Here is a 230,686-nt window from a genome sequence, read left to right as displayed (position 1 = left end):
CGAATTCATGTAGCTCCAAAACTCATACGGTACCATTTCAGCCATATCGTAACGAAAACCGTCAACTCCTTTGGCTAACCAATATTCGGCAATAGCGCGAAATTTTTTCCAAGAACTTGGCACTTCTTTATCTTTCCAAAAATCAAAATGTTCTTGACACGATTTGGTGTCAAATCCAGCTGGAAGTTCAGCAAAATCTTTAGTTCCATCAGGACGAATTCCGTAATTTACTTTTACCGTTTCGTACCAATCGTTTTTGTCTGGCTTAGGCAAACGGGAACCATTCCCAGTCCATTTTGCAGGAAATTCTTCAAATTTACCATCAATCAACGGATTCACTTCTCCATTTAAAGGAGTAATACCCTCTGGCAATTCGAAACGGGTATTCGGGATGTAATAGAAATTATTATCCTTATGGTATTCTACTGTAACATCATCATCAGCCCCAAAATCTCTAACTCCTTCTGGATTATTTTTACCTTCATACTTTCGGGCCACGTGATTCGGAACAATATCTATAATCAACTTCAATCCCGCTTTGTGTGTGCGTGCTATTAAGTCTTCAAATTCTTGCAAACGATTGGCTGGATTGACTGCCAAATCTGGATTGACATTGTAATAATCTTTTACCGCATAAGGTGAACCCGCTCTTCCTTTTACCACTTCAGGATCATCATTTGAAATACCATATTGAGTATAATCTCGTATAACAGCATGATGTGGAACTCCAGTATACCAAATATGGCTGACCCCTAAATCTTTAATTTCTTGTAGCGCTTTGTCTGTAAAATCATTGAACTTCCCTACTCCATTTTCTTCAATCGTACCCCAAGGCTTGTTAGTGGTATTTTTATTTCCGAATAATCGAGTAAAAACTTGATATACTACTGCTTTTTGAGTGGGAATAGTTGTCATTTTTTGAGTATTATTTTTTTTATCATGGGATTGTGCTCCGCTAAGTAGCGAAAAAACAAGAGCAACAATACAAGCAATTTTTTTCATAGTTCAATAGCATTTAAGCGTATTGACAAATATAAATCTTTTTGAAACATTCGCAAGTCTTCTATTTGAGGAAATAAACAGCTAATGATTGGTTTATAAATATTTCTTAAATAGACTTGTGCTTTATTCATTTTGATTAATTTTACATCCAAAATAATTTGGACTTGAAAAAACTTAAATTCACATTCTTTATTGCACTATTTTTTGTGTTTATTTCAAACTTATTGGGACAAACTCCTAAAAAAATTGTGATAGAACATTCTGATTTTGCTGACGTGAATCAAGTTGAAATTCCAGATGCTTTTTTATTGACCGGAAATGTACGTATGAATCATGACGGAGTGGTTTTAACCTGTAACAAAGCCTATTATTTTCAAAAAGAAAACTACATTAAAGCCTTTGGAAACGTACAATTAGTACAAGGTGATACTTTATTCCTGAACAGTAAATATGCCGAGTATAGCGGCAATGTAAAAAAAGCATTTGCAACTGGCAATGCTGTAATGAGTTCTCCTGACGCTACTTTGGTAACAGATACCATTAATTTTGACCGCAATACTCAAGAAGTTTTTTACAATACTAAAGGAACAATTACTAATTTACAAAACACTTTAGTGAGTAAGTCGGGAAAATATTATGTCCCTGAAAAGAAATTTCAATTCCTGACTGAAGTTACGATAACCAATCCCACTTATGTTATCAAATCCAATCACTTGGATTATTACAGTAATTCGGGACACTCCTATTTGTTAGGTCCTTCGACTATTACTAGTAAAGCCAATTATATTTATACCGAAAAAGGATTTTACGACACTAAGAAGAACAAAGCGCATTTCTTGAACAAATCCTATATCAAATACGACGACCGAATCATTCGGGGCGATAGTTTGTATTACGACAGAAACAAAGAATTCGCTTCGGCTTCTCGCAATGTAAAAATCACCGATTCCATCAATCGCGGCATTGTGAAAGGCCATTATGCCGAAATGTACAAGAAAAAAGATTCCCTTTTTGTAACCAAAAGAGCCGTTGCCATCAACTTTGTCGAAAACGACTCCGTTTACATTCACGGAAAAAAATTAATGGTTACAGGAAAAGAAGAAAACCGAATTATTCGCGCTTTCAATAATGTTCGTTTTTTCAAAAAACACATGAGTGGCAAATGTGATTCGATTCATTCAAGCTCTAAAACAGCCTTGACCAAACTAATTGGACATCCTATTCTTTGGAATGGAGAAAGCCAAATTACAGGAGATCTTATGCATCTCATTGGCAACAACACCACACAAAAATTAGATTCACTCAAAGTATTGAACAATACCTTTCTCGTCTCCAAAGACACTTTAGGCACTGGTTATAACCAAATAAAGGGACAAAATCTCTTTGGAAAATTTGAAGAAGGCAAATTACACGATGTGGACATTATCAAAAACACTGAAGTAATTTATTATATGCGAAATGATGCACACGAACTTATTGGCATCAACAAGAATAAGAGTAGTAGGATCAATATTTTGTTCAACAAAAACGAAGTGGATCAAATTACCTTTTTCCAACAAGTAGATGGCGATTTATTTCCTGAAAAAGACTTGGCCGAAAACGATCGAAAATTCAAAGGTTTCATTTGGCGAGGTGAAGAACGAATCAAATCCAAAGATGATATCTTCCCGCCTGAAGAAAATGAGGACAATGAAAAAATAGCCAAACAAGCCAAGGTACAAAAAGACAAGAAAAATGTACCCATGAAAGTGCGAAAAGAAACCTTGGATTACGATAAAAAAAAGAAGAAATAGCCATTGAAATAGCAATCGAAAGAATCAAATTTCAATTTCAAGAGCAATTAAAAATTCATACAGTGAACAACGATTTTATACAATACCAAGCACAAACATCTCCTTATCCTTTAGGAATGGAGGTGTCGCATGCTATAGGATCGTACATTTACGATACCAGCAATAACCGTTATTTGGATTTTGTAGCAGGTGTTTCTGCTTGTTCATTAGGACACCAGCATCCAAGAGTCAACCAAGCCATTAAAGACCAATTGGATTTGTATTCGCACGTGATGGTATATGGCGAATATTCGCAAAGTCCGGCAGTGGAGTATTGCAAACTAATGGCTTCGCTCCTGCCCGAACCTTTAAACAAAACCTACCTAGTTAACTCGGGAACCGAAGCAATTGAAGGGGCATTAAAATTAGCCCGTCGTGTTACAGGTCGTAGCCAATTGATTTCGTGTCACAATGCGTACCACGGTAACACCATGGGATCTATGAGTGTCATGGGATTTGAAGAACGCAAACAAATTTTTAGACCCTTAATTCCTGATGTCGAATTCATCACTTTCAATAACGAAGCCGATTTAGACAAAATCACTACTAAAACAGCTGGAATCCTACTTGAAACCATTCAAGGAGGTGCTGGATTCATCCAACCTGAAAATGATTTTCTCAAAAAAGTGCGTCAACGTTGCGACGAAGTCGGTGCGATGCTAATTTTGGACGAAATCCAACCTGGTTTTGGACGAACTGGAAAACTTTTTGGTTTCCAAAATTATGATGTCGTTCCTGATATTGTAGTCATGGGAAAAGGTATGGGAGGCGGAATGCCGGTTGGGGCGTTTACCGCTTCGGCAGCTATGATGGATTTATTAAGTCATGACCCAAAATTAGGACACATCACTACTTTTGGCGGACACCCTGTCATAGCGGCAGCCTGTTTAGCTACCTTAAAAGAAATTACCGAGACTTCTCTTATGACTGAAGCTTTGGAAAAAGAAAAGCTATTCCGATCACTCTTGGTACATCCTTTAATAGAAGAAGTAAGAGGAAAAGGATTAATGTTGGCAGCTATGACAAAAAACGCCGATATTACCAATGAAGTTATTTTAAAATGTCAAGACAGAGGATTGATTTTATTCTGGTTGCTTTTTGAAGGTTGCGCGATTCGAATTACACCTCCATTGACTATTTCTGAAGAAGAAATACGAGAAGGTTGCGCCATCTTACTTGAAGTGATGGACGAAGTTGCTAAAAAATTATAGTATATTTCAACTTACTTTTTGTTAATTAAATTGTTCACAACAATTCTTGCTTTTTCTCATGCAATAATTCTATTTTCCTAATTTTATTTAGGCCAAATTCAAAAACAAAACAGTATGCAATTAAGCAACGAAGAAGAAGATTACAACTTATCTCTTTCCAAATTTGAGTCAATGTTAAAGACTAATAAAGTCTTATTTTTTGATTCCGAGGAATTTGAAGAAATCATCCTTCACTACATCGATACGGGAAAAACTTCTTTGGCCAAAAAAGCATTAAAATTAGCCTTAGAACAACACCCAAAATCTACTGGATTAAAATTGGTTCAAGTTGAAATGTTGGTTTATGAAGACCAATTAGATTTGGCTGATAAAATGCTAAACGAGTTGTATGCCATTGAACCGAATAACGAAGAAATTTACATTCAAAAAGCCAATATTTGTTCCAAAAGAGATCAACACGAAAAAGCCGTTGAACTCTTACAAATTGCCTTAAAATATACTGATGATTATGCTGATGTCTATAACTTAATTGGGATGGAATATCTTTTTATGGACAATTTAGAAATGGCAAAAAACAGTTTCATCAAATGCCTCGAAGAAGACATAGAGGATCAATCAGCTTTGTATAACGTAGTCTATTGCTTTGAATTTTTGGATCAAAACAAAGAAGCCATTCAATACTTAAATCAATACATCGATAGAAATCCGTACAGTGAAATAGCGTGGCACCAAGTGGGACGTTTGCATTACGGATTAAAAGAATATGAAGAAGCCATTCGTGCTTTCAACTATGCTACTTTAATTGATGACGAATTCATGGGTGCTTTCATGGAAAAAGCCAAAGCTTTGGAACGCTTAAAACGTTACGAAGAGGCTATTGAAAGTTATGAAAGAACTATTGAATTAGACGATGCCACTTCCTATGCCCTGCTACGCATTGGAAAATGCCATGAAAGATTGGGAAATACCGCTTTAGCAATTAAATATTATAATGAAACAGTTCACGAAGACCCACTTTTAGACAAAGGGTGGATTGCAATCACCGATTTTTACGTTCGTGAAAAAAACTTCCAAAAAGCATTGTTCTATGTTAATAAAGCATTAGCTATTGACAACCAAAATCAAATGTACTGGAAGCGCTATGCTACTATCAACAAACAGATGAATTTCTTTGAAGAAGCTGAATTTGGTTACCGCAAAGCAGTTGAATTTGGAGACTATCAATTAGACACTTGGTTGTTTTGGGTCGATATTCTTCAGTTTTTAGGCGAATTTGATAATGCCATTCAAACTCTATTACAAGCTACTGAATATTTCCCTGAAGAAAACGAAATCGAATACCGTTTAGCTGGATTGTATTTCATGATTCAAGACACCACTAAAGCTAAATTTCATTTAAGTAATGGTTTGCGTTTGAACTCTGACAATTACATTCTTATTGAAGACTTATTCCCAATGGTTTGGGAGGAAAAAAAAGTTCAAAATTATATTGCCAAACACAAAAAATAAACATGACGCCACCTATTAAAAAACGTTTTGGTTTACTGGGACGCAATATCAATTATTCGTTTTCTAGAGGTTATTTTACGGATAAATTTGAAAAAGAAAATTTAGAAGGATATACTTACGAAAATTTTGATATTCCAACAATCGAATCTTTTTTGGATATAATAAAAAACAACGACCATTTGAGTGGAATGAATGTTACCATTCCGTACAAAGAAGCAGTTTTGCCATTTTTAGACAAATTATCTAAAAAAGCGGCTAAAATTGGAGCAGTTAATACCATTAAATTCACCAAAAAAGGTAAACTCAAAGGGTACAACACTGATTATTATGGGTTCCAAAAATCGTTAGAACCTTTGCTAGAATCCCACCATAAGAAAGCCTTAATTTTAGGAACTGGTGGCGCTTCCAAAGGGGTGGCTTTTGCCTTAGACGAATTAGGAATTGAGTATACTTTCGTCTCAAGACAAGCGAGTGAAACCGTTTTGGGTTACAACCAAATTACGGATTTAATTTTTGACGAATACCAAATTGTAATTAACTCTACTCCCGTAGGCACCAGCCCTAACACCGATGCCTATCCTGAAATTCCGTATGAGTTTTTTACCAAAAAACACATTGCTTACGACCTGATTTACAATCCTGCCGAAACCCAATTTTTGAAAAAAGCTCAGCTTCAAGGAGCAAAAACCAAAAATGGATTGGATATGCTCATTTTCCAAGCAGAGAAAGCGTGGACGATTTGGAATAAATGATGTAAATTCAAGCTTAATACATCGAAACCCATTTTTGTATTTATAAAATTACTCATCAACCTCAATGAAAAGAATAACTGTGTTTTGTGGTTCCAGTTCAGGAACTGCTGATGTTTATCGATCACAAGCAAGTATACTTGGAAAAACTTTGGCAAAAAGAAATATTGAACTAATTTATGGTGGAGCCAATGTTGGATTAATGGGAGCTCTCGCAGATGGGGCACTAAGCGAAAATGGAAAAGTTATTGGTGTATTACCTGATTTTTTAAAATCCAAAGAAATTGCTCACGATAGCCTAACTGAATTAATCATTGTAGCAAGCATGCATGAAAGAAAAGCAAAGATGAATGAATTATGTGATGGAGTCATCGCCTTACCTGGAGGATATGGAACATTGGAAGAGTTTTTTGAAATGCTTACATGGGCGCAATTAGGCCTGCATCAAAAACCTATTGCTGTTTTGAATGTAGATGGATATTTTGATGCTTTAATAACTTTAGTTGAAACTATGGTCAGCAAAGGATTTCTAAAAGAGATAAATCAAGAAATGCTAATCATTAGTAATAATATAGATGATCTTCTCGACAAAATGGAGTGTTATATTGCACCAAAAGTTGGAAAATGGATTAATTCAGAATTGATATAATCGAAATTTAATTCTAACTTTTTTTAACCTAAAACGATGATAAATAAGGGATTTATTTTGTAGTTCAAAAGCGGTTTAGTATCTTTCGACTGGAATAATTTAGTAACCTTATACATTGAAAAAATGTTAGAAGAAAAGAATGATAACCTGCTTGAAGCAGATGGAAACCTTACTGATTCTAAAGAATCAACACCTACAACAGTTGAAACACCTGAAACTAATGTAGAACCAATTGGAGCGGCACCCGAAGCCAATTTGAATCAATCAATTATTGAGGCTATTGCCGATACCAATGCTGAGGAAAGCGAGGACGAAAGTTTAAAAGAACGTCACGACATTCCGATGCAAGATTACGAAGCTTTGTCTATGGAAGCACTTGTAGAGGAATTAAACTCCTTAGTTTCTAACGAAAAAGTAGCGTCAATCAAAGACCATGTCGAAGAGATCAAAAAAGCTTTTTTAGCCAAATACAACCACTTTATCGAGGAGAAAAAAGAGGAATTTCTTGCTGAAAACCAAGACCCAAATGAGGAATTCCAATACCATTTCCCTCTCAAATCGAAATTTGACAACATCTATTCTGTTTACAGAAACCATAAAAACGAACACTTCAAAAATTTACAAACGAGTTTAAAAAACAATTTAGAAAACCGTTTAGCTATTGTTGAGGAGTTAAAAGAATTGATTAATCCCCAAGCCAACATTAAAGACATATTAAAACATTTTAATGATTTAAGAGAGCGTTGGAAAAATGCAGGACCAATTCCAAAAGATAAATACAATCATGTTTGGAATAACTATCATTTTCACGTAGAAAATTTCTATGATTATTTGCACTTGGATCGCGAGGCACGAGATATTGATTTCAAACATAATTTAGAGCAAAAACAAAAAATTGTAGCTCGTGTAAAAGAACTAATCAAAGAAGAAGATATTAACAAAGCATTTCGTGAATTACAGGATTTACACCGCATTTGGAAAGAAGAAATTGGGCCTGTCTCTAGAGAATATCGTGAAGAAATTTGGAATCAATTTAGTGATTTAACCAAACAGATGCACGACAAACGTGAATTATTATTTGAAAAACTAAGAAGTGCCGAAGTTGATAATCTAGCTAAGAAAAAAGAAATTATTGCACAAATTGAGGTGTTGGCTACTGAAAAAGTTAATGCTCACACACAATGGTTAACACAAATAGAAAAGGTAGAAGCTCTTAGAGAAGCATTTTTTGCAGCAGGTAAAGTCCCTGCAGAGGTGAGCGAAGCTACTTGGGCAGCCTTTAAAGCAGCTGTGCGTAATTTTAATTCGTTCAAAAATTCGTTTTATAAAGAAATCAAAAAAGATCAAAACGATAATTTGAGTAAAAAACAAGCTTTGGTAGCCAAAGCAAAAGCGTTACAAGAAAATACAGATTTTGCTTCTACTACTCCAATTATGAAACAAATTCAGGAAGAATGGAAAACAATTGGCCATGTTCCTAGAAAATACTCCGATAGTATTTGGAAAGAATTTAGAGAGGCTTGCAACCATTATTTTGACAAATTAAAAGAACACAAAAACGAGGAAAATAGTGAAGAAGTTGCTGCTTTTGAAAACAAAAAAGCTTATTTAGAAACCTTGAGATCTTTCCAGTTAACTGGAGATCATAAAACGGATTTAGAAGGAATTAAATCGCATATTCAACACTGGAAAAGTTTAGGAAAAGTTCCTTTTGGTAGACGTCACATTGAAGGTAAATTCAATAAAATATTAGACGCCCTTTTTGAAAAATTAAGTTTGAGTAAAAAAGATTCTGATATGATGCGTTTTACTAACCGAATGGATCAATTGTCTGAAAGTAATGATACTCGTAAATTAGAAAGCGAAAAAATATTTTTGATTCGTAAAATTGAAGAAATACAAAATGAAATTTTTCAATTAGAGAATAATATTCAGTTTTTTACCAATACTAAAAATGCCAAAAAAGAAAATTCAATTGTATTGGAAGTTCGCAAGAACATCGCCATTCATAAAGAAAATCTAGAAGTTTGGAAAGAAAAATTGAAACAATTACGCAATCTAAAACAGGAATAGCTTTTATCTTTATACTTACAACCTCAATTTAAAAGATTGAGGTTTTTTTATGCCAAAATGTAACGGAATGATAATTATCATTTTAATTCATCGAAGGTCCGCTTACTTTTGAACTTTCAAATGAATTTATTATGACTAATTCACTACTTCAAAAGTACAATGTCCCTGGACCAAGGTACACCAGTTACCCGACCGTTCCGTATTGGAATGAAGGTGATTTTACATATGAAATTTGGTTAAGCACTCTTAAAAAATCATTTGTAGAAAGTAATTCAACAGAAGGAATTAGTTTGTATATTCATCTCCCTTTTTGCGAAAGCATGTGTACTTTTTGTGGTTGTAACAAAAGAATAACTAAAAATCACGAAGTAGAAAACCCTTACATCAAAGCCGTTGTAAAGGAATGGGATTTATATTGCGATATTCTTGGCGAAAGACCCAATATTAAAGAAATTCATTTGGGTGGAGGAACACCTACTTTTTTCTCTTCTGAAAATTTAGAGATACTTATCAATGGAATTTTTGCAAAAGCAAATAAAGCCTCCGATTATGAATTTAGTTTTGAAGGACATCCTAATAATACCACCCGAGAACAGCTGCAAAAATTATATGATCTGGGTTTTAGACGAGTAAGTTTTGGAGTTCAAGATTATTCTGAAAAAGTACAAAAAGCCATTCACCGCATCCAACCCTTTCTAAATGTTGCTAAAGTAACTTTGTGGGCTAGAGAAATTGGCTATACTTCAATAGGTCATGACATTATTTTTGGACTACCTTTCCAAGAAAAAGAGGATGTGATTGATACTATTGAGAAAACCAAGTCGTTACAACCTGACCGTTTAGCTTTTTACAGCTATGCCCATGTGCCTTGGATAAAAGGAAATGGGCAACGCGGATTCAATGATGAGGACATTCCTAAAGATGATAAAAAACGGGAACTCTACGAAATAGGCAAAGAATTACTCTACGAAAATGACTATCACGAAATTGGGATGGATCATTTTGCTTTAACAACCGATAGTTTATTTCATTCCTTTGAAGTAGGCAAACTACATCGTAATTTTATGGGATACAGTTCTTCCAAAACGCAATTGATGATTGGTTTAGGTGTTTCGTCTATTAGTGATAGTTGGTACAGCTTTGCTCAAAATGTAAAAACTATAGAAGAATATTACCAATTTTTAGACACCAATACTATTCCTGTATTTAGAGGCCATCTATTGACTGAAGAAGATTTAATCATCCGAAGACATATTTTGAATTTAATGTGCCAATTTGAAACCTCTTGGGCCAATCCAAAAAACTACTTTAATGAAATTCCCGAAATAGTAATTCAATTAAAAGAAATGGAAAAAGATGGACTCATTGAATTTATTTCAAATGGGATGAGAGTAACAGAAGACGGAAAACCATTTGTTCGTAATGTTTGTATGGCATTTGACTTACTTTTAAAACGAAAAGCACCTGATACTGCTTTGTTTTCAATGACAATTTAAAAGAATAATAAAAAAGCACACTATTAAGTGTGCTTTTTTATTCCTATAGAAATAATCTAACTTTTAATAATCGATACTAATTCATCTTTCATAAACAATAAATTAGCTTTCAATTGATGTAAATGTTCATCAGTAGTTGTTTCCACTCCTGTATTGATTCTATGAATTTCATGCTCTAATTCGTGGTAGTCATCAAAAACTTTTCTGAAATGTGCATTATTCACTTTCAATTGATGAATTCTATCTTGGTACTCTGGTAATTCGTGTAATAAATCGTGTCTTTCCATTTTTTATAATAATTTAAATTCTAATTTTTATTAATGACAATTGGGTGTTTCTTGAACAAATAAACTCATTTTAGCCGGTGAAATGTATGGAATTCCCAATCCCAATCCGCGTAGTATAAATAAAACACCAATAATAACTCCAACATAAGGAATCGCTTTTTGAACCTTATTGCGAAATGAAAGAGTCATAAAAGAATTGAGATACGTCACACTGCTCATCATCGGAATAGTGCCCAATCCAAAAAGCAACATATAGGTTATACCTAAAGATACATTTTGCATAGCAATGGCACCAAATAAAGCCACATACACCATACCGCATGGCAGAAACCCATTTAATACGCCAATGGTAAACAATGATTGGTAACTTCTATTTTTAAATTGTTTTCCTAAGGCCATTTTAATCTTTGAAATTAATCGATATACTGGTTTAGAAAAATTATAATTGGCCAAAACTCTTTCGGGAGTTAGAATAGTTATAATCATTGCTACGCCAATAAATATGGATAATCTTTGTTGAATTCCTGCTAAAAAAAAACCTTTTCCTACCAAACCAAAAAGCAATCCGATTGTAGCATAAGCTACCAAACGACCCAGATGATACGTTATAATTTGAGTCGCTTTTTTTGTTGGATTAGTACTATCTACTGGGATCATCATGGCAATTGGCCCACACATTCCAATGCAATGCAAGCTACTAATTAGACCAAAGATGAAAGCAGAATACAACATAAACGGCTAATTAATATAGATGGTTTCTTTAGATAAATACGATTTCCCTTCGTATTGCCATTCCATATTAATATCCCAACGGCCACCTACCAAACTTTTTTTAGGTACGAGCAAAGTTGGTTCAGAAATCGAAATTGGCACTTCAAAATCCATTTTCTTGTTAGATGGCCTGTAAAGGGATACTTTTCCTTTTATTTTAGTAGGAACAAAAGTCACTGGAAATGTTATTTGAGCTCCTTGTGTAGTCAATTCCACTTTTGGCTTTTCTGGTAAATCCTGAGCATTTTGAATACGCTCCATTTCTTTTCCAAATTGTGCATCGTGCTTATAATATTCCTCTACTACTAAATCATTATCATATTTTGAATTGGATTGCACCTCAACAACAAAATAGAGAATAAACGCCATAAATAATCCAAAAGCTATTACAATACCTGTTCCCCAATTGATTTTCATTTTTCTTAATATTAAGTTATCTAATCAAAACTTCTCGGACTTAAGAAATTTGTCGTTGCTGTTTCAATTTTTTTATTTCCGTTATACACCTCAATTTCTAACTTGGTTTTATCTGTTTCTAAGAGATATTGATTAATTTCAACAAATAAAGTTCCACTGTTCATACCTTGTTTTGGCACTTTAAAATCTTGTTTTCCTACTACCTTCAAACTCCCTTTAATTCCAACCAATTTAAAGTGAATATCCTTAAATTCTTCATTGGTCTTATTAATAATTTTAAAGGTATAGATATTACTGATATTTTCACCTTTATGTTGGTACAATTGACCTGGCAAACGTAAGATTGTTGCCTCTACATCGGTTCGCAAAAACAATAAACCTGTTAATACTCCAACCAAGATAATTAATACAGCTGTGTAGCCTTTCATCCTTGCTGTAAATTTAAACTTAGCGTTTTTCTCAATTTCGTCTTCGGATGCATAACGAATTAAACCTTTGGGTAAACCAACGCTTTCCATAATAGTATCGCACTCATCAATACAAGCAGTGCAGTTTACACATTCCAATTGTGTTCCGTTTCTAATATCTATTCCTGTAGGACAAACGTGTACACATTGGTGGCAATCGATACAATCTCCTTTTCCGGCTGTAGCACGATCTTCATTTTTATTGAATTTAGCTCTTCCTGCTTCTTTTTCGCCACGTACAAAATCGTACGCCACATTAATCGATTTGTTATCCAAAAGTACTCCTTGTAATCTTCCATAAGGACACGCAATGATGCACACTTGTTCTCTAAACCAAACAAAAACGAAATAAAAAACGCCTGTAAAAATCAATAACGCAATTAAAGTACTCAAATGACTTTCGGGTCCCTCTTCAATCATTTTTAGCAATTCATCACTACTGATTAAATAGGCTAAAAATACATTCGCAATGAAAAAAGAAATCACAAGAAACAAAAACCATTTGATTCCTTTTTTTCTAATCTTCTCGGCATTCCATTCTTGTTTACTCAATCGGATTTGTGCTCCTCGATCTCCTTCAATCCAATACTCTATTCGACGAAAAACCATTTCTAAAAAGATGGTTTGCGGACAAATCCATCCACAAAATATCCTCCCAAAAATAACGGTAAAGAGAATAACAAAAACGACCCCAACAATCATGAATAATACAAACAGATAAAAATCTTGAGGCCAAAATGGAAATCCAAAAATATTAAATCGGCGTTCCAAGACATTGAACATCATGAACTGGTTGCCATTAACTTTAATGAATGGATTAGCAATAAGAATAGCCAATAAAAAATAACTGACTAATTTTCGGTACTCATACAACCTACCTGAAGGTTTTTTAGGAAATACATATTTTCTTTTTCCGGCCTCATCAATAGTACCGATACTGTCTCTAAAAGACTCATCTTGTAAACTGGACATTATGCTGTAATTTTAAAAGACCAATTTCAGATTTGAAATTGGTCTTTTAGTTCGTGTTTATTTATTTTGCAGGTGTTGCAGTAGCTTCTTCAACCCAGATTTCTCCATCTGGTGCTTTTGGATCTTTTGGATTACTTCCTTTCAAAGAAATAATATAACTCGCTACTTTTTGAATTTCTTTTGGTTTCAAAGTACCTTTCCAAGCAATCATACCTTTTCCGTCACGACCACCATTGGTAATCGTATGGAACAAGTTTTTGATTCCTCCTCCTAAAATCCAGTACTCATCAGTTAAGTTAGGTCCAATTTGTCCCCCAGCATCCGCTCTATGACAAGCAGCACAATTGGTTTCGAAAATGGTTTTCCCTTCTGCCAATGTAGGTGCGTCTGTAACTAAAGTAACTGTTTTTTCGTCCATTAAATCCGGAGCTGTTTTCATATATTCGGCTACTTCAATTTTGGCTTGTGCCAATTCTTTTTTCAATTCGGTCTCTTGATCATCAGCTCCAAGAATTTCAAAACGAACTAAATATACTACCGAAAATACGATACAAGCATAGAATAAGTACAACCACCATGGTGGTAAATTGTTATCTAATTCTTTGATTCCATCATAATCATGATCCAATAAAAGTTGACCTTCATTCTCCATTGGTTCTGACTTGGTCAAGGCTTTCATGATTTTAGCATACCATTGGCTTTCTTTAAAACCTAATTGTGTAGCTTCTTCTAACTTTGCTTTTTGTTCTTCAGTCAATAATTGATAGGTAATCTTATCAATTGCACTAATTGTAATTTCTATTGCAATTAAAAGAAATAGAAACACAAATAAGAATACAGACACCATTGGAAATTTCACAAAAGCAGGACGGTCTCCAGAGTCAATAAAAAATTCCATTGCACCAAAAACGGCGAAGAAAATAAGAGGAACTCTTACATATACAGGGATTAATTTTTTCATTTTTAAAAGTTTAAAAAATTATAATGATGGATTGTCATTCAATGGAATTTGGCTCATCTCTTCTATTTTTTCTTTCTTATAGGAGAAAACCCAAAGTCCTAATCCTACAAAGAATAAAAAGAAAATCAACAATGACAGTATTGGATAAATCGCAACTCCGGCGATGGTTTCCATATTATGTTTTATTTGTTCAAACATGACGTACTATATTATTTTTTTACTTTGATATCAGTTCCTAATCTTTGCATATAAGCAATTAAGGCTACGATTTCTCTTTCGTTCATTGGAACAAATTTTTCGCCTTTAGCGGCTGCTTTTTTCTTGCTTTCATCATAACTTTTCACAAAGTCAGGATCATTTTTCAAGCTCTCTTCAATTGTAATAGCTTGAGCTCTTAAATCTTTTTGAGCATTAGCGACCTGAGCTGGAGTATAAGGTACTCCAAGAGTAACCATTGCTTCCATTTTCTTTTGAGTCATAGAAATATCCATTGCCTCATTGTCAAACAACCATTTATATCCTGGCATAATTGAACCCGCTGAAATACTTTGTGGATTCCAAAAGTGATTGAAATGCCAGTTGTCATTATACTTCCCACCTACTCTCAATAAATCGGGTCCAGTACGTTTTGATCCCCAAAGGAATGGATGATCGTATACAAACTCTCCTGCTTTAGATTGTGGTCCATAACGTTCTACTTCACTACGGAACGGTCTAACCGATTGTGAGTGACATCCCACACACCCTTCACGAATGTATAAATCACGTCCTTCTAATTCTAATGGTGTATAAGGCTTAACACTTGTAATTGTAGGGATATTCGATTTTACCATAATTGTAGGTACAATTTGAATAATACCTCCAATTAAAATCGCTACTGTAGCCAAAATTGTCAATTGGATTGGTTTTCTTTCCAACCAAGGATGGAATTTTTCTCCTTTTAATCTTCCACTGCTGATTTGTTTTAATTCAGGAGCTTCAGCTAATTCATCTTCGATAGATTGACCTGCTCTCACGGTTTGAATAATATTATATACCAACACTAACATTCCTACAAGATACATAGTTCCTCCCACAGCTCTCATTAAATACATCGGCATAATTTGGGTAACCGTCTCAAGGAAATTACCGTAAGTTAAGGTTCCATCTGGATTGAATTGTTTCCACATTGAAGCTTGTGTAAAACCAGCAACATACATTGGCAGCGCATAAAGTATAATTCCTAATGTACCAATCCAAAAGTGAAAATTAGCCAATTTAGTTGAATATAAAGGAGTTTTAGTCATTCGTGGTATCAACCAATAAATCATACCAAACGCCATAAATCCGTTCCAAGCCAAAGCACCAACGTGTACGTGAGCAATAATCCAATCCGTATAGTGTGCAATAGCATTTACATTTTTAAGAGACAACATTGGTCCTTCAAAAGTAGCCATACCATAACCTGTAATAGCTACTACAAAAAACTTCAATACTGGCTCAACTCGTACTTTGTCCCAAACTCCTCTTAAGGTTAACAAACCATTAATCATACCTCCCCAAGATGGAGCAATCAACATTACTGAGAAAACTACTCCTAAATTTTGTGCCCAAGTTGGTAACGCAGAGTATAATAAATGGTGTGGCCCTGCCCAGATATAAATAAAGATCAAAGACCAAAAGTGAACAATAGAAAGTCTATACGAGTATACAGGACGATTGGCTGCTTTTGGAACAAAATAATACATCAATCCTAAGAATGGTGTGGTTAAAAAGAATGCAACCGCATTATGGCCGTACCACCATTGTACCAAAGCATCTTGAACCCCAGCATATACTGAATAACTTTTCATTCCAGAAATAGGCAATTCTAAACTGTTGAAAATATGTAATACCGCTACAGTTACAAAAGTTGCTAAGTAGAACCAAATAGCCACATACAAGTGACGCTCTCTTCTTTTCAAAATGGTTCCAATCATATTGATACCAAAAACAACCCAAATCAATGCAATTGCGATATCGATTGGCCATTCTAATTCAGCATATTCTTTTGAAGTACTAAATCCCAATGGCAAAGAAACGGCTGCTGCAACAATTATTAATTGCCAACCCCAAAAGTTAAGATTACTTAAAAAATCACTAAACATTCTTGCTTTTAGGAGACGTTGCATGGAATAATATACCCCAGCAAACATAGCATTACCCACAAAGGCAAAAATAACTGCATTAGTATGTAAAGGTCTCAATCTACCAAAACTCAACCACGAAATTCCGTCGGTAACGTTTGGAAAAAGAAACATAAAAGCCAGAATAAGTCCAACTAACATTCCTACTACACCAAAAACAATGGTGGCGTAAAGGAATTTCTTTACAATTTTGTTGTCGTAATAAAATTGTTGCATTTCCATAATTAAATTTGTTTTTCTTCTATTGTTTGTACTGATTTATTTGGTTTTACTTTAAGCTCGTCATCAAAAAGCATTCTGACTGAAGGCGTATAATCATCGTCGTATTGTCCTGTTTTTACTGCTCTTATAAAAGCGATAAAAAAACCTATGGCTACTAGGATACTAATCGAGATTAATAAATAAATAACACTCATACCTTAAAATTATGTTAACAAAGTTAGTTGTAGTACTCTTTAAAAAATATGACATTTATCATACTACACTTATTTCTATTAAATTTAATCAAAAAAAGAATAAAAAATCGTTTTATTTCTTTTCTACTCTTTTGGCATAATAATTACTAGATAAGGTTACAAAACTCACTATCGTAATGGTACTCAAGGGCATAATAATAGCTGCCACAAGAGGTAATAAATTCCCTGTAACTGCAAATGACAATCCAACAACGTTATACAATAGCGATAATGTAAAGCTCATTTTAATCGTTGTGATGGATTTTTTAGAAAGTTTCAAAAACGAATGAAGCTGCTGAAACACACTTGCATCTAAAATGGCATCACATGCTGGAGAAAACACATTCACATTTTCGGATATTGCAATCCCCACATTGCTTTGTGCTAAAGCACCTGCGTCATTCAATCCATCTCCTACCATCATTACATTCTTCCCGCTTTCTTGCAAATTTTTAATGAACGCTAATTTTTGCTCTGGCTTTTGATTAAAAATTAATTCGGTTCCTTTCGGTAATAATTTTTCTAATGCCTCTCGTTCTCCTTCATTATCTCCTGAAAGTATTTTCAATTGATACTGCTGACTCAAATTAGCAAAAAGTGTTGCCAAACCTTCTCGGTATTGATTATTGAAAACATATTTTCCTAAATAATTCCCATTTATTTTAATATGAACTGAAGTTTGTTGAACCTCATTTTCTTCTATCGAACCCACAAAAGAAGCTGACCCTAACTGTATAATCGTTTCATCTATTTGAGCTTGAATTCCTTTTCCAGTAATCTCTTCAAATGAATCCAATTTTATTCTTTTTGTTTCTGGCAAAAAGTCATACAACATGCGACTCAATGGATGATTAGACGCACGAAGTACATTTTTAACTAAAGCGATTTTGTTTTCTGAAAGCGCTTCTCCTTGGAATGAAATATTTGATTTTTTATTGGTAGTAATCGTTCCTGTTTTATCAAAAACAATGGTATCAACATTCGCTAATTGTTCAATTACTAAAGCATTTTTGAGATAGAATTTTTTCTTACCTAGAATTCGAAGAATATTTCCAAAAGTAAACGGTGCTGTTAATGCCAAAGCACAAGGACAAGCGACTATTAATACTGCAGTAAATACATTAAAGGCGATATTGACATCTTTGAAAATCCAATAACCAAAACCTCCAAAAGCAATTAAAAGCAAAAGCGGAGTGAAATAGCGGGAAATTTGATCGGTAATGGTCTTGTGTTTTTGTACTACCTTTTTTTTAAACACATCATTACTCCATAATTGTGTCAAATAACTTTGAGAGACCGAATGCAACACTTCCATTTCGACCATTGTACCTATTTGCTTTCCTCCTGCAAATACTTTGTCTCCTGACTTTTTGGTAATAGGAATAGCTTCTCCCGTTACAAAACTATAATCAATTTCGGCTGTTTCAGAGATTAAAATACCATCTACAGGAATTAATTCTTGATTGCGAATGAGTAATCTGTCGCCTTTTTGAATATCATAAACAGGGATACTTTGTTCTGAATTGCCTTGAATTCGCGTGATGGCAATGGGGAAATACGATTTGAAATCACGTTCAAAACTCAAGAAACTATAGGTTTTGATTTGGAACATTTTCCCTAAAAGCATAAAGAAAACTAAACCCGTTAAGCTATCAAAAAAGCCAGAACCATAATCCATTACAATATCTACAGTACTGCGCACAAACATCACAATGATTCCTAACGCGATTGGAATGTCAATATTGAGCATTTTGGATTTAATGCTTTTATAGGCCGACACATAATAACCACTTGCGGAGTATAAGAAACTCGGTAATGATAATGCAAAAATTAACCAACGGAAAAAACCACGGTATTGGTCGAGCCAATATTCTTTTACTTCAAAATATTCGGGAAAGGAAAGCAACATAATATTGCCAAAACAAAAGAACGCGACTCCTAATTTATAGGTTAAACTTCTATCAACTTTATTGGAGCCTGCCTCATAGTTTTCTAAACTTATGTAAGGTTCATAGCCAATTCCACTCAGTAAATAGACAATTTCTTTGAGCGAAACCTCTTCTGGTTTGTAGGTAATTCGGACTTTTTTTTCTGGAAAATTAACTTGAGAAGTACTTATTCCCTTTTGAAGACGTTGTAAATTTTCCAAAATCCAAATACACGAGCTACAATGTATATGAGGAATGTTAAGTGAAACAATAGCGGTTGCATTCTCTTCGAATTCCAACAGTTTTGACACAATACTTTCATTATCTAAGAAATCATATTTACCATTAATATCTTGTGGAGTTGCTCCAGGCGATTTTTCAAAATCATAATAACAAGTCATATCATTGAGACTAAAAATTTCATACACGGTTTTACAACCTGTGCAACAAAATAATTTGTCATCAAAGACAATTTCTTCTTTTTCTATAATCTCTAAACCGCAATGGAAACAGTTTTTTGTATCCATAGTCTTTGCTCATTTTACCTGTGACAAAGGTCACCAATTGTTCCTATTAAAAATATGACATTTGTCATAATAATCATTAAATTTGTAGTCAATCAAGTCCCTACTTTATATTATGAGTAAATGTGAACAATGTATTGTTAGAGAATTCAGCTCTTTAAAAGCCTTAAATAAGGAAGAATTAGTCCGCCTTTCAGAATGCAAAAAATCATATTCAATTAAGAAAGGGGATGTTATTTTTGAAGAAGGCGAAACCATAAATGGAATTTATTGTATCAAAGATGGTGTTTGCAAACTCTCTAAATTGAGTGCTAACGGAAAAGATCATATTGTTAAACTCATCAAAAAAGGTGAATTACTAGGACAACGTTCTATTATTAGTGACGAACCTGTGAATTTAAGTGCGATTGCCTTAGAAGACATGGAAGTTTGTTTTATACCACGATCTGAAGTGATGGATTTTTTTGAGAAAAACAATCAGTTTTCTATGAATGTCATGAAAACGATTTGTGGCGATTTAAAAGAAGCAGATGACCATGCCGTGAATATGGCTCAAAAAACGGTTAAAGAACGTCTCGCCGAAACCTTACTTTATTTAGCCGATACCTTCGGTAAAAATGATGATGACAGCCTAAAAGTACAATTATCAAGAGAAGAACTTGCCAGTATGATTGGCACCGCTACCGAAAGTTGTATTCGTTTACTTTCTGATTTCAATAAATTAGGTTTGATTGAATTATCGGGTAAAAAAATCACCTTAAAAGAAATTGGCAAATTAAAGAAAATGGCAGAGTAGCTCCTACATTTTCTTCGCCTCGTTCCAAAAAACATCCATTTCAGCCAACGTCATATCCATTAATGGTTTGCCTAATGCTGCTGCTTTGCTTTCTAAGTACTGAAATCGGGATATGAATTTTTTATTGGTTCGTTCCAAAGCATCTTCAGGATTGATTTTTAAGAATCGGGCATAATTAATCATTGAGAAGAGCACGTCTCCAAATTCAGCTTCCATTTTATCTTGGTTTCCAGCGGCTACCTCAACTTGAAATTCTTGTAATTCCTCTTGTAATTTATCCCAAACCTGATGTGGTTCTTCCCAATCAAAACCAACACCTTTAACCTTATCTTGAATTCGGCTGGCTTTTACCAAAGCAGGCAGGCCTTTTGGCACACCTTCCAAAACTGATTTTTTTCCTTCTTTTAGCTTGAGTTTTTCCCAATTTTGTTTCACCTCTTCTTCATCTTTCACTTCCACATCACCATAAATATGTGGGTGACGATGAATCAGTTTTTCACAGATTTCATTACACACATCGGCCATATCAAAATCTTGAGTCTCGCTTCCAATTTTGGCATAAAAAACAATGTGCAGCAACAAATCACCCAATTCTTTTTTGACTTCTTCCAAATCATTTTCTAAAATCGCATCGCCCAACTCATAGGTTTCCTCAATAGTTAGGTGACGCAAACTTTGTAATGTTTGCTTTTTATCCCAAGGACATTGAGCACGCAAATCATCCATAATGGTTAACAATCTATCGAAAGCTTGAAGTTGTGATTCTCTTGAATTCATTGTAAAAATTGGTTTTGGTAAAAATAAAAAAATCCTACTAAGAAATCGATCTCAGCAGGATTTAAATAATTTTCCAATTAACAATTACGCTTTTGTAGCTTTTGCTTTTTTAGGTTTTTCTTCTGTAACGGATTCTTCTTTACTTGACGCTTTTGGCGCTTCATCAGTAACTAACCCTTTTGATTGCAACAAATTGTACCAATTCAATACTTTTTTGATATCAGAACCGTATACTCTCTCCTCATCATAATCAGGTACGATTTCTTTGAAGTAAGCGGCTAAAGTAGCTGCATCTTCTTTATGAGAAATAGCAGGTCCATTATTCTCTTTTTTGGCAATAGCAATCAATATTTCAACCAATGGTTTTTCAGCTTCATACGTATAAATCGAAATTTCAGATAACAAACTTACGTTTGCTTTTAAATTTACTGTGATTTTTTTTCCGTCCAATAATGACTCGGCTACAAAACCAGTACGCGTTTGGATTTTCAATTCGTATAAACCTGGTTTCCCAGAAATAGCTAATATTTTTTCGATATTCATTATATATTTATTATTTATTATCTTCCTTTTTTACCAAAGAACTTCATTCTATATTCTTGAAATGTTTTGCCTTCAATAATGTTTTTTAATTTTTTCTGTATCAAACGTTTTTTCAAAGACGAAATTTTATCTGTAAACAAAATCCCTTCTATATGATCGTATTCGTGCTGAATGACTCTTGCAATTAAACCATCAAAAACTTCGGTTTTCATTACAAAATCTTCTTCACAATATTCAATTGTTACGATTGGTTTTCGATAGACATCTTCGCGCACATCAGGAATACTTAAACAACCTTCGTTGAAACTCCACTCCTCGCCTTCTTCTTTTACAATTTTAGCATTAATAAAAGTACGTTTGAATCCGTTCATTTTTTTTTGATCGGCTTCAGACATATCCTCATCATCACTAAAAGGGGTTGTATCAATAATAAACAAACGTATTGGCAAACCTACTTGTGGCGCTGCTAATCCCACTCCATAGGCGTTGTACATCGTTTCATACATGTTGGCGATGGTTTCTTTTAAGTTAGGATAATCAGGTGTAATTTCCTCTCCAACCTTTCTTAAAACAGGGTCTCCATAACCTATAATTGGTAAAATCATTCGTATTGTATTAAATTGTCATTTACCTTTTAAAAGATAATTTTCTTTTTTCGAGTGCAAAAATAGTAAAAAGATATTTGAATTACGATTTACGATATACGATTTACAATATACGATTTACCATTTTTTTAAAATCTCTTATCTAAAGTCGAAACAGATTTAATTTAATCCCAAGGTATCGGCAGTATTTTTTCTAACCTCAGCTAACAAATCCGGATTAGCATTTAATTCTTGTCCAAAAGAGGGTATCATTACTTTTAATTTAGACTGCCATTCTTTAGTTTTCATTTGGTCTTTAAAACATTTTTGTACTACATCTAGCATTACGGATACGGCAGTAGAAGCTCCAGGAGAAGCCCCTAACAAAACCGATAAAGTTCCATCATTAGTAGTAATCACTTCAGTTCCAAATTCTAAAATACCTCCCTCTTTTTCGTCTTTTTTAATGACTTGAACACGTTGTCCTGCACGCTCTAACTTCCAGTCTTTTGACCTCGCATTGGGCACATATTCTCGTAACGCATTCATTCTATCTTTTGGTTTTTGACGTACTTGCTCAATCAAATATTTAGTCAATGGAATATTTTTAATTCCAGCGATTACCATCGGAATAATATTGTCTGATTTAATTGATAATGGCAAATCAGAGTAAGAACCATTTTTAAGGAATCGTGTAGAAAATCCTGCAAAAGGACCAAAAAGTAACTGCTTTTCTCCGTTAATCATTCGGGAATCAATATGAGGTACCGACATAGGAGGAGCACCAACACTAGCTTTACCATATACTTTAGCATCATGTTTTGCAATCACTTCTGGATTAGTACATTTTAGCCATTGACCACTTACAGGAAAACCACCATAACCTTTCCCTTCAGGAACATTGGCATTTTCCAACAATGGTAAAGAACCGCCTCCAGCACCAATAAAGATAAATTTTGGATACACTCTTCTCTTCTGTCCTGTTGTCAAATCACGTACTTTGATTCGCCAAGAACCATCTTTTCGTTGTTTTAGCTTTCTAACTTCATTATTAAAATGCATCGTAACTCCTTCTAATGTTTGAAGATAGTTAAACATATTTCGAGTTAATTCCCCAAAATTAACATCGGTACCAATATCCATTTTAGTAGCTGCCATCGGTTCTGAAAGTTCTCTTCCTTCCATAACTAAAGGCATCCATTCTTTCAGCACCGAAAATTCTGTACTAAAATTCATATCCTGAAATAAAGGATTGGATTGCAATACTTCAAATCTCTTTTTAAGATAATCCACATTTTTTTCTCCCCAAACAAAACTTAAATGCGGTACACTTTTAATAAATTTATCTGGAGAAACTACTTTATTTTGCTGTACCAAATACGCCCAAAATTGTCTTGAAACCTCAAAAGACTCCGCAATACTAATGGCTTTTTTAGGACTTATGGTCCCATCTGCTGCTTCAGGCGTATAGTTCAATTCACAAAAAGCAGAATGTCCCGTCCCGGCGTTGTTCCAAGCATCAGAACTTTCGCAAGCGGCATTATCTAATCTTTCGTATATTTCAATAGTAATATTAGGTTGTAGTTCTTTTAAAATAACACCTAGAGTGGCGCTCATAATTCCTGCACCTATAAGGATTACATCAGGGTTGGTTCGAATTGTAGTATCGGACATGGTTCAAAATTTTAAGGTGCAAATATACTCCTTAAAATTGCAAAAAACAGCATAAAATTGTAACAAATTCAGGTCGAAACGTAAGAAATGAACGCCTTTTTAATCCCTAATTAAAACATCTTTCTAGACAAATAGTCTTGGAGCATAATCGTTGCTGAGATTTCGTCAATTAAGCCTTTATCTTGACGCTTTTTTTTGCTCAATCCACTATCTATCATTGTTTGAAAAGCCATTTTAGAAGTAAACCGTTCATCCACTCGAATTACTTTCATATCAGGAAAATGATTGGTGAAATGTGTCACAAATCCTTTGATAATTGAAGCACTTTCAGAAGGCTGACCATTCATTTGCTTGGGTTCGCCAATAAGTACTGCTTCTACTTTTTCTTTTTGGAAATAGTCTTTCAAAAAATCAATGGCCGTTGCCGAAGGAATCGTTGTTAATCCAGAAGCAATGATTTGCAGCTCATCAGTAACTGCAATTCCGGTGCGTTTTTGGCCGTAATCTATAGCGAGTATTCTTGGCATTAATTTTTCTCTTAAATTGGAGGGGTAAATTTACTTAAAATTCAGCATAAATCCTTTCCAGTTACGATGAATTAATTCAGTTAATTGATAACTATGTATCCTAGAGTTCCTTTTTTGACAATTGCACAAAAAAACTATCTTTGTCAAAAATTAATACAAACTACACCATGAATTCATTACAAACAACAATAGAACAAGCTTGGGAGAACAGAGCTTTATTACAAGAAACGGCTACAACCAATGCTATTAGAGAAGTTATTGCATTATTAGATGCCGGAAAATTACGTGTTGCTGAACCAAAAGGAGATACTTCGACTTCGCTCAGTACAGGCTCTTGGCAAGTAAACGAATGGGTAAAGAAAGCCGTAGTAATGTATTTCCCTATCCAAAAAATGGAAACTTGGGAAGCTGGTATTTTTGAGTTCCATGACAAAATGGAATTGAAAAGAAACTATGCTGAAAAAGGAGTACGTGTGGTACCAGGCGCTTCTGCTCGTTATGGTTCATACATTTCTAGTGGGGTTATCATGATGCCAAGTTATGTTAATATTGGTGCGTATGTTGATGAAGGGACTATGGTTGATACTTGGGCGACCGTAGGAAGTTGTGCTCAAATTGGTAAAGACGTTCACTTAAGTGGTGGTGTTGGAATTGGTGGTGTTTTAGAACCTTTACAAGCTGCTCCAGTAATTATTGAAGATGGTGCTTTTATTGGTTCTCGTTGTATTGTAGTAGAAGGAGTTCATGTAGGTAAAGAAGCGGTTCTTGGAGCCAATGTATGTTTAACTGCATCAACAAAAATCATCGATGTAACTGGTGACGAACCTAAAGAAATGAAAGGATTTGTACCTGCTCGTTCTGTAGTAATTCCAGGAAGTTACACTAAAAAATTCGCGGCTGGAGAATTTCAAGTGCCTTGTGCTTTAATCATTGGTACTCGCAAACCTTCTACTGATTTGAAAACATCATTGAACAATGCGTTGAGAGAATACGACGTAGCAGTATAATACAAATCAAATGGTTGATATCTCAATTGTCATTGTAAACTACAAAAGTTGGAATGATCTGAAGGAATGTCTTCAGTCTATTGTTTCAATCAATAGCCATCAATTTACTGTGGAAACAATTGTTGTAGACAATCAATCAAGCGATGGAAGGATTGAGGAATTTAAACACCTCTTTCCTTCCATTTCTTTTGTTGAAAATTCTGGCAATAATGGTTTTGCTAATGGGTGCAATGTAGGAGCAGCAGCTGCAAAAGGAAATTATTTATTTTTTTTAAATCCAGACACTATACTATCTGAAGAAGCTATTTATGAACTATGGAAGACTGCCTCTACAACTCCTGATTTAGGAATTGTTTGCTGTACCCAAATCAATGAATCTGGGAAACACTACAATGAAATTCGATTTTTTCCAAGTCTACGAACTTTATTTGGACCATTCAGGGCTTTGTTTAAAGTAATCAATAAACAATTGATTAATGAGAACTACAACCCTGAAAAGCAAATAGTCTTTCCTGAATGGGCAACAGGAGCTGTAATTTTTATGAGTAAAACTTGGTTTGAAAAAGTGAACGGATGGACTGAAAAATATTGGCTTTACTTTGAAGATGTAGACTTATGTAAAAAAGTAAGTAATCAAGGAGGTAGAGTTGGATTAATTAGAAATACTTCAATACTACACAAACACGGGGGTGCTTCAAGAATTAATATTAAAACTAAAGCTTTGACTAAAACCGAAGTTTTAATTTCACAACATGTTTATTTTAATGAACATACAAAAGGGTTACACCATTTTCTTATTCAATTAATATTAGTTAGTTCAACGCTAGTAGAAAAAATATTATTAGCAATAATTGGATTAGTATTCTTTTTTATACCTAAACTAAAAGTAAATTTGTTAATCCTAAAACACTTAATTCTTTATTATTTTAACTGTATAATTCAATCTACTTGGACTAGTCCTCGCGCTATGAATTATCTCAAAAAGTAAATACCCTAAATTTAATACAATGGCGCTATCACAATACGATTATTTAATAGTAGGTTCTGGACTATTTGGAGCTGTTTTTGCACATGAAGCACATAAAAAAGGAAAAAAATGTTTAGTCATTGACAAACGAAATCATAAAGGCGGTAATGTATATTGCGAACAAATTGAAGATATCAATGTACATAAGTATGGTGCCCATATATTTCATACTAATGATAAAGATATTTGGGATTATGTGAACCAATTTGTTGAATTCAATAGATATACAAATTCCCCCGTAGCCTTCTACAAAGATGAAGTATATAACTTACCATTCAACATGAATACTTTTAACCAATTATGGGGTGTCAAAACTCCTGAAGAGGCCAAAACCAAAATTGAAGAACAAGTAAAATCATCTGGTATTACCAATCCTAAAAATCTTGAAGAACAGGCGATATCCTTAGTAGGAATCGATATTTATGAAAAGTTAATTAAAGGATATACTGAAAAACAATGGGGTAGAAAAGCTACTGAATTACCCGCTTTTATCATTAAACGATTACCTGTTCGATTTACGTATGACAATAATTATTTTAATGACAAATACCAAGGAATCCCAATTGGTGGTTATAACAAATTAATTGATGGGTTATTAGACGGAATTGAAGTTCGATTAAATGTCGATTTTTTTACTCAACGTGAGGAACTTACCCGATTGGCTGATAAAATTGTGTTTACAGGAAAAATTGATGAATATTACAATAATCAATTTGGTAGCTTGGAATATCGTAGCTTGAAATTTGAAACCAAAACTTTGGATCAAACTAATTTTCAAGGAAATGCTGTCATAAATTATACTGAAAGTCAAATTCCTTATACAAGAATTATTGAACATAAGCATTTTGAATTTGGGACACAAAAGAAAACCGTAATTACATATGAATATCCTGACGAGTGGAGTCCTGGCAAAGAATCCTACTACCCAGTCAATGATGATAAAAACAATGCTATTTACAATCAATACAAAAAATTATCTGAAAAAGACGATTCAGTTATTTTTGGAGGACGATTAGCCGAATATAAATATTATGATATGCACCAAATAATAGCTTCGGCCTTAAAAAAAAGTAATGATTTTTTATAATCTTCATTTATGAGCAGCAAAATTCTAATTTGTACACACAGAGAATTCAATTATATTCAAGACAACTCTTTTTTGCCTATTCATGTTGGGAAAGAAATAAGTTCCTTGAATTTACCTTATCAGTCTGATAATACTGGAAGCAATATCAGTAAAAAAAACAAAAACTATTGCGAACTTACAGCATTGTATTGGGCGTGGAAGAACTTAAATGAAGTTGGTACTATTGGTCTTTGCCACTATAGACGATTTTTTGATTTTTCAGACACTACATCTGCAAATACAATTATAGAAATTACAGAAGAATATTTTTCAACTAATTTTGAAAATTATATCTACAAAGAAAACCTCCTAGACGGGTATGACATTATTTTACCCAATCCATTAGTTAAAACACGATCACTTTACAGCCATTACGCATTATCCCATTTACCAGAAGATTTTGACATTCTCGCTAAAACAGTAGCAAAATTACATCCAGAATATATAAAATCTTTCCAAAAAGTAATGTTTGAGAACAATTCTTTTTCGCCTTTCAATATGCTTGTAGCCAAAAAAGAACTCGTTGATGATTATACAACTTGGCTATTTTCAATCTTAGAAGATGTAGAACAGCAAATAGAAATTTCTACCAATCCGTATCAAGAAAGAGTATTAGGTTTTATGTCTGAACGATTACTCAATGTGTATGTATATCATAATCAGTTAAAAATAAAATACCTCCCAGTACATTTTGTTGCTGACAAATACAAATCAAAGTCTAGGTTAATGAAGAAAGTTGTTGAATACAACAATAATATCATTTTTTGGTTTCGTTCTAAGCTTACTAAAAAAAATCACCTAAAATCAATTAAGTAACGTAATCAAATCTCCCCCTTCATGAAAAAATTTTTCGTTATCCTAATCTTTTTCAGTTGTACCATCCATTCAAATGCCCAAACTTATTTAAAAGGGAATGTATTTACAACATTATTGACGATTCCAAATGTGGGTATTGAAACAAGTATTGGTAAGCAATCTACCTTTCAATTTGACATTACCGCTTCATTTTGGAAATCGGTCAAAGGCAATCCTAGAGAATTTTATCTTTTTATTCCCGAATACCGCTACCATTTTAAAGAAAAAAATAATGGATTTTACTTAGGAGCACATGTAGGAGCAACCATTTTCAATTTCCAAAAATGGAATTATTTAAACACTAATAAATACGAAAAAGGATTAGGGTATGTTATGGGAGTAACATTGGGCTATAAAGCAAAAATTAATCAAAAATTACATTTAGACTGTTTTTTAGGAGGTGGATCGCACCAAGGTTTTTATAAAGGATATTACATTGGTACAAATGAACGATACGAGAGTGCCGTAAAATATAATAAAAGTGGTGAATGGCTCCCTTATAGAGGTGGTATTATGCTATCGTATCAACTAAACTAAAATCATGATGAACATCAATCAAGAAATTTTAAATGCTTTTGAAGTCATAAAAAATGGCGGAATCATTCTCTATCCTACTGATACGGTTTGGGGAATTGGTTGTGATGCCACCAATGAAGAGGCGGTACAAAAAATTTATGCTTTAAAACAACGGGAAGAATCAAAAAGTATGATTTGCCTCATGAATGGAGAGAAAATGATGTACAATGTATTTAAAGATATTCCTGAAGTAGCATGGCAAATTCTAGATTTATCTGAGAATCCAACCACCTTGATTCTTGACAATCCTTGGAATGTAGCGCCTAATTTAATTGCGCCCGACAAAACTTTAGGAATTCGATTAGTAAAAGAACCTTTTTGTTTCAAATTAATGGAGCGCATGAAAAAGCCATTAGTTTCTACCTCGGCCAATATATCGGGACAACCTACTCCAAAATCATTTAAAGAAATTAGTCCCGAAATTATAAAAGGTGTGGACTATGTTGTAAATTTGCACCACGAAAAAATTGCTGGCAAACCATCTACAATTATAAAATTGACAAATGATGCGCAGGTAAAAGTGATTAGAAAGTAATTAAATTTTACCGCAGATTCGCAGATTAAAATATAATCAATGGAAGATTATTTACATAAAGATAAAACATATCAAATTATTGGAATTCTTTTTGAAGTTCATAAGAATTTAGGTAAAGGATTTTCTGAAATTGTATATAAAGATGCCATAGAATTTGAATTTGCCCAACTAAACATTCCATTTGAAAGAGAAAAAGAATTTAGCGTTAATTATAAAAACACAATACTAAAGCATAAATTTTATGCCGATTTTGTAGTACACAACAAAATAATTTTAGAGATAAAAACTGTAGATTGTTTTAATGCAAATCATTATAATCAATGTCTAAACTATTTAAAAATATCTAATAATGAACTCGCATTACTGGTAAATTTCAATTCAGTTTCATTAGAATATAAACGAATAGTTAATTCAATTAAATAACAAATCTGCGAATCTGCGGTGGAAAAAACATGAATTACAAATCTGCTTTAAATAATAGAATTTTCGAAGTTATTGCTAAAGCTTCACAAGAACTTAATATAGAAAGCTATGTTATTGGTGGATTTGTACGAGATTTTCTTCTAGGAAGAGATTTTAAAAAAGACATCGATATTGTTGCTGTAGGTAGCGGAATCGAACTCGCTTTGAAAGTATCTGAATTACTTCCTAAAAAACCAAAAGTTCAGGTTTTTAAAAACTATGGAACGGCCATGCTTCGTTTTGAGGATACTGAAATCGAATTTGTGGGCGCACGAAAAGAATCCTACCATTTTGAAAGTCGGAATCCTGTTGTTGAAAACGGAACTTTAGAAGACGATCAAAACCGTCGTGATTTTACAATAAATGCATTGGCTTTATCACTAAATCCAAAGACTTATGGTGATTTAGTTGATCCATTTAATGGGGTTTTGGATTTGGAAAACAAAACAATAAAAACACCTCTTGATCCAGACATTACCTACTCTGATGACCCATTGCGAATGATGCGAGCCATTCGTTTTGCTACCCAATTGGGTTTTGAAATTGAAGAGAATTCTTTGGCTTCGATTACCAAAAATGCAGAACGCATCAAAATCATTTCTGGCGAACGAATCGTAGATGAATTGAATAAAATCTTATCTACAGAAAAACCTTCTGTTGGATTTTTATTATTATACAAAACAGGACTTTTGGATATTATTTTACCAGAACTGACTGCTTTGAATCAGGTAGAAGAAATAGAAGGTCATACACACAAAAACAACTTTTACCACACGTTAGAGGTGGTGGATAACATTTGTCCGAATACAGATGATGTATGGTTGCGTTGGTCGGCTTTATTACATGACATAGGTAAAGCACCTACTAAACGTTTTAACAAAAAACAAGGTTGGACTTTTCACGGTCATGAATTTTTAGGAGGGAAAATGGTCAAAAAAATCTTTGAGCGCTTGCACATGCCGTTGAACCAAAAAATGAAATTTGTTCAAAAAATGGTCATGATGAGTTCCAGACCTATTGTGTTAGCAGAAGAGATTGTTACCGATTCAGCAGTGCGAAGATTAGTCTTTGATGCAGGTGAAGATGTCGATAATTTAATGACCCTTTGCGAAGCCGATATCACCACTAAAAACCCAGCTAAATTCAAAAAATACCACAATAATTTTGATATCGTTCGAAAGAAAATTATTGAAGTAGAGGCTCGAGATCACGTCCGAAATTTCCAACCTCCTATTTCTGGTGAGGAAATCATGACTATTTTTAATCTCAAACCATCGCGCGAAATTGGTGTGCTGAAAGAAGCGGTAAAAGAAGCTATATTAGAAGGCGAAATTCCAAATGAATACCAAGCAGCCTATGATTTTGTTTTAAAAAGAGCTGAAAAATTAGGATTACAAAAAGCAAAACAATCATGAAAAAATATTTTCTACCCTCCGCAAAAGCAGCTTTAATTTTAGTCTATCTAGTAATTATTGCTGGAGCATTAGTCCGAATGACAGGTTCGGGTATGGGTTGCCCTGATTGGCCGAAATGCTTTGGCTATTACATCCCTCCTACTGAAGAAAAAGAATTGCTTTACACCATTGGAAAAGAATATTCAAAAGGTCAAGTTATAATTAAAGACGAAACACTTTTGGTAGCGAAAGATAATTTTACAGCTCCAACACGTTTTGAAAGCTCTCATTGGGAAAAATATACCAAACATGATTATGCCCTTTTCAATCCATTCCATACTTGGGTAGAATATATCAATCGATTAGTTGGTGCATTAGCAGGTATCGCTTGTATCATTGCGCTGTTTCTATCATTCAGTTATTGGAAAGAAAACAAAAAACTAATATTCTATAGTTTATTCATCTGTTTTTTAATGGGTTTTCAAGCATGGTTAGGAAAAACTGTAGTGGACTCTGTTTTGAACCCCTATAAAATAACCACACACATGCTGGCAGCCTTACTTATTGTTGCGGTGCAGTTGTATTTGATTTATACTACTCAAGAGAAAAAACAGACACAATTAATTGATAATGAATTTAAATGGGTATTGTTTGCCGCATTAGGATTGACCATTGTACAAATTCTTTTTGGAACTCAAGTCCGAGAATCGGTTGATACAATTGTAGAGGCAGGTTTGCCAAAAGAAGTTTGGTTACAAAATCCGAAAGGCGGGTTCTACACCCACCGAAGTTTTTCTATTTTAGTGGTTTGTGCCAATGCATTTTTATTTTGGAGAAACAGAAAAATGGAGCTTGGTTTTACTAAAATGGATTGGGTAATAGCCTTGCTTTGTGTAGAAATTCTATCTGGTATCGCGATGTATTATTTCAATTTTCCTTTTGGATCTCAAACGATTCATATCGTAATGGCGACCCTTCTATTTGGCTTACAATTCTATTTAGTTTTAGAAAATTTTAAAAAAAATACCCAATAATACCCGACTATAATGTCACAACATCGTCTTAACCATAATCAATGTCTAAACTAGCCACTCAAGATAAATTTTTAGATTTATCCGATTACGGAAGACCTTTTGGAAAATTTCTTGCCAATAGCTTAAAGGATACGCGCTTTACTCCTATTCATATCACTCTATTATTTGGCATTACTGGATTAATCGCAATTTATTTCATTCTCAACGAAAACTATCTATGGGCAGGTTTTTTCATTGTACTAAAATCAGGAATTGATGCTGCCGATGGCGAATTGGCTCGATTGAAAAACACGCCTTCTTATGTAGGCAGGTACCTTGATAGTGTATTTGATATTATTTTAAACTTTCTATTTTTAATAACAATTTGTTATGTTTCTCAAACTTCGTTTTGGCTTACTTTGATTGCATTTTTTTGCATTCAATTGCAAGGCACACTATACAATTATTACTATGTGATTTTAAGAAACAAATCTATTGGAGGGGATACTACCAGCAAGGTTTTTGAATACAAAACACCTAGAGCTTTACCTGGAGAAACTCAAAAAGCAGTCAATATTCTATTTAAAATCTATACCGTAGTTTATGGTGGTTTTGATAAAATTATTCACGCCTTAGACAGCGATGCTTATAAGGTAAAAACCTTGCCCAACTGGTTCATGACCTTGGTTTCCTTGTATGGTTTAGGATTCCAATTGCTGATTATTGCCGTACTTTTACCTTTGGGACAAATAGAATGGATCATTCCGTTTTTTATTGCGTATTCTGTTTTGATACTTATTTTTATTGGGATTCGAAAAACTAATTTCAATTAATTAACCCAACCATTCTTTAAAATCAGAAACACGTTCTCGAGCTACGATTACCTCATCGGCTTTATACGTTGGCAAACTGATTTTTAGTCTAGAATTAGCATACACGTGTATCTCTCTTACAGACTGCATCGGGATAATAAATTTTCTACTAATGCGGAAAAAATCCTTGGGATTGAGTTCTGTTTCTACAATTTCTAAACTACTATCAATCAAATAGTCCCTATTGTCAAAGGTATGAATATAAGTGCCTTTATTTTCGCTATACAAACATTCAATCTCAGCTCCATCAATTATTTTGAGTTGTTGACCTATCTTAACCGAAAAACGTTTTCTGTATTCCTTTGAAACAGGATTCACCAACATTTGTTTGATAGATTCAAAGTCTAAACTCGAAATACTATTGATTTGAAATTGATTTTTGAATTTTGAAATTGCAGTAGCCAATTCCTCCTCGTCAATAGGTTTTAATAGGTAATCAATACTATTCAATTTAAAGGCTCGCAACGCATATTCATCATAGGCCGTGGTAAAAATCACGGCACTTTTGATATTGATGTTTTCAAAAATTTCAAACGACAAACCATCTGATAATTGAATATCTAAAAAAATCAAATCAGGATGTGGATTATTTTGAAACCACACTAACGATTCCTCAACCGAATGTAGTAAGGTGGTAATCGAATAGCCTAGTTTTTCAAGTTTACGTTGTAATAAACGAGCCGCTGGTTTTTCGTCTTCGATGATGATAATGTTCATTGTTTTTTTGTTTCAAGTTTCAAGTTCTTATGTTGTGACAACTATGACTAAATTACTCCCACTTATTAGCTTTTTCTTTCTCCATCAATTCTTTGATTTTACGCTCTTCCCACTCTTTACCAAGAATAAAATACGGAACAAAAGTAGCCATTGCATGAGCTAACAACCCTATTCCCCAGAAAAATGCCGTAAAGAAATTTTTGAATTGAAAATAACTTTCACCAGGTTGAAGATTTTGAACATTGACGATGACAAACATCATATTGATGACTACATACACTATAGCATGTGTATAAAATCCTTTAAGCTTTTTAACTTTTTTTACCGCTTCTTCGTAACGAATTTGATCTGAATTTAAATTTCCCATTTGGTTGACTTATTTAAAATATTATTCCCAATTATTGTTTTTATCCTTGTTTAAAATCTCTTGTATCTTTCGTTCTTCCCAGGATTTTCCGTAGCCAAAAACGCCAAAGGCATGAAAAGACAATCCCAATCCCCAACCTAGCATTGGGAACCAAAACCATTGAAATCCCCAAAAAGTATAGTAATTAATTAGTGCTAATGTTGGAATAACGATACAATACGAAGTAAGATTTCCATAAAATCCTTTTAATTGCTCCACCCTTTTTTTAGCTCGAGCATAAGCCATATCTTCTTCTGTAAATTTAGCTGTTTTCATTATTGAAATTTGTTTGGTTAATATAGGTAAATAGACTTTAAACGATTTTTCATCTTGAATCACTTTTACTTTACGTTCAGTCAATAAGGCATAACGATTCACAATGTTTTGCAATCCAACACCTTTACCGTCAGAAAGAACTTCTTTCTTTTGCCAGTTGTTTTCAACTACCAATTGATTGTCTTGAATACTGATTTTGATGTGCAGTGGTTTTGAACTACTCACCACATTGTGTTTGATGCAATTTTCTAATACTAATTGCAATGACAAAGGAACTACTTTGGCTTCTTCGTTAGTACAATCTGGCAATTCATACGAAATACTATTCTCAAAACGCATGGTTAATAATTGCATATAAATTTTGGCGAAAGCCAATTCTTCTGAAACCGCCACTAATTCTTTGTCTTTTTGTTCCAAAACATAACGGTATATTTTAGATAAAGAAGAGGTGAACTTTTGGGCATTTTCAGGATTTTCTTCAATCAATGAACTCAACACATTGAGGCTGTTAAATAGAAAATGAGGATCAATTTGATTTTTTAAACTTTCAAATTGTGCATTGGCAGTAGTCGCAATTATTTTTTGTTCTTTGAATTTGTTTTCTTGTAAGGTTTTATAAAAATAGAAAGCATGAATCGCCAACGAAACAATGACAAAAAGCACTATAGGAATTAGAAAATGTCCTATACTCTCCTCTTCTATATATTTTTGAAAAGAGATCCCATCTATAATCACTTCTTCAAAAACGCGCAAAAGAAAAACCACAAAAAGTGTAATACAAAATGTACTTACAAAACCAACAATTAATCGATTGATTGTAAATCGGTTGTCTTTATAAAAAGAATCTAAATATATAAATACTGCAGCATTAGCATAGTACAAACTTAGGCCATATAACATGGTATACCCAAAGTATATCCAAAAGGAATTTCCTAACACAATTACATCTCCTATAAGATAACGTACAAGTAATAATACTAAAAATATACTTAGCGAAAGAACAAAAGCTCTCGGAAATTCTTTAACTAATTTAGTAAACATACTCATTGGATTTAAAATAAGAATTGGCGCAATAAGGCAACCAAACTTAAGGTTAATAAAATAACTATTCGGATCATAATGCTGTTTTTATTTATTTATTTGGTAAAGCAAAGTTGCACTAAAGTATCAATGTATAAAAATAAGATAAACCGAAATGTCAAAAAACCGCGATGAATTGTAAAATGAATCAATCCACACCCAACAGAATTAACACTTCAAGAAGAAAAATATTCCAGATTATTCTCCAGTGATTGAGAATCTGGCTAAAACATTCCATGAGATAGAATAAAACACTCAATTTCAACAATTTAAAATCTTTTCAACAAAACGTAATTCACAATTCGTAATTAGTAATTAATAATTTACCTTTGAACTTTCAATTAAAACAATGATTATGGTTTATAAATTCAGAGTAATTCTTGATGCCGAAGAAGATATTTTCAGAGATATTGCTATCCTTGCCGAAGACACTTTAGAAGATTTACACAATGCTATCTTCAATTCTTTTGGATTTGACGGAATGGAAGTGGCTTCTTTTTATACTTGTGATGATACATGGAACCAAGAAGATGAAATTCCAATGTTTGACGCAGGAGATGTTCCTGGAGAACAAACCATTATGAGCGATTACAAATTGTCGGACATTTTAGATAAAGAGAACACAAAAATCATCTACGTATATGACTTCATCAATATGTGGACTTTCTTGGTAGAATTAGCTGCTATCGAAGAACCTAAAGCAGGAGCCATTTATCCTGAAACACTATTTTCTCACGGAGAAATGCCTGATGAAGCTATTGAAAAAAACTTTGAGGCGGATATGCATGATGATATCTATGGTGAATTTGAAGACGATTTAGACGATGACGACCTAGATATGTTTGAAGGTGATGACAGTTTTGAAGACTTTGGCTACGAAGAAAATTGGAATTAAGCCTCACCCCAACCCTCTCCAAAGGAGAGGGAGCATAAAATATACTTAAATTCTATTTATAATTAAAAAATAACTAAAATAAACACCTATTCTTGCACCTCCCCTTCGGGGAGGACGGGAGGGGCAAAAACCTTATGATTAACCTATTCAACACCCATATTGATTCACTTTCTATACACCGTGTAGGAAATAAAAGCCGTAACGAAGCTATTTTTTTATCCGAACAACCATATAATTTAACTGATGAAATTGTTCCGTTGATAAAAGAATTTTTCTTCAAGCCTTTCAGAGAGAAAGAGGAAAATTACTTTCAGTTTGCGCACGAAGTGGATTTGGATTACAATGAAATGTACCAATTTGCTTCTCAAATATTTGAGAATCCGTCTAATGTTCATGAGGTTTCAAAGCAAATCACCAAACATTTGTTTGAACAATCCAATCACCCACACATTAAGAATGGTGAAGTATATGTTACGTATTTAACCAACCTTGCTATTGATAACAATGTAGTCGATGCCATCGGAATTTTCAAAAGTGAAATCCAAGCTGATTTTTTACAATTTGAAGAAAAAGATACTCACCTTGAAATGATTTTACAACACGGAGTGAGTTTGAATAAATTGGACAAAGGTTGTTTGATTTTCAATTACAAAAAAGAAGAAGGATATAAAATCTTAACGGTGGATAGTAACCGTTACGATGCACGGTATTGGTTAGAACACTTCTTATCTGTAGATGCTTTTGAAGATGAAAATTACATCACTAAAAAATACTTGAAATTCTGTCAAGGCTTTGCTAAAGACGTAGTTTTCCCTGCTGAAGACAAAAAAGAAGAAGTAATGTTTATGAATCGTTCTGTGAATTATTTTGCCAAAAACGACCAATTTGAGGAAACTAATTTCTTAAATGAGGTGTTAGATAATCCTGATTTGATTCCTGAATTTAAAAATTATAAAGTAGGCAAAGGCGACAAATACAGTATTGAAGATATCACCACCTTCCCTATTGCAAACGCAGCAGTTTCTGATGCTAGAAAATCGATCAAAAACGTGATTAATTTAGACACACACATCCAAATTAAAATGGATTTCATCAACCCAGAAAGTGCTGAAAAATTTGTAGAAAAAGGCTGGGACGAAGAAAAACAAATGTACTATTACTTGGTATATTTCAATAAGGAAGAGAAAAATTAAAATAAGACTACACTTGAAAGTCAAAATCTTGTCAAACTGAACTTGTTTGCTTTGCCTATTCGCTATTGCTCGGGTCAGTTTCTATTATATAGATTGACATATAAAAATTTATAGATTCCGAAATAAATTCGGAATGACAAGACGATTCTTTTTTTAGAAGCATTTTTTTTACTTACTACGCTTTAAACGGATTGACGTTTTTGAAATTTCGAGTAATGTACTGAAAAGAAGCACTCATAATATTTCCCATCGATTTGGCTTTCTTAAAATTCAAATCATTGGTGTATCGGTACAATTCTAATTTTAGCTGCTCCAAATGAGAAGGAGTCGACAAAGTATCTTCTCCCATAATTTTCAACAACCTTTTAATTCTGTTCTCGGCCGAGTGAATTCGTTTAGCCAAAACAGAACGTTCCTCATTTTTATATTGATTGATAGAACTTTCTTGTAATTTATCTTTTACCAATTTCACCATGGGATAATTCTCCTTGAAAAATTGAGGACGATACACCTTAAAATTACCTTCATAACATTGCTGGTCAAAATCAATGGCTCGAATTCGATACACTACTTGGTCAAAATCGTGAATAGGAATCACCACATAATTGTAAGCGCGCATATCACCAAGTAACCGAATCATAGAACGTTCATTGAACTTTACAAACTCCTTAGCGATTTGTGATTTTTCTGTTTCAGAACAATTTTTCAGATGGTTATTAATAAAAACATCTCCAGCAATTCCCATAATATGTTCCTCAATTAAAGTATCTTGATGCACTAAGAAATTGATTTTATCAGGTGATAAAATATGTTCCAATTCCAACCCATATACCCTTGAGGCATCGGCTTTTTTAATATAAAAATGCGTATAGTTATCGTTTAGAATATTTCGGATTTTAATTCGAAATGGCTTTGAATTTCCAAAGGTACAATAGTCAATTGAATCGACATTTAAGAATTTGATTATCTCTAAGTTACCATCAGAGTGAAGTAGGGAATAGATTTTTTTCAAAGTCAAATCAATTTCTTCACGCTCAAATTCGTTGTAATAGACTCTAATCCACAACGTATCCTGATCTTCTTTGTCATATACATTAATTGAACCAGAGAACCGCAACAAATCGTCGTATGAAATTGGAAATTTAGAAATTCTATCAAATCGTTCAAGATAGTCCAACAAAGCCTCATTAATGGGATAAGACGGCTTTTTAAATATCATCAAAGGTTCTTCGCTCATTAGGAATGTATTTACAACAAATTTACTGAAAAATATACTTGAAAATAATTTTTGGTTTCCTTTTCCGTTAGTTAAACAAAAAAAGAGAATTGTAGTATCTTTGTTTTATTATGAGTTGGATAAAAACCTTATTATTTGTACTATTCATTTGTTGTTTTCCTAATTGGATAATGGCTCAAATCAGTATTGATGATACACAAAATGCCGACCAATTAGTCCGAGTGGTAACCAATAATAACTCTTGTCTCACTGTTTATCCTGCAACGGCTACAGGTTCTCCCATCAAAAATAGCTTTGCCACATTTGATAAGAACGGAAGTAATTTCCCTTTTACTTCCGGAATAGTATTAAGCACTTGGGAAGCTGAAAATTCAACAGGCCCTTATAATCCTGCTTTTAGTGGTAGTGTAGCGAGTTGGAATGGAGATTCCAATATGGATGCTATTTTGGGAATTAACTCACTAAACGCTACAACACTGGAATTTGATTTTGAATCGGCAACAAACTTTTTAAGTTTCAATTACATTTTTGCTTCCAATGAATACATTCGAGATTATCCTTGTTCTTATTCTGATGGATTAGCAATTCTAATTAAAGATATTACCACCAATAGTAATTATACTAATATTGCTACTTTGCCTGATGGCACTCCTGTATCTTCAAAAAACATACATCCAGCAATAAGCAATTCCGACCCAACTTTAGCCAAATGTGATGCTAAAAACGAATCGTATTTTGGTCAATTCAATACTGATGTAGCTATCCTTAGTCCTATCAATTATGCAGGACAAACTAAAGTTTTAAACGCTCAAAGTAAATTAGAAATTGGACACAAATACAGAATTAAATTCGTAATTGCTGAGGATAGAAGTAAGGCACAATTCTCAGCCTTATTTATTGAAGCTGGTAGCTTTACTTCAAAAATTAATTTAGGAAAAGACCGCCTAATCGCTGATAATACCGCTATTTGTAACGGAGAAACATTCGACATCAAAACCAATATGTCAACAACATATGCTTACAAATGGTACAAAGACGGGGCTTTAACCCCATTAATTGGCGCAACTAATCCAACACTCACAGTAACACAAGCGGGAATATACAAAGTAGAAGCAATGGATACTAGCGGATGTGTTTTTACTGGTGAAATAAAAATAGAATACGCCCCAGGAATGAATCTAAAAGACGTCGAGCTTTCTAAATGCGACGATAACGGATTAGGAATTGCAGTATTTGATCTAACTTCAGTACAATCTATTATCACCAACAATGTTTCAAGTACTACTATTGAAGGATACTATACCGACAATACCTTAACAGTTCCTATTGTTACACCTACTGCTTTTGAAAAAACAACTACGGGAGACCAAATCGTATATGCAAAAGGAATTAATTCCAAAATAAGTTGTTCGGAAACGGCTCAAATTACATTGCGTACTATGACAAGTAGTCGCAATCAAACTAATTTACCAACACCTATTATCAAAGAATTTGCTGGTGGCAAAAATTCAATTGAATTAATTACTCCTTCTACCAATGCTATCTACGAATTTTCTATCGACGGGACGAATTATCAAAAAAATCCACTTTTTACAAGACTACCAAGAGGGAATTATTTAGCATATATTAGAAATACCTCCAATTGTGAATATACCACATATCCATTTACCATTTTAGATTATCCTACCTTTTTTACACCCAATGGGGATGGAATCAATGATGTCTGGAAAATAGAAAATTTCGATACATATCCACAGGCTGTGATATCTATTTTTGATCAATACGGAAAATTACTCAAACAAATGATGTCGAACTCTGTAGGTTGGGACGGCACTTTTAATGGTTATCCACTTCCTTCTAACGATTATTGGTTTCAATTAATCCTAAATGATAATCAAACCATTAACGGTCATTTTAGCTTAAAAAGGTAATTTTTTTTGTTATTTTTAGCCAATGAAAAAAATACCACTTTTATTTTTACTTTTTTATTCTATAAATTGTGTAGCGCAATTTAGTAAAACACATTATATTCCGCCAATAACATCTAATAGTGCAACAACCACATTACCACAAGATCACTATATTTATATTTCTACTCCAAGTGTAAGCAATGTAAACTTCAAAATCATTCAAATAGGAGGTTCTACAATTTCAGGTTGGGTAAATAAAACTACTCCTTATATTCACTTGATTGGTTCTGGAGACGCGACGCAATTATTTGTACCTAGTATCTCAACTGGAATTGTAACAAACAAAGGATTTATCATTGAAAGTGAAGGACTGGTTTATACCAGTGTAAGAACAAATGTAGGTAATTTTGCACAAGCTGGAGGGCTTGTTTGTAAAGGAAATAGCGCTTTAGGTAAACGCTTTCGAGCTGGTGCAATGCTCAATTCTTCTACAATAGTAGGACTACTCAACTTTTTTTCCATTTTAGCTACAGAAAATAATACAACGATTACTATTTCAAATATAACGAATGGTACTTTATTTGCTAATAACACTACTTATAATGGACCTATTACAATCAATCTTAATAAAAACGAAAGTTACATTTTAGCTATTAATGGCAATACAGGAAGTAACCTTATTGGTGCATTAATTGAATCTAATAAAGATGTCGTTGTAAATAGTGGTTCGTTTGGTGGAACAAATGATCCCTCCACTGCTTCAGGAGCTGGAAGAGATGTAGGTTTTGATCAAATTGTTGGAACGGATAAAATTGGCAAAGAATATATTTTTATAAAAGGTCTTGGAACTACCGTACTAGAACGTGCACTACTTATTGCTGACGAAGATAATACCGAAATTTATGCAAACGGGAGTACTAGCCCTATTACAACTCTTCAGGGTGGACAATATTATATTTTTGACGGAAGTGCATTTTTGAACAATAATTTATACATATCCTCTTCAAAAAAAGTTTTTGCTTATCAGAGCATTGGAGGAACATCATCCAATGCAAACCAAAATTTGTTTTTTGTACCTCCACTCAACTGTTCTACTCCTAAAATTGTAGATAATATTCCTCAAATAGATAAAATAGGTTCCAAAACTTATGATGGCACTGTCAATATTGTAACCGAAACTGGTGCAGGAGTTTTAGTAAATAATACTCCCGTTACAAACCCAATAACCATTAATGGAAACCCTAATTTTGTCTTTTATTCTATTAATGGACTTTCAGGAAATGTTAGTGTAAAATCAACGAAACAAGTTTATGTATCCTATTACGGAACAAATGTTTATGCTACTTATGGTGGTTATTATTCAGGTTTTGATTTAAAACCTGAATTAACAATAGAAAATTCAACTTCAATTTCTGGCAGTTGTATTCCTAATATCACATTAAAGACCACTCCTGACCCTGATTATACTTTCCAATGGTTAAAAAATGACGCCATTATAACAGGTGCTACGGGAGATACTTTTACTCCTTCAGAAGCAGGATATTATCAAGTTAAAAGAAGTATTCCTAGCTGTAGCACTAACACATTGTCTGATAAAATTCCCATAAGCAATTGTCCGACAGATTTAGATAATGATTCCGTTTTTGATAATATCGATTTAGACAATGATAATGACGGAATTACAAATTGTACTGAATCATACGGAGATATGGGTATAGATTCTACTACTGGCATAGTAACTAAAATGGGGTATAGTACTACTTTTTCAACAAGTATCAATACATTGTCTTTAAATAATTCTGCTGTTATTACACCTTTTACTGGTAAAACAAATGGTGATTTTATTAGCGAAGTCCCTGCCGGAAAAGGAAACACGTTAGAATACAGTATTAATTTTGCTAAACCTATTTCTTTAGCTATAAACTATGTAGATTCTGCTAATAATACTGATTTAATTACCTCCGATGGAGAATTCAGTATAAAATCAGACAATGATAAGACAATTACCGTTTTAAACCCAAACAATCAGTTATTAATTGATACAAATTATGATGGTATTTTTGAAAGTGGAGTAACTCAATATTCTTCATTTGAGATTAGTTTTCGACTAAATAGCATCACACCTCTCACAGCGGGTACTGGCACCTTCAGTTTTCATACGTACATAACTAATTCGTTAACATTTACTCATAAAAATTTATCCGATAGCACAAATAACAAAGCTACTTTTTCAATAATAGCTACTTGCCTTCCCAAGGATACCGATGGTGACTCAATTGCTGATCAACTCGATTTAGATAGCGATAATGATGGTATAACTGACACAACAGAATCACTCCCTAATATTTTTACATCCGTTTCTAATCTTGACAATAATAAAGACGGACTTTTTGATGTTTTTGGATCAGGTACTATACCACTAGACACTGATAATGATACCATTCCAGATTATTTGGATTTGGACACTGATAATGACGGAATCTATGATTTAGACGAATCAGGAACCAATGCAACCAACCCTGATATTGATGGTGATGGAATTAAAAATTACAGAGAATTAGACAGTGATAATGATGGTTGCTCAGATGTAATAGAAGCTGGGTATTTGGGCAATACAAATGCCACTCTTGGAAACAGTATTCCGCCAACTATAAATTCTAACGGAGTAGTAATAAGTAGCAATGGATACATTAATCCCAATATAAACTATACCATAGCAGCCCCAATCAGCATCAGTACACAACCACAAATAGCTCCAACCTGTGAACTCCAAAATTCCTCAGTTACTTTAGTTGACAATGGTGGCAATACTTATCAATGGCAATTATCTACTGATGGTATTCATTGGAACAATATCACAAATAACACCACTTATTCTGGAGTTACATCAAATACTCTCACTATCACGAGAGTAATCAATTCAATGAACGGTTTTCAATACCGTGTTCAATTAAATAAATCAGGAAATAGTTGCGGATTAATTTCTAATCCTGCTACTTTGACTGTTTATGCACTTCCTACATTAGCATCTTCCATTGATTTAAAACAATGTGATGATAATTCTGATGGCGTTTCTGATTTTAATTTAACAGAAAAAAATAACTTTATATCTGCAAATTATAGTTCAGAGACGTTTTTCTATTATACTTCATTGATTGGTGCTCAAACAAAAGATAATACCGCTCTAATCAATACTCCTCTAGCCTTTACTTCAAATTCAAGAAAAATTTGGGTTAGAGTTGAAAATCCATACGGTTGTTTTAGTGTATCAGAAATAAATTTAATTGTTTCTTCTACCCAAATCCCAACGACTTTCAAACGAGAATTTCAAGACTGTGATGATGATATTGCTACAATAAGTACAGATACTGATGGAATTTCAAAATTTGACTTTAGCAGTGTTACTTCTGATATTCAAAGTTTTTTAATTCCACCTTTAACAAATTATACCATCAAATACTATCCAAATGAGGCAGATGCTTTGGCAGAAACTAATGAAATTACAAACACTTCTAATTATAGAAATTCAGGCTACCCCAATCAGCAAGATATCTGGGTAAGAGTAGAAAGCATTTTGGATAATTCTTGTTATGGTTTAGGCCCTCATATTAAATTAATTGTAAATCCCAAGCCCAATATAAATACTAATAGCAATGGATTAGATAATCAATTAGTATGCTCCAATCTTCCTACATTCTTTGTAGAACTCAACGCTGGAATTACTGATGGTTCACCAACTACCAATTACACATATACTTGGTCAAAAGATGGTACTGTTTTACCTGCAGAGAGCAACCCTACTTTAAATGTAAATACAAAAGGAACCTACTCTGTTACAGTGAGTACACATTCAGGCTGTTATAGAACACGAATTATTCAAGTAAACGCTTCTGATGTGGCTACAATTAATAGCATTGATATTGTTGATTTAACAGATTTAAATTCTGTTACTGTAAACGCTTCAGGAAAAGGGCTCTACGAATACAGTTTAGACGCTCCATTAGGACCTTTTCAAAATTCAAATCGATTTGAGAATGTTACTGCTGGAATTCATGAAATTTTTGTTACTGATAAAAATGGTTGTGGTACAGTAAGTAAAACTATAGCCGTTATTGGTGTACCAAAATTTTTCACTCCTAATGGCGATGGATTTAATGATTATTGGAATATAAAAGGTGTTAATGCTAATTTTAGTTCAAAATCTATCATCTATATTTTTGACAGGTATGGCAAATTAATGAAACAAATACTACCTTCTAGCCAAGGTTGGGACGGTACTATCAACGGAGCTCCACTACCTGCCGATGATTATTGGTTTACACTTAAATTAGAAGACGGCAGAGAAGCAAAAGGACACTTTAGTTTACAACGATAATATTTATATAATTCTGAAGATTTAAACTATATTCATGAAAAAAAAGCTCCTACTATTAGTCATGATTTTCTTTTTCGGCAATTCTTTTGCTCAAAAAGAAGCTGCAGTATGGTATTTTGGAGATAAAGCAGGTTTAGACTTCAACTCTGGAACTCCTGTTGGTTTATTAAACGGAAAATTAATCACACGTGAAGGATGTGCTAGTATTTCAGATAAAAATGGAAATATCCTATTTTATACTGACGGATCAACTGTTTATAACAAATTACATCAGGTGATGCCTAATGGTTCAGGCTTATTAGGTCATGTTTCAAGTACGCAATCTGCTATAATAGTTCCTAAACCAAATAATCCATTTGTTTATTACATATTTACTGTTGACCAACCTCTTGCCGAAAATGTTGACAACGATCCTTTAAATGACGAGGATCCCCCTAATAATGGATTAAATTATTCGCAAGTTGATTTAAGATTAAACAATGGATTAGGAGATATTCCTATTACTGAAAAAAATATCCATTTAATTACTTACAATCCTGAAGACACAGAAGAATTAAAATTTAAATGTTCAGAAAAAATAACCGCAGTACAACATGCAGATGGAGTGTCTTTTTGGGTAATAACTCATTTTTTAGATACTTTTTATGCGTTCAAAATAACTAATACTGGAGTAAATAAAACTCCTGTAAAATCGAGTACCCCCATGAATGTAATGCTTGGAGGTTATCATTCAAATGCTATTGGATACCTAAAGACCTCTCCAAACGGTACAAAATTAGCTATTGTAAATTCTTCATCGAAACCAAATAACGAATTAGGTCCAAAAGGAGAAGTCAGAAGGAATACTGGAAATGTTTGGCTATTCGATTTCAACACTGCTACAGGTAACGTAAACAATGGAATAACTATTTTAAGTGGATCAAATCCGTATGGAGTAGAATTTTCTGCAAAATCAAAAAAATTATATGTGACCACCAACTCATTTGATATTGAAGGTATTAGTCAAGGAAGTTCGTTATTTCAATACAATTTAAAAAGTGATAATATTATAAATTCTAAAATCGAAATCAATAATTCATATAATGTTGCAGGTGCTTTACAACTAGCAATAGATGAAAAAATATACCGATCAGGTTATCCTGTTTTGCAGGATGGATATGATAAAATCTCTGTAATTAATAATCCTGAACTAGATGGATTAAATTGCAACTATCTACAAAATCAAATTGATTTAAAAAATAGAATCGTACATTTAGGATTACCGCCATTTATTACTTCTTTATTTCTATATAGCTTTAACTATGAACGTAATTGCTTGGGCCAAGCTACCCATTTTTATATTAATTCAACAGAAACAGTTGATTCTGTAGTTTGGAATTTCGGGGATGGAACTACTTCTAACAATAAAGATGCTTACCACACTTATCTTAGTCCAGGAGACTATAAAGTAACATTAATAAAAACGGTTAATGGCGAGGAAAGAGAACCTATAGAAAAAACCATAACAATATATAATAGCCCCAAAACAACTTCTACTCCATATAAATTAATTCAATGTGATACTCAAGACAATAATTCAACCGATGGACTTGCTAGTTTTAATCTTGATTTAGCAAATGATTTTTTACGTACCGGACAAACAGATATTGAAATTTATTATTACAAATCTATTTCAGAAGCTAATGAAGATAAAAATAATTTAAATGCTTTAAATCCTATCTACAGAAATAGTATCCCTAATGAAATAATATATGCAAAATTAGTACTCCCTTCTGGATCATGTTACAGCATACAAAATATAATGCTTCATGCAAATCCAAATATCACACTATTACCTTCAGTCTTACATGCATGCACCAATGGCAATAATAAAGCTGAATTTGATTTAGAAAATAAGACATTGCAAATCCGAAATGAACTCAATTTACCTCAAAATGTAATTTTGACCTACTATTCAAGTAAAAATGATGCCGATTTAGGAATAAATCCACTAGGAAAAACATATACATCTAGTTCAAAAACTATATTCATACGAGCTGAAAATGAAGATGGCTGTTTTGGTACTGGCCAATTTGATATTAATGTAGATCCAAGTCCTTCGGTAGCTCTGTCTGAAAATAAAATAGTATGTGAAGGCTCAAATAATTTTGCGGTATTAGATGCTGGTATTATTTTTCCTGCAACTGAAAATGATTTTACTTATTTATGGAATACTAACGAAACTTCTCCTACAATTAGAACAAATAAAGAAGGAAAATACAATGTAACTATTACTAATAATCTAGGTTGCAAAGCAACTCGAAATATAACCCTTACATTATCTAAACTCGCAAGAATCAATTCATTACAAATTAAAGATTTACAAAAAAATAATCAAGTCATTGTAATATTAGACAATGCTGCTGCTTATCGATATAAAATTATTTTCGAAGACGGCACCTCAACTCCATTTCAAAACAATCCAATATTTGAAAATATTCCTGGAGGTATTCACCAATTAATAATTGAAAATATTGATGGTTGTGGGCAAATAAACTCAGAATTAGTTGTTCTTGAAGCTCCTTTGTTTTTTACTCCTAATGGTGATGGCTACAATGATTTTTGGAATGTTAAAGGTTCCAGTGTGTCACTTACAATACAAAACATTCGAATATTCAATCGTTTTGGTCAACTCATTAAAGAAATAACTCCTCAAAGTCAAGGTTGGGATGGAACAATTAATGAAAATCAATTACCCTCTGACGACTACTGGTTTAGTGTTAAGTTAAAAGACGGCAGAGAAACCAAAGGACATTTTAGTTTGAAAAGATAAAAAAACCACCAACTTTCGCTGGTGGTTTTTTATATAAATTAAATACTTATCCTTAGATTTTGTATCTTTTTCTATCTGTTTCAGATAAATAGATTTTACGCAAACGTAAGGATTTTGGTGTTACCTCAACATATTCATCTTTTTGAATGTATTCTAATGCTTCCTCTAATGAAAACTTAATTGCAGGAACAATTCTTGCTTTATCATCAGCACCTGAAGAACGTACATTGGTTAACTTTTTAGTTTTAGTTACATTTACCGTCATATCATCGCTACGAGAATTTTCTCCAATAACTTGACCTTCGTAAATATCTTCATTAGGATCCACAAAGAATTTACCACGATCTTGTAGTTTATCAATAGAATATGGAATTGCTTTTCCATTTTCCATAGAAATTAAAGATCCATTATTTCTTCCTGGAATCTCACCTTTATAGGGTTCATATCCAATGAAACGGTGTGACATAATCGCCTCTCCTGCCGTTGCCGTCAATAATTGATTTCGCAATCCTATAATTCCACGTGAAGGAATATTGAATTTAACCACCATGCGGTCTCCTTTACCTTCCATACTCAACATTTCTCCTTTACGTACAGAAACAAATTCTACTGCACGACCAGAAAGATGTTCCGGTAAATCAATAGTTAACTCTTCAATAGGCTCACATTTAACACCATCAATCTCTTTAATAATTACTTGTGGCTGACCAATTTGCAACTCATACCCTTCTCTTCTCATCGTTTCAATAAGAACTGATAGATGTAATACTCCACGCCCAAAGACCATGAATTTGTCAGCAGAATCAGTTTCGCCCACTTTCATCGCTAAGTTTTTCTCTAACTCTTTAGTTAATCTCTCGCGAATGTGTCGAGAAGTTACAAATTTTCCTTCTTTACCAAAAAAAGGAGAATCGTTAATAGTAAACAACATACTCATTGTTGGTTCATCAATTGCAATAGTTTGTAAAGCCTCTGGATTTTCAAAATCAGCAATTGTATCCCCAATTTCAAATCCTTCTACTCCAACTATAGCACAAATATCTCCAGCTATAACTTGTTGCACTTTTTTACGACCTAAACCTTCAAAAGTATGTAGTTCTTTGATTCTTGATTTTATAATACTTCCATCTCTTTTCACTAAAGAAATTGGCATCCCTTCATTTAACACCCCTCTTTCTAAACGACCAATTGCGATACGTCCTGTGAAAGAAGAAAAATCCAATGATGTTATTAACATTTGAGGAGTTCCCTCAGATACTTTTGGTGCAGGTACATGATCAATTACCATATCCAATAAAGGCTCAATGTTTTCTGTTTGATTTTTCCAATCGTCAGACATCCAGTTGTTTTTTGCAGAACCATACACGGTAGGGAAATCCAATTGTTCTTCTGTAGCTCCTAACTCAAACATTAAGTCAAAAACTTTTTCATGTACTTCTTCTGGAGTACAGTTTTCTTTGTCTACTTTATTAATTACCACACATGGCTTTAATCCTAGATCAATTGCTTTTTGCAAAACAAAACGAGTTTGCGGCATTGGGCCTTCAAAAGCATCTACCAATAAACAAACACCATCAGCCATATTTAATACACGCTCTACCTCACCACCAAAATCGGCGTGACCAGGAGTATCTATAATATTGATTTTTGTTCCTTTATAAACAACAGAAACGTTTTTTGAGGTAATTGTGATTCCCCTTTCACGCTCTAAGTCGTTGTTATCAAGGATTAAGTCGCCTGTATTCTCGTTTTCACGAAATAATTGACAGTGATACATAATTTTATCAACCAAAGTCGTTTTACCGTGGTCAACGTGAGCAATAATTGCAATGTTTCTAATAGATTCCATCTGTAATTTTTAATGGGTGCAAAGGTACACTTTATTTTGAGATAAAAAATTGTTTCTTTTCATTAAAGTTTAAGGTATAAAAAAAGCTCCCTAAAAGGAAGCTTTGTTATTTTGTGTTGTAATTAAATTACAATTTAGCAACGTGTTTTGTTAACTTAGATTTTAAATTAGCTGCTTTATTATCATGAATGATATTTTTCTTCGCTAATTTATCTATCATAGAAATAACAGTAGATAATTTAGATGTAGCATCTGATTTATCAGTAGCCAAACGCAAAGCTTTAATCGCATTACGAGTAGTTTTGTGTTGGTATCTATTTAATACTCTTTTCTTTTCGTTACTTCTGATTCTTTTTAAAGCTGACTTATGATTTGCCATTTGTTGTATATTTTAAAATGTAAATAACTAATTGATTATTAGAAATAAAATTAGAAAAACCTCCCACAATTAATTTTTTTTTTTAACTAATCACTTCAGTTTTAACTAATAAAACAAGAAGAGAGACACTACCACTTGCTTCATAAAACCATTTCAAAACTAATTTGTAGTCCGTGGGGGAATCGAACCCCCCTTACCAGGATGAAAACCTGGCGTCCTAACCGATAGACGAACGGACCAATTTCCTTCTAAGTTCAGGATGACTAATACATCAAACAGATTTTGTAGTCCGTGGGGGAATCGAACCCCCCTTACCAGGATGAAAACCTGGCGTCCTAACCGATAGACGAACGGACCTCATTTCTGTAATGCGGATGCAAAAATACAACTATTTTTTAGACGCACAAGAGTAGACGCGAAAAAAAATATTTTTTTTTAATAGGCTTTTGCAAATAACACTCTACCAGCAGATTCCAATCCTGTAAAAATACATTTCCCTTGCTCTTCTACTCGATCTAAAGGAATACAACGGATAGTTGCTTTGGTTAAATCTTTAATTTTTTCTTCTGTCTCAGGAGTTCCATCCCAATGTGCCGAAATAAATCCACCTTTATTCTCTAATACTTCTTTAAATTCTTCAAAAGAATTTACTTCTGTAATATGATTTTGTCTATAATCCAATGCTTTTTGGAATAAATCATTTTGAATGATTTCTAACAAATCATTGATGTAATTTACAATTCCATCATTTGAAACTACTTCTTTACTCAATGTATCTCTTCTCGCCACTTCAAACGTACCATTTTCTAAATCTTTTGGCCCCACAGCAATACGAACAGGCACTCCTTTTAATTCCCATTCAGCAAATTTGAAGCCTGGTTTTTGAGTGGTTCTACTATCAAACTTAACTGAGATATTAAGTTTTTTGAATTGAGCCATCAAATCATTCACTACAGAAGTAATTTTCTCTAGCTCTTCATCTGACTTATATATAGGAACAATTACGACTTGAATTGGAGCTAAATTTGGAGGCAAAACTAAACCGTTATCATCCGAATGCGTCATTACCAAGGCTCCCATCAATCGTGTAGAAACTCCCCAAGAAGTTCCCCAAACATGCTCTTGTTTTCCTTCGGCATTAGCAAACTTAACATCAAAGGCTTTAGCAAAATTTTGCCCTAAAAAGTGAGAAGTTCCCGCTTGCAATGCTTTTCCATCTTGCATTAAAGCTTCAATACAATACGTCTCATCAGCACCTGCAAAACGTTCGGTTTCTGTTTTTAATCCTTTTACAACTGGAATCGCCATAAAATTTTGAACGAAATCAGCGTACACATTCATCATTTTTTCTGACTCTTCAATAGCTTCTTGACGTGTAGCATGTGCAGTATGCCCTTCTTGCCATAAAAATTCGGCAGTTCTTAAAAACAAACGCGTTCTCATTTCCCAACGTACTACATTGGCCCATTGATTAATTAATAATGGTAAATCGCGATAGGATTGTACCCAACCTTTATAAGTTGACCAAATAATTGCCTCACTTGTAGGACGAACAATTAATTCTTCTTCTAATTTAGCATTAGGATCCACCATTAATTTTCCGGGGCGACCTTCATCTGTTTTCAATCTATAGTGAGTAACAATAGCACACTCTTTAGCAAAGCCTTCTGCATTAGTTTCCTCTGCCTCAAACATACTTTTGGGTACGAATAAAGGAAAATAAGCATTTTGATGTCCTGTCTCTTTAAACATTCGATCCAACTCTCCTTGCATTTTTTCCCAAATAGCATAACCATATGGTTTTATTACCATACAACCTCTAACTCCTGAATTTTCTGCTAAATCTGCTTTTACAACCAGCTCATTATACCATTTTGAATAATCTTCTGATCGTGTAGTAAGGTTCTTACTCATATTTATTGTTTTGGCACAAATTTTGTTTTCGTTTACATTAACTAAATAGTTTGGCAAAACTAACTATTTTTGTAATGTGCAACAATAAAAAAACCTACAGATATGAAAACTAATTTTATTTCTTTCCCAAAGCCCTCTCTTTATTCCATAATTGGTTTTTTAAGCATTTTTGTAATAACTTCTTGTAGTTCGTATCAAAATAGCTCTTATTATGACACAGATGGCATTTATGGCTCTACTGATTCTAAAATTCAGAGAAGAATAATTTCTAATGAATCCGCAACAGCGTATCAAAATTATTTTAATTCATTACAAGACAGTAATGATACTACTGCAATCTTCACAGACATTGATAGTTATACAAGCTATAACGACACTATTAATCGTCAAAATAATTCCAATTACGCCAGTTGGGGTAGTAATTCTAAAAATGTAACCATCAATTATTACCTTAACAATTGGGGTATGTCATTCGGATATCCTTTTTACGGATATGGTTGGAGAAATCCTTATTCTAATTGGGGTTATCCATATAATTATTGGGACTATTCATATTACGGTTGGGTTTATCCTAATTATTTTGGATACTATTACTCTCCAACATATTGGAATTACCCAATATATCATCATTCGTACCGAGGAACAAATTACTCTTACAACAATAGTAGAAGAGGTTCTAATTATACTAATAACACAAATTATTCAGGAAATTATATAGGAAGAACAGTTATTCAAAACCCAGCAAATTACTCAAATAGAGGTAGTTATCGCTCAACAAGATCGACACCTTCATTTAGCAGTAACTCAAACAACACTCAAAACCCAAATTTTTTATATAACAACATTAACAGAACAAGATCATCCGATAGTAATACTAACCCAGCCAGGAATTATAATCCAAATCGTAAGAACGATTCGTATACCCCTTCAAGATCTTACAGCCCAAGCAGTAGTGACAGCTACACTCCTTCAAGATCATCTGATTCAGATTATAGCCGTTCTAGCGGTGGATCTTATGGAGGAGGTGGATCTTATGGAGGAGGAAGAAGAGGCAACCGATAAATCTTTAGCAACACACCTTACTTAAAAATCAAAAATCTCAAACCTTAGAATAGATTATGAAAAAAAATATCTTACTTATACTAGTTAGTCTTTCGTTTTACCATCTTCATGCACAAGAAATTAGAGACGCTTTACGTTATGCGCAAAGTAATATCAACGGAACTGCCCGTTTCAATGCTTTGAGTGGTGCTTTTGGAGCTTTAGGAGGAGATTTATCTTCTATCAATATTAACCCCGCAGGTTACGCTATTTTCTCAAACAATCAACTAGGTTTTACTTTAAATTCAAACGGTACCACCAATAATTCTGATTATTTTGGAGAAAAAACAAAAGAAACAAACCATTCTATAGACCTCAATCAGGCGGGAGGTGTATTTGTTTTTAAAAACCAACAAACATCTAATGATTGGAAAAAAATCTCAATAGGTATTAACTATGAAAATACTAATAATCTAAATAATTCTATTTTCTCTGCAGGAACCAATCCAACACATTCTATTGATCGTTACTTCTTATCATATGCTAATGGCATTCCTTTAAGTGTATTAGAAAATTCTAATTATGGAGATCTTGGACATGGTGCTCAACAAGCTTTTTTGGGATATCAGGCTTATGTATTTAATCCTAGTAGTACTACTCCAAACAATACTAGCTATGTTTCAAATGTAGCTGACAACGGAAACTATTATCATGAAAGTACTATTAACAACAAAGGTTACAATGGCAAATTATCTTTTAATTTATCTTCATCGTTTAGAGATAAAATATACTTAGGATTTAATTTAAACACTCATTTTGTTGACTTCAGACAGTTCGCAAGATTTTATGAAGACAACAATGCGCCCCTAACCTCAAATTATACGATTTCAAGAATTCAATTTGACAACGAGTTATATACTTACGGAACTGGATTATCTTTTCAATTAGGTGCCATCGCTAAAATTACCAATTCATTACGATTAGGCTTAGCATACGAATCTCCTACTTGGTATCGTTTAAGTGATGAATTTACTCAGAAGCTTATCGCTGTTAGTGCCAACACAACCGGAGAATTAGCACCTGATGTAGTCAATCCAAACATCACCAATTATTACGACCCATACAAATTGCAAACCCCAAGCAAATGGACTGGAAGTATGGCTTATATTTTTGGCAAAAAAGGATTAATTAGCATTGATTACACTTTAAAAGATTACAACAACACCCAATTTAAGCCAGCAAATGACGCTTATTTTAGAGACCTAAACAACAGCTTAAACGGTTTACTAATTAACGCAGAAGAATTGCGAATTGGAGCTGAGTATAAAATTGAAGCGTGGAGTTTGAGAGGTGGTTACCGTTATGAACAAAGTCCATACAAAAATAAGACTACAATTGGAGACTTAAAAGGCTTTTCAACAGGAATTGGCTATAATTTTGGTGGTACCAAATTGGATTTGTCTTACGCTGCTTTCAAAAGAGATTCGAAACAAGGTTTCTTTGAGCAAGGACTTACTGATGGCGCAGCTATCAATACCAAAAAAAGTACAGTTACTTTGACACTTTTGTTTGAGCTATAAAAATATAAAACTAAAATTAAAGACATCTTGTATTGAAAAACAAGATGTTTTTTTTATCCCCGATGGTAGTGAAAATCCTACTGATCGATCCTGAGGAAATTATAACGAACAAAAGGAGAAAACCCCATAAATAAGAAAATATTGGCGCTCCTAAAAATAAAAAATGTAATTTTGCCCACCTTTCCAACTATTGAAAGTCTACTATTATGAGAACGAAGTCTTTAAAGAAAAATAAAATCAATGTAATTACCCTAGGATGTTCTAAAAACATCTACGATAGTGAAGTTTTAATGGGGCAACTTCGTGCCAGCGGCAAAGAAGTAGAACACGAAGCACCTGAAGCTGAAGAAGGCAACATTATTGTAATTAACACCTGTGGTTTTATTGATAATGCAAAAGCGGAATCAGTGAATATGATTTTAGAATATGCTGATAAAAAAGAACGTGGATTAGTAGATAAAGTTTTTGTAACCGGATGTTTATCGGAACGTTACAGACCCGATTTAGAAAAAGAGATTCCGAATGTAGATCAGTTTTTTGGCACCACCGAATTACCGCAACTTTTAAAAGCTTTAGGGGCAGATTATAAGCATGAATTATTAGGTGAACGTTTAACTACCACGCCAAAAAATTATGCTTATTTAAAAATAGCTGAGGGTTGTGATAGACCTTGTAGTTTTTGTGCTATTCCGTTAATGAGAGGAAAACACGTTTCACAACCTATTGAAAAATTGGTTAAAGAAGCCGAAGGTTTAGCTAAAGACGGAGTGAAAGAATTGATTTTAATTGCCCAAGACTTAACATATTATGGCCTTGACATTTACAAAAAAAGAAATCTAGCCGAGTTATTAGAAGCTCTAGTAAAAGTGGAAGGAATTGAATGGATTCGTTTGCATTATGCCTTTCCTACTGGATTTCCAATGGATGTTTTAGAGGTAATGAAGCGTGAACCAAAGATTTGTAATTATATCGATATTCCGTTGCAACACATTTCTGATTCTATTTTAAAATCTATGAAACGGGGAACGACTCAAGCCAAAACAACTCAGTTGTTGAAAGATTTTAGAGCAGCAGTTCCTGGTATAGCTATCAGAACTACTTTGATTGTTGGCTATCCTGGAGAAACTAAAGAAGATTTTGAAATCTTAAAAGAATTTGTTCAGGAAATGAAATTTGACAGAATGGGATGTTTTGCCTATTCACATGAAGAAAATACTTCGGCCTATCTATTGGAAGATGATGTTCCAGATACTGTAAAACAAGAACGCGCGAATGAAATTATGGAATTGCAATCGCAAATTTCTTGGGATTTGAACCAAGAAAAAGTAGGTCAAACTTTCAAATGCATCATTGACCGAAAAGAAGGTGGACACTTTGTTGGTCGTACTGAATATGATAGCCCTGATGTTGACAATGAAGTCCTAATTGACGCTACTCAACACTATCTAAAAACAGGAGAGTTTGTCACTATCAAAATCATCGAAGCAACCGAATTTGATTTGTATGGTGAACCCATATAAAGTTTAAATTCTTTTGTTAAATTTGATTCAAAATTAATTTTTTATGAAAAATAAATTCACCCTCATTCTAATAATAGCTTTATTTTTTAGCTGCACTTCAATTTTTGCTCAATATGGTGGTTATGGAGGATATGGAGGATATGGCGGTTATGGAGGATACGGAGGCTATGGCAGCAGAATGGGTGCCATGGGCGGAATGGGCGGAATGAATCAACATCCTGATAAACCAAAAGAAATTCCTGTTGAAGTTACTGTTAGTAAAATCATGGAACAATTAAAACCCGAACTACAATTAGATGCTCTACAAGAAATTGCTGTTGCAAATATACTTACTGAAAGTATTAAGTCTCAAGGTGCAATAATGAAACAAGAAATTAGTCAAGATGATAAAATTAAAGAAATTCAAACACTATCAGAACTTACTGATTCTAAAATTAAACAACTGCTAACCCAAACTCAAAAAGAGAAGTATAAGGCTATGCAAGAGGATGCAAAAAATCCAAAAAAATCAAAGAAAAAAAAGAAAGACGCAACTACTGATTCCAATTAAGTTCAAAAAAAGCCATGAAAAAATATTTGCTATATTTTTTTGTAATTACAATTATTTCTTCATGCGGTACCCATCCGTTTCGATCAAGTGAAAAATCATACAAAAGTCAATTACGGGGTTTTCAAAAGAAGCTTTCCTCAAAAAAAACGACCCCGCTAGAAAACGGAATTAATCCTGAATGGATTAGTACTGTTAATTTTAATCTTCGCAAACCCAACTTTATCATTATTCATCATACAGCACAGGATTCACTTCAACAAACCATTAGAACATTCACATTACCAAAAACGCAGGTAAGTGCTCATTACGTAATTAGTGATGATGGAAAAGTGGTTCAAATGCTAAATGATTATTTAAGAGCTTGGCATGGAGGAAATGCAAGTTGGGGAAAAAACACAGATATTAATTCAACTTCCATCGGAATAGAACTAGATAATAACGGTACTGAACCTTTTTCAGACAACCAAATTAACAGCTTACTAGCTCTTCTTTCCAGATTAAAAAAAGAATACAACATACCAACTCAAAATATAATTGCTCATTCAGATATTGCTCCTACAAGAAAATCAGACCCAAGTGTTTTATTCCCCTGGAAACTCTTAGCCGATTCAGGATTTGGAGTTTGGTCAGATAATGAAATAAAAGAAGCGCCACAAGATTTTAATATTGAACAAGGTTTACGTATTATTGGATACGATACCCGAAACCTTTCTTCTGCTATCAAAGCATTTAAACTTCACTATATCCAAACAGAAGTGAACGATATATTAGATCCTAAAACAATAAACACAATTTACTGCATCTATAAAAAACAATAACTTATTCTATAACTATATATAAAAAAACTGCCCAAAAACTATTACCATAGCCTTTGAGCAGTTCTCCTACTATTTAAAACACCATTGTCTCTTGAAATAAGTCAGAAACAACACAACACAACTTAGTAATTAAAAACCGTACACCATTGCCAATGCAAATTGAGAAGCTGATTTTGTTGGATTACCATTAGAAGTATAGAAACTATCTTCCGATGCATTATCCAATCGTATTTCTGGAATAAATGTTAATCCTCCTGATTTCAAATTAGCTGACAACGTAAAGGCTGAAACCGAAATGTCTGTAGTCTTAGATTTAAACGATTCTGCACGTAATCCCAATCCAAAAGAATCAGATATAGCAACAGATGGATAAATTGCTACACCTGTATAACCAGTTCCGCTTGTTACACCAGAAAAATCAGCTGCATTTAACCCTAATTTAAATTTAGGAGATACTTGATACGCAGTAGTTAAATCGACAATTGTTCCACTTTCAGAGCCTGTTAGTAAATTAATGTACGCTGTAAATCCTTCGGCTGGAGTAACTGCTAATTGAGCTCCAAAAGCATTTAAACCAAATTTAGGAGTAGCTTGATATGTGTTCCATTGATCATTAAATAATCCCGCCATCAAACTTACTTTACTAGATACAACATAATTAGCTTTTATCCCAGCATTTTGAAATGGCCCATTAGTAAACAAATAAGACGTTGAATAATGGAAGTTTCCGAGAGGTGAAATTACTTCATATCCTATAAATGTTCCCATATATCCTGCTGTTAAACTTAATTTATCCGATGCGGCATAAGTTGCATACAAATTTTGAATATGAAATGATTGACCATTTACATCAGGAATAGATTGTCCTGCTCCTCTAGGCCCAAAAGACACTTCACCAACAAATGAAGTCTTTCCAGTTTTTTTCTTTAAGACTACATCAATCATACCTAAGGATAATGAATTTTGATCTGTAGCAAAACTTGTTGGAATATTAGCTGTTTTTGCAAAATCGTATTTCCAATACGCATCAGCAGATCCTGAAATTTCTAACGGGGTGTCTTGAGCAAAGGCAAATGTACTTGATAGTACCAAAGCGAAGATGGTAATTACTTTTTTCATGTCGAATTAATTTTAATTTACTATTAGTTTATTTTAAGAAATTGAAATTATTCAGTGTATCGAAATCATATAATTTATCTCTCTCAAATAACAACTGAATTATTTTTTGTTTCTGAAGCAAAACTATCAACTTTTATCAATTAAAAAGATAAAATGATAAATTATATTCAACAGTATAAGCATTTTTATCAAATTCAAAATAAAATTCGCAAAAAATATAAATTTACAATTTAAAACACTATTAAATTAAGGTGTTTATAATTAAAAAATAACGACAACCCCCTATTTTTTTTACTTAATTATATTTTTACAACAAAAAAACAAGTATTTTAAACCAATATTATAACATAATAATACAATTACCCCCTATTTTTTTGGGGTATGTAATTATTTAAATCATACCACTACAAAAAAACCACCTCATTAAAAGTGGTTTTAAAATTTATAATAATAACTATTTATAAAGGAATATTACCGTGTTTACGATTTGGAGTTATGCTCGCTTTGTTTTCTAACATGCTAAATGCTTTGATGATTTTTTTACGAGTATCTTGTGGTAAGATTACCTCATCTACAAACCCACGTTGTGCAGCTGTATATGGATTTGCAAACAAATCGGCATATTCAGCTTCTTTTTCTAATAATTTGGCAGCAGGATCCGGAGCTTCACTAATTTCTTTTTTAAAGATAATTTCACTCGCTCCTTTTGCACCCATAACTGCAATTTCGGCAGATGGCCATGCAAAATTCATATCGGCACCAATGTGTTTAGAGTTCATCACATCATAAGCACCTCCATAGGCTTTTCGTGTAATTACGGTTACTCTTGGTACCGTAGCCTCACTTAAAGCGTACAACAATTTAGCCCCATGCACAATGATTCCATTCCATTCTTGGTCTGTTCCTGGCAAAAAACCTGGCACATCAACCACTACTAGTAACGGAATGTTAAAACAATCGCAAAAACGCGTGAATCGTGCTGCCTTGATCGATGAATTTACATCCAATACACCCGCTAAAATCATAGGCTGATTAGCAATAATACCAACACTACGCCCACCTATTCTTGAAAAACCTACAATAATGTTTTCTGCGTAATTCTTATGGATTTCAAAAAATGAATCTTCGTCAATAATACCTGAAATCACTTCGTGCATATCGTACGGCTTGTTAGGATTATCTGGAATTATAGCCCCTAATTTCTCTCTTATTTCATCATTAAGTATGTAAGACAAATTTTTAGGCTTTTCTTTATTGGATTGGGGCAAATAGCTCAACAAACGCTTTATATCTTCCAAACATTCCACATCATTAGCCGAAGTGCAATGAGCCACTCCTGACTTAGTAGAATGAGTACTTGCTCCTCCTAATTCTTCGGAAGTTACGGTTTCATTAGTTACTGTTTTAACCACATTAGGCCCGGTAACAAACATATAGCTCGTATCTTCCACCATCATCGTAAAATCGGTCATAGCTGGTGAATACACCGCTCCTCCGGCACAAGGCCCCATAATAGCTGATATTTGCGGAATTACTCCCGAAGCTTGAACGTTTCTATAAAAGATATCAGCATAGCCTCCAAGAGAACGAACTCCTTCTTGAATACGAGCACCTCCTGAATCATTCAACCCAATCATTGGGGCACCTACTTTTAGTGCCATGTCCATTACTTTACATATTTTCTCTGCATGAGTTTCAGACAATGACCCCCCAAAAACGGTAAAATCTTGTGCAAAAACATAGACTAATCTCCCATTAATATTCCCATAACCCGTAACAACTCCATCTCCCAAATACACTTCATTTTCGATACCAAAATCGGTTGTTCTATGTGTAACCAACATCCCGATTTCTTCAAACGTACCTTCGTCCAACAAATAATCAATACGTTCTCTAGCAGTTAACTTTTTATTCGAATGTTGTTTTGCAATTCTATTCTTTCCTCCACCCAAATGAGCTTCAGCAATTTTATCTTGTACTATTTTTATTTTTGATTCCATACTTTATTGAATTGGTAAGCGTACGATTTTTTGATCTTTAAAATACTGTTGTAACGCTACCATAGCAGCGATTTGAGCTTCTTTTAGGGTTTGCTCTTTTAGCTTTTCAACGCTGTAATATTTTTTTACAAAATGCGTATCGAAGTTTCCTGAACGAAATGCCTCATGTTCAAAAACAAATTTTCCAAAAGGCAAAGTGGTTGAAACACCTTCTACCTTATAATTATCAATTGCCTGAATCATGGTTTGAATTGCTTCTTCACGTGTTGCCCCATAAGCAATCAATTTAGACAACATCGGATCGTAATAAATTGGAATATCCATTCCTTGCTCAAAACCATTATCAACTCGAATTCCTTCTCCAACCGGCAGCTGATATACATCCAAATGCCCCACGCTTGGTAAGAAATCATTCAAAGGGTCTTCGGCATATACACGTAATTCAACAGCATGACCTTTTATTTTTAAATCTTCTTGTTTAATAGATAATACTTCACCACGAGCCACTTGAATTTGCATTTCAACCAAGTCTACACCTGAAATAATTTCAGTTACAGGATGTTCTACTTGTAAACGAGTATTCATTTCTAAGAAATAGAAATTATTATTTTCGTCTAATAAAAACTCAACGGTTCCTGCTCCTAAATAATCACATGATTTAGCTACTAATACAGCCGCTTCTCCCATTTGCTTACGCAATTCAGGTGTTAGTACTGAGGAAGGCGCTTCTTCTATTACTTTCTGATGACGTCTTTGAACACTACACTCTCTTTCAAAAAGATAAAGAATATTCCCGTGACTATCGGCCATTACTTGAATTTCTATATGTCTTGGAGAAGCTACGTATTTTTCAATAAAAACAGAACCATCTCCAAAAGCCGCAACGGCTTCACTAATTGCTCTGTCCATTTGCGATTCAAAATCAGCTTCTTTCTCTACCACACGCATTCCTTTTCCTCCACCTCCAGCCGAAGCTTTAATTAAAATTGGAAAACCAATTGAAGTAGCCACTTCTTTTGCTTTTTCAATATCAGTAATCGCTTCATCATAACCAGGAACCATGGGAATATTGTATTGTTTCACTGCGTCTTTAGCCGCTAACTTACTTCCCATTATTTTAATGGCTTTGGATTTTGGACCAATGAAAATGATATTATTTTTTTCAGCTTCTTCGGCAAAATCAGCGTTTTCACTCAAGAAACCATATCCTGGATGAATCGCATCTGCTCCTAACGATTTTGCAACCTCTATTATTTTACTTCCTTGTAAATAGGACTGGCTTGAAGGTGCTTCTCCTATACAAACTGCTTCATCTGCAAATTTTACATGAGGGGCATTTCTATCAATTGTTGAATACACCGCTACTGTTTTTATTCCCATTTTTCGAGCTGTTTTCATTACTCGAATGGCTATTTCACCTCTATTGGCAACTACTATTTTCTTCATAATTTACTCGAATTCAATTAATAATTGTCCTTTATCCACAGCATCGCCAACAGCCACCGAAATAGTTTTAATCACACCATCGCGTGGTGAAAGAAAACTGTTTTCCATTTTCATGGCACCAAGAATAATCAAATTATCATTTTCTTTCACTTCTTGCCCTATCGAAACGCTAATTTCAAGAATCAATCCTGGCATTGGCGCTTTGATAGCATTGACTTGTTTAGTCTGTCCCGTTTCAAATCCCATTTCTTTAATTAAAATATCCAAAGGATTTGAAATAGCAACAGTGTAACTATTCCCATTAACCAAAACGGTATATCTTTTTTGATGAAAATCAGCTTCAACAACAGAAGCTTTATAAGAAGTGTTTTCATTTAAAATGTGAAATTGATTCGATCCCACACTTACCGCATCGAATTGTGAAACACTTTTAGAATCCATATCAAAATGGAAAGTGTCGTTTACATTTACTTTATAACCAATACTCATAGGTATATTTTTTTATTGGTTGTAAATGTATTTATTTATCTAAATTTTATTTAGATTCTTTCAAGTATCTTTGCTAAATTAATATAGTTTTTATAAAAAAAGTAAAAATACTACAAGACTAACAATCCTAATGCTTTTAAAGAACATATCGGTTTTGAAAACCAAAACAATTCAAAATCATTGAATTCTTTTTCATAATCAGCTTTAAGTTCTTGCATTGGAGTCGTTTTTGAATTGGAAACTGAAATCACATCTAAGATTTTCACAAACCATTCTCCCTCTTTTTGGTTGATTTGAATAGTAAACTTTTCTTTTTTATCGTGAAATGTTAATTGCATTATTTCCCAAGAGTTTCCTTTTTTAGTTTTTGTAAAACTACTTACAGTCGGTTTTCCACCTAACCAAACTATTTTAGCATTGGGCTTACTATAGAAATTAGTTTCTTCTTCTAAAGCATCATAAATAAAATCAGGTCGAATGGTAGTTTTAGGAATTTTAAAGTCAAACCAATCTTGCAAATCGTAATCCAAACAGATACCATGCATAAAATTGAATAATGATTTTTTTAAGCCGAAACTAAATTGTTCATGATCTATACCTGTACTATCATTGTAAGCAAGATCGTTGTTAGCAAAAGTCCCAACTGTGTTTGAGTCCTTAGTAACACCAAATTTTTCTGGATACATCCCTACCGGACTGTGAGCTGTCATAGCAAATTGGTGCCAAAATCCCGATTGTAATACGCCAGCTTCAAATAATTGGCGGACCATTTCTAAACTATCCACCGTTTCCTGAATGGTTTGTGTGGGATAGCCATACATTAAATAAGCATGAACCATTACTCCCGCTTCGGTAAAATTGCGCGTTACTTTCGCGACTTGTTCCACTGTTACACCTTTATCAATTAATTGCAACAATCTGTCGGAAGCCACTTCGAGTCCTCCTGAAACGGCAATACAACCCGAAGCTTTTAGCAACAAACACAAATCCTTGGTAAAGCTTTTCTCAAAACGAATATTCGTCCACCAAGTCACTGCTAATTTACGGCGCAAGATTTCTAATGCTAGTTCACGCATTAAGGCTGGAGGAGCAGCTTCGTCTACAAAATGAAAGCCTGTTTGGCCTGTTTGAGCCATCATTTCTTCCATTCGGTCACACAAAATTCCGGCGGCGATAGGTTCGTACACTTTAATATAGTCCAAAGAGATGTCGCAAAAAGTGCATTTTCCCCAATAACAACCGTGTGCCATGGTCAATTTATTCCAACGTCCATCACTCCACATGCGATGCATCGGATTCACGATTTCAATTACCGAAATGTATTTATCCAACAGTAAATCTGAATAATCAGGTGTTCCTACTTGTGATTGTTTGTAATCGTGTCGAGGGGAATTATTTTTATACACCACTTTGCCATTTTCCAACAAAAAAGTGCGTTTGAATTCGGTATTCGTTCTGGATTCTAAATTTTCTAGAATCAATTCAATCGGCAATTCGCCGTCATCTAAGGAAATAAAGTCAAAAAACTCAAAAACTCGTTCGTCTGAAAGGGAACGCAATTCGGTATTGGCAAAACCACCACCCATCAAAATTTTAATTTTAGGATAATTTTCTTTAACCCATTGAGCAGTACGAAAAGCGGCATACAAATTCCCTGGAAAAGGAACTGAAACTAAAAATACCGTAGGTTGGATGGTTTCTAATTTTACTTTCAAAATCGAAAGCAAAATGTTATCAATATAAGTAGGTTGATTTTGTAAGGCTTCGTACAATTCATCAAATGAATTAGCGCTTCTACCTAAACGTTCGGCGTAACGACTAAATCCAAAATTAGGATCAACACATTCTACAATAAAATCCGAAATATCTTCAAGATACAAGGTAGCCAAATGCTTTGCTTTATCATGTGTCCCCATAGTACCGAAAGCCCAATCCAATTCTTCCAATTGCTCAAATCGAGACGCCTCTGGCAAAAAATCTTCTTGACAAATTGACAAAGCCAAGGTAGGATTCTTTCCTTGTAAAAAAGCAATAACCGAATCAATCGTTTTAATATATTCGTCTTGAAGCGCAAAAATACGTTGTGCATTTTCAGAAAAAATTTCCTCTTGAAATTTAGAACTGGAGACTTGAAACAAATCTTGTAATCCTTTTTTAGAAAACAAAGCCAAAATGACTTCTATCCCTAAATCGGCTTGTTCTGACGCTATATTTTTGGTATTCAAAAAACCTTTAATATAAGCCGTTGCTGGATACGGAGTATTCAGTTGTGTAAACGGTGGCGTAACAAGGAATAGTTTTGTTTTCAAAAATTATTTGATTTTGAAAACAAAAGTAAGAGTTATTTATTATTAAATCTATATTAACATATTCAATTATATTTTATTAGATTTGAATTTAGAAATCCTAAATCCAACAAGAATTAATGCTAAAAAAACATTTCTTTTTACTATTCGCTGTAGTATTTAATTTATACATCAATACGATTCAATCACAAACTATTCAATGGCAAAAATCTCTTGGCGGAAGTAAAGTAGAGTGGAATGATGTAATAGAATTAACAAATGATGACAACTACTTATTAGGAGGATACTCTGAATCTAACATTTCAGGTGATAAATCTACTAATTCTAAAGGTGATGGAGACTATTGGATTATCAAAATTGACAAATCTAATGGAAGTATTATTTGGGAAAAATCTTTTGGAGGTAATGATTTTGATCATTTAACTTCTACACAACAAACTTCAGATGGAGGGTATATTGTAGCCGGATATAGTTCTTCTGGGAATAATGGAGATAAAACTGAAGCCTCTAGAGGTTATGATGATTATTGGGTCATCAAACTTGATTCTAACAGAAATATTGTTTGGCAAAAAACATATGGTGGAAATAGTAGTGACAGATTAAACAGCATAATTGTAACAGACGATGGGGGGTATCTTTTGGGAGGCACATCAGAATCTAACATTTCAGGTGAAAAAACGGAAAACTCAAAAGGATCTAAAGATTTTTGGATAATCAAAATCAATAGTTCTGGAACTATAGAATGGAATAGAACTTATGGAGGAAATGGATCGGATGAATTAACAAATGTCATTAAAGGAATTGATGGAGGATATGTTTTAGCAGGCAGTTCAGATTCTAATATATCTGGTGACAAATCAGAAAATTCAAGAGGTGCTCAGGATTTATGGATATTAAAAATTAATGATTCTGGTAGTATCATTTGGCAAAAAACAATAGGAGGAAACAATGGAGATAATTTATCGTGCATAAAAGCAACACTTGATAATAATTATATTCTAGGAGCTACTTCGGGTTCTGGTATTTCTGGAGAAAAAACCGAAAACGCTGCTGTAGTTGATGGATGGATTATTAAGATAAGTGCAAATGGTGCCATTATTTGGCAAAAAGACATTGGAGGAAATGACACTGATACATTATCAGCTATCAGACAAACTAAAAATGGTGGTTACTTAATTGCTTTAGTATCATATTCTAATATTTCAGGAAACAAAACTGAAAACGGATTTGGAGATAGCGATTATTGGGTCGTTAAACTTAACGAATTAGGAAATTTTGAATGGGACAAAACTATCGGAGGGAATAATATAGATCAAATTCATGCCATTTTAGAAGACAATTCCGGTGCAATTGTTGTTTCAGGTTGGTCACAATCAGGAATTTCAGGTAATAAAACTGTAGACACAAATGGACAACGTGATTTTTGGATAGTTAAAATTGGCAAATGTGATCAAAATTTAACAATTTCAAGCAACTCTCCTTTATGCAGTAGAAACACCCTTGAACTCAAAGCCAGCGGAGGAACTAATTACAATTGGACTGGACCCAATGGTTTTAGTTCTACACTTCAAAACCCTGTAATTCCTAATACATCTATAGCTAATAGTGGTCAATACAGTTGTGCTATAACAGGAACTGGAGATTGTAATGGCACACTAACCACAGATGTTGTTATAGGTGATACTACTCCACCCGTGCCCAACATCACAACATTACCAACTATAAATGGTGATTGTAGCACTACAATACCAATTCCTTTTGCAACAGATTCTTGTGATGGCTTAATTACAGCTACTACTTCTAATTCAATCACTAATCTTTCTCAAGGAACACATACAATTGTATGGAAATACACTGACTCTAATAATAACAGTGCGACTCAAAACCAAATAGTAAATATTTCAAACCAATCTATTACCTCAGTTTCATCCCCTCAAAATTTCTGTATTCAACAAAATGCTACTTTAAATAATATCAGTATTACTGGTCAAAATATAAAATGGTATGATGCCTTGACTAATGGAAATTATTTAAACAACACCACTTTATTGCAAAACGAGACAACCTATTACGCCTCACAAACCATTAATGGATGCGAAAGTGACAGAATACCTGTGCGAATCAATATTCAAACTACTGCTACTCCTTCTGCAGATTCAAATCAAAATTTTTGTGCCAGTCAAAATGCTACTTTATCTTCAATTTCAATCTTTGGTACAAGTATAAAATGGTATGATATAAATGGAAATAATTTAATTAATTCTACTCCTTTACAAAACAACCAATTGTATTATGCAACACAAACCATTAATAATTGTGAAAGTAATTCAAAGCTCCCTATTTCTATTTTTATTATTAACCCGTTTTTGGCAACAGATTTTGAAAATTCATTTTGTGACAACTCAAATGATACTACTGAACTTATTAATCTTAATGACTATAATTCCAATCTAATTGTCAATCCAAACGACTATAGTTTCAATTATTATACTACTTTGTCAGGAGCAGAAAATGAATTATCTACTGCGAGAATAACCAACCCTAATAATTACACCATAACACTTGGTGAAAATAAAATTTATGTTCGTATCAATTCAAACACACCCTGCTATGCAATTGCGGAACTAAAATTATCTCTTTTTTCAAAACCTAACATCTTGATTAATGACTTGGTGCCTATATGTGAAAATAGTTCAATCACTATCAATGCAGGAACTAATTTCACCAACTACCTTTGGTCAACTGGTGCTACTTCTCCTTCTGTTATAATAGCCAATCCTGGAGATTATAGTGTTTTAGTTTCTAAAGATTATAGCACTATTTCTTGTTCAGCTACTAAAAATTTTAGTGTAAAAAAATCAACTATAGCTAAAATTACTTCTATTGAAACTAAAGATTGGACAGATAGTAATAATAACATTATCGTTTACACAACAGGCACAGGTGATTATGAGTATTCGTTAGATGGAATTCAATATCAAAACAACAATGAATTTTTTAATTTAGTTAATGGAAAATATACGGTATCTGTAAGAGACAAAAACGGCTGTGGAACAGTTACCGATGAAGTTTACCTATTGATGTATCCCAAATTTTTCACTCCAAACGGAGATGGATTCAATGATACTTGGAAAATTAAATTTTCAGATAATGAAAATGATATTATTATAAAGATATTTGACCGTTATGGTAAACTGATCAAAGAATTGAGTCAAAATAATTCTTGGGACGGAACTTATATAGGAAATCAACTCCCTGCTGATGATTATTGGTTTACAGTAATTCGCCCTAGTACAAATTCAGAATATAAAGGCCATTTTAGTTTGAAAAGATAAAAATTTAAAACTGATGTTCTTTTTTGCTGATCACCAAAAGAGAAATTACCGAAATCAAAGCGGCTGCTGAAAGATAATAACCCACAAAGGTTAAACCATAATTAGCAGCAATCCAAATAGCAATCATTGGAGCAAATGCTGCGCCTATAATTCCTGCCAAATTGAATGTTAATGAAGCTCCCGAATAACGAACCGTTGTAGGAAACAATTCGGAAAGAAAAGTACCTATTGGACCGTATGTGAATCCCATTAATGCCATTCCCAAACACAAAAAGAACGTCACTAAAATAGTGCTTCCAGAGTTCAAAAATGCAGAAAAGAACAAACCAAAAATAGCAATAGCTAACGAAGCGTAAATCAACATTTTTCTACGTCCAATTTTATCTGCAATTACTGCCGAAATTGGAATAAATGCCGCAAAAAACAATACTGAAAACAATTGCATTAAAAGGGCTTCTTTGTTAGAGAATTTCAATTCTTTTGTATTCCAATTTAGCATAAATACTGTCATTAAATAAAAAACCACAAAAGTAGTTACAGCCGCAAAAGTTCCAAATAATAATTCTTTTCGATATGATTTCAATAAAGTCACAAAAGGTATTTTAACTTCTTTCTGCTCTTGTTTTGCATTTTCAAAAGCAGTGGTTTCTGTAATTTTTAAACGAATATAAAATCCAACCAAAACCAATAAAGAACTTGCTATAAATGGAATTCTCCATCCATATCCCATAAAATCTTCAGGATTTAGTGAATTAGTTAAAATCAAAAATGTACCTCCTGAAAGCAACAACCCTATTGGTGCACCCAATTGCGGAAACATCCCGAACCAGGCGCGCTTATGAGCTGGTGCATTTTCGATCGCTAACAACACCGCTCCGCCCCACTCGCCTCCAAGTCCGACACCTTGTCCAAAACGACACATCATTAATAATATAGGAGCAATAATTCCAACACTTGCATAACTTGGCAAAAATCCAATACAAACTGTAGAGAATCCCATAGTTAACAAAGCAACTACCAAGGTTGTTTTGCGACCAATTTTATCTCCGTAATGCCCAAAAACAGCAGACCCAATAGGACGAGCAAAAAAAGCAATCGAAAAAGTCGCTAACGATTGTAAAACCGAAGTCGTTTTATCCGTTCCAGGAAAGAAAAGTTGTGGAAACACTAATACTGCTGCATTAGCATAAATATAAAAATCAAAAAACTCAATCGTAGTTCCAATTAAGCTCCCGAAGAGTACGTGTTGTAAGGAATTCTCAGATTGTGGTGTTGTGTTCATTTATTTTGGGGTATTAATATGTTTTCAAACGAGTATAAAAATGCTACTATTTTTCCAAAGGCACAACTATTTAGTTCCAATATTTTTTTAGTATTTTTACTCCAAACAAAATCCAACATGCCAACTGACTGTATAACCTATCAAAATTCAGGCTATTTTTCTTCTTTGATCAACGACTATTTAGATCAAAAATCCAGTCTAAATTTGCTATACAATCGGTTTCCAACAATAGAAAACTTTGAAGCACAAATCGCTGAAAAAGAGGCGAACTACAACCATGACAATCGAAAATTATTGGTTAGTGTTTTACAAAAACAATATCAAAACATCGCAATATCTAAAGCTATTCAAAAAAACATTGCAGCTTTAGGTCAATCCAATACGTTTACTATCACTACGGGGCATCAATTGAATTTGTTTAGTGGTCCCTTGTATTTTTTATACAAAATCATTTCCACTATCAATTTGGCTTCCGAACTAAAATCAAAATATCCCCAGTCGAATTTTGTACCCATCTATTGGATGGCAACCGAAGACCATGATTTTGAAGAAATCAACTATTTCAATTTCAAAGGCAAAAAATTCCATTGGAACAAAGAAAGTTCTGGACCTGTTGGCCGATTATCAACTGAAGGATTGGATGCCGTTTTTGAAGTTTTTGCACAAGAGTTAGGTTCAAATTCCAATGCACAAAAAATCAAAGAACTCTTTCAAAAATCGTATTTAGAACACACTAATTTGGCTGAAGCCACTCGATTTCTGGCCAATGAACTTTTTAACGACTATGGCTTAGTAATTATCGACGCAGATGACGCCAACTTGAAACGCGTTTTAATTCCGTACATAAAAGAAGAAGTAGAAAATCAAACGTCGTTCCAAGAGGTAACTGCAACCATTGAAAAACTAAACGAATATTCCATTCAAGTCAACCCTCGTGAAATCAACTTATTTTACATTGAAAACAACTTGAGGGAGCGAATTATTTTAGAAAATGGCAGTTATAAAATCAACCATACTAATTTATCTTTTTCCAAAGAAGCGCTATTTGAATTGGTAGAAACCCATCCAGAAAAATTCAGTCCGAATGTTATCTTGCGTCCTTTGTACCAAGAAGTTCTTTTACCGAATTTATGCTATATTGGCGGAGGAGGCGAGATTGCCTATTGGTTAGAATTACAAACTTTTTTCAATGCTGTAAATGTAAGTTTCCCCATCTTGTTGGTTCGTAACTCTGTTGTATTAGCGACTGAAAAGCAAATCAAAAAAGCAGACGATTTACACCTTTCTTGGGCTGATTTATTTAGTCAGCAGAATGATTTAGTCACAAAAAAAACTAAAGTCCTTTCTGAAATTGACTTGGATTTATCAGATGTAAAAGAACAGCTAAAAAAACAATTTGAAGCATTGTATAGCATTGCAAAACAAACTGACGATTCTTTCCTTGGCGCACTAAAAGCACAAGAAACCAAACAAATCAAAGGAATCGAACACTTAGAAAAAAGATTACTCAAAGCGCAAAAAAGAAAATTGGCAGACGTATTAAACCGAATTACTCAATTGCAAAATGAATTATTCCCCAACCAAAGTTTACAAGAACGCCAAACTAATTTTTCAGAGTTTTATTTGGAAAATGGAGAACTATTGATTCCCGCTTTAATTAAGAAACTTAAACCTTTGGAACAACGTTTTGAAGTACTGATTCTATAATTCTAATTATTTATAAAAATTTATTTTTTAGTTAATTTTGTTACATAAATAACAAAAAATTAGTATTTTTGAATTCCAAATTAATAATTATATAAAAAATGGCAACAAATAGAACTTTTACCATGATTAAACCCGATGCGGTTAAAAATGGGCATATTGGAAACATATTGGCAATGATTACCAATGCCGGATTCAAAATTGTTTCTCTAAAATTAACACAATTAACCGTAGCAGATGCTCAAGCATTTTATGCAGTACACAGCGAACGTCCTTTTTACGAAGAATTGGTAGAGTTCATGTCAAGCGGACCAATTGTTGCCGCTATTTTAGAGAAAGAAAATGCCGTAAGTGATTTCAGAACCTTAATTGGAGCTACTAACCCTGCCGAAGCTGCCGAAGGAACTATCCGTAAATTGTATGCTACCTCTATGGGAGAAAATGCGGTTCACGGTTCTGATAGTGATGAAAATGCTGCTATTGAAAGCGCTTTTCACTTTGCTGGAAGAGAGCAATTTTAATCTAGACCGTTAGGTTATTAGAAAATTAGACTTCTTAGATTTTATAAAAATAGAAACCCATTTCAATAGAAATGGGTTTTCTTATATATCTAACTTTCTAACTTTCTAAAAATCTAGAAATCTAAGTAATCTATCGTAACACTACATCCTTAATCACTTCTCGTTGCAATTCCTCATTTATCATCGCAATAATTTTAGATTTGCCATGACTTAATTCTTCACGTAAAACTGAGGAAGTTAACTCAACGTACAAAGTACTGCCTCGCAAGGCAATATTTTTAGTGTAACTATTAACGCCATTCCCCATTAGGTTTTGCCACGCCCCTTTGACATCCATCTGATCCATTCCAGACTGCAATTTATTCACTTGAATAATTTGCTTTAAAACATCACCAACTGTACTTTGATTACTTAGCCTTTTTGCCATCACCCAAAATATTTATAGCCGTTGCTTTCTTGTAATGGTATTCTTTTTTTTGTGAATTCAACACCACCAATTCATCTGCTGTCAAAGCAACAATCTCTTCGGTATATTTCATATAAGGTGTTACATAATCCAAATAAGCTTTGTCGTCTTTAAAACGAACGCTAACTTTTTCATAGGTATCATCTACTAAAAAAGTGCCATCTAATTGAGGAGCTACTTTTTTTCGGATTCCTTGATTATTTTTATCTATTTGGAAATAATCATAATTTTGATTGGCACCATATTCTTTGTCTTCGCCTTGATAAAAAACTACTTTTTCAATTTCCCAATAGCCGTTAATTTTAGGAATATCCGTAGATTGTATTTGCTGCTTACAGCTCACCAAAAGAAATGAAAACAATATTACTTTAACTAAATTCTTCATACTGCTATTTTTTAGTATTCACTCTTTTATACAAACCCAGGAAGAAAAACACCAAGCCTACTACTAAGGACAAATAATACACAGGAATGCTTTGTTCCCGAATCACATTGGCCAAAACAAAGGAAATTACACTTATAAAGTAAAAAGCCATTGGGCTTAATTTTCCAAAAAAACTCATCGTATATTATTTAAAAAAACTATCTACAAACTCGAATTTATTGAACACTTGTAAATCTTCGATTCCTTCTCCTACTCCAATATATTTTACTGGAATTTGAAATTGATCAGAGATTCCAATAACAACACCACCTTTGGCTGTTCCGTCTAATTTGGTTACTGCTAGAGAAGTTACTTCAGTAGCAGCTGTGAATTGTTTGGCTTGTTCAAAAGCATTCTGACCTGTAGAACCGTCCAAAACTAATAAAACATCGTGTGGAGCATCTCCTACTACTTTTTGCATAACACGTTTTACTTTGGTCAATTCGTTCATCAAATTCACTTTATTATGCAAACGTCCTGCTGTATCAATTATAACGACATCTGCATCTTGTGCCACTGCTGACTGCAACGTATCAAATGCTACCGAAGCGGGGTCACTTCCCATATTTTGTCTTACAATTGGCACCCCAACTCGATCAGCCCAAATTTGCAATTGGTCAATGGCTGCGGCACGAAAAGTATCTGCTGCACCTAACACTACCTTATGACCTGCTTTTTTGAATTGGTAAGCTAATTTTCCAATGGTAGTCGTTTTCCCTACTCCATTCACACCCACTACCATTAAAACATAAGGCTTAGTTGGTATTGGAGTAACAAATTCTGTAGCCTCAGCTGAATTCGTTTCAGAAAGCAAACCTGCTATTTCTTCACGAAGAATTTGATTCAATTCGCCCACACCCAAATACTTATCTGAAGCCACACGAGCTTCGATACGTTGTATTACTTTTAACGTAGTATTCACACCCACATCAGAAGAAATAAGGATATCTTCTAAATTATCTAAAACTTCATCATCTACTTTTGATTTACCCGCTACCGCTTTGGATAACTTGGAAAAAAAAGTAGTTTTTGACTTTTCAAGACCTTTGTCTAAGGATTGCTTCTCCTGTTCGTTAAGACTTTCGTCCTTTTTCTCGGAAGAAAATATTCTTTTGAAAAAACTCATGCTGTAAAAGTATTATTTATAAATGATTTAGGATCAAAAATAGATTTTATTATTCGAAGGGTAAATATAGAAAATAAAAAAGCTACTTCCGACTGAAAGTAGCTTTTCTATATACTGTTAATGTAAATTATTTCTTTTTCAAGAATTCATCAACTGCTTCAGGAGCCATAATAGATTCAACGAATGTATATGCACCAGTTTTTGGAGATTTTACCATTTTGATGGCTTTTGATAATCTCTTAGAAGCTGTTTGTAACGATGCTACGGTTTTCTTTGCCATGATTCAAATGTTATTTGAAATTAATACTATCTACAGATTGTATCTAATCGCTAATTATTATTTAATTTCTTTATGAACTGTTACTCTTTTCAAGATTGGATTGAATTTTTTAATCTCTAATCTATCTGGAGTGTTTTTTTTGTTCTTAGTTGTAATATATCTTGAAGTACCTGCAATACCTGTTGCTTTATGCTCAGTACATTCTAAAATTACTTGGATTCTGTTACCTTTCTTTGCCATCTTGCTCTATATTTATTTAGGAAAAGATTATTTAATAAACCCTTCTGCTTGTGCTTTTTTCAAAACAGCAGCAATTCCATTTTTATTAATTGTTTTTATCGTAGATGCTGCTACTCTAAGAGTAATCCATCTATCTTCTTCTGGAAGATAAAAACGCTTTTTAACTAAGTTCACAGAAAACTTTCTCTTAGTTTTGTTCATAGCGTGAGAAACGTTATTTCCTACCATCGCTCTTTTACCTGTAAGGTCACAAACTCTTGACATTATTCTTTATCTTTTATCGTTATTCAAAATCAGGGTGCAAAGAAAAGAAAAATAAACGGATCAAACAAAAAAATTAAGACAGATTTTTTAAAATTTCTTTTTGCAGCATTTCCAAACTCTTAATCACTGCTCTATCTATCACTTTTTCACGGGGTTGACCAAAATTAAATTCTTCAACAAGCACACTATTTGGAGTTGCCAAAGCAATACACACAGTTCCCACTTCGGCATCACCATCTCCTTTTGTTGGCCCCGCATTTCCTGTCGTTGCGATAGCATAATCCGTTTGCATCATTTTCTGCACACTCAAAGCCATTGCTGAAGCAACTTCTTTACTCACCACCGAATGTTCCGCTATAAATGCATCTGAAATCCCTAGCACTTTTGACTTCACCTCGGTAGCATATGCCACTACACTTCCTTTAAAATATGCTGAAGCACCCGGAACAGAAGCAACTAGTTGAGCTATTTTTCCGCCTGTACAGCTTTCTGCCGTGGCTATAGTTTTGCCATTCTCTTTTAACATTTTACCCAAAACAACTTCTATAGTCGCATCTTCTTCAAATCCTACAATTATATCATGAATAATGGCATCCAGTGATTTCACGTTTGTAGCAATTGCTTCTTCTAATTGTTCTTTATCTTCTCCTCTAGCTGTCAAACGCAAACGCACTCGCCCCGGACTTGGCAAATAGGCCAACTTAATGCATTGGGGTAATTGATTTTCCCAATCTTCGATTCGTTCTGCCACATGACTTTCACCTTGACCATACGTCAAAATCGTTTTATGTACTATATAAGGACGTTGGTATTCGCGAACCAATTTAGGAATGACTTGATTTTCTATCAAATATTTCATTTCATAAGGTACGCCCGGTAAGGAAATAAAAACCGTATTCTCTTTCTTAATCCACATTCCTGGCGCTGTACCAACTTGGTTATACAACACCGTACATTTTGAAGGAACTAAAGCTTGGTCTTTATTAATTTGAGAAGCTACTCGACCTAAAGCACGTTCTATCAAATCAATTACATGATTTTCAACTTCAGCATTTCGAACTAAAGTATCTTCAAAATATTCGCAAAAGGTATGTTTGGTAATATCGTCTTTTGTTGGACCTAACCCTCCTGTAATAACCACCACTTCTACTTTATTTTGAAGTAAAGCAAATGTATCTAAAATATGTTGCCTATCATCTGAAATAGAAAGCATTTCATGAGTTTCAATTCCAATTTTATCCAACGATTTGGCTATAAATCCTGAATTCGTATCAACGATTTGACCGATTAAAATCTCATCTCCAATAGTAACTATTGCTGCTTTCATTTTTGAATTGATTTACAAATTAAAATCTTTCTTAATCTCCTTAATAGCATCCTTGACCTGCGATTTCACACTTTTGTAGGTTTCTTTAATGCTCTTTGTTTTTCCTTCGGCTTTTGCCCAAGCCTCAATCAAGACCAACTCTTCAAAAGCAATATGCATTCCCATTAAATCAAGAGTAGGTTTTATTTTGTGTGCATAAGCATACACTTGCTTGTGTGATTTCGACTTGATTCCAGCTTTGATTTCCAATAAATCTTTCGGAACTTCATTGACAAATAAAACCAATATTTGATTTACAAATTCAGTATCGTTATCGGATAGCGCGTATACTTTCGAAAGATTGTAGTGTAGTGCCATTATTTTACTTGTATTCTAAATAATTGTTGCCCTTCTAAATACCCTTCCAAAATATCATTGGGATGAACTGGTGCAACACCTTCTGGTGTACCTGTAAAAATAATATCACCTATTTTCAAAGTAAAAAACTGTGACACATAAGCGATTAACTCGTCTATTTTCCACAACATCAAACTCGAATTCCCTTTTTGAGCCACTTGGCCATTTTTAAGTAATTCAAAATTGACATCGTCTAAAGAAGTAAATTGTTCTTTAGAAACAAATTCACCTATTACCGCTGAACCATCAAAGGCTTTGGCTTTTTCCCAAGGCAATCCTTTGGCTTTCAATTGGTCTTGTACATCACGAGCAGTAAAATCAATCCCAACACTAATTTCGTCATAATATTTATGTGCAAATTTGGGTTCGATATACTTCCCTACTTTATTGATTTTTACCACTAATTCAATTTCGTGATGTACCTCATTTGAAAATTCCGGAAGCACAAACGGATGTTGTTTTAACACCACTGCCGAATCCGGTTTCATAAAAATCACTGGTTCCGAAGGGCGCTCGTTCTGCAATTCGGCTATATGATTGGTATAATTTCTACCGATACAAATTATTTTCATATCCTTTAAGTAATTAGTAAATAGTGAACAGTAATTAGCAAACATAGACTATTCACTAATTACTTTTCACCAATCACTCTATTTAGTATTTAATTTTCTCAATTTGATAGCAGTCAATACTTTTTTAGTATACAAAGGAAAATCAGCATTTTGAATCCAACTGAAATAACCTGGTTCTGTTTCCAATACCTTTTCTACTTTCGCTCCTTTGTGTTTTCCAAAAGTGAAAATTTCTTCACCATCCGAATCAAAAGCAATCATTCCTGCAAAATCGGCAATCTTTTTTCGAGTAGTAAATTCAGAAAGCGTTTTTATATCATTTTCCAATTCAGGATAACGATCCAATTGTGCTTTTAATATCTCGTAAGTTGCCATCGTGTCTGCTTCAGCAGAATGAGCATTGTCAAGACTTTTACCACAATAAAACTTGAGTGCTGCACTCAAGGTACGTTCTTCCATCTTATGAAAAACGGTTTGCACATCAACTGACACCCTGTTTTTCATATCAAAATCAACTCCAACACGCAACATTTCTTCGGCCAACAAAGGAATATCAAAACGATCTGAATTGTACCCTGCCAAATCACTATCTTTAATCATATTGTGAATTTGGCTGGCTAATTGCGCAAAGGTAGGCTCGTTAGCTACTTTAGCATCATCAATCCCGTGAACTGCTGTAGATTGTGGTGGAATTGGAATTGTAGGATTCACCAACCATGTTTTACTTTCTTTATTCCCATTCGGAAAGACTTTGAAAATTGAAATTTCTACAATTCTATCTTTTCCAATGTCAATTCCGGTGGTTTCTAAATCGAAAAAACAAATTGGTCTATTGAGTTTAAGTTCCATCTAATAATTTTATAAGTTTACAAATATATCAATTTGTGGCGAATGTATTTTAAAAAAGAAAACCCTTTCAAAGTCCTGCTCAGAAAGGGTTGTTTTATAATATGTTGTACTAATTAAATATCTGTATCTACATCAAAGGATTCTAAATAATCAGCAACACGTTTTACAAACATTCCGCCTAAAGCGCCATCCACTACTCGATGATCATAGCTATGAGTTAAAAACATTTTTTGGCGAATGCCAATAAAATCGCCTTCAGGAGTTTCAATTACCGCAGGCACTTTGCGAATTGCTCCTAAAGCTAAAATTCCTACTTCGGGTTGATTGATAATTGGCGTACCAAAAACACTACCAAAAGAACCTATATTAGTTACCGTATAGGTACCACCTTGTGTATCGTCTGGTTTTAATTTTCCGTTTTTAGCGCGATTACCTAAATCATTTACCGCTTTTGCCATACCTACCAAGTTCAACTGGTCTGCATTTTTAATCACAGGAACAATTAAATTCCCATTAGGCAAAGCCGTGGCCATTCCTAAATTGATATTTTTCTTTTTAATGATGAAATTTCCATCTACCGAAATATTCATTCCTGGAAAATCTTTCAAAGCCTTCGCCACTGCTTGCATAAAAATAGGTGTAAAAGTCAATTTCTCTCCTTCTCTCTTTTCGAAAGTCGATTTTACTTTATCTCTCCATTTTACAATATGAGTCACATCTACTTCTACGAAAGACTGCACGTGTGCCGAAGTTTGCAAGGAAGCTGTCATATACCCCGAAATCAACTTGCGCATTCTGTCCATCTCTACAATTTCATCTTCACCATTAACCGATACAGGTACCGCTTGCGTATTTGGAACGATGGTTGGAGTTGAAACAGACGAATTAGCAACTGGTGATTTTTGTCTTCCAGCTACATAGGATAAAATATCTTCTTTGGTCACTCGACCTTCTTTTCCAGAACCTTGAATACTTTCTAATTCGGCTACAGAAACACCTTCTTCTTTCGCAATATTTTTTACCAATGGAGAAAGGAATTTTTCTGTCCCTTTAAAATCTACCGCTGGAGTCACAATAGCTTGAGCTACTTCTACCGATTTTTCGATTTCAGCAACAGCCACAGGAATTGTCACGCTTTCTACAGGTGCAGGAGTAGACTCAGCAGTCGCATCGGTTTCAATAATGGCGATGGTTTGCCCTACTTGAACCAAATCATCTTTAGCAAATAATTGTTCTACCAAAACACCCGAAACTTCACTTGGCACTTCGCTATCTACTTTATCTGTAGCAATTTCAAGCACAGCATCATCAGCTTCAATTTTGTCACCAACTTGTTTTAACCAATTGGTAATTGTTGCCTCGGCCACACTTTCTCCCATTTTTGGAAGTTTCAATTCAAATCTTGCCATAATCTTAACGTAAAAGGTGATTTTGATTTTCTGATTGCAAAATTAGGAAATATTTTTAGTTTAAGATACGATTAAATCAAATAAACACACTTTTAAAAACAGTCGTTATTGTAGCGAACAACAAATCAAAAATCATTGTTTCATTTCAAAAGAGTATTTTTGCAAAAAAATTACACTTGTGAACTATTTATCAGTCGAAAATATCTCTAAATCTTTTGGAGAACGCACCCTTTTTGAAAACATTTCTTTTGGTATCAACAAAGACCAAAAAATTGCCTTCATTGCCAAAAACGGTTCTGGAAAAACCTGTATTATGAAAATAATCAATGGCGAAGACGAACCCGATTCTGGACAAGTAGTTGTTCGAAAAGAAATCAAAATGGCGTTTTTATCACAAGACCATAATTTGCAAGACGAATTGACCATTGAGGAAAGTATTTTTGCTTCGGATAACGAAATTTTGAAAGTAATTGAGCAATACGAAAAAGCCTTAGAACATCCAGAAGACGAAGAAGCCTACCAAAAAGCGTTTGATAAAATGGATCTATTTAACGCTTGGGATTTTGAAACCCAATACAAACAAATTCTTTTCAAACTAAAATTAGAAGACTTCAAACTGAAAGTAAAAAATCTTTCGGGAGGGCAGAAAAAGCGTTTATCATTAGCTATCATTCTAATTAATCGGCCCGATTTATTGATTCTAGACGAGCCAACCAACCATTTGGATTTAGAAATGATTGAATGGTTAGAAAGCTATTTTGCCAAAGAAAACATTACCTTATTTATGGTGACACACGACCGTTTCTTTTTAGAACGTGTTTGTAACGAAATTATTGAATTAGATAATGGAAAATTGTACCAATACAAAGGCAATTACTCCTATTATTTAGAAAAAAAAGAAGAACGTATTGCTTCTGAAAATGCCAGCGTAGACAAAGCCCAAAATCTATTTGTAAAAGAACTAGAATGGATGCGCCGTCAACCAAAAGCAAGAACTACCAAATCCAAATCACGCCAAGACGATTTTTATATCATCAAAGAAAAAGCCCAAAGCAGAAGACGTGAAAACAAGGTAGAGCTTGAAATCAATATGGAGCGCATGGGTAGTAAAATCATTGAACTGCATAAGATTTCTAAAAAATTCAAAGATCATGTCATTTTAGATAATTTTAGTTTTGATTTTCAACGTGGCGAACGTATCGGAATCATTGGTAAAAACGGAACTGGGAAATCCACTTTTCTAAATCTATTGACAGGCACTTTGCCTTTGGACAGTGGGAAAGTAATTAAAGGCGACACCATCAAAATAGGCTATTATACCCAAAGCGGTATTAATCCTAAACCAGGGCAAAAAGTAATTGACATCATCAAAGAATACGGCGAATACATTCCGCTAGCTAAAGGGAAAATTATTTCGGCAGGACAATTATTAGAACGCTTCCTTTTTGACCGTAAAAAACAGCACGATTACGTAGAAAAATTGAGTGGTGGCGAACTAAAACGTTTGTATTTATGTACCGTTTTAATTCAAAATCCGAACTTTTTGATTTTGGACGAACCTACCAACGACTTGGATATTGTTACTCTAAATGTCTTGGAAAATTTCCTTTTAAGCTATCCTGGTTGTTTGATGGTTGTGTCTCACGACAGATATTTTATGGATAAAATCGTAGACCATTTATTTGTTTTTAGAGGCAATGGTTTAATAGAGGATTTTCCGGGTAATTATTCTGATTTTAGAGCCTATGAAGACAGTGCTGATGTAGCTCAAAAAGAAGAAAACAAAGCCGAGAAGAAAGATTGGAAACAAAATAATCCAACTGGTAATTTGAGCTTTAACGAGCAAAAAGAATATCAAAAAATCGAGAAAGAAATTAAAGAGTTAGAAATTCAAAAAGCGGCTATCGAACAGTTATTTTCTGATGGAAAAGTTACTGATGATGCCATTGAGAAAAAAGCCAAAGAATTAGAAGAAATCATTCAAAAAATAGAAACAAAAGAAGAACGTTGGTTTGAACTTTCTGCCAAAATAGAATCGTAATAATCACAAAAAATGATATTCTGCATCCAGTCCTATTTACAATTCCTTTGGCTCTCCAAAAACGAACATGGAGTCCACTCCCCTTTTGTCTATAGCCTACTCACAAAATGTTTTTACAAAAAAGCAAGTCTAGCACATCACTCTTTTGATTTAAAATTAAGCCCAAAAAAAGAACGCTTATTGAATAAAATGTACCATTATTTCAAATTCAAAAATTGTGTTTTTTATACGCCAGAAATAGCTATCGACAACACAATCCTGGAAGCCGACTTAATCTATACAACTATTGATTCTGTAGAAAATATAGACCCTTTTATTGAATCTTTATTTTCAAAAACTCATAACGATACTTGTTTTATTTTCAACAATATCTACCGCAATCCAGTAACAGCATTAGCTTGGAAAAAAATCATCGGCCACCCTCGATTTACGGTAACAATTGACACCTATTTATTTGGAATTGCATTCATAAGAAGAGAACAGGAAAAAGAACATTTCACCATTCGGACTTAATCAATATTTTTTGTAACAAAATTCATTTTCACACTACTTATGGATTTATTCAAAAGTCTTTCGTACTTTTAAATCCTAATTCAACGAATTTTAATTCCAAAAAAAGCAATGGCAAAACCATTAATAAAAATAACGGATATCAAACGTGATTTTGTTCTAGGGAACGAAATAGTTTATGTCCTAAAAGGTATTAATTTAGAAATCAAAAAAGGAGAATATGTTGCATTAATGGGGCCTTCAGGCTCAGGAAAATCAACATTAATGAATATCTTAGGATGCTTGGACACTCCTACTTCTGGGACCTACATTTTGAACGGAAAAGATGTGAGCCAAATGAAAGACGATGAATTGGCCGAAATTCGCAACAAAGAAATCGGTTTTGTTTTTCAAACATTCAACCTTTTACCAAGAACTACCGCTTTAGACAACGTAGCTTTACCGATGATTTATGCAGGATATTCTAAATCTGAAAGAAATGAAAGAGCTACTGAAGTCTTGAAACAAGTGAATCTCGAAAACCGAATGGATCACCAACCCAACCAACTTTCGGGAGGACAACGCCAACGTGTAGCTGTAGCAAGAGCTTTGGTTAACAAGCCCTCAATCATTTTAGCCGATGAGCCAACCGGAAATTTAGATAGTAAAACATCGGTCGAAATTATGAAGCTGTTTGGCGACATTCACGCCAGTGGAAATACCGTTATATTAGTAACACACGAAGAAGAAATCGCTGCGTATGCTAATCGTGTTATTCGCTTGAGAGACGGATTGATTGAAAGTGACACCTCTAAATAAACTGCAATAATTCGATGAAGATATACACTAAAACAGGAGATGGAGGGATTACAGCTCTTTTTGGAGGAAAAAAAGTTCCAAAAGACCACGATAGAATTGAAAGCTACGGAACGGTTGACGAATTAAACTCCTACATTGGTTTAATTAGAGACCAAGACATTAATCCGCATTACAAAAACATTCTTATCGAAGTACAAGACCGACTATTTACTGTAGGTGCTATCTTAGCTACTCCACCAGAAAAAGAAGTGCTCAAAAATGGAGAACTACGTTTACAAAAATTGGGCATAATTGATTCGGATATTGAATTTTTAGAAAACGAAATTGACAGTATGCAAGAATCGCTTCCGCCAATGACTCATTTTATTTTGCCTGGCGGACATCCCACTGTGTCACATTGTCATATTGCAAGATGTATTTGCCGTAGAGCAGAGCGTCTTACAGTACATCTAAGCCATAACGAACCCGTTTCAGAAATTGCAATACGTTATTTAAACCGTCTTTCTGACTATCTTTTTGTATTGGCACGAAAGTTGTCTCAAGATTTAAACGCTGAGGAAATTCAATGGATTCCTAGAAAATAGAGATTTTTTATACCGCTATTTTTAAAAGGAAATGAAGACTCAAAAACAAACAAAAAAACGTTCTTAACTTTTACTAAAAATAAATCATTTTTTACTTGCCTTTTTCGGTAAAAAAATTATTTTTGCACTAAACTAAATCGAAAGAAAGATGTATTGGACATTAGAATTAGCATCGTATTTAAGTGATGCGCCGTGGCCTGCTAACAAAGACGAACTTATTGACTACGCTATTAGAGCTGGTGCTCCTTTAGAAGTAGTAGAAAACCTTCAATCAATTGAAGACGAAGGTGAGATATATGAATCAATGGAAGAAATTTGGCCAGATTATCCTACAGACGAAGATTACCTTTGGAACGAGGATGAATATTAAAAAATAAACCAAAGAAAAAGTCTCAAAAGAGGCTTTTTTTTTGGTTAAATTACACATTTACACAAAATACAGTAATACACATACAATTATGAGTTTCATAAATAGCATTATCAAAATCTTTGTTGGTGATAAATCACACAATGACGTAAAAGCATTACAACCTTACCTTACTAAAATCAAAGGATTTGAAAGTAGCTTAATGGCATTGTCTAATGACGAATTGAGAGCACGCACCGCTTTCTTCAAAGAAAAAATCAAACAAGATCGCGCTGAAAAAGACGCCAAAATAGCGGCTTTAAAATTAGAAGTGGAATCTATAGAAGACATCGACAAAAGAGAAGATATTTACCTCGCTATTGATGCTTTGGAAAAAGAGGCTTATGAGATTTCTGAAAAAACTTTGATGGAAATTTTACCGGAAGCTTTCGCAGTAGTAAAAGAAACAGCCAGACGTTTCAAAGAAAACACTCAAATTGAAGTGACTGCCACTCCAAAAGATAGAGAATTCTCTGCTACCAAATCCTACGTTACATTAGAGGGAGATAAAGCCATTTGGGCTAATTCATGGAATGCTGCTGGTAAACAGATAACTTGGGACATGATTCACTATGACGTTCAGTTAATTGGTGGAATGGTATTGCACGAAGGAAAAGTAGCCGAAATGCAAACTGGAGAAGGAAAAACCTTGGTAGCTACCCTACCTATTTACTTAAATGCCTTAACTGGAAATGGTGTGCATTTAGTAACCGTAAATGATTACTTGGCTAAACGTGACAGTACTTGGAAAGCACCTTTGTTTGAATTCCATGGTATGACAGTGGAGTGTATTGATAATTACCAACCAAGTTCTGAAGAAAGAAAAAGAGCCTATGACGCTGATATCACTTATGGAACCAATAATGAGTTTGGTTTTGACTACCTAAGAGATAATATGGCACATTCGCCAGAAGATTTAGTACAACGCAAACACAACTATGCCATTGTCGACGAGGTGGATTCGGTTTTGATTGATGATGCCAGAACACCGTTGATTATTTCTGGACCGGTTCCGCAAGGAGATCGTCACGAATTTAATGAGTTAAAACCAAAAATTGAAAACTTAGTTAATTTACAACGTCAATTAGCGAATGGTTTCTTGGCAGAAGCCAAAAAATTAATCAAAGAGGGTAACACCAAAGATGGTGGATTCCAATTGTTAAGAGCCTACAGAAGTTTACCAAAGAACAAAGCATTAATTAAATTCCTTTCGGAAGAAGGAGTAAAACAATTGCTGCAAAAAACCGAAAACCAATACATGCAAGACAACAAACGCGAAATGCATTTGGTGGACGAAGCCTTGTACTTTGTGATTGAAGAAAAAAACAACCAAGTAGAATTGACCGATAACGGAATCCAATTCTTATCTGGAGATACCGATGCTGATTTCTTCATATTACCAGACATTGGAACCGAGATTGCCGCTATTGAAAAACAAAAACTAGATGCTGATGCAGAAGCTGAAGCTAAAGAACGTTTGTTCCAAGATTTTGGAGTAAAAAGTGAGCGTATCCATACGCTAACCCAACTTTTAAAAGCCTACACTTTATTCGAAAAAGATGTAGAGTATGTGATTATGGATAACAAAATCCTGATTGTCGATGAGCAAACAGGACGTATTATGGATGGTCGTCGTTATTCTGACGGATTGCACCAAGCCATTGAAGCCAAAGAAAATGTAAAAATTGAAGCTGCAACACAAACCTTTGCTACAATTACGTTGCAAAACTACTTCAGAATGTACAACAAGCTGGGCGGAATGACCGGAACAGCCGTTACTGAAGCAGGAGAACTTTGGCAAATTTATAAATTAGACGTAGTCGAAATCCCGACCAATAGAGGAATTGCAAGAATTGACAAAGACGATTTGATTTACAAAACAACTCGTGAAAAATTCAATGCTGTTATCGAAGACGTAACCGAATTGTCCAACGCAGGAAGACCCGTTCTTATTGGAACCACCTCGGTTGAAATCTCGGAATTATTAAGCCGAATGTTGAAAATGAGAGGCATCACGCACAATGTGTTGAATGCCAAAATGCACAAACAAGAGGCACAAATTGTAGAAGAAGCTGGAAAAGCGGGAGTCGTTACTATTGCTACTAATATGGCAGGTCGTGGTACCGATATCAAATTAACTCCCGAAGTAAAAGCAGCTGGAGGTTTAGCAATTATTGGTACTGAACGTCACGATTCACGTCGTGTTGACCGTCAGTTACGAGGTCGTGCTGGACGTCAAGGAGACCCTGGAAGTTCTCAATTCTACGTTTCGTTAGAAGACAACTTGATGCGTTTGTTTGGTTCAGAAAGAGTAGCCAAAGTTATGGACAGAATGGGATTACAAGAAGGAGAAGTAATTCAACATTCCATGATGACCAAATCTATTGAACGTGCACAGAAAAAAGTAGAAGAAAACAACTTTGGAGTGCGTAAACGTTTGTTAGAATATGATGATGTAATGAACGCACAACGTGAAGTGGTGTACAAACGTCGCCGTCATGCTTTGTTTGGAGAGCGTCTAAAATTAGATATTGCAAACATGTTGTACGATACCTGTGAGTTGATTGTATCGAATAATAAAGGAATGAACGATTTCAAAAACTTTGAATTCGAATTAATTCGTTATTTCTCGATCACTTCACCAGTAACCGAAGGCGAGTTTGCAAAATTATCCGAAATGGAATTGACGGGTAAAATCTACAAAGCGACTTTAGAATTCTATACCGAAAAAACAGAACGAAGTGCTAGAGAAGCCTTTCCTATCATTAAAGGAGTTTATGAAGACCAAAACAATCATTTTGAGCGTATCGTAGTGCCATTTACTGACGGAATCAAAACATTGAATGTAGTGACTGACTTAAAGAAAGCCTACGAAACCCAAGGAGCGCAATTAGTGGCCGATTTTGAAAAGAACATCACTTTATCTATTGTGGATGAAGCTTGGAAAAAACACTTGCGTAAAATGGACGAATTGAAACAATCGGTACAATTGGCCGTTCACGAACAAAAAGATCCGTTGCTAATTTACAAATTAGAAGCCTTCAACTTGTTCAGAGCCATGCTTGACAATGTGAATAAAGACGTGATTTCGTTTTTATTCAAAGGCGATTTACCGGCACAACAAAATGCGCCTAAGATTGAAGAAGCAAAACAGGTTCGTCAAAAAGAAAACTATAAATTAAGCAAAGACGAATTGCCAAACAGTGAAAACCTAAACCACGAAGCAAGTCAAACACAACAACGTCAAGTAACCGAAACCATCGTGAGAGACATGCCTAAAATCAATCGTAACGATACCGTAACGATTCAGGAAGTAGCTACTGGAAAAACAGAAACCATGAAGTACAAAAAAGCCGAAAGCTTAGTCTCTTCAGGTCAATGGGTCATTGTGAATGACTAATAGTTACACTAGGCTATAAAATACTGGGTGTCTAAAAAGTTCTTATTTGTCATTCCGAATTTATTTCGGAATCTATAAATAACTTTTTAGACACTCTTTTTTTTGTGTGTTATTTTGGCAGCACCCATTGTACTCCCTGAACAAGACTTGTCCCGCTATCCGCTCTATCTTTTGAGGCTTCCAGCCTTTAAAAGGCTGGAAGCCTCAAAAGGATGCCGCTACTATCGGGGCTAGAATACACTTCTATTCCCCAATCAAAATTTGTATTTTAAACAAATTTTCCTACATTTGAAAAAACCCTATAACTTCATTCTACCCAAATCGTTTTTCCTTACAAGTACACAGATAAATAGAAAAATATACAACTTATTACAACAACTCAAAATAAAAACAAAAATGAAATGCAAAAATATTCAGTAAACCAACATTTAATTGAGACAATTTTAGCTTGGGTAAATTCTGGTGAAATCGCAATTCCAGAAATACAAAGACCTTTTGTTTGGGACAGTTCAAAAGTTCGTGACTTAATGGACAGTTTGTATCAAGGTTACCCAATCGGATACGTAATCGCTTGGAGAAACCCTAATGTAAAACTAAAAGACGGAAGTTTAAGTGAAGGCAAAAAAGTTTTGATTGACGGACAGCAACGGGTAACGGCTTTAACTGCTGCAATTCTTGGACAATACGTCATCAACAAAAATTATCAACGTGTAAAAATCAAAATAGCCTTTAACCCAATCGAAGAAAGATTTGAAGTTCAAAACCCTGCGATTTTAAAAGACAAAGTTTGGCTACACGACATTACAGATGCTTTTTCGGGAAAAATAAGTTTGCTAAAATTAGTGCGAGATTATTTAGCTCTAAATCCCGATATAGACGAAGATTTAATTGAAAATTCATTTTCAAGATTGATCAGTATCGTAAAAAAACCAATCGGTATGATTGAGCTTGCCCCTGAATTGGACATTGAAACTGTGACAGAAATATTTATAAGAATAAACTCAAAAGGTGTAGTTTTAAGTCAGGCAGATTTCGCAATGAGTAAGATTGCTTCCGATACAGAAAATGGTGGAAATGAACTCCGAAAAGCCATTGATTATTTTTGTCATTTAGCAATAGCCCCAGATTTTTACAAACAAATTGTAGATAATGATACAGATTTTGCAAAAACAGATTTTTTTCAAAAAATGATGTGGCTCAAAACAGAAAATGAAGATTTATACGACCCAAGTTACAACGATTTAATTCGAGTTGCATTTACATCACAATTTAACAGAGGACGACTTTCTGATTTGGTAAGTTTACTTTCAGGAAGAAATTTTGAAACAAGAAGCTATGAAAGAGAAATTTCCGAAAAATCATTTTTGAGATTGAAAACAGGCGTTTACAACTTTATAAACGAAACGAATTTCAAAAGGTTTTTAATGATTGTAAAATCCGCAGGATTTATTTCCCCAAAACTTATACGTTCTCAAAACGCATTAAATTTTGCATATATCGTTTACTTAAAGCTTAAAGAACTCGGCGTAAATTCTGTCGTTATTGAAAGTTATGTAAGAAAGTGGCTAGTATATTCTATTTTAACTGGACGATATTCTGGTTCACCTGAAAGTATGTTTGATTATGACATCAAACAAATTTCTCAAAAACCATTTAATGAATATTTAAAAGAAAAAGAAGATGGAGAACTTTCTGATGCATTTTGGAATGCATCATTACCTCAAAGCTTAGATACTTCTGTTGCAAGTAGTCCATATTTCCACGTATTTTTAGCTTCACAAGTAAAAGCAAACGATAGGGGATTTTTATCAAAAGATGTTTTGGTAAGTGACTTAATCTCATTACGTGGTGACATTCATCATTTGTTCCCAAAAGATTATTTAAGTAAAAATGGACTTGACAGAAGCAAATACAATCAAATTGCAAACTATGTCTATATGCAATCAGAAGTAAATATTAAAGTTGGAAACAAACCTCCAAAAGACTATTTTGAGCTTATCAAAACTCAAATACTTGATAATAATAAATTAGTAAGTGGACTTTCGAGCGAACAAGAACTTTTGGACAATTTAAAAATGAATTGTGTACCTACAAAAATTATGGATATGAGCATCGATGACTATCAAGACTTTTTAAATTTAAGAAGGAAATTAATGGCTCAAAAAATTAAAGAATACTACAAAACATTATAATACAAAAAGCTGAACACATAAACGATAAACGCAGTTTGAAAAATGGCCGTTCGTTACCTCGCTACCACACAAATCCATTCTCGTGGTATTGAACTCGTTTTATTTAGTTTCCAGCTATAATCTCATCCCTACGGGACTTTCTCTATATCATTCATTGATATTTTACCAAAATTCAACTCCTAGCGGAGTAAATTAAAAATTAAAAGAGGATTACTAAATAGTAATCCTCTTTTCAATCCCGTAGATTTGAGATTAAGAGGAGGAAGCCCAGTGGGCTTGAGGTACAAAACAAAAAACCCTTCATCAATGATGAAGGGTTTTCAAAAGAAAGGCGACGACATACTCTCCCACATAACTGCAGTACCATCTGCGCAGGCGGGCTTAACTTCTCTGTTCGGGATGGGAAGAGGTGAGCCCCGCCGCAATAACCACCTTAAGGTTTTTGTTGGCGGTTGTTGGTTTTTGGTTGTTGGTGTTGCCATCAACTACCAACCATCAACTATCAACTGCAGCTTCGCTGCAAATATCTTAACATACTGAGATAAAGAAAAAAATTAAGAAAGTTTCTCTCTGCCCCTTGCGGGGCAGGAAAAGCGTACATAAGCTTACGGGTTATTAGTACTACTCGACTATGACATTACTGCCTTTACATCTATAGCCTATCAACGTGGTCATCTTCCACGACCCTTAAAAGAAATCTCATCTTGTGGTGGGTTTCGCGCTTATATGCTTTCAGCGCTTATCCCTTCCAAACGTAGCTACTCTGCAGTGCCCCTGGCGGGACAACAGATACACTAGAGGTTTGTCCAATTCGGTCCTCTCGTACTAGAATCAGATCCACTCAAATTTCTAACGCCCACAGTAGATAGAGACCGAACTGTCTCACGACGTTCTGAACCCAGCTCGCGTGCCACTTTAATGGGCGAACAGCCCAACCCTTGGGACCTTCTCCAGCCCCAGGATGTGACGAGCCGACATCGAGGTGCCAAACCCCCCCGTCGATATGAGCTCTTGGGGGAGATCAGCCTGTTATCCCCGGCGTACCTTTTATCCTTTGAGCGATGGCCCTTCCATGCGGAACCACCGGATCACTATGCTCTACTTTCGTACCTGATCGACCTGTATGTCTCTCAGTCAAGCTCCCTTATGCCATTGCACTCTACGCACGGTTACCAAGCGTACTGAGGGAACCTTTAGAAGCCTCCGTTACTCTTTTGGAGGCGACCACCCCAGTCAAACTACCCACCAAGCAATGTCCCCCGCTTAAGCGGGGTTAGGCCTCAGATAAACAAAGGGTTGTATTTCAACAATGACTCCACAACGCCTGGCGACGCCACTTCACAGTCTCCAACCTATCCTACACATCATTTATCCAAGGTCAATACTAAGCTATAGTAAAGGTGCACAGGGTCTTTTCGTCCCACTGCGGGTAAACGGCATCTTCACCGTTACTACAATTTCACCGAGCTCATGGCTGAGACAGTGTCCAGATCGTTACACCATTCGTGCAGGTCGGAACTTACCCGACAAGGAATTTCGCTACCTTAGGACCGTTATAGTTACGGCCGCCGTTTACTGGGGCTTCAATTCAATGCTTCTCGCAAGGATAACATCTCCTCTTAACCTTCCAGCACCGGGCAGGTGTCAGGCCCTATACTTCATCTTACGATTTTGCAGAGCCCTGTGTTTTTGATAAACAGTCGCCTGGACCTCTTCACTGCGGCCAGCTTGCGCTGGCGACCTTTCTCCCGAAGTTACAGGTCTATTTTGCCTAATTCCTTAGCCATGAATCTCTCGAGCACCTTAGGATTCTCTCCTCGACTACCTGTGTCGGTTTACGGTACGGGTACTTATTACCTGAAGTTTAGAGGTTTTTCTTGGAAGCCCTTAGGCGTACTATCTCTTTGACCGAAGTCTCCGAGTACTATCGTATTTCCCCAAAAAGCGTGGATTTGCCTGCGCTTCTTATAGGTAGGTACTTCAACGAACTATTCCGTCAGTTCGCGACGCTTTCATCACTCCGTCACCCCATCACAGTAATAAGTAGTACGGGAATATTAACCCGTTGGCCATCGACTGTCCCTTTCGGGTTCGCCTTAGGTCCCGACTAACCCACAGCTGATTAGCATAGCTGTGGAAACCTTAGTCTTTCGGTGGCGGTGTTTCTCGCACCGCTTATCGTTACTTATGCCTACATTTTCTTTTCCAGCCAGTCCAGCATACCTTACGATACACCTTCAACCCTGCTGGAATGCTCCCCTACCACTTGTATATAATACAAATCCATAGCTTCGGTAGTATGCTTATGCCCGATTATTATCCATGCTCGTCCGCTCGACTAGTGAGCTGTTACGCACTCTTTAAATGAATGGCTGCTTCCAAGCCAACATCCTAGCTGTCTGGGCAGACAAACCTCGTTCTTTCAACTTAGCATACATTTGGGGACCTTAGCTGATGGTCTGGGTTCTTTCCCTCTCGGACTTGGACCTTAGCACCCAAGCCCTCACTGCTGGTAAACATTATATAGCATTCGGAGTTTGTCAGGAATTGGTAGGCGGTGAAGCCCCCGCATCCAATCAGTAGCTCTACCTCTATATAACTTAAATCCAGCGCTGCACCTAAATGCATTTCGGGGAGTACGAGCTATTTCCGAGTTTGATTGGCCTTTCACCCCTACCCACAGGTCATCCGAAGACTTTTCAACGTCAACCGGTTCGGTCCTCCACTGTGTGTTACCACAGCTTCAACCTGCCCATGGGTAGATCACACGGTTTCGCGTCTAACACTACTGACTAAAGCGCCCTATTCAGACTCGCTTTCGCTACGGATCCATGGCTTAACCACTTATCCTTGCCAGCAACGTTAACTCGTAGGCTCATTATGCAAAAGGCACGCCGTCACCCCACGAAAGGGCTCCGACCGCTTGTAAGCGTATGGTTTCAGGATCTATTTCACTCCGTTATTCACGGTTCTTTTCACCTTTCCCTCACGGTACTGGTTCACTATCGGTCTCTCAGGAGTATTTAGCCTTAGCGGATGGTCCCGCCAAATTCAGACAGGGTTTCACGTGCCCCGCCCTACTCAGGATACCACTATCCTTTACACTTGTTACCTATACGAGACTATCACTCTCTAGGGTCCTACTTTCCAGTAGATTCTAGTTCCTTGTGCAAGAAATGTCGTGGTCCTACAACCCCAAAATTGCCGTAACAACTCTGGTTTGGGCTAATCCGCGTTCGCTCGCCACTACTTACGGAATCACTTTTGTTTTCTTCTCCTCCGCCTACTTAGATGTTTCAGTTCAGCGGGTTTGCCCACCTATCGGTGTACTATGTCTTCAACATAGTGGGTTGCCCCATTCAGGTATTTACGGATCAATTCGTGTGTGCCAATCCCCGTAACTTTTCGCAGCTTATCACGCCTTTCTTCGCCTCTGAGAGCCTAGGCATCCCCCATACGCCCTTATTTTGCTTATTGTACCAACCTATTAATTAAAATAGGCCGTTTCTTTTACTTGCCTAATGATAAACAAGTAAAAATGTTTTCTACTTTATTATTTTCTTATCTCAATATGTCAATGAACTTTTTTCTTAGTAATTAGTTACTAGTAATTAGTGATTAGCACAAGGCTAATTACTATTTACTCTTTACTATTCACCAGAATAGTGGAGAATATCGGAGTCGAACCGATGACCTCCTGCGTGCAAGGCAGGCGCTCTAGCCAGCTGAGCTAATCCCCCGTCTTTTAGTTGGCAGTTAACAGTTATCAGTTAACAGTACTTCAAACGGTTACTCAACCTCTAAAATTTCCTTAAGTCTAAAAAAGTAGTCCCGGGCAGACTCGAACTGCCGACCCCTACATTATCAGTGTAGTACTCTAACCAGCTGAGCTACGAGACTCTGTTTTGTTCTTAATTGTATTATTTGAACCAACAGCAAGAGTAATATTATCAAACTATTCTTAACTCTAAATAGTACGTTTTTTTCTTAATCGTGTTGCCTAAGCAACTAACAATTAAGCTCTAGAAAGGAGGTGTTCCAGCCGCACCTTCCGGTACGGCTACCTTGTTACGACTTAGCCCTAGTTACTAGTTTTACCCTAGGCAGCTCCTTGCGGTCACCGACTTCAGGCACCCCCAGCTTCCATGGCTTGACGGGCGGTGTGTACAAGGCCCGGGAACGTATTCACCGGATCATGGCTGATATCCGATTACTAGCGATTCCAGCTTCACGGAGTCGAGTTGCAGACTCCGATCCGAACTGTGACCGGCTTTATAGATTCGCTCCTACTCGCGTAGTGGCTGCTCTCTGTACCGGCCATTGTAGCACGTGTGTAGCCCAAGGCGTAAGGGCCGTGATGATTTGACGTCATCCCCACCTTCCTCACAGTTTACACTGGCAGTCTTGTTAGAGTTCCCGACATCACTCGCTGGCAACTAACAACAGGGGTTGCGCTCGTTATAGGACTTAACCTGACACCTCACGGCACGAGCTGACGACAACCATGCAGCACCTTGTAAATTGTCCGAAGAAAAATCTGTTTCCAAATCTGTCAATCTACATTTAAGCCTTGGTAAGGTTCCTCGCGTATCATCGAATTAAACCACATGCTCCACCGCTTGTGCGGGCCCCCGTCAATTCCTTTGAGTTTCATTCTTGCGAACGTACTCCCCAGGTGGGATACTTATCACTTTCGCTTAGCCACTGAAGTTGCCCCCAACAGCTAGTATCCATCGTTTACGGCGTGGACTACCAGGGTATCTAATCCTGTTCGCTCCCCACGCTTTCGTCCATCAGCGTCAATCCATTAGTAGTAACCTGCCTTCGCAATTGGTATTCCATGTAATCTCTAAGCATTTCACCGCTACACTACATATTCTAGTTACTTCCTAATAATTCAAGCTCTACAGTATCAATGGCCGTTCCATCGTTGAGCGATGGGCTTTCACCACTGACTTATAAAGCCGCCTACGGACCCTTTAAACCCAATGATTCCGGATAACGCTTGGATCCTCCGTATTACCGCGGCTGCTGGCACGGAGTTAGCCGATCCTTATTCTTACAGTACCGTCAAGCTCCCTCACGAGGGAGTGTTTCTTCCTGTACAAAAGCAGTTTACAATCCATAGGACCGTCTTCCTGCACGCGGCATGGCTGGATCAGGCTTGCGCCCATTGTCCAATATTCCTCACTGCTGCCTCCCGTAGGAGTCTGGTCCGTGTCTCAGTACCAGTGTGGGGGATCTCCCTCTCAGGACCCCTACCCATCGTCGCCATGGTAAGCCGTTACCTTACCATCTAGCTAATGGGACGCATGCTCATCTTTTACCGTTGGAACTTTAATGTTAAAATGATGCCACTTTAACATACTATGGGGTATTAATCCAAATTTCTCTGGGCTATCCCCCTGTAAAAGGTAGATTGCATACGCGTTACGCACCCGTGCGCCGGTCTCTAGTTCCGAAGAACTATACCCCTCGACTTGCATGTGTTAAGCCTGCCGCTAGCGTTCATCCTGAGCCAGGATCAAACTCTTCATCGTATATTATTTATATTATAATTAACGACTATCTAGCATTTTTTAGAATCTCTCGAATCTATTACTCTTTATTGTGTTTTGAAATTAATCTCAAAACGGCTGTCAATTCAATATGTCTAGGAACGTATCTTCTTTTTTATTCGCTTATCTCTCAAAGCGGGTGCAAAAGTACAACTTCTTTTTTATCTCACAAGTATATTCAAAAGTTTTTTTAAAGAAAATTTACTTTCGTTTTACTCATTCAATACATTCAAGAACTTGTCCCCTTTTCGGGAGGGCAAAGATAATTACTTTTTTATCTCTAGCAAATTTTTTAAAGTAAAATTTCTTTTATCTTCATTGCCTTGCCTTTCAATAATTAATTAAGAACCTCGCCGTTATTGCGGGTGCAAAAGTACAACCTAATTCCGCTTTTCCAAGATTTTTTTAACCTTATTTTTTTTCTTTTTCTTAACTCGCTGATTACCCGTTTTGTAAATCATAAAGTTTTTTTAGTACAAGGATAGCTGAAAAGGCTTTTTGTTAAAATTTACCGCAGATTCGCAGATTTTTTAAATAGGGTAGATACTAAATAGGATTAGTTTTTTTTAACCATATAAGGAATATAAGAAAAATAAGATTTTGTGAATTTTTAAATTGTTATTGTTCTTGAAGTTCAACCCGCGTTAGGGATAGTAGCGGCATCCTTTTTAAAAGGAGGCTGAGGAACTCAAAGTCCACTTTTAAAAAGATACAGCGGATAGCCCGACCTGTATGGCAAGGCAACGAAGCCAACAGGGAACGCCCAGAATCTTAAATAATTTTTATTTTTTAATATAAAATATTGTAAATCAGGTATTTATTTTGTACATTTATACTAACCTAATTCTCAAGAGACTCCTACTCTCTTTTATATTCCCCAAACCGAAAGACACTTTGTGTCTAAAGTATGTATTCTAATTTAAATATAGATATCATGGGGAATTACAAATACATTCTATTCTTTAATGAAATCGGAATAAGCGCTATTAGTGAAGTGGGCGGAAAAAATGCTTCGCTTGGTGAAATGTACAACCAACTCAATCCTATTGGGATTCAAATTCCGAATGGATTTGCGATTACTGCCGAAGGGTATCGGCTATTTCGAAAAGAAAATCAGTTAGAAAATGTACTGAATGATTTATTTCAATCTTTAGATAAGGAGCATTTTTCTAACTTGTCCTATATAGGAGCAACTGCACGAGAACATATTCTTTCTGCCCGAATGCCTAAAATTATTGAATCCGAAATTAAGAAAGCGTATCACGCTTTAAGTGAACAATGCGGATTTACTTCGCTTAGTGTGGCTGTGAGGAGTAGTGCTACATCGGAAGATTTACCCTCAGCTAGTTTTGCAGGACAAATGCAATCTTTTTTGAATATTTCTGGAGAAGATCAATTGATTAATGCCGTGCAGCATTGTTTTGTGTCTTTGTTTACAGATCGTGCTATTAAATACCGATACGATATGGGCTTTCAGGGTTTGGATATTGCCATTTCTGTGGGAGTACAACAAATGGTACGAAGCGACCAATCGGCTTCAGGAGTTGCCTTTACTATTGATCCTGATACTGGGTTTGAGAATACAATTATTATAAACGGAATTTGGGGACTCGGCGAAAACATTGTTCAAGGCACTGTTACACCAGACGAGTGGATGGTTTTCAAACCTACATTGGAAAACGAAAAATGGAACCCTATCTTAAAAAAACATTGTGGTAAAAAAGAGTTTACTATGATGTATAATGAAATAGAAAAAGGAATTGCAACCACCAGTACTATTGTCAACACAACCACCTCTTTAGAAAATCAAAATCGGTTTTCATTGAGCGATACCGAAGTGATTCAGCTAGCCCGTTGGTGCTACACAATTGAGAAGCATTACAAAAAAGCGATGGACATTGAGTGGGCAAAAGACGGCACCAACAACCAACTCTATATTGTACAAGCACGGCCAGAGACAATCCATAACAAACCCAATTCAGCGGTTAGAAAAATGTACACCTTAGTTGAAAAAGGGAGTGTTTTATGCAAAGGAATTGCTTTAGGAGATAAAATTACATCGGGTAAGGCGCGTATTGTAAACAATGCTCAAGAAGGCCACTTGGTACAAGAAGGAGAAATCATTGTAACTGATTTGACCAATCCCGATTGGGATCCAATTATGAAAAAAGCAGCTGCTATTGTGACCAATAAAGGAGGACGCACCAGTCATGCCGCAATTGTCGCAAGAGAATTAGACACAGTAGCCGTTGTAGGTTGTGGAGATGCCACAACTACAATAAAAAACGGACAAGAAATCACCGTATCCTGTGCCGAAGGAAAAGAAGGAGTCATTTATAACGGCACATTGCGTTGGAAAACGACGGAACAAGACTTTAGTCGGTTGAAATTACCTGAAACAGCACCCATGCTCATTCTAGCAGATCCTGAAAAAGCCTTTAGATTAAGCCGTTATCCGAACCAAGGTGTGGGTTTGATGCGAATGGAGTTTATTATTTCGAACACCATAAAGATACATCCGTTGGCTTTATGCGAACCAGAAAAAATTACTAATCAAGATACGATTGCTCAAATAGCAGCACTAACCAAAGGCTACGCTGATCCAAAAGATTATTTTGTAACACAACTAGCCGAAGCGGTAGCTACTGTAGCCTGTGCCTTTTATCCAAAGGAGGTGATTGTACGAATGAGTGATTTTAAAAGTAATGAATATGCCAACCTCATCGGGGGCAGCTATTTTGAGCCTGACGAAGAAAATCCGATGATTGGCTTTAGAGGAGCTTCACGGTATTACAGTAATTTTTACCGAAAAGGTTTTGCATTAGAAAGCCAAGCCATGAAAAAAGTACGGGATAAAATGGGGCTTACTAATGTAAAATTAATGATTCCGTTTTGCCGAACTGTTGAAGAAGGAGAAAATGTCCTTACTGAAATGGCTAAAAATGGATTAGTTCAAGGCGTCAATGGATTAGAAGTATACGTCATGATTGAAATACCCAGCAATGTCCTTTTGGCAGATGAATTTGCGAAACTCTTTGATGGATTTTCAATTGGTTCCAACGATCTAACGCAACTCACTTTAGGACTAGACCGAGACTCTTCGCTAGTGAGTTATTTATTTGATGAAGAAAACCCGCAGTACAATCGTTAATCAAAGAAACGATTCGGGTAGCTAAGCGATTTGAAATAAAAGTGGGTTTATGTGGTCAAGCACCGAGTGACCTCCCCCACTTTGCTCAATTTTTGGTGGCTGAAGGTATTGATAGTATTTCATTTACTCCAGACGCATTACTAAAAGGCATTGAAAATATTTTGGAAGCAGAGAAAAAATTAAAAAAAATCACATCTAAAACTATCTGAATTATGGAAACACCATTCAAAAACAAAGTAGCACTTATCACAGGCGGAACTTCTGGAATTGGTAAAGCAACGGCAATTGCTTTTGCAAAAAAAGGGGCAAAAGTGGTTGTTGTAGACAAAAATGAAGATTCGGAAGCTCTTTCTTCCATTAAAAAAATAGCAGAAAAAATGCTATTTATTCAATGCGATGTATCCAATTCGACAGAAGTCAAATTAATGATTGAAAAAACAATTGCCACATTTGGACGACTGGATTATGCCTTCAATAATGCGGGTATCGAAGGTCGAGTAGCTATTACCACTGATTGTTCTGAAGAAAACTGGGATAATACATTAAATACCAACTTAAAAGGAATTTGGCTTTGCATGAAATACGAAATTCCCGAAATGCTGAAACACCATAAAGGAGTAATTATTAATTGTGCTTCTGTCGCTGGATTAGTGGGGTTTTATGGCTCTCCTGCTTATGTAGCTTCTAAACACGGTGTAATTGGCTTAACCAAAACGGCTGCTTTAGAATATGCCAAAGAAGGCATTAGAATAAATGCCGTCTGTCCTGGAGTTATTGATACCCCAATGATTGATAGAATTACAAAAAAAGACAAGGAAATAGAAAAACAATTTGCAAAAATGGAACCTGTAGGGAGATTCGGTTCAGCAGACGAAATTGCCAATGCAGTAATTTGGATGTGTTCAGACGAAGCTTCATTTGTAACAGGACATCCAATGGTTATTGATGGTGGTTTTGTGGCTCAATAAAATTATGTAATTTTAAGTTTTATAACTGTCAATCCAAATGCATGTTTGAATCCAAAAAAAATAATCTTCCTTTCAAGTCGGTCCAACTCGTACATAGTGGGGAAGATTATTTTTCTAGATTAGAACGAATCATTAATGATGCCGTCACCGAAATCCATATCCAGACGTATATTTTTGACAATGACGCAACAGGCAAACGCATTCTTTTGGCTATAAAAGAGGCACTAAAGCGTCAAGTTAAAGTATACCTTTTATTGGATGGCTTTGGCTCCCTTTCTTTTCCAAATGAAATTAGCAAGGAATTGCGACAAGCCGGAGGACATATCCGTTTTTTTTCTCCCTTATTTTCGGCTAGCTCTTTTTACATTGGAAGAAGGCTGCATAAAAAAGTAGTTGTTGCCGATGGCAAAGTAGCTCTAATTGGCGGAATTAATATTGCTAACCGATATCGCGGAACTCCAAACACAAAACCCTGGTTGGATTTTGCCATTGAAATCAATAGCCCGATTGCAAAAGATATTCAATCCCATTGCAAGGCGAATTATAGCAAAAAGAAAAGCGCTTTGCGCAAAACAATCTCTCCAATCTTTGACGCTGAAGAAAAAGTAATGATACAAATTCTTCAAAACGATTGGTTGAATCGGAAAAGTGAAATTTCAAAAGCCTATATCAAATCTATTCGTAATGCTAAAGAAAAAGTTATTATTGTAGGAAGTTATTTTCTACCTGGTCGGAAATTAACTAATGCTTTATTGGAAGCTTCAAAAACCAAAGTAAAAATACAATTAATTCTTTCTGGAGTTTCTGATTTGCCAATGACCCATAGGGCGAGTTGTTATTTGTACTCCAAATTATTGAAGCACAACATTGAATTGTACGAATGGAATCAATCAGTCTTACACGGAAAAGCGATGGTAGTTGATGGTTCTTGGACTACAATTGGTTCTTTCAATCTCAATAATTTAAGTTCTTATGCTAGCATCGAAATGAATGTGGGTATTGAATCTCCTGCTTTTGCTACCCTTTTTGAAGAAGAATTGCAACAGATTCTTTTACAATGCCAAAAAATAACCCCTGAATCATTTCAAACGAGAAACAACTTTATCTCTAAAATCACGACTGCCTTTTCTTATTACATAACAAGAGGTATTGAAATTATTGTAACCTATCTTCCTTACAAAAGGTTCAATCATTCTTAAGTATTATATTTTTCGACAAACTACCGAAAAATCCGATACAAAACACATTAAATCACTGATAATCAATAGTTAATAATTGTATATTTGAGAAGTCATTTCTTACTAAAACAATTTGTTGATTCGCATGAACACCATTCCTAAAATAATCGATCTTATCACTATTTTATTAATGGAAGTAGGTGAGTTATCTTTTTTTGGATGGCGTTTTTTTAAAGAAAGTGTCAAACGCCCTTTTGAATTTAAAGAATTCATAAAACAATGTTTTAATATGGGCAATCGTTCTTTGCTTCTTGTTGGAGTAACTGGCTTTATTATTGGTTTAGTTTTTACTTTACAATCGAGGCCAACATTACAAGAATTTGGAGCGGTCTCTTGGATGCCATCCATGGTGAGTATTTCAATTATTAGAGAAATTGGGCCCATCATTACAGCATTAATTTGTGCTGGCCGAATTGGATCTGGGATTGGCGCCGAGTTAGGCTCTATGCGTGTAACTGAACAAATTGATGCGATGGAAGTTTCAGGGACTAACCCTTTCAAATATCTAGTAGTTACGAGAATTATGGCTACTACGATTATGTTGCCTATTCTAGTAGTTTTTGGAGATGCAATTGCCATTTATGGCTCCTATTTAGTTGAAAACATAAAAGGAAATGTTTCTTTTTTATTGTATTACAATCAGGTTTTTAATTCGTTAGAGTTTGGCGATTTGATTCCTGCTACAATCAAAACGTTCTTCTTTGGTTTTGCCATTGGATTGGTGGGATGTTTTAAAGGATATTATTGTAAAAAAGGAACTGCTGGGGTAGGTATTGCTGCTAATTCTGCTGTTGTATTTACCTCTATGTTATTATTTGTAATTGATTTTATAGCGGTTTTTATTACTGATATTTTTTATGACCTATAAATTATGACCAATAACAACGCTATCATCAAAATTGAAAACTTACGAAAAAGTTATGGCTCTAATTGCGTATTGAATGGTTTTACTATGATTTTAAACGAAGGCGAAAATTTAGTAATAATGGGAAAATCGGGTTCAGGAAAATCCGTAATGATAAAATGCCTAATAGGACTAGAAGAAGCCGATAGTGGCACAATAACTATAATGGGGCAAGAGATTAATCAACTCAATCAAGAAAAGTTAGATGAGCTAAGAACAGAAGTTGGTTTTCTTTTTCAAGGAAGTGCTTTGTATGATTCAATGACCGTTAGAGAAAATTTAGAATTTCCCTTAAGGCGCCATACTAAAAAATTTGGCCACATCAAAGACACCAGTCCTTTAGTAATGGAGGCATTAAACAATGTGGGGCTAGTACATGCTGTAGATTTAATGCCTGAGGAATTGTCAGGAGGAATGAAACGGAGAGTTGCATTAGCAAGAACATTGATTCTGCAACCCAAAATTATTCTTTATGACGAACCTACAACAGGATTAGATCCTATTACGGCTAAAGAAATTTTACTATTGATGAAGTCGATTCAAAAAAAATACAACACTTCGGCGATTATCATCACACACGATGTAGATTGTGCTAGAGTGATTTCAAATAGGATGATATTATTAGTTGATGGAATTAATTATGCTGAAGGAACTTTTGAAGAATTATCAGATTCAACCGACACAAAAATCCAAGCCTTTTTTAAATAAAACTAAAAATGGAAAAAACAACTGGACAAAAAATACAGTTAGGACTATTCGTCATTATTGGCTTATTACTTTTTGTGTTGGCAGTATATTTCATTGGCGATAAGCAAAAAATGTTTGGAAAGACCTCTCACTTGACTGCTGTTTTTACCAATGTAAATGGATTACAATTAGGAAATAATGTCCGCTATTCTGGAGTAAATGTGGGTACTGTACGCGACATTGAGATGATAAATGATACTACTATAAAAGTAGTAATGCTTATTGATAAAACTATTTTTAGTTACATCAAAAATAACGCTGTAGCTGCAATCGGCTCGGATGGACTAGTAGGCAATCGGATTATCAATATTATGCCCGAAAAGGAAGATTCTCCTTCAGTTCAAGCTGGAGACGAAATCAGATCAATTAAAAAAATTAATCCCGATGATATGTTAAACACTTTAGATATCACAAATAAAAACGCGGCGCTACTGACGATTGATTTACTAAAAATCACGAACCAAATTAACAAAGGCAAAGGAACAATTGGTCTTTTAATTAAAGATTCTATTGTTGCCAATGAAATAAAAACAACGATATCCAACTTAAAACAAACCAGTAAAGGAACCGATAAATTAATCCACAAAGTAAACCAAATTCTAATGGATTTGGATCAAAAAAATAATCTGATTGGTATTTTAAGGGATACTGTAGTAGCGCATAAAATTAAACATACCATTATCAACATTAATCAATTAGCCACTAAAACAAATACTATAGCCCAACATTTGGACGCTACTTTACTGAACATAAACGAAGGAAAAGGGGTTATTAACTACTTATCAAACAACCCAAAATTAGTTCAAAAAATAGACTCAACGATGACTAATTTAAACCATGCTAGTTTCAATTTAAATGAAGATTTAGAAGCGCTAAAATGTAATTTCTTTTTTCGAGGTTATTTTAAAAAACAAGAAAGAGCAAAACTAAAAGCACAAAAAACAAAACCACAAGAGACATCAACTGAAATGGACAAAAAATACTGAAACAACATGATAACAATAGAAAAATTAGGCATTATACTAAGCCCTACCGATCTTGATTTTGAAAATAATGGTGTTTTCAATGCTGGCATTTATCAAGAAGGAGACACCGTTCATATTCTGTATCGCGCTGTGGAACATGGTAATTTTTCCACCATTGGCTATGCCAAATCCAAAGGACCTTTTACAATAGTTAAACGAAACGAAAAACCCCTGATTTCACGTGATTTTGAATATGAAAAACACGGTGTCGAAGACCCTCGAATAGTGAAAATTGAAGACACCTATTACATTACTTATACAGCCTATGATGGAGTAAATGCTATGGGTGCATTAGCAACTTCTAAAGATTTAATTCATTTTGAAAAACACGGCATCATAACTCCTCATGTGAATTATCAAGAATATGAAGACTATGTCAATTGCTGTGGTGGTAAAAAACTCAATCCAAAATACCATCAATATTACAATCTTTTTGCTCAAATAGGATTAGTTGACGATGAACATCGGCTTTTAAGAGATAAAGACATTGTACTATTTCCCAGAAAAATCAACGGAAAATTCGTGCTGTTACATCGTATTTGGCCAGGAATTCAAATCGTACAATTTGAAAAATGGGAAGAACTTACTGAAGCATTTTGGGAAGATTACCTTAAAAACCTTATCAATTATATTGTGCTAGATCCTAAAGATGCATTTGAAGTCGATTATCTAGGTGCTGGTGGTCCTCCTATTGAAACTGAATATGGATGGCTACTCATTTATCATGGTGTAGAAGAAACCGTAACGGGCAAAATATACCATGCTAAAGCCGCTTTACTTCAATTAGACAAACCAGAAATCGAATTAGCAAGACTCCCCTATCCTTTATTTTCACCCAATAAAGAATGGGAAATGACTGGGGTTGTAAACAACGTTGTTTTTCCTACTGGCCACGCACTATTTGGTAATGATTTGTATGTATATTATGGAGTTGCTGACCGACATGTTGCGGTAGTCCGAATCAATCTCGAAGAACTACTTACCGAATTAAGAAAACAATCCTAAAACGAACTAATTATGAAACTGAACACTGGAATAAAAATGTTACTTGTGAGTTCTTACCCGTCTCGCGAGTGTGGATTAGCGACTTTTTCGAACGATATTGTAGAGGCGGTTATCAATGTTTTTGGGGACACCCTACCCATTGAAGTGTGTGCATTAGAAAATGAAGGACAGCATTTTGACTACAGCGAAGAAGTAAAATACACCCTATCAACTTCAAATGTTGACAATTACCGATTGGTAGCCGAAAAAATAAATGCTAGAAATGACATTGGATTAGTGTGCATACAACATGAGTTTGGGCTATTTAGCGGGGAATACGGCGATCATATCTTGTCATTTATTTTAGCATTAAACAAGCCCATTGTGACTGTATTTCATACCGTTTTACCTTATCCTGATGAAAAAAGAAAAAAAGTAGTGCATGCCATTGGTGATTTGTCTGACAGAATAGTGGTACTTACTAAAAACTCACAAAACATATTGATTTGTGATTACGACATAATTCCTTCTAAAACAGTGGTCATTCCACATGGAAATCATACTGTACTCTGGGAACAAAAAGAAAAACTAAAAGAAAAATTCAATTTTTCAGATAGAATTGTCATGTCCACCTTTGGTCTCATTAGTCAAAATAAAGGAATTGAAACCGTTTTATATGCCCTCCCTGAGATTGTTAGCTGTTATCCCGAAGTGGTGTATTTAGTTATTGGCAAAACACATCCCGAAATTCTTCGTCGAGAAGGAGAAAAATACCGTGATTCTCTTATCGAAATCGTCAAAAGACAAAATCTAGAAAACAATGTAATCTTTGTTAATGAATACCTAGATCTGAAAGAATTACTCGACTATTTGACTTTATCAGAGATTTATTTATTTTCGTCTAAAGACCCAAACCAAGCCGTCAGCGGAACATTTGCTTACGCCATGAGCTGTGGTTGTGCCGTAATTTCCACTCCTATTCCACATGCTAAAGAAGCACTGCATCACGAGAACGGAATTCTACTAAATGGATTTGATCAATCAAACGAATTTCAAGATGCCATATTTCGATTGATAAAAGATAGCGAAACGCGTATTGCAATGGGCAAAAATGCTTTTGCAACTTCTAGTGCAACCTCTTGGAAAAATATCGCCATTCAATATCGTTTGCTATTTGACCAATTGACTAATCGAGAAGACGATTTGAAATTTATTTTTCCTCCAATAAAATTAGACCACATTGAGAAATTAACTACCGATTATGGAATTCTACAATTTTCAAAATTCAGCCAACCCGATCCTGATTCAGGATATACTCTAGACGATAACGCAAGAGCCTTAATCAATATGGTTTTATACAATAAAGTGTATCCTAATGAAAATTGTTTAGAATTGGCCAATACCTATCTCAATTTTGTTGAAGGAATCCAAAAAGAAGATGGATGGTTTAATAATTATAAAGATTTTGAAGGCCGATTGACACCGCAAAACGGAGAAGTTAATCTTGAGGATGCTAACGGGAGAGCCCTTTGGAGTTTAGGAACGGTAATCGCACATCGAGACACTCTACCACTTGAAATGATTTGTAGAGCAGTTCAATGTTGGGACAAGGCTATTCAACGAATTGACAACATCAAATCACCCAGAGCAATTGCTTATGCCATAAAAGGACTGTATCACTATTATCTAACCTATAAAAATGAAAACAGTAAACTTCAAATAGAAAAATTAGCAGATGAATTGCTACACCATTACGACATTCATTCCGAAGAAAACTGGTGTTGGTATGAAGATTATATGACTTATGCTAACAATGTACTTCCTGAAGCTATGATGTATAGCTATCTGATAACTGGAAATTCAAAGTACAAAAAAATCGCATTAATTACCTTTGACTTTTTATTATCCCACTATTTTATGAAAGGACAGTTGAAGGTAATTTCTAACCGAGGTTGGTTTAAAAAAGAAAATGAACGATTTTTCTATGGAGAACAACCTATTGAAGTAGCCACTACCATTATTGCTTTGGATTTATTTTACGAAATCACACAAAATAAAAAGTATAAAGATCAACTCCAATTGGCTTTTGTTTGGTTTTTAGGCAACAACCATTTAAAGCAAATTATGTACAATCCAGAAAATGGCGCATCTTACGACGGACTAGAAGATACACACGTAAATATCAACCAAGGTGCTGAATCTACTTTGTGTTTTTTCAAAGCCCGATTAATTATGGAAAAATACTCCGAATATAATTTGATGAATAATTTTCCAATTTTAAAAGAAGAGCTAAGCCGTTTTTAAAGCTTCAATTAAATAATCGATGTCTTCTTTTGTATTGTAATGGCTGAAAGAAATACGCAAACTTGGTTTAGTCAACTCTTCTGGAGAAAGAATCTCAGCCAAAACGTGAGATGGATTACTGCTGCCAGATTGACACGCGCTACCGCGAGAAACCGCAATGCCTTTGATATCTAAATGAAATAACAACATTCCTGCTTTTTCGTCTGAGAGAGGAAGAATAACATTAATAATATTATAAAATGCATTTTCAGAACCCACAACTTTTGAATCTGGAAATACTTGAGTCAATTGACCAATGCAGTATTTTTTTAAATCGGAAATATAAGCTCTTTCCGAATCTAGATTAGCATAAGCCATTTCTAACGCTTTTGCCATTCCAGCAACTTGATAGATGGGCTCAGTACCACCTCGCATTCCTTTTTCTTGTTCTCCACCTAATAATAAAGGTTGTAAGCCCGAATTTTTACGAATGAAAGCAAAACCAATTCCTTTTGGGCCATGAAATTTATGAGCACTTGCCGAGATAAAATCAATTGGCAATGCCTTCAAATCAATTTCGGTCTTCCCAACAGATTGCACGGTATCAGAATGAAAAAGAGCATTGTATTCTTTGCAAATAGTTGCTATTCGTTCTAAATCCAAAACCACTCCTACTTCATTATTTACATGCATCAAACTCACTAAGGTGGTTACCTCTTGCGATAATAATTCAACGAAATGCGTTACATCAAGACTACCATCTGATTTTATATTTACAAAATCAACTTGGACACCAAATTCTTTTTGTAAAGCCAAAGCAGGATACAATACTGCATGGTGTTCTACTTTAGTAGTGATAATTCGCTTCACTCCTAAATCTCGAACTGCTGAACGTAAAATCCAGTTGTTAGCCTCAGTCCCCGAAGAAGTAAAAAAGATTTCAGACCCCACCACATTCAACTGCTTAGCAATTGATTTTCTTGAAAGTTCCAAAACATTTTTGGCGTTTCGACCGAAGCTATGCGTTGAGGAAGGATTTCCATAATCTTCTGTCATTAATCGAGTAATTTCTTGAATCACTTCTGGACGGATTGCCGTAGTAGATGCGTTGTCTAAATATACTTTTTTCATAAGTGCAAATTTATGAAATATCTTCACAAATAGTCCAATACTACTAATTAATTATCGATTTTTTGATTATTTTTGAGCCAAATATAAGAATAATGAAAAGAGCATTATACGGCCTAATTATAGCATTAATATTCAATAGCTGTGACGACGGAAATTTAACCCAAGAAGTGATTAGTTTTGATACGGTGACTACCCAAAGTTGCAGTTCTAACAATGTTATCTACAAAATCAAAGGCCAAGAGGCTTTACTGCTACAAATTCCTGCCAGTTCATTTACTAATGAACCAACTCCTGTCGGGAGCCCAATAAGTATTGATATCAATAGTACTAATCGTGTAGTGTATCGTTTTTACAATGGAACGATATCAAGCAGTATGTTTTGTGAAACCATTCCACCTTCTTCTCCTACCGTTACTGATGAATGGATTGCTACTGCTGGTAAAATTCAAATTACCACAACAGCTATTAAAACAACAAATGCTAGTACGGGACGCACTTCAATTACAGGTTACAACTACAATATAGTATTTAAAAACATTACTTTTGCCAAACAAAATGGCACTCAAGTATATGAAACTTTCACTTTTGGAGATTATATTCAAAATATAACTCCTCTAGTATTTGGTTTTGACGAAACTTTAGAACAATGCCCTACATCAAAACAAATTTATAATTATAATAGTAGCGAGGCTGTAACGCTTGACAATATTGATGCTAACTTAATCCAGAATCAAATCACACCTCTAAACACACCTAGAACAGCATTACTAGGTACTACAACTAACAAACTTGTTTACCGTTTGTTTACTAATGGAGTTATAACACCTAATTATTTTTGCAACACGACTACCCCAACGGTACCTGCTATCAGTCAAGAGTGGATTGCAGATGCAGGCGTTGCCAATACGAAAGGGATTATTGAAGTTACCACAACAAATGTACTCAATACCTATACCCACCATATTGTTTTAAAGAAGGTAACTTTTGCCAAAGGTAACAATAATTTCACTCTAGGAGACAGCTATGTTTTAGGTGATTTAATCACTACGAATTAAACCCTTTTTGTAGCAGATTTTCAGCTACTAAAAAAACATAAAAACGTCAGTATTTTTCAATCGAAATACTGACGTTTTTTTTATTCAAAATCACCCCTTAAATAAATGATTTTTACTTGCTATTTTGTTTAATATAAACTTCGGTTGCACCCAAACCGTATTTTTGATAATTGGCATCTTGAAACGAAATATTATCATAACGTCCTAACAAAAAATCCAACTCGGCTTTCAAAACTCCTTCACCAACTCCATGGATAAAAACGATCTTTGGTATCCGATTTCGGATGGCAAAATCAAGATGTCTTTTTGCCGTTTCCGATTGCAAAGTTAAAATATCAAAATTAGACATTCCGCGTTTATTAGGAACCAATTTTTCGATGTGCAAATCAAATTCCGGAACGCCAACTTCGCGTTTTTCTTTACGCTCTTTGACAAAACTTCTTGGTTTTGGAATCTCTTTTTCTTTTTTTATTTCACCTGAATTAAAACTTTTAATAGAATTCATTAAGTTACTGGATTCGTTTATCTTAATTAATTCATTGACAAAAAATGTCATCACAAATCCATCTGTAGATTCAATCGTAACCTGCTCACCATTGACAGATAAAACCACGCCATTTACAGCTTCGTCTAAAACAGAAACTTCATCTCCTTTACTGAACATCATCTTCGTTTTTATCTTGATTTTTACTTGGCGTTTTAGCACTCAATCGCATCATTCCATACATAAAAACTGCAATTGCTCCTACCGTGATATAGACATTACTATTCGTTTTTTGCTGCTCGTAAAAAGCAATCAAAAAAGCGACAAGCATCATCGGAATCATAATTTTTTTCATCATTGTAAATTTGGTTTTTCAAAAGTAAACAATTTAAAATAGCATCAAATTTATTCTTAAAAAGGTTTGGTATTTTTTCGTAAAATTGTAAAAACAAAACTGCTTTGAATTTAGAAAAATACATGCTCCCATGCATCAGCAAAACACTATTCGGAATAGAGTGTTTGGGCTGTGGTTTTCAACGTGCTTTTCTATTGGTTTTAGAAGGCAATTTTGAAGCCGCTTTTAAGATGTATCCTGCTATTTATTCTTGCCTTATTTTTATACTTTTTATTGGACTACATTTTGCAGATTCAAAAAGAGATTACAAAAAAGCACTACTTGTTTTGGCTATTCTAAATGGCAGTATTATGATTGTAAGTTATTACTACAAACATTTTTTATAATCAATTAAGCCACAAATTGAAGATACAACAACGCTACCGCTGCAGCTGTCATTAGTATCAAAGCTGAAAAGCCAAGAACATTTGACCGTTTACTATTTGTAAATTGCCCCATCACGTCCTTATTATTACAAATATGCAGAATAATAGCAATCAGTACTGGAGCAGTTAGTCCATATAAAATTGCTGTGTAAATCAATGCCTTAACTGGAGAAATTCCAACATAATTCAACGACAAACCTAAAACTAAAGAAACCGCAATTACTGCATAAAATGCTTTGGCTTCGTGAAACTTCTTATCCAACCCTTGTTCCCAACCAAACGTTTCGGTTATAATATACGACAACGAACCACTTAAAACAGGAATAGCCAACAAACCCGTACCAATAATCCCTATCGCAAAAAGCAAATAGGCCAAATCTCCTGCCAAAGGTCGTAACGCTATAGCAGCTTGCTCCACCGTATCTATTTGATAAATCCCTCCATTATATAAAACCGTACCTGTGGTTAAAATAATAAAATACATTACCAAACCTGAAAAAGTCATTCCAAAATCAACATCCTGCCTCATATCATGAATGATTTTTTTATCGACCACCAAATGATTTTTTTTGTGTTTCATCTCTTCCACCTCCATTGTAGCCTGCCAAAAGAAAAGATACGGGGAGATTGTAGTTCCTAAAATACCTACTAAAATCCCAATAAACTCTTTATTAAATTCTAAATTCGGAACAAATGTATTCTTTAAAATTAGCCCCCAATCTTGATGATACAAAAAGGGAACTACCAAATACACTAACAATACAACACATAAGTATTTTAAAGTAGCTGCTATCTTTAAATACGGTAGATAAATAATTAAAACAAGCAATGCTACCGTAAAGAACACACTAAAAAAAGTTGCATCAATGGACGGAAACAACAAATTTCCAACTGCTCCCATTCCTGCAATATCAGCTCCAATATTCATCACAATAGCAGGAAAACTAAACAGCAACATCAAATACAGAACAGGTCGTGGATAATTTTTCTTCAATGCCCCTGTCAATCCCAAAGAGGTGACTAACCCTATTTTGGCACACATTTGCTGAATAGCTGCCATCAATGGAAAAGCCAAAAGTCCTGTCCATAAAGTTGACAACCCGTAAGCTGCTCCTGCCTGAGAATAAGTAGCTATTCCAGAGGGATCATCGTCACTAGCCCCTGTTATCAAACCAGGGCCAAGAAGTTTCCAAAAACGATTGAGTTTATTGATTACTTTAGTTTTTGTGTTCATTCTAAATTCAATTAATTGACAAGCTAATTTAAGCATTTAAAATCATATCCAAATGCAAGACTTAAACAGTTTCGATAAATTCACAAATTAGCACGCAAACGCCAAAAAATTATTCGCCGATTTTCTAAAAAACACCTACTTTTACAACTTATTTAACCGAACAATTTCATAATCGTGACAAAAAATCAGATTATCCAAAATATCAATGTGTTGAAAAGTGATTTTTCAATACATTATAGCATCAAAACAAAAACAGAAGCCTTTACTGAAAAGCTATTCTATACTTTGTTTGACGGAAGCGCATCGCTCGACGAGAGTATTGACGAACTTGAAGTACTCTTCAAAGAAATTTCAGCTATAGCTTGTAAAAAAACAACCAAATTATGCGATTCCATTTGGGATAATTTTTTAGAGAAACTTCCTTCAGTATTAGAAAAATTAAACAAAGACGCAGCTTATATTTTAGAAAATGACCCTGCATCCAACAGCATTGAAGAAGTGTATTTGGCTTACCCAGGCTTTTATGCCATAGCTATTTATCGTTTGAGCCACGAATTGTATCTTTTAGATTTATTGCTATTTTCACGTTTAATGAGTGAATACGCTCATCGTATTACCGGTACAGATATTCATGCAGGCGCCACAATTGCATCGCCTTTCTTTATTGATCACGCCACAGGAATTGTAATTGGCGAGACTACTGTTATTGAAAAAAACGTAAAAATATACCAAGGCGTTACTCTTGGAGCCTTAAGCATTACCAAAGAGATGAAAAACTCTAAAAGGCATCCTACAGTGGAAGAGGAAGTATGCATCTATGCCAATGCAACCATTTTAGGAGGCACAACAACCATTGGAAAAAATAGTATTATTGGAGGGAATTCATGGGTTACCAAATCCATTCCAGCCAATTCTATAGTAACCAATACTACAACCGAAGTTAAAGTAAAAGAGAAGAAATAACATGGAACCTAAAAAATTAATTGAATTAATTGGCAATACGCCTTTAGTAATTAGCCGTAATTTAGTTCAAAATCCTAACGTAAAACTGTTATTAAAACTTGAAGGAAACAATCCAGGAGGAAGTGTTAAAGACCGCGCTGCTTATAATATGATTGCTTCTGCCATAGAGCGGGGAGATATCAAAAAAGGAGACAAGTTAATTGAAGCTACTAGTGGCAACACTGGAATAGCTTTGGCCATGATTGCCCAATTATTTGACATCGAAATTGAATTGGTTTTACCTGCAGATTCGACAAAAGAACGCACTCAAACAATGCTTGCTTATGGTGCCAAAGTAACCCAAACTCCTGCCAGTTCAGGAATCATTGGCTCACGTGATTATGCCGATCAAAAAATAGCCGAAGGAGGTTATGTCATGCTAAATCAATTTGCCAATGAAGACAATTGGAAAGCGCATTACAAAACAACAGGACCAGAAATCTGGAACGATACTAAGGGAACTGTAACTCATTTTGTTTCGGCGATGGGAACAACAGGAACGATCATTGGTACTTCAACTTATTTAAAAGAACAAAATAAAAATATTCAAATTATTGGCGCTCAACCAAGTGACGGCTCTCAAATTCCAGGAATTCGAAAATGGCCTCAAGAATACCTTCCTAAAATTTTTGACGCTTCAAAAGTGGACACTATTATGGAAGTTAGCGAACAAGAAGCCCGAGAAATGACAAAACGCCTAGCTAAAGAAGAAGGAATTTTTGCAGGAATGAGCAGTGGAGGATCTGTGGCTACGGCTGTAAAGATAGCCAACCAATTAGAATCAGGAGTAGTTGTAGCAATCATCTGTGATCGTGGAGATCGTTATTTATCTTCTGATTTATTTGATTAAAAATAGCACTATTTTCATATCTTTACTTGTCTAAAACTAGAATTGTATGAAAACACTTCTCTATATATCATTCTTTTTATTATTAGGTATGTCCGAACAATCTATCGCTCAAGACTGGGCTAATTTGGCTAAATACGAAAATGAAAACGCCTTATTTACGACTAAAAAATCTGGCGAAAAAAGAATAGTTCTAATGGGAGATTCCATTACCGAATTTTGGCTACAAATCCATCCCGAGTTCTTCAAAGACAAACCATACATAGATCGAGGAATAAGCGGTCAAACTACCCCTCAAATGCTCATTCGTTTCAGACCTGATGTGATCAATTTACAGCCCGATGTAGTGGTTATTTTAGCAGGCGTGAATGACATTGCCGGAAACACAGGACCCACAACAAATGAAAAAATTCTAGGAAATATCATTTCTATGGTCGAATTGGCAAAAGCCAACAAAATAAAAGTAATTTTATGTTCGGTTTTGCCTGCCAGTAATTTCTATTGGAGACCCAATGATAAAGCTGCTGAAACTATAATCCAATTGAATCAGTTAATTCATTCGTATGCCAATCAACATCATATTCCTTATGTTGATTATCATACTGCTATGGCTGATGCCAAAAATGGTTTGCCAAAAGAATTTGCTGATGACGGCGTACACCCCAACTTAAAAGGGTATCAAGTCATGGAAAGTCTTTTAGAAAAAGTAATCCATAAGACACTCAAAAAGTAATTCATATCAAAAGGCAAGGCAAAACTTGCCTTTTGTCGTATATAAAAGTCTTATGTAACAAAAGTTACTGTAAACCGATTGTAGCTGTTGTAAATTTGCAGAATAAAATTCATATACCATGAAAACAGAAGAAATTAAAATCGCGAATCTTAAATGTGGAGGCTGTGCCACCACTATAAAAAAAGAGCTTTTTGAATTAGACGGTGTTAAAGAAGTAAAAGTAGATAACGACAATGATTCTGTAACCGTAATGTACAAAGAAGGAATTAGAGAAGCAATAACACAACGATTACACGACCTTGGATATCCTGAAGCTACCGAAAAAAACGGTCTGCTTTTAAAACTTAAAAGTTATTCTAGTTGTATGATTGGTAAAATCAATAATTTATAATACACAAACATGAATTTAGAAAACATTATTAAAGAAAATAAATGCACCATTGTAGACGTGCGCTCTTATGAAGAGTTTATGGGTAGTCATGTGGCTAATTCCATCAACATCCCATTGCAAACCATTCCAGAAAGAATAAAAGAGTTAAAAGAATTAACAATGCCTTTAGTACTTTGTTGTGCTTCGGGAAATAGAAGCGGACAAGCGCAACATTTTCTTTCACAACATGGAGTTGATTGCTACAATGGTGGTTCTTGGCTAGACGTAAATTACTATCAATCAAAATAAATTTCATGATAACTACTTTAAAAAAGATTTTTGGTTTTGGACCAAGCGTTAATTATTCTGAATTAGCACAGCAAGATGCTATTATATTAGACGTACGTTCAAAAGCAGAGTTTACTGGAGGACACATCAAAGGGGCTATCAATATTCCCGTAAACGTTTTGAGTTCACATCTTAGCCAACTCAAAGACAAAAACAAACCCATAATTACCTGTTGTGCATCAGGTATGAGAAGTGCCTCTGCCAAAAGCATTTTACAATCAAACGGGTATCAAAATGTATATAATGGCGGTGGATGGTTAAGCCTTCAAAACAAATTATAGCGCATCTAAAACTCATCATAAATAGCCTTCCTTACCAGAAGGCTTTTTTGTTTTTTTAATGAATTTATTTTTTTGTTGATAATTTCCCTTATTTCTTAATAAATCAAAAGGAAATATTCAAAAAACGTTTGTAGTAACCCCAAATAAAAATTACATTTGCATTTGTTTAACTTTCAAACATCAAATAATGCCTAACACACAACAATTAAACGATTTAACTATCCAAGTTAGAAGAGATATTCTTCGAATGGTACACGCTGTCAACTCAGGTCATCCTGGAGGTTCTTTGGGCTGTACTGAATTTTTAGTAGCCCTTTACCAAAAAATCATGGAACGCAAAGAAGGTTTTGATATGGACGGAATTGGAGAAGATCTTTTCTTCCTTTCAAACGGACACATCTCGCCTGTTTTTTATAGTGTATTAGCAAGAAGTGGTTATTTTCCAGTAGCCGAATTGGCTACCTTCCGCTTGATTAACACTAGACTTCAAGGACACCCAACTACACATGATGGATTACCTGGAGTGCGTATGGCATCTGGTTCTCTTGGACAAGGTTTATCTGTTGCAATAGGAGCTGCCGAAGCTAAAAAATTAAATAAAGACAATCATCTTGTTTATACTTTACATGGTGACGGAGAATTGCAAGAAGGTCAAAACTGGGAAGCAATTATGTATGCTTCTGCCAAAAAAATAGACAACCTTATTGCTACTGTTGACCTTAACGGAAAACAAATTGACGGTACTACTGACGAAGTGTTGTGTATGGGAAGCTTGAAAGCTAAGTTTGAAGCATTTGATTGGGATGTTTTAGAAATCAAAGAAGGAAACAACATCGACGCCATCCTTGCAGGAATGAGCGAAGCAAAATCAAGAACAGGAAAAGGAAAACCAGTTTGTGTGTTATTGCATACCGAAATGGGTAATGGAGTAGATTTCATGATGTACAGTCATGCTTGGCACGGTAAAGCGCCAAATGACTCACAATTGGAACAAGCTTTATCACAAAATATTTCAACGCTAGCAGACTACTAATAACACGATACAACAGATGAAAAAATATATAAATACAGGAAGTAAAGATACTCGTTCAGGTTTCGGAGCGGGAATGACTGAATTAGGTCAAAAAAATGAAAATGTAGTAGCACTTTGTGCCGACTTAATTGGCTCATTAAAATTTGACGAATTCAAAAAAAATCACCCAGAGCGTTTTTTCCAAATTGGAATTGCTGAAGCTAACATGATTGGAATTGCAGCAGGATTAACTATTGGAGGTAAAATTCCGTTTACAGGAACTTTTGCTAACTTTTCTACAGGACGTGTTTATGATCAAATCCGTCAATCGGTAGCTTATTCTGATAAAAATGTTAAAATCTGTGCTTCGCACGCGGGATTGACTCTTGGAGAAGACGGTGCTACACACCAAATCCTAGAAGACATTGGATTAATGAAAATGTTACCAGGAATGACCGTTATCAATACTTGTGATTACAATCAAACCAAAGCGGCTACTATTGCTTTAGCTGATCACCACGGACCAGCTTACTTGCGTTTTGGACGACCAGTAGTACCTAACTTTACTCCAGCTGACGAACCATTTGTTATTGGCAAAGCCATTCTATTAAATGAAGGTACTGATGTTACTATTGTAGCAACTGGACACTTAGTTTGGGAAGCTTTGATTGCTGCTGAGGCTTTAGAAGCTAAAGGTATTTCTGCCGAAGTAATCAACATTCACACGATTAAACCATTGGACGAAGAAGCGATTTTAAAATCATTGGCAAAAACAAAATGTATTGTTACTGCTGAAGAACACAACATCTTAGGAGGTTTAGGAGAAAGTGTTTCTAGAGTATTAGCATTGCACCACCCTTCTCCACAAGAATTTGTTGCAGTAAACGATAGTTTTGGAGAATCAGGAACACCTGAGCAATTAATGGAGAAATACAAGCTAAACAATCAAGCGATTGTTGCCGCTGCAGAAAGAGTAATCAAAAGAAAATAATACTTGTATTCCACTATAAAAAAATCCCGATTTCTTTGAAATCGGGATTTTTTATTTACAGTCTTTTGTATTAGTGACAGTTTTTATCTAAATACTTTTTAACTCTTGTTGTACTGGTTGTATTACCACTACAATCAGGAATACTAGCAAAAGGTATCAATACTCCATTAGCATCTTTTATCTCTAACTTAGTAGTATAATTATCCCCATCATCATCAACATCATAAAAATTAGGAATACCATCACCATCACTATCATCCGGATTAGAGGTAGGCGTTACTGGATAATTTATAGTATTTCTAAAATCATACATATATCCATCTCCATTCAAATCTTCTAAATACGATGGAATACCATCTTCATCTAAATCAGTTCGTTGAATTTCATATAATTTAAAACTAAAAACCAAAGGACAATAAGCCGGTATAGAACCTGATCCTGAAGCATAATAACCTAAACCTGAAGGAATAAACATTACACCTGCTCCAAAGTTAGTATATGTAACTGTGCCATCTGCATTAGCAGTATAAGTTCCTTTTCTAAACAAAGGAAAAATCTCTGACCAACCTGTAATTGTTGAAGTAAGACCAAAAAAACTTTGTGGATATTTTGATTCTTCAAATTTAGTCACACCCAAATAGGCTGCAGCAGTAGAAGTAGCCGCAACTTGATTTAAATAATCACCTCTATAAGAAGCTAAAACTGCATCTACATTAGTTGGTTTTTCACCTGTACCTTCTCGTAAAACTAAATAATAAATTTTATATGTAATTCCATGAAAATTAACATCTCTACTTAATAATTTTGGAAAAGTAGCACTATTCAAATAAGACCAAACAGAAGCTTGCGTACCTCCAGATGGAATTTTAGTAAATACAATATCTTGATCGTCTGTAAATCCAGGATGATTAGTAACCGTGATATAATAGGTCTTTAGATATTCTTCAATAGTAGCTAAATCAGCCGTATACTGGACAGAATAATCTCTAAGTGGCTCAACAGTAGCCGTATTATTTTTAGAACATGAAAAAAATGAAAGGACTGTAACTAGTACAATAAAATAATATTTAAATTTGTTCATTATGGCGAATTTTAAGTGCGCAAGATACAATATTGATTTATTTTTGTAAACTATTTAACTTCGATTTTAGAAAATTTATGCGAATAGACAAATATTTATGGTGTGTAAGATATTATAAGACACGAAACATGGTTACTGAGGCTTGCAAAAAGAACCATGTAACCGTAAACGGACAAATAGCCAAACCGTCCAGAGAGGTTTTCCCAACGGATAAAATTACGTTTAGAAAAGACCAAATCACACAAATTATTACCGTGTTAGACATTCCTGAAAGCAGAGTTGGTGCTAAATTGGTAGATATCTATCGTCGAAACGACACGCCTGCCGAAGCCTATGCACATTTAGAGTTACTAAAACTATCTAAAGACTATTACAGAAAAACTGGAACGGGACGACCTACTAAAAAAGACCGAAGAGATATTGACGAGTATGGCAATGAAATACCAGAAGACTTTGAAGAAGACTTTTTGTAAAAATTGAGACTTCAGGATTAAAACGAATAAAAAAAGATTGTACCTTTCACAAAAAAAATATGAGCCAAAATATCATCTTAACCCATCAAGAAATTGAGCATAAAATCAAACGTATTGCTTATCAAATCTATGAAACTTTTGTGGATGAAGAAGAAATTGTAATTGCAGGAATTGCGCACAACGGATTCATTTTTGCTCAAAAAATAGCTACTGCTTTAGACGAAATTGCCGCACTGAAAATTGCTCTATGCGAAGTAAATATCAACAAACAACATCCTGAAGCGGTTATTCAAACGTCATTATCCCAAAAAGACTATGCTAACAAAGGATTAATTTTAGTAGACGATGTATTGAATTCAGGAACTACGCTAATTTATGCGGTTCGTCATTTTTTGGATGTTCCTTTAACTAAATTTAAAACGGCCGTTTTAGTCGATCGTAATCACAAGAAATACCCAGTTAAAGCTGACTTTAAAGGCATTTCACTCTCAACTTCTCTGTTAGAACACGTGAGTGTTGTTTTTGACGAAAACGGACAAAGTTTAGCTTATTTAAGTTAATATTGAAATAATATCCGCAACTGTTTCATCAATTGTTTTACCATCGACAATTACTTTATATTCTGCTTGATTGTAGTAATAACTGCGATCAAATAAATGCTTAGCGATAAACTCTTGTAATTCTTCGTCTGATTTATTAGCTACAATAGGACGCTTGCTTTTATTGTGTGCCAATCTATTAAAAAGCGTTGCCACCGAAGCCTTCAAATAAATAGACGTAATCCCCTCCCCTTTTAACAATTCATGATTATTAGCATAACATGGAGTACCTCCTCCTAAACCGATGATTTGTTTATCAGACGAAGCTAACAATTCAACAAAAACATCGTGTTCTAATTTTCGGAAATAGACTTCTCCAAACGATTCGAAAATTTGACTGATTGTCATATTCGCTTCGATTTCAATAACTCTATCTAAATCCACGAAAGGAATTTGGAGTAAACTAGAAAGTTTTTCGGCTATGGTTGATTTGCCACAGCCCATATATCCTAATAATATTATTTTTCTCATTGAAATAAAACCTTACAAATTAAGGGATTAAGGGCTTTTAATTAAAAAAGACAAATTTATAATAAAATACCTTTGAAATATTAAAAATAAGGCCTTATATTTGCACCCGCATTCAAGAAATGAAATGACTCGATAGCTCAGTTGGTAGAGCACATCACTTTTAATGATGGGGTCCTGGGTTCGAGCCCCAGTCGGGTCACAAAATTATTAATTATTCATTTCTTGAATCATTGACTCGATAGCTCAGTTGGTAGAGCACATCACTTTTAATGATGGGGTCCTGGGTTCGAGCCCCAGTCGGGTCACAAAAGGTTATTCGTAATACGAATGACCTTTTCTTTTTTAAGGCCACGTGGAGAAACGGTAGACTCGCCATCTTGAGGGGGTGGTGCTCGCAAGGGCGTGTGGGTTCAAATCCCACCGTGGTCACTTTTTTAAAACATAAACCGCTTATTTATAGCGGTTTATATGTTAAAAGTAAATAATTTTCCCCGCTATTTCCCCATTACTTTGCATTAAATCGTTAATAATTGTTAATAAAAGTAAGTTATTCAATAAATTCTATATTAGAATTTAATGCTTCTAAAATAGCATCCATACTTTTAAGGCTAATGTCTTTTTTGCCTGTTTCAATTCTCGAAATATAATCGCACCTTGCTTCGGTTCCAAATATAATTTTAGAGATACCTCGCTGGGTTAATCCCATTGCCATGCGTTTCCTAAACATGAATTTTGAAAACTGAAGCATTATAGTTGTTCTTTTTGCCATTGTTATTTGCTCTTTACAATTTCTATTAGTTTCTTTAAACATTCAAGTTCTGCTTCTTCGTAGGTTTTATAGTAGTCTAAATAAAAGAAATCTTGACCATTTTTAAGAACTTTAACTATGTTCTTAGTAAATTTATTATCTAAATCTATAAAGTCTTGAGTAAATAAGCTATGTTTATCTCTAAACCATCTAAATGCTTGTGAGAATGTTGGTGCGGAAATACCTAAGCAACTTTCAGGTGTATTTCTAATTTCCCATTCAGTTATTAATCTATTAGTCGGTAATCTATAATTACCCAAACAATATTCATTAAATCCTAATTCTTTTAAAGCTAATGCTTGTTCGTAAGGTATAAATTCTTTTTCCATATCTTATTTGTTTTTAAATTGTTTAAACCATTCTTTAGGAGGTAATGGTAATTTAAACGTCTTTTCAGCAGAACACATAAGAACGTAATCTGCATACTCATTCATATCCTCCTCACTATACCTTCTTTCTTGTTGTTTACACCAATAGTCTTGAGCTAAATCAGATTTAATGCCTGCTAAATAAGATTCGGCATCGTATTCTTCAAGCGTTTCTTGTTTAGGTTCTTCTTTTGGAATAATTATTCTGTACCCATAAAAAGCTCTACCGTTATTAGACAATAAAAGTTTAACCTCAATCCCCTCACAACTTGGATTCTTAACAAACCATTCTAAAAACTCATCATCAATAGCTTGTACATCATCTTTGATTAAGTCTTGGTCTGTTGTTAGGATGATTTTCCAACCTTGTGTTACGCCCCATAATTCAATCATTTTGTTATAACTTAGTATTTCATTTACTACTAAACCATAATCTCCCTCTTTAATTTCTTTATTAGAAGTAATGTAGATGTTAATATAATTTCTTAATGCAATAGTTTGTCCATTTTCTATATGAAAATTTCCATTCATTTGTAATTGTAACCTACTCGGTTTGTCCGTTGATAATACGTGTATGTTTTTCATGTTATTTTTTTTATTAGAAATTTAATTTTAATTCTTTTTCCTTCTGACTGATGTATTTTTCTATTTTTTCTTTATTGCCTATAAAAACAATTTTTATAAATCTTTTTATTAAACTTTCAGAAATAATATCAAGTGATTTGGCTCCAGTTATTCTAACTATAGCTTCTCTAACAACAATATCATCGTTAATATCATCAATTGTATCGCTATGATCGCAATCACATTCGCAATCATCTTCATTTACCATATTTAAGAACCACTCTGCATAATGCTCAATTCTGAAGTCAGAAATATAGTCTAACAAAGTTTCTTCAATATCTTCAAATTGGCGCATATATTTTGCGTCTGATTCAAATTCGGAACGTGGCTTTAGGTCGTCTACCTCAAGCTCAGTATTATCGTCAAATATTACTTTTTTGATTTTTTTCATTTCAAATCGAATTTAGTTGGTTTTTTATCTTTGAATTTTTTAGCTAATATTTTAGCTTCTTCTTTTAGTCTATGCTCCATTTCGAAAATGGTTTCTTGGGGCGGTATGTTTTTTTTAGGTTTCATGATGTTAGGATTTAATATTATTTTTATACATTTGCTACGTGATAAGATAGTCCTAGTAATAGGGTTAGATTAGAAAAACCCCGATTGAAGAAATTCTTTCGGGGTCTTTTTTTACCAATTAATTAATGATTTAAACCTATCTAATCCGTAAGCATTGTTTTTTTCTAAAATAGGCAATAGCTCATCCGCTCTGTATTCTTCTTTTTCAAGGGAGTTTCGCTCGATGAAATCTTTACAACCTAATTCACAAGCTCCTGTTACTGTTCGATAGTACATAACTGTAATAATAGTATCTGGAAGTATTGGCTCGTTTTTTATTTTTTCAACAACCAATTTAAATTGAACGTCCGAGATAGCTTTTTTAATCGTATCTCCATGGGCAAAAAAGCCTTCTTTTTCAGCTAAAAAACAATCTTTCTTTTCTATTGTGGTTTTATCGAAAGAATATAGATTGTATCCGGTATGAATATGAATGCCTTTTGTTGTTTTTGATTTTTCAACTACAAATAAATAACCATCAACTGATTTAACGTTTAATTTTTTGTTTTTAAACTCCACCGATGTTAATGCGTTGCAGTAGCGGAAATTGTAGTTTCCAATAGCAGTGACAAGTGGGAACTCCACCGATGTTAATGCGTTGCAGTAGCGGAAATTGTAGTTTCCAATAGCAGTGACAAGTGGGAACTCCACCGATGTTAATGCGTTGCAGTAGCGGAAATTGTAGTTTCCAATAGCAGTGACAAGTGGGAACTCCACCGATGTTAATGCGTTGCAGTAGCGGAAATTGTAGTTTCCAATAGCAGTGACAAGTGGGAACTCCACCGATGTTAATGCGTTGCAGTCGTAGAAATTGTCGTTTCCAATAGCAGTGACAAGTGGGAACTCCACCGATGTTAATGCGTTGCAGTCGTAGAAATTGTCGTTTCCAATAGCAGTGACAAGTGGGAACTCCACCGATGTTAATGCGTTGCAGTCGTAGAAATTGTCGTTTCCAATAGCAGTGACAAGTGGGAACTCCACCGATGTTAATGCGTTGCAGTCATAGAAATTGTAGTTTCCAATAGTAGTGACAAGTGGGAACTCCACCGATGTTAATGCGTTGCAGTCGTAGAAATTGTAGTTTCCAATAGTAGTGACAAGTGGGAACTCCACCGATGTTAATGCGTTGCAGTCGTAGAAATTGTAGTTTCCAATAGTAGTGACAAGTGGGAACTCCACCGATGTTAATGCGTTGCAGTAGCGGAAATTGTAGTTTCCAATAGCAGTGACAAGTGGGAACTCCACCGATGTTAATGCGTTGCAGTCGTAGAAATTGTAGTTTCCAATAGTAGTGACAAGTGGGAACTCCACCGATGTTAATGCGTTGCAGTAGCGGAAATTGTAGTTTCCAATAGCAGTGACAAGTGGGAACTCCACCGATGTTAATGCGTTGCAGTCGTAGAAATTGTCGTTTCCAATAGCAGTGACAGAATGCCCAACTACTTTAACCAGTGATTCAAATCTAACGATACACTCATCGCCTATTTGTTTTACTTTTTTTGGAAGCGTTAACACTCCGTCTTTAATGTCTTTTTCTTCAATTGATACTAGTATTCCTTTTTCGATTTTCATAATGTGATTTTTTTATAGGTGGTTAATTAAATTTGTAATTGTATTTCTCTTTGATTTCTTCAGCTCTTTGTTTTAAAGTAGAAACTTTAAAATCTGGGTTGTTTAGCCTTTGGTTTACTTCGGTTACTTCTATGTGACAAATTGCTCCGCCTAAGTGTTTGAACCAATAATAAAAGTCGATTGTCTTTTCCATAATTCTTAGTTTAAAAAGGTTAGATATTTTTTATTCATTTCTCTGGCTTCGTGAATGCGTTTTTTTAGCGCTTTCTTACGTTCGGGGGTCGTTGCTTTTTGCAAAGCGTTTTTTTCTTCCTGTATAATATCATGCAGGATTTCCGCATCTATAAGCGGGATTAGTAATTCTTCCATTTTGTGATAGGATTAAAAAAAGGGGCTACCAAAATATTGACAGCCCCGAGGGTTAGATATTAGTTTGAAATAAGATTTTGTTCAGTAAAAATCTTGATAAGCAATTTAACTGGGTACAAATTCACGACCCCGAAACGTGGGTCGGGCATTGTTTCGAGCATATACCCCTCTCTTCTTGCTTCTGCTTTACATATTCTTCCAAGTTTTGACGCTAGCTGTAAGCCACAATTGATGTTGTTTAAGTTAGCAAACCCAACGATAGTAAAATAGTTATGAAGTGTTTGAGTTTTTGCTTCTAAAAGGTCTATACGTCTATCGGTTTCTTTTTGTTTACGATCGATTTCTAATAACAATTTAGCATTTTCATAAAGCTGTTCAGCCTGTGTAAGTGGTTTTACTTTTGATTTAGCTATTTTTTCGCACTCGATAAAATAAGTTCGGGCTTGTTTGCCTTTTTCGGAGCGTTGAATCATTGCTATTTCTTTAGCCGTGTCGATAGTAAGGGCAAATTCTTTAGATGGACGACCTCCAGTACTTTTGCTCAAAAATGAGCTAAAGTCTTTATCTTCCTCAAAGCCATACTCTAACATTCTTGGCATCCAATCTTTAAATTCAGTTTTTACGTCCAAAAAAGAATGCAGTTCTCTTGCACTAACCACACTTAAACCTTGTTCATTTGTGGTAATGTTAATTAAATTCTCCATAGCGTTAGAATTTAACTTCGGTCAAGTAAGGGTCTAAAACTTCAACAAAATCATTAAGAAAATAAACCACGCTTGGCAAGTCGTCTTCGTACGTGCAAGGGTCGTTTTTAGTTAATGATTGAAGTTCTTGGATTGAAAAGACAGCTTTGCGTATGTATTTCGCAAATTCTTGGGTAGTGATTGATTGATTAAAGTAATTGTTCAATCTTTCAATAGCTTCGTTTCGTGAAGCATCCGCAACGGAAACAGTACCTGGTACCGCTTTAGTTGTTGTTTCTACAGGTTCTTGCATTTGTAAAAATTTAACTAAATAAATAAAAAGAGGGCGTAGCCGCCTCTCGGTCTGCAAGAACCACCTAACGTATTGCTACGGTAAGAATTGAGAGATTAAACTACGCCTTTATTAAAGCGTTCTTTTTTCGATAAATTTGTATTGAAAACAATACGTTTTGGTAATTCTTGCATGGCAAATATACAAAAAAACCAATTGTGCAAAATGTTTTTATTGTTTTTTTATTATTTTAGCCACGTAATCATAAAAAATAACCCTATGAAACCAGACATTTATTTAAAAAGTGTATTGACTGTTATTGCTTTTTGCTTAGTTATTAATACATTAAAAGATTTTGAAATTATTCCAAAAGCTTACGCGAATGATTCAAAAAACAACAATCTTCCTTTAACACCTCCTAAAAATTACGGACTAGTTCCTGTTAATCCTGATGGGACAATTGATGTAAATATTTCTAGTATATCCACCAGTGATGAATTAGATGTAAATATTTCTGAAATTGGAGACGGACACGTATTTCATGGCGGACCAATAGATGTAAGAGTTGTTAAATAAATTTAAAAACAGTCTAAACCTAAATCTACAATGAGAAATATAATTTTATCTACGTGCTTACTTTATAGCACCCTTATTTTTTGTCAGAATAGCAATAGTGCAGTAGCGACAATGAGGCCAATTCAAGCTAATATTGGCGAAACTATAAATCAAATAGAACGAAACGACTTTAGATACCGAGAAGAAGCTAGAGAAGTCGAAAGCTATAGAGAAAGAAAAAAACGCAGAAAAACCTATCATACTGACGGAGAACGTATATTAATATACGGTGGCGAGGATTATAGTGTTTATCTAGGTTGTATTAACTGTGATAAATTTGATAAAGAATCTATTTGGGATTACACTAGCCCTTATGGCTCTCCGTTTAGTAAAAACTCAATCACAAATAAGCACGGAGAGTATGGCGGAGAATATGGAAAATATTCTCCATTTAACAAATTCTCTAAATACCCTCCAAAATTAGTTGATGCTAAAGGAAATTTTTATGGGTATTTTACAGCGGATAGATTCTTTAAAGACAGAAGGGTAACTCCTGGAATTTTATTTATAATTAACAATTGGGAGAGAGTTTCTGACAATCCAATTTCTACTTATATAGAATTATTTGAAGAAAGATAGAATAAAAAACCCCACATTAAAGCGGGGTTTTTTTATTTATTAGACTTGCTAATCGGGTCGTAAAGATCAATATCGGACTTGTCAATTCCTTTAATAGATAAATACTTATCTCTTATTGCTATACCAAATAGCAGGTTATATACTTCTAAATTGAATCCAGACTTAAAGGCGTGGTTTTTTACTTCTTTCAATTCATCTTTATTTAAAAATTCTTGGTATTTCTCGCCTATTTTAAAGCTCTCAACTTGTATATCGTAAGAATTACACTCTTTGCTTAAAACTTTCGTTAGCTGGGCGTAAATATTATCCCAATGATTAATGATTAAATTGTTAAGGCTAATCTCTTCGGCCACAGTCTCCCCTATTCTGGTCATAGATACAGGGCTATTTCTTTGAGCGAGCGGATTATTTGAATCTATAATCATTTTTAACGATGCTTTTACATAGTGCATATTCTCTTTTATACCATCAATAGAGTCTTCAAGTTTTTCTACTGACTTAAATTTTGTTGTAAAATGAGATACTTTCCAAATAGCAATAAAGCAAACAGCTAGAATTGATATAATAAAAGCAAAACTTCCAGCAGGAGATTTTAACGCATTTTCAAAAATGTCAAACATGGGGCTGATTTTTAATAAAACAATAAATGATCTGTATGTTTAAGTACGAACAAAAGTACATAATTTTTAATCATAACAGTCACTCAATTTGTTTTTTTTAACTATTTTAGCATTGTAATCAAAAAAACCTAAATTATGAAAACTACTTACGACATTATTGAATTTTAAAAATTAAACATTTAAAAATTAAACCTCCTTTTTGGAGGTTTTTTTATTGAAATTTAAATTGCTAAAGGAGGAGGAGGATTTAAGAACTAGATGTGATTAGATACCCTAAAATATCACTATTTCAGTTGCATCTAGTTCTTGGTTTAAATTGCTCTAAGTTTTCGTCAGACCATCGAACTACTTAACTCATCAGTAATGTGGTTAAGCGTGGAATCTATTTTAAGACAAATTACCTTGCCTATTAAACATACTGCTCTTTCCTTTATGTCACAGTTGCGCTTTGTTTAATTACCCCCGAAGTAACGCTTAGAAATATACCGCTTCAAAACTTTTAATCCCTTCAGTATATAGCTTGAATTAAAATAAAGGCAATAAAAAAAACCCTTCAAGCGATGCGGAAGCTATCAGGGTTTCTTAGGGGTTTTATGTCAAGAAAATTAAACCGTTTTAAGAAACTTGGAATTAATCCGAGTTTCCGCATCGTTTTAATTCGCAACAAAAATACATAAAAAACACACATTACCAAACATAATATGATTTTTTTGTGTATTTTTTTTCAATCGGGCACGTTAAAAGGTTCAGAACCCCGCCACAATAAGGGCGGACGCTTCGGGCTTAATCTTCTATTTATACACGCCCGAACGTGGATTTAATAATTAAACCACTTGTTTAATTCGCTTTTTTTTATGTTTGAATACTCAATATTCAAATCTTTCCTATTGTCATAGAAATTGTAAACTAACTCGGCGCCATTAAATTTTGCGGTGTAGTAATACCAATTAGCATAGTTTCCTCTATAGTTATTTTTATCTTTCATTCCTTCCTCATAAACAGAAATAGATTTTAAATCTTCGATATCTTCCCCGTCTACAACTGTAATAACTAAACTTTCTTTGTAATACTCTGAAAATTCACCTATATTATATTCTCCAGCTAAATTTTCTTGATTTGACAACTCTGTGTTAAAATAAATTTCCGCATCTTTTAAATTGTCAAAATAAACAGAATCGTATTGTTCTGTGGTTTTTCCTGTTTCAACTTCTTTTTGAACGATAAATGTTTTCATTTGTGATAAGATTTTGAGATTAATATTAGTTGTAAATATAATAATTTTTTCGGTCGGGTACGTTAGGCGAGAACCGCCAACACAATACAAGCATCTAATACTAAACAAATAGCAAGAGCTTTAATGAAATCTTTTTTTTGTGCCTTTGAAATTGGACAATAATCCGAGTGTGAACATAGTTTTAAATTTTTACGTTAATAAATCGGATAAAATCAATAGAAGAGTTAATCTCACCTAAATTAAACGCTTCTTGAAAACCCTCTAACGTATAAACTCTTCCTTGTTCTTCGGCTAAAGACTGGAATTCTTCATTTGTTAAATCGGAATAATGTTTTTCTTGTTCTCCAAAATCTGCTGTGTCTAACACATAAATTCGCGTTTCTACTTCGTAAGGGAGTCTATTTTTGTCAAATTTGCTCGTTGCTTGGTTAAGGTTCTCAAATTTTTGAAATTCGCCTTGTAGTGTTATTGTTTTCATAACTATATTGTTTTAAGTTCTTGAATAAATATTTTTTTTGCTTCGGCTCGTGTGTAGCCGAAATAAGACTTTTGAATTAAATAGCCTTTGTGCATTGTATAAAATTTAATGCTTCCGTTTATAACAGTGATTTGCTATAATATTAAAATTTAAGGGACTATTTAAGCCCCTCTATTAGTTTTTCGATTTCTGTTTGTTTTGATTTTTGGAACACCCAACCAGCCCCACAACTTAGGCGGAAATTAAAGCGCCCGCCCAGTTCTTTTAATTGGTCTTTTATTGGTTTTGTGTCTCCTATTACTGCGATTGCTTTTTCTGAATAGTCAACTATTTCAATAGCGCCAATTTTAAGGCTTCCAATAGGTTTTTTTGTTGGCTCGGCTACGTTGGGAACGAAGTAACGCCCTTCTGCTGCTGCTAGATAAACAAGCTCTCGCCCTGCTTCTGTTTCTAAATTAATAGTATATTTATTTTTGTTTACTTTCCAACCGCTCCAATCAGAAGAACCTATGTAGTAATTAGGTAAATAACTATGTCCGCCAGTGTGTTCAAATTCTGAATTATTGGCGAAAACTTTTGTTTCTTCGTAATTTAAACAGGCTTTTCTTAATTCCTGCATGTTGTTACGATCGTTTGAACTAAAAGCAAGTACCACAAAGAACGCAACCGAAGTATTAAAATAGTCCGTTTGGCTGTCGCTATTGTCTTGGTACATATCGGCTACAATAACAGTTTTTGCGTCTGCTGGGATTGTCACCAATTTTTTACCCTCTTCAATTTTCCCCGCTCTTAATTGAGCTTCTAACATTTTGCTAGATTGTAGCCTTTCGTTTTCTTTAGCTTCTTTTTCTTTAGCTTCAATAACAAAATTATTTAATTCGTCAATTGATCCCTTGAACTTGTCGCCTTCGGTGTAATACGTTCCAATTCCAAATTTTTGTTTGTAGTTTCTAATGTGGCTAACAGTTGAAAGTTTCAGAGTATCAATATCGACCGTCAAATAATTAATTCCCCAGTCTGTCGAGTCAATTCGATATATTATTGCGTTCCCGTCTCGTTGCCCTTTTTCGTAACCATCAAGAAAAACACGTTGCCCGATCTCAATTTTATACGGCTCGGCTTCGTTAACCTCTACCGCTTCGGGGTGAGCATCAAACAAAATCAAAGCCTTAGCGTGTAACTCTTTTATTTTACTTTCTGTGGCTTTTGCTTTTTCGCTTAATAGATTAATTCTTTTATCAGAAAATAGCGAGTAAGTCATACAACCATTTGGTAAAAATGTAACTTTCTGCGCCGTTGAAGTAATAAAACCGCTTGCCCTTTTCATTGTTACAATTTCCCAGCCTTCGCCTGTTTCAGCGGTTGAAGTTCTACCCTCCCAACCTCTTAATGAATTAGTTATTTTTGTTTTTTCCGTGTGTGATAAGATTGTTTTCATAATTTGATTAGATTAGTTTTTATTTTACAATTAGTGTTTTTTTACAAAAATTATTTCTTACTTCTACTTTATCGCCTTTTTTATAAAGGTGGATGTTTTGATTAAGAATATTCTCGTGAGTTTGATCGGTTGTACTGATTATTAGTTTCATAGCGTGATAAGATTAAATTAAATAATAGCTGTTTCGATTGTTTTCAATCATCATCAGGAGCGACACACATCGCCCGACAACTTTACACCTTAATTCCTATTTGGTTAACGTGGGCTTTCGGTTTCATCCAGAGTAAGCCAAACCCGCTTTATAGTCTTCTCGACTTCCGCCACTTTTTAAAACTGTGGTCTCGTTTTTTTTCGGCTTGGCTACGTGATAAGGGCAAAGCCCTCACCCAACAACCAGAACCCAAACACTAAGAGAGAGAACAACAAAAAAAAATATATCGTTGTTTCAATCTTGTTGTACAAATGTACATCAAAAACACATATAAAACACATATTTGTACATATATTTCAATTCTATTTTTCTATTATTCAATGTATTTGCTATAAATAAAATCTATAAATTAAATCATAAACACTTTAAAATCAGTACTTTATAAATTAAATTAACGAAAATTAAAAGTTTATAATTTTTTAGAAGTTTTGAAGTGACAGTCCCAGCATCAAACTTACGCACGTTAAACCCTTATAAATACTGGTATTTTAGCCGTTTTATCAAATAAAATCAACGTGAAAAATAAAATGTGTGCTTATATGTGTTAATTTTGTGTACTAAATCGGCGAAATATGTTTGTTTTGCTGAGGGAAAAACGAACAAATACAAATATTATGAAGTATAAAAAATTAATCAATTTTCAGGCGTTAAGCGAAGAATTAACAGAGTCCAGAACCAAAATAAAACCAACAAACACAGCGGAGAAGTATCTCGATGTATTGGAAGATTTAGACGGCTTTATTAATTTATGGGTTGTAATTGCTAAAAAGAAACTAAAAGGCCAAACAAAAAATAACAACATGAAGCGAAAGAATGGATTCAAATAAATTCCATATTCTGGATCATTGTGCGTTTTGTTTTCAAATATTCAATTCTACAGAGGGCACAACGGGGAAATAATGGGGAAAATTTATAGTATAAATTGAATTAACCCAATAAAACCAGTACACCAACAAGAATAAATGTGACCATAAGAGGAACACACACAAGATAATAGCTAAAAAAATTAGCTGAATAACGAAAGGGAAAAGCCAAAAGTTTTGAAGGGATGAAAACAAAATCGACCCCTATACCTCTGAATTTTGCGTTTTCTTTCGGTCCGTCTCGCGCTCAAAACCCCTATACCCTCCCCCACACTGTACCATATATCACATTTTAAAAAACCTATTACTACTAAAATCTTGGTATAAAATAAAAACTGCAAAGTGTTATTTGTATTATGATATGTGTTTTTTATGATTTTCATTGGCTTTATCAAAAGATAAGTTATTTCACTAGTATTTCTTTGTCTATTTGATTTTGATTGATTCTAAGGCTTTATTTGGCTTTGAAATAATTTTTCAAAAAAAATCATAAAAAAAGCATATTGTGTAAAAAATATTTGTTAGGTTTGTAAAAGGAAGGACAAATTAAAAAACTGAAATATGATAAGCAAGGAACAATTTATTGAGGTTATAGAGAATTTGCATCAGCAGTATTTGGAGGATAAGAAACATGTAGATGATTTGACTTCGTTGTATGGTACTTATGGATTTTCAATGTATGACAACAGTAGGTTGATTAATTCTGTTTTATTGATGTTACAGATTTGGTTTCCTAGAAATGAAGAAGGTTTTTGTGCTATTGAGCATTATTGTTGGGAATGTGAGTTTGGGAAAATTGGAGATTGTAAGACTTCAAATGAATTGTGGGAAATACTTCAAAAATGAATATAAAAAAGACAGGATATAAAATTTGATAGGTCTAAGGACAGAATTTTTGATCTGAAAGGTCTTAAAAATAAACAGCGAGATAGAGCAGTGGTTAGCTCGTCGGGCTCATAACTCGAAGGTCGTAGGTTCGAATCCTACTCTCGCAACTAAGCTGCATGAGGGTAGCTTTAAAAAAACATAGTCAAGTTCTTATCTACTAAAACTTTTTAAACTGGGTTTAGTACTTTTTTCTTCGGTTGTTTTATTATGTTTTCCGGAGTTTTTATTGATTGAGTGGCGGAATTGGTAGACGCTAAAAAATTCCGATAGTAGCGAAACGGAAGTGTCAGATTAAGTTACTGTACAATGAGAAAAAAGTTCGAGCAGGTTCGATTCCTGCCTCAATCACAAATTGAAAGTGATTTGTAAAACTAATAGCCTGAGAGCTGTTTTACAAGCCGGCCATTACTTAAGCCAATGACTAATTTGCACTAGAGGCAAAAGTTTTAAAAGAAATGAATTGACATATCCATTGGCTTAAGTTTTTAAAAACGCAAAAGCAATTTATACCGATAAGTCGGAACATCGAACTTTCTGGGTTGGCATTTAACTCATTAAATCATTCGGTGATATGCGGATTGAAAGTGTGGCGCATAGACAATTTGGATCGTTTAGCGTTAGAGTTGAAGACAGTTGACGTTATTCTAATTCAATTCTTATAAAAAACCAAATGTGAATTGCTTTTTTAATAAATCAAAAATTAAAATACAGTGTTATGAATTTACACAATTACGAAGAGGCTTCTGAATATGAAGTTGCTAACTGGTTACGTGATTCAAAAGTTTTGAATTTGAGTAATGAACAAAAAGCCAATGTATTTGAGGTAATTAAATTTTCTCGTTTTGCATTTTATAAAAAAAGAGAACGAATATCAAGTATTTGGATTAGACTATCAATCATCTTTTACCCGATTGTGTGGTTTTTACTATTCTTAGTTCTTCCTTTCAAATTCATAGCAAAAGGTAGCTGGGGATATAGAACCGAAGACATAAAGTGGTTTTATAAATGGGGTAATGATTTAGGAATTTAATTTAATAAATATGTTGCAAAGACAATCATTTTTAGAGTATTGTAGACCGCTAAGAGGTTATATTGTTTACAAGAATGGGGTAGAAAAGCCAAGGTACTTGCTTTATTGGTATAATATCGAAATTGACGATATTTTTAAAAACAGAAGAGGTTTTACGTTTGAAAAAAGGACTTACTAATGAGCGAGATTAAATGTAAAATAATAGGCACGGTACCATCAAAGAGTAATTGCTATAGGATAATTACTTTGAATGGACACAGATCTTTAGCTAAAACCCAGGCGCTAAAAAAATATGAGGAATCTTTTTTTTGGCAAATTGGCCCGGCCAGAGATAAAATGATTGACGTTCCGTTTGAGTTTCACGTTGATGTTTTTTATCCTTCTAAACGATCTGATATTGACAATTCTTTCAAAGTAATATTGGATTGTTTGCAAAAGGCTAAAGTAATTAAGAACGATAACAATTGCTCGCTAATATGTGCTAGAAAATTTATCGATAAAGAAAACCCAAGAGTAGAATTTACTATTAAAACAGCCTAACAATGAGAGTTCCGAGTATTAAAAAAGTAACTACTTACTTTTCAAAAGCTAAAGAAATTACCTGCCTAAAATTAGGCATCAATGTAAGTATTGCTTACGTGACTAAGTTTCAATACAACGAAGAGGAAAAATCATATACTGTTCTTGGAGGTGTTGTTACGGTTTGGAATGAAAAAGACGGATTTGCCCCAATTATAAAAACAAAATGTGAATCTGAAGAATGCAAAGATTGTAAAAAGTGTAATGAAAACAAAAACTAATGAAACTACTATCCGATAGAATACTTGTAGAGAGAATAGAAAAAGAAGAAAACAAAACTGATTCAGGAATCATTCTAAGTAATAAACCAAAAAATGATAATCAATTTAGAGTTGTTTTAATTGGGCCAAAGGTACGGCACACTAAAATCAGAGATATAGTTCAAAAAATGAAATATGTTCCAGGAACTCCAATTGAATATAACGGTAAAATGTGTCTTTTGTTAAGAGAAGGCAGCGAGCTTGATTTGAATATTTAGAATGGAAAAGCTAACCATAACCACAAACTTCAAAATTAAAGAAGAGGTAATTCGAAAAGCTGATCCAGATAAATTGCTACATATTGTCATTGCAATTGTTATTGATTGCCAAGGAATAATGTACCAAGTTAGAGGATACAATGGAATATACACTCTTTATGATTTTGAAATAGCTAGGTATAGCGAAAGATTAGGAATACTAAATTAAATTTTTAAACCCCAATTGCAAGGATAAGTGCTATAAAAACTATGGAAGGAATTAAAGATTTTGGCCAAGCATTAAATTGGTTAAAGAATGGAAAAAAAGTAGCTAGACAAGGCTGGAATGGAAAAGGAATGTTTTTATTTTTAGTACCTGGAAGTACTTTTAAAGTAAATAGACCGCCTCTTTTAGGTATTTACGAAGAGGGAACGGAAATAAAATATTGTCCGCATATTGATATGAAAACTGCTGATGGTTCTGTAGTTCCTTGGCTTGCGTCTCAAACAGACATGTTAGCAGAAGACTGGGAAACAGTAAATTAAAACTACTTAAACAATTCTTTTTTAGAATCAGAAGGCTCCGTTCGATTCATTTTCTTAATGAACTCAAAACGGAGCTTATCTATTTCGCTAGCGCCTTTTTTAGCCATGTGGTTTTTATCCGGATGTTCCGGAATAGGTTTTTCTCCAGATAAGTATCTATAAAAATCCTTAACAATATTCCCAGCAATTGTAGTTAATTTAAAAATACTCTCAGGCCTGTCTTTATGCTTTTCTTTTATTTCTTGCATAAATCCACGTTTAATTAAATAATCAGCACGAACCAGTTGAAAGTTTTTAGGTAACTCGTAGTAATCGTGATAGGTGAAATAATTCATCGGGTAAAGTTTTAAAAGAATTTCTAAAGTCCTTAGCGATATTTTATTTTTTGTACAAACGTAATGCCTAACCACAAAAAAATTCTCAAGCAAATCATATCCTTGATTGCAGAAAGCGTATTTAGGCTTTTTTGCATATTGTGGTTTTACATAAATACCCATCTCGTGTAGCATTTCTAATGTATACAACGGTATCTTATTAGTAGCTTTATTAGCATTTTTTCTATTGTTCCAATACTTCACTATAAGTTTTTTTTATTACATATACAAAAGTAATAAATAAAATCTATTATATTTGTAAACAAATAGAATATCATGGCTAAAATCAATAATAAAAACGTCTACAATCAGGACCCTAATCCTTCAATGAAGGACTATTTGATTGGTACTGACGGCAATTCTGGTAGTAAAATGACCAAGAATTTTGATTTAGGAAGTGTATTTGCTTTGTTTAATAGATTTCTTGGGTACAATGTTTTTGTTTTTGCAGAAGATCTAATTGAATACCCAAAAGGAACTAAAGGGTATTTTTATTGTTACGATGTAAATAATCAAATAACTAAACTTTTTTCCAACACAAAAAAAATAGTATTTAGCCGTACAGATTTATACGGAGATATTGTTTTAGATTTTTTCCAAAAAATAGTTAGTAGCGAAAGTTTTGCATTTAGACTTACAAATTTTGAGGATAGAAATAACTTTATATTTCTTACTCCAAGCAATTTTTTAATAGATAATACTACGCTTACTTTCAGTATCGATATAACCGTGCTTACTTATTTAAACTCAGGCAATTTTATTCCTAATTCTACTTATTTATTATCCCTAGAATATTATTCTCAAGATAAAAACCCAATTCCTATAAAACCAATGGAACTTCGAATTATAGCGAGAGGACCAAATAACAACACGGGCAACGACTTAGCTGGAGATATTGTAGAGGGTTGGGGAACATGGGATTCAAACACAAACTCTGGAGTTTATTGGAAAAGAGCGATTTATAACGGAGGCAATAGAAGTGATCGAGCAAATTACACACCTATAGAAACTATTGATTTTTAAATAATAAATAACTACAAATGAAAAAAATATTTTACTTATTGCTATTAACAGCAATTACATTACAAGGTCAAACCACAGGAGTAAACAAGCTAAAAATAGCTTCTAATCCTGAAAAAACTACTGCTCCACGTGTATTAGTTCAAGAAACTAATGGAGACGTTGGGTATGTCGCTAAATCCTCAATTCAAACCGATATTTCGGGTAAAGTTGATAAAGTAGCCGGAAAAGGTTTGTCTACAGAAGACTACACCACAGCAGAAAAAACAAAGCTGTCTGGAATAGCATCGGGCGCCGAAGTAAATGTCAATGCAGATTGGAATGCCACTTCAGGTGATGCTCAGATTTTAAATAAACCAACAATACCAAGTGTTTTAGGATTAGCCACAGAAACGTTTGTAAATAATAGTCTTTCAACTAAAGAAAATACTATTAGTGCCGGAACCACAGCACAATATTGGCGAGGTGACAAGACATGGCAAACACTTCCTACTACAGGTTCTCTGCAATTTGGCATTAATAGTCCTACTGTATATAATAGTGGCGGTGGTAATATTGCCACTAATACTTCATTTGGTCAAGCGTCTTTAGAATATAATACTACAGGTTCAAATAATTCAGCCTTTGGGAATACTTCTTTGCAAATGAATACTACAGGATCAAATAATGTGGCATTTGGGGCAACCGCACTTTCTTCAAACACAACAGGAAATGATAACCTAGCGCTGGGTAAAACATCTTTACGATACAATACCACAGGTGTGTACAATTTAGCAATAGGAAATTCGTCTTTAATGAATAACACTACAGCTTCATATAATCTAGCAATAGGTAAGGATGCAATGTTAAGTAATACAACGGGTGAGATTAATGTAGCTCTAGGTGGTAGTTCTCTTAGGAATAATACGCAAGGAAACTCTAATCTGGCTATAGGATATGGCGCATCTTATTCTAACACCACAGCTAACAATAATACCTCTTTTGGTATTTATTCTTTATATAATAATTTGACGGGAAATGATAATACTGCTGCAGGATATAGAGCCTTATATTTTTCTAAAGGGGTAAACAATATTGGTATTGGCGCTAATTCTGGAACAGATTCGGTTAAAAATATAACAACAGAAAGCAATCAGATAGTCATAGGCAATGAGCTTTCACAAAATGCCTACATTAAAATAGGTTGGACTGTGACGTCGGACGCAAGAGATAAAATAGATTTTGGAATCATTCCTCATGGCTTGGATTTTATATCAAAACTTAAACCTGTTTCTTATCGATTTAGACAAAATAGAAATTCAGAAACAGCTGTAGGAGATCTTAAATATGGTTTCAAAGCGCAAGATATCTTAGCATTAGAAGGCTCTAATCCAGTTATAATTGACGCGAAAGATCCAGAGCATTTGAAATATACAGAATCAAATCTATTGCCTGTCCTAGTCAACGCTATTAAAGAGTTGAGCCTTAAGGTAAGTTCTCTTGAATCGGAAATTCAAAATTTAAAAAAATAAACAAATGGATACACTTAAAATTATAAAATTACAAGAAGGGTTGTTCAAGCATACTATTAATAATGTAGACGAACAATCCTTCTATTCAACAACTTATGTCAAGCTGAGTATTGACAATGGTACAATATCGATTAATTCAGGCACTTTCAATAGAGATTTCTATTTAGGTAGAATTGAATTATATGATATTGATAGTACTACGCCTTTGGTAGTTACAGACATGGATGATTTTACTAAAAAATTAGCTAATCTAGGTTATCCATTATTTAGTTCTGCGGCAGAAAAAGGTTTAGGAAAAGAAGAAACATTGCAGTCGGTTAAAAACTTGCTAATTCAGATCAATAGCAAACTTAACCAACTCAAAGCTACTGTGGAGGAATTCACAGCTACTGCTGGCCAGACGGTATTTAATTTGGCAGGCTTGCCTATTGGAGATGTGGCAATTTCGATTAATGGAACTCGTGTGAGTTCTAGTTCTATATCAGTATCTGCTCAACAAATAACCTATAATCCTGTAAATAATGGAGGTTATGTTTTGGAGGCCAACGATGTTGTCATTTTTGATTTTTAATTTTTAAATATTTTCACATGAAAAAAATAATTTTCTTTTTTTTATTAGTTACTAGTAGTTCATTACTAGCGCAAACAACTTTATCTGATCGCAATGGGAAGGCAGTTATTGTCAATTCTCCAGCGACTACTACTTCAAAAGGGACCATAAAATTATCAGGAGACTTAACTGGTACTGCTGATTCCCCAACGATAGCTAATGGAGCAGTGACTAATGCTAAAGTAGCTACAGGAATAGATAAGTCTAAAGTAGGCTTAAATAACGTAGACAACACCTCTGATGTAAACAAGCCGGTTTCCACAGCTACACAAATAGCCTTAGATTCAAAACAGGCAACACTTGTCTCAGGGGCAAATATTAAAACTATTGAAGGTCAGGCTTTGTTAGGTTCTGGAAACATAGATTTATCAAAATCAGATATTGGTTTAAGTAATGTAGATAACACCTCAGACACTAACAAACCAGTATCAACTGCCACACAAACGGCAATTAACACAGCCTCTACATCTGATAGAAACAGAGCGAATCACACAGGGACTCAGGAGGCAGAAACTGTAATCACTTCAATTACTTTTGACGGAGGTATAACTAATCCTCCAAGAGATATAATTACAACTGTTCGTGATTTGTATCAAGACACTACTACTAAGCTGGCTACAAAAGCAAGTTTAGCCTCGCCTACATTTACAGGAACGGTATCGGGGATAACAAAAGCTATGGTTGGACTTGGTAATGTTGATAACACCTCCGATGCTAATAAGCCTATTTCTACGGCTACTCAAAGTTCTTTAAATACGAAAGAGCCTACTATTTCAGCAGGAAGTACTACTCAATACTGGCGTGGGGATAAATCGTGGCAAACATTGGATAAAACAGTTGTGGGCTTGGGGAGCGTGGATAATACATCGGATGCAAATAAGCCAGTGTCCAATGCCACGCAAACGGCTTTGAATTTAAAAGCCAATTTAGCTTCGCCAACTTTTACAGGTACGGTATCAGGAATAACAAAAGCTATGGTTGGATTAGGTAGTGTGGATAATACTTCGGATGCGAGCAAACCAATTTCAACCGCTACGCAAAATGCTTTAAACGGTAAAGAGAACAACATTTCATCTGGAACAACTTCGCAGTACTACAGAGGAGATAAGAGTTGGCAAGACTTAAACGCAGCAATTGCTGCATATTGCCAACCGCTTTTGATATCTTTAAGTAACGTAACAGGTGCTACAAGCCAAACAATACCAGTATTAGACAGCAAATATAATTTCCTTAGAGTTAGAGCTAGATTTGGAGGATTTGCCACAGCTTGGATGCTCATTGATTTAAGAAATTCCAATTCTTTTTACACATTAGAATGCCCTACTTCAGGTACAATTGATTCAGCTACTCAATTTAGAAGATATAATATTCAAGTTGCATACAATACAACAACTAGAGTATTATCTATTACAAAAGTAGGAATGCAAACCATTACTGCTGGTAGTGCAGGTACTATAACATATACTGATTTTATAAATGACGCAGGGTATTATTTAACAGATTTTGAAGCAATACTATAAATTTTAAAAACAAAAAAATCATGAAAAAATTATTAAAAAAACACTGGGCATTGATAGGTTTGATTGTAGCTTTTATAGTTGATCATTCGTTTGATATTCTTAAAAATTCAGGATTAACCTTAGTTGAAGTAGATTTAATCAAAGGTATAGGTGTTATAATTGTGGGATATTTTTGGAATCCAACCAATGATAAAAAACCTACATTCTCCCCATCGGCTGCCTCTAAAAAAGGTAAAGGAGCTATTGTGCCAAGTAAAGGCTTGTAAGATGAAGTATAGCGAAATTCCATTAGTTGTATTGATGCTATTTATGTTGGTGTATTTAGCGATTGGAGATCCCGATAATGAAATTTGGAGTGGTTTATTCTTTATTGTGAATTATGCTACACAATTTATGCTATTCAAAGATCATAAATCTAAAATCATTAGAATAGGAGGGATTTCGCTTAGTGTATCAATTTTGATATTCATAGTTTTAAAATATTTCTTAGTTCTTAAAATCGAAAGCTATTATTCAATGATCCCATTTACAATTTGTTTAATCACATTAATACGTTACGACTATGTCACACATAAGCGATAGACTTTACAATTTTATTACCTACGGTTTTACCTTTAGCGGCATAGCTGTTACGTTTGGAGATATTAAGAGCTTTATTTTATTCATCGGTGCTTTGGTTTTGCTTTCATTACAAATTCGCCTGCATTTGATAAAGATTAAAAAAGAAAAAGAAAATTAATAGATATGAAATTTCAAATCATCAAACATTACGAAGGGCTTCATGATGGCGATTTGAAGCAAATAGGCTTACAGCCAAAAATGTGTCCTGCCGGTGTATGGACTGAAGGCTGGGGAAGCGCAATGATAGGGCTTAATGGTAAGTTTTTAAAAGGAGCGGCAAACAAGGCAACTGCTTTCAAACTTGCAAAAGTTAAAACTATCGAACAGGCTGATGCTTTGTTTCTTGTAGATATTAGATCTACTCTTTTGATTATAAGAAGAAAAATCACTGTTACATTGAATGAGTCACAAACAGAAGCCCTAGCTTCTTTTATTTATAACACTGGCGGTAGTTCAACCTTGTATCGATTAATAAATACAAAGTCTCCAGCGCTTTTTGATTGGTGGTGTAGCCACTACGTTACAGGGCAAGGTAGTAAAAAACCACTGAGAGGATTAGTAGCTAGAAGAAGATCAGAAGCTACGCAATTCACAACAGGAAAAGTTCAATTTTTTAATTAATCAAAAATCAAAACCATGATACAAACAAAAAATATTGATTGGTACAAAACCACATTTTTAATATTGGCTATTACATTTGCTATTCTATGGCTTCGTGGTTGTGGGGCTTCGCAAACACCTCAATTAGTCGATGTGACTGTTCCGGCAGTAGAAGGAAAATTGGAAGCTAAAAAGCCAGTTCAGGAACCACTAAAGTTGCCAACAAATGACAAGTCCAAAATTGTCAAAGTAGAAAATCCTGTTAATAAAGAGTTGGAAGCCGAAAATAAAAGGCTAAATCAATACGTGGAAGAAAGTAAAAAATTGATGGTTGCTTATGTTCAAGAACGAGATTCATTGAAAAAGCAATTGCTATTTGAAAAAGTAGCGCAGCTTAATAATTTCTCTACTGATTTTGATGACGATAATTTAGAATTGCATATCGAAGGAGTGGTTCAAGGCGAAGTGAAAGAAATCACGCCTAGTTATAAAATTAAACCTAAAACTATTGAAGCTCCTGTCAAAGCAAAAGAAACATTCTTACGATTACTCGCTGGAGCCGAATTAGGTCTTCCAACAAATTCAAATATTCCACTTCCTTTAAAAGCTAACATAATGCTACAAAATCGCAAGGGAAACATTTGGTCGGGATCTCTAGACACCAATGGAACTGTATGGGCTGGATATAATTTTTCAATATTTAATTTTAAGAGGTGAGTTTTTTTGTTTCAAAATATGTGTTTTTTATGTACTTTTATGCGATAATATGATTTTTATATGAAAGGATATAACGACTTTATAGTTAAGGTAGATTTTGTCTACTCAAAAACATTTAAAACAGAAAGTGGATTAGAACTACACGCTGATTCTAGGTTTTCTCAAGATAGGTTATCAAACCGAATCGCGGTAGTTGAAGAAATCCCTTTTGCATTAGAAGATAAAACACCGATTAAAAAAGGGTTTCAAGTAATGATTGACCCAACAATTTTTTACGAAGCTGAGTTTGTTGTAACAGGAGTTCAAGAAACACCATACACAATTGATAAAAACAAAGGCTTGTATAGAATCGAAGACGGAATGATTGTATTGTATAGAGAAGATGATCTAGCACAATGGAAAGCCAATTCTGAAAATATATTGATACAATTTGAAAAAGAAGATTCGGAAGAAATAAAATCGGGCTTGATTGTATTAGAAGCTAAAACTACAACCATCTCAAAAGATCGAGCTAAAATTTTACACGCTACTGAACTGATGAAAGAACAAGGAATAAATGATAATGATTTGGTTTTGGTAGAACAAGGATATGGCGTTCCTTTTTGGATTGAAGGAATTGAGTATAACTGGATTAAGAACCGACACGTATTAGCTAAAATTCAATAATATGAGTGATAGTAAAGCTACAAGAGATTATAGAAAAGAAATTACTATTAAGTTAATTGAAAAGTATAAGGACTTGATTGCTAAAACTTTTGAAGTTACAAATGTTGATTTGCTTCAAGAAGTGATTGATGCTGCAGAATATGATGAAAAGCAAAAAGAAGAAGCGCTTCTTAACGCTATTAAAAAAAGAAAAACATCATTAGACGAAGTAGATAGTTTACTTGATAAAATAGAAAAGCTAGAGAAAAACCTAATTGATATTGAAAAAGGGGTTCAAGAAAATAATGGACAGCCAGAAGAAGAATCTTCTACAAATCCAAATAACAAACATATTAGAAAAGACTAGTGATATTTTATCTCGGAAATATTATCGAAAATCAAGTTGATGAAAATGTTCGCAAAATGCGTAACAAAACTAATCAATGGAAATATGGCTATAACGAGCAAATTGATACGGTTATAATTTCTCGCGATGGAACATTAGGTAGAATCTATAATGTTTGCGGATTAAATATTGGTTTCCCTGAACAGCCAGACCATAAACAAATATTAAACTGGGATAAAACTACCATAAATCAAAAATGGAAAAGAGAAGAAATTCCGAATGATTTAGGAGAGCATAACTGGCACTATGCGAAATTTGAAAACTACATTGATGAATGCCACAAAAGAAGATATGAAGGAGTTTGGGTTTACATAAAAGGCATTCCGGTTTATATTCCAGGAACGTACTATTATGGATTACAATGGATTCGTGAAGAACATCAATACCCAAAGTTTCGTATCATTCAAAATGAATTAATGATATTCTGGGAAGCATGTAAAGCCGATGATAGATGTTATGGTATGCAATACGTTAAAAACAGACGTTTTGGCGCTACTATGCTTGGAATATTTGAATTACTTGAATCAGGCACAATTACATCAAATAAGCTGCTTGGTATAGTTTCTAAAAAAGGTAAGGATGCTAAGAAAATTTTCAATCGTTTGGTGCGTGCATTTAAAAGAATGCCACCTTTCTTTATTCCGGAAACCGATGGTAATACTACACCAAAAACAGAATTAATTTTTGCAAAGCCAAGTCGTAAACGTAAAAAAGGAGAAACTTTAAAAGAAGAAGAAGCTCTTGAAACTGAAATCGTTTGGCATAATACAGAAATTAATGCAATGGACGGTGATAAAATTTTCCGATCTATTTTGGACGAATCAGCCAAATACCCAAAAGAAGTTCCTTTTGATGATTATTGGTATATCGTAAAAACCTCTCATAGAGTTGGACGAAGAATTACAGGAAAATCATTTGTTATTTCAACAGTTAATGATTTAGACAAAGGAGGGCGCGAATATAAAACTGTTTGGGATCAATCTGATATTAGTAAGCGAAATGATAATGGACAAACAAAGTCGGGATTATATCGAATATTTATTCCTGCAAAATATGGATTAGAAGGGTTTTATGATGAATATGGATTTTCAATTGTTGATGAACCAACGGAACCGGTAAAATCAGATATTGGAGATACAATTAAGCAAGGATCGGCTTCATACTTAAAAGCAGAATTAGACGCATTAAAAGATGACCCTGCAAAATATAATGAACAGTTACGTCAGTTTCCAGACACCGAGCGTGATGCGTTTCGTGAATCGGCTGATGAATGCGCATTTGATTTAATGAAATTACTTGAGCAAATAGACCACAATGAATTTGAATTAGAAGATTCAGAATATGGAAATAATTTAGTTGAGCGAGGTAATTTTGAATGGAAAGACGGTATTCAAGATACAGAAGTAATATGGAGACCTAATCTAGAAAAAGGTCGTTTTTGGATTCGTAAAGACGCTCACCCACCACTTGAATATCGAAATCAAAAAGAAATGAAAATGATTCGAGGTGTTTTAGCATGGGCGCCAAAGAATGAACATATTGGTTGCGGAGGTGTTGACCCATACAATAGGAGCAAAACAGTCGATAATCGCGGATCCCAAGGTTCAATACATTTTTCAACAAAATACAATACAGGACCATTCCCAAATAATGCTTTCATTTTAGAATACATTGATAGACCATCAAAAGTAGAATTATTTTACGAAGACGTAATTATGGCAATGGTTTATTTATCAATGCCTATCCTACCCGAATTATCTTCTGAAAAATTTTCTCAATACTTAATTGATAGAAAGTATCGACACTTCGTTAAAAACAATCCATTTAAAAAATGGGACGACATGAGCGATTCAGAAAAAACATTTGGAGGAGTACCGCCGCAAGATGCTAAAATTGGAGATCAACAATACTATGCCGTGGAAGCCTACATAGCCGACCATGTTGGAGTGGCTAGAGATACATCAAATAGACCAATTGGACAAATGGGAGAAATGTATTTCAATAGAACCTTAATTCAATGGAAAGAGGTTGACCCACAAAAGAGAACAAAGTATGATGCTTACATCAGCTCTAGTTTATCAATACTTGGAAATCAAAATAGAATTATCCAAGAAGTTGAAAAACCAAAACCAATGCGCGTACCATTTAAAAAATACGATAACAAAGGCTCTATATCAAAAGCAGTTTAAACCATGGAAACACAAAGAAAAAATTTAGTAAAACTACCAGACCCGCTAGCTTCAATAGAAGAAAAAACATCTCCAGAATACGGATTAGCTGTGGCCGAAATGATTTCGGCAGATTGGTTTAACGGAGGGCTTATTAAAAGCGGATGTGAATTTCTTTCGCGTAGAGATTACGTTAGAAAACAACGACTATTTGTGCGTGGAGAACATGATTTAGATTACTTTAAAAATCAAATGGCTAAAGGGGATAATGACCTTGACTATATAAACTTAGATTGGACTAACATTAACTGGGCAGAGAAGTTTTGTAGAATTGTTTCCAATGGGCTTGATGACGGAAACTATAAACTAGACGTTAGAGCGACCGATAAAATTGCCGCTTTGAAAAAAACAGAAAAGCAAGATTATTACTTAAAATACATGAAATCAAGACCGATGCTCGAAAAAGCAAAAGAGGTGCTTGGAATTGATTTAATGCCAAAAACTTTCATTCCTGAAGATGAAGAGGAAATGAAATTGTATATGGAAATCAAAGACCGTCCAAAGATTGAAATCGCAGAAGAAATACTAATTGACTATGTTTTAAACACAAATGAATGGCAATTTTTATCAGGACAATATAACAAAGATTTAGTTGATGTAGGATTAATCATAGGAAGAATTTATACCGACAAAAATGACGGTGTAAAGCTCGCTTATGTTGATCCAGAAAATTATATCCATAGTAAAGTGACGCGAAATGATTTTGCTGATAAATATTATGAAGGTTATGTCGACACAATTACATTGTCCGACATAAGAAGAGAAAGCAATTTTGATGATGAAACATTAAGAAAAATTGCCAAGTCCTACTCTAGTGTTAATGCAACAAAAGCAATTAAAGATTATGACGCTTGTGGGTTAGATGATATTCTAGATTATAGAATTGACGTTTTGAGATTTGCTTACAAAACAAGTAAAAGAATTGTTTATAAAAAGAAAATTCGTAATGGAGAAACAATTAAAGTAAGCCGTAAAGACGACAACTATATTGCTCCTCAAAGAAAAGACGTAGGTTCTGAAATTGGTGTATTTGATACTTGGCTTGAAGGTAATTACATAGTTGGAACAAATTTCATTTACGGGTATAAAGAATGTGAGAATAACTATGACGATATAATGAATAAGGCAATGTCTCCTTTTGTAACAATGGCATTTGATATTTACGAAAATAGACTACGCTCTTTTGCTGAAAACATTAAGGCACCAGCTAGACAGCTTCAAAAAATATCCTTAAAAATACAGCACTTAGTTAATGAATTAACCCCAGACCTTAAAGAAATAGACTTAGATCAACTTGCCGAATTAGACGATGGTAAAGGTGGTGTAAAAAGAGAAACTTGGGAGACTGCTTTAACACTTATGGGCACAAAAGGAGTTATTTTCAAGAAAAGGATAAACATGGGCGAGGATGGCATCAAAGATAGCCATGCTGCTAGACCAATGCCTTCTCAACAAGGTTCGGCATTAACAATACTTCTAAATGTTTGGGCTCACTACTATAATCTTATTAGAGAAAATACAGGCGTTAATCCGGCTCGTGACGGCTCTATGCCTGCCGATGCCCTAGTAGGTATTAATCAAATGGCTCAATTAGCAAGTAATACCGTAACCAGAAACATTGTAGAAACTTCCGTATCATTTAAGAAAAAAATATCAGAGGTAATTTCAACTAGACTACATACAATTTTTAGCTATAAAGAAGCTAAAAAAATTCGTGAAGTATATGAGAATGTAGTCGGGAAACAAATGCTTGATGCCATGGAGGTTTTAAAAGACAGAAATCTTCATGAATTTGGATTCACTTTTGAAATGATGCCGACAGCAGAAGAAATTAAAAACTTCAATGATATTTTAAACTTGGCAATACAAGAGCAAAATATTGATGTAGAAATTGTATTCCAAACACGTCAATTAGCTAAAGTAAACATTAAGAAAGCTATAGAATACCTAATGTACCACAGACGCAAGCGAATTAAGCAACGCCAAGAAGAACAAATGATGCTGGCTCAAAACAAAAGTCAAAATGATTCTGCAGCAGCACAGACAAAAATTCAAGCAGAAGCGATGGCTTATCAAGGCAAGAAGCAAGTTGATTTACAGTACGAAAGTCAATTAGCTCAGATTGAAATAATGAAACATAAAGCTATGAAAGAAATTGAAGTGCCTTATTCCGATAAAGAATTTGAACAGGATGTATACCTTAAAAAAATAGAATCTATGGCTTCTTTATCTAAAGAGGAATTTAAGGAAGATAGCAAAAATGAGAGAACAAAAATACAAGCCACACAACAAAGTAAGATAGTTGACCAACGAAGCAAAGACAAAGACCCAATAGATTTTGAATCAGAAGACAGGTGGTTTGAAACTGTATGATAGAAAAAATCTATTGCATTTTGTTAAACTATAAATAATTTCTATATATTTGTAACGGTAAATAACTAAAAACTATGGAATCGAATTTAAATAAAGAAACTATCGAAGATCAAGATCAAAATCCTAACGCAGATTTACAAGATCAAAATAATATTGAAAACAACGAAAATAAGGACACTGATTTGAATAATGATCCTGTAGATAACTCGGAACTTGCCCTTGCGTATTTAAGAGAAAACGGTATTGAAGTAAGTTCTATTGAAGACTTGAAAAAGCAACCAGAAAAAGTTGTTGAAAAAGTAGAAGTAAATCCTTACGAAGATTTATTAGATGATGACGATAAGGCTTATTTAAACTTTAAAAAAGAAACCGGAAGGTCTAGAAAAGAATTTGAAGCGTTAAATTATGACTTAGATAATTTACCAAAAATTGATTTGGCTCGTGAAAAAGTTAGAAAAGAAACGGGATTAAACTTTTCAGACGAAGAAGTTGATGAATACATCTCCGAATCGTTAGGAATTGATTTAGAAGACATGAGTGTTTCTGATAAAATAAAATTAGCATCATTCACAAAGTCGATTTTAGACGAAAAGAAAGCAGAACAAGAAAAATACCGCAAGCCAGTTGAAGCGGCTCAACCAGAAAGTAAAGAAGAAAATACTGAGCAAGAATGGGTGAAGCTAGATAATGGCGCGGTGATGTTAAAATCAGAGTATGAAAAATTAACTAATACTCGTCAACAAGAAATTTTAAAAGCTAAAGAATCGGTGAACAGTGTTACTGATTCTGATTTTAAAATTACTATTGACGACAAGGGAACTCAGAAAGAATTGAATTTTACTTATGAATACTCAGAAGAAGACAGGCAGAGCATGGTGTCATTAGTTTCTGATATTGACGGCGTAATTCAATCTCGATACGGTTCCGAAAACGGATTTAACCATAAAAACTTCGCTGAAGATATGCAATGGTCTGATCCAAAATTCAGGGAAAAAGCAATAGCTTCTTTGTTGCATAAAGCAATTGCCGATAGAACAGAAGGGTTATTAAAGGAAAGAGGAAATGTAAACTTCTCTCAAGATCCTTTACAAAAACAAACTAAAGAAGGGGTGAAAATGGTATCTGTAATAGATGCTATAAAAGGAAATTATTAATATTAAAATTATTCACCATGGCTTTTGATTTAAAAACCAACAATTTAAGCGGATTAGCTATTATTACAGAGCCAGATAGCGCTCTTAGAGCTACTCCAGAAAACTTCGTAAATCTTTACGACTACGCGCAACAGTTTCAACCGGAATTAATCCCTGAAATGATGTTTGCAAATGGAAAAGGAAGTATATTAGGATTTATCCGTGCAACAACAATGGGTAAAGAAGGAACATTTGAATCTGATTCTATTCAGCATTCTGAAATAAATAGACTTCACAATACCTTAACAGCAACTGCCACAGGGAACGTGTTTACTTGTACAAAAGCTCATCAATTAAGAGTAAAAGATGTTGTGAAAATTTCTGACGGTTCAAGAGAGTATCAAGCTATTGTTAGCGCTATTACTTCGCCACTAGTATTTACAGCATTATCTGATGGTGCCGCGTTTACATTTAGCGCTAGTAGCGTAACTGTATTATGTGATTTCTCAAACAGACACGCTAAAGGCGATTCTGCTTTTGATAAAGGTAAAAAATGGTCTCCAAAAATCTACAAAAATTATCCGCATATTGTTAAGGAGTATTATGAAGTTTCTGATTCTGATTTAGCACATAAAACGTGGATTGAAACTCCAGAAGGACCTAAATGGTTTAACTTAGAAATGGAGAGAAATAGTACTTTGTTTGATAACAAAGCTGAATTAACCGCTGTTTTGCACAATCGTGCCTTAGATAATGCTCCATCAACATTAGCTGGATTTACTCAAGGTATGAAAGGTGTTGTGCAACAAGTTGAAGAAAGAGGTAATATTTCAAACGATTATATTACTACAACCGTAGGCTTGTCTAATTTGGCATTAAGAGCTAAACGTCAAGGAACTTGTCGTGAGTTTACAGTTTATTCTAATCATATGCAAATGCGCTATTTTAGAGAGTTGGCTGCCGGAGTAAACGCAAGTTTCCTAAATGGATCAAACTATGGAGCATTTAATAACAGTACCGAAATGGCACTTAGTTTAAATTTTGTATCGATTTTTATTGATGGAGTTACGTTCCACTTTACATCATGGGCTTTACTTGACGACCCAACATTATTAGATGCTAACGGTTTTGACGCCACTTCATTAGCATACTTAATGGTTCCAACAGGAACAATGAATGTTACTGAAGAAGGAAATGTTGTTGCTCGTCCTTATTTAACAATGAGATACAGAAGCAATAACATTACTAACCGTAGAAGACAAGTTAAATTCTTCGGAGTATTAGGACAACAAGTACGTGAAGATAAATCTTCTGTAGAAATATTGAGTGAAATGACTAACCAAGTTGTAGGAGCAAACTCTTACTTCGTTGGAAGAAAAGGGTTGTTTTACGCATAAATAAAAACATAGCCCGAAAGGATTTATTCTTTCGGGCTTATTATTAATTTAAAAAAAAATACATAATGGCAAAAGTTATTTTTAGACTAGACTTACAAGAAAAAAAACCATCTACGTGGTCAATTCCGCAAAACAGCGTTATGGCTCCAAAAGAAGACAAAGGAAATAAATTCATTGGGTATTTCCCAGGAGAAGATTCTTGTTTTGTGGAGGACGTACATGCTAAAAACAAAGATTTAAAACAAGCTGACGTTCCTTTATTTGAATTTGATCCTAGTACTGGAGAAACGGATTTATCTGTGGATGAATCAAATGTAGCTTTAATTAACTACTTAAAAACACATCCTTGGTTTGGTAAAAAGTATTTCATTTATTCTGAAGAAGGAGAAGCTGCTGAAAAACTATCAGGATTTGACAATATTGAAAAAGCATTGGAGCTTATTAAAGAATCTGACGAAATCAAAGTTAAAGCAATATCAATGGCTATTTTTGGATTAAGCTCATTTGGTAAATCATACACTCAATGCGCTTCTGAATTAAAAGCAGTTGCAATTAAAACTCCAAGCGTAATTATCGATGCTATGAGTGCTGAGAATTATGAAACCAAATACGTTGCCGGATTGGCATTTGTTTCTGGAATTATCAAATTAAACCCAACACATACCGCAATTGTATGGTCAGACAATGACGGATTAATTTTGCATGTAGCTCAAGGCGAAAACGGATTAGACAAGCTAACTAGCTACCTTACTAATGAAACAAAAGAAGCGCAAGTATTACTTCAAGAGTTTAATACAAGATTAGTAAGTAAAGAGAAAAAAGCAGCTAAGAATTTAGATGCTGAAAAATTACTAAGCGAGAAAGATGCCGAGATTGCTGAATTAAAAAAACAATTAGAGGCTTCAAATAGTCCGAAAACTACCGTTTCACATTCTTCTACAAGTCAAAATGATGAATCAGAAGAATCAGAAGAATCGAAAGGTTTTGATGAAAAATCTACACTGGAACAACTTCAAGAGGATTATGTAAATAAATTCAAAACAGAGGTTCCGGTTAGATATAAAAACGATGAAGTTTGGTTAGCTAAAAAGCTAGCCGAATAAAGATAACCACTATTTTTAGTTTTTTAGTGACTTTTTCCAGATGAAAATGCCTGCTTAACGGCAGGCATTTTTTATTATTAGATATGTTTCCAATTACGTCTAGTCATTATCTTGCAAATGGTATCTTGACCCACGCCATAAATTTTACCTAATTTAGCTTGCGAAACAATACCTTGATATTTTCTAATCTCTAAGACTTGTTTTTCTGTTAATTTAGAATTATTAGAATCTTCACCGTATTTAATTTTCATTAAATTTGAGTTAAAAGCATGCTTTGTGTTTTCCGAATGTGTTACCCATTCAAGATTTTCAACACGGTTATCGTGTTTTATTCCGTTAACGTGATTCACAGAAGGTTTATTTTCTGGATTTAAAATAAAAGCTAAAGCAACCAATCTGTGTGTGAAATATTTTTTAGTGTGATTTTCACCATATAATTGTACGTAAATATACCCATAAGGATTTTTAGTAGTTTTAAGCTGTTTTTCCTTATAAGTCCTTACGCAATCGTGCCTTCCTCCTTTTCTAACTCTAGAACAGCTCTTAACATCACCTAAACTACTTACTTGATATAAGCCCTCATAACCAGGAATATCTTTCCAAATTTCTATTTGATTTTCCATAACAACAAATCCCGACTACAAACAAAGGCTAGTCCGTTTGTCAAGTACTGACAGAAGGCAATGTGAGTAATCGGGTATTTATTTGTAATTTCATATTAACAAACTAGCATCACAAAATTACATAAAAATATCATATTAAATACACATTTGTTACATATTTTTTTTTATTTTTACATAAAATTAAAATAACTGACAAGTGATCTCAATCGATAGAATATACAAAACGGTATTAACATTATCTAATTCAGACATTAGAGGGAATGTTAAACCAACAGATTTAAGATTAGCGATATATGATGTTGTTAATGAGATTGTAGAAGAATATTTCTACGAAGTCAATAGAATGCTAAACAGAGAAAATAGAGGGCTTATTAATGGTGGATTCGAAAACTTACCCGACCGAATCAGAGAAAAAATACTTTACTTTTTAGAGGAAGACGTTTGTTTAAACTATACTGCTCCATATTTTGAATTACCAGCAAACTTACGCTACATAGACAGCGTTCATTATTTAAACTACAATGAAGTTGAATTCTGTAAACACAATAGAGAATTTAAATTATTACTTAGATACGAGGACGCAACTCCAACAGTAGAAAACCCAATAGGTCTTAGGGTAGGGAACAAATTAAGAATTGCTCCAACTTCTATAAGAAGCAATTTGAAAATTTCGTATTTACGAAATCCTAAAGTTCCTAACTGGACTTACACATTTGTTAGTGGAACTGAATTATTTAACCCTTCTGCTGGAGATTTCCAAGATATAGACTTACACCCAAGCGAAGAAAATAAAGTTGTTTTAGGTACTTTAAAACGCTTCGGAATAAACCTTAAAGAAGCAGATTTAACACAATTAGCGGCTGCAAAGGAAACACTAGACTTTAACCAAGATAACGCTTCTTAATTATGGGATGGCAAGAACAAAAAGAATACTATGATAATGAAAGCCTTCACGGAGGCTATCAATTCACTTCTTTAAAAACAATCGTTGATAACATGCTTTTAGAAGCTGAGGACGACGATTCATACATTAAGAACGTAAAGCGGTCTAGAATTATCAACTATGCCAAGCAAGCGATTAGAACTGTTAACAGGCAAGCCGCAAATGACGTCTTAGCAATTGAGGTTACGGTGCCCACTCACCTATCTTGGGTTTTACCGCAAGACTATGTAAACTATGTTAGAATATCGGTTGTAATTCAAGATGCAAGTGATGGTAGTTTTAAACTATACCCGTTAGATGTAAATCGAAACATAAGTGTAGCTACTGGTTATTTACAAGATAATAATGCTGAATTATTATTTGATAGTAACGGAAATACACTAACAGCAGATAGTTCTAATGGCTATGCTAAACCTTTTAAAACATACGTATTTAGTGATGAATACCAACCTACACTTAATACATCAAAATTAAGCAAATACGGAGAGTTTACTATTGATGAAAGAAGAGGAACAATTTTGTTTAGTTCTGATTTGTCAGATCGAGAAGTAGTAATTGAATATACTTCAGACGGATTACAAGCAGAACTTTTAGAAGAAGAAATTACCGTTCATAAATACCTAAGAGAGACTATTGAAAACTGGATATACTTTTCATGTATTGAGAGAAAAAGAAACGTTCCAGCCAATGAAAAACAACGTGCGCTACAAAGATATAGAACGACACTACATCAAGCAAAAATAGCACGTGCCGACTTCAATTTATTACAAATATCGAGAGTACTTCGCTCCCGTTCAATGACGATATAATGCCTATAACTAGAAGAACATACAATCAAGGAAGAATGCAGCTCGATGTTGATAACAGGCTATTACCAGATGGCGAATATCGAGAAGCGTATAACGCAATTGTTTTTAATAACGAATCTTTGGAAGAGGGTTCTGTAAAAAAGTCATACAGTAATAAAAAACTAACCAACTTAAATATAGGTACAAACCCAATCTACATGGGAGGGTATTCGCATCCTTCAAGAAATAGAGTGTATTGGCTTGTGTTGTCGGATTCTGGCTGCTTTCTAATTGAATATGATTTTACCAATAACATAGCCACATTTGTTTTAAAAGACACAAGACCTTTAAGTACTAGAGTATTTAATCTAAAAGCCGATTATTTTTGTACCGGAATACAGATTTTAAGCACCGAAGGCGTAAACAAAGAATTGTTTTTGATGACCGAAGACAATATGCAACCCTTGTGCTTCAATATCGAAAGAGCAAAAACATGGGCCGAAAACGGATTTGAAAAAGAAGATATTTATTTAATTAAAAAACCACCACGTTACGCACCGACAACCATACCGACATTTATTGACAACGCAGGAAATAATTTAGAAGAAAAGTTCTTATCATTTTCTTATAGATACAAATATTTAGATGGAGAATACTCTGCCCTTTCTTCTTTCTCAAACTATAACTTTTATCCAAATAGTTTTAAATTAGATTATGGCTCTTTAGAAAACGTAGGAATGGCGAACTATTTTAACGCTATACACGTTACAATAAACACGGGAGACAAAAGAGTTACAGATGTTCAAATTATTGCGAAAGAGAGTAACTCAAATGCTTTATATTTAGTCGAAACGTTCAATAAGGAAACTCAAAAATGGGGGGACAGCCAAAGCAAATCATTTGTTTTTTCAAATAACAAACTGTACTCTGCCTTACCTGAAAGAGAACTATACCGATCATTTGATAATGTCCCAATCAAAGCAAAAGCATTAACTTTAATAGGTAATATTGGGGTTTTTGGAAACTTTGAAGAGGGTTTCGATTTAGCATTAGCCGACGGAAATAAATTTAAACTAGATTATAATTTAAGTTTAAATTCTAAAAATTTTGAAGGCAATAATTTAGGCTACTCAATTGGGACCAATCAATTCCAAAATGATTTATTAGTTATTGATTTTGGGTCTAGCAAATTAAAGTCTGGTAGCGAAATAACCTTGTTTATTAACTTAGAAAATAATCAGTCTCCTCCTATTAGCTATAATAATACGGTTTCATACTTGCTTACAAAGGACTTTAAAAATGCCACAGAACTCGCAGTTGATGAAGATTTTGTATTTTTTATCACACAATACATGACAAATTTATTTTTGTCAAATTACACTATTACAGAAATACCTAATTCAGATTTAGATTCAAATACTACGTTTACAATACATGACGCTACAGCCACCTCTATAACTATAGAATCAATATCATTAAATTACACTGTTTCTGGAGGTTCTAATCAAATAATAAACTGGAAGTTTACAAATGTTTCCAGTGTTTTATTTTATGAGGACGGAGATGTATCTACTCTTAAAACCAACAGAAGTTATGAGGTTGGATTTGTTTATATGGATGAATTTAATAGGTCTACAACCGTATTGACACAGTTTAAAAACACTCTATTTATACCACATGAATTAGCGCTGTCTAAAAATAAAATTAAGGTTGCCATTTCCCATAAACCGCCAAAATTTGCCGATCGATATAAAATAGTAGTTAAACAAAAAAAACTATCATACCAAGCTATTTACGCTACTACATTTTATGTAGATGGGTTGTTTCGATGGATAAAACTTGAAGGAGAAAATAAAGACAAGGTAAAGGTCGGAGATACTCTTATTTTCAAGTCAGATACAAATGGATTTGTTGAGAATTTAACTAGAGTAAAAGTTTTAGAAATTGAAACTAAAGAAAAAGAGTTTATCGAAGGGAATGTTGATTTAGACGGGAATATCATTAAAGAATTACCTGGGATTTATATGAAGATTAAAACCCCGGCAGGTATTTCAATGGACTACATTAAAGAAGGAATAGTCACGAGAATTGGCGCCAAGGCAAGTAAAGGAGATAGTTTTGATATGTACATTGGTCAATTTAGCAATAAAGTAGAAAATGCTTATGTTGATATTCCCATAAAACAAGGTTCAAGGATTGATATAGAAATTACTAATAAAAAATATGGGAGTAACGGAGGTAGCAAAGAGTTTATCAAAACCTTTTATGTTAGCGCAGATTATAGCAACTTTCAAGCGTGGTACAATGCCGAAGTAAATAATAATACGGGAGATTTTAGCTTCCCAACCAATGGAGTTGTTAGAGGAGAAGACTCTGTGCTAGGAGGATTTGTAAACGACCCAAACGGCGCTTTATACCTTCGAATACATAACGAGCTAAATGGTAACGGACAACACCCATCATACTTAAACGCAACCGTTACCATTAGAGCTGCAAACGGGGTTTTGATATTTGAAACAGAAGAAAAAAAGTCAGACGAGCAAGATATTTATTTCGAAACTGAACAGACTTTTGATATTATTAACGGACTACACCAAGGCAACTTGCAAAACCAAACAAGTTTATTACCAGCAGAAATTGATTTAGATTTTTTCAACTGTTACAGTATGAAGAATGGCGTAGAAAGTTACATTGTAAAAGACGGTTTCAATAAGCCGTATTTAAACATAGACCTTCGTCCTTCGGCAGTTTCTATTGAGGAATATAAATCAGTTAGACGATTTGCAGACTTAACTTATAGCGAACCTTATGTGGAGAGTTCTTCAATCAATGGTTTAAATGTTTTCAATTTATCAATGGCTAACTTTAAAGACGATATTGATAAGCAAAACGGAAGTATTCAATTACTACATAGCCGAGAAAATGATATTGTAGTACTGCAAGAAAATAAGTCCGGAAAAGTATTGTTTAATAAACAAGCTATTTACACAGCAGACGGAAATTCTGCAATCACTACTGGCGGTGGTATTTTAGGGCAGTATATTCCTTATGCTGGCAATAATGGTATTGGAATTAACCCAGATAGCTTTTCGGTAGATGGAAATGGAAGAATAAAATATGCTTCTATTAGAAATGGAAGTATTATCCGATTATCAAATGATGGTATTGAAGAAATAACATACGGATTAAGAAATTTCTTTAGAGATTTATTCACTAATAGAACAAAAGGGAAGATAATTTCTGGTTATGATCCGTTCCTTGACTTAACAACTTTTACCATCGGAGAAAACATAGTCGAAACTCCTACTTATAATTGCGGTACCGAAATTGTAAAAAATAAACTTCAAGAGCCTTTTAGTTATATTTTAGAATTAAACTCGTTTACAGGGCAACTAACATTAAACTACGTAATTTCTGAAGGCAGCGCCACAATTGAAGTTGTTCACGATGGAGTTACATCTGTAATGTCTGGACTTAGCGGAAGTGGGAATATGGTTATAAACAGAAGCAACCTAAATGCTGAGTTTGCTAATATTACTATTACTCCAGTTGGTGGATTAGTTAGCTTTTCAATAGCAAATAATTGCCCGATAGGTATTCCGTTGGAAATTGTTTACGTAGTGTTAAATGACGAAAGCGATTTAAATAAAACCATTACAAATAAATTCAAGGCAGGATCAAATACTTCAATACAGAATGAAGATATATTTTCGGCTTTTCCAATTACAAAATTTGAGAGAACATTTGGGTACGAAGGAAAAAATTCTTTTCCAAAACAAAACGATTTAGTTACAATAGAATCGCTAAAAGAAACAACAAGTACGGGGGAGTTTTTACCATTAAAACAAAATCGCATTGGCTATGTAATATCAACTATTGATTATACAGAAGCTACATTGAACCAACTAATTCAAAGCGCTAATTTTTTAACTCTTACAGAAACTACGCAAGGCGTTAATCAAAATACATTTGCTGGAAATTTTGTGTTTTCAAGATCGTCTAATGCTCAAAAACTATACTTGATTTGGGATTACAGAGATGTTAATTCAACTCAAATATCACTTTGTTATGACGCTTCTAACGGGGCTACTTCTTGTATAGCTTGTAATCCTGTAAACTGCGTTGTTTCAGATTGGTCGGATTGGTCTGAATGTTCTAATGGAAGTCAAAGCAGAACAAGGACAGTAATCACTCCTGCTTCAAATGGAGGAACGGCATGTCCTGTGCTTTCAGAAACAAGATCTTGCACGACAGTGGTAGGACAATCTATTAACTTAAATTATGATATGGCAGACTCACAAAGCGCTTGTGACTTTAACCCTTTAACCTAAACAATTATGGCTTCAAATTCAAATTATTATATTGATACTGCAAGTTTTTCAACAGCTACAGCTGTTTGGACAGACGCTGCGCTAACCACAAAAGCTCCAGACGGATATTATTCTGACACGACAAATTATAGACAACAAGTCAACGGATTATTACAATCAGTTGTTTCTTGTACGGTTCCGCAAGGCCCTTCTATTAATGTTTCAGACGTAATATCTTTTAGTGTATCGCCATTTAATGGAGGTCCGGGAGGTGGCGGTACCGCTTCTGGAACTATAACTGTTATTGGCGGTACTTATCGAATTAAAGCTTCAGCTAGTGTTTATACAAATAACTCAACTAATGTATGGGTAAATGCTACTGTAAATGGAGTTTCGATGTATGCAGAAAGAAATAATTCGACAGGAACTACAAAGTCTGGGAATTATGTTGATTTACCACCCGGAACATATTCTTATTCAATTAATGTTTCAGGAAATGGATTAGGCGGAAGCGGAAGTGCTGGATTAGATATTGTATTAAATTAAAAAATATGCATACCATAACACATAGCGAAAACAATAAAGGATGGACTTCGTTTTGGAGATACATCCCTGATGGTTTTTTAAATTTAAACAATAAGTTTTTGACAATCAAGAACGGCCAACTATGGCTCCAAAATGATATTGAGAATCCGGTCAGAAATAATTTTTACGGAATACAAGATAAAACTAGTATCAAAACTGTATTTAATGAAGCGAGTGCTGATGACAAGATTTTCAAAACTTTAGCACTGGAATCTAATGAGAAATGGAAAGCTACTCTGAAAACCAACCTAACTCAAGGAGAAATAAAGAAAGACGAGTTTAACACAAGGGAAAGCCGACAGTTTTCTTTTATCCGAGGCGATCAAACTCAAGGTAGTTTGTCTGGAAATTCAGCACAAGGGATTGGTGTTATAGTAAGCTATACGGGATTAGTTATTTCTTTTGCAATGATTCCTGACTTAATAAATATTGGAGATCAACTTTATCAAATTAACGTAAGCAATCAAGAATTAATCGGGGCGATAGTAAGTATAGACAGAGTTAATAATACCGTAACCCTTAATCAAATAATTTCCGTTCCGGTGCCTGGGCTATACTCCTACTCTCTTAAAAACTCAAGAATAGAAGGAGAAGAAATGCGAGGTTATTACATGGAAGTAACTCTTGAAAATGAAGATTCAACAAATGGAGAGTTGTTTGCCATTTCTTCAAATATTGTTCAATCATTACAAATAACATAATAAAACTATGTTTAAAATTAGGCTATTAACTGACGAAGACTACCCTACTCTTGTTGAGTATTGGAAGTTTTGGCGCTTTCCGGCACCAAAAAAAGAGTACTTACCTGACGAAGGTCGCGGAGGTATAATGGTATATAAAGACGGTATTAATATTTGTGCTGGATATTTATTCTTTACCAATTCTAAAATGGCCTGGATGGAGTTTATAGTTTCTAATCCAGAATACAAAGAAAAAGACCGTAAAGAGGCTATTTGCTTTTTAATTAACGAGCTAAATTATATTGCCAAGTCAAAAGGTTTCGAAATAATTTTTACATCTGTGAAGAATCAAAACCTTATAAATAGGTTTAAAGAATGTGGGTATGTTATTGGAAGTGAAAATACTAAAGAGTTAATGATTAAACTATAAATTTTTTCTATTATATTTGTAATTATAAATAGATTTTTATTATGGCAGCAGTAACATCGGCAATTATTGGAGGGATTGGAGTAGGATTAAGTGCTTATCAAGCGATTGATGGGGCTAATAGATCTAGAAAGGCTAAAAACGAGTTAAGCGATTATGAGAGACAAACTCTTGATAATGCTTACAAAGATATTCAAATAAGTACAATGGGTTCTGACTTGTTACGTGAAGAAAACGCGCGTACATCGGCTAATTTAATTGACGCTACACAATTAGGCGGAATTAGAGGGGTTATTGGGGGGATTCCTAAAATTGTAGGTACCACAAATCAAATAAACCAGCAAGCAGCCCAAATGCTTGACGGTCAAGTTCAAAAAAGAGATTATGCTATAGCTCAAGATAACGCTAGGATTGAAGGAATTACAGAAAATAGAGATATTGCCAACATAGCCGGATTATCTTCTCAAGTTGAGACAGGAAGACAAGATATGTGGAATGGATTTAGCTCTGCTTTATCTTCTGCTGCATATTTGGGCAGAGGGCTTGAAAAAATACAAGATAAAGGGAAAGGAAAAGGATGGGTTTCTCCAAGCTGGACTCCAGAAAAAGGTATTGATTGGGAATTTAAAACCCCTAGATTTTAATAAATATCGGTAATGGCAAACGCAAGTAACGCATACGCAACAATAAGCCCAATAAAAGCAAATATTGGAGAAACAATTCAAGGAATTGAGAAGATGGATTTTGCCTATCGTGAAGAGCAAAGACAAATTGATGCTTTAGATCAGGCCAGAAAAGATAAAGAACAAGCAGACCTCGAAAGAAGATTTAAAGAATCTAAACTTAGTTACTCCTTAACTGGATATTCTAATCATGACGAGCCATTAATTGCTTTTGTAGATGGGCCAGGGGGATTAGCCGAACAAGTAATGGAGTTAGATAAGCAGATGCAAGCAAACCCGAGCGACGTTAGCTTAAAAGTTAAACAAAATAACATTAAAAAATCAATCGAAAGAATAAATTATTTAAGACAAGGGGTTATTGCCAAAGGAGCTGAATTAGCCAAAGGACTTCAAGACGGAACTTTAAGTCCCTATTTAAATGGCACGTATGCCCAAGATTATAATAAGCTGATTGGAGAAATTAAATACGATTATGTGCTTGACGATAGTGGAAATGTAAAAGTTAGATTTAACGGAGGCTCATTTGATAGAGATGGTGATGGAATACCCGATGAATTTAGCTTAGAAGATTTAAATAATCCTGAAAAAATAGGGAGCTTCAAAAAAACATTTAACGAGAATGCATGGCTAACATCTACTAAATCTAGATACGGAAAATTAGAAAAGAAATACAATCCAGACGGAACATATATTACGGTTGAAACAAATGGCTTTGATCCCAAAAAAATACCAAGTTTATCTAATGAAATAAATGATTTATTAGGAGAAAACTACTCTACAATGACAGATGCCGCTAAGTCGTATATAGCAGATACGTTAAAGCTAGACCCTAAAAGATTTAATGAAACTACTTTTAATGATTTAAAAAATAAACTAAAAGATAAATTGTTAAATTCTTATGACACTAAAGACTTTTCAACTAAAAACTATCAAGATGAAAATTCAGACTTAGATAGAGCTCAAAGGAATAATCAATTTAATAGAAGATTAAATTTTGAAAAAAGTAAAATTAAAAAAGGAGTTTCAATAGGCGAAATAATAAATACTGGGATTATTAAAGGCGGGAAAGATGCAAAATTTAATGGTGCTTCGGATGGAAGTTTAGTCTATAATATTCCTGATGGGGGTGTAAATTTTTCACCTTCTAAAACTGTTAATGAGGTTATTACAGATATTTATGTCAATCCAAAAACAAAAGAAGTTGTCATGTCGGGAACTAAGTATTATACTGATGATATGGGAGCAAAGAAAGAAAAACAAATTACAATAAGCTCAAATAAAGACCAAAATAAAATAGGTAAATACATGATGTTAATGACTGATGATAATGGAAATCCTTTTAAAAGCCCAAAAGCATTTAAGAAAGCATTACTGAATAGAGTAAACATAAAACAGTCTTCTTCATCTTCTCAGATTCAATTTGACCAATATGGCAATATAATAGAATAAAAAAAAAAAAATATGTTACAGCCAAATATGTTAAAAAAACTGAATGAAAATGCTATGAAAATGGCAGAATCAGGAAGTAGCAAGGAGGATATAATTGCGATGAAAGACGCTTTTATAGAAAAATTTGGAACACAAGATACAGTAAAAAAAAAAGACGATTCCGTTTCTACTTCTCAAAAAGAAAATGGGGATTTGGCACCAGGAAATGGTTCTTTGGGTACAAACGAAAATAATGGTATGGCTACCCTTAAAAAAGGCTATGATTTAAATATTTCTTCAAACGAACCAAAATATTCAGAAAAGAAACCTGTAAAAATATTACAGCTAAAAAACAAACTTTTAAATACAAAAGTTACTCCAGAAAATATGGACGAAATTAACGCTGCTACTAATGAAATTTCAGCGTTACAAAAAAAACAAACTCAAAATGCTATTGCCATTAAAAAGCAAGAAGATTTACAAAAAGACCCTAACTTTTTAAGTAAGTATCAAGACTTTATGAGCAAAACATCAACTGTTACGGATGATGATGTTTTAAGAGCAAAAGATGAACTAAATAGTGAGATTGACAACAACGAATGGACCGACGTGTTGAGAGAAGGCGCGAAAAAAGCAGTAAACAATGTTGTCGATTTTGCTAATACCCCAATGAAATTTATTAATTCTTTAGGCGGAGATCTACCTACAATTCCATTAATTGAAGCGAAAAAACCACTTGAAAAGAACCTAAAACAAGCTGACGAATATTTCTTACGATTAAAAAAGGACGCAATTAAGAATAATAAATCTATTCCTAAAGTAACTCAAGAAGACCGTTTAGAAAAAGCAAAGGAGTTCTTTATTAAGGAAAAAACTGATTCTTATCTAGCTTCAAGACAAAAAGACTATCTACAAGAACAAGATGATATTGATGGAGGAGTTTTACAAAGTAAATTTGCTGATTTTGAAAAAGGTAAATTGGCTTCTATTGATGAGAAAGAAAAAATTCTTTTAAACAAACAAGCAGTACAAGAGGTAACTCATACTAGATTACAAACAGAAATAGAAAATCTCCAAGAGCAAGCTAAAAAAATAGGTGTTACAGATGAATTAAAACAATCATTTAACGAGAAAGTAGCGCTGTTAAAACAAGTTGAATCAGAAGGATTACAGACCATAAACGAATACGTAAACAACCGAAATAACATTGGAAACGTAACGGATAACCTTGATATTTTTAAAAGAAACTACAGCCTGTGGGGAAACCTTTCTGGAAACATAGCCGTAGCAAGTACTGATTTGATTAGCGGCGCATTTGGCGCGTTAGATTATGGCGCTAAAGCAATTAGTAAAGCAACTGGTTTAAAGTCAGGAGGTTTATTTGAAGACGCTTCTAAAGACACGAAAATGTTGTCTGAAAAAATTGCTTCCGAAATAGAAAAACCAATTTCTGTAGAAAACATTAATAGCCTTTCTGACTTTGGCGATTGGTTAATGAATGATGTTGGGGCCAAACAAATACCAATTTTAGCGTTAATTTCAACTGGAACTGCTGGAATTGCAGGTATCGGAGCGACCGCATTAGGATCGAAATTTGAAGATATGCGTGGCGAGGTTCAAAGAGGAGAAAAAAAATATTCAACTACCGAAATGTTACTTCATCCTCTTGGATATGGATTAGCAGAAACAGCAAGTGCGGCCGTAGATTTAATGGTACTTAAAAATGCTGGAAGGGTTATTTCAAGTGCTACTGATTTAGAAAGAAGAGAGATAGCAAAAGGAATGTGGAATAGAGCAAAGAACTATCTTGGAGCTTCAATTGAAGGCGGGGTAACTGAGACTTTAGATGAAACAGGAACACAGGGTATTGAAAACATAATTGATGGAAAGCCTTTTACTGAAGGAATGATTGATGCTGGTGCTGCCGGTGGGGCTATGGGATTTATTATTCCATTTATTGCTGCTAATTATAAGCAAACAATCAAACCATTTACAACAGATAATAAAATTCAAGAAGCAAGCGCTAAGGCATTAAAACTACAAGCCCAATTAGATAATCCGAAATTAGATTCTGATACAAAATTGATTATCCAGGAGAATTTAGACAAGGCAAAAACCGAAGTAGAATCGTTAATTAAAAAATCAGTTAAGGATATTTCTGTTCTATCTAATGATCAATTTAAAGAAATTGTAAGTATAGAAAAAACACAAGCTGAAATTAAAAGTAAAGCTGAAAAAATCAAATTTGACGATAATTTAGAAGATGATTTGAAGAATCAAATTATAGCCAACCTAAAGACAGAATTTGATACTACCGAACAGAGAAGAATAGATTTATTACAACGAGGCGCATCGGCAGAAATTGGGCGACTAGCCCCAGAAGAACAAATCCGTTTAAAAGATTTGGCACAACGTAAATTAATGAAAGAACTAAATCCTGACGGGACTAAAAATATTTCATTAAATGATGAGCAAATTAGTAAAGAAGCAGTTGCTATTTTTAAAGAAGAAAAAGTTGTAAATAATGAAAATAATCCTAAATTTGTAAGTGATGAGCAACAAACCAAAATATCTAACTCCGGCACACCAGAAGAACTCGGAAGCGGCAATGAAATATATAGCCGAGAGCAAGAAGCGCTCAATAGATTGGGAGAAAGAACTAGAGCGGATGAAGAAAAACTCCAAAGACCCCTCACCCGATTTGAAATAGAAGATCTTCAAAAAGAAGAAGCCTTAAAGTTTGCTAAAGAAAAAGATTTATGGGTTAAAGATTTTTACTCTCTTGGAACTCCGACAAATATCGGAGGAAATGAAAATACAATTGTTTACAATAAAAAGGAGCAAACACTATACAAATCAAATAATTTATCGAACCATCAAAATACTCTTTCGTCATTCTTTGAAGGACTAGAGGGACATAACTCTATATTTCCAGAAACACAATACGAATTAGTTGGATTTACAGGAATTGATAAAGGCAAAGATAAGACACCGTATATTGAGCCTATTTTAAAACAAGACTTTGTTTTAAACGCAGATCAAGCTACACAGGAAGATATTGATAACCACATGGCTTCTATTGGCTTTGAGAAAGTAAATGATCATACATTTAAAAATGAACAATACACTGTATCCGATTTAAGGCCTAGAAATGTTTTAAAAGATGCTAATGGCACCATTTATGTAATTGACGATATTGTTAAAAAGAACAAGCCTAATGAAGCGGAAGCGAGCCAAAATATTCCGGACAAAAGTAATATTCAAACTAAAACCATAACTTCTTCAAAAGTAAAAAATCCAAAAACAGGAGAATCCACTGCCTTTGATGTTGATATAGAGAATGGAATTGTAACAGGTATTCGCAACTCAAAAACCGGTAAGCCGATTGAGGAATTTGTAGAAGCTACTTATAAAAGTAAAGACAAAAAAACCGGAAAAATTATTACTAAAACAAAACTTCGAAAAAACGGTAACTGGGCATCAATTGAATCAGAAGCACTTGGTTTAGAAACCGAAAATGAAGTAAACAAAAAGAATAAAGAAATATTAACTAACTTTACTCCTAGTAATGAATATGAAGCGGCATTACATGCGCTAGCTACAGGATCTAAAATTTCTTATGAATCATTATCATCAGAAGCTGGAAATACAGATAGCAAATGGGCTACTAATCAATCAGCTAAAGAAACATTGCCATCAGTTGAAAAACTCTCTGAACAAATTTGGCAAAGTTCTGAAACAGAATTAGACCAACAAGAGATTAGAAACCAATTGATTGATATTATTAATTCATTTGGAAGCACTAAAGAAGTTCAGCAGGCAGTAATTAACATTGGTAATGAAAATAAAATAAAGCTGCAAGAAGAAGAAATGCGTGTTTTCTTAGGTTCATTAACCGAAAAAGAATTTGCGCAATATGAAGCTATAAAAGCAGAAGATGATTATATAAGTGAATTAACCGATGAGGAAGCTATGGCGTATTTTGAAAAAGAATACGAATCAAAAACAGAAGAATATTATGAAAAACGAGGACAATCAAAAACCAATGAGCCGAGCGGAACGATTGAAAGCAATAGCGTTCAAGAACGTTCTGGAGAAAAAGAAACAACAAGAGGAAAAGAGCGACAAGGAGAAGAAATAAACACAGAACAGGCTTCTACTCAAGATAGAAAATCTACTCTTATTACCGAAAGAATAAAGCCTGAAAAAAAACAATCTAAAAACACTCCAAAAAAACTACCGCAAATAATTAAAGATGCTGCAAAAGGCTTAAAGGCAACTTTAATTTATGGTAAATCTTCCCGCGCAAGATCTTTAGGAACTTACAACTCTACAAATGCCCTAACGAGAATAACAAGAGCAGGAGATATTGATACCGTTTCTCATGAATTAGGTCATTTCATAGACGATAAATTTAACTTGCTTGGAACTATTCCGTCTACGGATATTGCTGCTACAAAAAATGAATTGAGATGGTTTTACGACAGAGGAGGTTCAAATCCACCAAGTCGTTTGTCTAGTGATAGAAAGAAAATATATTTAGAAAGAGAAGGTTTAGCTGAATTTACAAGAGCTTACATTGTAAATTCAAATCAAGCAAAGTTAATGGCTCCAAAATTATTTGAACATTTTGAAAATACTGTTCCTAAAGATGCCTTAGCTGTAATTAAACAACTTTCTGATGATTATTTAGACTACTCAAACGCTTCGTATGGAGAACAAATTATTGCAAATATTGAAGATAGTGACCTACCTGATAAAAATGGCTTTAAAGAATGGCTTAATTCATTTAAGAAAGAAGACGGACAGTTTTCGTTAACGCCATTTGATAGATTAAATTCTCACATGTTTAATTCCATGGTTAATGCGGAAAAAGCATTTAGGTTTGTATTAGACAAAGCTGACATTAAAAACATATCTCCAAAAAACAATTTTGAAATATTGCATAGAGTATTTGCTGGAATAAACGGAAAAACAAATGCGATACTATCCAATGGGCTTACCGATGGAAAGAATAACGTCTTAAAAGACAAAAATGGAAATCCAATGACTATTGATTGGCTATTAGAAGGCTTAGATAGCACTTCTGAAAAAACAATTAAAGAAGACATGGATGACGTTATAAAGTTGCTTGTTGCTGAAAGAACTATTGAATATGCTAATAAATTTGGAAGATTAGATAATCTTACAGGAATTGGCGCCGGTGTTAATTCGGATATTGATGTGGCTCAAGGATTTTTAAACGACTTTGAATCTTTAAAACAAACCAACAAAGAAAAGTATTCAAGAATAAAAGAGGCTTCAAAACGATACCGTGATTATGCTGATGCAGGATTGAAATATGCGGTAGATAAAGGCAGAATATCAAAAGAATCGTACGAAACAATAAAGCAAAACAACCAATACTATGTTTCTTTAGCGCGAGTAAATGAAAATGCTCCAATGGAAGAAGAGGTGCCTATTTTTAACGAAATGGCTGGCGGTATTGCTTCGGTTAAGGACATCATCAAAAAAGCAAAAGGAGGAACTAAATTTATCCAAAATCCTTACTTGTCTTTATTGCAAAATACTGTAAATATCATCAAAGAAAGTGATAGAAATGAAGTATTGCGTTCCTTTGTTGAGCCTATGATCAATTTAAGAGAGATGGGAGATGGAACTCCTATCGATTTTTCTCAAATTGCAAGGCCTTCTAAGGCGGGTGATAAAAATTCCAAAACAATATACATTAATGGAGAAGCTCAAAAATGGCAATTCTCTCAGGATGTATTTGATAGTTTGACCAGTTTAGAATCTTTATCAGATAACACGCTTGCTTGGTCACTTGTTTGGTGGTTATCCATACCTGCTAATATTATCCGATTTACAGTTACTAATTTCCCTGTTTTTGCTCTTAGAAATTCCGTTAGAGATACTCAATCAAGATTAATAGTAAGTAGAACTAATGGAACGTTTAAAGACTTAATTCATAATGCCGAAGATAAAGAACTGTTTGAAATTTACGGGGGTAGTCAGGCTGGGTATTATTTAATTAACAAGAATTCTTATAAAGAAAAACTAAGAAGTACTGTAAAAGAAATAACAGCAAACGGAGGTCTTGTGTTGGACCCTAGAAATTTACGAACCAACTATAAAAAAGCACTAGAAAAAGGAGAAAACTTAAACAGAATTGCAGAGTTTAAGTCGGCTTATAAAAAAGCGAAAAAAGAAGGTTTAGACGATTACGATGCTGGATTGTATGCGGCATATCAAGCAAGAGACTTAATGGATTTTGCAGTAGCCGGGCACACTATTAGAACGCTTAATAAATTTATCCCTTTCTTAAATGCAGGAATACAAGGTTTGGTTAGAACTAAAAAATCAGCTACAGAAGACCCTTCTGGATTTATGTACAGAACGGCTATTTATACCGTATTACCTACTATTGCCTTCAGACTATTTGTTAGCGCAATGGGAGATGATGACGAATATGAAGAGCTACCTGCCTACCAAAGAGATTTGTTTTACAACTTTAAATTACCAAATTCTAATTATTGGATAAGTATTCCTAAATCCTTTGAACAAGGTATTATATCTGCTGGAGTAGATAGAAGCATAAGCAAATACAAAGGTTACGACACTGCTTTTGAAGGGTTTGGAGGTACTTTATCTAAATTATTAATACCTGTTGAGGAAAGTCAAATTTTGGGTGGACTAAAGCCTATTTTTGAAGTAAGCACCAATTATAATATGTTTACTGATAGGCCAATCATTCCTCAGTTTGAAGCTGGAAAAATGATAGAGCTTAGAAAAGGAGCTAAAGATGCTTCTAGGTTAGGTATAGCCATACAGGAAGGATTGAAAAAAGGAGGCTTAGAAGTAGATCCTAGAAATGTAGATCATATTATCAAAAGTTATGGTACTTATTTTGGTGACTTAGCGTTAAGTATTAGTGATTTAGGAAGAGAAGATAGTAAGTATAAATTTGATATTAAAAAGACTGGTTTTGCAAGAGATATACCAATCAGTAATTCTGTTTCTGTAAATTCAGTTTATAAGCTAACTGCAGAATTAGGTAAATGGCAAGATAAAAGAGTAAAAATATTGAGAGCAAAAATTGAGAATTTTTATAATGAAGATGATACCGCAAAGAGAAAGGAAATATCAAAAGACATTTATTTATATGCTAGGGAATTAAGGAAAAATCTAGAAGCGGAGAAACAAATACAAAAAGAAAAAGCCACTAGTAATTAGTGGCTTTTTTGTATTAGAATTAAAAAATGGCGGTTTGCATTAACTAAATTGTATTTATTGCCCCCAATAAATTGCAAACCGCCGTTAAGATCCCAAATCTTACTTTCAAAGATAATAAATAATTTTTAGATTATTTATCCATTTTTCTTTTCAGAAACGTCTTTTCTAATTTCCTGTGCAATGTTTTTAATGTCTTGCGCATTCTTTCTTAGGCGTGTCCCGGCTGATTTATTTCCTTTCAGATAAAAATCATTTCCGTTTGTTCTTGCTTCGGCTACTAAAGCCTCTAGTTGTTCTACTAAATTCATAATGTAAATATTTAATTCTGCCCCTACTCTATTAGCTTTTCAGGTTCCGCTTTTATTGTTATAATTTAAGTTTTGAAATAATTGCCGCTAACACTCCAACACAAATGGAATTTCCTGCTTGTTTATAGGCCTGCGAATCTGAAACGTTCCATTTGAAATCTTCGTTAAAGTCCATCAAACGAAAACACTCAAGTGGGGTTAATCGTCGTATTCTTTGTTGAGTAAAAATTCCTTGATTACACTGCGTATCTAAAGTTTGACTTACTTTTTTACCAACTCGACCTCGTCTAGTTTTTGAACTCGGAACGCTGAAATTTATAGAATCTTCTTCTTCTGCTTCATCAAAGCCTTTTGAAGTATTTGCTCCTATTTTTACAAATTGGTCTGTATTTCCACCACCGACAGAGGATGTCGTAATTGTTCCAGAAATATCTTTTTCATGGCGACTTATTACTTTTCCCTTTGCATCACGAGTGTAGCCTAAAATACTTAGTTCATTTACTTTTATAACAGGCTGTCCACTACCATCTTCTCTTGCTCGTGCAGGTATAGTTGGACAATTATTGTCTTCAGTTGCTCTAAATCCTTTTCCGTCTTCGTGGGTTCTCCATGTACCTATTTTTAAATAAGTGTCACTTTGCCTTGAACCATATTTTGTTGTTAATGAATTAGCGTGAGTATCTTCTTCTGATTGTGGCTTAAATCCAAATCCATTACCTTGTCCTTTATGATACTCTAAATGTTTTTGAAAATAATCTAATGTTTTTTCTCCTAAAAAATACTTTTTGTCAACCTCACTTTCAAGCACATCTTTCAATCTTTTTTCTAATGGAATTGGTTTCGGGAACTGAAAGTTGTTATCTTCATCATCGCGAATACCAATAATAAAAATACGTTCTCTGTTTTGAGGTATTCCGTAATTTTTTGCATTTAAAACTTGAAAGTAAATGTGATAAGGAACTGAATCTTCAATTGGAAAGAACGTATGGACTCCATTGACCGACCCCCCCCCTAGATAATTAATCCATTCCTGAAATGTTCTACCATAAGCTGCTTTTGGATCGACTTTATCGTGCGATAAAAGCCCTTTTACATTCTCAAAAATGAAATATCTAGGTTTATTTTGTTGAATAAATTCTAATGAATTAAAGAACAAAATACCTCGTTTATCTTCTTTTCCTAAACGTTTGCCGGCTAAAGAGAATGATTGACAAGGCGGGGAAGTCATATAAATATCGAGGCTTTGTTTAGGAATTTCACGATCATAAACGTCAGTTGGAAAATCCTTTGGAGCTCCATAATTTAATTCAAATGTTTGCCTTGCGTATTTATCCATATCACAAGCAAATAATTCATCGTATGGTATTTTTAGTCTTCGCAATGCTTGATTAAAAGCTCCTACACCGCTAAAATCAGAACCTACTTTTATCATTTCAGTATTGTATTAATAGTTTTTTCAATTGCTTTTGGGTTTTTATTGTAGGCTTCAATCACCATTGTTAGGTTTTTACATTCCCAAATTGGCACGGATGCGATTGCTTTTAAAAAGTTATCATAAACAGCATAAACTTCAGAAGTACTATCTTCAATTTTGTTAAAGAACTCATCATAATCTTTTTCAGTTTTTATAAGCTCTGGAAGCAATTGATTAATTCTATGTTTTAAGCCTCTTTTGTAATAAGGCGTATGTTTTATTGCTTCGTTATGATTTAAAGCGATCTGATTAGCTATGATAGCGTGAGTGATTTTATTTGTTACGTTCATTAGAATTCGATTTTATTAAGTTGAGATTGTTTTGTTTCGAAGTGAAAAACAACTTCTTGATTGAGTTGGTTTAAATCCATCTTTTTAATTTCTTCTAATCGATTGTTTAGCTTTACAAGTTCGTATGATAGCTTTACAACACTTTTAGAAGGACAATAGGGCATAAAATTGACTAAGTCATTTATTTGCTTTTCTATTCTGTTTCGTTGAGATATTGCCTTCACTATTTCGTTATTTTTTTTAATTCAAACTCAATATCAATACTGGTTGAAATTAATTTGTCGAAGTACTCTTTAAGGACTATTTTTTTTGTCCTAACAATTATTTTGCTAGAATTACCTTGAAGCACCTGTTCAATATCTCTTGCGATATTTTTTCTTTGAATAAAATTGGATGATGCTTTTTTAATCTCTAATTCTTGCTCAAGTTCTTTTTTAGCTTGTTCTTTCTTACTATTGTAGTATAATTCTAATTTCGGAGTGTTTGCGCCGATAATCAAGCCCATATCCAATAGTTCGTCAAAAATATGAGCACATGGCTCCGTGATATTTTTTGTTTGCTTATACTCGATAAAAACACGTTTTATACCATTGTGGATGATTTCATTTTTTTGAGATTCGGAAATTGCCATTAATTGCGGTGCATTACGATTTTCTGAAATATTATGGTATGTTTTATTTTCTGCTTTCCAAACCCGATATTTTTTAATTACTTCTGAAAAATATTCCGTGCCAAATAGTTGATAGTGGTTTGATTTAGTAGGGTATTCATTATACCTTTCTAATTCAAATGCTTTGTATATTTCTTCTAAAGAAATATCTGAGCATCTAGTCTTAACATATCGCAATAAATCGTACTTGGTTGCCATGTCAATTTCTCCATTTATTCCTGCTAATGCCGCTATTTTAGTAACCATCAACCCTACTACATTGGCAAAGTTTATTTCTGTGATACGGTTGCGTATTTTCTTAAAATTATATGCAGACTGTAAAAATCCAACTACTGGAGATTCTGTTGATTTTACAATATCATTCAAGGTTTCCCCAGCCAGTTGCATTAGATTTGACTGTATCTGCGCTTTGTCTGCCGAGTAATGGTTGTTGTCTTCCATCTTTGTTTTGATTTAAGTTACTATTTGATGTTTTTTCCCAAGTTCGAACCGCCGCTTTCCAGTCTTTCATTTTTGTCTTTCCAATTAACCAGCCTTTAGATTGGTAGAAGTCATAAAATCTTTCCGCATCTACATTATTTTCTCTTATTAAGCAGTATTCTTTAATTTCGGTTATAGTTGGAGGTGTAAATACAACTCTTGGTGCTTTTGTCTTTTTAGCTTCTTCTCTGGTGTTAATCTCGAGTATTTTATCTTTTATTAACTGACGTGTCATTTGCTTTGGACTATCTAACCAATCATACAGTTCTTTTAATAATTTATTCATGCGTGATAAGTATTTTAGATTATAAAATTAAAAATAATATGTGTTTTATATGTGTTTTAATCACATAAAACACATATTATCAAGTACAAAAAAGCGATATGCTAAAAAGGTAAATCATCTTTTTCAAGCTCGTTAAATTCAGCAACCGAAGTATTACTCGGTAATGATGGATTTAAACCAAACGGACTATCTTTTGGAGCTTGTGGGTATTCTTGCGGATTGGCTTGGGTTTGCGTGTTGTTTACACTTTCATTATTTGGAACCATAATTTTCCAACAAATAATTGTGTTAAAATACTTTTCCTCACCTTGCGGGCTCGTCCACATTCTGCCTCGTAAGTTCAGACTACATGTTACCTCTTGTCCTTCTGTGAAACTATCAATAATGTCAACTCTATCTTGATGTAGTTCAAGTAGTATTGACTGTGGATATTGATCGTTAGTTTCAATTACGAACTCTCTTTTTACAAAATTAGCCGATACTTGTTGCGTTGGCTTGATTAATTTTATTACTCCTGTGATTTCCATGGTATTTTTTATTAGTTTTTAATGAATGTTCCGTCTACAGTTTTACCTGTTCTATCTTTGATTTCATTCCAAGCGATGTTTGCGCACTCTGTTAAGTCGTGATTTAATTTTATAGATAAATCATTTAAAACCGATAATTCACAATATAAAAAGTCAGTCAAACATGAAATGTTATTTAAATAATCATAATGATCAACAATAGTGGTTTCTATTTCATTAAAATCAAACTCTAATTCTGATTCCATTTGTTTATTTAAAATAACTAATACCACAAAAATATCTCCGATAGCATCTTTTTGAAGCTCTACATCTTTTTTCAGAATTGCACTAGCTAACTCCCCACATTCTTCAATTAATTTTAATTTTTGTTTTGAAGCGCATTCTGGTAAGTGAATGTTTTTTTCTGTTGCCCACTGAATAATTAATGGTTCTAATTCTTTTAATGTTTTCATCATTACTTTTTATTAATTAAATTCAATTCTTCTTGTTCTCGTTTTAGCAACCATTCTTTAGCCATTATAGAACGTCTTTTCATGTGTTCAATATCTGAATCTTCCAACGTTACAGGAAAGCGTTTTGCTCGCATGTGACTTGGTATATCAAAACTCCATATTGGAGTTACTAAATCATACCCGGGTGCATCTTGTTTAAATTTTGCCATATCGAATATGTGGTTACGTTCTAATTGACTAGCCGCTTCAATCCATCTGTCTTCGGTTTCGTCTGGCATTCCCACACTATACCAAAGTGATTTCTTTTCAGCATCAATACGATGCGCTGGAGAATTGACTAAAGCATAACATAACTCTCCATTTGTTTTTCCTGTTAACCATAAATAAGCCTTTATTTGCCAAGAATACAAAGAGGTTAATTCTGCTTTTTTGAACGTATCATATTCAAAATTACTTTTAATGTCGCGAAGCAATTCATCTGTAATATTATCCGGCGTGCCATGTACAAAACCATTGTCGAAATATTCATCATTCTTCCAATAAGAAGTTCCGTCTACTTTTGAATATAAATCCAAAGAATCTTCCTCATTTATATTACCTTTTTCAAGGTATTTATTGAAAATTAGTTTTCTACGCCCCCAAAAAACATGATTGAATATTTCTTCTAGTTTTGTAATTGCTCCGGTTGGCAATTCGTCAATTCCTTTTTTCTTGCGATTTAGTTCGTCGACAGAAGATTGCTTTGTATCGGTCCACTTTGTTGCTCTACCATTAGCATTTTTACCTGTTTGTTTTTCTTCAAGTAATTCAGCAAGTTTAGTTTCGTCTTCTTTAGTGAATTTTTCAGGCAAGCCGGTCATTAAATGACCTATTTGGGAAGCTCTTGGCTTCCAGTTTTCAAATAGTGATTTCATGTTGTTATTTTTTAATTTGTTCATCTTCTTCTTCAAACTCATTAAATACCTTGTCAATAATTGTATTTAGATATTTTGAATTAATTTTTTCTTCTGGAGCACCTCTTAAAATTTCGATAATTTTAGAAAAATAAGCGATGTCAACGCCTATTAATTGTTCTTCTAAAACTTCTGGGTTTCTTAGGTTTAATTCTGAAATCTGAAACATTATTTTAAGAATTTCACCCGCATGGATTTTCCAGCCTCTTAATAAGAATTTTTTCATTCTAATAATTGAGGTTAACGGATAAAGACTTCCTTGGTATTTTAATTCTTTTGTGAGTGTAGATTCCAATGCTTTTATATTGGTAACTAACCCATCTTCAAAAGTGAAGTAGTTTGTTGCGTGAATGAAATCAAAGTTTTTATGAATTTCTTCTGCTGTTCCGCTAAATCTTAAAACAATTTGAACATCATCTGTTAGCGATATGGCATTTTGAGATAAGAAAACAACTCTATATTTTTCGTCACTTTCATCTAATTTGAATCTTTCACCAAAACTTGATATGTTTAACTTTACCTGGTCTGGTTTTAGATTTTTATATCTAACAACCATTTCTGATTGATTATCATCAAGGCTTGACATCATTTGATCAATATTCCTGTCAGTATCTTCAAATTCAGCAAAATATTCTCTTAGATATTGTTCTCTTAGTCTTCCATCAAGAACCCTATTTGGAACATAATAATTTGCTAATTTTAACAAAACATTTATGTCTTTAATATAAATATCAAAATCATTAACCGTATCATTTAAAAACATTGAAGTAATACATCCGCCAGAAACAAGTAGGTTTTTTTTAACATCTTCTCTTAGTTTTAAATCTATAATTGTTTCAAGCCATTCATTTAATTTGCTTGAAACTACTTTGTTTATTGTTTTTACTTGCATTACTCAATAATTTTAGGGTTATACTCCGGGGAGATCTTGTTGTGAATGTGTCTGATTGCATTTTTTGCATTTAATGCAGGGATGTAAAGACAGTCTTGTTTGATGATTACTTTTTTATTAGGCTTGCTATTTCCTACATAAATAGTTTTTGGATCTTCAAGCACAAGTTTTTTTATTGTGTTTTCTCTAAAATTAAATTCAAAAAGAGATTGATTTCCTTTTAAAGATTTACTTGATAAAAATTGTGGCTTTTTTTGATGTTGTGCCGGAATCTCGTGCCGGATTTCATCTTGTTGTAGTTGATGTGTTTCTTTCATGACTACTTCCATTCTTTAGTTTTGGCATTAAACGCGTCTAATTCTTTTTTTAGTTTTGCAAGATCATAAGGCCTCATTTGTTTTAATCTACCAATCATTAAAGAACCTAATTGTCTTACCATTTCATCTGCTTTATTTAATGTGTTTTTAGCATCATTAATAGCCTGTTGTGCTTCTGTAAAATTCATAACTACTTCGTTTCTTTATGAAAATAAACAAGATAATAGTACATTCCTTTTTCTTCATCATAGCCTTTCTCAATTACTTTTTCCGCAACTTCTGGGTTGGTAATGTTGATTCTGATCTGTACATTAGTGTCAAGATTAATTACTGATTTAATCTTTCTTCTTGCGTCTGAAACTGCTGAGTTTGAGATAGGAAACGTACTTAAATCTTCAATGCTATATTTGGCACCTTTATCTACTTTGAAATTTTTAAATTCAGCAATTAAATCAGGGTTGTCGATTACTTCGTTAAAGAAGTTGCTTTCTTCAAATTGGTCGTTTTTAGCGAAGTGGTTTACTGCTTTATTCATAAACATTACCTCTTCTTTTTTATCTTCGGCCGGAAGGACTACTTCTCTGGCAAAATCTTGGCAAAATTTCAAGTATTTTTTAGTGTTGAAATTTTCATCATGGAACGCATCAACTGACAAGAAGTGCTCAAGCCAATATCTTGCGTCATATCGATTAGAATCAATTGTTAGCACTTTGTACCCGTCTTCTTTCTTATGATTAAAAATAAGCGCTCCCTTGTCGATTTTTTCAAGTAGAATCCCTTGTTCCAATAACATTTCTAAGTGACTACCGTTTTCTTGAATTTGAATGAAGTCTTTTTTAATTTCAGACTTAAAAATTCCAACCGCGTCCGTAATGATATTATCTATTGAAACATTAGTAAAGTACACTACATAAACTTCACCATTTTTAATGTGTGGGTGGTTTGATTGCTCGAATAGGTGTTCTGTGATTCTTTTAGAAACTAAGTGTAAGGCTTCTGGGTTTCCTTTGTAGTGAAAACAATCATTTATTAATGAAAATAAAGTATTGTACTCTAAATCAACTTCGTGAGCGAATTGAAAATAATTTTCTTCTTTTTCACGGAATGGTTTAAGAAAAAATTCTTTTAACAACGGAGTAATTTCGTCATTTAGTTTGTAAGGAGAATCGGAAAGCACCATGCTTTCATTTCTGCTCTTATTCCCTATTTTATGTAGAGACAGTGTCTCAATTTGAGCATTAAATAAATTTATCATAATTTTTAGTTTTTAGGTTTCCCAGTTATTTTTGATAATTGATATTTTTTAGATAGTTCAGTATTTTTTTCTAATTCAAGGTTGTGCTCTATACAGCATCCAGCCCAAGTAGTTGTATCTAAAAAATTACTTCCCCAACGCCCAGCACGATGTTCTATTGAATTTGCTTTTTTTGAACAGCCTTCAATAAAACAAATTTGATTTTCGGGTCGTGAAAGAAATTCTATTCGAAGTTTTGAATAGATTTTATTTAGTTCAGCTTGTTTTTTGCTAACCTTTGGAATGGTATATTTCTTGGTAGAAATTTGCGGTCGTGGCTTGTACTTTTTCTCACAAGCCCAAGAACAATACTTTCTTAAACTATTGTACTGGGTAAAGTACGAGCCACATTCGCATTTTTTTTCTTTATGCCTTTGCATTGAATTGACGTTTTTTATCGTCACACATTACAATCAATTCTAAGTTTTCCATTGGAATGTAGCTCTCAATACTTGTTAGCTGCTCTAGTGTTTCGGCAAGCTCAATGTATTTAGCTATATAAGGCTCAAACGTAACTTGATTTTCTACTGAAATCTTTTGTTTGCAAGAAGTAAGCTCTTTTATGGTTTTAGAGACTTCTATATGATTTAGAATTCGTTCGTTTTCTTTATCATTTGCCATAGCTGTTGGGTTGATAGTTGTTTTTACTTCAACATGCGGAATGTCGGTAACGTCCCCGTCTGGAATGTCTGTTCCTTTTACTTTATTAAATAACCATCTACGGGCTTTTCTTTCGGCTTTTCCGAGAATTGCATCAGCCGTAGCGTAATTATTTGACTTGATTGGAAATTCTATTTCTTGTTCCGACTTTTCGCCATTTAATTCCCATTTAACTAAACATTTACATGTTGCCGAAGTTTTGTCGTTAGAAAAAATAGGATTAGAATATACGATGCTATATTTTAACCCTGGAACTTTTTCTAAAAGCGAGCCGAAGCCTTGTCGAGTTGGGTACATGTTACCAGCTATAATATTGAATTCGTTACCTGTAGGTTGCAATCCAAGCAGTACTGCGTCAATTAAACATGCTTTTACCTCTTCAGGTAAGTATCCGCCATTTTTATCCTTATCGGTTTTGAAGCCAAGATTAGAACCTTGCAAATACATTATTGGCTTCATATATTCTGGTGTCAATTTCTCTTTTAATACCATTATTGCAGACGACATTACAAAAGCCTTTTCAAAACCTTCTACTTTATTGTTTAATACAGCCAATATTTGACCATTCAATTCTCTTGATACTAATGATTGATTTTCTGTAATAGTTAATTCAGACATGATTCTATTGATTTTAAGGTTTGTATTTTTTGATTTTCGGATTCTAAGACTACTCTTGAAGCGTCTATTATTCCATCTGTGCACGTTTCCCAGTACTCTCTTTTTTCTCTATTAATCAGTAAAACAGTTTCTGATTTTGAGTTGTAAATAGCTGATTTTAATTTTTTAAAACCATTGTCTTTCAGAAAGTTACTATTGTGCTTATTCTTTTTAATCGTGCAATATTTATTTTCCATCGATATAATTTGTTAATGATTCTTGAGTGATTATCCATTCTTTTCCGGGCTTGTGAGCCTTTATAAGATTGTGCTTTATGTAACGAAGAACTGTTGTTTCGTGCTTGTTTAAAATCTTAGCAGCATCTTTAATTGTAAAGGTTTGCATTTCAGAAACATTCTCTTTTTTAAGAAACAATTCTTCTAATTTTCCAACAACGTTTTGAGAAACGCTATTGACTAATTCCTGAAGGTCGTCTGGATGAAGTCTAGGGAGGCTCATTTATAGAATTTGTTTAAGTAAATTATCCAACTGTTCTTCTGTAGCGCTACTAGCCCAATCGATTAATTTTTGTCTTTTTTCTACAAATGTTAGCTCAATGGTTTCTTCAAATTCTACTTCATGAATAACAACAACTTCTTCCGTATTGCCAGAAACAATTTCGGAAGCAACTACCTCCATTTCGTTTACTTGTGGTTCTGAAATAATTTGTTTTGATTTTATTTCTTCTATTTGAGTAATTAATTTATCCCATTTAGTATCGTCGTATGTTTTTATATCTAAAACATCAATAATGAAATTAAATCCTATGTAAGAAGAATCGAAATCAAAATTCAATCCAAGACTAACAAGTTGTTCAATTCTTGTATTTACTTTTATTTCGTATGGACTTTTTTCTTCAATAATAATACCTTTGAATGTAGGTTCTGGGATTTTAACCTTATTAAACCTTTCTTTTTCAACTTCCAATTCCTTAGCAGAAATTTCTAAATCAGCTTTTTCCTTGTCAATTCGTTCTTGTTCTAATCGTTGATTTTCAATTGATGTAAGCAAGTTTGATTTAGATTCTAACATTCTAGCAAGAACAACTCTTTTGGTATCGTAAACTTCTTTAAATTCATCGCATTCAGGCTGTTCTTCTGAGTTAAATTTTTCAGTAATAAATTCAATGTCTGAAAAATTCATTGTAGAAATTAAATCGATCCAAGTCGTGTATAGGTAATCAATATTGATTTTGATTTTTTCCTTACGCTCGTTTTCTTTACGTTCATTTTCAAGCCTTTCATTTTCTAAACGTATATCCTCTTTTTCTTGAAGAATTTTAGTCTTATCGGCAAGTTGAAATTCTAGCACTTCTATTTTGGCTTCAAAAACATCGGCAAATTCTTCAAAAGTTTCTTTTGAGAATTCTTGCTCTCCTATTTTATAGACTATGCCGTGAGGTAATTTTTCAAACGATAGGTTCTCGATGATTTCTTTATTGTGATTAAAAAACAAATCGATGTTATCTCTATGTTTTTGTTTTCTTTCCTCTTCGAGACGAAGTTTTACTAATCGTTCTTTTTCTTTAATATCTTCCCAGTTCTTTACCTCCTCTTGTTGTTTGTCTTCAAATGGAGTGATACTGTTTTTGAACCCAGAATAGATGTTTTTTATCGGGTCGGTAATTTTAGACTTGACAGCACTTATTAAGGCTTTTTCTTCTTTTTCTAAATCAGTTCGGCATGTTCTTAATGCTGTTCTTGATTTCTTACCTTCTTCATAAGTTTTGTTGTCGGTAATTTTAATGAATGGGTTTTCTTTTACAACCGTTTCAATTAAAACTTCTTTTCCTTTGATTTCTTCCAGCGCATTTACGTTGAAGTTGTCTATTTTGATTATTTGCTCTTTAGCCATTTTGTAATTTTTGATTTGTTGAAATTGTTTGGAGTATATTTTTTTCCATCACATTCAAATGAAAAAGGAATTGCCTTTAATGACTTGAAGTGGTTTGCAGATTTATTAACCGCATCTTGTGCGGACTTTTCAATTATGGTAAGTACATCAAAATCTTTTTCGATCTCTGTTTTGGTAGCATATCGGTACCACACCGTAATTTTATAGGGTTTAGCTATTGTAGAATCCATTTAGCCAATGATTTCTATTTCGTCTTTTAAAACCACATTATTTTTTTTTATTTTCTCTTGTTCAATTAATTTTTCAATTTGATACAGAGAATAATATGTGTTAAATCCATTTTCGGACTTATATACCTTTAATTTACTCCTGTACTTTCTGTGAAAATGGTTTCTTGAACACTCCAATAGCTCACATGCTTTATTGGTGGTTACTACTTTTAATTTTTCTGGTTCCATATTTATATGATAGTTCAATTATATTTTTTTGCTATACTTCTTTGCTTTTGTTTATCTGAAATTTCATTGTATAACCTCTCAATTTCATTAATTGTATACCTTATTTTTTTACCATTGATTGGTAATATATTATTGGTAAATAATGAATATTCGCATAGTTCTTCTAGTAAAGATTTTTTTGACATTTCAGATATTGAATACGAAAACAATGCTTGAAATTGATAAATAGCGAAGGGAGATATTTTTAAAGCAATGCATTTATTACCATGTTCTATAGCCTTACAAAACGCTTCGATTAGATTTTTTGAAACATTATTGTCGACTTTTTCCCATCCTTTAACCAATTCAGAAAATTCTTTATGATCATCTATAATTTCATTTGTTAGCTCATTTTTATTATAAATAAAATCAGACGGTATTGATTTTTGTACATTAAAAATAAAATTCACAAAATCAGACATTTTTTCAGCGTTTTGATAATTATTTGAACTTCTTAATAAGGAGTGGTTTATAGAGATCTTAGAATAAAGTCGATAAGCATGAGAAAGTAGTAATAAGCGAATTATTCTTTGCCTTTGACTAATTTTTCTCAGGTCGTATTTAATATTCATGAGGCAATTGTTTTTACCCTTGAAACGTTACTTGTAACAACACCTAATTCTTTAGCGATAAATCCAAGTCCTTTTTGTGTCGCAAAAGTTTGGATGATTAATATAGGTGGGTGATTATTTCTTTGCTGAAATTTTTCTTTTAATTTAAAGTAACCCTTGGCTACAAATTTTTGGTAAGGTTCATTTTTGTTTTTAAAAAAAATTCCTTTTGCTTTAAGAGTATTGAACAATCTGTTCCTTCCGTAAGGAAGCCCTAGTATTTTAGCAACTTCGCCAATTGATACTAGTCCTTCAGTATTAAATACCTTGTCTACAAATTCAGAACGAGGACGCATTTTTTCATTTTCAAGTAGTAACCGTTCATTTTCTTCTTCTTGCTGTATCACCATCATCGCAAGTTCCTTTCTTGAAAGAAAATTATTTGCAGGATAAGATCTATTTAATTCAAGTGATTCCCATCTAATAATTAACTTAGCGCGAGACTCGTCATTAAATTTTGTAGCGATGTATAAACTTTCAGATTTAGATAGCTCATACATAGGTCTTTTTTGACCTTTCGAATCTTTATATTCAACGAGCTGAAATTTCAGCCCGTTAACTTTTTCCCAAGCAGGCTCCATTTCACGTATGGATTGCATTATGTTTTTATGCAACTTCCCGGTTAACTCAGCAATTTCTATGCTGGTCATTTTATTTTGGTTAATTATTGTTTTTTCCATGATTTTTTATAAAAACAATTGATACAATTGATACAACTGATACAACTATTTCGTATATTTGAGTTAATAATAAAAACCACTTCGGAACGGTCGTCAAACAATAACGAAGTGGTTTAAGAAATAAGCAGGAATACGTGTTGGCTTTTACTTTAGGACAAGTAATTACAACCCCTTTCCGCTTCATTAAATAAACATTCTGTATGCCAATGCTAAGTCGCTACTATTTTAGGACAGGGAGATGTTTTTAGCGAGGCGTAGAGCAGTGCTTGCGCTTCCTCGATGAGGCATACAGATGTTTATATACTTTTAGTTTTTAGTAACGTGTATTTTTTTAACGCCCATTGTGGCGTTATCCAGAATGTCAAAGAGCTATTTGTTATTTTGTAACAATACAAATGTATAGATTATTTTACGAACAATACAAATTAAAATGGAAAAAAATACGAACATTTCCGAAAGAATTAAGCAATTTATTGACTATAAGAGACTTAGCGTTAATAAATTTAGTGACTCAGTAGGTGCTTCTAATAGTTATTTTAATAAAACTATTAAGAATAACACCACAATTGGCTCAGATAGACTTGAGAGTATTTTACGAACTTATCCAGAAATAAACCCTTTATGGCTATTAACTGGAAAAGGAAATATGTTGAAGGAAACGAAGTCTGAAAAAATTGAAGAAGAAACGCGATTGATTCCTTTGTATGGAGGGGTTGTTACTGCTTCTTTAGTAGGAAATACGATGGATCCTACAAGCCAACCTATTGAGATGATTAATGCTGGAGATTGGTTTAAGGACGGAGATTGCGCTATGCGAGTGTATGGGGATAGTATGTCGCCAAATTACACATCTGGCAGTATTGTGGTAATGAAAGAGGTGAAAAATAAGGCTTTAATATTGCCGGGGGAAGATTATATGGTAGAAACAAGTGAATATAGAGTATTGAAGCGCTTGCAAAAAAGTGAAGTAAAGGGGTGTATTCTAGCTTGTAGTACTAATGAAGAAGTTTGGGAGAGTGGTTCAATGAAAGGAAGGTCAATTTATGAGCCGTTTGATATTTTTATTGATGATATAACTAGGCTATATTTAATTCTAGGAACGGTAAGACGCAACCATAATTAGGGTTTAAACAAAAAAAGCGGTAAGATTACTTCTTACCGCTTTTATATTTTTCTATCTCTTTGCGAAGTTGCCTTACTTCTTCTTCAAGCTCCATGAACTTTATAGGAAGTAACATGATGTCCTTCATTGTAATTTCTTCAGCTTGGTCTGTGATTCCTAAAATATTCTTTTGGTTTGTCACGGCTGGACCAACTTTTAACGGTGTACCTTGTCCTCTTTTAAGGTAAAGGTAACTTACTTCCGGATACGCATGTAGAATTCTATTAATCATATCGCTAGATATTTTATGAACTCCCTTGAATACGTTATATATGGTTGTATTAGAACTATATTTTAGTTGTGTTCTAAATTCAGGAACTTTAACGCCAAGCGCATCAATAACATTCCTTAAAATTTCATCGTCTTTTAGTTTTTCCATTTTACGTAAATTTTTCCGTGTGCAAGTTAATGAAATTATTTTACAAAAGTTTCGGTGTAATATTGTTCTGGCGTATAATTAACCAATGAGTTATTTAAATCATAACCATCGCTCCAAGCGTCAATAATCTGTTGCTCAAACATTTCTTTGGCTTGTGCTAAAGCATCTGCGATTTCAATTCCTTGACTTGGTTTTACTAAAACATCTCCAAGTATTCGTTTGTATTCTGAATGTAAAAAATCTACTGCTGTCATATCTTATTTGTTTTTAAATTTGTTCAAACCATTCTTTAAAATTAATCCAATGACCATTCTCTGATTGTTGCTTACCTAACTCTTGTAAGTACCTTAAATTTAATTCAATAACTTCTTCCTCACTATACATTTTCTTGTCTTGTTGCATTTTTAAAACCATTCTTTCAATTTCTTGCAATTCTGATTCTAAAGCAATAACACCAAAATCGTGTAAATAATTGAATAATTCTTGATAATATTCTCCAACTTGTTTAGGCTCTTCAATTATTTTACAACTTTTTGTCAAATACCCAAGACATTCATCCATACAAGAACAATCTTCTTCTTTTGGAACAATTATATCATAAGAATAGGTATTATCACTCCACCAAACTTTAAGGGTTTCAACCTCCTCACAACTTGGATTCTTAACAAACCATTCTAAAAATTCATCATCAATAGCTTGTACATCATCTTTGATTAAGTCTTGGTCTGTTGTTAGGATTATTTTTTTTCTACCTAAAAGACTTGAATCATCTTTCCATTTCCAAACTAAATATCCATCTGTAATATAGTCATTGTCTTTAATTTGTTCATCACAAGTGATGTAGGTGTTTAACGGTAATTCAAATCTGTTTCCATATGACACTTCTTTTTTAAATTGATAAGTTCCATCAACTAAATCTTTTAGTAACCTACTTGGTTTGTCTGTTGGTAATACGTGTATGTTTTTCATAGCCCCAGTTTTTTGATTGCTGATTCGGTTAGTGTAACTTCATTAAATAGTAATAATTTCTCGATTGTCGCTTTAGAATTATTTTTTAAAACTCTATAATACAAGCACGATCGTTTTTGTTCTATAAAATAAAAATTTCCTTTATCTTTAATCTCAAACCCCTCAAACAAAACATTTTCTTTGGCTTTTTGGTATTCTAACGCTGCTTTCTTATAGGAAATTGAATCATAATACCTTTGGTCTTCCTTATGTTCTTGATGTTCATTTAAATACTTCCAACCTTTGCATTTCTCATTTGCTTTTATTTCAAATAATCCCTCGTAAGGAACACATGTTGTACCTTCGGCATAATTAAACGCCTTATAGTCTACATAAACATTTCCTTCTTCATCTACAGGCACAAACATTCCTAGTTCAAGCGGACGTTTTAAGAATTTAGCGTAATTAGATACATTGGAAATGAATTTTTTCTCATATCCTTGAATGTTTAACATTAATTTTTGTTCCAACACAAAGTCGGTCATTGGTATAAGTTTCATAGTCTACTCTTTTAAAGTGTTAATATCAATTGCAAGTCCGTTTTCAATTAGTCCGAATACGTCAAAGTGCCATTCAAGTAAACAATCAAAAGAATAATACGATATATACTGTAAATCAATAAATGAAAATGGATAGTCAGCAACGTGTTTTATTGTTGGTTTATAATTTAACATTTCATAAGGCACAAACTTTTCTCCATTCACTTCAATTTCTTTTGTGAGGTCTGAAAGTGGCCGTAGGATTGGTTTTATATTGCATTCTGATAAGTGCAAATTAAAATCGTGACCGCAATCTATTTCAAACTTTCTGTCAGTAGCTCCAAAAGGCGTGTTAATTTTTAGATTCAACCCATAAGGCAAATAAGGAGCTAGGTGTTTTAATTCTAATTTCATAGTCTATCGTATTGCGTTAAAAAATCGTCTTAAAAAATAGCTTCTACAAAAGGAAATCAGGAAGAAAATAAGTGTGATTTGCATGTTTGTAGTTGGTGAGACATTGATTCCGAAATAAGGAAATATCCACATTTGAACGAAAAAGCTCATTAGTATTCCAACGACTGCATTGGAGATACTTTCAACTGCCGAGAGTAATTTAGTTTGTGGTTTCATTATAAAAGTTCTGGATTCTCGTAGATGTTGCCACAAACAACGAATTTGTTTCTTGGAGAAAATTGCGTAAACCCAACCATTCCACTTCCGTAATCTTCCCATTTAATTTCAAAATGGTTTTGTAGTACAGTTTTAAAATTCAACGTGTTCTCGTATGCCAAAATATCCCCCTCGTAGATTTCAACTCCGTTTTTGTCTTTGAGGCCTGTGTATTGACCTATTGTGATTTCTAAAACTTCAAATTGATTGTAATCATGTTCTTTGCCTATTTGTGGCGTTATTGCATATCTTTTGTTTTCAGAATCTTGAACTAAATCACCATAAATAAATTTTTTGTCTTGTGAAATACCTCTAAATTTAATTTCTCTTTTCATAAGTTTTGGGTTTTAAGTTAAAATTGCTTTAATCTTCATCAATAAATCCATCAAGGGTTATTTTCCAGTTAGCAATTTGCCCATTTTCGTCAATATCCATAATGATATAATCTCCATAACCGTTTTCTTTTGGACACATCATTTTAGGGACATAATCCTGTTCAATTGATAACATGGTATTACCTTCTGCATCTTGTAAATAATAACTACCTGCATCGCAAACTTTATAATGTACTTCGGCTTTTACACCTTGTTTCCAATTGGAAATTACTCCGCTATCAATATCAATAATCGGACACCATAATTCACCATGCTTACAAGGTATTAAATCACCATCGATATCTTCAATGCCATTAACAGTTCCATCTTCGTAATATCGCACACCGGCTTTTACTACTAAAGTTTTCAGTTCAACTTCTTTTTCTATTTTTACTATTGCTTTCATAATTATTTTGTTGATTTTTTAAATTGAAGACAAGCTGCATCTTTACATTTTATCTTCAAAAGTCCGTTACTAGTTCTGTTTGATTTTCTTACCCCACAATATTGAAATACTTTTGAGTTGCATTCCCAACGTTGTCTGTGTTCGCAATTATTACAAGTGTTTTCTACTTTGTCTGGTTCCTTTGGCTCTAATTCGAATAACTTATCCATACTACTCATTTTTAGGCTTTCAAATTCCTTTAATAAAGTTTCAGCATTTTTTAAATAAGCAAAGTCATCTTTTGAAACCATTTCGGCAAAAGCCTTTAACTGTTCGCTTCGCCCTACAACATCGTGTATGCGTAATTGCTCTTTTGCAAAACTTAGAAAATGCATCTCTAACATTGCTAATTCATGAGCATCAAGATACTTTGTAAAATTCTTTAAGTCTTGATTTTCGTTTTTGTTTATGTATTTTTCAAATGTGTTCATAATATTATATTAGTTAATAATCCGCAACTACGCATACACGAGAAACGTTAGCCGTCATTCTGAAACGACAGGCTTTAATAAATTTTCATTTTGAAAAATATTTCCAATAATTTCAATGTTGTGCGACTTTGAAAATAAAGGAGTTCTACTTTGACCAAATGGTTTATCTTCTTTTTTGATATAAAATGTTCCTTCAAAAAACTCAATAATTCCAATAAAATCTTTAACAAATAGACCTTCCTCAACTTTTACTTTTACAATATCGTTCGTGTAAATATCAATACCTTTTAAGTCTTTTTTTGTTGTGAACTGACATTTTGTATTTTCGTCAATACGAGGGTTAGCAAATCCAAAGAAACTTCCGTCTGGATAAATGCCACCATAAAACCATTTATTTGTGTGTTTATTTAAAGCTCTGTAATACATATTTTAAATTTTTAATAATTATTAATTTGTGAACGAAAAAGAACGAACGGCTAACATCGGTTTTATTCAATGCCTTATTTTCGTTTATATCGTTTTCATTACGTTTGTTTTTAATTAGAAATTATTGCTTTCATAACTCAGTTGCTTTTTTGATTACACTATTAATTTTTTCCCAAAGTGGACTTCCCCCACCTTCAGGATTATTTTTGTCTTTGTAATCCTCCCCCCAAGTATCAAGAACTAAAATAAGTGCCTCCAACAATTCTGGAGCTGCCGCGATTAGTTGGGCATTTGCATGTCTAACCTCTCTAGGAATCTCATAAGGAGAAAACCTAGTTATCTTTGCTGGAGTTATACCTCCATTTATCTGTATAATATTTATAGTCTCTATTTCTTGATGTCCTATATTTACGTCTACTCTCCACGGTCCTGGTGTTCCTTTAAATTTTTCCATTTTTATTGTTTATCAATTAAACTTGAGTTGATTTTTTCAATCAAAACATCTCTTTCTTTATTTTTTTCACATAAAATAACTCCCAAAATTTGCAATGCTAATTTGTCATCGATTTTATTTGAAATAGAAAGAGTGTTTTGATTTTTTAGTGTTTCTGGTTGACTAAGTGCCCAAGTTGGAATCTGAATCGCCATTATCATTCTTTTTTCTAATTCTTTTAAAGGATTTGAAGAATCTTTTGTTTCTTCCGAGTCTTTATTTTTAGATAGATTTTCAACTTTCAAATCAAAATTGATTTTAGTTTCGTTGTTTAAAATCGACAAAGCAATTTTATCAATTTCAATAATTTCTTTATCAATAACCTCTAGTTTTTCTAGTAGCTTTGATGCTATTTTTAACTGTTTTAAGTCCATTTTAATTTTATTTAGATTACACTTAAATTGATTGTTACGTGAGGTATAAAAACAAAAACCCCTTAAAATAGTCGGTGTGGCATGACTAAATTAAGGGTTGTCTTTTTTATCAAGTACGTTATGTATAGAAAATCGGACAATCAAATCCGATTACCACACCGTAAATGATTGTAGCAAATTTACACATTAAAATCATATTTACAAACATAATATGTAAAAATATGATATAAATGTGCTTTTATAATTATGAATTAGCTTCCCAATGCTTTTTAAGAACCAAGGCCGATTCCATTTTTGTTTGCTTGTTGTAATTGAAAAGCATTTCTTCGTTAGCCCAACCACACACGTCTAAAAGCGTCTTGTTTGGAACTTTTCCGAATAAGTTGGTAGCAAATGATCTTCTGCAAATATGACTTGTAACCAACTCCCATTTCTTATAGGTTCCAATTACTTTTCTTTTGATTTTTGTTTTTTTATCAACTTTTACAACTCCGCCAATCATTTCTTCATCTATATCACAAAGCTGGGCGATAATTTTAATTTTGTCGTTGAATTTTTGCTCTGAAATTTTACTTGGCAAGTTTCCGTTTCGCTTTTTCAATATTTCGGCAACTTGCGAATGTATTGGAATGGTTACTTTAGTTTTAGTCTTCATCGTTTTAATGTTGATAAAACCATCGTCTATATTTGAAACATCTAATCTGGTTAAGAAATCAGAAACACGTAATCCAGTCCATAACCCGATTATGAAATTATCTCTAACGTTTTCCATTAATTTGTCATGTGAGAAATCAAATTTGAAAATTTTATTAATTTCAGCTTCATTAAGATAAGGTTGCTTGTATTCTAATTCTTCTTCTTTTACAAAAATTCTTTCTTTGTAGTTTTTATTAATAGAAATATTTTCTGATTCGGCTCGTTGACAAAAGAACTTGATTCTACCTATTTTTCGTTTTGTTGTTTTCTCTGCGTATGATTTTACGTCAGATAGGTATATAGAGAACCTATCCAAGAAATCGTTGCTTAAATCGGTTAATTTTACCTTGTTTTTACCTTCAAAATCTTTAAAATTATTTAATACTTGTTGATAATGAGCGATAGTAGTATCATCCATATATTTATTGGCAGATACTTTGAATTTTTTTGCTTTGTTATCAAGCCAGTCTTGAGCATAAGAAGTAAAATAAATTTTTGTTTCATCTATAACACCTTCTTCTGTTAATTTTGGACGATTAAAAAAATCACCAATAACCTTATCTACCCAATTTTTTGAAATTACTTCTCCAGAAGAATAAGATTGATTATACATGTTAATTAGATGTATTGGCAATAATGTAAGTTTCTCGTTTATTTCGTTTCGATTAGGAACATCAATAACATTTCTTATTTTTTGTTTTGGAATATCCCAAAATATAGGATTAATAATTAATCCTGTTTTTGTTTCTATGTCGAAAATTTTCTTGTCTTTGAATCTTAAATAAATTGGGCTTGGATTTGAGTTAGATTTAACCCTGAAATTAATTGTTGCCATACCTTATGTGTTTTTAGTTTTTCCCCACTATTTCCCCATTAATATGCGCTTAATTGCATTTTAAACACATATTTAGAAAGGCAAATATACATATTTTTCTATAAAAAATGATTTTTATATGATTTTTTAATGTAATAATATGTATTAATTTATTCCCACCGTGGTCACGAATAAAAAGAAACGCTTACAAAATAATCAAGCTTGCTTGAAATTATTTTGTAAGCGTTTCTTTTTTCAAAGCGGAGCTTTGTTGGGAAAGACGAAGTCAATCCTTATTCTAATACCAAATTACTTCTTCCCTATTTTCCTTAATTCAGCACTTCCCGGAATTTTCATTTTATCGGTTAGAGCAGGAACTTCGTTCAAATCAAATTCACCCGTTATCGACATCAAAACGGTATCTTCTGCCTTAGCGCCTTCAATAAACAACACTAATTCTTTCAACTGAGTTTCATTAACACCTTGTTTAGCATAAATCTGAATTCTTTTAACTCCCTCTGTCGCAGTTAGCAATTCATTCAATCCAATTGATTTTACATATTTTTCTGTAGTTAATCGCATTTGTAAAGCAATACGACTATTTTGAGTAGTATAGACTTTCAAATTATCTATATTTTTTATCAAATGCATATATTGTTGCGTTTCTTTGTCAGATGTATCTAACTTAACCTTACTCATTAAATCAAACATCTTTTTATCAACAATTACAGTATTTACTCCTGCTATCCCTTCAAACTGATCAAAAACAGATTGAGCAAAGAAAGGACCTGAGACCACTAATAGCATAAGGGTGATTATGTTTTTTTTCATATGGAGTACTATTTTAATTTCGTTCGATAAATATATTGATAATAGTTTCAGTTTTTCAAATATAATGCCATTTTTTTGATTTACGAGGTACGATGTGCGATGCAAGATTTACGATATGAAATGTATTAATTTGTCAATTTGAAAATGTACCATTTTTTAAAGCCGAAATCATATATCCTTATATTCCTTATATGGTTTTACTATATAAGCATATATATGATTTACAAAAAATAATGATTTAGAACTATTCTATTTCTTTTGTTTTGTAATTAAAAAATTTACTTGCACCTATTTTATAGATTTATTTATATTAAAAGTTTGTATTTTTACACTTTAACCCAAAATCTAATCAAATTATGAAAAAAATTATCCACCTTACTACAGTACTACTCATTAGTCTATTTACATTTCAAAGTTGCCAAAAGGATAATGATGATGCCGTTATAAATCCGACTACCAATCTTGAAGTACAAAATTTTATTTGGAAAGGTTTGAACCAATATTATCTATGGCAAACTGATGTTCCTAATTTAGCTGACAATCGATTTGCTAATCAAACTGCCCTAGATGCTTTTCTAGTTAATTATACCGTTCCACAAAATCTTTTTGATGCATTGCGAGTAAGCTCTACTATTGACCGATTCAGTTGGATGGTAGACGATTATGTAACATTAGAACAATCGCTTCAAGGTACTACCAAAAATAACGGTGTCGAATTTGGATTAAGCTATAAACCTAATAGTACTACTGATATTTTTGGATACGTTCGTTACATAATTCCTGGATCAGATGCAGCCAATAAAGACATCCGCCGAGGAGAATTATTTACTGCTGTAAATGGAACACAACTTACTGTAAGTAATTATCAGAATTTATTATTTGGAACCAATGACAATTTTACTTTAAACATGGCGGATTACAACGGAACAACCGTCGTATCTAATGGAAAAACCGTTGCGCTGACCAAAACATTACTTACAGAAAATCCAATTCTCATTAATAAAGTAATTACTGTAGGCACTAAAAAAATTGGTTACTTAATGTACAATGGATTTTATGCTGATTTTGACACACAATTGAATAATGCTTTCGGTGAATTAAAATCACAAGGAGTTACTGACTTTGTACTAGATCTTCGTTACAACAGTGGTGGTTCTGTGCGAACTGCAACTTATTTAGCCAGTATGATCACAGGACAATTTACAGGAAGAGTATTTGCCAAACAACAATGGAATTCTAAGATTAACGCTTATTTTGAAGCGAATAATCCGAATGGATTGCGCAACTTTTTTACCGATAAAATTGGCACCACTCCAATCAATAGTTTAAACATGACTAAAGTATACATCTTAACTACTAAAAGTACTGCTTCTGCAAGTGAGCTTGTTATTAATGGTTTAAAACCTCATATTGATGTAGTACAAATAGGAGATATTACAACCGGAAAGAATGTAGGCTCTGTTACATTATACGATTCTCCTGATTTTACCGCAACTAATCGAAATCCGAAACATAAATATGCAATGCAACCTATCGTGCTAAAAATTGTAAACTCAGCTGATTTTGGTGATTATTTCAACGGATTGACTCCTACACACGAACTAAAAGAAACCATTAGTACTTTCGGAGTTTTAGGTGATGTTAATGAACCCTTACTCAAATTAGCAATAGGAAAAATAACAGGTACTGCAAAAGCGGTTCAGCAAAGCGCAGGCAAACAATTTGATTATTTTAGAGATTCAAAATCAATCACTGGATTTCGTAATCAAATGTATCTTGAAAAAGCACCAGAAGGGCTTCAAAAAGCACTTGACTAAATCAAAAAGGCTTTCTAAATTAGAAAGCCTTTTTTGTTATTAACCACATAGAAACATAGATTTAAATACAATCAAATAAGAAAGATAGCAATAGTCCTATTTTTCACATAGCTATGTGAATAGTAAAACGTCTATCTAACTCTTTTTATTAAATAAAGTCTATATATCTATGTGGTAAAAAATAGCTGATATATAATTATAACAGCATTACAAATTAATAGTCAACCCCAATTTAAAGTTGCGCCCCAAGGTGCTATATCCAATATTCTCTACAAAATCTACATTAAAAATATTATGTACAGAACCAAAAACAGTTAACTTGTTTTTAGTAATTTCGTATCGAACCAAGGTATTTAGTACTTGATACGACCCCAATTTCACTTGTGTAGTGGCATAGGTATTTCCGTCAAAAAAAGCATCTTTTCTAGCGTCTATGTATTGATAATTAACATTCCAAAAAAAGCTGTCAGAGACTTTATAATCCAATAAAGAATTGATTTTATGTTTTGGAATCAGTCGGTTCAACGCTTCGTCAACTTGAGTAAAAGTATAATTGGAATTCCATTTTAGTTTGTCGCTCAAGGCAAATTGGATTTCTGTTTCAATTCCTTTAGCTTTATTCAAACCATCAATATTGACATAATTGGAGGCATAGGTAGTTGGGTTGTAATAGAACCCAATGAAATTGGTTTGTTCTCGGTAAAAACCGACTACATTCCATCGTATTTTTTTGTTCCCTAATTGTGTTTCAAAACCCACCTCAGCCGTACTGTTTTTTTCTGGAGTCAATTTTGAATTACCATATTGAGAATACAATTGGTACAAACTTGGTGTAACAAAAGCAGTACTGTACGAGCTTATTATTTTTAATGGAAGTGATTGAAAATCAAACGATGGATTGATATTATAGACCAATTGATTACCATACGCACTATGGCTATTCCATCTTGCACCTGCATTCAAATTGAAACCCACATTAGAGGTATACACCCCTGTTACATACGGATCAATCATATTAAATTTAGTGCTTTCTTTGTCAATATTTCCATAAGGAGTAACACTATTAGCATCGTGAAATTGGTATTGCACCCCCGAAACTAAAAAGAAAGAAGGAGCTACTTCATATTTATTAAAGCCATCCACGTTGACACTTCTTGATTCATACTGAGAAAAACCTACCGAATTCGAATAAGTATCCAACTCGTCATAAGAACGAACGAGCTTATTAAAACTCGAACTTAAAACGAATTCGCCTTTATCGTATTTAAATTTAGGAGAAAATCCGAGACGAAACTGTTTCGAACTTGTTGTATTTAAATTGGTATCGCTAGTCCCGGTATTATCAAAACCACCATCATAGGCGTTTTTAATTTGATCATAATTTCCAAAGAAATCCAATGTCAATTTGTTTGTCACTTTATAGCCAATTTTAGCCAAATAATTCAAGCGAGAAAAGGGATCTTCCTCATAATGTACATTGAAATTAGGCGGGGCAATTTGAGAAATTCCTTTGGTTTCTGTGCTATTCAAAGCCGCAAAATAGCTTAGTTTAGTTGTTCTTCCATTAACAGAAAAACCTTGATTAAAATCGGAAGCCTTTTGATTTTGTTGGGTTGCGGTAGCATTGGTACCAATACTACAATATCCATTTCCTGACACCGATTTTTTACCAGATTTTTTTAGTTTGATATTAATTACTCCTGTTGCAGCACCCGTTCCATATAAGGTACTGGCCGCTCCTTTCATAATTTCAATACTTTCTACTTGTTCAGCCGGAAGCAAACGCAAATCGTATTCCATACTAATTCCCGATGCATCATTAACTGGAATTCCGTCAATCAAGATGAGAACTTGATTGTTTTTACCTCCTCGAATGTAATAGCCTAAGTTTTTACCCGCAGCACTTTGATTGCCATTGATTTCAACTCCTGCCACGGTGTTTAAAATAGCTGCAATACTTTGCCCTGGTCTATTCTTTAACTCTTCGGCGGTAATTTTTGCAATTACTTTTCCTGATTTTTCTTTTGCCAAAGCAAATTTAGAATCGGATACCACTACTTCTTCTAGCTCCCGTTTAGAAGCTACATTTTCATTTTCTTGCGCAAAAGCACAAGTAGCTACTAGCACAAACAATGCGCTAATGCGAACGATTTTTTTGTTCATTTAAATTAAACATTTTGCAACAGCTGTACTGTTACTTTACTAATAATGGGAGAAAAGCATAGAATTACCCATACTCAAACCTTTTTTCCCGAAAGTTTGATACTCAATATACTGGGCAGGTCTCCTGGCTTGCGTCTTGTTGTTTACCTTCTCATTCGCAAGGCGAACAATGGTTTTGTAGATAACAACAAGCTTTTTAGCTTACAGTTGCGGGTACAGCGTAAGATTTTTGAATTTTGATTGTAGAATTCTCTATTTCAGATGGTGTTGTGCCAATCTAAAATCTAAAATCGTTAATCAATGATCTTCAATCACTCACTTCCCTTTTAATGCTATTTTGAAAAACAAAAAAGCAACCTCAATACGGATGCAAATATACCACTAAGATTGGGATAAAAAATTAAATTTGATTTTTAAAAGTGTTTACACCTACCTTTGCATTTCTTGTAATCAAAGCGATGAAATCATTTATTTTAAAATTTATTTTCTTTTTTACGGTACTGCTACTTGGCGGATGCAAACAAAATAGCGCCAATTCAGTAGTTTCAAAAAGTACTACCAAAAATGAAATTCAATACGCCAAAGGATTAGAAATATACCACTATCAAGGATATTCTGTTCTTAAGATTACACATCCTTGGCCTGATGCCAAAACACCATTTACTTATATTTTACAAGAAAAAAACGGAATCATTCCTGATAGTTTACAACAGTATACTCGAATTTCAGTTCCCATTCAATCCGTAGTGGTAACTTCTACTACACACATTCCGACATTAGAATTATTAGGCGTTGAAAATACCTTGGTAGGTTTTCCCAATACTGATTTTATTTCGTCTCCAAAAACCAGAAAACGAATTGATTCTGGACAAGTGAAAGAAGTAGGAACCAATGAAACTCTCAACACCGAAATACTGATTGATATGGCTCCGGATGTCATTGTGAGTTTTGGTTTAAACAATAGCAATCCTACTTTGGATAATTTACAAAAGAGCGGATTAAAAGTCCTTTTAAATGGCGACTGGAACGAGCAATCTCCCCTTGGAAAAGCAGAGTGGATTAAGTTTTTTGGTGCTTTGTATGGCTTGGATGCCAAAGCAAAAACGATTTTTTCCACTATAGAAAAAGAATTCCAAACTACTTTGGCTTTAGCCCAAAAAGCAAAACAAAAACCGAGTGTTTTAAGTGGAGCTATGTACCAAGACCAATGGTTTGTTCCCCAAGGAGAAAGCTGGATGGCTTTATTTTTAAAAGAAGCACAATCCAATTATTTATGGTCTCAAACTACTGGAACAGGAAGTTTGTCTTTGCCTTTTGAAACAATTCTCGAAAAAGCACAAAAAGCCGAATTTTGGATTGCTCCAGGTGATTTTACTTCTCTAAAAGAGATGAACAACAACAATCCGCATTATGCAAAATTTGACGCATTTAAAAATAAAAAAGTATATTCGTACGCATTACATAAAGGCGCCAAAGGTGGAATTTTATTTTTTGAATGGTCTTCCACTCGCCCTGATTGGGTACTTAAAGATTTGATTGCCATTTTTCATCCCGAATTAGTACCACAACATCGTCCCTATTTTTTTGAGAAATTAAATTAATTTGAATACAACCAACCGAAATACGTTACTCTTCCTTTTCCTAAGCATAGGATTGGTTTTTCTATTTCTAATTGATATTAGTTTAGGTGCCGTTGCTATCCCTTTAAAAGAGGTATTCAACAGCTTAATCGGTTCTGGTGCAAGCAAATCTTCTTGGGAGTACATCATTATGGATTACCGTTTACCCAAAGCGATTGTAGCTATTATTGTAGGTATGGGATTAGCGATTAGCGGACTCTTAATGCAAACTTTGTTTCGCAATCCGTTAGCGGGGCCTTATGTTCTCGGACTAAGTTCGGGGGCGAGTTTAGGTGTAGCTTTAGTCATTTTAGGGTCGGCATTTTTGCCTCATTTTTTGAGCGAATTCGTTCTCTCTTCCTACGGAATAGTTATCGCATCAAGTTTAGGAAGTTTTGCAGTTTTATTAGCTGTTTTGGCTGTTGCCCAACGTTTGCGAGACACTATGGCAATTCTAATTGTCGGTTTAATGTTTGGCAGTTTAACCAATGCTTTGGTGGGTACACTCACTTATTTTAGTACTGCTGAGCAATTGCAAAAATTTACTTTTTGGTCTTTAGGTACTTTAGGTAACTTATCGTGGACTTCGATAGCCATTTTGTCTGTTTGCGTTTTGATTGGGTTGGTATTGAGTTTGGTAAGTATTAAACCTTTAAACACCCTGCTTTTAGGAGAAAATTATGCCAAGAGTTTGGGACTGAATTATGCTAAAGCCCGTTTTATAATCATCTTGGCCACTAGTATTTTAGCAGGAAGTATCACTGCTTTTGCTGGACCCATTGCATTTGTGGGTTTGGCTGTGCCACATATTGCTAAATTAGTTTTTCAAACGAGCAATCACTTGATTTTATTTTGGAGTACATTATTATTTGGTGCCATGATTATGTTGATTTGCGACAGTATTGCTCAATTACCTAATTTGGCAATTGTAATTCCTATCAATGCCATTACTTCTATTTTGGGTGCGCCAATTGTAATTTGGTTACTCATTCGTAAACGTAAAATTATGAACTAATGGAGAAGACTATTGTTTTACAAGCAACAGACATTAGCATCGGGTATTCCAATAAAAAGGAAACTACTGTCGTAGCATCACAAGTTACTATTTCTTTAGAAAAAGGAAAACTGACTGCTTTGATTGGCGCTAACGGGATTGGAAAATCAACCCTTTTACGAACCTTAATTGGAATTCAGTCGCCTCTTTCGGGAAAAGTATTCCTAAAAGAAAAAGACATTCATTCCTTAGATAATTTGACTTTAGCACAACACTTAAGTGTCGTGTTAACCGATAAATTACCACCAAGTAATCTAACCGTTTTTGAACTCATTGCCCTAGGTAGACAACCCTATACGAATTGGATTGGCAAACTAACGGAAGACGATATTGCTAAAGTGAATGAAGCTTTGGAACTGACACAGATAACTCATCTTGCTGACAAAAAGCATGATGAAATTAGCGATGGGCAATTGCAAATTGTACTTATAGCAAGAGCATTGGCACAAGACACCCCACTTATTGTTTTAGACGAACCCACTACTCACTTGGATTTATTACATAAAGTAACGCTCTTAAAACTCTTGAAAAAACTGACTCAGGAAACAGGAAAGTCCATCTTATTTTCGACACACGATATTGATATGGCTATCCAATTGAGTGACGAAATGATCATTATGACACCTGAATCAGTGGTACAAGACCAACCTTGTAATTTAATTATGAAAGGGAATTTCAACACTTTGTTTCAAGACGAACACATTTTTTTTGATGCCGAAAAAGGAAAATTCGTCATCAAAGGATAGTAAAAACTAAGACTTCAATCCAATTTGTCTTTTGGCTTCGCCAACAACAAAAGCAACCGAATTAGCAATGTTAAAACTTCGAATCAAGGACGACATTGGAATGGTTAAATGATTGTCAAACAGCGCCAAAACTTCAGGACTTAAACCCACACTTTCTTTACCAAACACTAACCAATCTCCATCTTGAAATTCGGCATCCAAATACGATTTTGTAGCGTGAGAACTCATCAAAAAAACGCGTGAACGATCTGGAATTTGATTCAGCCATTCGTCTACATTTTGATATTCAGTCACATCCAAATGCACCCAATAATCCAAACCCGAACGTTTCAAATTCTTGTCATTGATTACAAATCCAAAGGGATGAATCAAATGCAATTTACTTTCTGTCCCCACACAAAGACGACCAATATTGCCTGTATTATTGGGTATTTCTGGTTCTACCAATACGATGTTTAACATATTTTATTTGTTTTCTATTTGAAAATCAGCTACTTCAACTACTTCGCCTGCCTGTAAATTATTCAAATGTACATTTCCTACTCGAACCCGTACCAAACGCAAAGTGGGAAAACCTACATACGCCGTCATTTTACGAACCTGTCTGAACTTCCCTTCGTTGATGGTGATGGAAAGCCAAGAAGTGGGTCCGTGGCGCTCATCTCGAATCTTCTTCCCTCTTGCTCCAAAAGCAGGAACTTCATGAATCAAAAAAGCTTTGCAAGGCTTAGTGATGTATTTTTTACCATTAAAACCTATTTCGACTCCTTTTTGTAATTGCTCTACCGCTTCTTGATGGATAACACCATCAACTTGTACATAATATTCTTTCTCCACTTTTTTACTACGAACGAGTTCGCTCATCATACCGTCAGTAGTTAATAATAACAAACCTTCGGAATCTTCGTCTAACCGACCAATAGCCATTGTTCCTTCGGGAAATGGGTACAGCTCTCCCAAAAGTCGTTTCTTTCTTTTTAATTCGTAAACAAACTGACTCAAATAGCCATACGGTTTATGAATAATAAAATGCTGATGCGCCATGCGGTTTCAATTTGTGGCAAAAGTACATTATTATAAATTCTTCTTAATTACAATTTTCCTTAATTTCATAAGCTTTTGTCTCTTGATTTGAATTAAGTATCTTTACCAAATGAATTTCAAAGTTGTATCCGAATACCATCCTAAAGGCGACCAACCACAGGCTATTGAAAAATTAGCTCAGGGAGTTATTGATGGCGAAAAATTCCAAACTTTATTGGGAGTAACGGGATCGGGAAAAACATTTACGGTGGCCAATGTAATTCAGAAAGTACAACGGCCTACTTTGGTTTTGGCTCACAATAAGACCTTGGCCGCCCAATTGTACTCAGAGTTCAAACAATTTTTTCCAAACAATGCGGTAGAATATTTTGTTTCCTACTACGATTACTACCAGCCAGAAGCTTATATGCCGGTTACAGGAGTTTTTATTGAAAAAGATTTATCTATCAATGAAGAGTTGGAAAAAATGCGTTTAAGCACTACTTCTTCCCTACTTTCGGGTCGAAGAGATATTTTGGTAGTAGCTTCTGTTTCTTGCTTATATGGTATTGGAAATCCTGTAGAATTTCAAAAAAACGTGATTGCTCTAGAACGTGACCAAGTCATCTCTAGAACCAAATTATTACATAGTTTAGTACAAAGTTTATACGCTCGTACCGAAGCGGATTTTACTCCAGGAACCTTCCGAATTAAAGGCGATACAGTAGAAGTTTTTCCAAGTTATGCCGATGACGCTTTTCGCATTCATTTTTTTGGTGACGAAATCGAAGAAATTGAAAGTTTCGATGTTAAAAACGCTCAAGTTTTAGAAAAGTTTGATAAATTGACTATCTACCCTGCCAATATGTTTGTGACCTCGCCCGATGTATTGCAAAATGCCATTTGGGAAATCCAACAGGATTTAGTCAAACAAGTCGATTATTTTAAAGAAATTGGCAAACATTTGGAAGCCAAGCGTCTCGAAGAACGCACCAATTTCGACTTGGAAATGATTCGGGAATTAGGCTATTGTTCAGGTATTGAAAACTATTCGCGTTACCTTGACCGACGTGAAGCTGGCACACGTCCGTTCTGTTTATTGGATTATTTTCCTAAAGATTACTTGATGGTGGTGGACGAAAGTCACGTTACTATTTCACAGGTTCATGCCATGTATGGTGGTGATCGAAGTCGGAAAGAAAACTTGGTAGAATATGGATTTCGATTGCCTGCTGCTATGGACAACCGTCCGTTGAAATTTGAAGAATTTGAAGCACTACAAAATCAAGTTATCTATGTTTCGGCAACTCCTGCTGATTATGAATTACAAAAAACAGATGGTGTTTACGTTGAGCAAATTATTAGACCAACAGGACTACTAGACCCCATTATTGAAGTACGTCCAAGTTTGAATCAAATTGACGATTTAATTGAAGAAATTCAACAACGCTGTGAATTAGATGAACGTGTTTTAGTAACTACTTTGACTAAACGAATGGCGGAAGAATTAGCCAAATATTTAACCAAAGTATCCATTCGTTGCCGTTATATTCACTCTGAAGTAGATACTTTAGAACGTATCGAAATCATGCAAGATTTACGAAAAGGACTCTTTGATGTGTTAATTGGGGTCAACTTATTGCGTGAAGGTTTGGACTTACCTGAAGTATCTTTGGTAGCTATTTTAGATGCCGACAAAGAAGGTTTTTTGAGAAGTCATCGTTCGTTAACACAAACTATTGGACGTGCTGCCCGAAACTTGAATGGAAAAGCCATTATGTATGCGGATAAAATTACCGACAGCATGCAAAAAACGATTGATGAAACCAATTACCGAAGAACAAAACAGATTAATTTCAACACAGAAAACAACTTGGTTCCTCAAGCTTTAAATAAAAAAATAGATTCGGCATTTACCAAAAATCCTTTGGTCGAATACGAATTAGGACATACTTTAAACGTTGCTGCCGAACCTGAAACAGCTTATTTATCTAAATCAGAAATTGATAAATTAATTCGAGAAAAACGCAAATCAATGGAAAAAGCGGCTAAAGAATTGGACTTTATGCAAGCCGCAAAATTGCGTGACGAAATCAAAAAATTACAAGAACAAGCCAACTAATTATATTTCCGATGGAACTAATTCTAAAGGCCTACGACCTCAAATTAAAGCATACGTTTACCATTTCTAGGAAATCAATTGATATTCAACCTTGTCTAATTGTAATTTTAATAGATGGTGAATTATCCGGTTTTGGCGAAGCTTCTTCCAATCCGTATTACAATATCACAGTTCCCATGATGATAGCTGATTTAGAAAAAATCAGACCTATTATTGAAACTTCAGGAACGGAAACTCCTGAGATTTTTTGGTCCAAAATGTATCCGTATTTGAAAGACAACTTATTTGCTTTGTGCGCTTTAGACAATGCATACAATGATTTGTACGCGCGTAAAAAAGGAAAGAAGTTATATGAATTATGGGAGTATTCTATAGCCAATAATCCACTAACTGATTATACTATTGGGATTGACTCCATTGATAAAATGGTAGCCAAAATGGAAGAACTACCTTGGCCTATTTATAAAATTAAATTAGGAACACAAGAAGACATTGCCATTGTGAAAGCGCTTCGTCAACACAGCAACGCTATTTTTAGAATTGATGCCAATTGTGGTTGGGGAGTCGATGAAACAATCCGCAATTCAATAGAGCTGAAAAAGCTTGGCGTAGAATTTTTAGAACAACCTTTAGTCGCTGACGATTGGGAAGGACATAAAGAAGTGTACAACCATTCTGCCCTGCCCATAATCGCAGATGAAAGTTGTATCAAAGAAGAAGACGTAGCGAAATGTTATCAGCATTTTCACGGAGTCAATATCAAATTAGCCAAATGTGGCGGACTCACTCCTGGAAGACGCATGATTCAAGAAGCCAAACGATTGGGTTTACGAACCATGGCAGGCTGTATGACCGAATCTACCGTGGGTATTTCTGCCATTGCCCACCTATTACCTGAATTGGATTATGTCGATATGGACGGTCCTTTATTATTGAGTGAAGATATTGCAAGTGGCATTACCATGTATTTCGGAAAAATTAATTATGCCGAAGGTAACGGAACTGGGGTACATTTATTCTAAATTAAATACTTTTTAAATGTACCTTTGTAAAAAATAAAACGATGACCAATAACGATATCTTTAAAAAATTGCGTGTAGCCTTGATGCTGCGTGATGACCAAATAGTTGAAATTTTAGAATTAGTTGATTTTAGAATTTCTAAATCCGAATTAGGTGCTTTCTTTAGAGATGAAAAACATCCTAATTATATGGAATGTGGCGACCAAGTGTTGCGCAATTTCTTGAACGGCTTAGTGATTCATTTAAGAGGCACTAAAGAAAATCCTAAAAATCCCAATGAGGTTTTAGCCAAACACAAAGCTGAAATTCCTGTAAAGGAAGGAGTAAAAAACAAACCTGCATTTAGTCCAAAACCTAAGACTGATTTAAAAAAGAAACCCGCTTTCAATTCAAAATCAAAGAAAGCAACTCCAAAAGTACAAGTAGTCGAGAAAGTACAATTCAAAAACGGAAAGAATAAAAAATCTTAAAACAAAAAAATCCTGAGCTTTCACTCAGGATTTTTTATATCAATTCGGTTTTCTAATTAAGAAAGTGCCGCTTGAACTTGGTCAGCTGCTTCTTGGAATTCAACAGCAGATAAGATTGGCATTCCTGAATTATCAATTAATTCTTTTGCAATGGCAGCATTAGTACCTTGTAAACGAACAATGATTGGCACTTTAATTGCATCACCCATATTTTTGTAAGCATCAACTACACCTTGTGCCACACGGTCACAACGAACAATTCCACCAAAAATATTGATTAAGATAGCTTTTACGTTAGGATCTTTTAAGATAATACGGAAAGCCGTTTCAACACGTTTAGCATCAGCAGTACCACCTACATCAAGGAAGTTAGCTGGTTCAAAACCTGCATATTTAATTAAATCCATAGTAGCCATCGCTAATCCTGCTCCGTTTACCATACATCCTACAGTACCGTCAAGATCCACATAGTTTAATCCTACTTCTTTAGCTTCTACTTCAATTGGATTTTCCTCACGGATATCACGCATGTCTGCATACGCTTTTTGTCTGTATAAAGCATTATCATCGATATTTACTTTAGCATCAACCGCTAAAATTTTATCATCAGATGTTTTTAATACTGGGTTGATTTCAAACATAGAGGCATCAGAACCAATATATGCATTGTATAAAGCCGTAATGAATTGTACCATTTCTTTGAAAGCGTTTCCAGAAACACCTAAATTAAATGCTATCCTTCTTGCTTGGAATCCTTGCAAACCAACAGCAGGATCAATTTCCTCTGTAAAGATTAAGTGTGGAGTATGTTCAGCCACTTCTTCAATATCCATTCCACCTTCAGTAGAATACATAATCATATTACGACCTGTTGCTCTGTTCAATAAAACAGATACATAAAACTCAGAAGTTTCACTTTCACCAGGATAATATACATCCTCAGCGATTAAAACTTTGTGAACTTTTTTCCCCTCTGCAGAAGTTTGAGGGGTTACCAATTGCATTCCGATGATTTGTTCTGAAAGCTCTTCTACTTGTTGCAAGTTTTTTGCTAACTTAACACCACCGCCTTTTCCACGTCCACCTGCGTGAACTTGTGCTTTAACTACGTACCAACCTGTTCCGGTTTCGGCAGTTAGTTGTTTTGCTGCAGCAACAGCTTCTACTGGACTATTAGCTACAATTCCGCGTTGAATGCGAACTCCATAGCTAGATAGAATTTCTTTTCCTTGATATTCGTGTATGTTCATAATTAAGAATTTGTCTGCTTCTCTGAAATATTTCAGAATAAAAGTGCTACAAAAATAACAAAATAATATAGATACAATATTTTTTTCATTAAAAACGAAGAGAATTTAAATTATATTTGAAGTATTCCCTAAAAGAGTACTCTTTCAATAAAATATAAATAAAACAAACTAATTTGTTACAAAAAATAACATTTTGTTAAATTTTGTTTTTTTGCTTTAAAATCGGCAATTTAGAAGCGATTTTGTCTTTACAAATTATCAATTACTCAATCCAATCGCTTTAAAATAAAGATATCTCTATTTAAAGATGCGTTTTCTACCATTTTGGTAAAAATTACCCCAAAACCGGATTTCAATTCGGTAAATTATACGAAATATTTAATTTTGTAAAAAAAATTATCACGCATGAAAGTTGAAGAACAAGGCCTTTATTTACCAGAATTTGAACATGACAATTGTGGCGCAGGATTTATCTGTAATTTGAACGGAATTAAGTCAAATGACATTATTCACAAAGCACTTGACATCTTAATAAAGTTAGAGCATCGTGGTGCCGTAAGTGCTGATGGAAGAACAGGAGATGGAGCAGGTATTTTATTTGATATTCCGGATGCTTTCTTCAAAAAAGTGTGTGATTTCGAATTACCTGAAGTTCGCGAATATGCTGTGGGTATGCTTTTTTTACCAAAAAGCCCAAATCAAGTTGATTTTTGTATCAACACATTTGAAAAATGTATTCAAGATCAAAATTTACAAATTTTAGGTTGGAGAGATGTTCCCGTTGATGTGTCTAATTTAGGACAAGTCGCTGCGGAGAAAGAACCAACCATCAAACAAGTATTTATCGGTAAAAACGGATTGAGTCTTACTGAACAAGAATTCAACGCTAAATTATTTGCTGCAAGAAAAATTTCGGAGCATGCTATCCGTAATTCTAAAACTTCTGAAAGTCATAAATACTACTTCACTAGTTTATCTACAACAACTATTATATATAAAGGTTTATTGATGCCAGAAGACATCAGTAGATATTATACAGATTTAACAGATACAGATTTAGTGACTCGCTTGGCTTTGGTTCACCAACGTTTCTCTACCAACACCTTCCCTTCTTGGGACTTGGCTCAACCATTTAGATATATGTGTCATAATGGAGAAATCAATACCTTGAGAGGAAACGTAAGCCGTATGCGTTCTCGTGAAGAATTGATGGAAAGCCCGGTTTTTGGAGATGATATCAAAAAATTATTCCCAATCATATTAGAAGGAAAATCAGACTCTGCTTCTATGGATATGGTAGTTGAATTATTGTTGATGACTGGACGTTCTTTACCAGAAGCCATGATGATGGTAGTTCCTGAAGCATGGGAAAAACACCAAACCATGTCGAAAGAGAAAAAAGCATTCTACGAATACAACTCTTGCATCATGGAGCCTTGGGATGGTCCTGCTTCTATTCCGTTTACTGATGGAAATGTCATTGGAGCTTTATTGGATAGAAACGGACTACGTCCTTCTCGTTATACTTTGACAAAAAGTGGATTTGTAATCATGTCATCAGAAATTGGTGTATTGGATATCGATCCAGAAGATGTGGTTCAGCACGGTCGTTTAGAACCAGGAAAAATGTTCTTGGTAGATATGAACGAAGGTCGAATTATTGAAGATGAAGAAGTTAAAAATGCCGTTGTTACTAAACGTCCTTACCAAAAATGGTTAGATGGTAATTTAGTACAATTGGCTCAAATTCCATATACAAACAATCCTATCCCAACTGAGAGTGTTGATTTTGAAACTCGACAACGTTTGTTTGGCTACACTATTGAGGATTTAAAAACGATTATCAACCCAATGGGAGCTAAAGGTGCTGAAGCAATTAGTTCTATGGGGAATGATACTCCGCTTGCTGTTTTGTCAGAACAACCACAATTATTGTACAATTATTTCAAACAATTATTTGCTCAGGTAACAAACCCTCCTTTGGATGGTATTCGTGAGGAAATCATTACTGATATTAGTTTAGCTATTGGAGGTGATTTCAATATTTTTGATATTGACGAGAAACACAGTAAAAAGATTAAAATACAAAACCCAGTAATCTCTAACGAGGATTTGGATAAAATTAGAAATATTGATCATGCCGATTTTAAATCAGTTACTATTTCTACTTTATACAAAATAGAAAAAGGGGTAAATGGTTTAGAGCGTGCTTTAGAACAATGTGTTCAAGCTACTTATAAAGCTGTTGCTGAAGGTTGCAATATTGTGATTCTTTCAGATAGAGGAGTTACTGAAAAACTAGCTCCAATTCCAATGCTTTTGGCTTGTTCTTACATTCACCACACCTTAAATAAATTAGGAGTGCGTTCAAAATTCGGTATTATTATCGAATCGGCTGAGCCACGTGAGCCACATCATTTCGCCTTATTATTTGGGTATGGCGCAAGCGCTATCAACCCTTACATGGTAAATGAAATTATTCATGACCAAGTAAATAAAGGACATATTACGGGAGTTAAAGCAGATTATGCTATTACTAACTTTAATAAAGCCATTGGAAAAGGGATTGTTAAGATTATGAATAAAATTGGTATTTCTACGTTACATTCGTACAGAGCTGCCCAAATATTTGAAATCTTAGGTTTGAATAAATCGTTTAGTTCTAAATATTTCCCTTTCACTCCTTCTCGAATTGAAGGTATTGGTTTAATGGAAGTTGAAAAAGAAATCAAAGAAAGACATAAAAAAGCATTTCCTAATTCTAAAATAGCCAACTTATTACCTTTAGAAATTGGTGGTATCTATAGATGGAGAAGATCAGGAGAAAAACACATGTTCAATCCTACTACCATTGCTAAATTACAACAAGCTGTTCGTTTGAATAGTTCGGATGCTTACCAACAATATTCTGATATGGTCAATAATCAAAGTAAAAATTTGATGACTATTAGAGGTTTATTTGAATTCAATAATTTAGATCCAATTTCTATTGACGAAGTAGAACCTTGGACAGAAATTGTAAAACGATTCAAAACGGGAGCGATGTCTTATGGATCTATCAGCCAAGAAGCTCACGAGAATTTAGCAATTGCCATGAACAGAATTGGTGGTAAGAGTAACTCAGGAGAAGGTGGTGAAAACCCAAAACGTTTCCAAAAAGAATTAAATGGTGACTCAAAAAATAGTGCGATTAAACAAGTAGCATCAGGACGTTTTGGTGTGTCAATCAACTATTTGACCAATGCTAGAGAAATCCAAATTAAAATGGCTCAAGGAGCTAAACCTGGTGAAGGTGGTCAGCTTCCTGGAGAAAAAGTAGTGCCTTGGATTGCAGAAACGAGAAATTCAACACCATATGTTGGATTGATTTCCCCTCCTCCACACCACGACATCTATTCTATCGAAGATTTATCTCAATTAATCTTTGATTTGAAAAATGCCAACCGTGAGGCACGTGTAAACGTAAAATTAGTTTCTGAAGTAGGTGTTGGAACTATTGCTGCGGGTGTTGCCAAAGCAAAAGCCGACGTCATCTTAATTTCAGGATATGATGGAGGTACTGGTGCTGCACCATTAACTTCATTACAACATACCGGTATTCCATGGGAATTAGGATTAGCCGAAGCACAACAAACTTTAATCCTAAACGATTTAAGAAGTCGTGTGGTTTTAGAGTGTGACGGACAATTAAAAACAGGTCGTGACGTAGCCATTGCTGCTTTATTAGGAGCAGAAGAATTTGGATTTGCAACCGCTCCATTAGTAGCTTCAGGTTGTATCATGATGAGAGCTTGTCACTTAAATACCTGTCCAGTAGGTATTGCTACACAAGACCCTGAATTAAGAAAGAATTTCAAAGGAACACCTGAGCATGTAATTAACTTTATGTACTTCATTGCAGAAGAGTTACGTCAAATTATGGCTCAACTAGGTTTCAGAACGTTGAAAGAAATGGTAGGTCAATCACAAAAATTGAACGTGAACAAAGCTATTGAGCATTACAAAGCGAATGGTTTAGACTTATCAACTATTTTATATAAACCAGAAAAAGCCAATTTAGTTCCAAATCACAATACTATGCCTCAGGATCATGCCTTAGAAAATGTATTGGATTTTGACATCATTAAGGCCGCAATACCTTCTATTTATAGAAAAGAGAAAACAAGAGTTACTTTCAATATCAAAAATACAGACCGTTCTGTAGGTGCTATTTTGAGTAATGAAATCTCTAAGATATATGGAGCGCAAGGACTTCCAGATGACACTATCTTAGTTGACTTTACAGGTTCAGCTGGACAAAGTTTTGGAGCATTTGCTACGAATGGATTGTCATTCAAAATCCACGGTAACTGTAACGATTACTTAGGAAAAGGACTTTCTGGTGGTAAATTAATCATCAAAGTACCGCCTACAGCAACTTTCAAACCAGAAGAGAACATCATCATTGGTAACGTTGCCCTTTACGGAGCTATTACTGGTGAAGCTTATATCAATGGTATGGCTGGAGAACGTTTTGCAGTTCGTAATTCGGGTGCAACAGCAGTTGTAGAAGGAATTGGAGATCACGGTTGTGAATACATGACAGGAGGTACTGTAGTTATCCTTGGTAAAACAGGTAGAAATTTTGCTGCAGGTATGAGTGGTGGTATTGCTTATGTATATGACCCAAAGAAAAAATTCGATGCAACAGTTTGTAACATGGAAATGGTCGCTTTTGAAGAAAACGAAGCAGAAGACATTGCAAAATTAAGACGTTTGATTAAAAATCATTCTATGTACACTAATAGCCCATTAGCAAAACGAATTTTAGCCGATTGGGAAAATCAACAAAAACACTTTATTAAAGTGATGCCAACTGATTACAAAAAAGCATTAGAAAGATTGGCAGAAGAAAATAAAGTTGAAGAATTAATAGCACAATAGTCATGGGAAAGATAGGTGGATTTAAAGAATATAGTAGAGCGGATGAAAGTAACATCGCTGTAGCAGAACGTGTTTCTAATTACAATGAATTTACAGTTCCGTTACCAAAAGAAAAATTAAAAGAACAAGGATCAAGATGTATGGATTGTGGTATTCCATTCTGCCATAGTGGTTGTCCATTAGGAAATTTAATTCCTGATTTTAACGACATGGTACACCAAGAAGAATGGGAAAGCGCCTTGGCCATCTTGCAATCAACTAATAACTTCCCTGAATTCACAGGACGTCTTTGTCCAGCACCGTGTGAGAAAGCATGTGTGTTAGGTATTATCAAAGACCCTGTTTCAATCGAAAATATTGAAAAATCTATTGTAGAAAGAGGATTTGCCGAAGGTTGGATTAAACCACAAGTTCCTGCACAAAGAACAGGCAAAACGGTAGCTGTTGTAGGTTCAGGACCAGCGGGATTAGCGGCTGCACAACAATTGAACCGTGCAGGTCATACCGTAACTGTTTTTGAAAGAGACAATGCTATTGGAGGTTTATTACGTTACGGAATTCCAAACTTCAAATTAGAAAAAGGTATCATCGATAGACGTGTTGCTATCTTAGAAGCAGAAGGAATCACTTTTAAAACCAACGTTCACGTTGGGGTCAACTTCAGTGTTGATGAATTAAATGCTTTTGATGCTGTTGTGCTTTGTGGTGGTGCAACCGAAAGAAGAGGCTTGCCAACAAAAGGTGCAGATGCTAAAGGTGTTGTTCAAGCGATGACGTTCTTAACACAACAAACTAAAGTAGTTTGGGGAGAATCTGTTCCAGACCAAGTGTTGGCTACCGGTAAGGACGTAATCGTTATTGGTGGTGGAGATACTGGTTCTGACTGTGTGGGTACTTCTAACAGACAAGGAGCTAAATCAGTAACTAACTTTGAGATTATGCCAAAACCACCCGTGGGAAGAAGCGAATCTACTCCTTGGCCTTACTGGCCGTTACAATTGAAAACTTCGTCTTCGCACGAAGAAGGATGTAATAGAAACTGGTTAATCAACACCAAAGAGTTTATCACTAATGATAAAGGCGAATTAACAGCTTTAAAGACAGTGGAAGTTGAATGGAAAATCGTTCCAGGACAACGCCCAGAATTAATTGAAAAAGAAGGCTCTGAAAAAATTTGGCCATGTGACTTAGCGTTATTAGCACTTGGATTTACAGGTCCTGAGAGAACGTTAAGCGAGCAATTAGGCATTGAAACTGATTTCAGAACTAATTATAAAGCTACTAACTATCAAACTAATGTACCGCACATTTTTACTGCGGGAGACATGAGAAGAGGACAATCCTTAATTGTTTGGGCTATCTCTGAAGGTCGTGAAGCGGCAAGAGAGGTAGACTTATTCTTAATGGGATCTACAAATTTACCTACTAAAGGTAACGGTGACTTACCTAGCGTATAACAACCAACACACACAACTACTTTTACATCCCTTGGTACTGGTATCAAGGGATGTTTATTTTTTAAAAATCAATATAATTTGACTAATTGTTTTATTTCAAACAAAATGTTATATTTTGTTAAAGAATGACATTTACTTGCTCGAACGAATAAAGAATAATAAATTTGCTCAAAATTAAAATCCAATGCAAGGAAAAGACTTATTACATCTAGCAGAACAATTTGGTAGCCCCTTATATGTTTATGATGCCGAAAAAATACAATCTCAATACAACCGATTAACTAAAGCGTTTTCTAAAGTAGATACCCTTCGCATTAATTATGCAATGAAAGCATTATCTAATGTTGCCATTCTTCAATTATTGAGAGATATGGGTTCTGGTTTGGATACAGTTTCTATTCAAGAGGTTTTACTAGGATTACACGCAGGTTATGCTCCTGAAAAAATATTCTTTACTCCTAACGGTGTTTCTTTAGAAGAAATTGAAGAAGTGGCCGCTATGGGAGTGCAAATCAATATTGACAACTTGTCTATTTTAGAACAATTTGGTACTAAATATCCAGACACCCCTGTTTGCATTCGTATCAATCCACACGTAATGGCGGGAGGGAATACCAATATTTCTGTAGGTCATATTGATAGTAAATTTGGTATTTCAATTCATCAATTGCCACACTTAATTCGTATAGTTGAAAATACAAAAATGAATATTGTGGGGATTCACATGCACACAGGATCGGATATCTTAGATATTGAAGTATTCTTGTATGCTGCCGAAATCTTATTTGATGTAGCTAAAAACTTCAAAAACTTAGAATTCTTAGATTTTGGAAGTGGATTTAAAGTACCTTACAAAAAAGATGATATTGAAACCGATATTGAAGAGTTGGGTAAAAAATTATCAAAAAGATTCAATGATTTCTGTACTGAATACGGTAGAAACTTAACTTTAATTTTCGAACCTGGAAAATTCTTAGTGAGTGAGGCAGGATTCTTCTTGGCAAAAGTAAATGTGGTAAAACAAACCACTTCTACTGTTTTTGCAGGAGTGGATAGTGGTTTCAACCACTTGATTCGTCCAATGTTGTACGGATCACAACACCATATCGAAAACATTTCTAATCCTGAAGGAAAAGAGCGTTTCTATTCGGTTGTAGGTTACATCTGCGAAACGGATACTTTTGCAAACAACAGACGAATTGCCGAAATCAATGAAGGTGATATTCTTTGTTTCAGAAATGCAGGAGCTTATTGCTTCTCCATGTCATCCAATTACAATTCAAGATACAAACCAGCCGAAGTATTATGGCTGAATGGTCAAGGTCATTTAATTCGTGCCAAAGAATCGTTTGAAGATTTATTACGCAATCAAATTCCGTTGCCAGTTGCAGCAACTGTTTAATACACAAAAAAAATCCCGTTCATTAGAACGGGATTTTTTTATTCCTTTTATCATTATATTTGAAAAGAAAAAAACAATTTATCTTGAATAATCTTCAGACAAAAAAACAATCAATCCTAATGCAATGCATCATCAGTATTACATTAGTCGTGTCTGTTTCTCTAATTTGTTATTTTTTATCCAAGCATATTGATTATAGAATTACAGCTTTAATTTTACTCATGACCGTATCAGTTACGGCGATGTTATTCGACATCATTCCTGTACTAATAACAGCTATTTTGAGTGGTTTAATTCTTAATTATTTTTTCATCCAGCCATTATTTACACTTCATATCACCAATACCGAAGATGTTTTATTGTTCTTCATGTATCTTATTATTGCGTTAGTAAGTGCTGTACTTACTTATAAAATTCGAGAAGCAGAAAAAAAGGCTCGTGATAAAGAAGAAAAAGAAAAAACAATACAACTTTATGACACTTTACTCAATTCACTTTCTCATGAATTGCGTACCCCTATTGCAACTATAATTGGTGCAATTGATACCTTAAAAGAAAATAAAAAGAAACTATCCGAAAATAACCAAACCGTATTATTAGAAGAAATTGACAAAGCTAGTATTCGGCTGAACAGACAAGTTGAAAATTTACTCAACATGAGTCGATTAGAAACCGGTACACTGAAAACAAAACAAGATTGGTGTGATTTGAACGAATTGATTTATTCTTTGATTGAAAAAATTGCCGTGGTTAAAAATGAACACACCATCAATTTTGATCCTGATGAAAAATTACCCCTGTTCAAATTAGACACAGGATTGATCGAAGAAATTATTCAAAATTTAATTTTAAACGCCATTCAATATACTCCTAAGAAATCCATAATAAAAATTGTAGCAACACATCAATTAGAAAACTGTATCATTACTATTTCTGACACTGGAAAAGGTTTTCCCGAAAGCGAAATTAAATTTGCCTTTGATAAATTTTATCGATTGCCCAACACAAAAACAGGCGGCAGTGGACTTGGTTTATCCATTGTAAAAGGTTTTGTAGAAGCGCACAATGGTGCTATTTCATTAAATAATACTCCCAATTCGGGGGCTTGTTTTACAATTACTATTCCCACAGAAACTTCGTATTTAAACTCTCTCAAAAATGAATAAAGCTGAAATATTAGTTATTGATGACGAAGCGCCAATTCGAAAATTACTTGAAATCACTTTAGAAAGTAATGATTACAAAGTTTGGCTTGCTGAAACGGGAAAAGAAGGCGTGCTTTTAGCCGTCAATCATCCACCAGAACTCATTTTATTGGATTTGGGATTGCCAGATAAAAGTGGACACGAAATTCTAAAAGAGCTACGCACTTGGTACAATAAGGCGATTATCATTTTATCTGTTCAAGACAGCGAAGAAGATATCGTAAAAGCATTAGATAATGGCGCCACTGATTATCTTACCAAACCTTTCAGAACAGCCGAATTGTTAGCTAGAATTCGTTCTGTAATTCGAAGAAATCAAACACAAAATGATAGTAGTGTATTGAAATGTGGTAATTTAGAAATTGATTTTGGCGCGCGAATCATCAAAAGAAATGAAGAAACATTAAAACTTACTGCTACCGAGTTTAACTTATTAGCCCTTTTTATGAAAAACGAAGGGCGTGTGCTCACCCATCAATACATTTTAAAAGAAATTTGGGGAGTAGGCTATCAAACTGAAACACAATATTTGCGAGTGTTTGTAGCTACCTTACGTAAAAAAATTGAAGACAACCCTAATCAACCCAAACACATCATTACCGAAAGTGGTGTAGGCTACCGTTTTAGCTAAATCTTTATAAAATCTTTATATCTAACCGCTACATCTTTACATTCTGCCAATACCATTTTATTGAAATTTGTACTATTATAAATAGTAAAACATTCAATAATGAATACATTAAAAAATGATGCGACAAACAAAGTAACCATTGCCTCTCTCTTAGTAGCGTTAGGTATTATTTATGGAGATATTGGTACCAGCCCCTTATATGCTTTACGAGCCGTAATTGGAGATAGACCCATTGATTTAACTTTAGTTTACGGAGGTGTTTCCTGTATTTTTTGGACTTTAGTATTCCAAACTACGGTAAAATACGTTTGGCTTACTCTACGCGCTGACAATCATGGTGAAGGTGGAATATTCTCGCTTTATGCTTTAGTGAGACGTTATGGCAAAAAATTAGTTATTCCAACTATACTTGGAGCTACTACACTATTAGCAGACGGAATCATCACCCCTCCTATTTCTGTATCTTCTGCCATAGAAGGTCTCGGAATGGTAGAAGGACTTGAAAACACTATTGTTCCTGGAAATACTTTAACCATAGGAATCGTAGTGGCTATTTTATCATTATTATTTTTCTTTCAACGATTTGGAACACATGTTATTGGAAAATTTTTCGGGCCTATAATGGCAACTTGGTTTACCATGTTATTAGTAGTTGGAATCCATGAAATTACACTACACCCTGATATTATAAAAGCTTTAAATCCGTATTATGGATATGATCTTTTACTAAATTATCCCAGCGGATTCTGGCTATTAGGAGCTGTTTTCCTTTGCACCACAGGTGCTGAAGCTTTATACTCCGACTTAGGGCATTGCGGTATTAAAAACATACGTATTACTTGGATTTATGTTAAAATTAGTTTGGTGGTTAGTTACTTAGGACAAGCTGCTTGGCTAATGCACCAAGGAGAAAGCCTCTTAAATGGTAGAAATCCATTTTTTGAAATTATTCCAACTTGGTTTTTATTACCTAGTATAATTATTGCTACTTGCGCAACCATTATTGCTTCTCAAGCCTTGATTAGCGGTAGTTTTACCTTAATTAGTGAGGGGATGAACCTTAACTTTTGGCCTAGAGTAACTGTAAAGCAACCAAGTGATAGCAAAGGACAAGTTTATATTCCTAGTGTAAATAGTATGCTATGGTTTGGCTGTATTTTAATGATGGTATATTTTAAAGAAAGTGCACACATGGAAGCCGCTTATGGATTTTCTATTACCATTACCATGTTAATGACTACCTATCTATTAAGCTATTTTATTAATTATAGATTAAAATGGAACAAATTAAAAGTTATTTTGTTCCTAAGTATTTTTGGAACTATTGAAATTGCTTTTTTTATTGCCAATGTTGCCAAAATTAAAGAACGTTGGATGTTCTTATTTTTTGAACTTTTTATCTTTACAGTAATGTATGTTTGGTTCTTCGCCAGAAAAATCAACAATAGATTCACTAAGTTTGTTGAATTAGGTAAATATAGCAGCACATTAACAGAGCTTAGTGAGGACGACGCGATTCCAAAATTTGCTACTCATTTAATTTATTTATCAAAAGCGGATAGACGCCATGAGATTGAGGAAAAAATTATGAAATCAATTTTTTCAAAAAAACCGAAACGTGCCGATGTATATTGGTTTTTACACATCAATCGCACCGAAGACCCTTTTACACTTTCTTATGATGTATCTGAATTAGTGGATGACAAAGTAATTAAAGTAAACATTAATGTAGGATTTAGAGTTCAGCCAAAAACCGAATTGTATTTCAAAACTATTGTGAAAGAATTAGTGGCCAATAAAGAATTGAATTTACACATTCGTCCAGACGGTTCTAGTAAATACAATAGTGAACCGGATTTCAAATTTGTAGTCATAGAAAAATTCTTATCCATAGAAAATGAATTTGCACTACGTGAAGGCATGTTACTCAATTCTTATTTCTTACTAAAACACATGAGTTTAAGTGATGAAAAAGCTTTTGGATTAGAAAAATCAGATGTTGAAGTGGAACAAATTCCATTAGTCTATCAGCCCATTACCAATATCAAATTAGATCGAAAAATCAGATAGTAATGAAACCTGATTCATCATTAGAACTATTTCAAAAGTATTTTAGTCTTGAAAACCGATTAATTGAAATTGAATTAAAAAATCATGAAGTTATCAAAGGAAAATTTATTGGTTATTTCAAAGGGAAAGAAGAAAACATCGTAAAATGGCATTTTACAGATGTTGATATTCTTTTTGGCAGAGATCAATTTGGATTTTTAATTGGACAACTTATTGAACACAAAGACATTTTGAGTGTACGGTTCTTAGAAGATAATTCAATTATTTATCTTAATAAATAATTAGTACTTAAAATAAAAATCCCATTCTGAATCAGAACGGGATTTTTTATATCAACTAAATCCTAAAGATATTATTTTACAAACAACTCTTCCATTACTTCAGATTCTGTTCCATTTGGAAATGGAATTTTCAATAGTTGTGAAAGTGTTGGTACAATCTGAGTAATGTGTTTTTTTGTATGAGAGTTGCCTTTTGGGACATGCCAACCATAAAATAACATCGGTACGTGCGTGTCATAACTATTAGGTGAGCCATGCGTAGTTCCCGTTTCTATATATTCCATGTAGCCCGCTTTGTCTAAAATAAAAATATCGCCATTTTGTTTTGGGTCATATCCTTTGGCAATAAAACTCAAGAAATAATCGTCTCCTGTCGAAGTTAGAATTTCTTCTTCAGTATAAACACGTTTCACTTGGTCTTGCGTCATTAAAAAGTCTTTGAAACTTTGTTTCACTTTGGACAATTCCAAACCTTTTTCTTTTAATACTGGTTTATTAAAGAACAAATTGAAATTTGAATAATTCAACACAACATCAACCCCAAAAGTAGCTACAGAAAATTTTCTCAAAGCAGCATCAACATTTTTAGAGGGCACATTCTTAACATTGTATTTGTTATCTTTCAAATAGTTAGGATTCTCAGCTCCAGCGTGATCCGCAGTTAAGAACAGCACATAATTGTCTTTTCCAACCGTTTGGTCTAAATACGTCAAGAACTTAGCTAAAGTTAAATCCAATCGCAAATACGTATCTTGTAATTCCATAGAACGGGGTCCAAAAGTATGTCCCACATAATCGGTTGAAGAGAAACTTACTGTCAAGAAATCAGTAATCGCGTCTTTACCTAATTGTTCTTTATCAATAGCTCTTATGGCTAAATCAGCCAAAATATCATTCCCAAAAGGAGTAGTTCGCAATACATCAGCTCCTTTTTCGTCGTATATTTTTTTCAAATTATACGGAAAAACAGGCCCTGTGGTTTTATCTATTTTCCCTTCATACGGGTTATCATCTACTAAACTTTCATCATAAGTGGCAACTGGTTTTAACAAATCCCAACCACCATTGATGTAATTCATAAAACGCTTTTCATTATTAAACTCAGTAACCCATTCTGGCAAACTAGCTCCATAAAATGTACTCGAAATAAACGATCCCGTTTTACTATACCAATACGCACCATTAGCAAAATGACCGGCGGGTAAAATGGCGCCACGGTCTTTAATACTCATCCCAATAACTTTTCCTCTAAAATTAGTTGCCATTCGCAATTCGTCAGTAATAGTAGTACTTAACAAGTTCTTAGGTGACATAGCTCCTTCTTTATCCGTTCCGTCGCCCACCGTTTTTACATCAGTATCATCCGTACAGTACATTTCTTTTCCAGTAGCACGATTGAACCATTCGTTCCCTACAATTCCGTGTGTAGCGGGTGTTGTTCCAGTGTATATGGAAGCATGTCCTGGAGCCGTATAAGTAGGTACATAATTGTAATGCATATTATGGAAAGTATAGCCTCCGTTCATAATACGCTTAAAACCATTAGCAGAAAAATCATCTGAAAAACGATACAAATATTCCATTTTCATTTGATCCACCACAATTCCAACTACTAATTTTGGACGTTGTTGCGCCTGAGCCGAAAACACAAGGCTAAAAGTCAAAAACAATACTAATTTCTTCATATTAGATAAATTTTATTATACTACTTTATATTATCCAAAAATACAGATTAATTTGGATAACTATTTTAATAAAAAGAGGTATTTGAGTAAATTTAATTTAAAAATAACAGCGACGTAGCATTCTATTTTGGATTTTCCTCAAAATAACGCTTTTCAATACGCTTGATATCTTTGATAGAATTTTTAGCCCAAGTAAGTCGTTTTTCCAAAATCTCATCCTCGGTTAATTGCCAATTGATATCCGAATTTCGGAGTCTGTTGGTCAAATTCTGAATGATAATCGCAGCCGAAACAGAAATATTCAAACTCTCGGTAAAACCTACCATTGGAATCTTCAAAAACCCATCAGCTTGTTGCATAATTTCTTCTGACAACCCTTCTTTTTCTGTTCCAAAAAATAAGGCGCTAGGTTTTGAAATATCAAAATTTTCAAGCAAACAATCTTTTTCGTGTGGCGTAGTGGCTATAATTTGATAGCCTTTAGAGCGAAGGGATTTAATACAATTATTAGAAGTTTCATGTCTTATAATATCTACCCATTTTTGAGCACCTAAAGCAATTTGCTTATCAATTCTTTTTCCAAAACGTTGCTCGATTACATTCAGTTCTTGAATTCCAAAAACTTCACAGCTGCGCATTACCGCACTAGTATTGTGTAACTGATAGACATCTTCTACCGCCACTGTAAAATGATTGGTTCTATTTTTCAAAACTTCTAAAAAGCGTTCTTTTCGATTGTCTGTCAAAATAGTTTCAAGAAAATTAAGGTAATCTGTATCAATCATTGTCTCTTTTTTTGGAGGCAAAAATACTAAAAAGGTTTATATTTGCACTTTCGAAAAAACAACACAAAAATGACTACTCTAAACGAATTGAATGCCATCTCTCCTATTGATGGACGATACAGAAATAAAACCCTTTCACTAGCTCCTTTTTTCTCGGAAGAAGCGTTAATCAAATACCGCGTTTTAATTGAAATTGAATACTTTATTGCTTTATGTGAAGTGCCTTTACCTCAACTTAAAAATGTAGACGCAAATGTATTCGAAAGTTTACGAGCTATTTATACCAATTTTTCTACGGAAGATGCGCTTTGGATTAAAGAAACAGAAAAAGTGACCAATCACGATGTAAAAGCGGTAGAATATTTCATCAAGGATGCTTTTGAAAAATTAGGTTTGTCTGCATACAAAGAGTTCATTCACTTCGGATTAACTTCTCAAGACATTAACAATACAGCAATTCCATTATCTACTAAAGAGGCTTTTGAAAAAGTATACCTACCTTCTTTAATTAATGTCATTGCAAAATTAAAAGAATTAAGTACGGAATGGGCAGCTGTTCCAATGTTAGCTCGTACACATGGACAACCCGCCTCTCCTACGCGTTTAGGAAAAGAAATTGGTGTTTTTGTAGAGCGTTTAGAAGAGCAAATGCGTTTGTTGTTCAATATTCCGTTTGCAGCAAAATTTGGTGGTGCCACTGGAAATTACAATGCCCACCACGTGGCGTATCCACAAATTGATTGGAAACAATTTGGCGATACTTTTGTAGAGAACAATTTAGGTTTACACCACTCCTTCCCTACTACGCAAATTGAGCATTACGATCACTTTGCTGCTTTTTTTGATGCGCTGAAAAGAATCAATACCATTATCATTGACTTAGATCGAGACATTTGGACGTATGTATCGATGGACTATTTCAAACAAAAGATTAAAGCAGGAGAAATTGGTTCTTCGGCGATGCCACATAAAGTGAACCCTATCGATTTTGAAAACTCTGAAGGTAATCTAGGAATTGCCAATGCTATTTTCGAACATTTATCGGCTAAATTGCCTGTATCAAGATTACAACGTGATTTAACTGACAGTACTGTTCTACGAAATATTGGCGTTCCAATGGGACACACTATTATTGCTTTTGAAGCCACTTTAAAAGGATTGAACAAATTGTTGTTAAACGAACCAAAATTCCACGAGGATTTAGAAAAAAACTGGGCGGTAGTAGCTGAGGCTATCCAAACTATTCTACGTCGTGAAGCCTATCCAAATCCGTATGAAGCGTTAAAAGGTTTGACCAGAACGAACGAAGCAATTACCAAAGAATCGATTCATAGTTTCATTGCAACTTTAGACGTTAGCGATGCTATTAAAACCGAATTAATGCAAATTACACCAAGTAATTTCGTGGGGATTTAATTTCCAAAATAAAGCACATAAAAAAGGCTTAAGAAAATATCTTAAGCCTTTTTATATTTTAAAAACTATTCTTTAAATTATCTCGAATAATTTGGAGCTTCTTTAGTAATCGTCACATTGTGTGGGTGACTTTCTGTGATTCCACTTGAAGTAATACGAACAAAACGCCCATTTTCTTGCAAGGTTGGAATATCTTTAGCTCCGCAGTATCCCATTCCGGCACGAAGACCACCAATGAATTGTAACATACTTTCGTTCAATTCTCCTTTGTAAGGCACACGACCTACAATTCCTTCTGGAACTAATTTCTTCACGTCGTCTTCCACATCTTGGAAATAACGGTCTTTTGAACCACCCTGCATGGCTTCAACAGAACCCATTCCGCGGTAGGATTTGAATTTTCTTCCTTCAAAAATGATGGTTTCACCTGGAGACTCTTTTGTTCCTGCTAAAAGTGACCCTAACATTACACAATCCGCACCTGCAGCAATCGCTTTAGGAATATCTCCGGTGTAGCGAATACCACCATCTGCAATAACTGGTACTCCAGTTCCTTTGATAGCCGCAGCTACTTCTAAAACCGCTGAAAATTGAGGAAATCCAACACCTGCCACAATACGAGTAGTACAAATCGAACCCGGTCCAATACCCACTTTTACTCCGTCAGCACCACTTTCAACCAAATATTTGGCCGCTTCTGGCGTAGCAATGTTTCCAACAATCACATCAATTTGAGGAAATTTAGCTTTTACTTCTTTCAACACATTCACCACACCTTGGGTATGACCGTGAGCCGTATCAATAATGATAGCATCAACTCCCGCTTTCACCAAAGCTTCTGCTCTTTGAACGGCATCTCCTGTAACGCCAATGGCGGCAGCAACACGCAAACGTCCGTAAACGTCTTTGTTAGCAATCGGTTTCTGAGTTAATTTAGTAATATCTCTAAAAGTGATTAATCCTACTAATTCATTTTTAGCATTAACCACTGGTAATTTTTCAATTTTGTTTCCTTGCAAAACTACTTCTGCTTGTTCTAATGAAGTGCCTTCAGCAACTGTAATTAAGTTTTGAGAAGTCATTACCTCAACAATAGGACGTGCTCCATTTTTTTCAAAACGCAAATCACGATTGGTAACAATTCCTTTTAAGATTTTATGTTCATCAACAATTGGGATTCCTCCTATTCCGAATTCCTTCATGGCATTTTTAGCGTCAGCAACCGTAGAAGTCAATGGTAGAGTAACCGGATCAATAATCATCCCAGACTCTGCACGTTTTACTTTACGCACTTTAGCCGCCTGTTGCTCAATAGTCATGTTCTTATGAAGTACTCCAATTCCGCCTTCTTGAGCCATAGCAATTGCCATTGCACTTTCAGTAACTGTATCCATAGCTGCAGAAACAATAGGAACGTTTAAGGTAATGTTTCTTGAAAATTTAGATTGAATACTTACTTCGCGGGGAAGCACATTAGAATAGTTAGGAACTAATAGAACATCATCGTAAGTTAATCCTTCGCCGATAATCTTTGAATTGTGTGCGATCATTGCAATTTGAAGTTGTGGTTAAATTGCGTGCAAATATAGACAATCTTAAGCAAAAAACCAGCGCTATCTCATAATTTATGTTTAAATTGCAGTAATTCGCTCATTTCAATCGATATCAGACTCAACGTCAATTATTCAAAATGTAATTTATTTTTTGAAAAAATGGAAATACAAACCGAAATAAAAGGATTATCTGAAGCTGAAGTAGCTGAGTCAAGAATCAAAAACGGCGCTAATTCGCTTGACCACCAAGATAAAAACAACTTTTGGACTTCGGTGGTGGAAATTTGTAAAGAACCTATGTTCTTGCTTCTTGCTACAGCAACTAGCATTTATTTTATTACAGGCGAACATAGCAACGGAATTTTTATGTCCATCGCTATTATTCTTATCGCTAGTATTTCACTCTATCAAGAATCCAAAAGTAAAAATGCCATTCAAGCCTTAGAAAAACTCACTCAACCTAAAAGTAAAGTTATTCGAGAAGGCATCATAATGGAAATTGCTAGTGAAGAAATTGTCTTAGGTGATTGTATTCAAATTGAAGAAGGCACTTTTGTTCCTGCTGACGGACGTATCATTCAATCCAATGACTTTTCTGTAAATGAATCCATCCTAACAGGAGAATCTTTTTCGGTAGCCAAAAATGAAAAATCAGAAAACAAAGAGGTATACCAAGGTACTATTGTTGCTAGTGGACTCGCTATTTGTGTCGTTACAGCCATTGGAAACCAAACCCTATTAGGAAAAATAGGGAAAAGTTTAAGCTCGATTGAAGAAGAAAAAACACCACTTCAAAAACAAATTGAAAATTTTGCCAAACGAATGTCTATCATAGGATTAGTTGTTTTTGGAATTGTTTGGGGAATTAATTACTACCATTCTCGCATAATTTTGGATAGTTTGATTAAGGCACTCACCATCGCAATGAGTATTATTCCGGAAGAAATTCCTGTTGCCTTCACGACTTTTATGGCACTCGGCGCTTGGCGTCTAATGAAAATGGGAATTATAGTCAAGCACACTAAAACTGTAGAAACGCTTGGCAGTGCTACTGTCATTTGTACCGATAAAACTGGAACCATTACCGAAAACAAAATGAGTTTAGCCCAATGGTACACGCTTGCTTCCAACCAAATTTCAGGAATTAATTCCAAAATAACTCCCGAAGAAAATGAACTGCTAACCTTGGCTATGTGGGCAAGCGAACCGATTCCTTTTGATGCTATGGAAATTGCATTGCACGATGCCTATGCCAATTTAGACTTGGAAGATGAACGAACTGATTTCAAATTAACGCATGAATATCCTTTAAGTGGCAAACCACCTATGATGACCCACATTTTTGAAAACAAAAAAGGAATTCGTGTCATTGCCGCCAAAGGGGCTCCCGAAGCCATACTTGCTTGTTCTAACCTATCTGATTTAGAAACACAACAAATCCAACACGCCTTCACTACAATGACACAAGAAGGTTTTCGAGTTTTGGCCGTGGCCGAAGCTAAATTCTATGGCGATAATTACCCTGAAAAACAACAAGAATTTTCGTTTCAACTCAAAGGTTTGGTTGCCTTTTACGACCCTCCAAAAAGCAACATTAAAGCCGTTTTTGAAACATTTTACAAAGCAGGAATCGATATTAAAATTATCACAGGAGATACTGCAGAAACCAGTACAACCATTGCCAAACAAGTGGGATTTAAAAATCATCATAACGCTTTAAGCGGAGACCAACTCATGACTATGGATGAAACCGAGCTTCAAGCAAAAGTAATGGATACCCATCTATTTACCCGAATGTTTCCCGAAGCCAAACTTAAAATCATAAAGGCGTTAAAAGAAAATAACCAAATTGTAGCCATGACTGGAGATGGTGTTAATGACGGACCTGCTTTAAAATCAGCTCATATTGGAATTGCTATGGGCAAACGAGGTACCGAAATAGCCAAACAAGCCGCAAACCTCATTTTAATCGATGATGATTTTGCTAAAATGACTGAGGCAATTGCTATGGGAAGAAAAATTTACATCAATCTCAAAAAAGCCATTCAATATATTATTTCCATTCATATTCCTTTGATTTTAATTGTATTTATTCCGTTAGCACTCGGATGGATCTATCCTACTATTTTTTCTCCCGTCCACATCATATTCTTAGAAATTATTATGGGACCTACCTGTACTATTATCTACGAAAACGAACCCATGGAACGCAATTTAATGGAACTAAAACCAAGACCACTTTCGAATACCTTTTTTAAATTTAAAGAAATTGTACTAAGCATTATTCAAGGATTAGCTATTACGCTAGGACTACTTTTTGTGTACCAAAATAGTGTTATAAATGGTGAGTCAGAAGACACTACTCGAACACTTGTTTTTCTAACTTTAATTAGTTCTAATATTTTTCTAACACTGGCCAATCGCTCTTTTTATTATTCAGTTTTTACCACTTTAAAATACAAAAACAGCTTGGTAACATTTATTATAGGAGCTACTATTCTTGCCACATCATTATTACTATTTATACCAACACTAGCACATTTTTTCAAATTTGAGTTAGTTAGAATAACACAATTTTGCTACAGTGTAATAGTAGGCGGAATAGCGGTATTTTGGATTGAAATCTACAAATTAATTCGGCGAATAGAAAAATAAAACTATTCTTTAAAAATCAGATTCAATCCCAATTGAAACGAAAGACTATTCGCCTTGGAAAGATCCGAATAAGACAATACATTATCTGCTAGTACATAAAAGTTTACAGGTCCTACTTTTGTTGACATTCCCAAACCTACATTGGTAAACGAAAAAGAATCAACAGTATAAGTAGCTTTCATTTGAAATGATTTTGAGAAATTTCTTTTATAAAAAGTAGTCAATGCAAACAAAGGCGATTTTGGTGTAGTCATAGTAAACAATTGTGCTCCAAGAGTACTTTTGTAAAAGATACTAGGATCTGTTCCTTCACAATTACAACTACCATCCACTACTCTTTCTTCTTCAAAGGAATACTGCGCAGAAGCATTGAATTTAGTAGGCCTCCAAGTAGTATATTTTGTATGTAAAGTATCTAATACAATGGCGTTTTTAAAATCTTGGTAATTAGCTTGAGCGGCATTCTCATTATTAAAATGGGGCACTAGTCCTTTGTAATTGTAAAAACCTTTATAAGAGTAATTCTCTACATTTTTTGACTGTTTAACCGAACCTAAATCAATAATACTAGCCGTAAATTGTACATTAGATTGTGGATAATACGTCAGTCCTAAATCCAATCCTAATCCTAAATTCCCACCAAGTAAAATTCCTTTCTTAACGTCAGCTCCTATATTGCTATTAGTATTAGTATTAGTATCATCATATTGTGAAATTCCAGAAGTGTTTAACTGTAAATTGGAATAGATAATTTGTTCATAAAATGAATCTTTAGAGGTATTGGTATAAATATACCCCGCGTTATCAACTGAACTTGCATTGAAAATACTAGAATAAATTTTGGCTCTAGCCCCAACTATTAAGTTGTCTTGTATTTTTTTATTAATCCCAAAATGAAATACAGATGATAAATCTGCTTTAAAATTGATATCGCCTAAATTAAAGCGTTTCCCCAAATAATCCTTATTACCATCTATGGCCAATATGGCAATATCATAAGGTACATAAGACAACAAATCAAACTCTTGATACAACCCAAAAGAGAAATACATCTTATGATCAAAGTCCCCAATTCTAAATCCTCCACTCAATAATTCCATTTGTTCGTTTAGCATTATCTTATCTCTATTTGTAGTAGACGAAATAATATTTCTGATTTTTGTATTAAAATCAACCCCATCATTCGCAAATAAATCATACGCTGAAAAGCCTGTCGAACCAACATTCATTGAAATACCTGATAAAAACGGAACACCTGCATACCATTTGTATTTTACATCGGCACCTGGATTAATCATCAACGATTGCGGAATATCTGTAAAATTATAAAATAGCTGTTTATTTTGCGCTACTAAATTAGTTGTTATAAGAAGCGTTAAAAAAAAGAATACTTTTCTCATTGTATTACAAAATAAGCAGTTATACCAGAACGCATTTTTATGTTTCCTGTACTCGATTCTGTCAAGGCCGTTCCTGAAGCCATTCGGAGTGTCATTTCAATTCTAGTCGTATTTTTTAATGTAGCCAATCGAGTTCCTTGAAACACTTCTTTTTTAGTAATTACATTAGGAGCACCATAATAGGAAGGCACATCAATCGAAATAGTATCTATCTGAATTCCATTTGCATTAAAAAGTTTCACATTAATAGTATAGGCTCGAGCGATAGTGTTATTAATTTCAAAATCTAATTCGACTTTAGCTAAATCATTCACAAAAAAAGTGTTATTGAATAAATCTACTGTCGAACGATCTATAAATTGGGAATTCTCTACTCCATTAGTTACAAACTCATTAGCAGGAATGTCAAAATAAACCAAATTAGCCACATAAGTGGGTTCTAATCGTAAATTTTTAGTTTGGTTGAAGTCCAAATCGCTGGAGCAGGAAAAAAAAGAAGGGTACACTAAAAAGTAGTACTATGAATTGGGATTTAAAAAAAAGTTTCATTGTAATGAAATTGAATTTGTGTAAAATAAAACGTTGCTTTAGTATATTTATTGTTTTTAATAGAATTGACCGAATACTTTCGATGCTTCATTATACGCACTCTCAAAACTCATCGGACTCAAATTAGTAGTTGCTTTTTGAGTGGTAAAATAAGAAAGTAATTTTTCTGTCGGCATATTTCCTGTCAAATGATTGGTTGCCATTGGGCATCCACCAAAACCTTGAATAGCACCGTCAAATCGGCGACAACCTGCTTGATACGCTGCATCAATTTTCTCAAACCAAGTATCAGGAGTCGTGTGCAAATGCGCTCCAAATTCTATGTTAGGATACGCTGGAATCAAATTGGAAAACAAATACGAAATTATCTCTGGTGTCGAACTCCCAATAGTGTCTGAAAGAGAAACAATTTTTACGCCCATAGTAGCTAATTTTTCCGTCCACTCCCCTACAATTTCAGTATTCCAAGGATCTCCATACGGATTTCCAAACCCCATAGAAAGGTAAGCAACTACTTGTTTGTTTTTGGCATCAGCCAAATTCAAAATTTCTTGTAAACTCACCAAAGATTGAGCAATTGTCTTGTGCGTATTTCTCATTTGGAAATTCTCTGAAATAGAAAATGGAAACCCTAAATATTGAATTTCAGGAAAATTACACGCCGCTTCTGCACCTTGCATGTTCGCAATAATAGCCAATAACTTACTTTGAGTTTGCGATAAATCCAATTGGGCTAAAACTTGCGCAGTATCTTGCATCTGTGGAATTGTTTTTGGCGAAACAAAACTTCCAAAATCTATGGTATCAAACCCCACACGCAACAATGACTGAATATAAGTCACTTTGTTTGCAGTAGGAATAAAAGTCTTTATTCCTTGCATAGCATCTCTTGGGCATTCGATGATTTTTACTGTTTCCATAGGAAATCAAAGGTAGGGAAAAAAGAAAAATTCAATTGCAAAAATCAAATACAATATCAAAAAACAATCTCTAAATTTAGGATCAAAGTAGAATTAACATTCAATAAAATGTGAAGTTGTAGTAGAATATAACTACTATTTTCTACTTAAAATGGCTTTGTTAATCGCTTTGACCAAAGCTGGGCCTTCATAAATAAACCCTGTGTACAATTGAACCAAACTCGCTCCCGCTTCTAATTTTTCAATCGCATCTTCGGCAGAATGGATTCCACCCACCCCAATAATTGGAAACGATTTGTTGCTTTTCTCAGCTAAAAATCGAATAACTTCAGTTGAACGTTTTGTCAAAGGTTTTCCTGATAAACCACCTGTTTCTATTTTATTTTCAGAGGCCAAACCTTCTCTAGACAAAGTAGTATTTGTAGCTATAACTCCAGCAATTTTGGTTTCGTTAACAATATCGATGATGTCTAGTAATTGTTCGTCTGTTAAATCAGGTGCAATTTTCAATAGAATCGGCTTTTGTTTTGGCTTAGCTAAATTCTTATTTTGTAAGGTTTGCAACAACTCAGTTAGCGGTTTTTTGTCTTGTAAGGCACGTAAATTGGGTGTGTTTGGCGAACTCACATTCACCACAAAATAATCCACGTAATCAAACAGTGCCTCAAAACAAATTTCATAATCTGAAGTTGCTTCTTCATTTGGAGTTACTTTATTTTTACCAATATTTCCTCCAATTAGCACTCCATTATTTTTTTTCAATCGCAAAACAGCCTCTTCCACTCCACCATTATTAAAACCCATTCGGTTAATAATCGCGCTATCTTCTTTCAAACGAAACAAGCGTTTTTTAGGATTTCCATCTTGTGCTTTTGGCGTAAGGGTACCAATTTCAATGAACCCGAAGCCAAAATTAGACAACTCTTGGTACAAAACAGCATTTTTATCAAAACCCGCAGCTAAGCCGACTGGATTTTTAAATTTCAACCCAAATACTTCCGTTTCTAAACGGCTATCTTTAACTTCATATAAAGCACGAAATAAACCTGAAAAACCAGGAATTTTTGATAGTAATTTAATAGTTGAAAAGGTAAAATAATGTACTTTTTCAGGGTCAAAACAGAAAAGTATCGGACGAATTAATTGCTTGTACATAGTTGTGATTTTGTGTGTTGCAAAAGTAAAGAATAGTTTTTAGTAACGAAACTTCTCGAACCAATTTTAAAACAAGCTCCAATTTTTAAAATTATTTGCCAAAAACCACGAAAAACCACTCACAAACCTTGCTTATATTTTGTATGTGTTTTTTCAATACCCTATATTTGCAATCCTAAAAATAATTTAAAATGATTAAGATTACTTTACCCGATGGGTCTGTGAAAGAATTTGCGGCAGGGATTACCCCAATGGACGTTGCAAAAAGCATTAGCGAAGGATTGGCTAGAAATGTAATTTCGGCCTCATTCAATGGTATCACCGTTGAAACCGTTACGCCTTTGACCACAGATGGTAGTCTTGTTCTTTTTACTTGGAATGACGATGAGGGAAAAAAAGCCTTTTGGCACTCAACTTCACACGTTATGGCACAAGTTTTAGAGGAAATGTATCCAGGTATCAAATTGACGCTTGGACCTGCAATCTCCAATGGATTTTACTACGATGTTGATTTTGAAGACCATAAAATAACCGATGCCGATTTCAAAAAAATAGAAGATCGTGTACTAGAAATATCACGAGAAAAACACGAATTCAAAATGCGTCCGGTTACAAAGGCTGAAGCCTTAGAAGTATACAAAGATAACGTATATAAAACAGAGTTAATCTCCAATCTAGAAGATGGCACAATTACTTTTTGCGATCATTCTACTTTTACTGACTTATGTCGTGGTGGCCACATTCCAAATACAGGAATCATCAAGGCAATGAAGATCATGAGTGTGGCAGGTGCCTACTGGAGAGGTGATGAAAAAAACAAACAGTTAACTCGTGTGTACGGAATCTCATTCCCAAAACAAAAAGACCTAACCGATTACTTAGAACTATTAGAAGAGGCTAAACGTCGCGACCACAGAAAACTGGGGAAAGAATTGGAATTATTTGCTTTTTCGTCAAAAGTAGGACAAGGTTTGCCTTTATGGTTGCCAAAAGGTGCCGCTTTGCGTGATCGTTTAGAGCAATTTTTGAAAAGAGCGCAAAAAAAAGCAGGTTACGAACAAGTAGTTACACCGCACATTGGTCAAAAAGAATTGTATGTGACTTCTGGACACTATGCTAAATATGGAGCCGATAGTTTCCAACCTATCAATACGCCAGCTGAAGGTGAAGAATTTTTATTAAAACCAATGAACTGCCCTCACCACTGTGAGATTTTTAATGTGCGCCCTTGGTCGTATAAAGATCTACCTAAACGTTACGCCGAGTTTGGAACAGTCTACCGCTATGAACAAAGTGGTGAATTACACGGTTTAACTCGTGTACGAGGATTTACTCAAGACGATGCGCATATTTTTTGTACGCCAGAACAATTAGATGAAGAATTTAAAAAAGTAATTGACTTAGTTTTATATGTTTTTGGTTCGCTAGGATTTGAAAACTTTACCGCTCAAGTTTCACTACGCGATCAGGAAAACAGAGACAAATACATTGGTTCTGACGAAAATTGGGAAAAAGCGGAAAACGCAATTATCAATGCTGCAAAAGACAAAGGTTTAAATACTGTTATTGAATATGGGGAAGCCGCTTTCTATGGGCCTAAACTGGATTTCATGGTAAAAGACGCTTTGGGAAGACAATGGCAATTAGGAACGATTCAGGTTGATTATAACTTACCAGAACGTTTTGATTTGACTTACAAAGGATCTGACGACCAATTGCACAGACCAGTAATGATTCATCGTGCTCCATTTGGTTCTATGGAACGATTCATTGCTATTTTATTAGAACATACCGCTGGTAATTTCCCATTATGGTTAATGCCTGAACAAGCTATTATCTTGTCATTGAGCGAGAAATACGAAATATATGCCAAAAAAGTTTTAGATTTGCTAGAAAATCACGAAATTCGCGCCCTAATTGATAACCGAAACGAAACAATCGGTAAGAAAATTAGAGATGCTGAGATGCAAAAAATGCCTTTCATGCTTATTGTGGGTGAAGAAGAAAAAAAAACGGAACTGTTTCTATTCGTCGTCATGGTCAAGAAGGTAAAGGTAATGTTACGGTTACTATAGAAGAATTTGCAACTATGGTTACCGAAGAAATCAATAAAACATTAAAAGTATTTACAGTTTAACTTAAATTTTTAAAGTCATAGCAATAAGAAGTAACAGAGGTGCTCAACCTCGAGTAGAAAAAAAAGATGCACATCGAATTAACAATTTTATTCGTGTGCCAGAGGTACGTCTTGTAGGCGATAATGTTGAAACAGGAGTTTATAAAACTTCAGAGGCTTTACGATTGGCTGATGAATTGGAATTAGACTTGGTTGAAATTTCACCAAATGCGGAACCACCTGTTTGTAAAATTATTGACTATAATAAATTTGTTTACGAACAAAAGAAACGTGAAAAAGCCCTAAAGGCAAAATCAACTCAGGTAGTCATCAAAGAAATTCGTTTTGGTCCTCAAACTGATGAGCACGACTATGAATTTAAGAAAAAGAATGCTGAAAAATTCTTAAAAGAAGGAGCAAAATTAAAAGCCTTTGTATTTTTTAAAGGACGTTCAATCATCTATAAAGATCAAGGACAAATTTTATTATTACGATTAGCTACTGATTTAGAAGAGTATGGCAAAGTTGAAGCAATGCCAGTTCTTGAAGGAAAGAGAATGATTATGTTCATTGCTCCTAAGAAAAAGAAATAATCCACATTTAATGCTTTTATAAGCATTAAGTAAAAAAATATTGAGATTGCTACGCAAGCTCGCAAAGATAGTAAGTAAAATAAATTAAAAAACTAGGAAAAAATGCCTAAAATGAAAACTAAATCTAGCGCCAAAAAACGTTTTAAAGTTACTGGTTCTGGAAAGATTAAAAGAAAGCACGCTTTTAAAAGTCACATTTTGACTAAAAAATCTAAAAAGCGTAAATTGGCTTTGACTCATTCTGCGTTAGTTCACGCAACAGATGAAAAAAGCATCAAACAACAATTAAGAATTATCTAAATAGTTGATTATTGGAAGTTATTAGTTGATGGAATTTCAAACAACCGATAACCAACAACCAAAAACTATTTTATTCTTTAGGTTACAAACAATTTAATAACCATGGAGTATGGCTTTAAGTTCTCTTAATTTAATTCGGGACGCCTACTACAAAAAAAATGTAAAATTATGCCAAGATCGGTAAATTCAGTTGCTAAAAGAGCACGAAGAAAAAAAATAATGAAACAAGCCAAAGGTTTCTTTGGTAGACGTAAAAACGTTTGGACAGTTGCTAAAAATGCGGTAGAGAAAGCGATGAGCTATGCTTACCGTGATAGAAAAGTGAATAAAAGAAATTTCCGTGCTTTATGGATTCAACGTATCAACGCTGGAGCTCGTTTAGAAGGAATGTCTTATTCTCAATTCATGGGAAAAGTTAAAGCTAACAATATCGAATTGAACCGTAAAGTTCTTGCTGATTTAGCTATGAATCACCCAGAAGCTTTCAAAGCAATACTTAATAAAGTAAAATAAACGTTTTATCAACTCAATTTAGATTACTTACTTACATAGGAACCTCAATCGAAAGATTGGGGTTTTTTGTTGGATTACAACATTCAAAACTACAGAATTAAATTATTTATAAAAATTCATTCAAATCAATATATTCTGTTTAAAATACTATTTTTAATGCCTTTGTGTCTTTGCGGCAAAAAAACTATTTTTGGACTAACCCAAATTTCATTTAATGAGAACACTTTTTACGCTATTACTACTTAGTATTACTTCTGCAGGCTTAAGCCAAATCAAACTCATTTCATGGAATGTAGAGAATTTTGGTAAATCAAAATCCAATACCGAAATAGCATACATAGCAACACTTTTAAACAAGTATGATTTGGTAGCCCTACAAGAAGTAGTAGCTGGAGATGGAGGGGCACAAGCGGTTGCCCGTCTCGCTGACGAACTCAATAGAAAAGGTAGTCACTGGGACTATACCATAAGTGATCCCACCACAAGTACCCCTAGTAAAACTGAACGCTATGCGTTT

General features: G+C 34.1%; 219 protein-coding genes, 9 tRNA genes, 3 rRNA genes, 2 pseudogenes and 1 riboswitch (2 of these 234 running past the window's edge). Of the genes and pseudogenes, 119 read left to right on the top strand and 114 right to left on the bottom strand.

The genetic code is table 11. The annotated features are described in order from the left end of the window. Nucleotides 1–1,002, bottom strand: partial view of an alpha-amylase family protein gene (locus tag MG292_RS07495; protein ID WP_264533342.1) — the 5' portion only. The gene continues 864 nt to the left of window position 1, outside the view; only the first 1,002 of its 1,866 coding nucleotides appear in the window; it begins with the start codon at nt 1,000–1,002; its stop codon lies beyond the left edge, outside the window. A gap of 224 nt (nt 1,003–1,226) precedes the next feature. Between MG292_RS07495 and MG292_RS07490 the strand changes: the two genes are divergently transcribed. From MG292_RS07490 to hemN, 7 genes are all read left to right on the top strand, one after another. Next, on the top strand, nt 1,227–2,795 hold the full coding sequence (locus MG292_RS07490; protein ID WP_264534600.1) for an OstA-like protein: 1,569 nt from the start codon (nt 1,227–1,229) through the stop codon (nt 2,793–2,795). Nucleotides 2,796–2,857: 62 nt separating this feature from the next. Further along, nucleotides 2,858–4,045, top strand: coding sequence for an aspartate aminotransferase family protein (locus tag MG292_RS07485; RefSeq protein ID WP_264533343.1), 1,188 nt, complete (start codon nt 2,858–2,860; stop codon nt 4,043–4,045). Nucleotides 4,046–4,159: 114 nt separating this feature from the next. Further along, entirely contained in the window at nt 4,160–5,554 is a 1,395-nt protein-coding gene (locus tag MG292_RS07480) for a tetratricopeptide repeat protein (protein ID WP_264533344.1), read from the top strand. Between the two features lie 2 nt (nt 5,555–5,556). Then, nucleotides 5,557–6,306, top strand: a complete 750-nt coding sequence (locus MG292_RS07475; protein ID WP_264533345.1) for a shikimate dehydrogenase family protein — start codon at nt 5,557–5,559, stop codon at nt 6,304–6,306. A gap of 64 nt (nt 6,307–6,370) precedes the next feature. Continuing rightward, on the top strand, nt 6,371–6,952 hold the full coding sequence (locus MG292_RS07470; protein WP_264533346.1) for an LOG family protein: 582 nt from the start codon (nt 6,371–6,373) through the stop codon (nt 6,950–6,952). A 123-nt stretch (nt 6,953–7,075) separates the two neighbouring features. Next, complete coding sequence (locus MG292_RS07465; RefSeq protein WP_264533347.1) at nt 7,076–9,025, top strand: DUF349 domain-containing protein; 1,950 nt, start codon at nt 7,076–7,078, stop codon at nt 9,023–9,025. Between the two features lie 131 nt (nt 9,026–9,156). Next, nucleotides 9,157–10,521 carry an oxygen-independent coproporphyrinogen III oxidase gene (gene hemN, locus MG292_RS07460; protein WP_264533348.1) on the top strand — a complete coding sequence of 455 codons (1,365 nt, stop codon included), beginning with the start codon at nt 9,157–9,159 and terminating at the stop codon, nt 10,519–10,521. Nucleotides 10,522–10,577: 56 nt separating this feature from the next. Here hemN and MG292_RS07455 read toward each other — a convergent pair whose 3' ends face one another. From MG292_RS07455 to MG292_RS07415, 9 genes are all read right to left on the bottom strand, one after another. Then, nucleotides 10,578–10,808: an HP1242/YdcH family protein gene (locus tag MG292_RS07455; protein ID WP_264533349.1), complete on the bottom strand. Its 231-nt coding sequence runs from the start codon at nt 10,806–10,808 to the stop codon at nt 10,578–10,580. A 30-nt stretch (nt 10,809–10,838) separates the two neighbouring features. Continuing rightward, the gene (locus MG292_RS07450; protein WP_264533350.1) at nt 10,839–11,540 is read right to left on the bottom strand and encodes a sulfite exporter TauE/SafE family protein; all 702 of its coding nucleotides are present in this window, start codon (nt 11,538–11,540) and stop codon (nt 10,839–10,841) included. Between the two features lie 6 nt (nt 11,541–11,546). Continuing rightward, on the bottom strand, nt 11,547–11,996 hold the full coding sequence (locus MG292_RS07445) for a FixH family protein (protein WP_264533351.1): 450 nt from the start codon (nt 11,994–11,996) through the stop codon (nt 11,547–11,549). 20 nt (nt 11,997–12,016) lie between these two features. Continuing rightward, complete coding sequence (ccoG, locus tag MG292_RS07440) at nt 12,017–13,435, bottom strand: cytochrome c oxidase accessory protein CcoG (protein WP_264533352.1); 1,419 nt, start codon at nt 13,433–13,435, stop codon at nt 12,017–12,019. Between the two features lie 61 nt (nt 13,436–13,496). Next, nucleotides 13,497–14,396 carry a cbb3-type cytochrome c oxidase N-terminal domain-containing protein gene (locus tag MG292_RS07435; protein ID WP_264533353.1) on the bottom strand — a complete coding sequence of 300 codons (900 nt, stop codon included), beginning with the start codon at nt 14,394–14,396 and terminating at the stop codon, nt 13,497–13,499. 18 nt (nt 14,397–14,414) lie between these two features. Next, nucleotides 14,415–14,570 carry a CcoQ/FixQ family Cbb3-type cytochrome c oxidase assembly chaperone gene (locus MG292_RS07430; protein ID WP_374507192.1) on the bottom strand — a complete coding sequence of 52 codons (156 nt, stop codon included), beginning with the start codon at nt 14,568–14,570 and terminating at the stop codon, nt 14,415–14,417. Nucleotides 14,571–14,605: 35 nt separating this feature from the next. Then, nucleotides 14,606–16,783, bottom strand: a complete 2,178-nt coding sequence (ccoN, locus tag MG292_RS07425) for a cytochrome-c oxidase, cbb3-type subunit I (protein WP_264533355.1) — start codon at nt 16,781–16,783, stop codon at nt 14,606–14,608. 2 nt (nt 16,784–16,785) lie between these two features. Beyond that, the gene (gene ccoS, locus MG292_RS07420; RefSeq protein WP_264533356.1) at nt 16,786–16,977 is read right to left on the bottom strand and encodes a cbb3-type cytochrome oxidase assembly protein CcoS; all 192 of its coding nucleotides are present in this window, start codon (nt 16,975–16,977) and stop codon (nt 16,786–16,788) included. Nucleotides 16,978–17,089: 112 nt separating this feature from the next. After that, nucleotides 17,090–19,471, bottom strand: coding sequence for a heavy metal translocating P-type ATPase (locus MG292_RS07415; protein ID WP_264533357.1), 2,382 nt, complete (start codon nt 19,469–19,471; stop codon nt 17,090–17,092). A gap of 112 nt (nt 19,472–19,583) precedes the next feature. Here MG292_RS07415 and MG292_RS07410 point away from each other — a divergent pair, with 112 nt between their 5' ends. Next, the gene (locus tag MG292_RS07410; RefSeq protein WP_264533358.1) at nt 19,584–20,264 is read left to right on the top strand and encodes a Crp/Fnr family transcriptional regulator; all 681 of its coding nucleotides are present in this window, start codon (nt 19,584–19,586) and stop codon (nt 20,262–20,264) included. Nucleotides 20,265–20,267: 3 nt separating this feature from the next. On the opposite strand, the gene mazG is transcribed toward MG292_RS07410, so the two are convergent. From mazG to ruvX, 5 genes are all read right to left on the bottom strand, one after another. Beyond that, nucleotides 20,268–21,041 (bottom strand): nucleoside triphosphate pyrophosphohydrolase, encoded by a 774-nt coding sequence (gene mazG / locus MG292_RS07405; RefSeq protein WP_264533359.1) that lies wholly within the window; start codon nt 21,039–21,041, stop codon nt 20,268–20,270. An 84-nt stretch (nt 21,042–21,125) separates the two neighbouring features. Continuing rightward, nucleotides 21,126–21,584 carry a DUF5606 family protein gene (locus tag MG292_RS07400; protein ID WP_264533360.1) on the bottom strand — a complete coding sequence of 153 codons (459 nt, stop codon included), beginning with the start codon at nt 21,582–21,584 and terminating at the stop codon, nt 21,126–21,128. Between the two features lie 17 nt (nt 21,585–21,601). Then, entirely contained in the window at nt 21,602–22,189 is a 588-nt protein-coding gene (def, locus tag MG292_RS07395; RefSeq protein ID WP_264533361.1) for a peptide deformylase, read from the bottom strand. Between the two features lie 159 nt (nt 22,190–22,348). Next, nucleotides 22,349–23,842, bottom strand: coding sequence for a malate:quinone oxidoreductase (locus MG292_RS07390; protein WP_264533362.1), 1,494 nt, complete (start codon nt 23,840–23,842; stop codon nt 22,349–22,351). Nucleotides 23,843–23,952: 110 nt separating this feature from the next. Then, the gene (ruvX, locus tag MG292_RS07385; protein WP_264533363.1) at nt 23,953–24,369 is read right to left on the bottom strand and encodes a Holliday junction resolvase RuvX; all 417 of its coding nucleotides are present in this window, start codon (nt 24,367–24,369) and stop codon (nt 23,953–23,955) included. Between the two features lie 167 nt (nt 24,370–24,536). Between ruvX and MG292_RS07380 the strand changes: the two genes are divergently transcribed. The 10 genes from MG292_RS07380 to MG292_RS07335 are packed head-to-tail and all read left to right on the top strand — an operon-like array spanning nt 24,537 to nt 33,197. Further along, complete coding sequence (locus MG292_RS07380; protein ID WP_264533364.1) at nt 24,537–25,376, top strand: 2,3,4,5-tetrahydropyridine-2,6-dicarboxylate N-succinyltransferase; 840 nt, start codon at nt 24,537–24,539, stop codon at nt 25,374–25,376. A gap of 10 nt (nt 25,377–25,386) precedes the next feature. Continuing rightward, entirely contained in the window at nt 25,387–26,364 is a 978-nt protein-coding gene (locus MG292_RS07375) for a glycosyltransferase family 2 protein (RefSeq protein ID WP_264533365.1), read from the top strand. Between the two features lie 19 nt (nt 26,365–26,383). Continuing rightward, a complete protein-coding gene (gene glf / locus MG292_RS07370; RefSeq protein WP_264533366.1) occupies nt 26,384–27,490 on the top strand; it encodes a UDP-galactopyranose mutase in 1,107 nt (368 codons plus the stop codon). Nucleotides 27,491–27,499: 9 nt separating this feature from the next. Beyond that, nucleotides 27,500–28,345 (top strand): DUF4422 domain-containing protein, encoded by an 846-nt coding sequence (locus tag MG292_RS07365; RefSeq protein ID WP_264533367.1) that lies wholly within the window; start codon nt 27,500–27,502, stop codon nt 28,343–28,345. 21 nt (nt 28,346–28,366) lie between these two features. After that, nucleotides 28,367–28,921, top strand: coding sequence for a DUF3575 domain-containing protein (locus MG292_RS07360; protein WP_264533368.1), 555 nt, complete (start codon nt 28,367–28,369; stop codon nt 28,919–28,921). Between the two features lie 4 nt (nt 28,922–28,925). After that, a complete protein-coding gene (locus tag MG292_RS07355) occupies nt 28,926–29,495 on the top strand; it encodes an L-threonylcarbamoyladenylate synthase (RefSeq protein WP_264533369.1) in 570 nt (189 codons plus the stop codon). Nucleotides 29,496–29,534: 39 nt separating this feature from the next. Then, complete coding sequence (locus MG292_RS07350) at nt 29,535–29,918, top strand: GxxExxY protein (RefSeq protein ID WP_264533370.1); 384 nt, start codon at nt 29,535–29,537, stop codon at nt 29,916–29,918. A gap of 29 nt (nt 29,919–29,947) precedes the next feature. After that, nucleotides 29,948–31,372: a CCA tRNA nucleotidyltransferase gene (locus MG292_RS07345; protein WP_264533371.1), complete on the top strand. Its 1,425-nt coding sequence runs from the start codon at nt 29,948–29,950 to the stop codon at nt 31,370–31,372. Continuing rightward, nucleotides 31,369–32,385, top strand: coding sequence for a COX15/CtaA family protein (locus MG292_RS07340; RefSeq protein ID WP_264533372.1), 1,017 nt, complete (start codon nt 31,369–31,371; stop codon nt 32,383–32,385). Before MG292_RS07345 ends, MG292_RS07340 begins: the two co-directional genes overlap by 4 nt. A gap of 41 nt (nt 32,386–32,426) precedes the next feature. Beyond that, nucleotides 32,427–33,197, top strand: a complete 771-nt coding sequence (locus MG292_RS07335; protein ID WP_264533373.1) for a CDP-alcohol phosphatidyltransferase family protein — start codon at nt 32,427–32,429, stop codon at nt 33,195–33,197. Here MG292_RS07335 and MG292_RS07330 read toward each other — a convergent pair whose 3' ends face one another. The 3 genes from MG292_RS07330 to MG292_RS07320 are packed head-to-tail and all read right to left on the bottom strand — an operon-like array spanning nt 33,198 to nt 35,676. Further along, nucleotides 33,198–33,953, bottom strand: coding sequence for a LytR/AlgR family response regulator transcription factor (locus tag MG292_RS07330; RefSeq protein ID WP_264533374.1), 756 nt, complete (start codon nt 33,951–33,953; stop codon nt 33,198–33,200). It abuts the gene before it with no gap. 52 nt (nt 33,954–34,005) lie between these two features. Next, the gene (locus tag MG292_RS07325; RefSeq protein WP_264533375.1) at nt 34,006–34,320 is read right to left on the bottom strand and encodes a 2TM domain-containing protein; all 315 of its coding nucleotides are present in this window, start codon (nt 34,318–34,320) and stop codon (nt 34,006–34,008) included. 21 nt (nt 34,321–34,341) lie between these two features. Further along, nucleotides 34,342–35,676 (bottom strand): 2TM domain-containing protein, encoded by a 1,335-nt coding sequence (locus MG292_RS07320; protein WP_264533376.1) that lies wholly within the window; start codon nt 35,674–35,676, stop codon nt 34,342–34,344. Nucleotides 35,677–36,070: 394 nt separating this feature from the next. Here MG292_RS07320 and MG292_RS07315 point away from each other — a divergent pair, with 394 nt between their 5' ends. Both MG292_RS07315 and MG292_RS07310 read left to right on the top strand, forming a co-directional pair. Further along, nucleotides 36,071–36,610: a plasmid pRiA4b ORF-3 family protein gene (locus MG292_RS07315; protein ID WP_264533377.1), complete on the top strand. Its 540-nt coding sequence runs from the start codon at nt 36,071–36,073 to the stop codon at nt 36,608–36,610. A gap of 134 nt (nt 36,611–36,744) precedes the next feature. Then, nucleotides 36,745–37,803 carry a nucleoid-associated protein gene (locus MG292_RS07310; protein WP_264533378.1) on the top strand — a complete coding sequence of 353 codons (1,059 nt, stop codon included), beginning with the start codon at nt 36,745–36,747 and terminating at the stop codon, nt 37,801–37,803. A gap of 175 nt (nt 37,804–37,978) precedes the next feature. Here MG292_RS07310 and MG292_RS07305 read toward each other — a convergent pair whose 3' ends face one another. Beyond that, nucleotides 37,979–39,040: a hypothetical protein gene (locus MG292_RS07305; RefSeq protein ID WP_264533379.1), complete on the bottom strand. Its 1,062-nt coding sequence runs from the start codon at nt 39,038–39,040 to the stop codon at nt 37,979–37,981. 110 nt (nt 39,041–39,150) lie between these two features. On the opposite strand from MG292_RS07305, the gene MG292_RS07300 reads away from it, so the two are divergent. From MG292_RS07300 to MG292_RS07290, 3 genes are read left to right on the top strand one after another with little or no spacing between them, the layout of a single operon-like run. Then, nucleotides 39,151–40,971, top strand: coding sequence for a T9SS type B sorting domain-containing protein (locus MG292_RS07300; RefSeq protein WP_264533380.1), 1,821 nt, complete (start codon nt 39,151–39,153; stop codon nt 40,969–40,971). A gap of 22 nt (nt 40,972–40,993) precedes the next feature. Further along, the gene (locus MG292_RS07295; protein ID WP_264533381.1) at nt 40,994–45,325 is read left to right on the top strand and encodes a T9SS type B sorting domain-containing protein; all 4,332 of its coding nucleotides are present in this window, start codon (nt 40,994–40,996) and stop codon (nt 45,323–45,325) included. Between the two features lie 34 nt (nt 45,326–45,359). Next, the gene (locus tag MG292_RS07290) at nt 45,360–48,137 is read left to right on the top strand and encodes a T9SS type B sorting domain-containing protein (protein ID WP_264533382.1); all 2,778 of its coding nucleotides are present in this window, start codon (nt 45,360–45,362) and stop codon (nt 48,135–48,137) included. 52 nt (nt 48,138–48,189) lie between these two features. On the opposite strand, the gene typA is transcribed toward MG292_RS07290, so the two are convergent. The 5 genes from typA to proS form a co-directional block, all read right to left on the bottom strand. Then, a complete protein-coding gene (gene typA, locus MG292_RS07285) occupies nt 48,190–49,986 on the bottom strand; it encodes a translational GTPase TypA (RefSeq protein WP_264533383.1) in 1,797 nt (598 codons plus the stop codon). A 127-nt stretch (nt 49,987–50,113) separates the two neighbouring features. Beyond that, a complete protein-coding gene (gene rpsT / locus MG292_RS07280; RefSeq protein ID WP_264533384.1) occupies nt 50,114–50,365 on the bottom strand; it encodes a 30S ribosomal protein S20 in 252 nt (83 codons plus the stop codon). 167 nt (nt 50,366–50,532) lie between these two features. Beyond that, nucleotides 50,533–50,604: transfer RNA gene (locus MG292_RS07275), tRNA-Glu, on the bottom strand. Between the two features lie 46 nt (nt 50,605–50,650). Then, nucleotides 50,651–50,722, bottom strand: a tRNA-Glu gene (locus tag MG292_RS07270). Nucleotides 50,723–50,800: 78 nt separating this feature from the next. Then, the gene (proS, locus tag MG292_RS07265) at nt 50,801–52,279 is read right to left on the bottom strand and encodes a proline--tRNA ligase (protein ID WP_264533385.1); all 1,479 of its coding nucleotides are present in this window, start codon (nt 52,277–52,279) and stop codon (nt 50,801–50,803) included. Nucleotides 52,280–52,381: 102 nt separating this feature from the next. Between proS and MG292_RS07260 the strand changes: the two genes are divergently transcribed. The 5 genes from MG292_RS07260 to MG292_RS07240 all read left to right on the top strand — a co-directional run bounded on the left by MG292_RS07260 (nt 52,382) and on the right by MG292_RS07240 (nt 57,788). Next, a complete protein-coding gene (locus MG292_RS07260; protein ID WP_264533386.1) occupies nt 52,382–53,341 on the top strand; it encodes a hypothetical protein in 960 nt (319 codons plus the stop codon). 56 nt (nt 53,342–53,397) lie between these two features. Continuing rightward, the gene (locus tag MG292_RS07255) at nt 53,398–54,900 is read left to right on the top strand and encodes an OmpP1/FadL family transporter (protein WP_264533387.1); all 1,503 of its coding nucleotides are present in this window, start codon (nt 53,398–53,400) and stop codon (nt 54,898–54,900) included. Nucleotides 54,901–55,106: 206 nt separating this feature from the next. Further along, complete coding sequence (rimO, locus tag MG292_RS07250) at nt 55,107–56,420, top strand: 30S ribosomal protein S12 methylthiotransferase RimO (RefSeq protein WP_264533388.1); 1,314 nt, start codon at nt 55,107–55,109, stop codon at nt 56,418–56,420. 43 nt (nt 56,421–56,463) lie between these two features. Then, nucleotides 56,464–56,970, top strand: a complete 507-nt coding sequence (locus tag MG292_RS07245; RefSeq protein WP_264533389.1) for a hypothetical protein — start codon at nt 56,464–56,466, stop codon at nt 56,968–56,970. 14 nt (nt 56,971–56,984) lie between these two features. Further along, nucleotides 56,985–57,788 (top strand): N-acetylmuramoyl-L-alanine amidase, encoded by an 804-nt coding sequence (locus MG292_RS07240; RefSeq protein ID WP_264533390.1) that lies wholly within the window; start codon nt 56,985–56,987, stop codon nt 57,786–57,788. Between the two features lie 129 nt (nt 57,789–57,917). On the opposite strand, the gene MG292_RS07235 is transcribed toward MG292_RS07240, so the two are convergent. The 5 genes from MG292_RS07235 to MG292_RS07215 all read right to left on the bottom strand — a co-directional run bounded on the left by MG292_RS07235 (nt 57,918) and on the right by MG292_RS07215 (nt 65,151). Continuing rightward, entirely contained in the window at nt 57,918–58,907 is a 990-nt protein-coding gene (locus tag MG292_RS07235; RefSeq protein WP_264533391.1) for a porin, read from the bottom strand. A gap of 458 nt (nt 58,908–59,365) precedes the next feature. Then, nucleotides 59,366–60,907, bottom strand: coding sequence for an acyl-CoA carboxylase subunit beta (locus tag MG292_RS07230; protein ID WP_264533392.1), 1,542 nt, complete (start codon nt 60,905–60,907; stop codon nt 59,366–59,368). 3 nt (nt 60,908–60,910) lie between these two features. Continuing rightward, nucleotides 60,911–62,353, bottom strand: a complete 1,443-nt coding sequence (gene accC, locus MG292_RS07225) for an acetyl-CoA carboxylase biotin carboxylase subunit (RefSeq protein ID WP_264533393.1) — start codon at nt 62,351–62,353, stop codon at nt 60,911–60,913. 3 nt (nt 62,354–62,356) lie between these two features. After that, a complete protein-coding gene (locus MG292_RS07220; protein ID WP_264533394.1) occupies nt 62,357–62,842 on the bottom strand; it encodes an acyl-CoA carboxylase biotin carboxyl carrier protein subunit in 486 nt (161 codons plus the stop codon). Between the two features lie 110 nt (nt 62,843–62,952). Next, nucleotides 62,953–65,151, bottom strand: coding sequence for a B12-binding domain-containing radical SAM protein (locus MG292_RS07215; RefSeq protein WP_264533395.1), 2,199 nt, complete (start codon nt 65,149–65,151; stop codon nt 62,953–62,955). Between the two features lie 116 nt (nt 65,152–65,267). Here MG292_RS07215 and MG292_RS07210 point away from each other — a divergent pair, with 116 nt between their 5' ends. Next, entirely contained in the window at nt 65,268–68,483 is a 3,216-nt protein-coding gene (locus tag MG292_RS07210) for a T9SS type B sorting domain-containing protein (RefSeq protein ID WP_264533396.1), read from the top strand. Between the two features lie 4 nt (nt 68,484–68,487). Here MG292_RS07210 and MG292_RS07205 read toward each other — a convergent pair whose 3' ends face one another. Continuing rightward, complete coding sequence (locus MG292_RS07205) at nt 68,488–69,765, bottom strand: MFS transporter (protein ID WP_264533397.1); 1,278 nt, start codon at nt 69,763–69,765, stop codon at nt 68,488–68,490. Nucleotides 69,766–69,882: 117 nt separating this feature from the next. On the opposite strand from MG292_RS07205, the gene bshC reads away from it, so the two are divergent. Both bshC and MG292_RS07195 read left to right on the top strand, forming a co-directional pair. Then, the gene (bshC, locus tag MG292_RS07200; protein WP_264533398.1) at nt 69,883–71,472 is read left to right on the top strand and encodes a bacillithiol biosynthesis cysteine-adding enzyme BshC; all 1,590 of its coding nucleotides are present in this window, start codon (nt 69,883–69,885) and stop codon (nt 71,470–71,472) included. 98 nt (nt 71,473–71,570) lie between these two features. Further along, nucleotides 71,571–71,990, top strand: a complete 420-nt coding sequence (locus MG292_RS07195) for a nucleoside-diphosphate kinase (protein ID WP_264533399.1) — start codon at nt 71,571–71,573, stop codon at nt 71,988–71,990. Between the two features lie 130 nt (nt 71,991–72,120). Here MG292_RS07195 and MG292_RS07190 read toward each other — a convergent pair whose 3' ends face one another. The 11 genes from MG292_RS07190 to MG292_RS07140 all read right to left on the bottom strand — a co-directional run bounded on the left by MG292_RS07190 (nt 72,121) and on the right by MG292_RS07140 (nt 79,343). After that, nucleotides 72,121–72,417, bottom strand: a complete 297-nt coding sequence (locus tag MG292_RS07190) for a DciA family protein (protein ID WP_264533400.1) — start codon at nt 72,415–72,417, stop codon at nt 72,121–72,123. Continuing rightward, nucleotides 72,398–72,841 carry a lipocalin family protein gene (locus MG292_RS07185; RefSeq protein WP_264533401.1) on the bottom strand — a complete coding sequence of 148 codons (444 nt, stop codon included), beginning with the start codon at nt 72,839–72,841 and terminating at the stop codon, nt 72,398–72,400. The genes MG292_RS07190 and MG292_RS07185 overlap by 20 nt, the downstream gene beginning before the upstream one ends. Before the next feature lie 184 nt (nt 72,842–73,025). Next, complete coding sequence (gene ftsY, locus MG292_RS07180; protein ID WP_264533402.1) at nt 73,026–74,006, bottom strand: signal recognition particle-docking protein FtsY; 981 nt, start codon at nt 74,004–74,006, stop codon at nt 73,026–73,028. A gap of 127 nt (nt 74,007–74,133) precedes the next feature. Beyond that, nucleotides 74,134–74,286 carry a DUF4295 domain-containing protein gene (locus MG292_RS07175; RefSeq protein ID WP_066310049.1) on the bottom strand — a complete coding sequence of 51 codons (153 nt, stop codon included), beginning with the start codon at nt 74,284–74,286 and terminating at the stop codon, nt 74,134–74,136. A gap of 57 nt (nt 74,287–74,343) precedes the next feature. Then, nucleotides 74,344–74,526, bottom strand: coding sequence for a 50S ribosomal protein L33 (rpmG, locus tag MG292_RS07170; protein WP_264533403.1), 183 nt, complete (start codon nt 74,524–74,526; stop codon nt 74,344–74,346). A 27-nt stretch (nt 74,527–74,553) separates the two neighbouring features. Next, a complete protein-coding gene (rpmB, locus tag MG292_RS07165; RefSeq protein ID WP_091259039.1) occupies nt 74,554–74,790 on the bottom strand; it encodes a 50S ribosomal protein L28 in 237 nt (78 codons plus the stop codon). 73 nt (nt 74,791–74,863) lie between these two features. Next, nucleotides 74,864–76,117 carry a CinA family nicotinamide mononucleotide deamidase-related protein gene (locus MG292_RS07160; protein WP_264533404.1) on the bottom strand — a complete coding sequence of 418 codons (1,254 nt, stop codon included), beginning with the start codon at nt 76,115–76,117 and terminating at the stop codon, nt 74,864–74,866. 12 nt (nt 76,118–76,129) lie between these two features. Continuing rightward, nucleotides 76,130–76,474: an Hpt domain-containing protein gene (locus MG292_RS07155; protein ID WP_264533405.1), complete on the bottom strand. Its 345-nt coding sequence runs from the start codon at nt 76,472–76,474 to the stop codon at nt 76,130–76,132. Beyond that, nucleotides 76,474–77,085: a fumarylacetoacetate hydrolase family protein gene (locus tag MG292_RS07150; RefSeq protein ID WP_264533406.1), complete on the bottom strand. Its 612-nt coding sequence runs from the start codon at nt 77,083–77,085 to the stop codon at nt 76,474–76,476. The genes MG292_RS07155 and MG292_RS07150 overlap by 1 nt, the downstream gene beginning before the upstream one ends. A gap of 78 nt (nt 77,086–77,163) precedes the next feature. Continuing rightward, entirely contained in the window at nt 77,164–77,934 is a 771-nt protein-coding gene (locus MG292_RS07145; RefSeq protein ID WP_264533407.1) for a 3'-5' exonuclease, read from the bottom strand. Nucleotides 77,935–78,047: 113 nt separating this feature from the next. Beyond that, nucleotides 78,048–79,343, bottom strand: coding sequence for a dihydrolipoamide acetyltransferase family protein (locus MG292_RS07140; RefSeq protein ID WP_264533408.1), 1,296 nt, complete (start codon nt 79,341–79,343; stop codon nt 78,048–78,050). Nucleotides 79,344–79,521: 178 nt separating this feature from the next. Between MG292_RS07140 and MG292_RS07135 the strand changes: the two genes are divergently transcribed. The 7 genes from MG292_RS07135 (at nt 79,522) to MG292_RS07105 (ending at nt 89,274) form a co-directional block, all read left to right on the top strand. Continuing rightward, entirely contained in the window at nt 79,522–81,384 is a 1,863-nt protein-coding gene (locus tag MG292_RS07135) for an ABC-F family ATP-binding cassette domain-containing protein (RefSeq protein WP_264533409.1), read from the top strand. A gap of 12 nt (nt 81,385–81,396) precedes the next feature. Continuing rightward, nucleotides 81,397–81,897, top strand: coding sequence for a hypothetical protein (locus MG292_RS07130; RefSeq protein WP_264533410.1), 501 nt, complete (start codon nt 81,397–81,399; stop codon nt 81,895–81,897). Nucleotides 81,898–82,005: 108 nt separating this feature from the next. Continuing rightward, nucleotides 82,006–82,692 (top strand): ABC transporter ATP-binding protein, encoded by a 687-nt coding sequence (locus MG292_RS07125; protein ID WP_264533411.1) that lies wholly within the window; start codon nt 82,006–82,008, stop codon nt 82,690–82,692. Between the two features lie 14 nt (nt 82,693–82,706). Beyond that, nucleotides 82,707–83,276 (top strand): cob(I)yrinic acid a,c-diamide adenosyltransferase, encoded by a 570-nt coding sequence (locus MG292_RS07120; RefSeq protein WP_264533412.1) that lies wholly within the window; start codon nt 82,707–82,709, stop codon nt 83,274–83,276. Nucleotides 83,277–83,424: 148 nt separating this feature from the next. Beyond that, a complete protein-coding gene (locus MG292_RS07115; protein WP_007138072.1) occupies nt 83,425–83,646 on the top strand; it encodes a DUF2795 domain-containing protein in 222 nt (73 codons plus the stop codon). 88 nt (nt 83,647–83,734) lie between these two features. Beyond that, complete coding sequence (secA, locus tag MG292_RS07110; protein WP_264533413.1) at nt 83,735–87,082, top strand: preprotein translocase subunit SecA; 3,348 nt, start codon at nt 83,735–83,737, stop codon at nt 87,080–87,082. A gap of 401 nt (nt 87,083–87,483) precedes the next feature. After that, nucleotides 87,484–89,274 carry a GmrSD restriction endonuclease domain-containing protein gene (locus MG292_RS07105; protein ID WP_264533414.1) on the top strand — a complete coding sequence of 597 codons (1,791 nt, stop codon included), beginning with the start codon at nt 87,484–87,486 and terminating at the stop codon, nt 89,272–89,274. Between the two features lie 326 nt (nt 89,275–89,600). Here MG292_RS07105 and rrf read toward each other — a convergent pair. The 5 genes from rrf to MG292_RS07080 all read right to left on the bottom strand — a co-directional run bounded on the left by rrf (nt 89,601) and on the right by MG292_RS07080 (nt 94,814). Beyond that, nucleotides 89,601–89,710, bottom strand: a 5S ribosomal RNA gene (rrf, locus tag MG292_RS07100). A 159-nt stretch (nt 89,711–89,869) separates the two neighbouring features. Next, a 23S ribosomal RNA gene (locus tag MG292_RS07095) occupies nt 89,870–92,751 on the bottom strand. A gap of 189 nt (nt 92,752–92,940) precedes the next feature. Beyond that, nucleotides 92,941–93,014: transfer RNA gene (locus MG292_RS07090), tRNA-Ala, on the bottom strand. Between the two features lie 86 nt (nt 93,015–93,100). Continuing rightward, nucleotides 93,101–93,174 (bottom strand) — tRNA-Ile (locus MG292_RS07085). Nucleotides 93,175–93,300: 126 nt separating this feature from the next. After that, nucleotides 93,301–94,814 (bottom strand): 16S ribosomal RNA (locus MG292_RS07080). The 16S, 23S and 5S rRNA genes sit together here with 2 tRNA genes alongside, the layout of an rRNA operon. Before the next feature lie 925 nt (nt 94,815–95,739). On the opposite strand from MG292_RS07080, the pseudogene ppsA reads away from it, so the two are divergent. The 8 genes and pseudogenes from ppsA to MG292_RS07040 all read left to right on the top strand — a co-directional run bounded on the left by ppsA (nt 95,740) and on the right by MG292_RS07040 (nt 106,153). After that, nucleotides 95,740–98,192, top strand: a pseudogene (ppsA, locus tag MG292_RS07075) (phosphoenolpyruvate synthase). Between the two features lie 3 nt (nt 98,193–98,195). Next, nucleotides 98,196–98,951: an SDR family oxidoreductase gene (locus MG292_RS07070; RefSeq protein WP_264533416.1), complete on the top strand. Its 756-nt coding sequence runs from the start codon at nt 98,196–98,198 to the stop codon at nt 98,949–98,951. Nucleotides 98,952–98,992: 41 nt separating this feature from the next. Continuing rightward, entirely contained in the window at nt 98,993–100,150 is a 1,158-nt protein-coding gene (locus MG292_RS07065; RefSeq protein ID WP_264533417.1) for a phospholipase D-like domain-containing protein, read from the top strand. A 124-nt stretch (nt 100,151–100,274) separates the two neighbouring features. Next, nucleotides 100,275–101,057, top strand: coding sequence for an MlaE family ABC transporter permease (locus MG292_RS07060; protein ID WP_264533418.1), 783 nt, complete (start codon nt 100,275–100,277; stop codon nt 101,055–101,057). Between the two features lie 3 nt (nt 101,058–101,060). Beyond that, nucleotides 101,061–101,801, top strand: a complete 741-nt coding sequence (locus MG292_RS07055) for an ABC transporter ATP-binding protein (protein ID WP_264533419.1) — start codon at nt 101,061–101,063, stop codon at nt 101,799–101,801. 8 nt (nt 101,802–101,809) lie between these two features. After that, nucleotides 101,810–102,826, top strand: a complete 1,017-nt coding sequence (locus tag MG292_RS07050) for an MlaD family protein (RefSeq protein WP_264533420.1) — start codon at nt 101,810–101,812, stop codon at nt 102,824–102,826. Nucleotides 102,827–102,832: 6 nt separating this feature from the next. Further along, nucleotides 102,833–103,870: a glycoside hydrolase family 130 protein gene (locus MG292_RS07045; RefSeq protein WP_264533421.1), complete on the top strand. Its 1,038-nt coding sequence runs from the start codon at nt 102,833–102,835 to the stop codon at nt 103,868–103,870. 12 nt (nt 103,871–103,882) lie between these two features. Beyond that, nucleotides 103,883–106,153 carry a glycosyltransferase gene (locus tag MG292_RS07040; RefSeq protein WP_264533422.1) on the top strand — a complete coding sequence of 757 codons (2,271 nt, stop codon included), beginning with the start codon at nt 103,883–103,885 and terminating at the stop codon, nt 106,151–106,153. On the opposite strand, the gene MG292_RS07035 is transcribed toward MG292_RS07040, so the two are convergent. Then, nucleotides 106,139–107,263, bottom strand: a complete 1,125-nt coding sequence (locus MG292_RS07035) for a cysteine desulfurase family protein (protein ID WP_264533423.1) — start codon at nt 107,261–107,263, stop codon at nt 106,139–106,141. The genes MG292_RS07040 and MG292_RS07035 overlap by 15 nt on opposite strands. Nucleotides 107,264–107,355: 92 nt before the next feature. Here MG292_RS07035 and MG292_RS07030 point away from each other — a divergent pair, with 92 nt between their 5' ends. Next, a complete protein-coding gene (locus MG292_RS07030) occupies nt 107,356–108,318 on the top strand; it encodes a hypothetical protein (protein WP_264533424.1) in 963 nt (320 codons plus the stop codon). Between the two features lie 112 nt (nt 108,319–108,430). Here the strand turns inward: MG292_RS07030 and MG292_RS07025 are convergent, their stop codons facing one another. Together MG292_RS07025 and MG292_RS07020 are read right to left on the bottom strand one after the other, a co-directional pair. Next, nucleotides 108,431–108,982 carry a Smr/MutS family protein gene (locus MG292_RS07025; RefSeq protein ID WP_264534601.1) on the bottom strand — a complete coding sequence of 184 codons (552 nt, stop codon included), beginning with the start codon at nt 108,980–108,982 and terminating at the stop codon, nt 108,431–108,433. Beyond that, on the bottom strand, nt 108,972–109,160 hold the full coding sequence (locus tag MG292_RS07020) for a hypothetical protein (protein WP_264533425.1): 189 nt from the start codon (nt 109,158–109,160) through the stop codon (nt 108,972–108,974). The genes MG292_RS07025 and MG292_RS07020 overlap by 11 nt, the downstream gene beginning before the upstream one ends. Before the next feature lie 119 nt (nt 109,161–109,279). Between MG292_RS07020 and MG292_RS07015 the strand changes: the two genes are divergently transcribed. Next, entirely contained in the window at nt 109,280–109,543 is a 264-nt protein-coding gene (locus MG292_RS07015; protein ID WP_342032610.1) for a DUF2752 domain-containing protein, read from the top strand. Between the two features lie 4 nt (nt 109,544–109,547). On the opposite strand, the gene MG292_RS07010 is transcribed toward MG292_RS07015, so the two are convergent. Further along, on the bottom strand, nt 109,548–110,816 hold the full coding sequence (locus tag MG292_RS07010) for an NRAMP family divalent metal transporter (protein ID WP_264533427.1): 1,269 nt from the start codon (nt 110,814–110,816) through the stop codon (nt 109,548–109,550). A 174-nt stretch (nt 110,817–110,990) separates the two neighbouring features. Here MG292_RS07010 and epsC point away from each other — a divergent pair, with 174 nt between their 5' ends. The 8 genes from epsC (at nt 110,991) to MG292_RS06970 (ending at nt 116,400) form a co-directional block, all read left to right on the top strand. Further along, nucleotides 110,991–111,779, top strand: coding sequence for a serine O-acetyltransferase EpsC (gene epsC / locus MG292_RS07005; protein WP_280157843.1), 789 nt, complete (start codon nt 110,991–110,993; stop codon nt 111,777–111,779). Nucleotide 111,780: 1 nt separating this feature from the next. After that, nucleotides 111,781–112,668 carry a cysteine synthase CysM gene (gene cysM / locus MG292_RS07000; protein WP_264533429.1) on the top strand — a complete coding sequence of 296 codons (888 nt, stop codon included), beginning with the start codon at nt 111,781–111,783 and terminating at the stop codon, nt 112,666–112,668. 46 nt (nt 112,669–112,714) lie between these two features. Further along, a complete protein-coding gene (locus MG292_RS06995; RefSeq protein WP_264533430.1) occupies nt 112,715–113,398 on the top strand; it encodes an SGNH/GDSL hydrolase family protein in 684 nt (227 codons plus the stop codon). A 118-nt stretch (nt 113,399–113,516) separates the two neighbouring features. Next, nucleotides 113,517–113,789 carry a heavy-metal-associated domain-containing protein gene (locus tag MG292_RS06990; protein WP_264533431.1) on the top strand — a complete coding sequence of 91 codons (273 nt, stop codon included), beginning with the start codon at nt 113,517–113,519 and terminating at the stop codon, nt 113,787–113,789. Nucleotides 113,790–113,798: 9 nt separating this feature from the next. After that, nucleotides 113,799–114,077, top strand: coding sequence for a rhodanese-like domain-containing protein (locus tag MG292_RS06985; protein ID WP_264533432.1), 279 nt, complete (start codon nt 113,799–113,801; stop codon nt 114,075–114,077). Nucleotides 114,078–114,082: 5 nt separating this feature from the next. Continuing rightward, entirely contained in the window at nt 114,083–114,397 is a 315-nt protein-coding gene (locus MG292_RS06980) for a rhodanese-like domain-containing protein (RefSeq protein WP_264533433.1), read from the top strand. 184 nt (nt 114,398–114,581) lie between these two features. After that, nucleotides 114,582–115,430: a transketolase gene (locus tag MG292_RS06975; RefSeq protein ID WP_264534602.1), complete on the top strand. Its 849-nt coding sequence runs from the start codon at nt 114,582–114,584 to the stop codon at nt 115,428–115,430. 16 nt (nt 115,431–115,446) lie between these two features. After that, nucleotides 115,447–116,400: a transketolase family protein gene (locus tag MG292_RS06970; protein ID WP_264533434.1), complete on the top strand. Its 954-nt coding sequence runs from the start codon at nt 115,447–115,449 to the stop codon at nt 116,398–116,400. A gap of 70 nt (nt 116,401–116,470) precedes the next feature. Here MG292_RS06970 and bamM read toward each other — a convergent pair whose 3' ends face one another. Next, nucleotides 116,471–117,481, bottom strand: coding sequence for a BamM family beta-barrel-assembly machinery protein (gene bamM / locus MG292_RS06965; RefSeq protein ID WP_264533435.1), 1,011 nt, complete (start codon nt 117,479–117,481; stop codon nt 116,471–116,473). Between the two features lie 77 nt (nt 117,482–117,558). On the opposite strand from bamM, the gene MG292_RS06960 reads away from it, so the two are divergent. Further along, nucleotides 117,559–117,954 (top strand): RNA-binding S4 domain-containing protein, encoded by a 396-nt coding sequence (locus MG292_RS06960; RefSeq protein WP_264533436.1) that lies wholly within the window; start codon nt 117,559–117,561, stop codon nt 117,952–117,954. Nucleotides 117,955–118,013: 59 nt separating this feature from the next. Continuing rightward, a complete protein-coding gene (locus tag MG292_RS06955; protein ID WP_264533437.1) occupies nt 118,014–118,514 on the top strand; it encodes a phosphoribosyltransferase domain-containing protein in 501 nt (166 codons plus the stop codon). On the opposite strand, the gene MG292_RS06950 is transcribed toward MG292_RS06955, so the two are convergent. Then, nucleotides 118,506–119,024: a shikimate kinase gene (locus MG292_RS06950; protein WP_264533438.1), complete on the bottom strand. Its 519-nt coding sequence runs from the start codon at nt 119,022–119,024 to the stop codon at nt 118,506–118,508. The genes MG292_RS06955 and MG292_RS06950 overlap by 9 nt on opposite strands. A gap of 126 nt (nt 119,025–119,150) precedes the next feature. Here MG292_RS06950 and MG292_RS06945 point away from each other — a divergent pair. From MG292_RS06945 to MG292_RS06935, 3 genes are all read left to right on the top strand, one after another. After that, nucleotides 119,151–119,223 (top strand) — tRNA-Lys (locus tag MG292_RS06945). A gap of 33 nt (nt 119,224–119,256) precedes the next feature. Beyond that, a tRNA-Lys gene (locus tag MG292_RS06940) sits at nt 119,257–119,329 on the top strand. Between the two features lie 41 nt (nt 119,330–119,370). Continuing rightward, nucleotides 119,371–119,453: transfer RNA gene (locus tag MG292_RS06935), tRNA-Leu, on the top strand. Between the two features lie 118 nt (nt 119,454–119,571). On the opposite strand, the gene MG292_RS06930 is transcribed toward MG292_RS06935, so the two are convergent. The 10 genes from MG292_RS06930 to MG292_RS06885 form a co-directional block, all read right to left on the bottom strand. Further along, entirely contained in the window at nt 119,572–119,793 is a 222-nt protein-coding gene (locus MG292_RS06930; RefSeq protein ID WP_264533439.1) for a helix-turn-helix domain-containing protein, read from the bottom strand. A gap of 2 nt (nt 119,794–119,795) precedes the next feature. Beyond that, nucleotides 119,796–120,161: a hypothetical protein gene (locus tag MG292_RS06925; RefSeq protein ID WP_264533440.1), complete on the bottom strand. Its 366-nt coding sequence runs from the start codon at nt 120,159–120,161 to the stop codon at nt 119,796–119,798. A 3-nt stretch (nt 120,162–120,164) separates the two neighbouring features. Beyond that, on the bottom strand, nt 120,165–120,785 hold the full coding sequence (locus MG292_RS06920; protein WP_264533441.1) for a hypothetical protein: 621 nt from the start codon (nt 120,783–120,785) through the stop codon (nt 120,165–120,167). A gap of 13 nt (nt 120,786–120,798) precedes the next feature. Further along, on the bottom strand, nt 120,799–121,215 hold the full coding sequence (locus MG292_RS06915) for a hypothetical protein (protein ID WP_264533442.1): 417 nt from the start codon (nt 121,213–121,215) through the stop codon (nt 120,799–120,801). Further along, on the bottom strand, nt 121,212–121,340 hold the full coding sequence (locus MG292_RS06910; RefSeq protein WP_264533443.1) for a hypothetical protein: 129 nt from the start codon (nt 121,338–121,340) through the stop codon (nt 121,212–121,214). Before MG292_RS06910 ends, MG292_RS06915 begins: the two co-directional genes overlap by 4 nt. A 111-nt stretch (nt 121,341–121,451) precedes the next feature. Continuing rightward, the gene (locus MG292_RS06905) at nt 121,452–122,951 is read right to left on the bottom strand and encodes a leucine-rich repeat domain-containing protein (protein ID WP_264533444.1); all 1,500 of its coding nucleotides are present in this window, start codon (nt 122,949–122,951) and stop codon (nt 121,452–121,454) included. A gap of 22 nt (nt 122,952–122,973) precedes the next feature. Beyond that, entirely contained in the window at nt 122,974–123,144 is a 171-nt protein-coding gene (locus MG292_RS06900) for a hypothetical protein (RefSeq protein ID WP_264533445.1), read from the bottom strand. A 5-nt stretch (nt 123,145–123,149) separates the two neighbouring features. Then, nucleotides 123,150–123,320 (bottom strand): hypothetical protein, encoded by a 171-nt coding sequence (locus tag MG292_RS06895; RefSeq protein ID WP_264533446.1) that lies wholly within the window; start codon nt 123,318–123,320, stop codon nt 123,150–123,152. A 59-nt stretch (nt 123,321–123,379) separates the two neighbouring features. Next, a complete protein-coding gene (locus MG292_RS06890; RefSeq protein ID WP_264533447.1) occupies nt 123,380–124,024 on the bottom strand; it encodes an antA/AntB antirepressor family protein in 645 nt (214 codons plus the stop codon). A gap of 4 nt (nt 124,025–124,028) precedes the next feature. Then, nucleotides 124,029–124,316, bottom strand: coding sequence for a hypothetical protein (locus tag MG292_RS06885; RefSeq protein WP_264533448.1), 288 nt, complete (start codon nt 124,314–124,316; stop codon nt 124,029–124,031). Between the two features lie 258 nt (nt 124,317–124,574). Between MG292_RS06885 and MG292_RS06880 the strand changes: the two genes are divergently transcribed. Together MG292_RS06880 and MG292_RS06875 are read left to right on the top strand one after the other, a co-directional pair. Continuing rightward, complete coding sequence (locus MG292_RS06880; RefSeq protein WP_264533449.1) at nt 124,575–124,871, top strand: hypothetical protein; 297 nt, start codon at nt 124,575–124,577, stop codon at nt 124,869–124,871. Nucleotides 124,872–124,982: 111 nt separating this feature from the next. Continuing rightward, nucleotides 124,983–125,489: a hypothetical protein gene (locus tag MG292_RS06875; protein WP_264533450.1), complete on the top strand. Its 507-nt coding sequence runs from the start codon at nt 124,983–124,985 to the stop codon at nt 125,487–125,489. Between the two features lie 32 nt (nt 125,490–125,521). Here MG292_RS06875 and MG292_RS06870 read toward each other — a convergent pair whose 3' ends face one another. The 4 genes from MG292_RS06870 to MG292_RS06855 all read right to left on the bottom strand — a co-directional run bounded on the left by MG292_RS06870 (nt 125,522) and on the right by MG292_RS06855 (nt 129,259). Continuing rightward, the gene (locus MG292_RS06870; RefSeq protein WP_264533451.1) at nt 125,522–126,109 is read right to left on the bottom strand and encodes a hypothetical protein; all 588 of its coding nucleotides are present in this window, start codon (nt 126,107–126,109) and stop codon (nt 125,522–125,524) included. An 817-nt stretch (nt 126,110–126,926) separates the two neighbouring features. Beyond that, nucleotides 126,927–127,343, bottom strand: coding sequence for a hypothetical protein (locus tag MG292_RS06865; RefSeq protein WP_264533452.1), 417 nt, complete (start codon nt 127,341–127,343; stop codon nt 126,927–126,929). A gap of 181 nt (nt 127,344–127,524) precedes the next feature. Continuing rightward, entirely contained in the window at nt 127,525–127,821 is a 297-nt protein-coding gene (locus MG292_RS06860) for a hypothetical protein (RefSeq protein ID WP_264533453.1), read from the bottom strand. Between the two features lie 157 nt (nt 127,822–127,978). Further along, nucleotides 127,979–129,259: a hypothetical protein gene (locus MG292_RS06855; RefSeq protein ID WP_264533454.1), complete on the bottom strand. Its 1,281-nt coding sequence runs from the start codon at nt 129,257–129,259 to the stop codon at nt 127,979–127,981. A gap of 825 nt (nt 129,260–130,084) precedes the next feature. Here MG292_RS06855 and MG292_RS06850 point away from each other — a divergent pair. The 10 genes from MG292_RS06850 to MG292_RS06805 all read left to right on the top strand — a co-directional run bounded on the left by MG292_RS06850 (nt 130,085) and on the right by MG292_RS06805 (nt 133,833). Beyond that, a complete protein-coding gene (locus MG292_RS06850; RefSeq protein ID WP_264533455.1) occupies nt 130,085–130,297 on the top strand; it encodes a hypothetical protein in 213 nt (70 codons plus the stop codon). Between the two features lie 597 nt (nt 130,298–130,894). Further along, nucleotides 130,895–131,179: a hypothetical protein gene (locus MG292_RS06845; RefSeq protein ID WP_264533456.1), complete on the top strand. Its 285-nt coding sequence runs from the start codon at nt 130,895–130,897 to the stop codon at nt 131,177–131,179. 76 nt (nt 131,180–131,255) lie between these two features. Then, a tRNA-Met gene (locus MG292_RS06840) sits at nt 131,256–131,328 on the top strand. 121 nt (nt 131,329–131,449) lie between these two features. Next, nucleotides 131,450–131,569 (top strand) — tRNA-OTHER (locus tag MG292_RS06835). Between the two features lie 367 nt (nt 131,570–131,936). Beyond that, the gene (locus MG292_RS06830) at nt 131,937–132,251 is read left to right on the top strand and encodes a hypothetical protein (RefSeq protein WP_264533457.1); all 315 of its coding nucleotides are present in this window, start codon (nt 131,937–131,939) and stop codon (nt 132,249–132,251) included. A 177-nt stretch (nt 132,252–132,428) separates the two neighbouring features. After that, nucleotides 132,429–132,791 (top strand): RusA family crossover junction endodeoxyribonuclease, encoded by a 363-nt coding sequence (locus tag MG292_RS06825; protein WP_264533458.1) that lies wholly within the window; start codon nt 132,429–132,431, stop codon nt 132,789–132,791. Nucleotides 132,792–132,793: 2 nt separating this feature from the next. Continuing rightward, complete coding sequence (locus tag MG292_RS06820; protein WP_264533459.1) at nt 132,794–133,051, top strand: hypothetical protein; 258 nt, start codon at nt 132,794–132,796, stop codon at nt 133,049–133,051. Beyond that, the gene (locus tag MG292_RS06815) at nt 133,051–133,308 is read left to right on the top strand and encodes a co-chaperone GroES family protein (protein ID WP_264533460.1); all 258 of its coding nucleotides are present in this window, start codon (nt 133,051–133,053) and stop codon (nt 133,306–133,308) included. Before MG292_RS06820 ends, MG292_RS06815 begins: the two co-directional genes overlap by 1 nt. 1 nt (nt 133,309) lies before the next feature. Then, nucleotides 133,310–133,516: a hypothetical protein gene (locus MG292_RS06810; protein WP_264533461.1), complete on the top strand. Its 207-nt coding sequence runs from the start codon at nt 133,310–133,312 to the stop codon at nt 133,514–133,516. 41 nt (nt 133,517–133,557) lie between these two features. Further along, nucleotides 133,558–133,833 carry a DUF2829 domain-containing protein gene (locus MG292_RS06805; RefSeq protein WP_264533462.1) on the top strand — a complete coding sequence of 92 codons (276 nt, stop codon included), beginning with the start codon at nt 133,558–133,560 and terminating at the stop codon, nt 133,831–133,833. Between the two features lie 2 nt (nt 133,834–133,835). On the opposite strand, the gene MG292_RS06800 is transcribed toward MG292_RS06805, so the two are convergent. Continuing rightward, nucleotides 133,836–134,168 (bottom strand): hypothetical protein, encoded by a 333-nt coding sequence (locus tag MG292_RS06800; protein WP_264533463.1) that lies wholly within the window; start codon nt 134,166–134,168, stop codon nt 133,836–133,838. A gap of 315 nt (nt 134,169–134,483) precedes the next feature. On the opposite strand from MG292_RS06800, the gene MG292_RS06795 reads away from it, so the two are divergent. The 15 genes from MG292_RS06795 (at nt 134,484) to MG292_RS06725 (ending at nt 150,091) form a co-directional block, all read left to right on the top strand. Continuing rightward, a complete protein-coding gene (locus tag MG292_RS06795; RefSeq protein WP_264533464.1) occupies nt 134,484–135,230 on the top strand; it encodes a hypothetical protein in 747 nt (248 codons plus the stop codon). Between the two features lie 17 nt (nt 135,231–135,247). Then, entirely contained in the window at nt 135,248–136,738 is a 1,491-nt protein-coding gene (locus MG292_RS06790; protein ID WP_264533465.1) for a tail fiber domain-containing protein, read from the top strand. A gap of 4 nt (nt 136,739–136,742) precedes the next feature. Next, a complete protein-coding gene (locus tag MG292_RS06785; protein WP_264533466.1) occupies nt 136,743–137,309 on the top strand; it encodes a hypothetical protein in 567 nt (188 codons plus the stop codon). 17 nt (nt 137,310–137,326) lie between these two features. Further along, nucleotides 137,327–138,868, top strand: a complete 1,542-nt coding sequence (locus tag MG292_RS06780) for a hypothetical protein (RefSeq protein WP_264533467.1) — start codon at nt 137,327–137,329, stop codon at nt 138,866–138,868. Between the two features lie 20 nt (nt 138,869–138,888). Further along, nucleotides 138,889–139,134 carry a hypothetical protein gene (locus MG292_RS06775; RefSeq protein WP_264533468.1) on the top strand — a complete coding sequence of 82 codons (246 nt, stop codon included), beginning with the start codon at nt 138,889–138,891 and terminating at the stop codon, nt 139,132–139,134. Nucleotides 139,135–139,430: 296 nt separating this feature from the next. Further along, entirely contained in the window at nt 139,431–139,607 is a 177-nt protein-coding gene (locus tag MG292_RS06770) for a hypothetical protein (protein ID WP_264533469.1), read from the top strand. A 5-nt stretch (nt 139,608–139,612) separates the two neighbouring features. Further along, entirely contained in the window at nt 139,613–140,110 is a 498-nt protein-coding gene (locus MG292_RS06765; protein ID WP_264533470.1) for a lysozyme, read from the top strand. Between the two features lie 15 nt (nt 140,111–140,125). Further along, complete coding sequence (locus tag MG292_RS06760) at nt 140,126–140,806, top strand: hypothetical protein (RefSeq protein WP_264533471.1); 681 nt, start codon at nt 140,126–140,128, stop codon at nt 140,804–140,806. Nucleotides 140,807–140,866: 60 nt separating this feature from the next. Beyond that, nucleotides 140,867–141,472 (top strand): hypothetical protein, encoded by a 606-nt coding sequence (locus MG292_RS06755; protein ID WP_264533472.1) that lies wholly within the window; start codon nt 140,867–140,869, stop codon nt 141,470–141,472. A 1-nt stretch (nt 141,473) separates the two neighbouring features. After that, complete coding sequence (locus tag MG292_RS06750) at nt 141,474–141,818, top strand: hypothetical protein (RefSeq protein WP_264533473.1); 345 nt, start codon at nt 141,474–141,476, stop codon at nt 141,816–141,818. A gap of 56 nt (nt 141,819–141,874) precedes the next feature. Then, nucleotides 141,875–144,046 carry a hypothetical protein gene (locus tag MG292_RS06745; RefSeq protein ID WP_264533474.1) on the top strand — a complete coding sequence of 724 codons (2,172 nt, stop codon included), beginning with the start codon at nt 141,875–141,877 and terminating at the stop codon, nt 144,044–144,046. Between the two features lie 3 nt (nt 144,047–144,049). Beyond that, a complete protein-coding gene (locus MG292_RS06740; RefSeq protein ID WP_264533475.1) occupies nt 144,050–146,458 on the top strand; it encodes a hypothetical protein in 2,409 nt (802 codons plus the stop codon). 74 nt (nt 146,459–146,532) lie between these two features. Beyond that, entirely contained in the window at nt 146,533–147,612 is a 1,080-nt protein-coding gene (locus tag MG292_RS06735; RefSeq protein WP_264533476.1) for a hypothetical protein, read from the top strand. Nucleotides 147,613–147,629: 17 nt separating this feature from the next. Beyond that, nucleotides 147,630–148,988: a hypothetical protein gene (locus MG292_RS06730; protein WP_264533477.1), complete on the top strand. Its 1,359-nt coding sequence runs from the start codon at nt 147,630–147,632 to the stop codon at nt 148,986–148,988. 65 nt (nt 148,989–149,053) lie between these two features. Further along, nucleotides 149,054–150,091: a hypothetical protein gene (locus tag MG292_RS06725; RefSeq protein ID WP_264533478.1), complete on the top strand. Its 1,038-nt coding sequence runs from the start codon at nt 149,054–149,056 to the stop codon at nt 150,089–150,091. 77 nt (nt 150,092–150,168) lie between these two features. On the opposite strand, the gene MG292_RS06720 is transcribed toward MG292_RS06725, so the two are convergent. Continuing rightward, nucleotides 150,169–150,714 carry an NUMOD4 motif-containing HNH endonuclease gene (locus MG292_RS06720; protein WP_264533479.1) on the bottom strand — a complete coding sequence of 182 codons (546 nt, stop codon included), beginning with the start codon at nt 150,712–150,714 and terminating at the stop codon, nt 150,169–150,171. 196 nt (nt 150,715–150,910) lie between these two features. Here MG292_RS06720 and MG292_RS06715 point away from each other — a divergent pair, with 196 nt between their 5' ends. The 9 genes from MG292_RS06715 to MG292_RS06675 are packed head-to-tail and all read left to right on the top strand — an operon-like array spanning nt 150,911 to nt 167,791. Then, on the top strand, nt 150,911–151,618 hold the full coding sequence (locus tag MG292_RS06715) for a hypothetical protein (RefSeq protein ID WP_264533480.1): 708 nt from the start codon (nt 150,911–150,913) through the stop codon (nt 151,616–151,618). A gap of 2 nt (nt 151,619–151,620) precedes the next feature. Next, nucleotides 151,621–152,466 (top strand): hypothetical protein, encoded by an 846-nt coding sequence (locus tag MG292_RS06710; RefSeq protein WP_264533481.1) that lies wholly within the window; start codon nt 151,621–151,623, stop codon nt 152,464–152,466. After that, nucleotides 152,466–156,776: a thrombospondin type-1 domain-containing protein gene (locus MG292_RS06705; protein ID WP_264533482.1), complete on the top strand. Its 4,311-nt coding sequence runs from the start codon at nt 152,466–152,468 to the stop codon at nt 156,774–156,776. Before MG292_RS06710 ends, MG292_RS06705 begins: the two co-directional genes overlap by 1 nt. Before the next feature lie 6 nt (nt 156,777–156,782). Further along, nucleotides 156,783–157,301 (top strand): hypothetical protein, encoded by a 519-nt coding sequence (locus MG292_RS06700; protein ID WP_264533483.1) that lies wholly within the window; start codon nt 156,783–156,785, stop codon nt 157,299–157,301. A 5-nt stretch (nt 157,302–157,306) separates the two neighbouring features. Next, entirely contained in the window at nt 157,307–158,041 is a 735-nt protein-coding gene (locus MG292_RS06695) for a hypothetical protein (RefSeq protein WP_264533484.1), read from the top strand. Between the two features lie 7 nt (nt 158,042–158,048). After that, on the top strand, nt 158,049–158,450 hold the full coding sequence (locus MG292_RS06690) for a hypothetical protein (protein ID WP_264533485.1): 402 nt from the start codon (nt 158,049–158,051) through the stop codon (nt 158,448–158,450). Between the two features lie 41 nt (nt 158,451–158,491). Continuing rightward, nucleotides 158,492–159,091, top strand: coding sequence for a hypothetical protein (locus MG292_RS06685; RefSeq protein ID WP_264533486.1), 600 nt, complete (start codon nt 158,492–158,494; stop codon nt 159,089–159,091). Nucleotides 159,092–159,103: 12 nt separating this feature from the next. Beyond that, nucleotides 159,104–160,579, top strand: coding sequence for a hypothetical protein (locus tag MG292_RS06680; protein ID WP_264533487.1), 1,476 nt, complete (start codon nt 159,104–159,106; stop codon nt 160,577–160,579). Nucleotides 160,580–160,606: 27 nt separating this feature from the next. Further along, nucleotides 160,607–167,791: an LPD38 domain-containing protein gene (locus MG292_RS06675; protein ID WP_264533488.1), complete on the top strand. Its 7,185-nt coding sequence runs from the start codon at nt 160,607–160,609 to the stop codon at nt 167,789–167,791. A 134-nt stretch (nt 167,792–167,925) separates the two neighbouring features. Here the strand turns inward: MG292_RS06675 and MG292_RS06670 are convergent, their stop codons facing one another. The 21 genes from MG292_RS06670 to MG292_RS06570 all read right to left on the bottom strand — a co-directional run bounded on the left by MG292_RS06670 (nt 167,926) and on the right by MG292_RS06570 (nt 180,693). Next, on the bottom strand, nt 167,926–168,099 hold the full coding sequence (locus MG292_RS06670; protein WP_264533489.1) for a histone H1: 174 nt from the start codon (nt 168,097–168,099) through the stop codon (nt 167,926–167,928). Between the two features lie 58 nt (nt 168,100–168,157). Then, nucleotides 168,158–169,531, bottom strand: a complete 1,374-nt coding sequence (gene dcm / locus MG292_RS06665; RefSeq protein WP_264533490.1) for a DNA (cytosine-5-)-methyltransferase — start codon at nt 169,529–169,531, stop codon at nt 168,158–168,160. Beyond that, nucleotides 169,528–169,863, bottom strand: coding sequence for a hypothetical protein (locus MG292_RS06660; protein ID WP_264533491.1), 336 nt, complete (start codon nt 169,861–169,863; stop codon nt 169,528–169,530). Before MG292_RS06660 ends, dcm begins: the two co-directional genes overlap by 4 nt. Nucleotides 169,864–170,086: 223 nt before the next feature. Beyond that, nucleotides 170,087–170,974 (bottom strand): hypothetical protein, encoded by an 888-nt coding sequence (locus MG292_RS06655; protein WP_264533492.1) that lies wholly within the window; start codon nt 170,972–170,974, stop codon nt 170,087–170,089. Beyond that, entirely contained in the window at nt 170,892–171,299 is a 408-nt protein-coding gene (locus MG292_RS06650) for a hypothetical protein (RefSeq protein ID WP_264533493.1), read from the bottom strand. The genes MG292_RS06655 and MG292_RS06650 overlap by 83 nt, the downstream gene beginning before the upstream one ends. 101 nt (nt 171,300–171,400) lie before the next feature. Further along, nucleotides 171,401–171,826 (bottom strand): DUF3127 domain-containing protein, encoded by a 426-nt coding sequence (locus MG292_RS06645; protein WP_264533494.1) that lies wholly within the window; start codon nt 171,824–171,826, stop codon nt 171,401–171,403. A gap of 11 nt (nt 171,827–171,837) precedes the next feature. After that, nucleotides 171,838–172,281, bottom strand: coding sequence for a MazG-like family protein (locus MG292_RS06640; RefSeq protein WP_264533495.1), 444 nt, complete (start codon nt 172,279–172,281; stop codon nt 171,838–171,840). Continuing rightward, the gene (locus MG292_RS06635) at nt 172,281–173,192 is read right to left on the bottom strand and encodes a hypothetical protein (RefSeq protein ID WP_264533496.1); all 912 of its coding nucleotides are present in this window, start codon (nt 173,190–173,192) and stop codon (nt 172,281–172,283) included. The genes MG292_RS06640 and MG292_RS06635 overlap by 1 nt, the downstream gene beginning before the upstream one ends. A gap of 4 nt (nt 173,193–173,196) precedes the next feature. Continuing rightward, nucleotides 173,197–174,123, bottom strand: coding sequence for a Gabija anti-defense Gad2 family protein (locus tag MG292_RS06630; RefSeq protein WP_264533497.1), 927 nt, complete (start codon nt 174,121–174,123; stop codon nt 173,197–173,199). After that, nucleotides 174,123–174,452: a hypothetical protein gene (locus tag MG292_RS06625; RefSeq protein WP_264533498.1), complete on the bottom strand. Its 330-nt coding sequence runs from the start codon at nt 174,450–174,452 to the stop codon at nt 174,123–174,125. Before MG292_RS06625 ends, MG292_RS06630 begins: the two co-directional genes overlap by 1 nt. Then, entirely contained in the window at nt 174,443–174,628 is a 186-nt protein-coding gene (locus tag MG292_RS06620) for a hypothetical protein (RefSeq protein WP_264533499.1), read from the bottom strand. The genes MG292_RS06625 and MG292_RS06620 overlap by 10 nt, the downstream gene beginning before the upstream one ends. A 2-nt stretch (nt 174,629–174,630) precedes the next feature. Further along, complete coding sequence (locus MG292_RS06615; protein WP_264533500.1) at nt 174,631–175,695, bottom strand: nucleoid-associated protein; 1,065 nt, start codon at nt 175,693–175,695, stop codon at nt 174,631–174,633. Between the two features lie 5 nt (nt 175,696–175,700). Beyond that, entirely contained in the window at nt 175,701–176,114 is a 414-nt protein-coding gene (locus MG292_RS06610; protein WP_264533501.1) for a hypothetical protein, read from the bottom strand. Then, nucleotides 176,101–177,012 carry a hypothetical protein gene (locus tag MG292_RS06605; RefSeq protein WP_264533502.1) on the bottom strand — a complete coding sequence of 304 codons (912 nt, stop codon included), beginning with the start codon at nt 177,010–177,012 and terminating at the stop codon, nt 176,101–176,103. The genes MG292_RS06610 and MG292_RS06605 overlap by 14 nt, the downstream gene beginning before the upstream one ends. After that, nucleotides 177,000–177,248 carry a hypothetical protein gene (locus MG292_RS06600; protein ID WP_264533503.1) on the bottom strand — a complete coding sequence of 83 codons (249 nt, stop codon included), beginning with the start codon at nt 177,246–177,248 and terminating at the stop codon, nt 177,000–177,002. The genes MG292_RS06605 and MG292_RS06600 overlap by 13 nt, the downstream gene beginning before the upstream one ends. Continuing rightward, nucleotides 177,238–177,510, bottom strand: a complete 273-nt coding sequence (locus MG292_RS06595) for a helix-turn-helix domain-containing protein (protein ID WP_264533504.1) — start codon at nt 177,508–177,510, stop codon at nt 177,238–177,240. The genes MG292_RS06600 and MG292_RS06595 overlap by 11 nt, the downstream gene beginning before the upstream one ends. Further along, the gene (locus MG292_RS06590) at nt 177,511–178,905 is read right to left on the bottom strand and encodes a hypothetical protein (protein ID WP_264533505.1); all 1,395 of its coding nucleotides are present in this window, start codon (nt 178,903–178,905) and stop codon (nt 177,511–177,513) included. It abuts the gene before it with no gap. Next, nucleotides 178,887–179,135: a hypothetical protein gene (locus MG292_RS06585; RefSeq protein WP_264533506.1), complete on the bottom strand. Its 249-nt coding sequence runs from the start codon at nt 179,133–179,135 to the stop codon at nt 178,887–178,889. The genes MG292_RS06590 and MG292_RS06585 overlap by 19 nt, the downstream gene beginning before the upstream one ends. Further along, on the bottom strand, nt 179,136–179,363 hold the full coding sequence (locus MG292_RS06580) for a hypothetical protein (protein WP_264533507.1): 228 nt from the start codon (nt 179,361–179,363) through the stop codon (nt 179,136–179,138). It lies immediately after the preceding gene. A 14-nt stretch (nt 179,364–179,377) separates the two neighbouring features. Beyond that, nucleotides 179,378–179,974, bottom strand: coding sequence for a hypothetical protein (locus tag MG292_RS06575; protein WP_264533508.1), 597 nt, complete (start codon nt 179,972–179,974; stop codon nt 179,378–179,380). Then, entirely contained in the window at nt 179,971–180,693 is a 723-nt protein-coding gene (locus MG292_RS06570) for a phage regulatory protein/antirepressor Ant (RefSeq protein ID WP_264533509.1), read from the bottom strand. The genes MG292_RS06575 and MG292_RS06570 overlap by 4 nt, the downstream gene beginning before the upstream one ends. 430 nt (nt 180,694–181,123) lie before the next feature. Between MG292_RS06570 and MG292_RS06565 the strand changes: the two genes are divergently transcribed. Then, a complete protein-coding gene (locus MG292_RS06565; RefSeq protein WP_264533510.1) occupies nt 181,124–181,816 on the top strand; it encodes a S24 family peptidase in 693 nt (230 codons plus the stop codon). 25 nt (nt 181,817–181,841) lie between these two features. On the opposite strand, the gene MG292_RS06560 is transcribed toward MG292_RS06565, so the two are convergent. The 14 genes from MG292_RS06560 to MG292_RS06500 all read right to left on the bottom strand — a co-directional run bounded on the left by MG292_RS06560 (nt 181,842) and on the right by MG292_RS06500 (nt 189,274). Continuing rightward, on the bottom strand, nt 181,842–182,234 hold the full coding sequence (locus MG292_RS06560; protein WP_264533511.1) for a hypothetical protein: 393 nt from the start codon (nt 182,232–182,234) through the stop codon (nt 181,842–181,844). 35 nt (nt 182,235–182,269) lie between these two features. Beyond that, on the bottom strand, nt 182,270–182,488 hold the full coding sequence (locus MG292_RS06555) for a hypothetical protein (RefSeq protein WP_264533512.1): 219 nt from the start codon (nt 182,486–182,488) through the stop codon (nt 182,270–182,272). A 13-nt stretch (nt 182,489–182,501) separates the two neighbouring features. Next, nucleotides 182,502–183,203 (bottom strand): hypothetical protein, encoded by a 702-nt coding sequence (locus tag MG292_RS06550; RefSeq protein ID WP_280157842.1) that lies wholly within the window; start codon nt 183,201–183,203, stop codon nt 182,502–182,504. Beyond that, a complete protein-coding gene (locus MG292_RS06545; RefSeq protein ID WP_280157841.1) occupies nt 183,200–183,742 on the bottom strand; it encodes a hypothetical protein in 543 nt (180 codons plus the stop codon). The genes MG292_RS06550 and MG292_RS06545 overlap by 4 nt, the downstream gene beginning before the upstream one ends. 3 nt (nt 183,743–183,745) lie before the next feature. Then, on the bottom strand, nt 183,746–184,135 hold the full coding sequence (locus tag MG292_RS06540; protein WP_264533516.1) for a hypothetical protein: 390 nt from the start codon (nt 184,133–184,135) through the stop codon (nt 183,746–183,748). Between the two features lie 3 nt (nt 184,136–184,138). Further along, complete coding sequence (locus MG292_RS11375; RefSeq protein WP_425287149.1) at nt 184,139–184,351, bottom strand: DUF7220 family protein; 213 nt, start codon at nt 184,349–184,351, stop codon at nt 184,139–184,141. Further along, the gene (locus tag MG292_RS06535; RefSeq protein WP_264533517.1) at nt 184,351–184,725 is read right to left on the bottom strand and encodes a YopX family protein; all 375 of its coding nucleotides are present in this window, start codon (nt 184,723–184,725) and stop codon (nt 184,351–184,353) included. The genes MG292_RS11375 and MG292_RS06535 overlap by 1 nt, the downstream gene beginning before the upstream one ends. 28 nt (nt 184,726–184,753) lie before the next feature. Next, nucleotides 184,754–185,170, bottom strand: coding sequence for a hypothetical protein (locus MG292_RS06530; RefSeq protein ID WP_264533518.1), 417 nt, complete (start codon nt 185,168–185,170; stop codon nt 184,754–184,756). A 2-nt stretch (nt 185,171–185,172) separates the two neighbouring features. Beyond that, nucleotides 185,173–185,640: a hypothetical protein gene (locus MG292_RS06525; protein WP_264533519.1), complete on the bottom strand. Its 468-nt coding sequence runs from the start codon at nt 185,638–185,640 to the stop codon at nt 185,173–185,175. A 54-nt stretch (nt 185,641–185,694) separates the two neighbouring features. Next, complete coding sequence (locus tag MG292_RS06520; protein WP_264533520.1) at nt 185,695–186,066, bottom strand: YopX family protein; 372 nt, start codon at nt 186,064–186,066, stop codon at nt 185,695–185,697. Nucleotides 186,067–186,196: 130 nt separating this feature from the next. After that, nucleotides 186,197–186,520, bottom strand: a complete 324-nt coding sequence (locus MG292_RS06515; RefSeq protein WP_264533521.1) for a hypothetical protein — start codon at nt 186,518–186,520, stop codon at nt 186,197–186,199. Between the two features lie 2 nt (nt 186,521–186,522). Beyond that, a complete protein-coding gene (locus MG292_RS06510; protein ID WP_264533522.1) occupies nt 186,523–186,933 on the bottom strand; it encodes a hypothetical protein in 411 nt (136 codons plus the stop codon). 244 nt (nt 186,934–187,177) lie between these two features. Next, nucleotides 187,178–188,464 carry a tyrosine-type recombinase/integrase gene (locus MG292_RS06505; RefSeq protein ID WP_264533523.1) on the bottom strand — a complete coding sequence of 429 codons (1,287 nt, stop codon included), beginning with the start codon at nt 188,462–188,464 and terminating at the stop codon, nt 187,178–187,180. 288 nt (nt 188,465–188,752) lie between these two features. After that, nucleotides 188,753–189,274 carry a DUF4252 domain-containing protein gene (locus MG292_RS06500; protein ID WP_264533524.1) on the bottom strand — a complete coding sequence of 174 codons (522 nt, stop codon included), beginning with the start codon at nt 189,272–189,274 and terminating at the stop codon, nt 188,753–188,755. Nucleotides 189,275–189,630: 356 nt separating this feature from the next. Here MG292_RS06500 and MG292_RS06495 point away from each other — a divergent pair, with 356 nt between their 5' ends. Next, nucleotides 189,631–191,091 carry a S41 family peptidase gene (locus MG292_RS06495; RefSeq protein ID WP_264533525.1) on the top strand — a complete coding sequence of 487 codons (1,461 nt, stop codon included), beginning with the start codon at nt 189,631–189,633 and terminating at the stop codon, nt 191,089–191,091. Between the two features lie 207 nt (nt 191,092–191,298). Here the strand turns inward: MG292_RS06495 and MG292_RS06490 are convergent, their stop codons facing one another. Continuing rightward, on the bottom strand, nt 191,299–193,254 hold the full coding sequence (locus MG292_RS06490; RefSeq protein ID WP_264533526.1) for a TonB-dependent receptor plug domain-containing protein: 1,956 nt from the start codon (nt 193,252–193,254) through the stop codon (nt 191,299–191,301). Between the two features lie 98 nt (nt 193,255–193,352). Next, nucleotides 193,353–193,630, bottom strand: a riboswitch (cobalamin riboswitch). A gap of 82 nt (nt 193,631–193,712) precedes the next feature. On the opposite strand from MG292_RS06490, the gene MG292_RS06485 reads away from it, so the two are divergent. From MG292_RS06485 to MG292_RS06475, 3 genes are read left to right on the top strand one after another with little or no spacing between them, the layout of a single operon-like run. Further along, complete coding sequence (locus MG292_RS06485; RefSeq protein ID WP_264534554.1) at nt 193,713–194,855, top strand: ABC transporter substrate-binding protein; 1,143 nt, start codon at nt 193,713–193,715, stop codon at nt 194,853–194,855. A gap of 1 nt (nt 194,856) precedes the next feature. Continuing rightward, nucleotides 194,857–195,888 carry an iron ABC transporter permease gene (locus MG292_RS06480; RefSeq protein WP_264533527.1) on the top strand — a complete coding sequence of 344 codons (1,032 nt, stop codon included), beginning with the start codon at nt 194,857–194,859 and terminating at the stop codon, nt 195,886–195,888. Continuing rightward, nucleotides 195,888–196,673, top strand: coding sequence for an ABC transporter ATP-binding protein (locus MG292_RS06475; RefSeq protein ID WP_264533528.1), 786 nt, complete (start codon nt 195,888–195,890; stop codon nt 196,671–196,673). Before MG292_RS06480 ends, MG292_RS06475 begins: the two co-directional genes overlap by 1 nt. Nucleotides 196,674–196,679: 6 nt before the next feature. On the opposite strand, the gene MG292_RS06470 is transcribed toward MG292_RS06475, so the two are convergent. Together MG292_RS06470 and MG292_RS06465 are read right to left on the bottom strand one after the other, a co-directional pair. Next, nucleotides 196,680–197,135, bottom strand: coding sequence for a tRNA (cytidine(34)-2'-O)-methyltransferase (locus MG292_RS06470; protein WP_264533529.1), 456 nt, complete (start codon nt 197,133–197,135; stop codon nt 196,680–196,682). Between the two features lie 3 nt (nt 197,136–197,138). Beyond that, nucleotides 197,139–197,717 carry a pseudouridine synthase gene (locus MG292_RS06465; protein ID WP_264533530.1) on the bottom strand — a complete coding sequence of 193 codons (579 nt, stop codon included), beginning with the start codon at nt 197,715–197,717 and terminating at the stop codon, nt 197,139–197,141. Between the two features lie 109 nt (nt 197,718–197,826). On the opposite strand from MG292_RS06465, the gene uvrB reads away from it, so the two are divergent. The 3 genes from uvrB to MG292_RS06450 are packed head-to-tail and all read left to right on the top strand — an operon-like array spanning nt 197,827 to nt 201,310. Continuing rightward, nucleotides 197,827–199,818, top strand: coding sequence for an excinuclease ABC subunit UvrB (uvrB, locus tag MG292_RS06460; RefSeq protein ID WP_264533531.1), 1,992 nt, complete (start codon nt 197,827–197,829; stop codon nt 199,816–199,818). A gap of 11 nt (nt 199,819–199,829) precedes the next feature. Then, complete coding sequence (locus tag MG292_RS06455) at nt 199,830–200,840, top strand: dipeptide epimerase (protein ID WP_264533532.1); 1,011 nt, start codon at nt 199,830–199,832, stop codon at nt 200,838–200,840. Nucleotides 200,841–200,881: 41 nt separating this feature from the next. Continuing rightward, nucleotides 200,882–201,310, top strand: a complete 429-nt coding sequence (locus tag MG292_RS06450) for a DUF1456 family protein (protein ID WP_264533533.1) — start codon at nt 200,882–200,884, stop codon at nt 201,308–201,310. Between the two features lie 56 nt (nt 201,311–201,366). Here MG292_RS06450 and sucC read toward each other — a convergent pair whose 3' ends face one another. Beyond that, on the bottom strand, nt 201,367–202,560 hold the full coding sequence (gene sucC, locus MG292_RS06445; protein WP_264533534.1) for an ADP-forming succinate--CoA ligase subunit beta: 1,194 nt from the start codon (nt 202,558–202,560) through the stop codon (nt 201,367–201,369). Between the two features lie 405 nt (nt 202,561–202,965). Here sucC and gltB point away from each other — a divergent pair, with 405 nt between their 5' ends. The 7 genes from gltB to MG292_RS06410 all read left to right on the top strand — a co-directional run bounded on the left by gltB (nt 202,966) and on the right by MG292_RS06410 (nt 214,529). Then, a complete protein-coding gene (gene gltB / locus MG292_RS06440) occupies nt 202,966–207,483 on the top strand; it encodes a glutamate synthase large subunit (protein WP_264533535.1) in 4,518 nt (1,505 codons plus the stop codon). 2 nt (nt 207,484–207,485) lie between these two features. Then, a complete protein-coding gene (locus MG292_RS06435; protein ID WP_264533536.1) occupies nt 207,486–208,940 on the top strand; it encodes a glutamate synthase subunit beta in 1,455 nt (484 codons plus the stop codon). 184 nt (nt 208,941–209,124) lie between these two features. Beyond that, a complete protein-coding gene (gene lysA, locus MG292_RS06430) occupies nt 209,125–210,342 on the top strand; it encodes a diaminopimelate decarboxylase (RefSeq protein ID WP_264533537.1) in 1,218 nt (405 codons plus the stop codon). Between the two features lie 119 nt (nt 210,343–210,461). Next, entirely contained in the window at nt 210,462–211,508 is a 1,047-nt protein-coding gene (locus MG292_RS06425) for a sensor histidine kinase (RefSeq protein WP_264533538.1), read from the top strand. Next, a complete protein-coding gene (locus MG292_RS06420; RefSeq protein ID WP_264533539.1) occupies nt 211,501–212,178 on the top strand; it encodes a response regulator in 678 nt (225 codons plus the stop codon). The genes MG292_RS06425 and MG292_RS06420 overlap by 8 nt, the downstream gene beginning before the upstream one ends. A gap of 99 nt (nt 212,179–212,277) precedes the next feature. Then, nucleotides 212,278–214,248, top strand: coding sequence for a KUP/HAK/KT family potassium transporter (locus tag MG292_RS06415; RefSeq protein WP_264533540.1), 1,971 nt, complete (start codon nt 212,278–212,280; stop codon nt 214,246–214,248). 2 nt (nt 214,249–214,250) lie between these two features. After that, nucleotides 214,251–214,529: a hypothetical protein gene (locus MG292_RS06410; protein ID WP_264533541.1), complete on the top strand. Its 279-nt coding sequence runs from the start codon at nt 214,251–214,253 to the stop codon at nt 214,527–214,529. 71 nt (nt 214,530–214,600) lie between these two features. Here the strand turns inward: MG292_RS06410 and pafA are convergent, their stop codons facing one another. Both pafA and MG292_RS06400 read right to left on the bottom strand, forming a co-directional pair. After that, nucleotides 214,601–216,214 (bottom strand): alkaline phosphatase PafA, encoded by a 1,614-nt coding sequence (gene pafA / locus MG292_RS06405; RefSeq protein ID WP_264533542.1) that lies wholly within the window; start codon nt 216,212–216,214, stop codon nt 214,601–214,603. Between the two features lie 122 nt (nt 216,215–216,336). After that, on the bottom strand, nt 216,337–216,999 hold the full coding sequence (locus MG292_RS06400) for a TrmH family RNA methyltransferase (RefSeq protein WP_264533543.1): 663 nt from the start codon (nt 216,997–216,999) through the stop codon (nt 216,337–216,339). Between the two features lie 69 nt (nt 217,000–217,068). Here MG292_RS06400 and purB point away from each other — a divergent pair, with 69 nt between their 5' ends. Next, a complete protein-coding gene (gene purB, locus MG292_RS06395) occupies nt 217,069–218,415 on the top strand; it encodes an adenylosuccinate lyase (RefSeq protein WP_264533544.1) in 1,347 nt (448 codons plus the stop codon). Nucleotides 218,416–218,492: 77 nt separating this feature from the next. Here the strand turns inward: purB and guaB are convergent, their stop codons facing one another. Continuing rightward, complete coding sequence (gene guaB, locus MG292_RS06390; RefSeq protein ID WP_264533545.1) at nt 218,493–219,965, bottom strand: IMP dehydrogenase; 1,473 nt, start codon at nt 219,963–219,965, stop codon at nt 218,493–218,495. A 162-nt stretch (nt 219,966–220,127) separates the two neighbouring features. Between guaB and MG292_RS06385 the strand changes: the two genes are divergently transcribed. Further along, on the top strand, nt 220,128–222,623 hold the full coding sequence (locus tag MG292_RS06385) for a cation-translocating P-type ATPase (protein WP_264533546.1): 2,496 nt from the start codon (nt 220,128–220,130) through the stop codon (nt 222,621–222,623). 2 nt (nt 222,624–222,625) lie between these two features. On the opposite strand, the gene MG292_RS06380 is transcribed toward MG292_RS06385, so the two are convergent. From MG292_RS06380 to MG292_RS06365, 4 genes are all read right to left on the bottom strand, one after another. After that, complete coding sequence (locus tag MG292_RS06380; RefSeq protein WP_264533547.1) at nt 222,626–224,023, bottom strand: DUF5723 family protein; 1,398 nt, start codon at nt 224,021–224,023, stop codon at nt 222,626–222,628. After that, nucleotides 224,020–224,496, bottom strand: coding sequence for a hypothetical protein (locus MG292_RS06375; protein WP_264533548.1), 477 nt, complete (start codon nt 224,494–224,496; stop codon nt 224,020–224,022). The genes MG292_RS06380 and MG292_RS06375 overlap by 4 nt, the downstream gene beginning before the upstream one ends. Nucleotides 224,497–224,628: 132 nt before the next feature. Then, complete coding sequence (locus tag MG292_RS06370) at nt 224,629–225,492, bottom strand: hydroxymethylglutaryl-CoA lyase (protein ID WP_264533549.1); 864 nt, start codon at nt 225,490–225,492, stop codon at nt 224,629–224,631. Between the two features lie 135 nt (nt 225,493–225,627). Further along, a complete protein-coding gene (locus MG292_RS06365; protein WP_264533550.1) occupies nt 225,628–226,647 on the bottom strand; it encodes a quinone-dependent dihydroorotate dehydrogenase in 1,020 nt (339 codons plus the stop codon). Nucleotides 226,648–226,838: 191 nt separating this feature from the next. Here MG292_RS06365 and thrS point away from each other — a divergent pair. The 5 genes and pseudogenes from thrS to MG292_RS06340 form a co-directional block, all read left to right on the top strand. Then, nucleotides 226,839–228,784 (top strand): annotated as a pseudogene (gene thrS, locus MG292_RS06360) (threonine--tRNA ligase). A gap of 17 nt (nt 228,785–228,801) precedes the next feature. Beyond that, nucleotides 228,802–229,356 (top strand): translation initiation factor IF-3, encoded by a 555-nt coding sequence (gene infC / locus MG292_RS06355; protein ID WP_374507437.1) that lies wholly within the window; start codon nt 228,802–228,804, stop codon nt 229,354–229,356. Between the two features lie 102 nt (nt 229,357–229,458). After that, a complete protein-coding gene (gene rpmI, locus MG292_RS06350; protein ID WP_264533552.1) occupies nt 229,459–229,656 on the top strand; it encodes a 50S ribosomal protein L35 in 198 nt (65 codons plus the stop codon). Between the two features lie 168 nt (nt 229,657–229,824). Further along, a complete protein-coding gene (gene rplT / locus MG292_RS06345) occupies nt 229,825–230,169 on the top strand; it encodes a 50S ribosomal protein L20 (RefSeq protein ID WP_264533553.1) in 345 nt (114 codons plus the stop codon). A 214-nt stretch (nt 230,170–230,383) separates the two neighbouring features. Next, nucleotides 230,384–230,686: the 5' portion of an endonuclease/exonuclease/phosphatase family protein gene (locus MG292_RS06340; RefSeq protein ID WP_264533554.1), read on the top strand. The gene runs 501 nt beyond the window's last position; 303 of the gene's 804 nt are visible here — the first part of the coding sequence; it begins with the start codon at nt 230,384–230,386; its stop codon lies beyond the right edge, outside the window.

It is taken from the genome of Flavobacterium keumense (genome assembly GCF_029866485.1).
GTDB lineage: Bacteria > Bacteroidota > Bacteroidia > Flavobacteriales > Flavobacteriaceae > Flavobacterium > Flavobacterium keumense.
The sequence above is the reverse complement of the archived record's forward strand: the minus strand, read 5'-3'. Positions and strand labels throughout refer to the sequence as shown.

Coding starts and splice junctions, on each gene's coding strand:
- MG292_RS06925 (WP_264533440.1), bottom strand. CDS start 120,161: ATGGAAAAAGAATTTATACCTTACGAACAAGCATTAGCTTTAAAAGAA.
- MG292_RS07020 (WP_264533425.1), bottom strand. CDS start 109,160: ATGATGAAAAAAATTATGATTCCGATGATGCTTGTCGCTTTTTTGATT.
- MG292_RS06985 (WP_264533432.1), top strand. CDS start 113,799: ATGAATTTAGAAAACATTATTAAAGAAAATAAATGCACCATTGTAGAC.
- MG292_RS06735 (WP_264533476.1), top strand. CDS start 146,533: ATGGAATCGAATTTAAATAAAGAAACTATCGAAGATCAAGATCAAAAT.
- rpmI (WP_264533552.1), top strand. CDS start 229,459: ATGCCTAAAATGAAAACTAAATCTAGCGCCAAAAAACGTTTTAAAGTT.
- MG292_RS06670 (WP_264533489.1), bottom strand. CDS start 168,099: ATGAATTTAGTAGAACAACTAGAGGCTTTAGTAGCCGAAGCAAGAACA.
- MG292_RS06495 (WP_264533525.1), top strand. CDS start 189,631: ATGAAAAAAATTATCCACCTTACTACAGTACTACTCATTAGTCTATTT.
- MG292_RS06850 (WP_264533455.1), top strand. CDS start 130,085: ATGAAGTATAAAAAATTAATCAATTTTCAGGCGTTAAGCGAAGAATTA.
- MG292_RS06660 (WP_264533491.1), bottom strand. CDS start 169,863: ATGAACGTAACAAATAAAATCACTCACGCTATCATAGCTAATCAGATC.
- MG292_RS07380 (WP_264533364.1), top strand. CDS start 24,537: ATGAATTCATTACAAACAACAATAGAACAAGCTTGGGAGAACAGAGCT.
- MG292_RS06845 (WP_264533456.1), top strand. CDS start 130,895: ATGATAAGCAAGGAACAATTTATTGAGGTTATAGAGAATTTGCATCAG.
- MG292_RS06425 (WP_264533538.1), top strand. CDS start 210,462: ATGCAATGCATCATCAGTATTACATTAGTCGTGTCTGTTTCTCTAATT.
- MG292_RS06725 (WP_264533478.1), top strand. CDS start 149,054: ATGGCAAAAGTTATTTTTAGACTAGACTTACAAGAAAAAAAACCATCT.
- MG292_RS07120 (WP_264533412.1), top strand. CDS start 82,707: ATGAAGATATACACTAAAACAGGAGATGGAGGGATTACAGCTCTTTTT.
- MG292_RS07245 (WP_264533389.1), top strand. CDS start 56,464: ATGAAAAATAAATTCACCCTCATTCTAATAATAGCTTTATTTTTTAGC.
- MG292_RS06420 (WP_264533539.1), top strand. CDS start 211,501: ATGAATAAAGCTGAAATATTAGTTATTGATGACGAAGCGCCAATTCGA.
- MG292_RS06370 (WP_264533549.1), bottom strand. CDS start 225,492: ATGGAAACAGTAAAAATCATCGAATGCCCAAGAGATGCTATGCAAGGA.
- MG292_RS07155 (WP_264533405.1), bottom strand. CDS start 76,474: ATGGCACTACACTACAATCTTTCGAAAGTATACGCGCTATCCGATAAC.
- MG292_RS06580 (WP_264533507.1), bottom strand. CDS start 179,363: ATGGAACCAGAAAAATTAAAAGTAGTAACCACCAATAAAGCATGTGAG.
- MG292_RS06525 (WP_264533519.1), bottom strand. CDS start 185,640: ATGAACACATTTGAAAAATACATAAACAAAAACGAAAATCAAGACTTA.
- MG292_RS06650 (WP_264533493.1), bottom strand. CDS start 171,299: ATGAATAAATTATTAAAAGAACTGTATGATTGGTTAGATAGTCCAAAG.
- MG292_RS06700 (WP_264533483.1), top strand. CDS start 156,783: ATGGCTTCAAATTCAAATTATTATATTGATACTGCAAGTTTTTCAACA.
- MG292_RS06745 (WP_264533474.1), top strand. CDS start 141,875: ATGCGTAACAAAACTAATCAATGGAAATATGGCTATAACGAGCAAATT.
- MG292_RS07435 (WP_264533353.1), bottom strand. CDS start 14,396: ATGAAAAAATTAATCCCTGTATATGTAAGAGTTCCTCTTATTTTCTTC.
- MG292_RS06640 (WP_264533495.1), bottom strand. CDS start 172,281: ATGATGAAAACATTAAAAGAATTAGAACCATTAATTATTCAGTGGGCA.
- MG292_RS06920 (WP_264533441.1), bottom strand. CDS start 120,785: ATGAAAAACATACACGTATTATCAACGGACAAACCGAGTAGGTTACAA.
- MG292_RS06740 (WP_264533475.1), top strand. CDS start 144,050: ATGGAAACACAAAGAAAAAATTTAGTAAAACTACCAGACCCGCTAGCT.
- MG292_RS06825 (WP_264533458.1), top strand. CDS start 132,429: ATGAGCGAGATTAAATGTAAAATAATAGGCACGGTACCATCAAAGAGT.
- MG292_RS06560 (WP_264533511.1), bottom strand. CDS start 182,234: ATGGAAAAACTAAAAGACGATGAAATTTTAAGGAATGTTATTGATGCG.
- MG292_RS06980 (WP_264533433.1), top strand. CDS start 114,083: ATGATAACTACTTTAAAAAAGATTTTTGGTTTTGGACCAAGCGTTAAT.
- MG292_RS06810 (WP_264533461.1), top strand. CDS start 133,310: ATGGAAAAGCTAACCATAACCACAAACTTCAAAATTAAAGAAGAGGTA.
- MG292_RS07065 (WP_264533417.1), top strand. CDS start 98,993: ATGTTTGAATCCAAAAAAAATAATCTTCCTTTCAAGTCGGTCCAACTC.
- MG292_RS07320 (WP_264533376.1), bottom strand. CDS start 35,676: ATGTTTACTAAATTAGTTAAAGAATTTCCGAGAGCTTTTGTTCTTTCG.
- typA (WP_264533383.1), bottom strand. CDS start 49,986: ATGGAATCTATTAGAAACATTGCAATTATTGCTCACGTTGACCACGGT.
- ccoS (WP_264533356.1), bottom strand. CDS start 16,977: ATGAGTGTTATTTATTTATTAATCTCGATTAGTATCCTAGTAGCCATA.
- MG292_RS06955 (WP_264533437.1), top strand. CDS start 118,014: ATGAGCCAAAATATCATCTTAACCCATCAAGAAATTGAGCATAAAATC.
- MG292_RS07305 (WP_264533379.1), bottom strand. CDS start 39,040: ATGAGCGAAGAACCTTTGATGATATTTAAAAAGCCGTCTTATCCCATT.
- MG292_RS07220 (WP_264533394.1), bottom strand. CDS start 62,842: ATGAGTATTGGTTATAAAGTAAATGTAAACGACACTTTCCATTTTGAT.
- MG292_RS06770 (WP_264533469.1), top strand. CDS start 139,431: ATGTCACACATAAGCGATAGACTTTACAATTTTATTACCTACGGTTTT.
- accC (WP_264533393.1), bottom strand. CDS start 62,353: ATGAAGAAAATAGTAGTTGCCAATAGAGGTGAAATAGCCATTCGAGTA.
- MG292_RS06585 (WP_264533506.1), bottom strand. CDS start 179,135: ATGGATTCTACAATAGCTAAACCCTATAAAATTACGGTGTGGTACCGA.
- hemN (WP_264533348.1), top strand. CDS start 9,157: ATGACTAATTCACTACTTCAAAAGTACAATGTCCCTGGACCAAGGTAC.
- MG292_RS06620 (WP_264533499.1), bottom strand. CDS start 174,628: ATGAATTTTACAGAAGCACAACAGGCTATTAATGATGCTAAAAACACA.
- MG292_RS07140 (WP_264533408.1), bottom strand. CDS start 79,343: ATGGCAAGATTTGAATTGAAACTTCCAAAAATGGGAGAAAGTGTGGCC.
- MG292_RS07355 (WP_264533369.1), top strand. CDS start 28,926: ATGATGAACATCAATCAAGAAATTTTAAATGCTTTTGAAGTCATAAAA.
- MG292_RS06930 (WP_264533439.1), bottom strand. CDS start 119,793: ATGGCAAAAAGAACAACTATAATGCTTCAGTTTTCAAAATTCATGTTT.
- ccoN (WP_264533355.1), bottom strand. CDS start 16,783: ATGGAAATGCAACAATTTTATTACGACAACAAAATTGTAAAGAAATTC.
- MG292_RS06365 (WP_264533550.1), bottom strand. CDS start 226,647: ATGTACAAGCAATTAATTCGTCCGATACTTTTCTGTTTTGACCCTGAA.
- secA (WP_264533413.1), top strand. CDS start 83,735: ATGAGTTTCATAAATAGCATTATCAAAATCTTTGTTGGTGATAAATCA.
- MG292_RS06915 (WP_264533442.1), bottom strand. CDS start 121,215: ATGAAAAAAATCAAAAAAGTAATATTTGACGATAATACTGAGCTTGAG.
- MG292_RS06400 (WP_264533543.1), bottom strand. CDS start 216,999: ATGATTGATACAGATTACCTTAATTTTCTTGAAACTATTTTGACAGAC.
- MG292_RS06970 (WP_264533434.1), top strand. CDS start 115,447: ATGAAAAAATATATAAATACAGGAAGTAAAGATACTCGTTCAGGTTTC.
- MG292_RS06885 (WP_264533448.1), bottom strand. CDS start 124,316: ATGCAAGAACCTGTAGAAACAACAACTAAAGCGGTACCAGGTACTGTT.
- dcm (WP_264533490.1), bottom strand. CDS start 169,531: ATGATAAAAGTAGGTTCTGATTTTAGCGGTGTAGGAGCTTTTAATCAA.
- pafA (WP_264533542.1), bottom strand. CDS start 216,214: ATGAAGAAATTAGTATTGTTTTTGACTTTTAGCCTTGTGTTTTCGGCT.
- MG292_RS07325 (WP_264533375.1), bottom strand. CDS start 34,320: ATGGGAAATTTAAATTCAGATCAAATTCGTTACGAAGAAGCGGTAAAA.
- MG292_RS06755 (WP_264533472.1), top strand. CDS start 140,867: ATGAAAGGATATAACGACTTTATAGTTAAGGTAGATTTTGTCTACTCA.
- MG292_RS06775 (WP_264533468.1), top strand. CDS start 138,889: ATGAAAAAATTATTAAAAAAACACTGGGCATTGATAGGTTTGATTGTA.
- MG292_RS07160 (WP_264533404.1), bottom strand. CDS start 76,117: ATGAAAGCAGCAATAGTTACTATTGGAGATGAGATTTTAATCGGTCAA.
- lysA (WP_264533537.1), top strand. CDS start 209,125: ATGCAAGGAAAAGACTTATTACATCTAGCAGAACAATTTGGTAGCCCC.
- MG292_RS06690 (WP_264533485.1), top strand. CDS start 158,049: ATGTTTAAAATTAGGCTATTAACTGACGAAGACTACCCTACTCTTGTT.
- MG292_RS07195 (WP_264533399.1), top strand. CDS start 71,571: ATGGCAACAAATAGAACTTTTACCATGATTAAACCCGATGCGGTTAAA.
- MG292_RS07030 (WP_264533424.1), top strand. CDS start 107,356: ATGAAAAGAGCATTATACGGCCTAATTATAGCATTAATATTCAATAGC.
- bamM (WP_264533435.1), bottom strand. CDS start 117,481: ATGAACAAATTTAAATATTATTTTATTGTACTAGTTACAGTCCTTTCA.
- MG292_RS06855 (WP_264533454.1), bottom strand. CDS start 129,259: ATGAAAACAATCTTATCACACACGGAAAAAACAAAAATAACTAATTCA.
- MG292_RS07415 (WP_264533357.1), bottom strand. CDS start 19,471: ATGGATACAAAAAACTGTTTCCATTGCGGTTTAGAGATTATAGAAAAA.
- mazG (WP_264533359.1), bottom strand. CDS start 21,041: ATGAATTCAAGAGAATCACAACTTCAAGCTTTCGATAGATTGTTAACC.
- MG292_RS06705 (WP_264533482.1), top strand. CDS start 152,466: ATGCCTATAACTAGAAGAACATACAATCAAGGAAGAATGCAGCTCGAT.
- MG292_RS07040 (WP_264533422.1), top strand. CDS start 103,883: ATGAAACTGAACACTGGAATAAAAATGTTACTTGTGAGTTCTTACCCG.
- MG292_RS06765 (WP_264533470.1), top strand. CDS start 139,613: ATGAAATTTCAAATCATCAAACATTACGAAGGGCTTCATGATGGCGAT.
- MG292_RS07190 (WP_264533400.1), bottom strand. CDS start 72,417: ATGGCAAAAAGGCTAAGTAATCAAAGTACAGTTGGTGATGTTTTAAAG.
- MG292_RS07175 (WP_066310049.1), bottom strand. CDS start 74,286: ATGGCAAAGAAAACCGTAGCATCGTTACAAACAGCTTCTAAGAGATTA.
- MG292_RS07150 (WP_264533406.1), bottom strand. CDS start 77,085: ATGAAAATAATTTGTATCGGTAGAAATTATACCAATCATATAGCCGAA.
- MG292_RS06760 (WP_264533471.1), top strand. CDS start 140,126: ATGATACAAACAAAAAATATTGATTGGTACAAAACCACATTTTTAATA.
- MG292_RS06515 (WP_264533521.1), bottom strand. CDS start 186,520: ATGGAAAAATTTAAAGGAACACCAGGACCGTGGAGAGTAGACGTAAAT.
- MG292_RS07375 (WP_264533365.1), top strand. CDS start 25,387: ATGGTTGATATCTCAATTGTCATTGTAAACTACAAAAGTTGGAATGAT.
- MG292_RS06455 (WP_264533532.1), top strand. CDS start 199,830: ATGGAACTAATTCTAAAGGCCTACGACCTCAAATTAAAGCATACGTTT.
- MG292_RS07035 (WP_264533423.1), bottom strand. CDS start 107,263: ATGAAAAAAGTATATTTAGACAACGCATCTACTACGGCAATCCGTCCA.
- MG292_RS06490 (WP_264533526.1), bottom strand. CDS start 193,254: ATGAACAAAAAAATCGTTCGCATTAGCGCATTGTTTGTGCTAGTAGCT.
- MG292_RS06910 (WP_264533443.1), bottom strand. CDS start 121,340: ATGAAACCTAAAAAAAACATACCGCCCCAAGAAACCATTTTCGAAATG.
- MG292_RS07310 (WP_264533378.1), top strand. CDS start 36,745: ATGATTAACCTATTCAACACCCATATTGATTCACTTTCTATACACCGT.
- uvrB (WP_264533531.1), top strand. CDS start 197,827: ATGAATTTCAAAGTTGTATCCGAATACCATCCTAAAGGCGACCAACCA.
- MG292_RS06595 (WP_264533504.1), bottom strand. CDS start 177,510: ATGAGCCTCCCTAGACTTCATCCAGACGACCTTCAGGAATTAGTCAAT.
- MG292_RS06555 (WP_264533512.1), bottom strand. CDS start 182,488: ATGACAGCAGTAGATTTTTTACATTCAGAATACAAACGAATACTTGGA.
- MG292_RS07315 (WP_264533377.1), top strand. CDS start 36,071: ATGGTTTATAAATTCAGAGTAATTCTTGATGCCGAAGAAGATATTTTC.
- MG292_RS06720 (WP_264533479.1), bottom strand. CDS start 150,714: ATGGAAAATCAAATAGAAATTTGGAAAGATATTCCTGGTTATGAGGGC.
- guaB (WP_264533545.1), bottom strand. CDS start 219,965: ATGATCGCACACAATTCAAAGATTATCGGCGAAGGATTAACTTACGAT.
- MG292_RS06655 (WP_264533492.1), bottom strand. CDS start 170,974: ATGGAAGACAACAACCATTACTCGGCAGACAAAGCGCAGATACAGTCA.
- gltB (WP_264533535.1), top strand. CDS start 202,966: ATGAAAGTTGAAGAACAAGGCCTTTATTTACCAGAATTTGAACATGAC.
- bshC (WP_264533398.1), top strand. CDS start 69,883: ATGCCAACTGACTGTATAACCTATCAAAATTCAGGCTATTTTTCTTCT.
- MG292_RS06870 (WP_264533451.1), bottom strand. CDS start 126,109: ATGTTTGACATTTTTGAAAATGCGTTAAAATCTCCTGCTGGAAGTTTT.
- MG292_RS06605 (WP_264533502.1), bottom strand. CDS start 177,012: ATGTCTGAATTAACTATTACAGAAAATCAATCATTAGTATCAAGAGAA.
- MG292_RS07390 (WP_264533362.1), bottom strand. CDS start 23,842: ATGTCCGATACTACAATTCGAACCAACCCTGATGTAATCCTTATAGGT.
- MG292_RS06505 (WP_264533523.1), bottom strand. CDS start 188,464: ATGGCAACAATTAATTTCAGGGTTAAATCTAACTCAAATCCAAGCCCA.
- MG292_RS06475 (WP_264533528.1), top strand. CDS start 195,888: ATGGAGAAGACTATTGTTTTACAAGCAACAGACATTAGCATCGGGTAT.
- MG292_RS07340 (WP_264533372.1), top strand. CDS start 31,369: ATGAAAAAATATTTTCTACCCTCCGCAAAAGCAGCTTTAATTTTAGTC.
- MG292_RS07345 (WP_264533371.1), top strand. CDS start 29,948: ATGAATTACAAATCTGCTTTAAATAATAGAATTTTCGAAGTTATTGCT.
- MG292_RS06695 (WP_264533484.1), top strand. CDS start 157,307: ATGCATACCATAACACATAGCGAAAACAATAAAGGATGGACTTCGTTT.
- MG292_RS07205 (WP_264533397.1), bottom strand. CDS start 69,765: ATGAACACAACACCACAATCTGAGAATTCCTTACAACACGTACTCTTC.
- MG292_RS06800 (WP_264533463.1), bottom strand. CDS start 134,168: ATGAATTATTTCACCTATCACGATTACTACGAGTTACCTAAAAACTTT.
- glf (WP_264533366.1), top strand. CDS start 26,384: ATGGCGCTATCACAATACGATTATTTAATAGTAGGTTCTGGACTATTT.
- MG292_RS07240 (WP_264533390.1), top strand. CDS start 56,985: ATGAAAAAATATTTGCTATATTTTTTTGTAATTACAATTATTTCTTCA.
- MG292_RS06435 (WP_264533536.1), top strand. CDS start 207,486: ATGGGAAAGATAGGTGGATTTAAAGAATATAGTAGAGCGGATGAAAGT.
- MG292_RS07480 (WP_264533344.1), top strand. CDS start 4,160: ATGCAATTAAGCAACGAAGAAGAAGATTACAACTTATCTCTTTCCAAA.
- ccoG (WP_264533352.1), bottom strand. CDS start 13,435: ATGTCCAGTTTACAAGATGAGTCTTTTAGAGACAGTATCGGTACTATT.
- MG292_RS07445 (WP_264533351.1), bottom strand. CDS start 11,996: ATGAAAATCAATTGGGGAACAGGTATTGTAATAGCTTTTGGATTATTT.
- MG292_RS07025 (WP_264534601.1), bottom strand. CDS start 108,982: ATGTTCAGTAAAGGAGATGAAGTTTCTGTTTTAGACGAAGCTGTAAAT.
- MG292_RS07450 (WP_264533350.1), bottom strand. CDS start 11,540: ATGTTGTATTCTGCTTTCATCTTTGGTCTAATTAGTAGCTTGCATTGC.
- MG292_RS07010 (WP_264533427.1), bottom strand. CDS start 110,816: ATGAACACAAAAACTAAAGTAATCAATAAACTCAATCGTTTTTGGAAA.
- MG292_RS06485 (WP_264534554.1), top strand. CDS start 193,713: ATGAAATCATTTATTTTAAAATTTATTTTCTTTTTTACGGTACTGCTA.
- MG292_RS06565 (WP_264533510.1), top strand. CDS start 181,124: ATGGAAAAAAATACGAACATTTCCGAAAGAATTAAGCAATTTATTGAC.
- MG292_RS06610 (WP_264533501.1), bottom strand. CDS start 176,114: ATGCAAAGGCATAAAGAAAAAAAATGCGAATGTGGCTCGTACTTTACC.
- MG292_RS06575 (WP_264533508.1), bottom strand. CDS start 179,974: ATGAATATTAAATACGACCTGAGAAAAATTAGTCAAAGGCAAAGAATA.
- MG292_RS07360 (WP_264533368.1), top strand. CDS start 28,367: ATGAAAAAATTTTTCGTTATCCTAATCTTTTTCAGTTGTACCATCCAT.
- MG292_RS06550 (WP_280157842.1), bottom strand. CDS start 183,203: ATGAAAAACATACACGTATTACCAACAGACAAACCAAGTAGGTTACTA.
- MG292_RS07470 (WP_264533346.1), top strand. CDS start 6,371: ATGAAAAGAATAACTGTGTTTTGTGGTTCCAGTTCAGGAACTGCTGAT.
- MG292_RS07055 (WP_264533419.1), top strand. CDS start 101,061: ATGACCAATAACAACGCTATCATCAAAATTGAAAACTTACGAAAAAGT.
- MG292_RS07260 (WP_264533386.1), top strand. CDS start 52,382: ATGAAAACTAATTTTATTTCTTTCCCAAAGCCCTCTCTTTATTCCATA.
- MG292_RS06625 (WP_264533498.1), bottom strand. CDS start 174,452: ATGGAAGTAGTCATGAAAGAAACACATCAACTACAACAAGATGAAATC.
- rplT (WP_264533553.1), top strand. CDS start 229,825: ATGCCAAGATCGGTAAATTCAGTTGCTAAAAGAGCACGAAGAAAAAAA.
- proS (WP_264533385.1), bottom strand. CDS start 52,279: ATGAGTAAGAACCTTACTACACGATCAGAAGATTATTCAAAATGGTAT.
- ruvX (WP_264533363.1), bottom strand. CDS start 24,369: ATGCCAAGAATACTCGCTATAGATTACGGCCAAAAACGCACCGGAATT.
- MG292_RS07145 (WP_264533407.1), bottom strand. CDS start 77,934: ATGGAACTTAAACTCAATAGACCAATTTGTTTTTTCGATTTAGAAACC.
- MG292_RS07060 (WP_264533418.1), top strand. CDS start 100,275: ATGAACACCATTCCTAAAATAATCGATCTTATCACTATTTTATTAATG.
- MG292_RS06630 (WP_264533497.1), bottom strand. CDS start 174,123: ATGCAAGTAAAAACAATAAACAAAGTAGTTTCAAGCAAATTAAATGAA.
- MG292_RS06880 (WP_264533449.1), top strand. CDS start 124,575: ATGAAACCAGACATTTATTTAAAAAGTGTATTGACTGTTATTGCTTTT.
- sucC (WP_264533534.1), bottom strand. CDS start 202,560: ATGAACATACACGAATATCAAGGAAAAGAAATTCTATCTAGCTATGGA.
- MG292_RS06890 (WP_264533447.1), bottom strand. CDS start 124,024: ATGGAGAATTTAATTAACATTACCACAAATGAACAAGGTTTAAGTGTG.
- cysM (WP_264533429.1), top strand. CDS start 111,781: ATGGAACCTAAAAAATTAATTGAATTAATTGGCAATACGCCTTTAGTA.
- ftsY (WP_264533402.1), bottom strand. CDS start 74,006: ATGAGTTTTTTCAAAAGAATATTTTCTTCCGAGAAAAAGGACGAAAGT.
- MG292_RS06520 (WP_264533520.1), bottom strand. CDS start 186,066: ATGTATTACAGAGCTTTAAATAAACACACAAATAAATGGTTTTATGGT.
- MG292_RS06530 (WP_264533518.1), bottom strand. CDS start 185,170: ATGAAAGCAATAGTAAAAATAGAAAAAGAAGTTGAACTGAAAACTTTA.
- MG292_RS06570 (WP_264533509.1), bottom strand. CDS start 180,693: ATGGAAAAAACAATAATTAACCAAAATAAAATGACCAGCATAGAAATT.
- MG292_RS06905 (WP_264533444.1), bottom strand. CDS start 122,951: ATGAAAATCGAAAAAGGAATACTAGTATCAATTGAAGAAAAAGACATT.
- MG292_RS06710 (WP_264533481.1), top strand. CDS start 151,621: ATGGGATGGCAAGAACAAAAAGAATACTATGATAATGAAAGCCTTCAC.
- MG292_RS06535 (WP_264533517.1), bottom strand. CDS start 184,725: ATGAAAAGAGAAATTAAATTTAGAGGTATTTCACAAGACAAAAAATTT.
- MG292_RS06645 (WP_264533494.1), bottom strand. CDS start 171,826: ATGGAAATCACAGGAGTAATAAAATTAATCAAGCCAACGCAACAAGTA.
- rpmG (WP_264533403.1), bottom strand. CDS start 74,526: ATGGCAAAGAAAGGTAACAGAATCCAAGTAATTTTAGAATGTACTGAG.
- MG292_RS06540 (WP_264533516.1), bottom strand. CDS start 184,135: ATGAAATTAGAATTAAAACACCTAGCTCCTTATTTGCCTTATGGGTTG.
- MG292_RS07430 (WP_374507192.1), bottom strand. CDS start 14,570: ATGGAAACCATCGCCGGAGTTGCGATTTATCCAATACTGTCATTGTTG.
- MG292_RS06410 (WP_264533541.1), top strand. CDS start 214,251: ATGAAACCTGATTCATCATTAGAACTATTTCAAAAGTATTTTAGTCTT.
- MG292_RS06500 (WP_264533524.1), bottom strand. CDS start 189,274: ATGAAAAAAAACATAATCACCCTTATGCTATTAGTGGTCTCAGGTCCT.
- MG292_RS07050 (WP_264533420.1), top strand. CDS start 101,810: ATGGAAAAAACAACTGGACAAAAAATACAGTTAGGACTATTCGTCATT.
- MG292_RS06750 (WP_264533473.1), top strand. CDS start 141,474: ATGAGTGATAGTAAAGCTACAAGAGATTATAGAAAAGAAATTACTATT.
- MG292_RS06950 (WP_264533438.1), bottom strand. CDS start 119,024: ATGAGAAAAATAATATTATTAGGATATATGGGCTGTGGCAAATCAACC.
- MG292_RS07300 (WP_264533380.1), top strand. CDS start 39,151: ATGAGTTGGATAAAAACCTTATTATTTGTACTATTCATTTGTTGTTTT.
- MG292_RS06545 (WP_280157841.1), bottom strand. CDS start 183,742: ATGAAACTTATACCAATGACCGACTTTGTGTTGGAACAAAAATTAATG.
- purB (WP_264533544.1), top strand. CDS start 217,069: ATGACTACTCTAAACGAATTGAATGCCATCTCTCCTATTGATGGACGA.
- def (WP_264533361.1), bottom strand. CDS start 22,189: ATGATTTTACCAATTATAGGTTATGGAGACCCTGTTTTAAGAAAGGTT.
- MG292_RS06865 (WP_264533452.1), bottom strand. CDS start 127,343: ATGAAAACATTTATCGTTCAAAAAGAAGTTGAAACAGGAAAAACCACA.
- MG292_RS06790 (WP_264533465.1), top strand. CDS start 135,248: ATGAAAAAAATATTTTACTTATTGCTATTAACAGCAATTACATTACAA.
- MG292_RS06635 (WP_264533496.1), bottom strand. CDS start 173,192: ATGAAATCACTATTTGAAAACTGGAAGCCAAGAGCTTCCCAAATAGGT.
- MG292_RS06465 (WP_264533530.1), bottom strand. CDS start 197,717: ATGGCGCATCAGCATTTTATTATTCATAAACCGTATGGCTATTTGAGT.
- MG292_RS06990 (WP_264533431.1), top strand. CDS start 113,517: ATGAAAACAGAAGAAATTAAAATCGCGAATCTTAAATGTGGAGGCTGT.
- MG292_RS06685 (WP_264533486.1), top strand. CDS start 158,492: ATGGCAGCAGTAACATCGGCAATTATTGGAGGGATTGGAGTAGGATTA.
- MG292_RS06860 (WP_264533453.1), bottom strand. CDS start 127,821: ATGAAAACAATAACACTACAAGGCGAATTTCAAAAATTTGAGAACCTT.
- MG292_RS06795 (WP_264533464.1), top strand. CDS start 134,484: ATGGCTAAAATCAATAATAAAAACGTCTACAATCAGGACCCTAATCCT.
- MG292_RS07410 (WP_264533358.1), top strand. CDS start 19,584: ATGAGTAAATGTGAACAATGTATTGTTAGAGAATTCAGCTCTTTAAAA.
- rpsT (WP_264533384.1), bottom strand. CDS start 50,365: ATGGCAAATCATAAGTCAGCTTTAAAAAGAATCAGAAGTAACGAAAAG.
- MG292_RS06875 (WP_264533450.1), top strand. CDS start 124,983: ATGAGGCCAATTCAAGCTAATATTGGCGAAACTATAAATCAAATAGAA.
- MG292_RS07255 (WP_264533387.1), top strand. CDS start 53,398: ATGAAAAAAAATATCTTACTTATACTAGTTAGTCTTTCGTTTTACCAT.
- MG292_RS06895 (WP_264533446.1), bottom strand. CDS start 123,320: ATGGAAGAATTACTAATCCCGCTTATAGATGCGGAAATCCTGCATGAT.
- MG292_RS07235 (WP_264533391.1), bottom strand. CDS start 58,907: ATGAAAAAAGTAATTACCATCTTCGCTTTGGTACTATCAAGTACATTT.
- MG292_RS06995 (WP_264533430.1), top strand. CDS start 112,715: ATGAAAACACTTCTCTATATATCATTCTTTTTATTATTAGGTATGTCC.
- MG292_RS06450 (WP_264533533.1), top strand. CDS start 200,882: ATGACCAATAACGATATCTTTAAAAAATTGCGTGTAGCCTTGATGCTG.
- MG292_RS07015 (WP_342032610.1), top strand. CDS start 109,280: ATGCTCCCATGCATCAGCAAAACACTATTCGGAATAGAGTGTTTGGGC.
- MG292_RS06510 (WP_264533522.1), bottom strand. CDS start 186,933: ATGGACTTAAAACAGTTAAAAATAGCATCAAAGCTACTAGAAAAACTA.
- MG292_RS06830 (WP_264533457.1), top strand. CDS start 131,937: ATGAATTTACACAATTACGAAGAGGCTTCTGAATATGAAGTTGCTAAC.
- MG292_RS06785 (WP_264533466.1), top strand. CDS start 136,743: ATGGATACACTTAAAATTATAAAATTACAAGAAGGGTTGTTCAAGCAT.
- MG292_RS06380 (WP_264533547.1), bottom strand. CDS start 224,023: ATGAGAAAAGTATTCTTTTTTTTAACGCTTCTTATAACAACTAATTTA.
- MG292_RS06615 (WP_264533500.1), bottom strand. CDS start 175,695: ATGATAAATTTATTTAATGCTCAAATTGAGACACTGTCTCTACATAAA.
- MG292_RS07290 (WP_264533382.1), top strand. CDS start 45,360: ATGAAAAAAAAGCTCCTACTATTAGTCATGATTTTCTTTTTCGGCAAT.
- MG292_RS06385 (WP_264533546.1), top strand. CDS start 220,128: ATGGAAATACAAACCGAAATAAAAGGATTATCTGAAGCTGAAGTAGCT.
- MG292_RS07115 (WP_007138072.1), top strand. CDS start 83,425: ATGTATTGGACATTAGAATTAGCATCGTATTTAAGTGATGCGCCGTGG.
- rpmB (WP_091259039.1), bottom strand. CDS start 74,790: ATGTCAAGAGTTTGTGACCTTACAGGTAAAAGAGCGATGGTAGGAAAT.
- MG292_RS06470 (WP_264533529.1), bottom strand. CDS start 197,135: ATGTTAAACATCGTATTGGTAGAACCAGAAATACCCAATAATACAGGC.
- MG292_RS06600 (WP_264533503.1), bottom strand. CDS start 177,248: ATGGAAAATAAATATTGCACGATTAAAAAGAATAAGCACAATAGTAAC.
- MG292_RS07105 (WP_264533414.1), top strand. CDS start 87,484: ATGCAAAAATATTCAGTAAACCAACATTTAATTGAGACAATTTTAGCT.
- MG292_RS07465 (WP_264533347.1), top strand. CDS start 7,076: ATGTTAGAAGAAAAGAATGATAACCTGCTTGAAGCAGATGGAAACCTT.
- rimO (WP_264533388.1), top strand. CDS start 55,107: ATGAGAACGAAGTCTTTAAAGAAAAATAAAATCAATGTAATTACCCTA.
- MG292_RS07185 (WP_264533401.1), bottom strand. CDS start 72,841: ATGAAGAATTTAGTTAAAGTAATATTGTTTTCATTTCTTTTGGTGAGC.
- MG292_RS07330 (WP_264533374.1), bottom strand. CDS start 33,953: ATGAACATTATCATCATCGAAGACGAAAAACCAGCGGCTCGTTTATTA.
- MG292_RS07295 (WP_264533381.1), top strand. CDS start 40,994: ATGAAAAAAATACCACTTTTATTTTTACTTTTTTATTCTATAAATTGT.
- MG292_RS06820 (WP_264533459.1), top strand. CDS start 132,794: ATGAGAGTTCCGAGTATTAAAAAAGTAACTACTTACTTTTCAAAAGCT.
- MG292_RS07350 (WP_264533370.1), top strand. CDS start 29,535: ATGGAAGATTATTTACATAAAGATAAAACATATCAAATTATTGGAATT.
- MG292_RS07210 (WP_264533396.1), top strand. CDS start 65,268: ATGCTAAAAAAACATTTCTTTTTACTATTCGCTGTAGTATTTAATTTA.
- MG292_RS06780 (WP_264533467.1), top strand. CDS start 137,327: ATGAAAAAAATAATTTTCTTTTTTTTATTAGTTACTAGTAGTTCATTA.
- MG292_RS07335 (WP_264533373.1), top strand. CDS start 32,427: ATGTCTAAACTAGCCACTCAAGATAAATTTTTAGATTTATCCGATTAC.
- MG292_RS07230 (WP_264533392.1), bottom strand. CDS start 60,907: ATGGAATCAAAAATAAAAATAGTACAAGATAAAATTGCTGAAGCTCAT.
- MG292_RS07365 (WP_264533367.1), top strand. CDS start 27,500: ATGAGCAGCAAAATTCTAATTTGTACACACAGAGAATTCAATTATATT.
- MG292_RS06900 (WP_264533445.1), bottom strand. CDS start 123,144: ATGGAAAAGACAATCGACTTTTATTATTGGTTCAAACACTTAGGCGGA.
- MG292_RS07400 (WP_264533360.1), bottom strand. CDS start 21,584: ATGAATATCGAAAAAATATTAGCTATTTCTGGGAAACCAGGTTTATAC.
- MG292_RS07455 (WP_264533349.1), bottom strand. CDS start 10,808: ATGGAAAGACACGATTTATTACACGAATTACCAGAGTACCAAGATAGA.
- MG292_RS06960 (WP_264533436.1), top strand. CDS start 117,559: ATGCGAATAGACAAATATTTATGGTGTGTAAGATATTATAAGACACGA.
- MG292_RS07045 (WP_264533421.1), top strand. CDS start 102,833: ATGATAACAATAGAAAAATTAGGCATTATACTAAGCCCTACCGATCTT.
- MG292_RS07475 (WP_264533345.1), top strand. CDS start 5,557: ATGACGCCACCTATTAAAAAACGTTTTGGTTTACTGGGACGCAATATC.
- MG292_RS07070 (WP_264533416.1), top strand. CDS start 98,196: ATGGAAACACCATTCAAAAACAAAGTAGCACTTATCACAGGCGGAACT.
- MG292_RS06815 (WP_264533460.1), top strand. CDS start 133,051: ATGAAACTACTATCCGATAGAATACTTGTAGAGAGAATAGAAAAAGAA.
- MG292_RS06675 (WP_264533488.1), top strand. CDS start 160,607: ATGTTAAAAAAACTGAATGAAAATGCTATGAAAATGGCAGAATCAGGA.
- MG292_RS06415 (WP_264533540.1), top strand. CDS start 212,278: ATGAATACATTAAAAAATGATGCGACAAACAAAGTAACCATTGCCTCT.
- MG292_RS06730 (WP_264533477.1), top strand. CDS start 147,630: ATGGCTTTTGATTTAAAAACCAACAATTTAAGCGGATTAGCTATTATT.
- MG292_RS07125 (WP_264533411.1), top strand. CDS start 82,006: ATGGCAAAACCATTAATAAAAATAACGGATATCAAACGTGATTTTGTT.
- MG292_RS06590 (WP_264533505.1), bottom strand. CDS start 178,905: ATGGCTAAAGAGCAAATAATCAAAATAGACAACTTCAACGTAAATGCG.
- MG292_RS11375 (WP_425287149.1), bottom strand. CDS start 184,351: ATGAAACCACAAACTAAATTACTCTCGGCAGTTGAAAGTATCTCCAAT.
- MG292_RS07130 (WP_264533410.1), top strand. CDS start 81,397: ATGATATTCTGCATCCAGTCCTATTTACAATTCCTTTGGCTCTCCAAA.
- MG292_RS06680 (WP_264533487.1), top strand. CDS start 159,104: ATGGCAAACGCAAGTAACGCATACGCAACAATAAGCCCAATAAAAGCA.
- MG292_RS06805 (WP_264533462.1), top strand. CDS start 133,558: ATGGAAGGAATTAAAGATTTTGGCCAAGCATTAAATTGGTTAAAGAAT.